Raw genomic sequence first — 220,509 nt, 5'->3', positions numbered from 1 at the left:
CCTGGACCGCGCCTTCAAGAAGCTCGACACCATCAAGAAAGACATCGTCTGGTGGGGCGGTGGTGCCCAGTCGCAGCAGCTGCTGGCCTCGGGTGAAGCGTCGCTCGGCCAGTTCTGGAACGGCCGCGTCTATGCCCTGCAGCAAGACGGTGCACCGGTGGGCGTGAGCTGGAAGCAGAACCTGGTCATGGCCGATTTCCTGGTCATCCCGAAAGGCTCGAAGAACAAGGACGCGGCCATGAAGTTCCTGGCCAATGCCAGCAGCGCCGAAGGCCAGGCCGACTTCGCCAACAAGACCGCCTACGCCCCGGTGAACGTCGACAGCGTGGCCAAGCTCGACAAAGACCTCGCCCCGAACCTGCCGACCGCCTACGCCCAGGACCAGGTCACCCTGGACTTCGCCTACTGGGCGAAAAACGGCCAGGCTATCGCAGCCCGCTGGAATGAGTGGTTGGTCAAATGAAAGTCGCCATCAACGCCCTGCAGAACGCGCAAGGTGCCCCCACGGGCACCGGCGCCCCGGGAACGGCCCCTGGCCGCGTGAGCCTGGGCCAGCGCTGGAAAGGCAGCCGCAACCTGCTGCCGGCCCTGCTGTTCCTCGGCCTGTTCTTCTTCGCCCCGCTGGTCGGCCTGTTGCTGCGCGGAGTGCTGGAGCCAACGCCAGGGCTGGGCAACTACGAGCAGCTGTTCGCCAACTCGGCCTATGCACGGGTGCTGTTCAACACCTTCTCGGTGGCCGGCGTGGTCACCCTGATCAGCGTGCTGCTGGGCTTCCCGTTGGCCTGGGCGATCACCCTGGTGCCCCAGGGCTGGGGCCGCTGGCTGCTGAACATCGTCCTGCTGTCGATGTGGACCAGCCTGCTGGCGCGCACCTACTCGTGGCTGGTGCTGCTGCAGAGCTCGGGGGTGATCAACAAGGCGTTGATGGCCATGGGCATCATCGATACCCCGCTGGAGATGGTGCACAACCTCACCGGTGTGGTGATCGGCATGAGCTACATCATGATCCCGTTCATCGTGCTGCCGCTGCAGGCGACCATGCACGCCATCGACCCGATGGTGCTGCAGGCCGGCTCGATCTGCGGCGCCAGCCCGTGGACCAACTTCTGGAAGGTGTTCCTGCCGCTGTGCCGCTCGGGGCTGTTCTCCGGGGCGCTGATGGTGTTCGTGATGTCGCTCGGTTACTACGTCACCCCAGCGCTGCTCGGCGGTGCGCAGAACATGATGCTGCCTGAATTCATCATCCAACAGGTGCAGTCGTTCCTCAACTGGGGCCTGGCCAGCGCCGCGGCCGCACTGTTGGTGGTGATCACCCTGGTGCTCTTCTACCTGTACCTGAAGCTGCAGCCGGAATCCCCGGTCGGCAACGCGAGGTAAACCGCCATGCTCCTGTCTCCCAATGCCATGGGTCGCCCGTTGCGTACGGGCCTGTACCTGACCACCGGGGTCATCGCGGCCTTCCTGCTGCTGCCGGTGGTGTTCATCGTGCTGCTGTCGTTCGGCTCGTCCCAGTGGCTGGTGTTCCCGCCACCGGGCTGGACCTTCAAGTGGTACGGCCAGTTCTTCTCCAACCCGGAGTGGATGGACGCGGCCCTGGCCAGCCTCAAGGTCGCCGTGCTGACCACCATCGCCGCGGTGCTGCTGGGCCTGCCCACCGCCTTCGCCCTGGTGCGTGGCCGCTTCCCCGGCCGCGAAATGCTCTACGGGCTGTTCACCATGCCGATGATCGTGCCACTGGTGATCATCGCCGTGGCGGTGTACGCGCTGTTCCTCAAGCTGGGCTACACCGGCACGCTGTTCGCCTTCGTGGTCAGCCATGTGATCGTCGCCCTGCCGTTCACCATCATTTCGATCATCAACTCGCTGAAGCTGTTCGACCAGTCGATCGAGGATGCCGCGGTGATCTGCGGTGCCTCGCGTCTGCAGGCGATCTTCAAGGTGACCTTCCCGGCGATTCGCCCGGGCATGATCGCCGGTGGCCTGTTCGCCTTCCTGGTGTCGTGGGACGAGGTGGTGCTGAGCGTGATGATGGCCAGCCCCGACCTGCAGACCCTGCCGGTGAAGATGTGGACCACCCTGCGCCAGGACCTGAGCCCGGTGATCGCCGTGGCTTCTACCCTGCTGATCGGCCTGTCGCTGCTTGTCATGTTCATTGCCGCCGCCTTGCGCCGGCGCACCGAAGTCAACGCCTGAGCGTGCGGAGAAAACAACAATGAGTGCAGTCATCAAAGACAACGCCCACGGCAAGACCCTGGTCAGCCTGCGTGGCCTGAACAAGCACTACGGCGACTTCACTGCCGTGGACAACCTCGACCTGGAGATCCAGGACGGCGAGTTCCTGACCTTCCTCGGCTCCAGCGGCTCGGGCAAGTCCACCACGCTGTCAATGCTGGCCGGTTTCGAAACGCCGAGCAGCGGCGAGATCCTGGTCGAGGGCCAGTCGCTGGTCAATGTGCCGCCGCACAAGCGTGACATCGGCATGGTATTCCAGCGCTACTCGCTGTTCCCGCACTTGAACGTGCGTGACAACATCGGCTTCCCGCTGGCCATCCGCAAGCTCAGCGCCACCGAGACCAGCAAGCGCGTCGATGCCATGCTCAAGCTGGTGCAGCTGGAGAAGTTTGCCCACCGCAAGCCATCGCAGATGTCCGGTGGCCAGCAGCAGCGCGTGGCGATTGCCCGGGCGCTGGTGTACGAGCCACGCATCCTGCTGATGGACGAACCGCTCGGTGCGCTGGACAAGAAGCTGCGTGAAGACCTGCAGGACGAACTGCGCCAGCTGCACCGCCGGCTGGGTATCACCATCGTCTACGTGACCCATGACCAGGAAGAAGCCATGCGTCTGTCCCAGCGCATCGCCATCTTCAGCCATGGCAAGATCGTTGGCCTGGGTACCGGTTACGACCTTTATCAGAACCCGCCGAATGCCTTTGTCGCGTCGTTCCTGGGCAACTCCAACTTCCTGCGGATCAAGGCCAGCAGCAATGGCGCGGGAAGCTTTGAGGGCCAGCCGGTGGCGATTCGCCTGACCCCAGGCCTCAGCGCCGAGCAGGATGCACTGATCATGGTGCGGCCGGAGAAGGCCCTGGCCTTGACCGCCGAACAGGCCGCGCGCGAGCCATTGCCTGCGGGCTGGAACGAGGTCAGTGCCAAGGTCGGTGAGGTCCTGTTCCTGGGTGAGAGCCAGACCTGCCATGTGGTCACCACGGGCGGTACCGAGCTGACGGTGAAGGCGCTATCTGCCGCCGGGATGCCGATGCAGCCGGGGGATACCGTGAAGGTGCGCTGGGCGGTGGCGGATGCCTGCATCTATACCGAGTGGGCCGAGAGTGATCTGAGCAAGTCGGCCGGCGCGCACTGATCCCGGTGGGTTAGTGGCTGTACCGGCCTCTTCGCGGGACAAGCCCGCTCCTACAGGCGTTGCACATTCCGTGTAGGAGCGGGCTTGTCCCGCGAAGAGGCCGGTACAGTCAACCCGGAATCTGAAACCTGTCGGCAAAGAACTCCCGGAAAAACTCCACCGCCACCCGCACCTTGGCCGACCCGGCCAGCGGCGCGGTATACACCGCCCAGATATCGGCACTCTGCCGATACCCCTCCAGCACCTGCACCAGCCGGCCATCCGCCAGGCTGTCGTGCACATCCCACCACGACCGCAGCACGATCCCGCGCCCGTTCAGGCACCACTGGTGCACCACTTCGCCATGGTTGCTCGACAGTGCGCCAGTGACCCGCACACTCTCCTCGCCCGCAGGCCCCTCAAGGTGCCAGACCCCGAAAGGATGGTCGCGCTCCTTGATCACCAGGCAGTCATGACTGGCCAGATCCGCCAGGCTCTTCGGCGTGCCGCGCCGGGCAAGGTAGTCCGGCGCCGCGCACAACACCCGCCAGTTGCGCGCCAGGCGCTTGGCGATCAGGTTCGGGGCAATCTGGTCACCCACGCGGATATCCAGATCGACGCCCTCGGCCACCAGGTCCACCAGGCGATCATGCACGTCCAGGCGGATGTCCAGCCGTGGGTAGCGCGCCGCCAGCTCCGACAACGCTGGCGCCACCATCCGCCGCCCCAGGCCCAGGCTGCTGGCGATGCGCAACTGCCCGGCTGGCTCCCGCTGCCCGGCGTCCAGGTCGTCGCCCATGCGCTGCAGTGCCTCGAAGATATGCTGCGCCCATTGATAGACCCGCTCACCCTCCTCGCTCACCGTCACCCGCCGGGTGGTGCGGTGCAGCAGACGCACGCCGAGGTCCGCTTCGAGCACGCGGATGCGCTTGCTGACGAAGGCAGCCGACATCCCACGGGCCTCGGCCACCGCCGCAAAGCTCGCACGGCGGGTCACCTGAAGGAAGATATCAAGGTCGTCGAGGCTGGGCAGATTATTCACGATACGTGCACCAAGAATGCATGAGCTAGCTGATTATTTATGCAAAGGACCCTTATAGCATGGCCGACATCAGTTCCCCAGACACACGGTGTGGCCATGACCAAGACCAAGACGTTCAAGATCGCCGCCATTCCCGGCGACGGCATCGGCAATGAAGTGCTCCCGGAAGGTATCCGCGTGCTCGAAGCGGCTGCCCGCAAGCATGGCCTGGACCTGCAGTTCGAGTTTTTCGAATGGGCCAGCTGCGACTACTACCTGGCCCACGGCAAGATGATGCCGGACGACTGGTTCGACCAGCTCAAGGTCTTCGACGCCTTGTACTTCGGTGCCGTCGGCTGGCCCGACAAGGTGCCTGACCACATTTCCCTGTGGGGTTCGCTGCTCAAGTTCCGCCGCGACTTCGACCAGTACGTGAACATTCGCCCGGTCCGCCTGTTCCCCGGCGTGCCGTGCCCGCTGGCCGGCAAGCAGCCTGGCGACATCGACTTCGTGGTGGTGCGGGAAAACACCGAAGGCGAATACTCGTCGCTGGGAGGGCGCATGTTCGAAGGCACTGCCAATGAATTCGTCCTGCAGGAATCGGTGTTCACCCGCCGTGGCGTCGACCGCATCCTCGAATACGCGTTCGAACTTGCCCACAATCGCCCGCGCCAGCATGTGACCTCGGCCACCAAGTCCAACGGCATGGCCGTGAGCATGCCGTACTGGGACGAGCGCACCGCCGCGGTGGCCGCGCACTACCCGGAGATCACCTGGGACAAACAGCACATCGACATCCTTTGCGCACGCTTCGTGCTGCAACCGGAGCGCTTCGACGTGGTGGTAGCCTCCAACCTGTTCGGCGACATCCTCTCCGACCTCGGGCCGGCCTGCACCGGCACCATCGGCATCGCGCCGTCGGCCAACCTCAACCCCGAGCGCAAGCTCCCGTCGTTGTTCGAGCCGGTGCATGGCTCGGCGCCGGATATCTTCGGCAAGAACATCGCCAACCCGATCGGCATGATCTGGTCGGGTGCGCTGATGCTCGAATTCCTTGGCAAGGAAACCGCGGACGCCCGTTATCAGGCCGCACACGATGAAATCCTGCTGGCCATCGAGGCGGTCATCGCCAGCGGTGCGACCACGCCTGACATGGGCGGCAGCCGCTCGACCCAGGCGGTCGGCCAGGCCATCGTCGATGCACTGAATGCCGCCTGACTGTCACATTTCGGTCACGCCACCGTCGTAATCTGCCGGGCAACTCTATGCCAAAGGTTGCCCGGCATGCGCCGCCTGCTGCTCCTGCTGCCTCTCCTGCTGACCCTGACGGCCCAGGCCGACCCTGCGCTGTTGCGCGTGCAGGGTTCCAACACCATTGGCGCAGCATTGCTGCCGGCATTGGTGCAAGCGCACCTGCGCGCGCAGCAGGCGACGGACATCGAGCAACTGCCAGGCGCGGTGGCCAACGAAACCGTGATCAAGGCCCGCGATGCGCATGGCCAACCTTTGCGTATCGACATCGCCGCCCACGGTTCGAGCACCGGTTTTGCCGCCCTCGGCCAGGGCCAGGCAGACCTGGCGGCGGCCTCGCGTCCCATCAGCGATGCCGAAGTGAACCAGCTCAAGGCCCTGGGCGACCTGCGCTCGGCCAGGGCCGAACAGGTCATCGGCCTGGATGGCGTGGCCGTCATCGTCCACCCCGACAACCCGCTGCCACAACTGACCACCCAGCAACTGGCGCAGATCTTCTCCGGGCAGATCCAGCACTGGGAGCAACTGGGCGTGGCAGGTGGGGCCATTCACCTGTATGCCCGCGATGATCGCTCCGGGACCTATGAAACTTTCAAGGCACTGGTACTGGAACCGCACCATGGCGTGCTGGCCACGCAGGCGCAGCGCTTCGAGTCCAGCGAAACCCTCGCCGAACGGGTCGGCGCTGATCGTCACGCCATCGGTTTCAGCAGCCTGGCGGCGGTACACGGGGCCAAGGTGCTGGCGGTGGCCGAGGGCGATGCACCGGCCATGCTGCCTGATCGCCCACTGGTCGCCAGCGAGGACTACCCGCTGTCGCGGCGGCTGTACTTCTACCTGCCAGCCAATGCCAAACCCCAGGCCCGGGCGCTGGCCGACTTCGCCCAGACTGCGGCCGGCCAGGCCATCGTCGCCGAACAGGGCTTCGTCTCGCAGCAGGTCCAGACGCAACCGGTAGCGGCGCAGGCCGACATGCCGCCCCGCTACCGCAGCCTTGCCCAGCAAGCGCAACGCTTGAGCGTCAATTTCCGCTTCCAGGAAGGCAGCGCCAGCCTCGACAACAAGGCCCTGCGCGATGTGCAGCGGGTGGTCGAATACCTGCGCCAGGCTGGCAAGCTGCAAAGCAAGGCGGTGCTGGTAGGTTTCGGCGACCCTAAGGAAACGCCCGGCCGTGCAGCGTTGCTGTCGCGCTTGCGTGCCCAGGCCGTACGCCGCGAACTGGCACGGGGTGGCGTCGAGGTGCTGGAAGTGACCGGTATGGGCGACGAGTTGCCGATCGCCGGCAATGACAGGGAGCAAGGCCGCTTGCGTAACCGTCGGGTGGAAGTCTGGGTCTACTGACACGCAAAGAAATGTAACAGCTCACCATTCGGCATCACTGGCAAACGGGTCTAGGCTCAAGCCCATGTGATACCGGGCCCCTCTGACGGCTGCCAAGCCGTGATGTCGGATCACTGTTGCGATCTTCACTTGGCAACGTCGACATTCAAGGAGGGGCTCATGACAGCTCTGCAGACATTCCTCACCTCCCCGTTTCTTGGCACCAGCACCTGGTTGTGGCTGGTGTTCATGGCCATCGTCATCGGTTTGCTGGTACTCGACCTGGGTGTGCTGCACCGCCAGGACCGCGAGATCGAAATGCGCGAAAGCCTGTTGCTGTATTCGGGCTATTTCAGCGTCGGCGTGCTGTTCGGCCTGTGGGTCTGGCATGAGCTGGGGGCGCAGTCGGCGCTGGAGTTCTACACCGGTTTCCTGGTCGAGCAGTCGTTGTCGATGGACAACGTGTTCGTCATGGCGATGATCTTCGGCTTCTTCGCCATCCCCCGCCGCTACCAGCACCGCGTACTGTTCTGGGGCATTCTTGGCGTGGTGTTCCTGCGTGCGATCATGATCGGCGTGGGGGCGGCGCTGGTGCAGAACTTTGCCTGGGTGCTCTATATCTTCGGCGCCTTCCTGCTGTTCACCGGGGTGAAGATGGCCCTGTCGAAGGAGGACAGCCACCCCGACCTTGCCAATAACCCGATCTTGAAATTCGTCCGCCGGCACATGCGTGTGACCGACCAGATCCATGGCTCGCACTTCTTCGTGCACCTGACCCCGCCCGGCGAAAGCAAGGCCCTGCGTTATGCCACACCGCTGTTCCTGGCCTTGGTGCTGATCGAACTGGCCGACCTGGTGTTCGCCGTCGACAGCGTACCGGCGATCTTCGCCATCACCCAGGACCCGTTCATCGTCTACACCTCGAACATCTTCGCCATCCTGGGTTTGCGCTCGCTGTACTTTGCCTTGTCGGCGCTGATGCACCGGTTTGTCTACCTCAAGTATGCGCTGGCGCTGGTGCTGATCTTCATTGGCTGCAAGATCTTCTACCACGGCATGGTGGGCAAGGTACCGGCGTTGCTGTCGTTGGGGGTGACGTTCGGGTTGTTGCTGGGTGGGGTGGTGGTTTCGTTGATCAAGACGCGGGGGGAGAAGGTGGTGAGTGACACGGAGTTGGAACAGCCAACGATCGGGAAAGACAAGGTTGGTGAGAAGGAGGAAGACCCGCAGATGCGGGTCTGATCCAAGAGTATTGGCTACTTGAATCGGACAAATGCCCACATAGCCGCCATCCCGACGAATCCGCTCACAGTCAGCCAAGATGAGATCACGAGCCTTCGTTTGAGGCTGAGTGGAAACGCCTTCAACTCTTCTACATCCAGCTTCCCAGTTCGCAATACCAACCAAGGAAATGAAACCAATCCGCCCACTGCCCCCACTAACATCCATCGCCACTTGAAGCTTCCATTGCCCCAAGTCCTCTTCAATACTTCTAGATATGGATTACTGGTAATTGAAGAGCAGACAACGCCATAGTCTTTGGACAGCGTAATGTAAGCGCCCATGACAACGCCGGGCAGTCCCACAATGAAGGGGCTAAGCAAAATGATTAGCTTAAGACCTGAGGGCCAAGTTGAAATATCAATCATTGGTCACCTCGTAGATGAACTCACCTGCTGACTCTCCGAATTCCGCGCCCAAGAGACCTCCGGCAAACCCACCTCCCCCGACTAGCACGATGCCACACAGCGGAGTGCCTAGACCTGCTGTTCCCGCTGCAAAAACACCGCATAATGTGCCTACCGCTGCGGTCGCAGCATATGATCCAAGCGTTGCCCCGGCAACACCAGCAGTAAAACTACCTGTCTCAGTTAGCCGCACCTTTCTACAAGCCTCGGTTTCGCCGGCACGACAAACTACTTGCACTTTCAGGTATGACGAAGTACCAGCTAGCCCAACCGCAGCATGCCCACCCCACTGAAGGTACTTACCAAGCTTCGCCACCTTATCCAGATGCGTCGCATACCCCGGAATCTGTCCCGGCCCGCCCGCTTTCGACCAATGATGCACAAGGCTTTTGGTCGAAATATTCAAACTCTTCTTCAGCCGTTCATAGCTCCCAAGATTGAGCTTTTTGTTGAGAAACGCCGCTTTCAGCTGCCCGTCGAGCTGCTGCAACAACTGCCGCCGCTCAGCAAAGAAACCCGGGCTGTTCAGATGGCCATGGCGCAAGAATTCGCGTTGATGCAGTTGCTCGATCTTGGTCAATGTCCCGCTGACTTGCTTTAGCCCTTGATCGAGCATGTCCTTGCCCACCCCCATGGATTGGCTTGCGTTGGCAAGCAATCCCGCAATCTCGGCCTGGTGCTGCATCATGAAATCCGACTCGGCAAAATCGAGTGCCGCCAGCGCCCGCCGCGCATGCTCTGCGGCTGCCATCAGCTGGGCTTCTTCGCGGGTGCAGGCGTTGCCATTGTCCGGATCGCCGATAACGAAGATTTCCCCAGCCTTGAACCCTTGCTCGAAGGTAGGGTTAAGCCGCTGCAGATGCGAGATCGGCAGAGTGCTGTCGTGCGCCTGCAACTGCAGCAGCACCTGCGGGAACGACATGTGCCGGGGCACCACATAGAACCCCGGTTCCAGCGTACCGGGCATGGATGTCATCGCAGATTGCGCAAAGTGCTCAGTGTGAGCCTCAGACACTTGTACGGCTGGCCTGGCCTGCCTCGATGGCGGTGCCTCATTCAACGGTGCAACCACCCGGTTGCTGCCAGGTGAACAGGCACAAACGACCAGCGCGCCATCCATCGCCACCCGCCTGCCGGAAGAGATGAAGAACTCAACCCCTTCGGCAACCATCCCCTCCTGCCCACAAAGCGGACACTCCGTAGTGGGGTCGCCTTCCCTGAGCACCTCGCGTCCATCGGACGTGTACCCGGTACCGGTGGCGATGCAAATGGCCCCGGTGGTCGTGGTATCACCATCGACCGCCTGGCCTCTGCCATCCAGATTGACCCGCATCGGCAATACTCCCCTGTGCATTTATCAGGTTTGAAACCTAACAGCTGCCCAGAGGCCTTTAGTGCCTGAAGTGGGAAATTAGACGTTTCCTACTAGTTCGATGAACTTATCTCCCACAGAGGCAGGAACCGGCTTGCCTCACCTTCCGCCGCGCAGCATCTCCACCGGCACATACTTGCCGATCTCGTACTTGCCGATCGCCGCCCGGTGCACCTCATCCGGCCCATCGGCCAGGCGCAGGGTGCGTTGCATGGCGTACATGTAGGCCAGCGGGAAATCGCCGCTCACCCCTGCCCCACCGTGCATCTGGATGGCCCGGTCGATCACCTTCAACGCCACGTTCGGCGCCACCACCTTGATCTGCGCGATCTCGCTGCGCGCGACCTTGTTGCCGACGGTGTCCATCATGTACGCCGCCTTCAGCGTCAGCAGGCGCGCCATGTCGATCTCCATGCGCGAATCGGCGATCTTGTCGACGTTGCCCCCCAGACGCGCCAAGGGCCGGCCGAAGGCCGTGCGCTCGACCGAGCGCTTGCACATCAGCTCCAGCGCCCGCTCGGCCATGCCGATCGAACGCATGCAATGGTGGATGCGGCCTGGGCCAAGGCGGCCCTGGGCGATCTCGAAACCACGCCCCTCGCCAAGGACCACGTTCTCATAAGGCACCCGCACGTTCTCGAACAGCACTTCGGCATGGCCATGGGGCGCATCGTCATAACCGAATACCGGCAATGGGCGGACGATCTTCACCCCCGGCGCATCGGTCGGTACCAGCACCATCGAATGCTGCTGATGGCGCGGACCGTCTGGGTTCGACAGGCCCATGAAGATCATCACCTTGCAGCGCGGATCGCAGGCGCCGGACGTCCACCATTTGCGGCCATTGATCACCCACTCGTCACCATCACGCACGGCCGTGGCAGCCATGTTGGTGGCGTCCGAAGAAGCCACGTCCGGTTCGGTCATGGCGAATGCCGAGCGGATCTCACCGCGCAGCAACGGCTCCAACCACTGGCGCTTTTGCGCCTCGCTGCCATAGCGCACCAGCACTTCCATGTTGCCGGTGTCTGGCGCCGAGCAGTTGAACGGCTCCGGGCCCAGCAGCGAACGGCCCATGATCTCGGCCAGCGGCGCGTACTCCAGGTTGCTCAGACCGGCGCCGTATTCCGACTCCGGGAGGAACAGGTTCCACAAACCCTCGGCCCGGGCCTTGGCCTTGAGCTCTTCCATGATCGCGGTGGGTTGCCAGCGGTCGCCCTCGGCGACCTGGCGCTCGAACACCGGTTCGGCGGGATAGACATAAGCATCCATGAAGGCGCTGACGCGCTCTCGCAGTGCCTGGACCTTGGGCGAATAGGCGAAATCCATCGGGGTTACCTTCACGGTTCGAAGTACATGGGCAGAGCCTAGAGCAGCCAGCCTCGATCTACCTAGTCTATTTTCCGTGTGTATAAACATTCATAACCGATATATGATCGGCCAATAATTCCAACAAAGAGCGGCGCCATGAACCTCAGCAAGGTCGACCTCAACCTGTTCATCGTCTTCGACGCGATCTACACCGAAGCCAACCTTACCCGCGCCGGGCAGATCGTCGGCATCACCCAGCCGGCAGTGTCCAACGCTCTGTCGCGATTGCGCGAAACCTTCAACGACCCGCTTTTCGTACGTACCGCCCAGGGCATGGTGCCCACGCCCATGGCCCAGAACATCATCGGCCCGGTGCGCAATGCCCTGGCACTGCTGCGCACCTCAGTGCAGGAAAGCCGCATCTTCAACCCGCAGCAGGCCAACAAGACCTTCCGCATCAGCATGACCGACCTCACCGAGGCGGTGATCCTGCCGCCGCTGTTCCAGCGCCTGCGCCGCCTGGCCCCGGCGGTGCTGATCGAAAGTTTCCTGTGCAAGCGCCGCGAAACCACCAAGGAACTGGCCGCCGGGCGCCTGGACTTCGCCGTCGACGCCCCACTGAACACCGACCCGCAGGTGCGCCACGTCAAGCTGATGCAGGATCGCTATGTCTGCGCACTGCGCCAGGGCCACCCGCTGGCCGATACCAAGCTGACCCTCGACAACTACCTGGGCATGACCCACATCCATATCTCCAGCCGCCGCAACGGCCTGGGCTACGTGGACCTGGCACTGGGCAAGATGGGCGTGCAACGCAAGGTCGCGCTGCGCTCCCAGCATTACCTGATGGCTTCGCAGGTGTTGCAGCAGACCGACATGGCCATGACCGTACCCGAGCGCTTCGCCCGCCGTCACCAGTTGCGTTTCCAGCCGCTACCGGTGGACGTACCAGCGCTGGAGACTCACCTGTACTGGCATGAGAGCACCGACCAGGACCCGGCCAACCGCTGGATGCGCGAGCAAATCATCGAATTGTGCGAGCGCGTGGTGGCCGAAGAAGAACGGGCGCTGGAGCCTGCCTGAAGCGTTCATGGCACTGTGGGCTCGCCTGGGCCCACAGAGAGGAAAAACCATTTCTAATTGATCTATTAATATAGAAAAATATTCTCCGTCAACCGGCTATCTGCAGCACAAAAAGCAAAATCATTTTCTCCCCAGCGCTTAGGCTTGATGCAACGATTGCCAACACCACAGCAACATTGCACGGACCCGCCCCATGCCTAGCGCCCCGCTCTATTTCGACTACGCCGCCACCACTCCGGTCGACGACCGAGTCATCGAAACCATGCTCACCTGCCTCGGTCGCCAGGTTAACTTCGGCAACCCCGCGTCCAGTGGCCATGCCTATGGCCAGGCCGCACGCGAAGTGGTCGAGCAGGCCCGCCGGCAAGTGGCAGAGCGGGTCGGTGCCCGCGCCGACGACATCGTCTGGACATCGGGCGCCACCGAGTCCAACAACCTGGCACTCAAAGGCATCACCCAGGGCATGGCCCAGCCGGGCCACCTGATCACCAGCCAGCTGGAGCACAAGGCCGTGCTCGACACGGTCAAGGAACTGGAGCGCCAGGGCTGGGCCATCACCCGCCTGGCGCCGGACGCCAGCGGCCTGATCCAGCCCTACGCTGTGCAGGCAGCGCTGCGCGCGGACACCCGCCTGGTATCGCTGATGGCCGTCAACAATGAACTGGGTACCGTCACTGATTTCGCTGCCATTGGCGAACGGGTTCGCGCCCATGGCGCCCTGCTGCATGTGGATGCGGCCCAGGCGGTCGGCAAGCTGGCCATTGACCTGCAGGCTATGGCGGTGGACCTGATGTCGTTCTCGGCGCACAAGGTGTATGGGCCCAAAGGTATCGGCGCATTGTATGTCGGGCCTCGCGCCCGTGAGCTGATGTGCGCGCAGATCCACGGCGGCGGGCATGAACAAGGGCTGCGCTCGGGGACCTTGCCGACGCACCAGATCGTCGGCATGGGCAGTGCCTTCGCCCTGGCCGGTGAGCCGGGGGACAGCGAGCACCAGCGTATCGAGCACCTGGCCAAGCGCCTGCGTGAAGGGTTGCTGGCATTGCCGGGGGTCAGCCTCAATGGCTGTGCCCTGCAGCGGATACCTCATACCCTGAACCTGTGCATCGAAGCGAACGGCTTCAACAGCATGGCCTTGGCCAGTGAACTGGCGCTCTCGACCACCTCGGCCTGCAACTCGGCGAGCAACGCCGCTTCACATGTGCTGTTGGCGCTGGGGCTGGATGAAGCGCGGGCACGCAAAAGCGTGCGCGTGAGCATCGGGCGGTTTACCAGCGAGGCCGATGTGGACACGGCGATCGCGGTGTTTGGGCGGGTTTTGACGGCGGCTGCGGGGGCATTGTGGTAGGGCTGATGTGCATGCCTCAAGCCTTGCAGCGCCTGTGAGACCGAGCGCCGCCCGCGCGGCGCATCGCGAGCTGCGCTCGCTCCTACGTCTATTTCGGGCCAATTATTCCTGTGGGATTTGCGCGCGAACGCCTTGGCGCATGGCGCGATATCGCGTCGTACAAACAAGGCGGTCGCGCGCGCATGCCACAGGCGTTACTGGCCCGAAACAAACGTAGGAGCGAGCGCAGCTCGCGATGCGCCGCGCGGGCGGCGCTCGGTCTCACAGGCGCTGCAACTGTCGTGGCGAATACCCCAACGCCCGACGCATCCTCAAAGAAAGGTAAACACCGTCGAACCCGGCAACCGCGACTTGCTCAGCCCAGCATTGAAATCCGCCTCGCTACGGTACCCCAGGCTCAACACCACCACACTGGTATAGCCCTGCTCACGCAGCCCCAGCTCAGCATCCAGCACCTTGCTGTCGAAGCCTTCGATTGGCGTGGCATCCAGCCCATGGGCCGCTGCACCGAGCAACGCAGTACCCAAGGCCAGGTAGGTCTGCTTCTCCATCCAGTGCTGCAGGTCTTTCTGATCAAAACGGTGCAAGTCCACATAGCCGCGACGGCTCTGGTTCTGCCCTGCCCGTGCCTGCTCGTCGCGGAAGCGGCCATCGGCCTGTTCCTGGTCAAGCACCGCATTCAGGTGCGCCTCGGTCATCTCGGTGCGGGTGCAGAATACGATCACGTGCGATGCGTCGAGAATCTTCGGCGAGTTATAGGCAAAACGGCCGTCGGTGGCCTTGGCCAGGCGGGCCTTGCCTTCGGCGCTGTCGGCGACAACGAAATGCCAAGGCTGCGAGTTGACCGAGGACGGGCTGTGGCGCAGCTGTTCGAGCAGCGCATCGACCGTGGCCTGGGGAATCCTGCGGGTGGCATCGTAGGCCTTGGTGGTGTAACGGCGCTTGGCCAGGGAGACGGTATCCATGCTGCAACTCCAATCAACGAAACGGGATCTGTCGCGCATCTTATCTTTCCTGCAAACCAAAAAAAGCGGCAGAATACAGCAACACTTTCACCCCTGGAGTGAAAATGCTCCGTTTCACCGACCTCGAACTGTTCGTGCGCAGCAGCGCCCTGGGCAGCTTCACCGCTGCCGCCCATGAAGCCGACCTGCTGCCCGGGCAAGTGGCCGCCGCGATCAAGCGCCTTGAGCGCGACCTCGACGTGCGCCTGTTCGCCCGCACCACCCGCAGCCTGCGCCTGACCGCCGAGGGCGAGCTGTACCTGCCCACCGCCCAGCGTGTACTGGACACCCTGCGCCAGGGCCACGAGCAGCTTCATGCCAGCCACAGCACCTTGCGTGGGGTGTTGCAGGTGTCCGCACCTTCCGACATCGGCCGAAACCTGTTGCTGCCCTGGCTCAGCGCCTTTCGCCGCGAGCACCCGGCATTGAGCCTGCGCTTCTTCCTCTCCGACCAGATGGCCGATTTCAGCCGTGACCCGGTGGACATCGCCATCCGCTATGGCCTCAACCAGGACGCCAACTACATCGCCCTGCCGCTGGCCCCCTGGAACCGCCGCGTGGTGGTGGCCGCGCCCGGCTACCTGGCCCGCCACGGCCGCCCCCGCACACCTGATGACCTGCAACAACATGACTGCCTGCTGTACCTGCAGCACAACCGCGTCTACGACAAGTGGCAGCTTGGCAACCGCACCGTGCAGGTACGCGGGCCGCTGGTCAGCGACGATGCCGACGTGGTGCGGCGCTGGGCGCTGGAGGGCGAAGGCATCGTCTACAAGTCGTGGCTGGACGTCAGCGCCAACATCGCCGCCGGCGAGCTGGAAATCCTGCTGCCGGAGCATCAGGGCGAAGCCACGCCGGTGACGCTGGTGTGTCCGCACCGCAAGCAGCTGTCGCCCGCAGTGACGCAACTGCACCTGTGGCTGCGCGAGCGTTTTGCCACGCTGCAGCCTGCACAATTGTTCTAAACCGGCTGACGCATCTGGAGTAAGGTGAACTGCCCTACCCGTCAGCAGCGCAGCGCCATGAGCAACTGGATCGACCTCAAGCAAGACGCCGACACCGGCATCGAGTCGGTCCGTGCGCATTTTGTCGGGCACGCCTACGACCCGCACTGGCACGACAGCTTTCTGGTCGGCTTCACCGAGCAAGGTGTGCAGCAGTTCAACTGCCGCCGGGTGCGTCACCAGAGCACCGCAGGCCAGGTCTTCCTGCTCGAACCCGGCGACCTGCACGACGGCCACGCGCCGACCGCCGAAGGCTTCACCTATTCGACCCTGTACCTGGAACCGAACTGGCTGGAGACCGAGCTGCGGGCGCTGTTCGAACAGGCACCTGGCGACAGCCTGCCGCGTTTCGCCGACACCCTGTGCCACGACGAGCGCCTGGCCCACGCCACCGCCCTGGCGTTCCAGGCGGTGCATGGCCAGGAGCTGCGTATCGTGCGCCAGACCGCCATGGACACGCTGCTGACCACCCTGACCAGCCACCTGCACTGGCGCAAGCGCCTCAACCCCGACCCGCGCCTGCCACTGACGGCACAGCGGGCGCGTGACTTTCTGCATGCCCACTTCGACCAGGACATCGGCCTGGAGCAGCTTGCCCAAGCCTGCGGGGTCGACCGCTTTCGCCTGACCCGGGCCTTCAAGGCCGCCTTCGGCCTGGCGCCGCATGCCTACCTGATCCAGTTGCGGCTGGCCCGCGCACGGCGCCTGCTCGCCCAGGGCCAGACACCTGCCGAGGTGGCCATGACCCTGGGTTTTGCCGACCAGAGTCACCTGGGACGCTGGTTCCGGCGTGCTTATCAGCTGACCCCGGCCGACTACCGCCGTCGCTGCTCAAACCTTCCAGACTGACAGCCTGCCAATGGCGACCATGGGGCCCTGATCATTCGGAGCCTTTCCCATGTCGCAATCGTTGTTGCCCTTCATTCTCTTCGCCCTGGTCTCGAGCATCAGCCCGGGCCCGACCAACCTGCTGATCCTCGCCCATGGCGCCCGGCAAGGGCTGCGCGCGAGCCTGGCGCCAATGCTGGCAGCCTGCGGTGCGGCGGCGGCGATCGTGTGGCTGGTTGGCCTGGGGCTGGGTGAAGCGCTGGTGCGCCATCCGTGGGCCCAGCAGGCGATGAGCTGGGCTGGGCTACTGTGGTTGAGCTGGCTGGCATGGCGCATGCTGCGCAGTGCCGGCGAGCCGCTGGATACCGCAGGCGGCAAGCCGTTTGGGGCAGTCAGCGCGGCGTCGTTGCAGGTGGTCAACCCGAAGGTGTGGATGATGGCGGTGGCCGTCATTGGCGTGTTTGCCGCGCCGACACTGCCGGTGTGGCAGTTGGCGTTGGTGTTCCTGCTGATTGCCGTGCCGTGCATGGCGGTGTGGGCGGTGCTGGGGGCAGGCAGTGCGCGCTGGTTGCAGGCGCCGGGGCGGTTGCTGTGGTTCAACCGGGGGTTGGCGGGGCTGCTGCTGGTGTCGGCCTGGGCTGCGGTATTGAGCTGAATCTGATCTAGCCTGTGCCGGCCTCTTCGCTGGACAAGCCCGCTCCTGCAGGCATGCGCGCTACTTGTAGGAGCGGGCTTGTCCCGCGAAGAGGCCGGTGCAGGTATTCAGTGGCTCAGAGCCTCACGAAACCGCCGGGTACTGGCCACTGCCAGCAGCAGACCGACCACCGCCACGCTACCGCCAACCATACCGATATCCGCCACACCCATCTGGCTGCTGACGATACTGCCCAGCAATGCCCCGCCACCGATGCCGATGTTGTAGATGCCGGAGAACAGCGCCATGGCCACGTCGGTGGCATCGGACGCCAGCTTCAGGGTCTTGGACTGCAGCGACAGGCTGAAACTGAGGATCGCCACGCCCCAGAACATGCTCAACGCCGCGAACACATAGAAATTGCCCGACAGCGGAAGCAGCAACAGCAGGCAAGCCGCCAACACGCCGATCGAACCCACCAGGAAGCCATGGGGGAAGCGCTCGCTGTAACGGCTGAACAGCAGCGAGCCGAACACGCCAGCGCCACCGAACAACAGCAGCAACAGCGTGGTGCGCTCGCCACCGATCTGCGCCACGTGCAGGGCGAATGGCTCGATGTAGCTGTAGGCGGTGAATTGCGCGGTGATCACCAGGGTCACCAGCAGGTAGGTAATCACCAGCGCCGGGCGCTTGAACAAAATCGGCAGGCTGCGCAGCGAACCGGAGTTCTGGCTCGGCAGCAACGGCAGCGACTTCATCAGGCACAGCATGGTCACCAGCGCTACCCCGGCAATGCTGAGGAAGGTGATGCGCCAGCCCAGTGCTTCGCCCACCACGCGCCCCAGTGGAATACCCAGCACCATCGCCAGGGTCGTGCCCGTCGCCAGCAACCCCAGCGCCTTGGCCTGCTGCCCCGGCGGTGCCACGCGCACGGCCAGCGACGCGGTGATGGCCCAGAACACGGCATGGGCCAGGGCGATGCCGATGCGGCTGACCAGCAGCATGGCAAAGCTCTGCGACAACCACGACAGCAGGTGGCTGAGGATGAACACCAGGAACACGAACAGCAGCAACCGCCGACGCTCGATGTTGCGGGTAAGCAACATCATCGGCAGCGAAGCCAGTGCCACCACCCAGGCATAGATGGTCAGCATCAGGCCGACCTGCGCGGTGGTCATGTCGAAGCTGCTGCCGATGTCACTGAGCAGCGCCACCGGGACGAACTCGGTGGTGTTGAAGATGAAGGCCGCCAGGGCCAGGGCGATCACGCTCAGCCAGCTGCCGCCACCTGCGGTCGGGGGCAGGTCGGTGGGGATGGGTCCGTTCATGGGCAGGAATCTGTTCTCCGCAGGCAAGGCGAAACGACGCGCGTCAGGGGCCAAGTATCGGCCGCGCTGAGGCACGGGTTTGTTATTGGAAGGATTGCCCGCATGGTACGCGTCAAGCCTGGCCCTCACAACCACGAAAAGGCCAGGCTATCGCCAGGTTCAGCCCTGCAGGGTCGCCATGTCGATCACGAAGCGGTACTTCACATCACCCGCGATCATGCGCTCATAGGCCTGGTTGATATTGCGGATGTCGAGCATCTCGATGTCGCAACGGATGTCATGGGCGGCGCAGAAATCCAGCACTTCCTGGGTTTCGGCAATGCCGCCAATCAGTGAACCGGCCAGCACCCGACGCTTCATCACCAGGTTGGCGGCATGTACGGCCGGGTCGATCGGCTCGATCAGGCCCACCAGAATGTGTACGCCGTCGAACTTCAGGGTCTCCAGGTACGGGTTGAGGTCGTGCTGCACCGGGATGGTATCGAGCAGGAAGTCGAAACGCCCGGCGGCGGCACGCATCTGCTCGGCGTCGGTGGACACGATCACGTGATCGGCGCCTTGGCGGCGGGCCTCCTCGGCCTTGGCCTGGGAGCGGGTGAACAGGGTCACTTCGGCGCCCAGGGCCTTGGCCAGCTTGATGCCCATGTGGCCCAGCCCGCCCATGCCGAGGATGCCGATCTTGTGACCGGGGCCGACGCCATGGTGCTTGAGCGGCGAGTAGGTGGTGATGCCCGCGCAGAGGATCGGCGCCGCGCTGGGCAGGTCCATGCCGGCCGGGATGCGCACCACGAAGTGCTCGCTGACCACGATGCTGCTGGAGTAACCACCCATGGTGTTGCTGCCATCGACCCGGTCCGGGGTGGCGTAGGTCATGGTCGGGCCTTCCAGGCAGTACTGTTCCAGGTCCTTGGCGCAGGCCTCGCAGTGGCGGCAGGAGTCGACCATGCAACCGACGCCGACCAGGTCGCCGACCTTGTGCGAGCTGACCTGGTCACCCACGGCGGTGACCCGGCCGATGATCTCGTGGCCAGGCATCAGCGGGTAGACGGCGATGCCCCACTCGTTGCGCGCCTGGTGGATGTCGGAGTGGCACACGCCACAGTAGAGGATCTCGATGGCGACATCGTCCGGGCGCGGCGCGCGGCGCTCGAAGGTCATGGGGGCCAAAGGGCTGGTCGGGGTTTGGGCGGCGTAACCGATGGCGGTGTACATGCGGGACCTCACGGGGTAGTGAAACGATTCAGGGCGCGCATTCTGCTCGCCATCGTCCTCCCGGCCCACGGCTGATTCTCCGGCATCCATGCCTGATTCTCCGAACCTGCCAGTGGCCATCTGGCGCTGGCCAGCCAATCTGCGATCATGAAACTGTCTGATTCTCTGCCCTGGTTCATCATGCAACTGACCCGCCACGTCGACGCCAACGCCCCGCTGTGTTCGCTGATCCGCAGCCTGGCCACCCGCCCGGGTTTCGTGCCCACGCACCTGCCCCAGGTGCAAGTACTGAGCTGGGACCACTACGTGGCCAGCAGCCCGCAGATCTACGAGCCGAGCCTGATGATCCTGGCCCAGGGCAGCAAACTGGCGCGCCTCGGCCCGCGCACCCTGGAGTACGGTGCCGGCCATTACCTGGTGCAGGCGCTGTCGGTGCCGTTCATGTGCGAGACCTTTGCCACCGCCGAGGAGCCACTCCTGGGCGTGGCGGTGGACATCGACCGCGGTGTGCTGGGCGAACTCGTGCAAAGCATGGACCTGGCACCCGACCCGGCGGTACAGGCGCAAACGCCACAGTCGATGACCTCGGCGGCGCTCGATGCACCGATGCGTGAGTCCGTGGAACGCCTGCTGCGCTGCCTGCAGGACCCTGTCGACGCCAAGGTGCTGGGCCCGGCGCGCATTCGCGAGGTGCTCTACACCGCCCTGCGCGGCCCCCAGGCCGGGGTGCTGCGGGCGTTGGTGGAGCAACAGGGGCACTTCGCCCGCATTGGCGCGGCGCTCATGCACTTGCGCGAGCACTACACCGAGCCGCTGAGTGTCGAGGCGCTGGCGGCCTGCGCCAACATGAGCGTGTCGACCTTCCATGAGCACTTCAAGCGCTGCACCGACATGGCACCGATGCAGTACCTCAAGCGCCTGCGCCTGCTCAAGGCGCAGCAGATGCTGATTGGTGAAGGGCTGGGGGTGGCGCAGGCGGCGCATCGGGTGGGCTACCAGAGTACCTCGCAGTTCAGCCGCGAGTACAAGCGCCAGTTTGCCCGCAGCCCCGGGGATGAACTGCCCTACCAGAGCCTGCCGGTATAACCGTCAACTGCTTTTGCGTCAACTCCACTCAGTCCTCCAGCGGCCATTCAGCCACCGGCCAATACTGGCCCTTGCGCGACTCGAACAAGGTGAAGTGGCGGGCGACAAGCATGAAATCCGGCGCGAGCGGCGTTTCGGGCACTTCCTGGTGGAAATCGCGTGAGAGCGTGAGGTGGGGACGATAGTCGTGGGGCTGCTCAACTATTCCGAGAGGGCGCAGTGTCTGCGCCAGGTCATACGCCAGTCGCAGCAACGCTGGGGGCGCTTGTATGGGTTCAAGTACCAGGATCTGCGGGCGCAGCCAGACATTCAGCCGATCAAGCTGAAGGCGAAGCGCTCGTGGATGCTTGAGCGCGCCCACAGAAGCGATCAATGACGGCATCTGATCGGCACTCACGTCACCCACAAACAGCAGGGTTACGTGGAAGTTGTCGGCAGCCACGGGTTTACCCACCCGCAGGCAAAGGTCCTGGCGCCATTGGGCGATGGCGCGACGCGGGGCTTCGTCTACAGAAAGCGCGAAAAATAGCCGCTTGAAGGGTTGATCATTGCGACTCGGCTCATGTGCCACGAGCGTACTCCCTGGACCTGGACTCAATTCGCCAAGCATATGGCAACACTGCTTGCACCTGTTAAATCTGCCAGTAGTGCCTCACAGCGGTCGCGCATAAATTGAAGCTTGTTTTCAACACATGCAGGAGGCAGCCATGCAAAGCAGCAACGCGAAAGACAAAGCAGACACCATGAATGCCAAGCTCCGCAAAGGCGGCAATAAACAAACATTCACAGCAACAGAATTCGAAACGGGTACCGCCTTTGGTAATCGATGGTTCAACGGTATTCAAGGCGATCCCGATGCAAGCTTCAGCCACATTGTGCTGAAGCTTCCCGAGTCCAAAATCAGGCAAGGTGCAAAGTTTGCGATCGGCGACGGTGAAAAGGCCTCGGTCAGTGCTTATTTTGGATCGAGCGTGTTCCCTTACTCTGGCTGGGCGGAGAGCGGGCAGATGGAAATCGTCCAGTGGGACGCGACCAGCGGACTCCTGAAAATTTACTTCACTTTCCTCACGGCCGAGGGCCTGGAAGCCGAAGGCAGTCTCGACTGCACACTCCTGAGTTTGAGCAAGAACGAGACGGCCACCAACTCCGTCAGGGCTAGCATTACCCCCGACCTGTTCTCCAGCCTCGGCGATCTGGTCGCGGATGACATCAGCCTCGAACGCAGTGGGGATTCAAGTTTCCTGCTGATCGCTCGACAAGGCAAAGCTCCCCAGTTGCAGGGTATGCGAATGACCATCAACCCGGCCACAAACTCCATAAGGGCGTTTTTCGTCATTGATAACGGCCTTGTGAATTTCCTCGGAGGTTCAAGTCATTTCGAATGGGATGAGCAGGCGAGCAGGCTCAAGGGCAGGCTTTCGGGAAGGAAGTTTTCACACTTGGGCCGAGAATACACGGTAGATAATGCCCATATCAGCGTGACCCTCGGTAAGTAGCGTCACCGCAAGGTTGCTGGCGGGCCAGGTACACGCTCGACTTGCACCAAGGTCTGCCATCACCGTGCAACATTTCCTACAAACCATCCCTTCGATTGTTTATGCTGGCGGGCTTAGCCATTGCAAATGGCCATTTTTGAAACGTGTCTGCCCATGAAAATTGCACTCGTACTGATCTTCGTCCTCTCGATCGCCTATGTTCACCTGCGCGGTCGGGTGCGCCACAAGCTGACCCGTCAGCTGGGCGACCACTCCAGCTTCCTGGCCCCGGTCAACAGCTTCCTGTACCTGTTCTCCAAGCACCCGGCCAAGCCTTACCTGCCGGTCGAGGCGTTCCCGGAGCTACAGCCGCTCATGGAGCATTGGCAGGAGATTCGTGCCGAAGGCCAGCAGCTGCTGCACGTGGGCGAGATCAAGAAGTCCGACAATTATGACGACGTCGGTTTCAATTCGTTCTTCAAGACCGGCTGGAAGCGCTTCTACCTGAAGTGGTACGGCGAAAGCCACCCGTCGGCCATGACCCTGTGCCCACGCACCACCGAGCTGCTGCAAGGCATCGGCACGGTCAAGGCGGCGATGTTCGCCACCCTGCCACCGGGTGCCAAGCTGGTCCGCCACCGTGACCCGTATGCCGGTTCGTACCGCTTCCACCTCGGCCTGGACACGCCGAACGATGACGGTTGCTACATCGACGTGGACGGCGAGAAGTACTCCTGGCGCGATGGCGAGGGCGTGGTCTTCGACGAGACCTACATCCACTATGCCGCCAACACCACCGAGCACAATCGCATCATCCTGTTCTGCGACATCGAGCGCCCGCTGAAGTACCGCTGGGCCACCGCGTTCAATCGCTGGTTCAGCCGCAACGTCATGGCCGCCGCCGCAGCGCCGAACGACGCCGGCGACAAGACCGGCGGCATCAACCGCCTGTTCACCCGCATCTACAAGATCCGCGAGCGTGGCAAGGCGCTGAAGAAGCGCAACCGCATGCGCTACTACCTGGAGAAGTGGCTGGTGGTCGCGGCCCTGGTACTGGTATTCGTCTACATCTGACACCCTGCCTGCAGCCTATCGCCGGCAACCGGCGATAGGCGCAAATTCGACTAGCCTGAAAGCTCCTCCCGCAACCTCCCCAAGGTGAAGACGATGAGCATGATGGACTGGGACGCCTACCGTAAGCAGTTGATGGCCGGCATCGGCGATCTCAAGCAACTGTCCCCTGACACCGTGGCCGGCTACATGACCGCCAGCGGCGCGGGTGCCAAGACCAACCACCTGGACGCCAAGACCCGCGAACTGATCTCCCTGGCCGTGGCCGTCACCACCCGCTGCGACGGCTGCATCGCCGTGCACTCACAGCAAGCCGTCAAGCACGGCGCCACCCGTGAAGAGATCGCCGAGGCGCTGGGTGTGGCCGTGGCGATGAATGCCGGGGCCGCGCTGGTCTACTCGGCCCGCGCCATGGATGCAGTGGGCAAGGCCAACGGCTGAAGCCCGACGGCGTCGCCGCCCTTGCGCGACGGCGCCGCGCCACCCAGACTTGGCGGCCTAGCCATTGCAGGAACCGCCATGATCCACATCCGCCCCATGACGCCCGAGGACTTCGAGCGTTTCTGGCCGACCTTCCAGGCCATCGTCCAGGCCCGCGAAACCTACGCCTTCGACCCCGAACTGGACGTCGAGCAGGCACGCCAGCTGTGGCTGCAACTGCCACTGCACACCCTGGTGGCCGAAGCCGATGGCGAGCTGCTCGGCTCCTACTACCTCAAGGCCAACGCCGCCGGCCCTGGCGCCCATGTCGGCAACTGCGGCTACATGGTCTGCGACGCCGCCCGTGGCCGTGGCGTGGCCCGGCTGATGTGCGAGCACTCGCAGAAGCTGGCGCGCCAGGAAGGCTTTTTGGCGTTGCAGTTCAATTCGGTGGTGGCGAGCAACGAAGTGGCGGTGGCGCTGTGGACCAAGCTCGGCTTCGAGACCGTTGGCCGCCTGCCCAAAGCCTATCGCCATGCCCGCCTGGGGTTGGTCGACTGCCTGGTGATGTACAAGTGGCTGGCCGATGAGCCGGTGGTGGAAAAGCCTCCCCTGCTGATCGGGCGCAAGAACATCGAAGCACGGGTGTCGCGCCGCCGCGGGCGCTGACACGCGCATTTGACGTGCTGGCCATTCGATGGTCAGATGCGCGCCAGTTTCAGGTGTCCTGCGCCGCCGTGCGCAGGGTGAAACGGGAAGCCGGTGCGTCGTGGTTCACGACAAGTCCGGCGCTGCCCCCGCAACGGTAAGCGAGCGATGCCTTCGACACACCACTGTGCGCCAGCATGGGAAGGTGAAGGCCTCACGCCCCTCGCAAGCCCGGAGACCGGCCTGAAGCCCTACTTGGCAACCCGCGGTGGGCGGGCGCAGGCCGGTCTCCGCGTGCGCCCCTGCATGCGTGGTGTGCCTTTGCGTGTTTTCCACCGGGATCCATTCATTCCTGCAGTAGTGGAACGACATGTCCCGATTCATCAAGCTTCACCCCCTGGCGGCCTGCCTGGCCGTCACGCTGCCAGCCCTGGCCGACGAACCCGTGCTGAACCTCCCCTCCACGGCCATCACCGATAGCCGTGACCAACAACACGTAGATCTGGCCACGCCGACCGAGGCCGGTTCTCGGCTGAACCTCACTGCCCTGGAAACCCCGGCCAGCACCAGCAGCATCACTGCCGAACAGATCGAGCAGCGCAACAACCTCACCGTGCAGGACGCCGTGACCCGCTCGCCCGGGATCACCTTCATCGGCAACCCGGGCGATGGCGGCACCGGCCTGTCGGCGCGCGGCTTCACCGGCCATGGCTCGGTGATGACCCTGTTCGACGGCGCACGCCTGTACACCGGGGCCGGCACCCAGACCTTCCCGGTCGACCCGTGGATGGTCGAGCAGATCGACGTCATCCGCGGCCCGGCTTCGGTGCTGTATGGCGAAGGCGCGACCGGCGCGGTGATCAACGTGATCCCGAAAAAGCCGTTCGCTGGCGACATCCACAACCGCCTGCGCCTGGGCTACGGTTCCTGGGACCGCCAACAACTGGGCCTGGACAGCGGCGGTAGCCTCAGCGAACGCCTGAGCTATCGCCTGACCCTGAACCAGCAGGCCGGTAACGGTTGGGTCGACCGCACCGACTCGCGCAGCCTGGCGCTCAGCGCCGCGCTGCGCTTCGATGCCAGCGACGACCTGAGCTTCACCCTCGCCCACGAGCGCGGCGACGCCCAGCCCGCCAACTACTACGGCACGCCGCTGATCGACGGCCATTACCGCAGCAGCCTGCGCAAGAAGAACTACAACATCCAGAACGACGAGCAGCGCTACCACGACGAGTGGACCCGCTTCACCACCGACTGGACGATCAACGACCACCTCAGCGCCAGCAACCAGCTCTACTACATCAAGAGCCGCCGCCACTGGCGCAATGCCGAGAACTACAGCTGGGACGCCGATCGCGCGCTGCTGGAGCGCCAGAGCTACCTGGAGATCAAGCACAACCAGGAGCAGCTCGGCGACCGCCAGACCTTCACCTTCGACCACAGCCTGTTCGGCCTGGCCAGCAAGACGCTGGTCGGTGTCGAATACAACAAGGTACGTTTCAACGTCGACAGCAACCGGCCGTACAACGACGTGGGCGGCGACTACATCGACCCATGGCAGCCGACCCCGGGTTGGTTCCACAGCGACTCGCCAACCCGCCCACAGACGCTGTCCACCACCCACACCTTCGCCCTGTTCGCCGAGAACCGCCTGCAGCTCACCGAGCGCCTGTCGCTGGTGACCGGTGTGCGCCGCGATCAGAACCACATCGACCGCGACAACCTGGTCGACGGCAGCCGCAGCGACCGCAGCCTGCAGGGCGGCAACTGGCGCGCCGGGCTGGTGTTCGCCGTCAACGACAATCTGTCGCTGTACGGCCAGTACTCCACCAGCGAGGACGGCGTGGACAACCTGGTCAGCCTGAGCCCGTCGCAGATGCACTACGACCTGACCGAAGCGAAGCAGACCGAACTGGGCCTCAAGCAGCGCTTCTGGGAGGGCCGTGGCGAGTGGACGCTGGCGGCGTTCCATATCGTCAAGAAGAAGCTGCTGGTGGATGACCCGATCACCCACGAGGCGCAACAGGCCGGGCAGCAGACCTCCGATGGCCTGGAGGCGTCGCTGGAACTGGCCCTTGGGCAGCAATGGCAGGTGTCGGCCAATGCCGCGCTGGTGCGGGCGAACTACGATGATTTCGACGAGGTGGTCGATGGCGTGGCCCAGGACCGTGCCGGCAACCGCCCGGCCAATGTGCCACGGCGCACGGCCAACCTGTGGCTGAGCAAGGGCTTCGGCCAGCAGGTCGAGGCCGGGATTGGCGCACGGTATGTGGATGAGCGTTATGCCGACACGGCCAATAGCCAGAGTGCGCCGGGGTATACCGTGGTCGATGCCAACATTGGCTGGCAGGTGTTGCCGGATGTGCGCCTGGGGTTGCAGGTGAACAACCTGTTCGACCGCGAGTATGTGGCGTCGGTGTTCAGTGGCGAGCAGTGGGTGATGGGCGCGCCGCGGTCGTATTTCGCTACCGTGGATTACACCTTCTGACCTGAGGGCCTCTTCGCGGGACAAGCCCGCTCCTACAGGTTATGCGCAAGCCTGAATCCTCCGCGCCCCCTTTAGGAGCGGGCTTGTCCCGCGAAGAGGCCGGCACAGCCAACACAAAAACCACTATCAGAAGTCAATTAATAGTTATAAGATAACGTTTCATTTGACATTCATTCCTGCCTGCGACTCCTTTCCATGACCAGTGCCTCAGCCCTCCCCACCCAGCTCACCCAGCGCCTGCAGAGCATCGATGCCCTGCGCGGCCTGGTGATCCTGTTCATGCTGCTCGACCACGTGCGTGAAACCTTCTTCCTGCACCGCCAGGTCAGCGATCCGATGACCATCGATGCCACCGACCCGTCGCTGTTCGCCAGCCGCACCCTGGCCCACCTGTGCGCCCCGGTGTTCGTCCTGCTCACCGGCCTGTCGGCCTGGTTGTATGGCGAGAAATACCAGGGCCGCAGCGATGTGTCGGCGTTCCTGTTCAAGCGCGGGCTGTTCCTGGTGGTGCTGGAGTTCACCCTGGTCAACTTCGCCTGGACCTTCCAACTGCCGCCGAGCGTGGTCTACATGCAGGTGATCTGGGCCATCGGCGTGAGCATGATCGCCCTGTCGCTGCTGGTGTGGCTGCCGCGTCCTGCCCTGCTCGCCCTGGGCGCGCTGATCATCGCCGGGCACAACCTGCTCGATGGTCTGCACTTTGGCGTGGAATCGGCCCTGCATGTGCCGTGGGCGATCCTGCATGACCGTGGCTGGCTGGAGGTCTCGGAGAACCTGCGCCTGCGCACCTCCTACCCGGTGCTGCCGTGGATCGGCGTGATCGCCCTGGGCTACGGCCTCGGCCCGTGGTTCGCCCGTGGCAGCGACGCCGGTGAGCGCCAGCACCGCCTGCTGATGGCCGGCGTCATCGCCCTGCTCGGTTTCATGGTGCTGCGCCTCTACAACGGTTACGGCGAGGCGCCTTGGAGCGGTTACCCGACCGTCACCCAGACGCTGATGAGCTTCTTCAACATCACCAAGTACCCACCCTCGTTGCTGTTCCTGGCCCTGACCCTGGGTTGCGGCCTGCTGTTGCTGCGCGCCTTCGAGCGCGCCGGGCTGGCCCGCTGGATCAGCGCCCTGGCGGTGTTCGGCGCAGCGCCGATGTTCTTCTACCTGCTGCACCTGTATGTGCTCAAGCTGCTGTACCTGGCCTGCGTAGCGCTGCTGGGCCTCAACCACGGCGACTACTTCGGCTTCGACGGCATCGGCGCGGTGTGGCTAAGCGCGGTGTTGCTGGCCGTGGCGCTGTACCTGCCCGTGCGCTGGTTCGCCCGGCTCAAGGCCCGCCGGCGTGACATCGCCTGGCTCAAGTACTTCTGATTAAACGTTTTCACCCGGCGACCTGATGGTCTACCATGCGGCCCGCCGGTTTCCACCACGGAACTAACAGGGAATCCCAGGCCCGCCACCATTGGCGCGCCAAACGGAACTGCCCCCGCAACTGTAGGTGCCGAGCCTGCTCCATCGATGCCACTGGATCAATGATCCGGGAAGGCCGGAGCCAGGTGACGACGCACCAGTCAGGAGACCTGCCGGCATACATTCACCAACCGGCGGGGTGTCCGGGATGGCCATCTGTGCTGCCCTCGCGCCTGCGAGGGCCGGCGATGCCTGTCCGTGCGTTCCTCACCAGAACTGACCGATAGGAGATCGCCCCGCATGCTGCTGCGCTTCACATCCTTGCTGGCCGGCCTGAGCCTGACTGGCCTGGCCCAGGCTGCCGCCACCCACTACCCGCTGACCATCGACAACTGCGGCGCGCCGCAGACCTTCGCCCAGGCGCCCGAGCGCGCAGTCACCATCGGCCAGGCCGGCACCGAGATGCTCTATGCACTGGGCCTGGGCGACAAGCTGGCCGGCACCTCGCTGTGGTTCAACAACGTGCTCCCCGAATACCAGGCGGTGAACGCCAAGGTGCCGCGCCTGGCCGACAACGACCCAAGCTTCGAGGCGGTGGTCGGCAAGCGCCCACAACTGGTGGCCGTGCAGTTCGAGTGGATGGTCGGCGCTCAGGGCGTGGTCGCCACCCGCGAGCAGTTCAGTGAGCTGAAGATCCCCACCTACCTGCTGCCCTCGGACTGCGAAGGCAAGGACAACCTGGTCGGCGCCGACGGCACCCGCCTGCAGGCGTTCCAGGTCGAGAGCATCTACAAGAGTGTCAGCCAGCTGGCCGAGATCTTCGACGTGCAGGACCGTGGCGCGGCGCTGAACACCGACCTCAAGGCACGCCTGGATAGCGCGAAGCAGCAGCTGGCCGGCAAGGACCTGTCGCAGACTTCGGCACTGTTCTGGTTCTCCAGCGCCGACCTCGACATCGACCCCTACGTCGCCGGCCGCCAGGGCGTGGCCGACTTCATGTTGCGCACCCTGGGCGTGCGCAACGTGGTCGAATCGACCGAGGAATGGCCGACCGTGGGCTGGGAAACCCTGGCCAAGGCCAACCCGACCTGGCTGATCATCGCGCGCATGGACCGCCGCCGTTTCCCTGCAGACGACTACCAGAAGAAGCTCGAATTCCTGCGCAGCGACCCGGTGACGAAGAACATGGACGCGGTAAAGAACAACCGAATCATCATCCTCGACGCCGACGCCATGCAGGCCGGCATCCGCCTGTTCCGTGGTTTGCAGACCTTGTCTGCGGCCTTTGCCAGCGGTAAAGCAGCGCAGTGATGAACGCCCTGCCCTACACCGCCCTGGCCGTGCTGGCCCTGCTCGCGGCCGTGCTGGCCGGTACCGCCATTGGCGAGACCAACCTGTCACCGAACTTGGTTTTCCAGGTGCTGGCCAACCACCTGTGGCAGGCCGGATACCCGGTCGACCCGATCGACGCGGGCATCGTCTGGAACTACCGCCTGACCCGCTCGCTGGTCGCCGCTGCTTGCGGTGCAGGTCTGGCGACCTGCGGGGTGATCCTGCAGGCGCTGTTGCGTAACCCACTGGCCGAGCCCTACCTGCTCGGGCTGTCCGCCGGCGCTTCGACCGGTGCAGTGCTGGTCGGCCTGCTGGGCCTGGGCAGTGTCGCCCTGAGCATGTCCGGCGGCGCCTTCATCGGTGCCCTGGCGGCCTTTGCCCTGGTGCTGGTGCTGGCCCGAGCGGCCGGGCCGAGCAGCAACAACGCCCAGGTGATCCTCGCCGGCATCGCCGGCTCGCAGCTGTTCACGGCCCTCACCGCCTTCCTCATCACCAAGTCGGCCACCGCCGAGCAGGCGCGCGGCATCCTGTTCTGGTTGCTGGGCAACCTCAGCGGCGTGCGCTGGCCGTCGGTGTGGATGGCGTTGCCGGTGGCGCTGTTCGGGCTGGTGGTATGCCTGTGGCACCGCCGGGCGCTGGATGCCTTCACCTTCGGCGCCGACTCGGCGGCCTCGCTGGGCATCGCCGTGCGCCGCACGCAGTTGCTGCTGATCAGTTGCGCGGCTCTGGTAACGGCCGTGATGGTGTCGATCGTCGGCGCCATCGGTTTCGTCGGCCTGGTCATCCCCCACGCCCTTCGCCTGCTGCTCGGGCCCGGCCATGGCCGGCTGCTGCCGGCCAGCGCCCTGGGCGGCGCGCTGTTCCTGATTGCCGCCGATGTGCTGTCGCGCACGTTGATAACTGGCCAGGTGATTCCGGTCGGCGTGGTCACCGCCTTGATCGGCGCGCCGGTGTTCGCGCTGATCCTGGTCAGCCGCCGGGGGCGCCCATGACCGTCATGAATACCGTGCACGTCGCTCCACTCGCCTGCCGGGGGCTGGGCCTGCAACTGTCGGGCAACACCGTGCTGTGCAACATCGACCTCAACGTGGTGGCTGGGGAAACCCTGGGCATCGTCGGCCCTAACGGCTCGGGCAAGTCGTCCCTGCTCAAGTTGCTGGCCGGGCTGCGCACGCCGGGCACCGGCAGTGTGCAGTTGCTCGGCGAGCCCCTGGCGCGCCTGCCGCGTCGGCGTGTCGCACAAGCGCTGGCGCTGGTCGAACAGCAGGCCGACACCCTCGATGCGATCAGCGTGTTCGATGCCGTCGCCCTGGGCCGCACGCCGTGGCTATCGGCGCTGGCACCATTCTCCCGGGAAGACCGTACCATCGTCGAACAGGCCCTGGCCGACCTCGACGCCACGCACCTGGGTGAACGGGTCTGGAGTTCGCTGTCCGGCGGCGAGCGCCAGCGCGTGCACATCGCCCGCGCCCTGGCCCAGCGCCCGCAGGTATTGCTGCTCGACGAGCCGACCAACCACCTCGACATCCAGCACCAGCTGAGCCTGTTGCAACAGGTACAGGCACTGCCCGTCACCACCCTGGTGGCCCTGCACGACCTCAACCAGGCGCTGACCTGCGACCGCGTGGCGGTGCTCGACAAGGGCCACCTGGTGGCACTCGGCAAGCCGCTGGAGGTGCTCACCCCTGAGCGCCTGCTGAGCACCTTCGGAGTGCACGCCCACTACCTCACCGACCCCTTCGACGGCGCGCGCATCCTGCGTTTTCGCGCCCCCTGAACCAGGAAGTTCCCGCCATGTTTGTGCGCCCCGCCGCCGTGCTGCTCGCCACTGCACTTTCAACCGTCCCAGCCATTGCCGAAGTGCATGAAGTGAAGATGCTCAATCGCGGGGTGGCAGGTGCCATGGTCTACGAGCCAGATCATCTGCGTATCGATCCGGGCGACACGGTGCGCTTCCTGCCGACCCAGAGCGGGCACAACGCTGCCAGCGTACCGGGGTTGCTGCCAGCCGGGGCCGAGGCATTCAAGAGCAAGCTGAACCAGCCCTTCGAGCAGACCTTCAGCGTGCCTGGCCTCTACGGTATCCAGTGCATTCCGCACCTGGCCATGGGCATGGTGATGCTGATTCAGGTAGGCGAAGAACGTGCCTTCGCATTGCCCGCAGCGCTGCCAGCCAGGGCCCAGGCGCGCTTCGCAGCGCAGTTGCAGCAACTGGAGGCAGGCCAATGAAGCACCTGCTGCTCACCCTGTCGCTGGCAGGCCTGGCCCCGTACGCCCTGGCGGACTCGGCGCAGTCGCAAAGCAACGGTTTTATCGAAGACAGCAATTGGAACATCCTCAACCGCAGCGTCTACGACCAGCGTGACTACAAGCACGGTGGGCGCAACAGCAGCGCACGCAACGCTTACAAGCCACGCAACGAACGCAACGGCCTGGCCGAGGAATGGGCTTACGGCCTGATGGGCACGTTCCAGTCCGGTTTCACCCAGGGACTGATTGGCGTCGGCGTCGATGCCCACGCCTATCAGGGCGTGCAGCTCGACAGCGGCGGCGGCCGTGCGGGCAAGGCGCGCCTGCTGGGCGTGGACAACGATGGCCATCCAAAGAATGAATACAGCCGCGGCGGTGCGGCGCTGAAGCTGCGGGTATCCAATACCGTGCTGTCCTGGGGCGAACAGCGGGTGAAGACGCCGGTGTTCAGCTCCTCGGACAGCCGCCTGCTGCCCGAAACGGCCACGGGTTTCTTCCTGACCAGCAGCGAGATCGACACCCTCAAGCTGGTCGCCGGCCACTTCAACGAAAGCACCGATCGCAACGCATCCAGCCACGACCAGGGCTTCGTGGTGAACTACTCAGACGGCCGCCAGGGCAACAGCTTCGACCTTGCCGGCCTGGTGTGGAACCCCGGCGCCGCCTTCAGCGGCAGCCTGTACACCTCGCGCTACGAAGACACCTGGAACCAGCACTACCTCGGCAGCACCCTCACCCACGCCCTGGATGACCGCCGCAGCCTGAGCCTGGACCTCAACCTGTACCGCACCACCGACACCGGCAAGGCGCTGTCCGGGCGCATCGACAACACCACCTGGAGCCTGGTCTCGCGATACAGCCAGGGCCCGCACAGCGCCAGCCTCGGCTGGCAGCAGGTGGATGGCAACACGCCGTTCGACTACGTCACCCGCGGGGCGATCTACATCGCCAACGCCGTGCAGATGTCCGACTTCAACGCACCGAACGAAAAATCATGGCAGGCGCGCTATGACCTGGACATGGGCGGTTATGGCATTCCGGGGCTGAACCTGACTGCCCTGTATGTGCGCGGCTTCGATATCGACGGCACCCACGTCGACCCCAACGGCGGCTATGCCTACCTGGGTTATGGCAAGGGTGGCAAGCATTGGGAGCGGGACCTCGAGGCGCGCTACGTGGTGCAGAGTGGCAAGGCCAAGGGCACCACGTTCTCGCTGCGGCACAACGTGCACCGGGGCAACACGGCGCAGGCGGAGCTTGATGGCGACCAGATCCGCCTGGCGGTGGAATGGCCGTTGTCAGGCGGTTTCTGACAGCCCCCAGCCCTGCTTCTCCTGCTCGGTCAGCGTTGCCACGACAGCGGCAAACACCTCGTTGAACTCGGAGCTGACATTCTGGTGCACGCGATAGTTGCTCAGCAGGTAGCGCTTGACGGTCTTTGGCCAGCTGCCATCCTTGTGCGCCGCAATGATGATGCCCTTGGCATCCTGGTAATTGGCTGACGGCCTGACCTTGGTCAGCAGTTTCTCGAAATCGACATAGGTCCAGTCGTCCCTGCGGTTCTCGAACGCGTCGAGCAGGTCGAGTTTGTACAGCGCGAGATGTGCCATGGGCATCCTTCCTCTTTCATCGTGAAGGAGACGACGGTAAGCAAATCGCCCGGCAATTGAAATGAACGAGGTGGTGACGGTCAGCCGCAGGAAGTAGGAATGGTCCTACCTGGCGAGCCAGTGCTCCATGTGCGTCGTGCGCCACAGCGGGTCGTCTTCCACGTCAGTCAACGCAAAGCCCTGCCGCTCCCAGAAGCGGATCGCACCAGGCAAAAACGGGTGAGTATGCAGGTACAGGCATTCGACCGCAGCGGCACGGGCGTGCTCGCGCAAGGCGGCGAACAACTCCGCAGCCAGGCCATGACGGCGGTACTCGGGCACCACGAACAGGCGCACCACCTCGACCACCTGTTTGCCGTGGTAGTCGAGTTGGGCGAAGCGGTGGTCATAGGGCAGATAGCCGATGCCTGCGATCAACCGGCCTTGATCGCGGGCTTCCAGAAAATGGCCCTGGCCGTCCAGATAAGTCTCGGCAAAATGGGCCAGGTCCTTCGGCAATAGCGACCCGGCCAGCATCGGGAACAGCCCGCGACGGGCGTTGTCGATGAAGGCCACGACTTCGCTGATGCGCTCGTGAGTGGGCGGTTGGATGATCCAGTGGGTCATGGGCGTGGAAATGTGGTCTGAACGACGGGTTTTCTACCTCAGGGACTGATGGCTGGCAACCCGACACCGCTATAATCTCCCTTCTGCAAAACGCGCCCAAGGCCACCCCATGCCCCGCATCCAGAAGTTACTGTTGCCCTTGCTGTTCGTTACCGCCCTCGCCGCCTGCGACCAGAAACCCACCCGCGAAGAGCAGATCCTGGCCAACCTGCCGCTGCAGGAGGCCTACGACCACAACATCGAGCGCATGGCCGTGCTGCTCACCCGTACCCACCCGCAGCTGGATGCAGCCACCATCAGCAGTGTCCTGCGCAAGCACCTCACCGTCGAGGACCAACGCCAGGACCTGTTCAAGCTCTACAGCGAGAAGAACTTCAGCGATGCCGAGTTCGCCACCATCGTCGCCGCCACCCGCGACCCGGCCAAGGCCAAGGCGCTTGAACAGACCGAGGAAGGCAAGCGCCTGAGCGACAAGCTCACCGGGCTGATGCGCGAGACGGCGCGGGATGAGAAGGTGCAGGCACTGGCCGAGCAGCGCATGCAACAGGTGGAGGATGAACTGGAAGAGCTTGAGAAGCCGGGCTCCTGATTTGCCTGCATGGTACCGGCTGCGCCGGTGTTCGTGGCACAGGTTGAACTGATCGTTCACTCGGCTGACGTGTCCAACGATCATTCAAGACCTGGAGACCAACCATGCCCCGTCTGGGCTTCGCCTGCATGTACCGCCACCCTCACCGCAGCCTGTCGGTGAAAGAGCTTGAGGCCATCGAACGCGCCTTCAACCCGCGCACCACCACGCTGCGCTGGCTGGCCAGTGCCACCCAGGAAGCAGCCCGAGCGAAGCTGCTGGAGCTGGTGCAGCACAACCTCGACGCCCAATTGCGCCTGCTGGCCTACGTCAGTGAACTGCCGCCGATGCTGCGCATGGTGCGCCTGAGCAGCGACCTGCTGCCGCTCTACAGCCACCCCAGCGTAGGGCCGATCTGTCGCGACAGCGAGTTCCAGGCCCTGATGGCCGAACGCTTTGCGGCCATTGGCAAATTGGCCCGCGCCCAGGATATCCGCTTGTCATTCCATCCCGGTCAGTACTGCGTGCTCGGCTCGGACCGCCCCGAGGTAGTGGAGAACAGCCTGGCCGAATTCGAATACCACGCCGACATGATCCGCATGATGGGCTTCGGTCAACGCTTTCAGGACTTCAAGTGCAATGTGCATATCGCCGGGCGCCTCGGCGCAGCCGGGGTACGCCAGGTGTGGCCAAGGTTGTCGCAGGTGGCGCGCCACGTGATCACCTTCGAGAACGATGAGAAGACCTACGGCGTCGACGACTGCCTTGCACTGGCCGACCTTGCGCCGGTGGTGCTGGACATTCACCACTGCTGGATCCACGAGGGCGACTACATCGATCCCCACGACCCGCGCGTGGCGCGGATCATCGACAGTTGGCGAGGTGTGCGGCCGACGATGCACTACTCGCAGCCGCCGGAGAGCTTGCAGGCACTGGGCTTCGGCGCTGACAGCAAGCTGACCATCCCGGCGTTGCTGGAGAAGGTAAACAAGCGAGACCTGTATCAGCACAGCGCGCAAATGTGGAACGACTGGACCAACCGCTACGCCCTGCAGTTCATCGATCGCTTCGACATCATGTTCGAGGCCAAGGACAAGAACCTGGCGACCCTGGATTTCTACCGGCGATATGTCGAGCGGACATGACCGCAGAAACACCGCGACAGAGCGCTTGCGGTTCGAAAAAGATGAACTTAACTATTGTTTCAAGAGCTGTCATAAATCTGTCGTGTTTCAGTCATAGGATTGACCCCAACCTGACATTTTCTCTCTTCATGGATGAACGTCTCATGCGTCGTGTGGTTTTCAATCAGAAAGGTGGCGTGGGCAAATCGAGTATCGCCTGCAACCTAGCCGCGGCCAGTGCCGCCGAAGGCTATCGCACATTGCTGGTCGACCTCGACCCCCAGGCCAACGCCACCTACTACCTCACCGGGCTGACCGACGACGCCATCCCCGCCGGCATCGCCGACTTCTTCCGCCAGACCCTCTCGCCGGTCACCGCCGCTGGCAAGAAGCACCGCGTGGCGATCACCGAAACCCGCTACGACAACCTGCACCTGGTGACGGCCAGCCCCGACCTCAGCGACCTGCAGAGCAAGCTGGAGAGCAAGTACAAGATCAACAAGCTGCGCAAGCTGCTGGCGGAGCTGGGCGAAGACTACGAGCGGATCTACATCGATACCCCGCCGGCGCTGAACTTCTACACCTTCAGCGCCCTGGTGGCCGCCGAACGTCTGCTGATCCCGTTCGACTGCGACAGCTTCTCGCGCCAGGCGCTGCTCAGCGTCATGGCCGAAGTCGAGGAACTGCGCCAGGACCACAACCCGGCACTGCAGGTGGAAGGCGTGGTGGTCAACCAGTTCGCCGGGCGCACCGCGCTGCACCAGACCCTGGTCGAGCAGTTGCGCGACGAGGGCATGCCGGTGCTGCCGGTGTACCTCAGCAGCTCGATCAAAATGCGCGAATCGCACCAGGTTTCGGTGCCGCTGGTGCACATGGCGCCCCGCCACAAGCTGGCGCAGGAGTTCGTCGAGCTGCTGGACGTGCTCGAACGCGCCGCCTGAACTGCGACAACACGCCACAGCCAGGCACTACCCTGCCGTTCGTCCGGGTGATAGATTCGCCGCCATGAAAATCACCCGGCACACTCGCACGCTGACTGCCTGGACGCTCTATGCCAGCGTCCTGTTCAGCCTGTTGCTGTGTGGCCTGCACCATGGCCAGATGGGCGGACTGCGCCTGGCCGGCCTGGAAGGTGGCTTCTGCTCGATCAACAGCGAGCACGGCGTGGCCATCGACCTCGACGGCGCCGGTGGCGACCAGCACATGGCCCAGCTCGACTGCCCGGTGTGCTCCTCGTTCGGCCTGGCCGTGCCGCTGGCCAGCAGCAGCTGGTCGTTCAGCCCTGCACACGCCACTGCCACCTCGCCCATCGTCGTGCGCAGCTGGGCGCAACCGCCGCCCCGTTACCAACGCCCTGCTCTCACCCCCCGCGCTCCCCCTGTCGTCCTCCCCGCAGCCATCACTCATTTCGCCTGACTTCAGCCGGGCGCGCCTGCCTGCGCGCTCGCCGTCAGCCATGACCTTTGCGTGGAAGACATAACAACATGCTCCGCAATACCTCCCTGGTGCTCCTCATGGGCACCTGCACCTTTGCCTGGGCGGACGATGCCGCCGTCGAACTCAACGCCACCACCATCGATGGCGAGCGCGATGCACCCTCCGGTGTGCAACTGGACGTGCCCATCAGCACCGGCTCGCGCCTTGGCCTCACCGCGCGGGAAACCCCCGCGTCGGTCAGCGTATCGGACCGCCGCATCATCGAAGAACGCGGCGCCAAGGACAGCCAGGATGTGATCAACGCCATGACCGGCGTGAACGCATCGGCCAACCCCGGCTATGGCGGTTTCGTCAGCTACCGCGGCTTCACCCAGAACCAGGTGACCCAGCTCTACAACGGCATCAACCTCGGCTACAGCAGCGCCACCCGGCCGGTGGACGCCTGGGTGCTGGACCGCGTCGAGCTGCTCGGCGGGCCATCGTCCTTCCTGCATGGCGCAGGCGCCGTGGGTGGCTCGATCAACTACATCACCAAGACCGCCAGCCGCGACCAGCAGATCATCGATGGGCGCGTACGCTACGGCAGCTACGACGACTCGGAAGTGGCCTTCGGGATCAACCAGGCACTGGCCAGCAACTCGGCCGATGCCCGCCATTTCATGCGCCTGGATTTCAGCCACACCGGCAGCAATGGCTACATCGACCGTAACCAGCGCAAGACCGACAGCCTGGCGTTTTCCCTACTCAGCGACCTGACGCCCGACCTGACCCACACCCTGGCGCTGGAATACCAGGAGGACCGCGAAGACAGCCCCTATTGGGGCGCGCCGATCCTGCCGGGGCGCAGCACCATGAAGATCGACAACAGCCGCCGCTTCGAGAACTACAACGTCGCCGATGGCCGCTACGAGCAGCGGGTGCGCTGGCTGCGCTCGATGCTCGATTACCAGGTCAACGACAGCACCAGCGTGCACAACACCCTGTACCACTACAGCGCCCAGCGCGACTACCGTAACGTCGAGCGCTACAGCTACACCGGCGACGGCAATGTGCAGCGTGGCAGCCCTTACCTGCAGCGCCATGAGCAAAGCGTGCTGGGCGACCGCATCGAACTGCGCCACGACAACCAGCTGTTCGGTCTGGCCAGCCAGTGGTCGCTGGGCCTGGACTACTCGCACATGCGCCAGACCGTGTACCCGACGTCCGGGAGCTGGACCGATGTGGTCGACCCGGACCACTTCGACCCGGGCAGTTTCTACGACATCCCCGGGGTGAACGCCGGGCTGACCAAGCAGCGCCGGCATGTCACCAGCAACCGCGCCGTGTTCGCCGAAAACCGCCTGCAACTGACCGAGCGCCTGGCCTTGCTCACGGCCCTGCGTTACGACTACCTGGACATGGAGGTGACCAACTACGGCGCGGTGACACCGACCTCGCCAGCGTTCTTCGAGCGGCGCTGGGAACCGCTGTCCGGTCGCGTCGGCCTGACCTACGAACTGACGCCGTCGGCCAGCCTCTATGCCCAGTACAGCACCGCCGCCGACCTGCCAGCCGGTTCGCTGGCAGCGGCCACCTACGCCAACGTCGGCACCTTCGACCTGTCCAAGGGCGAGCAATGGGAAGTGGGCAGCAAGTTCGACTTCCTCGAAGGGCGAGGCGCGGCGACCGTGGCCTTGTACCAGATCGTGCGCAAGGACTTTGCCGTGCGCGATTCGAGCAACCCCAACCTGACCGTTCAGGCCGGGCAGCAGACCTCCCGCGGGGTCGAGTTGTCCGGGCGGCTGCAGGTCACGCCAAAGCTGCTGGCCGAGGGCAACTACGCCTATGTCGACGCGCAGTACGATGAATTCAACGAAGCGGTCAACGGCGTGTCGGTATCGCGCAAGGGCAATGCCCCGGTCAACGTGCCGGCCAATGTCGCCAACCTGTGGCTGACCTACAGCTTCACCTCGGCCTGGGCGGCGGGGGTGGATGCGCGCTATGTAGGTTCGGTGTACGCCGACAACGCCAACACCCTCAAGGCGCCTGCCTATACCTTGTTCGGCACCTTTGCCCGCTATCGGCTGGATGAACACACCACGATCACCGGGCGGGTGCGCAACCTGACCGACGAGGTGTATGCCAAGCAGGCCTATGGGCTGCAGTACTACATGGGGGCACCGCGCACGTTCGAGGTGGCGGTGGACATGCGCTTCTGACGCTCAAGTCTATGCCGGCTATCGAGCCGGCATAGACTTTAAGAAATTTCCTACCTCACTTGCGTCTCAAGTCCTAGTCCGGCATCAGTGATAATGTGCAACCTCATCCACGCCGGCACATGAAGCACCGGCTCAGGCAACTCAAGGACGCCCCTTTGTTGAAATCGCCTTCTCTCGCTCTTTTGGCTGTAGCCATGTTCCTGTTGACTGGCTGCCAAAGCCGTGTCGCTCCTGCAGTGGATCCACAGGTCCGTCAAACCTTTGTAAGCGACATGCAGCAGGCCTTGAAACTCGGCATCGCCACAGCAGACACCGACAAGCAGGTCGGTGTGGTTATGCTGACGGTCTTCCTCGACCGGTATTCTGCACCTACCAGTTGCAAGGCCAGCAAGGCCCCGCTCAAGTACGAGATGCAACTACCCGCCGACGTGAAGCGCTCGGACTTCAAGTCACTGGCCAGCCTGGTCGAGGCGCAGTGCTGGAAGACCATCTACCCTGTGGTACCCGATGGGCTACGTGAAGTCGATGGTACCGTGGAGGTACGCGCACCGATGTTCGTGCTGCTGCCGGCGGCCACACAGGCACCCGGTACGCCGCGGCGCCAGGCCAACGCGCAACGCGAGTACTTTTGGCAGCACCTGCTGCGCGACCAGCCGGTGAACAGCATCGGCAGGGTCTCGGTGTACTATCAGGCCAACGCGCAAGGCAAGGTCGAAGACTGCCTGGTGCAGATCTACCCGCACCCGCTGCGGCCCAACGATTTTCGCCTCGACGGCAAGTTGCAGGCGCAGCTCAACAGCCGTTGCCTGGCCATGGACCTGAGCCGCCTGCCGGGCTTTTCGGCAGACATGCACGGCGTGGCCAAGGGCTACAGCGAGCTGGAGTACGCGCCGTGGCGAGTCGGCCGGCAATAACCGCCTGCGGTCGAAACAGATATCCCGATGTCGCCCTGAACGAAGCGCCCCACCGCGCTCCTCGGTCTACTGGCCCTGATAACAACGATGGCGCGCCTGAGCGCGCCACATTCATCCAGGCTGCCTATGGAAACCGGAGAGCTTCCGTATGTCTGCATCGCATGAGGTATCCCCCGCCACTCTGCGCAGGGTCATCGCCGCCTCGGCCATCGGCAACTTCGTCGAATGGTTCGACTTCGCCGTCTATGGCTTCCTCGCCACGCTGATCGCCAGCCAATTCTTCGCCAGCGAAGATGCCAGCGTCGCCCTGCTCAAGACCTTCGCCGTGTTTGCCGTGGCCTTCGCCTTGCGCCCGCTCGGCGGCATCGTGTTCGGCGCACTCGGCGACCGCCTGGGGCGCAAGCGCATCCTGTCGCTGACCATCCTGCTGATGGCCGGCTCCACCACCTTGATCGGCCTGCTGCCGACCTATGCCAGCATCGGCCTTGCCGCTCCGGTGCTGCTGACCCTGGCGCGCTGCCTGCAGGGCTTCTCCGCCGGTGGTGAATACGCCGGCGCCTGCGCCTACTTGATGGAACATGCGCCACGGAACAAGCGTGCGTTCTATGGCAGCTTCGTGCCGGTCTCGACCTTCTCCGCCTTTGCCTGTGCGGCGGTGATCGCCTATGGCCTGGAGGCCAGCCTGTCGGCCGAGGCCATGGCGGCCTGGGGCTGGCGCATTCCGTTCCTGGTGGCCGCGCCGCTGGGGCTGGTGGGCTTGTACCTGCGCTGGCGCATGGAGGAAACCCCGGCATTTCGCGAGGCCGTCGCCCAAGGCAAGGAGCATGAACATTCGCCGCTCAAGGAGACCCTGCGCCACCACGGCCGGGCGATTCGCAACCTGGGCATGTTCATCTCGCTGACAGCGCTGTCGTTCTACATGTTCACCACTTACTTCGCCACCTACCTGCAACTGGTCGGCAACCTGACCCGGGCGCAGTCGTTGCTGGTGACCACCGTGGCGTTGCTGTTCGCGGCCGTTGGCTGCCCGCTGGCCGGAGCCTTTTCGGACCGGGTCGGGCGGCGCAAGACCATTGGCTTCACCTGCCTGTGGGTGATGGTTTGCGTGTTCCCCGCTTACTGGCTGGCCAGCTCCGGGTCGATGTCGGGGGCGCTGCTGGGGGTGATCCTGCTGGCGGTGGGAGCTCTGTGCAGTGGCGTGGTGACGGCGGCGTTGCTGTCGGAAAGCTTCCCGACCCGTACCCGCTATACCGCTTCGGCGATCACCTACAACGTGGCCTACACCTTGTTTGGCGGTACTGCGCCGCTGGTAGCGACCTGGTTGATCGGGCAGACCGGCAGCAGCCTGGCGCCGGCGTTCTACCTGGTAGTGATTGCGCTGGTGGCGCTTGTGGGCGGGTTGGCGTTGCCGGAGACATCGCGGATATCGTTGCATGATGAAGCTGGGGTTGATGTGAGCCCGGCAGTCCGCGCTTCGAGCTGAGACCCCTGGGGCTGCTTTGCAGCCCATCGCCGGCAAGCGCGGCTCCCACAGGTACAGCGCCATGCTTGAGGCAGATGCTGTACCTGTAGGAGCCGCGCTTGCCGGCGAAAGGGCCGCGAAGCGGCCCCGGCGATGTCAATCCTCTTCGCGCCTGTATGCCCATTGATACAAGGCCGGCAACACCAGCAAGGTCAGCGCCGTAGACGACAGGATCCCGCCAATCACCACCGTCGCCAGCGGCCGCTGCACCTCGGCCCCGGTCCCTGTCGCCAAGGCCATCGGAATGAACCCCAACGACGCCACCAACGCGGTCATCAACACCGGCCGCAAGCGCGTCAAAGCCCCCTCCTCGACCGCCGCACGCAAACCGCGCCCTTCCTCTCGCAGGCTGCGGATAAAGGCAATCATCACCAGGCCATTGAGCACCGCCACACCTGACAAGGCAATGAAGCCCACCCCTGCGGAAATCGACAGCGGGATATCCCGTAACCACAGCGCCAGCACCCCGCCGGTCAAGGCAAACGGAATGCCGGTGAACACCAGCAGGCCGTCCTTGAGGTTGTTGAACATCATCAGCAGCAACGCCATCACCAACAACAGCGAAACCGGCACCACCACCCGCAGCCGCTCGGCCGCCGACTGCAACTGCTCGAACTGCCCGCCCCAGCGGGTCCAGTAACCCGCCGGGATCTGTACCTGCTCGCGCAAGACCTGCTCGGCCTGCTCGACGAACGAGCCAAGATCACGCCCACGCACGTTGGCGCTGACCACCACCACGCGTTTGCCATCCTCGCGGCTGACCTGGTTCGGCCCCAGTTGCAGGTTCAACGTGGCCACCTGCGACAGCGGGATGAAGCCGATCTGTGCCGCGCCGGCCGCTGCGCTGGCGGGTACCGGAATCAGCAGGCTGCCCAGGCCATCGACATCGGTACGCAGGGTTTCGGGCAGGCGCACCACCATGTCGAAGCGGCGATCGCCCTCATACAGCGTGCCCGCCGTGCGCCCGCCAACGGCAATGGCAATGGCGTCCTGCACGTCACCCACATTCAGGCCATGACGTGCGGCCTTGTCGCGGTCGATGTCGATGGTCAGCACCGGCAGGCCGGTGGTCTGTTCGACCTTCACTTCCGAGGCGCCGGGCACCTGTTGCAAGCTGCTGGCGATCTGCGCGGCGGTGCGGTTGAGCACGTCCATGTCATCACCGAACACTTTCACCGCGACATCGCTGCGCACACCTGAAATCAGCTCGTTGAAACGCAACTGGATAGGCTGCGACAGCTCGTGGTTGCTACCCGGCACGCTGGCTGCAGCGCGCTGGACCTCGGCAATCAGTTCCTCGCGCGGCTTGCCAGGGTCGCCCCACTGCTCGCGCGGGCGCAGCATCACGTAGGCATCGGAGATGTTCGGCGGCATGGGGTCGGAGGCGATCTCGGCGGTGCCGGTGCGGGCGAACACCCGCTCCACTTCCGGCACCTGGGCGACGATCGCCTGCTCCAGGCGCTGTTGCATGTCCACCGACTGCGACAGGCTGGTGCCTGGCACGCGCAGTGCCTGCAAGGCGAAATCGCCTTCGCTGAGGCTGGGGATGAACTCGCTGCCCATGCGGCTGGCCACCACCCCGGACAGCAGCACCAGCCCCGCAGCGGCGGCGAACGCCAGCTTGCGCCGCCCCAGCACCCAGTCGAGCACCGGCGCATAACGCTGGCGAGCGGTGCGCATGACCACACCCTCTTCCTCCTTGACCTTGCCGGTGACGAACAGCGCGATGGCCGCCGGCACGAAAGTCACCGACAGGATCATGGCACCCAGCAGTGCCATCACCACGGTGAAGGCCATCGGGTGGAACATCTTGCCCTCGACCCCAGTCAGGGCAAAGATCGGCAGGTACACCACCATGATGATCAGTTGCCCGTAGATCAGCGGCCGACGCGCCTCGCGGGCAGCGGCGAACACCTCGTGGAAGCGTTCGGCACGGGTCAGCATGCGGCCATGGCGCTGCTGGGCATGGGCCAGGCGGCGGATGGCGTTTTCGACGATCACCACCGCACCATCGACGATGATGCCGAAGTCCAGGGCGCCGAGGCTCATCAGGTTGGCACTGACCTTGTTGCTGAACATGCCGGTGAAGGTGAACAGCATCGACAGCGGGATGACCATGGCCGTGATCAGCGCAGCGCGGATGTTGCCGAGAAACAGAAACAGCACGGCAATCACCAGGATCGCGCCTTCGACCAGGTTCTTCTTCACCGTGGCAATGGCCTTTTCCACCAGGTGGGTACGGTCGTAAACCGTCACTGCGACCACGCCCTCGGGCAGATTGCGGTTGATCTCGGCGAGCTTGGCCGCCACCGCCTGGGACACCGTGCGGCTGTTCTCGCCAATCAGCATGAATACCGTGCCCAACACCACTTCGCGGCCGTTCTCGGTGGCCGCGCCGGAGCGCAGCTCTTCGCCCAGGCCGACCTGCGCGACGTTGCTGACGCGGATCGGCGTGCCGTCGACGCTGGAGATGACGATGTTGGCGATATCCTCGGCCGTGGCGACCTGCCCCGGCGCACGGATCAGCAACTGTTCGCCGTTGCGCTCGATGTAGCCAGCGCCGACGTTGGCATTGTTGCGTTCCAGCGCCGCGATCAGGTCGTTGAGGGTGAGCTTGTAGGCCGCCAGCCGCTTGGGCTCGGGGGCGATCAGATACTGCTTGGCGTGGCCGCCGATGCTGTTGACCTCGGCGACGCCGGGCACATTGCGCAACTGCGGCTTGATGATCCAGTCCTGAATCACCCGCAGGTCGGTTGGCGTGTAGGGGGTGCCGTCGTCCTTGAGCGCGCCCTGCTTGGCCTCCACGGTCCACAGGAAGATTTCCCCCAACCCCGTGGAGATCGGGCCCATGCTGGCCTCGATGCCTTCGGGCAATTGCTCGCGAGCTACCTGCAGGCGCTCGTTGACCAGTTGCCGGGCAAAGAAGATATCGGTGCCATCGTCGAAGATCACCGTCACCTGCGACAGCCCCGAGCGCGACAGCGAGCGGGTCTGTTTAAGGCCCGGCAGGCCAGCCATGGCGGTCTCGATGGCGAAGGTGATGCGCTGCTCGGTCTCCAGCGGCGTATAGCCCGGCGCAGCGGTGTTGATCTGCACCTGAACGTTGGTGATATCAGGCACCGCATCGATCGGCAGTTTCTGGTAGCTGTGGATGCCCACGGCAGCCATCAGCACCACGGCGAGCATCACCACCAGGCGCTGCTCGATGGCGAATTGGATCAGGCGTTCGAACATGCAAGCGTCCCCGCGATCAATGGCTGTGCTCGGCAGAAGCCTTGCCGAGCTCGGACTTGAGGACAAAGCTGCCGGCGGCAGCCACCTGGGTGCCGGCCGCCAGGCCTGCGGTGATCTCCACCTGGCCAGCGTCGCGACGGCCAGTTTTCACCGGGCGGGCCTCGAAACCTTCGTCGGTGCGGGCGAACACCACGGTCTGCTCCTCCCAGCTCTGCAACGCGCTCTCGGGCACGACCACGGCAGCGTTGAAGCGCTCGACATTGACCGCGATGTTGACGAACAGCCCGGGGCGCCAGGCACCGTTGGGGTTGGCCAGGGTGGCGCGCACGGTGGCGGCGCGGTTCTGCTCGCCCAGCAAGCTGCCGACGTAGTTGACCTTGCCCTCGACTTCGGCGCCGAGGTCCGGTGCGCTGACGGTCACGCTGCGCCCGCTGGTAACCCGGGCCAGGTCGCGGGGTGCGACGGCGAAAGTGGCCCAGACCCGGCTCAAGTCGGACAGGGTGAAGGCATTGCTGGTCTCGTCGACCACTTCGCCCACGGTCAGGTGCTTTTCCACCACCACGGCATCGAAGGGGGCGCGCAGTTCGTAGCGGTTACCGGCACCGGCCGGGCCGACCGCAGCCACCTTCTGCCGGGCATTGGCCAACGCGATCTCGGCCTCTTGCAGGGCCTGGCGCGCCTGCAGGTAGTCCTGCTCGGCGCTGATGCGCTCCTGCCACAGTTGCTGCTCGCGCTGGAAGGTCAGGCGCGCCAGTTCGAGGCGGCGCTGGGCGGCCTGCTGTTCGCTGCGCAGGTCGGAGATCTGCTGGCTGGCGATCACCGCCAGCACCTGGCCGCGCTTGACCGACTGGCCAAGCTCGGCCTGCACCGCCTCGACCACCCCTGGCACCCGTGGCACCACGTGGGCCGTGCGGTCTTCATCGAAACGGATCTCGCCGGGGAAGCTGATGGCGGTGCCCAGTTCGCGGGGGGCGGCGGCGGCCAGCTGGATACCGGCCGATTCAATCTGGGCGATCGACAGGTGCAGTGCGCCTTCCTTTTCCTGATGTTCTTCTCCAGCTTCCTCAGCATGGCCGTGGCTGTCCTCGCCATGATCGTCGTGGCGGGACTCTGTTGTACTGGCTTGGCCTTTGCCGGCCTGGCCAAGGTTGCCGGTCCAGGCCAGGACACCCATGCCGAGAACCGCAATGGCAGCGGCCAGAAGGGCAAGTTTGCGGGGGTTAGTCATTGTTGCTCCTGCTGCTCGAATTTTTGCTCAAACCATCAAGGTCGCCGTAGATCCGCTCGACCTGTGCCCGGGCATCGGTTGCCGCGGCCAAGGCCTCCAGGTACAGCCCGCGCGCGTCGATCAAGGTGCGCTGGGCATCGAGCACGTCGAGGAAGGCGAACTTGCCCATCTCGAAGCCGCGGGTGGCGGTGTCCACGGCCTGCTGCGCCGACGGCAGGATGGTGCGGTCGTAGGCCTGCACCTCCTGCATCGCCGTGCGCCACTGATCGACGGCGCTGCGGGTTTCGCTGCGCAGGCGCAGTTCGACCGCGTTGCGCAGGTCACGGGCCTGGTCGGCGCGGCGTGCGGCGGCCAGCACGTTGCCCTGGTTACGGTCGAACAACGGCAAGGGTATCGACAGCCCGACCACGTTGACCCGCTCGCGGTCCTCGCGGCTGTACTGGCTGCCGACGCTGACAGTGAGATTGGGAATGCGCAGGGCCTTTTCCGAGCCCAGCGACGCTTCGCCGCGCTCTACCTGAGCGGCTGCCAGGCGCCACTCGGCGGTGCGCTCGACCTGGCCGAGCAAGGCATCGGCTGAAGGTGCAACGCCAGGTGACAGGCTGGCCGCCGACAGCGTGTCGAAGGTCGCAAGCGGGCTGCCGGTCAAACGCGCCAAGGCCTGGTAGGCCACCGTGCGCTGGGTTTCGGCGCGGCGCACCTCGGCCTGGGCCTGGGCCAGTTGCACTTGGGCGCGGGTGGCTTCCACCGGTGACGACTGGCCGGCCGTGACCCGGCCCTGTACCACCCGCAGACCACGCTCGGTCAGCGCCTGCGACTGCTGCGCCAGTTCCACGGCAGTCTGCGCGCGCAGAGCGGCGTGATACGCCTGGACCACCTCGGCGCGCAGGCCATTGCGCTGGCGTTCGAGGCCCAGTTGGGCAATGGCCTGGCCGGCACCGGCCACCGCGATGCGCGCACCGCGCTTGCCGCCCAGCTCCAGTGGCTGGCTGAGGGTGACGGTACTGGTGCTGGTATCGCGGCGGGTGTCCTCCATTTCCCAGGCCAGTTCAGGGTTGGGGATCAACGCGGCCTGGCGCCGCTCGCCCTCGGCGATACCGATTTCGCGACCGGCAGCGGCCAGTTCAGGGTTGTTGGCGAAGGCGGCGCTCAGCGCCTCGGGCAGGCTCATGCCTGGCCCGGCCTGGGCGCTGGCAGTGGCGGCCAGCAACAGGCTGAGCAAGGCGATCTTGCGGGGGGTGGGCACTTAGGAAGTCCTCGTCGGCAAGCATTGGCGAGGGACTGTAAGGAGGGCTGGTTATCGAGGCGGTGGCGCGAACATTACAATTCCGTAATCCTGCGAGCTGCCTGAACAAGTCCGATAATCGCCCACTTTGCCTGGCTGCGACACCTGATCCAATTGACGAAATTAACCACCCGGTACAAACATAGAGGTATTCAACAACAACAAAGCGATGCTCGCCATGAAGCCCCTTATTCTCGTGCTCAACGGCCCCAACCTGAACATGCTGGGGACCCGTGAGCCCACCCAGTATGGCCACGAAACCCTCGCCGACCTGGCCCAGGGTTGCGCCGCCACGGCCCATGCCCACGGCCTGGAAATCGAATTCCGCCAGACCAACCACGAAGGTGAACTGATCGACTGGATCCACGCCGCCCGCGGTCGCTGCGCCGGTATCGTGATCAACCCCGGCGCCTGGACCCACACCTCCGTAGCCATCCGTGACGCCCTGGTCGCCAGCGAACTGCCGGTCATCGAAGTCCACCTGTCCAACGTGCACAAGCGCGAGCCGTTCCGACACCTGTCGTTCGTCTCGTCGATTGCCGTTGGCGTGATCTGCGGCCTGGGCAGCCACGGCTACCGCATGGCCCTGAGCCACTTTGCCGAGCTGTTCCAGGAGCCGCGCGCATGAGCCAGCCCGCCATCCTTGCCGGCCTGATCGGGCGTGGCATCCAGCTGTCGCGTACCCCTGCCCTGCACGAGCATGAAGGTGACGCCCAGCACCTGCGCTACCTCTATCGCCTGATCGATGCCGACCAGCTCCAGCTTGAGGACAGCGCCCTGGCGCAGCTGCTCGATGCCGCCCAGCACACCGGTTTTACCGGGCTCAACATCACCTACCCGTTCAAGCAGGCAATCCTGCCACTGCTCGATGAGCTGTCAGACGAGGCGCGCGGCATTGGCGCGGTGAACACCGTGGTGCTCAAGGATGGCAAGCGGGTCGGCCACAACACCGACTGCCTTGGCTTCGCCGAAGGCCTGCGCCGTGGCCTGCCGGATGTGTCGCGTCGGCGTGTGGTGCAGATGGGCGCTGGCGGCGCTGGCTCGGCGGTGGCCCATGCATTGCTGAGCGAAGGCGTCGAGCAACTGGTGCTGTTCGAGGTGGATGCGGCGCGCGCCCAGGCGCTGGTCGACAACCTCAATGGCCATTTCGGCGCAGGCCGGGCGGTGCTGGGAACGGACCTGGCGGTCGAGGTGGCCAAGGCCGATGGCCTGGTCAATACCACGCCGGTGGGCATGGCCAAGTTGCCCGGCACACCCCTGCCCGTGGCGCTGTTGCACCCGCGCTTGTGGGTGGCTGAAATCATTTATTTCCCGTTGGAGACCGAACTGCTGAAAGCGGCACGGGCGCTGGGTTGCCGCACGCTGGATGGCAGCAACATGGCGGTGTTCCAGGCAGTGAAGGCGTTCGAGCTGTTCAGTGGCAAACAGGCGGATGCCGAGCGGATGCAGGCGCACTTTTCCAGCTTCTCCTGACAGACCGCACCGCCTTCTTCGCGGGCAAGCCCGCGAAGAGGCCAGCACAGGTTTACCCTTTTTCATCCAGCAGCGCCTGTATGACTTTCTCCTGCCCGGCATAATCACCTTCACCAAAGTGCACATGCCGCACTTGCCCTTGCCGATCGACAAAGTAATGCGCCGGCCAGAACTGGTTACCCCAGGCATTCCACACCTGATAATCGTTATCCACCGCCACCGGATACGCGATACCCAGGCTGGCCACCTTGCTCTTCAATTGCCCCACATCGTGCTCGTAGTCGTACTCCGGGGTATGCACCCCGACCACCACCAAACCCTGGTCGGCATAGCGCCGCGCCCAATCGTTGACGTGCGGCAGGCTGCGCTGGCAGTTGATGCAGTCCCAGGTCCAGAAGTCCACCAGCACCACCTTGCCCTTGAGCGCCGGGGCGTCCAATGGCGGTGAATTGAGCCATTGGCTGGCGCCAGCCAGTGACGGCATGGCGCCGTAGTTATCGCGAGCCATCAGTTGCCCACCCGCGAGGCCAAGACCAACCAGCGCCAAGGCCACGCCCCCCACTTTCAACAGCAGCCGGCGATCAGTTGTCATGGCAACCGCTCGTGGCGTAGGTACGGTATTCGACGCTCTCACGCTGGCCTTTGGAGTCAAGGTAGTCCATGCGCGTCTTGACCGGGCCGCAGGCATTGCTCTGGTCATCTTTCACCGACAGGACTTTCTTCACATCCAGATGGTCGCCATAGCGGTACTGCATGACGCTGGCGTCGTTCATCGAGGTGGAGCTGGCATTGGCGGCAACGGCACCGAGGCTGAGCACGGCGAACAGGCTGGCGCTGGCGATAGTCTTGAAGTTCATGGCATCTCTCCTTGGCATCACTTTCAGGGGTGGGGATCTGTGCTCCCCGGTCGAGAGCCATTTCACGTCCGCCAGGTATCTCGCATGTGTCGCCGCATGCTGTGATCTGCTTCCTCCTGTATCTCTACCCAGGCCAGATACACTGCAATACAAACCCCCGCAGGCAAGCCATCATGTGCTCGGTACACTGCGCCCACTCTCCCTTGAACAGGAACGCCGCGAATGGAACATGTCGATCACATCCTGATCGTCGACGACGACCGTGAGATCCGCGAACTGGTGGGCAACTACCTGAAAAAGAACGGCCTGCGCACCAGCATCGTTGCCGACGGCCGGCAGATGCGCGCCTTCCTCGAAGCCAACAGCGTCGACCTGATCGTCCTCGACATCATGATGCCCGGTGACGACGGCCTGTTGCTTTGCCGCGAACTGCGTGCCGGCAAGCACCGCAACACGCCGGTATTGATGTTGACGGCGCGCAACGACGAGACCGACCGCATCATCGGCCTGGAAATGGGCGCCGATGACTACCTGACCAAGCCGTTCTCCGCCCGCGAACTGCTGGCTCGCATCAATGCCGTGCTGCGCCGCACGCGCATGCTGCCACCGAACCTGACCATCAGCGAAAGCAGCCGCCTGCTCGCCTTCGGGCAGTGGCGCCTGGACACCACTGCCCGACACCTGCTCGACAATGAAGGCACCCTGGTGGCGCTGAGCGGTGCGGAATACCGCCTGCTGCGGGTGTTCCTCGACCATCCGCAGCGTGTGCTAAGCCGCGAGCAGCTGCTGAACCTGACCCAGGGTCGCGAGGCAGACATCTTCGACCGCTCCATTGACCTGCTGGTCAGTCGCCTGCGCCAACGCCTGGGCGACGATGCCCGCGAACCCAGCTGCATCAAGACCGTGCGCAGTGAGGGCTATGTGTTCTCGCTGGCCGTGCAATTGCTTGAGTCACCCTTATGAAATGGCCGCGTACCCTTGCCTCGCGCCTGGCGCTGATCTTCTTCACTGGGCTGGTGCTGGCCTATGGGCTGTCGTTCAGCCTGCAGGCTTACGAGCGCTACATCAGCAGCCGCTCGATGATGCTCAGCAACCTGGAGCTGGACGTTTCCACTTCGGTGGCTATCCTCGATCGCCTGCCTGCTGCCGAACGCCCCGCCTGGCTGCCGCGGCTGGAACGGCGCACCTACCGTTACCGGCTCGACGAAGGCCTGCCGGGATCAGCCATGCCAAGCAACGACCCACCCATGGCCGCCGAATCGATCGTCAAGGCCATTGGCAACCAGTACCGCCTGACCTTCCAGGAAATCCCCGGCCCGAACGCGCACTTCCAGGCCCACCTGCGCCTGGCTGACGGCGCCCCGCTGACCATCGATGTCACACCGTCCCCGGTACCGGTGGCACGCTGGCTGCCGCTGGTGTTGCTGATCCAGCTGGCTGTGCTGCTGTTCTGCACCTGGCTCGCCGTGCGCCTGGCCATCGGGCCTCTGACCCGCCTGGCCCAGGCCGTGGACGACCTCGACCCGGACAAGCCCGGTGTGCTGCTGGACGAAAGCGGCCCGCGCGAGGTCAAGTACGCCGCCGTGGCATTCAATGCCCTGCAGGCACGCATCGCTGCCTACCTGAAAGAACGCATGCAATTGCTGGCTGCCATTTCCCACGACCTGCAAACACCGATCACACGCATGAAACTGCGGGTCGAGGTCATGGACGATGGCGTCGAGAAAGACAAGCTCTGGCATGACCTGGACGCCATGGAGCATCTGGTCCGCGAAGGCGTGGCCTACGCCCGCAGCATGGACATCAACACCGAGGCGCCGTGCCGGATCAACCTCGACGCCTTCCTCGACAGCGTGGTGTTCGACTATCAGGACAGCGGCGCCCAGGTGGAGCGCCACGGCAATACCGGCAGCCTGTTGGAAACCCGCCCGCACGCATTGCGCCGAGTGCTGGTGAACCTGGTGGATAACGCCCTGAAGTTTGCAGGCAAAGCTCAACTTGAGGTCAGCCGCGAACAGGGCAAGACATTGATTCGCGTCCTCGATGAAGGCCCGGGGATACCCGCCGAAGAACTGGACGAGGTCCTCAAGCCGTTCTACCGGGTAGAGAGTTCGCGCAATCGCAGCACCGGAGGCACCGGCCTGGGGCTGGCCATTGCCCAGCAACTGACCCAGGCCATGGGCGGCAGGCTGACCTTGAGCAACCGCAAAAGCGGCGGATTGTGCGCCCAGATCGAGCTGTAACGTGCTGAACGGTGGCCCCTCGGGCCACCCTACAGCCCTGAGGGCTACAGTCAGATACATATAGCTGCTTTTACCGACACACTGCAGATACCCATCCCCCACACACTCCCGGTCACACAACGACACTCCGGGAGACCTCATCCATGAAGCCGCTCACCCTGCCCTCTGGCTGGAAGCTGTTCGCCGCCCTTGCTGGCCTGACCTTGGTCATGACCGCCGCAGTACTGCTCAGCTACCCGCCCGGTGCGGATGGCCTGCGCAGCGCCATCCGCGCCACCGCACGCAGTTCTTTCGCATTGTTCCTGCTGGCCTTCCTGGCCTCGTCACTGGTCACGTTCCTGCCCGGCAGCAGCAGCCGTCGCGTTCTCCGCGAGCGGCGCTACCTGGGCCTGGCCTTCGCTTTCTCGCACACCGTGCATGGGCTGCTGATCTACCGCTACGCCCAGCAATTCCCGGAGCTGTTCTGGGCCGGGCGGACGCTCACCTCGAGCCTGCCGGGAAGCATCGGCTACCTGTTCCTGCTGCTACTCACCCTGACCTCGTTCAAGGCACCGATGCGCCTGCTCGGCGGCCGCGCCTGGAAAGCCCTGCACAGTAGTGGCATGTGGGTGCTGGCCGGGGTGTTCTGCCTGTCGTTCTACAAACGCATCCCCATGGGCGGCTGGTACCCGCTTGCCTTCGCCCTGATCTTCAGCGCCATCGCCTTCAAGCTCACCGCCAAGCTGGCCCAACAGCAACGCCGTACGGCCTCTGCCCTTTCCTGAACGAGATGATCCCCATGACCACACTGACCCGTACCTTCACCACCTTTGATCGCTTTGGCAGCTGGAGTGCCGACCTGCCGTTGCGGCTGTTCCTGGCCTGGGAATTTTTCGAGTCCGGCTGGGAGAAATTCAATGGCAGCAACTGGTTCGGCGATCTCCAGTCGAACTTTCCGTTCCCGTTCAATGTGCTGCCCGCGGAGCTCAATTGGCAGTTGTCGATGTGGGCAGAGCTGCTGCTCCCCCTGCTGCTGTTGCTTGGCCTGGGCACACGGCTGGCCTCGGCCGGGCTGATGGTGGTGACCGTGGTGGCGATTGCGGCCGTGCACTGGCCAAGCCACTGGTCGAGCCTGGCAGAACTGGCGCAGGGTTATGCCATCACTGACCAGGGCTTCGGCAACTTCAAGCTCCCGCTTATCTATCTGGTCACCCTGCTGCCGCTGCTGCTCAAAGGCTCGGGGCGCTTGAGCCTCGACCACTGGATCAGGAACCGTGTATTGGGGTAAGGATCAGGGGGCTGCCTGGCAGCCCCTTCAGCCGTCATCGCGTACCGATGACGACACCCAGTTCACGCAGGTTTTCGAGCAATGCCAGGCCCTCTTGCTGATCAGCAGCCAACGCTTGCAACCGCTCCCGCCCATTGCCCTGCACCTGCGTCAGCAAGCAGTAGGCCATGGGCGAGAGCCGGGCAAATTGCACCTGCAATGCAGCATCGCGGTAGACCAGCAGCAGTGTGGGCGAGGCAGGCGCCTCAAGCGGCTGGAACGCCGGACCAATGCGATCCACCGGCCAGCGGTAGGCCAGCGCTCTTGCCGTGCTCGACAATACCGGTTCACCTTGCAGCAGATCACCTTGCGAATCATGGTCAGGGTCCTGGGCATCGCTCAGGTACAACTGCGACTCGATCAGCTCGTAGTGGGCCAACTCCCGCTGCCAGGGAGTATCAGCCTCGATACCCTGCAGATAGTCGACGAAGGCCTCCGCGATCCTGGTAAACAACGGCGAGCGGCAGCGGTAACTGGCATAGAAATTATGCACCCGCGCATGCCAGAGCTGATCGCCCAGCGTCTTGCGCAGCACTGGGAAGTTTCCCGCCAACAGGGCCTCGATGCCTCCGTAGAACAATTCCCTGTACAGCCTCAGGCGTCGTTCTTCGAGACCCTCCGGTGGCGCATGGCGTTCAGGGTCTCGCAGGTGACGAGCCAGACAGAATTGCTGTTCACGCAATACATCGTGCATGCACCGCCTCCTGCTGCACGGTCCGAATGTGCGCAACTTCTGCCAGCAGCTCACCCATGGTCGGGTAGTTGAAATCGCGTTCGAGCACCGTCGGCTGGATGCCGAAACGCTCGCAAGCGCTGGCGAACAGCGACCAGACCTGTGGCTTTACCGCTGCACCATGCGTGTCGACCTTGAGATCGGGCGCCTCGTCATGGTGCCCCGCCAGATGCATGCTGGTAACCCGCTTCACGGGAAGCCCCTGCAGAAATGCCAACGCGTCGTAGCCATGGTTGCTGGCATTGACGTAGACATTGTTGACGTCCAGCAGCAGCTCGCAGTCTGCCTCATCGAGCACCGCCCGGATGAACTCCAGCTCGCTCATCGCCTGGTAGGGAGCGGCGTAATAGCTGATGTTCTCGATCGCGATGCGCCGCTGCAGCAAATCCTGCACCTGGCGAATACGCGCACTGACGTGCCGCACTGCCGTTTCGGTAAAGGGCAATGGCAGCAGGTCGTAGAGATGCCCCTCATCACTGCAGTAACTCAGGTGCTCGCTGTAATGACGTACCTGATGGTGGTCAAGGAACTGCCGGATCTGCTCGAGCAACTCACGATCCAGTGGCAAGCTGCCGCCCAGCGACAGCGACAAACCATGACAGGCCAGGGGAAAGCGCTCGGCCAGCTGCGCCAGATCCCGGCCGAAAGCACCACCGACACCGATCCAGTTTTCCGGGGCGCATTCCAGAAAGTCCACTGCGCATGGGTCCAGTTTGAGCAAGTCAGGCATCAGACTGCGACGCAGGCCAAGGCCGGCGTACATGGGCGTGATGTTCATCTTTGCATCTCCATAGCAAGCACAACGCCCCGTCTGACCAGCAGACGGGGCGTTGCCACATTTCTCAGGGATTTGAATCAGGACTGGCTATTGCCGTGGCTGCCACTGCCACCGCACTTGCCTTCGCTCTGGCCGGCCTTGTCACTGCCGCCACACTTGCCTTCGCCGCATTTGCCTTCACCCTGGACGGCCTTGCCGCTGCCACCGCACTTGCCTTCGCCGCACTTGCCCTCACCTTGGGCCTTGGCCGCAGCCAGCAGGTAGCCTTGGGCAAGCGGTTCGACAGCGAACGCCTGGCTGCCAATGGCCATGCTGCCGATGAACGCAGCGCCGAGCAGTCCGAGTTTGTTATGGGTATGAGTCATGGTGAAGCTCCACTCTGGTCAGGAAGTGGAGCTATTCAACTGTGCTGAAGGCCTGGCCGATATCGCCGGATTCGGCTACTCATGTAGGACCCAGCAATCATACCCAAGGGTTGGCGCCGCTCAATCATCCAACGGCTTTGGAGGGGCAGCAGGTTTGGCCGGTTTCGCGGGTTTCGCGGATTTGCTGTCCTTGGCCTTGGGTTCGGGTACAGCAGCCGCTACGGGCTCTGGCGCCGTCGCTGCCTTTTCAGTCGCGGGCAGCTCGTCGACCGCCTTGAAGATCACCTGCGGGTCGATCTTGGCGCCTGACTCATCATCCATGAGCACATGACGCTCTCCGTCCAGGCCCACCAGGATCACCTTGGTGCCCTTGCTGGCGCCCAGCTTGAGTTCGCGAATCAAGGCCATCGTAGTCTGCTGCTCGAGGTTCTTGTCATCGCGCTTGCCCATCATCTGGGCGACGCTGAACAGCACCAGGTTGCGCTCCTTGAATCCCTTCTGGGTAGCGGGGTCCTTGAGGGCCTCGTTCAACCCTCGCAGGGTGGGGTCGGCGCTGCTTGGAGCGATGACCACCAATGGCCTGGCCTTGCCCAGTTCCTTGGCCAGCGGCGCGTCACTGTCGGCCGCAAGCAGCGGGCCGGCAACAGCGAGCAAGGTGGCGAGGGTCAGTGACCGGACGAGCATGCACATCTCCTTATTCTCTCGATAAACCAAAGACTACAGATCATGGAGAAAGATCCGACGTTCGAGACTAAACCAACTGATCAGCCACATCGCTCACACAAAGGTAACTTCGCATGTCTCCCCCTGGGTAGAGGGCACCCGAGAAAGTGCCAAGCCTCGAACCTGAGCATAGTCCATCGAGCGCCCCGCGTACTCAGCACAGGTCAAACACCTCTCGTTCGCGGCGCACATCCAGCGCATTCAGCGTCAACTCCAATGCCCGTAGGCGCGGCAAATCGCTCGACGAGAACGGCCGCCCCGGCGGATTGCCGGACAGGTTGATGGACACCAGGCCAGGGCTTCAGTGCCTGGCGCAAAGCGGTCAACCGCTGCCCTGACTCACTACGCGGGCCCCTGATGCCAGGGTGCAACTGGCGCAATCATGACAGCCATCAAGTGTTGGTCCAGTGCTTCCCGGGTGAGTTGCCTGTACAGGTTGAGTTCCCGCTGCTGCACACGGTCTTGCAGAGCATTGAATTCATCCGTTGTGGCATTGCGCGCCTCCATTGCCTCACGTTCATCGTGCAAGGCTTGCGGCACCTGCAAGCGCCGGGGGTACTTGTGCGCCAGGTATTCGCGCCAAAAGCGTGTCGTCGCCAGATAATCCACCAACGCCTCCCGGGACTGGGCACTCCTGACAAAGTGTGCGGCAGCGCGCAGGTCCCCGCGCGACAGGTTGGCCACGCCGGGGTTGAGCATCTCGTCGTGCTCGATGGGCAGGTCGAGGTTGTCAGCCAGCTCCAGACGATAAGACAGGGCAAACTCGAGCGACTCCTCCGGCCTGCCTACCCGAATGGCATGCAGCCCTGCCAATTCATCGAGCATGTCCAGGCGCCAGCACTGCCCACCCAAGGTCAGCAATGCCCGCTGCTGATCCCCCGGCAATTCTCGCTTGCGGGCTTTCCATACCCGCACACGCACTTCAAGGTCGCTGAAACGCAGCGTGGCGTTGTCCTGGCAGTGTTCCGTCAGTGCATTTTCATACAGTTCGGTTTGCAGCACGGGCCGTTCGTGCATGTAGTCGAGCATGCGCAGCACGCGCAGTGCCAGGTAACGAGACAGAAACTCGCTCTGGAAATCCGCCGAAGTGGTCAGACGCTCCAGTAAAGTAAAGAAGTGCCGAGAGGCGTGATTGCCATGCATCTTGCCCCACAGATTGGCCAGGTGATCACGTTGATCATCCGCCACCCGGTCGAGCCAGCGCTGCTTCACGGGTACCTGGCTATCGAGCATTTCACTCCAGGCGTCCTGCACGCCCTGCAATGGGTTATCGGATAACCTGACCCGACCGGAGCGCCACAGCGCAGACCGATAGAAGCCGAAGGGCAACGAACGGATCGCGTTATCGCCTACATCAAGCGTGTGCAGGCTCCCGGCCTCCATCACGCCAACGGGGAAGGCAGTCAGTTGGCAATTGCGCAGCATCAATGCATTCAGGCTGGGCATGCGGGCGATGGAAATTACCCGCTGCAGCGGGTTGTGCGAAAGATTCAGGTAGATCAGCTGCTGGCAGCTCGCGAGCAGGTCGACGTCAACGTCATTCAGGCTCATCTGGTTACCAGACAAGTCCAGGATGCGCAGGCGCTGCGCCATCGCCGGCGTCAGCGGCAAGCGAGTCAGGCGGCAGTTGGTCATGCTCAAGGACTCAAGCGCATCAAACGCGTGCAGGAAACTCTTAGGCACACGGGCTATCTGCACCGAGCGCAGCGCCATATCCGACACATGGGGAAATCGCACGCCCTGTGGAATGTCAGGCAACTCGTCCAGGTTGCTGCGGTAGGTGCTCAGAAGGTACCCCGTACCCTCTTCCACCGCCCCCAGTTGCCGGGGTACCAGATACCGCCAACACGCGATAAGCCCTTGCGCAAACTCCCGGCGTGCTTTCCAGTGCCAGCCCTTGAGCGTCGAGAGGCGCCAGACGCCAAGGGACTTGCGCAGGGTGTTGAGCTGACGCTTCAGCTCCACCAGCTCGACTCCGGGATCACGCTGCGCTTGGCGAAGATGGGTCAGCCACAGCTCGACATCGTCATCATCGAAGCCTGGATAGAGATCGCGCAGTTCTGCAGCCAGGTTTCTCACCGCGCCCCGACCGCGGTGGAAACGCTGCCGCCAACCACTCAACGGATAGCCGATCCGGCCGTTGGCCAGGCGCTGTGGCGGATTGAAGGTGTCACCTGGTTGTGCGATGCCGAGCACCTCGGCGATCACTTCCCGCCGCTGCGCGACCTGGCTTGCCATCTGCGATCGCAGCTGCAAGGCAAAGGGTTCACCGATGCCCACTGCATCGCGTTGCCCATCGGCATACCCGGCAGCCAACTGTTGAAACAGTTCGCCAGGCTCTCCGAGCGCCTGTCCCTGCTCATCAGAGCGTTCAAACGTTCCGGCCCGATAACGAAGACCCAGGGTGCCTCCGCGCCCGCTGCCGCTCAACAGGGGCACCGCCAAGTCGCCATCGAACAGTTGCCATTGCGGGCCCGTAACGGCCCCCGGCATGGCCTCAAGCAACTTGAGCACCACACGGGCAAGGTCGAGGGTCTGCGGCGTATCGAACAGCAAAGCCTCATGCACCCGAACGCAGCGAATGCGCCTGACCAGCGCTGCGGCCGCCAGGCCCAAGTCATCCTCGCCCACGGTATCCAGCAACGCTTCGGCCCCGAGACGATGCAGGTTGACAAAGTCCCGTTGCAGTGCCTGGGTAGCAGCCGTCAGGGGATACTGCTCATAGTAGAGCTGCCCCACCAATGACCGCCGCCTGCTTTCAACCAGCTCGGCCAGGCGGGCATCGGACATCGAGTCAGCCCCGTGCCATCGACGTACCCTGGCCAGCAACACGGCGTCCACCACCTGGCCGCCCGTGCGCAGTTGCCTGACCAGCGCCTGGACCCGTGCAACCAGCGCGATGCGGCTTACCGAATCGACCACGCATGCCTCCGGCGCCTGGCCACAGATATGCAGCCCCCGCAAATGGCTGGCATCCAGGCCATGGATGACCAGCAGCTGATCGATCTGCTCACCCTCCAGCTGGCTGAACTCATTACCCAGGCGCCGAAACAGGCGGTGCGGCTCGTCCCATTCGATTGGCTGTTCGCACCAGACACGCCAAGCGCCAGCACCGTTATGCCGTAATTGCGGGCCATGCCCTTGCTTCGGCACGATCTGCCACTGCTCGTCACTTTGCTGCACCACTTCGTAGAAATAGCCGTCCATCGTCACCCAGCTACGGCCTTTCAGGCGGTAGACCCCGTTGGCATCGGCAAGAGCTTGCAGAGGCGGTGGCGCGCTGCGAAAAGGTGCCAAGTCGAAGTACCACAGTTTCTCGCTGCCGTCCTCGAGGCGCGCCGTTGCCAAGCCGTCAACCAGGTGCCACTCCCGCGTTACTGCACCCGCGATCGCTGAAGTGACACCGACCATGGCGACGATTTCGGCAATCCTCACCAGATGTTCCAGCGCCGCCTGGGTATCGCCCTCACGCCATTCCTCGACGGCATGAAAAACATCCTTGAGCATGCCCCAGACCATCACCGCGCCAAGCATCACGCCGATGCCAGGCAAGAACAGACCCGCCAGGCTGGCCACGGTCCAGGCTGCCGAGATCAGATTATCGTGCCTGGCTTGGCGCTGACGGTCGTCGATGGCCCGCACGGGCACCGCAATGAGCGCCGCGTCATCCTTGATATGGTCGATGTACCCCCGCGCCAGTTGGTCGAACAATGGCAATGGGTAGTCCGCCATGTGCTGGTCCATGTCCCGCGACGCCCAACTGGCGACATCCACCAGCTCACTGGCAACCTTGGCAAAGAACGCTGCGCTATCGCGGCGACGGATGAACCGGCTGAAAAAGCGCTGATAGGCTTCATCTGCCAAGCGTTTACCCAGGATTCGCCGGATGAACGTATCCAGATCCCGGGCGGCGCTCCAGGGGCTGACCGGGTCACCAGGGATGTACACCAGCACGCGCTGGCTGGTGCTGACTCCCAACGAAGTCGTGGTCTGGTCGAACACCACCAACTGTTCGATCTTGCACCCATAAGCGCTCAGTTGCCTGGCAATGACCGGCTTGCCTTGCAGCGTGCCTGGCCTCGCGCCCTGGCAGATTGCGATGACCAGTGCCAGCTCATCCGCCGTCAATATGCCCTCAGTCTTGGCCTTGCAGGCCTCGAGCAACATCGAGGCAGCCTGCAAGGCCTTGTGCGAAGCCATGAAACTGTGGCCTTCCACGGCCGGGGCAAGCAGGATCGAGTCCAGGTGCTCCTGATAGCGCTGGCCCAGGTCCAGTTGGCGGCAGCCACTGACAAACGCCGAAGCGCTCATTGGCTTGAACGTGCTGCCATCGCGCGTCACCACGCAGTCGCTGCGCGGCAGTCCACCCTGCCCGGCTTCATCCTCGGTAAAGTTGGCCAGTGCCGCATCGAGCAATGGGATGTCGTAGCTGTTCTTTTCCTGCTGTGGCTGGCGCCCCGTTGCGAGCTCAGGCTCGGGGGCAACGCTGAAATAGAAGTGGCGCAGGAACAACGCCTCACTGTCGACCGACGCATACAGACTTTTGCTCAATTCGCGCTGCAGCAATGGCCCACAATATTGGCGGATACCCTGAATACGGCCAATGTCGCGGCTCAGGCGTTGACGACAGGTGTAACTCGTCTTGAGCGCTTCGAGCACGTAGCTGAGCTGTTCTGCGGTCAGAGACTCACGTATCGGTTGCTGGCCAGGCGTGTCGCTGACGATGTGCAGGTTGCGTATCCAGGCCGGCAGGCGAGCGGCAATCAAGCCATCCTGAAACCCCTGCTCCGCCGCCAGGTTGGCGGTACGTATGTGTGGCTGGCTATCACTGACGTGCATGGCGCATCTCCGAATATCTGGAGGTGCGACGCTAATCGCCGGCCTGGAGCGCCAAGGGCTAGATAGCTACCACGCGGTCAGAACAACAGCAGCTGGCGATCGGTCAAGGCAGCGAAGTCATCACCGACAAAAGGCAGGATGGCATCGGCCACCGGTTGCAACTGGCGGCTCAGGTAGTGTTCGTAGTCGATAGGGGCCTGCAGGTTCTCCAGCGGCTCAGGGCCAGCGGTGGTGATCAGGTAGCTGATCCAGCCGCCGCGCTGATACTGCCTGGGGCGCCCGACGCGGCTGTTGTAGTCATCCGCCAGGCGCGCGGCGCGCACGTGCGGCGGAACATTGCGCTGGTAATCGGCCAGTGGCCGGCGCAGGCGCTTGCGGTACACCAGCAGCTCATCGAGTTCGCCCGCCAGGGTCTGACGCACGTACTCGCGCAGGTAATCGCGATACGGCTGGCCGCGGAAGATCCGCCCATACAACTCCTGCTGAAAGCGCTGGGCCAGTGGTGACCAGTCGGTGCGCACCGACTCCAGGCCCTTGTAGACCACGTCTTCGCGGCCATCGGCTCGCTGCACAAGGCCGGCATAGCGCTTCTTGCTGCCCTCGTCGGTGCCGCGGATGGTCGGCATCAGGAAACGCCGGTAGTGCACCTCGAACTGCAGCTCCAGCGCGCTGTCCAGCTTCAAGGTCGCCTGTAAGTGCTCGCGCCACCACGCGTTGACCTGCGCCACCAGGTCACGACCAATCCGGGCTGCGGCCTCTTCGCCATGGGCGCCCTTGAGCCAGACGAAAGTGGAGTCGGTGTCCCCGTAGATCACCTCATAACCCTGCGCCTCGATCAGGGCGCGGGTCTGGCGCATGATCTGATGGCCACGCATGGTGATCGACGAGGCCAGGCGCGGGTCGAAAAAGCGGCAGCCGCTGGAGCCAAGCACGCCGTAGAAGGCATTCATGATGATCTTCAGCGCTTGCGACAACGGTGCGTTGCCCTCACGCTTGGCCGCTTCGCGACCCTGCCATACGCGCTCGACGATGGCCGGCAGGCAATGTTCGCTGCGCGAAAACCGCCCACCGCGAAAGCCTTCCACCGAGTGCTCGTCATCGGGCAGGCGCAAGCCCTCCACAAGGCCCACCGGGTCGATCAGGAAGGTGCGGATGATCGACGGGTACAGGCTCTTGTAGTCCAGCACCAGCACCGAGTCGTACAGCCCTGGGCGTGAATCCATGACGAAGCCGCCGGGGCTGGCCTCATCCGGGCGGCTGCCGAGGCTGGGCGCAACAAAGCCCAGGCGGTGCATGTGCGGGATATACAGGTGGCAAAATGCGGCCACCGAGCCGCCACTGCGGTCTACCGCCAGGCCGGTGACCGACGAACGTTCCAGCAGGAAGTCGAGCAACCGGGTATGGGCAAAGATGCGGGTGACCAGTTCGCAGTCCTTGAGGTTGTAACGCGCCAGGGCCGGTTTGTCTTCGGCAAAGCGGCGGTTGATCTCATCCATGCGCTGGTAGGGCGTGTCACTGTCCTTGCCCTCGCCGAGCAAGGTCTGGGCGACGTTTTCCAAGCTGAACGAAGGGAAATTCCAGGTCGCCGAGCGCAATGCCTCGATGCCGTCTATCAGCAGTCGCCCGGGCGCATCGGCGAACACGTGGCCGCCGCCAGCATGGCTACGCAGGGTCATCGGCGCGCCGTTGCGCCCCAGCGCCAGCGGCACCTGCAGCGCCTTCGCGTGCTCGTGCAGCAGGCGCAGGTCGAACTGGATCAGGTTCCAGCCGATGATTGCGTCCGGGTCATGCTCGGCCATCCACTGGTTGAGGCAGGTCAGCAACTCGGCGCGGTCAGCGCAATAGCGCAGGTCGAAATCGACGCCATCGGCATCACCATTGGCCGGCCCGAGCATGTACACCTGGCGCTGGCCGCAGCCTTCCAGGGCGATGCTGTACAGCTCGCCGCGCTCACTGGTCTCGATGTCCAGCGATGCCAGGCGCAACGTCGGGCGGTAGCCCTGCAAGGGTTTGAGCTGGGCCTCGCAGTACACGCCCTGCTCGTCGCGCTGGCCGGTGAACTGCACCGGGGCAGTGATGAAGCGTTCCATCAGGTAGCGCTCCGGCGGGCGAATATCGGCCTCGAAGACGTCGATACCCGCCGTGCGCAGACGTTGCTCCAGCTGCATCAGCTGGCGGTGCTGGCGAGTGTAGAGGCCGAGCATGGGGCGCTGGTCGAAGTCCTTCAGGCGCAGCGGCTTGAGTTGCACGCCTTGCTCCTTGGCCAGCAACACCCGGGCGTGCTCGGTCTGGGCCTGCGGGATGAAGGCCACCGATTCCTGGGGGGCCAGGCGCAACAGCCGTGGCCCGGCATCGGTGGCCAGCCAGAATTCCACGCAGGTGCCCTCGGGCGTGTCATGCCAATGCCGGGTGAGGACAAAGCCCTGCTGCAACTCCACCGCGTCGACCTCTGCTGAAAAGGACGATTCTACGCTAGCGGGGCCCTGCCACGAAGCCGCTTGTGCGCGCTGCCAGCACCGCCAGCACGGCCACTGCGATCAGCGCCAGCACCACGCTGCCAAATGCCTCGACACCCACGCCAGCGAGCAACACGCCACCGACGATTCCGCCCAGGGCGATGGCGCTGTTCCATACCGTCACCAGCATCGACTGTGCGACATCCCCGCCCTCACCCGCCGCATCGGCGCAGGCGGTCTGCAACAGGGTCGGCGCACCGCCATAGGTCAGGCCCCACAGCGCGACGCTCAGGTAGATGGCCCAGGGCGTGGCCTGCCCCAGCAACAGGGTGGCCAGGGCAAACCCTGCCAGGCTCAGCACGACCAGCTTGCGCAGGTGCCGATCGACCATCAGCCCGACCAGGCCGATCCCGGCCAGCGCCGAGAGCCCGAACAGCATCAGCACCTGGCCGACTTCGGCCGCCATGCCCGCCGCCGCCAACAGCGGCACGATGTAGGTGTAGAGGATGTTGTGGCCCAGGACCCAGGCGAGGATCACCAGCAGCACCAGGGCCACGCCCGGCGTGCGCAGCACCTGCGCCGCTGACGGGCGCTGGCCGCTCGCCTGCCCCGGATAGTCCGGCACCGCCCTGAGCACCCAGAACACCAGCAGCAGCGCCACCAGCGTGACCACCGCAAAAGTCGCGCGCCAACCCAGCCCGGCGCCCAGCCAGGTGGCTATCGGCAAGCCCAGCGACAAGGCAATCGGCTGACCGAGCATGGCCACGGCCATGGCCCGCCCCTGCAGGGCCGCTGGCACCATGCGCCGGGCATGCCCGGCGATCAGGCCCCAGGCCAGGCCCGCAGCGGCGCCGGTGAGAAAGCGCAGCAACAGCGTCAGGTGATTGGAGGGCGACACCGCAGTCAGGCCGTTGAACAGCACAAAACCGACGATCGCCAGCAGCAGCGCCCGACGCCGGTACCAACCCTGGGTCAGGGTCACCAACGGGATGGCCGTCAGCAAGGAGCCGAGCGCGTAGGCCGTCACCCATTGCCCGGCCATGGCCTGGCTGATGTGCATGCCATCGGCGATCTGGTCGAGCAGGCCCGCCGGCAAGGTTTCGCTGAGGATGGCGATGAAGCCGGTCATGGCCAGTGCCAGCAAGCCGCTCACGGGCAGGCGCTCGGCGCGGGTCAGGGGAACAGTCGATGTCTGGGACATTGCAGGATGCCTTGTGGTTTCGATCAAGGCCGACAGTCTGCAAGGCCCGCCATTAAGGAAAAAGACGGTTACAATTCCTCTCACCCAGGACGCGGATGTCCGCAATCAGGAGCACAGGATGGACAGCCTCAGCGGCTTCGTGGTCTTCAACCGGGTCGCCGAAACCCGCAGCTTCGTCGCCGCCGGCCAGTCGCTGGGCATCAGCGCCTCGGCCGTGGGCAAGCGTGTGGCGCGCCTGGAGAGCCGCCTCGGTGTGCGCCTGTTCCACCGCAGTACCCGCAGCATCACCCTGACCGCCGAGGGCACGCTGTTTCTCGAGCGCAGCCGGCGCATCCTGGCCGAGATCGAGGCCACCGAACAGGCACTGTCGCAGGCCAGTGAAACACCACGCGGCCGCCTGCGCGTGAGCCTGCCGCAGGTGACCGGGCTGGTGATGCCGGCCCTGGCCGAGTTCATGGAGCGCTTCCCGCAGGTGGAGCTGGACCTGGAATTCACCGACCGCATGGTCGACATCGTCGGTGAAGGTTTCGATGTGGTGATGCGCGGCGGTCAGCCGCTGGACTCGCGGCTCAACGCCAAGTTTCTCGGGCACTTCCAGCATTGCCTGGTGGCCTCGCCCGAGTACCTGCACGCCCGTGGCACGCCGCAGCACCCGCGCGAACTCAGTGCACATACCTGCCTGCACTACCGTTTCCCCAGCAACGGCAAGCTGGAAATCTGGCCGCTGCGCCAGGAGCACCCGGAACAGGGCTACGACATCCCCATCTCGATGGTCTGCAACCATGTCGAGACGCGTATCTGCTTTGCCCTCAACCACCGTGGCATCACCTGCCTGCCGGACTTCAGTGTGCGCCGCGAACTGGCCGCAGGGTCACTGGTGAGTGTGCTCGACGACTTCATCGAACGGCGCGGCAGCTTCTACCTGCTGTGGCCGTCCGGGCGCCACATGCCGCCCAAGCTGCGGGTGTTCATCGACTTCATGCTGGAGCGCGTGTTCAGCCGTACAGGTAGTTGATGTCCTTGTAGCTCAGCGGCGGCACCTGGCCGAGCAGGTAGTCACGCAGCTTGTGCATCTGCCGTGCCTTGGGGCTGCTCTTGAGCCAGGTCATGTAGTAACCGTCGCCGGTCGATACCGCGTGCTTGAAGGGTGTCACCAGGCGCCCGGCCGCGAGGTCGGCACTGGCCAGCACCAGGTCGACCACCGAAATGCCGAGGCCCTGCTGCGCCGCCGAGATGCCCTGGTCGAGGGTGTCGAACACCTGGCCCTGGTCGATGCTGATGTCCAGCGCATCCATGCGCGCCAGCCAGCGCCGCCAGTCACGACGGTCCGGTGACGGGTGGAGGAATTCACACTGACGCAGGTCGGCCAGCTCCGGTTGCGCCTGCGCCATGTAGTCCGGGTGGCACACCGGGATCAGCCACTCATCGAACAGCTTGACGCTCTCGACGTCGGCCGGGAAACGGCCGTTGCCCAGGAGGATGGCGCAGTCGTAGGGCTCCGAGTAGAAGTCCACCGAGTCGATGTCCATCCACACGCTCGACAGTTGCACGCTGCAGTTGTCTTCGAGCTTCTTGAAACCGTCCAGGGCCCGCAGCAGCCAGCGTACGGTCAGCGTCGAGGGGGCTTTCAGGCGCAGCCCATAGCGGTCCTGGCGCAGCAGCGCACAGGCGTTCTCGATGATCTTGAAACCGACCTTGAGCTCCTGGGCCAGCAGCCGCCCATGCTCGGTGAGGCTCAACTTGGGGCCGCGGCGCTCGAACAGGTCGCAGCCGAACATGGATTCGAGCGTCTTGATGTGATGGCTGACCGCCCCCTGGGTCAGCGCCAGCTCTTCGGCGGCCCGGGTGAACGAGCCGTAGCGCGAGGCAACCTCGAAGGCACGCAAGGCGTGCAGTGCTTGAATCCGTTCCGACATGATGCCCTCGAAGCATGAGTAAGACTAATAGTAGGTCATAGTTCCACGCGTTTTACAACGTGAAGAGCGTCTCAGAAAATGCAGGTAAATAACAAAGATAAGTAACCAACCTGCCTGCATATGAGTGGAACTCTCTCTTACTTTAATCTCCTGGGGAAATCATGTTTACGGTTTATGGAAACTGCTATCGCCTGGATGCGCTAGAGCTGGCCGATGAACATGTACGGAACACTCAGCACTGGACGCGGCAAACCTTACAACATTTTCGCAGCGTACTCGCCAACCCCGACTTTCCGTGCCTGTTCGGGCGCAAGGCGGTAGCCGGCGCATCCTGCCATATCCTCTTCGCCCGTGCCGAACAACTGGCCGATGATATCGCTCAGGGCCTGGCCGACTACATACGTATCATCACGCCTGTGCCGATCAAGCAACGCATCGGCAGCCCACTGGTGGTGTTTCTCGAAACGGCCGCCGACAGCAGCCTGGCCGAACAACAGGCACTGGCCTGGAAAGTCCTGCGCGGGGTCCATGCCCGCGACCCGCATCCGTGGCCTCAAGCGGTTCCCACCGACCCGCATGACAACGCCTGGTCGTTCTGCTACGCCGGCATGCCGCTGTTCATCAACATGAACTTCCCCGGCCATCAGCAGATGAAGAGCCGCAATCTCGGCCCGCACATCACGTTCGTCATTAACCCGCGGGAGAACTTCGACGAAGTGGCCAACGCCAGCACCGAAAGCGGGCAACGCATTCGTGCCCGCATTCGTGATCGCGTACGCCATTACAACGACGGGGTCATGCCCGAAACCCTGGGCTTCTTTGGCCAGGACGACAACTTCGAATGGAAGCAGTACCAACTGCAGGAAGCAGGCTCGCTCAATCCGTCGCGCTGCCCCTTTCACGCCCATGCACACGCCCACGCGACACCCGACACTCTGATCGAGAATTGACCGTGAATACCGCCCTGACTCTGACTTATGCACTCACCGTCCTGCTGCTGATCGCCACCCCCGGTCCGGTGGTGGCACTGATCGTCAACACCGCTGCGGCCTCCGGCTCGCGCAAGGCCATGTTCACCGCCGTCGGCACCAACTGGGCATCACTGGTGCTGATCGGTGCCGCCGCCTGGGTCATCCTCACCAGCGCAGCAATCGACAAGGCCTGGCTTAGCGGCATGAGCCTGCTGGGCTGCCTGTTTATCGGCTACATCGCCGTGGGCACCTTGCGCGAGTGCCTGCAGGCGCCTGTCGCCGACGAGGCCGAACTGCAGCCGGCCAAGCCCGGCCGCGGCGGTTTGTGGCAAGGCTTCATGGTGGGCATTTCCAACCCGAAGGACATCATCTTCTTCATCGCCTTCTTCCCGCAGTTCATCCAGATCACCGAGTCGTTCGGCAAGAGCATGGTGGTGCTCTCGCTGCTGTGGGTACTGATCGATTTCGCCGTGCTCAGCCTGTACATCTTCGCCATCGGCAAGATCACCTCGCAGCGCAGCAACCGCCTGATTTCCCTGGCTTCGGGGGTGGTCTTGCTGCTGATCGCCGCCGGTGGCCTGGCCTATAACCTCAAGGAGCTGGCGGGCTGAACGCCCGGCACCGCCACACGCCAGACGAGAAGGAGCGCCCATGGCACCGTCCGTAACCGCCACGCACGTCCAGGGCCTCGCTTCGCCACTGCATCATGACTACCAGCGCTTTCTGCTGCTGGGCAACCGCCGCGCACCGCACACCCTGCATGTGCACGAAAGCGGCTATCGCTCCGGCACCATCAACACCGATGCCTTTGGCCTGCGCTACAGCCATTGCGCGGGCAAGCGCTACTCGGCAGCCGAACGCGGCAGTGCACCGCGCATCAACCTGCTGGTCGGCGGTTCGACCGCCCTGGGAATCGGCGCCAGCTCCGATGAACATACGGTGGCCTCGCACCTGTCGATGCTCACCGGTGAGGTATGGCTGAGCCTGGCCGGCTGCGGGCTCAATGCCAGCCAGGAACTGCTGCTGTTCCTGACCCACCAGCACCGCCTGGGCGAAGTGGGCCATGTGGTACTGCTCAGCGGCCTCAACACCTTGGCCCATGAAGCCCTCGGCGAAGTCCTGGCCGGCCCGCACGACCCACAACAGGCCAAGGCTCACCAGGCTTACTTGAACAGTTTCAACGAAGGCATGCCACCTGTAGGTCCGGCTCGCCGCGAGTCGTTCTGGCAGCGCCTGGGCCAGGCACTGGCACCACGGCGTCACCAACCTGCCCCCAACTGGTCGCTATCCGCCCCGGAAGAACGCCTGGCCCGGGCGGCCGACAGCATCGGCCGCACCTTGCGCCAATGGGAACGCATGCTGGCTGACAGCCACGCCACCCTGACCTTCATCCTCCAGCCCCTGCTGCCCTGGTGCCGGGAAACCCTGCCGGCGGGTGAACAGGCGATGCTGGCCGCCCTCAAGCAACAACCGGGGAATTTCGATCGCCTGCTCGACGGTGCATTCGACAGCCAACTGCACATGGCTTTCTTCCGTCGCATCAAGAGCCAGGCTGACCCCGTGCCCTGCTACGACATGAACTGCATGCTCAGCAGCTCGCTGGTATTCGGTGCCGATCTGTTCGTCGACCGCCTGCACCTGAACGACCTGGGCAACAATGCCCTGGCGAAGGTGATCACCGCCAAGCTGGGGCTGGCCCAGGAACGACACGCCCAGCGCAAGGTCACACCGATCAAGCTCGTCTGACAGACGAGCGACGGGGTTTCGGTTTCGGGCCACGCTTGGCTAGAATACCCCGTCGTTCCGATTCGCCCGAGGCGTACGCGAAGTTGTGATCAATCATCAAGCCGCTCTCCCGTACCTGGCAGCCTGCCGGCCCCGTTCATTGCGCGAGGCACGCCGGTGAGCCGCGTCGTTCGGGCATCAGCACTGCTCATCGCGCTGGCCCCGATGGCCGCAAACGCACTCGAAGTACGTATCGATCCACATGCCGACCTGCTTTACCGCCAGGCGCTGCCGCTGCTGGAGCAGGCCGACACGCCAGATGACAACGGCCCCCTGCGCACCGCCATGGGCGTCGACCCGGAGCTCAACCGCCAGGGCCGGGCGCTGGCACACACCCTGCCAACGGCAGTGGCCCTGCTGAAAAAGTCGGTGGAGCTTGGCCACCCGGTGGCGCAGTATCGCCTGGCGCTGTACTACACCACCTATCTGCCTGCAGCACAGATCGCCGATGCCGCCTGCCCGCTGCTGGAGGCCAGCCTGAGCCAAGGTTTTGCACCGCCGGCTACAGCGATTGCGACCTGGTGCCCAAACTACAATGCCAGTCCGGCTTACCGCGAAGCCCTTGAAGCGATCCCGAGCATGGCGACCCTGTATGCGCCCTACTACCCGCAGCCAGCCACCCGTCTGGCCTGCAGCCGCAGCCACCCGCAGGGGTTGGAGATGCAATGGGGGCGCCAGCGCGACTACCAGGCCGAGGTTTACCGGCTGCTGGGCGATCTCGATCCACAGCATCGCCAGGCACTGCTGCAGAAAGCCGTGGACATCAACGGCTGTGTGGCGGCGCAGAGTCGGCTGACCAGCCAGCGCTAAACGTTGCAGGCGGCAAACAAGCAAGATCGTTCAAGCCACCCACCCTACGGCTCTGTCATGCTGCGCTACCTTGCAAAATGTGTCGCAGCCATCATGCCCAGCAGTCAGCCCATCGCCCGCCAAGCCTTCCTGCACGGCGCCATCGCCATCCTGCCGCTGTCCCTGGCTGTCGCCCCCTGGGGCCTGCTTGCCGGCTCCATGGCCATCGAGGCCAACCTCAGCGCCTGGCAAGGCCAGGGCCTGTCGGCGATCGTCTTCGCCGGTGCCGCGCAGTTGGTGGCCATCGGCATGCTCAAGGGCGGCGCCAACCTGCTGTCGATCCTGCTCACGACCCTGCTGCTGACGTCCCAGCACCTGCTCTATGGCCTGTCCATGCGCCCTGTGCTGTCCAGCCAGCCGTTGCGCTGGCGACTGGGGCTGGGCTTCCTGCTCACCGACGAATTCTTCGCCCTCACCAGCCACTACGACCAGCAGCAGTTCAACCGCTGGTACGCCCTGGGTGTGGGCCTGACTTTCTATGTCGCGTGGAACCTGTTTACCCTGGCCGGCATCGTGCTGGGCCAGAACATCCCGCACCTCGACCAGCTCGGCCTGGACTTTTCCATCGTCGCCACCTTCGTCGCGCTGATCGCGCCACTGGTGCGCAACCTTGCCACCGTGGTGTGCGTGGCGGTGTCGCTGTTCTGCTCGGTGCTGTTCAGTCACTGGCACTGGGAAACCGCCTTGGTCGCCGCCGGCCTGCTGGGCATGGCTGCCGGCTTCGTCTGCCAGAAACTCACCGGAGGCCGCCCATGATCTGGCTGCTGATCTTCGCCATGGGCGCCGTGGTATTCCTCAACCGCTACGCCTTCCTGGAACCGCGCCTGCCCTTGCGCCTGAGCTCGAACGCCCGGCAGTTCCTCGGCTTTGCCGTGCCCGGCATGCTCACTGCAATCTGTGGGCCGATCATCTTCCTGCCCGGCCACCAGCTCGACCTGAGCCCGCTCAACCCCTACCTGCTCGGCGCGCTGGTGGCCGTTGCGCTGGTGCTGTTGACCCGCAGCGTATTGCTGAGCATGCTGGTGAGCATGTTGATCTTCTTCCTGCTGCGCAGCTGGCTGGCATGAGCACGCCCCTGCGCGAACAGACCCACCTCTGGCAGGCGCCGGCCCTCGGCGACGTCGAGATGCTGCACGCGCGCTACTTCCAGCAGCGCTTCGCCCCGCATGTGCATGAAGGCTATGTGTTCACTGTGATCGAGTCGGGCGCGCAACGCTTCTGGCACCGCGGCAGCGAGCACCTGGCGCCGGTCGGCAGCATGGTGCTGATCAACCCGGACGAACTGCACACCGGCGCCACCGCCCACGAAGCCGGCTGGCGCTACCGCGGTTTCTATCCGGAGCATGAGCGGGTGACCGGCGTGCTCGACGAACTGGAACTGGGCCGGCACGGCATGCCGCGCTTCAAGGACAGCGTGATCCAGGACCCGGCCCTGGCCCGGGCCTTCAGCCAACTGCACCAGCTGTCGGAAGCCGGCGCCAGCGCCCTGGAGCAACAGACCGCCTGGCGCCAGGCGGTGCTGGCACTGGTGCAGCGCCACGGCCACTGCCCCGAACCCACGGCCCCCGGCAACGAACCGCTGGCGGTAGCGCGTGCGCGGGAGCTGCTGGAAAGCCAGTTGGCGGACCCGCCGTCACTGGAGGCCCTGGCAGCTGCGGTCAATCTTTCGCCATTCCACTTTGCCCGGGTGTTCCGCCAGGCCACCGGCCTGCCGCCCCATGCCTGGCTGAAGCAACGGCGCCTGGCGCGGGCACGGGAATTTCTGAAAAGCGGCCTGGCGGCCTCTGACGTGGCCTTTACCCTGGGTTTTGCCGACCAGAGCCACTTGAGCCGGCAGTTCAAGCAGGCCTTTGGCGTGACGCCGGGCGCCTATCGCAGCGCCTGCCTGCACAGCTAGCGCCTGCGACGCCAGGCCTCAGGCAAGCTGGCCAGCCACTGCTACACTGACAGAGCAGAACGGAGGATCTGTCATGTCCGAAAGAGAGCTCACCACCCTGATATCGCTGATGAACCAGCGCCAAGCCTGCCTGAGCAGTGCCTGCAAGGAAATTGCCGACTGGATCGACCGCCAGGGCGATGTGCCCGCTGCGGGGAAGATCCGCGCCAGCCTCAAGGCGCTGGAGGCCGATGAGGCCCAGGTCCGCAAGACGCTGACCTCACTGACCCTCGAAAGGCCGCTGCCACGCTTCCGTAGCTGAAGCTCGCAGCACAATGAAGAAGGGCCGCTTATGCGGCCCTTTCGTCGGTCAGTGGTTCATGTGCATGTGGTCATGCCCACCGCCGGCCTCGGCGTTGAGCGGGCGCACTTCTGCCTGCACCTCGACGGTTTCCTTGGCGCCCTTGGCATCTTCGATGGTCAGGGTCAGCGGTACCTTCTCGCCCTCTTTCACCTGCTGGGTCAGGCCCATCAGCATCACGTGGTAGCCATTGGGGTCCAGGCTCACCGGCTTGCCCGCAGGCAGTTCCACGGCCTTCACTTCCTTCATGCCCATCACATCGCCGTTCATGGTCATTTCGTGCACCTGCACGGTCTTGGCCACTGGCGAAGCCACGCCGACCAGCTTGCTGTCGGTGCTGGCGGTCAGGGTCATGAAGGCGCCAGTGGACGGCTGGTGCGGCACGCTGGCGCGTACCCAGGCGTCGCTCACGGTGGTCTGCGCCAGGGCCGGCAGGGCCAGGCCCATCAGTACCAGGGCGGCCAGGCCGCGCTTGATTGGTTGCATCGACATTCAGCAAATCTCCATCAGGGTAGCCAGGTCTTCAGCGCATTCCTTGGCATTCAGCGAATGGCCCAGGCTCAGGCGCAGGGTGCCACGAGTATCGTAGACGTAGCTGGTGGACGAGTGAGAGATGGTGTAGGTGTCACCGGCCGGGACCTTTTCGTAGAACACCTTGAACTCCTTGGCCACCGCGGCGATTTCTTCCGGGGTGCCGGTCAGGGCGGTGAACGACGGGTCGAAGGCCTTGACATAGGCATCCAGTACCTCGGGGGTGTCCCGCTCCGGGTCCAGCGTGATGAACACCACCTGGAAGATCTCGCGGTCGCGGCCCCTGAGCAGCTTCTTGATCTGTGCCGCACGCGCCAGGGTAGTCGGGCAGACGGCCGGGCACTGGGTGAAACCGAAGAAGATCATCGGCATGCTGCCGTAGAAGCTCGACAGGGTGCGAACGTTGCCCTGGGGGTCCTTGAGGCTGAACTTGCGCCCAAGGATTTCGTTGCTCATGTTCTTGCCGTACTTGAACTCGAGCCCCCGGGCCGGGTTGCAGCCTGCCAGCAGGCCAAGCCCGAGAACGCCCATCCCGGCGACAACCGCGCGCCGGGTAAACTGATCATTCATGAAACCATCCTTTAGCGGGAAGGTGCCGGCCCTCGGGACGGGCCGGCCGAAAAACCGGGGCATTCTGGCATGACACCCCGCGGGCTTCTACCCGACCAAGCCGGTGATGGCCCGCAGCCCTTTGAATACGGGCTGCGGCCTGTTGTCGCAGGGGTTGAAACCGTAACACTTTGTTGCTAGGCCTTGACCTGGAAAGATCAGTAGTAGGCGTTCTCTTTCTGGGTGTGGTCAGTCACGTCACGCACGCCCTTGAGCTCCGGAATGCGCTCGAGCAGGGTGCGCTCGATGCCTTCCTTGAGGGTTACGTCGGCCTGGCCGCAGCCCTGGCAGCCGCCACCGAACTGCAGCACGGCGATACCGTCGTCGACCACGTCCACCAGGCTCACCTGACCGCCGTGGCTGGCCAGGCCCGGGTTGATCTCAGTCTGCAGGTAGTAGTTGATACGCTCGTTGATCGGGCTGTCCTCGTTGACCATCGGCACCTTGGCGTTCGGCGCCTTGATGGTCAGCTGGCCACCCATGCGGTCGGTGGCGTAGTCGACCAGCGCGTCTTCCAGGAACGGCACGCTGACCGCGTCGAGGTAGGCGGTGAAACTCTTCAGGCCGACCGGCTCGTCGTCGGGCTTCTCTTCGCCCGGCTTGCAGTAGGCGATGCAGGTCTCGGCGTACTGGGTGCCCGGCTGGGTGATGAAAATACGGATGCCAATGCCAGGCGTGTTCTGCTTGGAGAGCAGATCGGCCAGGTAATCATGGGCGGCGTCAGTAATGGTTATAGCGCTCATGGAAGTTCCTCACAGACTTGCGGCCAAGTGTACGCCAACCTGGCCTTTGTACAAAGTCCTAGTATTTGACTCGGGAAAGCGCAAATTCGCGAGTTTGCTCCCGTGGCGCCGCCAGCCAGGCCTGCATCCGCCGGTACAGGCCGCGCTCCAGCCACTGATAGCTGAACCACGACATTAGTCCAATGGACGGCACGCACACGGCGAACACCAGGTACGGGTTCAGGTGCAGGCGCTGGCTGGCGAACCAGCCGGCATACAGCACCAGCACGTGGATCAGGTACACCGAATAGGAGCAGTCGCCCATCGCCTTGAGCAGGCGGTTGCCCTTGAAGAAAGGCTCCAGGGCGATGAACGCCAGCACGATCATGGCGCTTGGCACGCCCCAGTGCAGCAGGCGCTGCGAAGCGTCCAGATGATAAATTGCATAACCGGCCACGCCGAGCACGGCCAGTGGCAACCACAGGCCCTCGCGGATCAGGCCGCGGCGCTGGATCACGCCCAGGCCGATGCCCAGCAGGAATTCGTAGATGATGTCGTTGCTGTAGAAGCGGCTGAGCACGCCCATGCGGCCGAGCACTTCACTGACCAGCAACAGTGCAGCGGTCACCAGCAGCAGGTGGTGGCGCTGGCGTACCAGAAAGGCCAGGCCGAACAACAGGTAGAAGAACATCTCGAAATTCAGCGTCCAGCCTACGTTCAGGGTCGGATACAAACCGTAACCGCCGGGGTTTTCCGCCGGGATGAACAGCAGCGACAGCAGCAGGTGATGCCAGTTGAAGGCCTGGTGCGGCATCCACTGGCTGAAGGCCAGCAGCAGCGCCGCCATCAGCGCGGTGTAGAACCAGTAGGCGGGGACGATGCGCAGGGCCCGGTTGAGCAGAAACTGGCGTGGTTCGATGGGTTTGTCGCGGGTCGACAGGTAGATCACCAGCCCGCTGATGACGAAGAAGATGTCGACGCCTACGGCGCCACGGTCGGTGAGCAGCTGGCCAATGGGGCCGGTGGCATGGAAGTCGAAGAAGATCTGCATGAAGTGGTGGCAGACCACCACCCAGGCGGCGAACGCCCGCAGTGCCTGAAGCGAATACAGCATGGAATACCCTGCGATTGCCGGTGCATTGAGGCCCGGAGGCTATTAACAGCCCCCGGGCCACCTACCGTTTCCGACCGCAGTGCATTGGCAAAGGTCAACCGACCCGATCAGAGGTTCTCGTAGCGGTTCATGTCCAGCACCCCGTCCTCCACCGGATCGGTTTCCTTGATGTAGGTGCTGAGGTCATGGAAGTAGCGCCAGAACTCCGGGTGGCTGCGGCGCACGCCCCAGCGCATGACGATGCGCTCGAACTTCGCCGGGTCATCCTTGGCATACTCCATGTCCTCGACGAACTCCGGCACATCCTTGGCCGGGATGTTGAAGATGAAGTTCGGGTAGCTGCTGAGCACACCCGGGTACAGGGTCAGGGTGTCCAGCCCCGGCTGGTAGCGGTACGCCTCGCCGAGCAGGAACGCCACGTTGCTGTGCGCGCGGTTGCGCAGCAGGCTGTAGACCTGGCGCTGGCCGCCCTCGCCTTCGATGCGCAGCATGGTCGCTTCGGGCAGCTGGCTGATCACCTTCAGGCCGGCGGCCGGGCGTGACACCAGGCGGCTGAGCGACTGCTCGACGTTGCGGAACTCCTCGTTCATCTGCGGCCGCGAGCAATAGGCGCCGGTGCAACGATTGATCGGGTCCGGCGCGGCGTTCAGGCTGCCGGTGCGTTGCAGCAGTTTCAGGCCGAAGTCGCGCTTGGGGTCGCGCGGGTCGAGCTTGATGCCGCTTGGCGTGTCGGTGTCGATGTCCTCGTAGTCCAGCCACATCTTCACCTTGCCGCTGTTCTGGTACCAGCTGCCGAGGATATTGCCACGCTGGTCGGCCGGCATCAGGCGCAGGAAGTTGACCTCGGCGCCATTGCGGATCAGGTCGAAGTACAGGCGCGTCTGCAGCTGGTGCGAGACGTTGCCGTACACATCGAAGTTGACCGCCAGCTGGTAATAGGTGCGCTCGAACAGCGGGTAGTCGAACAGCCACACGGTCAGCGGCACGTCGCCAATCAGGCCCTTGGTCACCGAGGCGCTGTCGAAATGGCGGAAAATGCTCAGCAGTGCATTGTCGTTGCCGGCCCACAGGGTTGCCCAGCCGGGCGCCGGCATTTCGGCATAGGCCTCGCGGCGCAGTTTTTCGTACTCGTTGCGCTTGTCGCGGTAGGCATGCCACAGGTTCAGCACGCTGCCGACGTCATCGATCTGCCCTGGCATGGCCAGCAGCGGCGTGGCTTCGCCGCGGTACTTGGCATCGGTGATGTAGCGGTCATGGGCCGGTTCCTGGAACAGCGCCCAGAAATTGTCGCGGATCACATCGGTGGCAATCTGCCCGCGGCACACCGGCCCACGAATGAAGGTACGCACGAAGTACTCGGCGTTATCCAGCATGAACTGGTAGCGCGCCACCGCCGGGATCGCCTCGAAGGTTTCGAACGGGTTGGCCCGGTGGCGTGGGCCGTAGCCCGGCAGCGCGGTGGCATGCCAGTCGCCGGCGTAGAACAGCTGCTTCACGCGCTTGAGTTTCTGCGGCCCCATCGGGTAGGTGATGTGGGTCTTGTGCACGATCACGCCCTGCACCGGGATCAGCCGGTAATAGAAGTCGGTGCCTGGCGGGTCGTTGGGGCGGCGCGTGGCGATGATGTCGACCGGTTTGCCGCTAGGCGTGCGCGAGCGTACCCACTGGAAGAAGTGGCCCTGCTCGCCGCCAACGAAGTAGATGTGCGCCAGGAACAGGTGCTCGTACAGCCAGCGGGCGACCAGCGCCTCGGTGGAGCCCGGACGGTTGAGCAATTCTTCCCAGTCGGCGATCTGCCTGGCCTCGGCCGCGCTTGGCTGGATCGGCTGGTACTCGACCGGCGCGCCGGCAGCCAGCCAGCGGCGCATGGTGTCGTATTCCTTGTCGGTCAGGCCGGTCACCGCCAGCGGCATGCCCTCCTTGGGGTGGGCGCCGGCATAGGCGTCGAACTCTTCAGGCAGAGGGCACATGTTGTTGCGGTTGAGCCCCAGAACAATCTCTTCAGGCAGCTTGGCATTGGGCGTGAGCGGAGTCTTGTGCCCAAGTTCGAGCATGCGCGCCATCAGTGCCGCCTGGCTGCCCTGGTTGTCGAGCACCGAATAGAAGCCCTTCTTGCGCCATTCATCTTCACTGTGGGCGTCGTAGAACAACCGCGTGGGGGGCACGGCCTTGCTCCGTTCGCCCTGGTAAACCGGCACCTTGGTGGCACCGCGCACCGCGCCTTCGGGGCTTTCCAGCTTGAGCTGGCAGGCGGCGTCGTTGCAGGCGTGGCAGGCCACGCATTTCTCGGTAAAGATCGGCTGGATGTCCCGGGTGTAGGAAATGGCCGGGCTCGATTGGGGGGCCTGTCCGAACGCCACGCTGCTGATGAGCAGGGCGAAGACGCTGACAAGGATACGATGCACCATGTGCGGAAAGTCCTGGGTATTGAAAGCCATCACGATTTGCCTGGTCGTCCTTGGGTGCTCTGTTTGCATAGCTTGCACAACGCCCGCCCAACATGAACAGAATTCATGCAAATGGGCAATACGCCTAAAAACCGCGCAGCTTTGTTATGATTCGGCACCTTCTGATATTTGCCCGACCAGGTAGTTCCTATGTCCGACCGCAGCGCTCGTCTTCAAGCACTCCAGCACGCACTCAAAGAGCGCATCCTGATCCTCGACGGCGGCATGGGTACTATGATCCAAAGCTATCGCCTCGAGGAACACGACTATCGTGGCACGCGCTTCGCCGATTGGCCAAGCGACGTGAAAGGCAACAACGACCTGCTGCTGCTCAGCCGCCCGGACGTGATCGCCGCCATCGAGAAGGCCTACCTGGATGCCGGTGCCGATATCCTCGAAACCAACACCTTCAACGCCACGCAGATTTCCCAGGCCGACTACGGCATGGAGTCGCTGGTCTACGAGCTGAACGTCGAGGGTGCCCGCGTCGCCCGCCAGGTGGCCGACGCCAAGACCCTGGAAACCCCGGACAAGCCGCGCTTCGTCGCTGGCGTGCTCGGCCCGACCAGCCGTACCTGCTCGATCTCCCCGGACGTCAACGACCCCGGTTACCGCAACGTCACCTTCGACGAACTGGTCGAGAACTACATCGAGGCCACCCGCGGCTTGATCGAGGGCGGCGCCGACCTGATCCTGGTCGAGACCATCTTCGACACCCTCAACGCCAAGGCGGCAATCTTTGCCGTGCAGCAGGTGTTCGAGGACGACAACGTCGAACTGCCGATCATGATCTCCGGCACCATCACTGATGCCTCCGGCCGTACCCTGTCGGGCCAGACCACCGAAGCGTTCTGGAACTCGGTGCGCCACGCCAAGCCGATTTCCGTGGGCCTGAACTGCGCCCTCGGCGCCAAGGACCTGCGCCCGTACCTGGAAGAGCTGGCGACCAAGGCCGACACCCACGTGTCCGCCCACCCCAACGCCGGCCTGCCGAATGCCTTCGGTGAGTACGACGAGACCCCGGCCGAGATGGCCGCAGTGGTCGAGGAGTTCGCCGCCAGCGGTTTCCTCAACATCATCGGCGGTTGCTGCGGCACCACCCCGGGCCACATCCAGGCCATCGCCGAGGCCGTGGCCAAGTACAAACCGCGTGAAATCCCGGAAATCGCCAAGGCCTGCCGCCTGTCGGGCCTGGAGCCGTTCACCATCGATCGCCAGTCGCTGTTCGTCAACGTCGGCGAGCGCACCAACATCACCGGTTCCGCCAAATTCGCCCGGCTGATCCGTGAAGAGAACTACACCGAAGCCCTGGAGGTCGCCCTGCAGCAGGTCGAGGCTGGCGCCCAGGTGATCGACATCAACATGGACGAAGGGATGCTCGACTCCCAGGCCGCCATGGTCCGCTTCCTCAACCTGATCGCAGGTGAGCCGGACATCTCCCGCGTGCCGATCATGATCGACTCCTCCAAGTGGGAAGTGATCGAAGCGGGCCTGAAGTGCATCCAGGGCAAGGGCATCGTCAACTCGATCTCCATGAAAGAAGGCGTCGAGCAGTTCAAGCACCACGCCCGCCTGTGCAAGCGCTATGGCGCCGCGGTGGTGGTGATGGCCTTCGACGAGGTCGGCCAGGCCGACACCGCCGCGCGCAAGAAGGAAATCTGCCAGCGCAGCTACGACATCCTGGTCAATGAAGTGGGCTTCCCGCCGGAAGACATCATCTTCGACCCGAACATCTTCGCCGTTGCCACCGGCATCGAAGAGCACAACAACTACGCCGTCGATTTCATCGAGGCCTGTGCCTACATCCGCGATCACCTGCCCCACGCACTGAGCTCGGGCGGCGTGTCCAACGTGTCGTTCTCGTTCCGCGGCAACAACCCGGTGCGCGAGGCGATCCACTCGGTCTTCCTCTACCACGCGATCCAGAACGGCCTGACCATGGGCATCGTCAACGCCGGCCAGCTGGAGATCTACGACGAGATCCCGGCCGCGCTGCGCGAGAAGGTCGAGGACGTGGTGCTCAACCGCACCCCGCACGGCACCGACGCCCTGCTGGCGATTGCCGACGACTACAAGGGTGGCGGCGCCACCAAGGAAGTGGAAAACGAAGAATGGCGCTCGCTGCCCGTTGAAAAGCGCCTGGAGCACGCGCTGGTCAAGGGCATCACCGCCTTCATCGTCGAAGACACCGAAGAATGCCGCCAGCAGTGCGCACGCCCGATCGAGGTCATTGAAGGCCCACTGATGAACGGCATGAACGTGGTGGGCGACCTGTTCGGCGCCGGCAAAATGTTCCTGCCGCAAGTGGTCAAGTCGGCCCGTGTGATGAAGCAGGCCGTGGCGCACCTGATCCCGTTCATCGAAGCCGAAAAAGGCGACAAGCCGGAAGCCAAGGGCAAGATCCTCATGGCCACGGTCAAGGGTGACGTGCACGACATCGGCAAGAACATCGTCGGCGTGGTACTGGGCTGCAACGGCTATGACATCGTCGACCTTGGCGTGATGGTGCCGGCCGAGAAGATCCTGCAGACTGCCCGCGAACAGAAGTGCGACATCATCGGCCTGTCCGGCCTGATTACCCCGTCGCTGGACGAGATGGTCCACGTCGCCCGCGAAATGCAGCGCCAGGACTTCCACCTGCCGCTGATGATCGGTGGCGCCACCACCTCCAAGGCACACACCGCGGTCAAGATCGAGCCCAAGTACAGCAACGACGCCGTGGTCTACGTCACCGACGCCTCGCGTGCGGTGGGTGTGGCCACCCAGCTGCTGTCCAAGGAACTCAAGCCCGGCTTCGTCGAGAAGACCCGCCAGGACTACGTTGAAGTGCGCGAGCGCACCGCCAACCGCAGCGCCCGTACCGAGCGCCTGAGCTACGCCAAGGCCATCGCCGCCAAGCCACAGTACGACTGGGCCGGCTACCAGCCAGCAGTGCCCTCCTTCACCGGCGTCAAGGTGCTGGAAGACATCGACCTGCGCACCCTGGCCGAGTACATCGACTGGACGCCGTTCTTCATCTCCTGGGACCTGGCCGGCAAGTTCCCGCGCATCCTCACCGACGAAGTGGTCGGCGAAGCCGCCACCGCGCTGTACAAGGATGCCCGCGAGATGCTCGACAAGCTGATCGACGAGCAGCTGATCAGCGCCCGCGCGGTGTTCGGCTTCTGGCCGGCCAACCAGGTCGCCGATGACGACATCGAAGTCTACGGTGAGGACGGCCAGGCCCTCGCCACCCTGCATCACCTGCGCCAGCAGACCATCAAGCCCGATGGCAAGCCGAACCTGTCCCTGGCCGACTTCGTCGCGCCAAAGGCCAGTGGCGTCACCGACTACGTCGGCGGCTTCATCACCACCGCCGGCATCGGTGCCGAGGAAGTGGCCAAGGCTTACCAGGACAAAGGCGACGACTACAGCTCGATCATGGTCAAGGCCCTGGCCGACCGCTTGGCCGAGGCCTGTGCCGAGTGGCTGCACGAGCAGGTGCGCAAGGAGCACTGGGGCTATGCCCGCGACGAGCAGCTGGACAACGAGGCGCTGATCAAGGAGCAGTACAGCGGCATCCGCCCTGCCCCGGGCTACCCGGCCTGCCCGGACCACACCGAGAAGGAAACCCTGTTCCGCCTGCTCGATGGCACCGCCATCGGCGAAACCGGGCCGAGCGGCGTGTTCCTGACCGAGCACTTCGCGATGTTCCCGGCGGCAGCGGTCAGCGGCTGGTATTTCGCCCACCCGCAGGCGCAGTACTTTGCCGTGGGCAAGGTCGACAAGGACCAGATCGAGCGTTACAGCGCGCGCAAGGGGCAGGACATCAGCGTGAGCGAACGCTGGCTGGCGCCTAACCTGGGTTACGACAGCTAAGACCGCACTGGCCTCTTCGCGGGCGTGCCCGCGAGGAGGCCGGCACAGACAACCTCTCACCCATTGCCTACACTGTCCCTGATTGCCTCTGATTCTTCAGGAGCCACCATGGACGATTCCAGCCAAGGCAAGCCCCCAACCTTCTGGCAGATGCTGCACAGCATCCTCGCCGCCGCCTTCGGCGTGCAGAGCGGCAAGAACCGCGCCCGCGACTTCACCCACGGCAAGGCCAGCCATTTCATCGTGATGGGCACCCTGTTCACCCTGGTGTTCATCGCCGTGCTGATCGGCCTGGTGCAATTGGCGCTGCACCTCACTGCCCACTGAGCGCTCCACAAAAAGTAAAACGCCTGCGGGTTTCCCTCCCGCAGGCGTTCTGGCGGCATCACGGTCTTGAGATTCAAGTCACTGGTGGCTGACCCAATACACGGCAGTGACCACCACCAGGACGATCAGGCAGAGGATCGCCCAGGCATCGACACTGCTGTCAGCTTTGCGGACCTTGGTAGAGTTTCCCATTGCATTGCCTCTTGTAGTGGTTATGGGAATGCACTTCACCACCAGCAGTTAAGACGAGCAATGCCCTTCTCTCAAGCAAGGTCTTTCAATAGTCGACGGGTGACGTCAGAAACGGGTACTGGTAGCTCGGCGGGCGCCCTTCGGCGCTGTAATGCTGGAAATCGACGCCGTAGTCGTCCCGTTCCAGCAGCTTCAGCCATCGCCGCGCCTTGGCCTGGTCGATCGACTGCAGCACTGGCAGCGTGTGCTCTCGCTTGCCGTCGCGATTCACCTCCAGGCCCTGGGCATCGTCGTGCAGCATGACCATGGCCCAGCCACCCAGCGTGGTATGCCCGCCCATCAGCACGCCCAGGCGCCCATCGATACGGGCGCGCAGGGCTTGCGCTGAACTGTTGACGGCGGCGAACACCACATCGCGCCCAGGCTTGCGCCCGGCCTCCTCGAACGCCTGCATCGCACCCAGGGCCATCTGGTCGTTGGCCGCCCACACCAGCCGGGTCTTCGGGTAGCGCTGCAGCAATTGCTGCGCCTGCTCGTAGGCGCGCTCACGGTTCCAGCCGCCGTACACCACCTGGCGCAGGCGCACCTGAGGAAAGTCGGCCAATGCCCGGCGCATGCCCGCTTCTCGCAATTGTGAAGCCGGAGTGGTCTTGACCCCGGCAAAGGCCACCAGGTCGATCGGCTCATTGTCACGCGGCAGCAAGGCGACCATCTCGTGCAACATGCGAAAGCCCGCCTGCTCGTCATTGGCAGTCAAGGTGCCGAGTATCTGCCCGTACCTGTCGGGCTGGGCCTGGATGCTTCTGGCCTGGGTGGCGGTGAGGCCGTTATTGACCAGGAACAGCTTGACCCCGGTGCCCTGTGACAGGCGGATGATCTCCGGCGCAACATACTGCTCATTGACCAGCACCAGGTAGTCCGGCCGCTGCGGGCCCTTGAGAATGGCCCGCGCCTGGCTCATCGCCAGCGCTGCATCGCGCTCGCTGTACTCCACCCGCAGCGACATGCCCAGCTCATCTGCAGCAGCCTGCATGAAACGCGAGTAGTTGGTCCAGAATGTCTCGTCCGACAGGCCAGGATTGAGAAAGACCACCGAGGCGGCCTGGGCGGAGGCTGCCAGTGGCAGGCCCAGGCACAAGCTTTGGCAAAGCGCCTTGAGCATGCGGATACACCCTTTGAAACAAACCGCCGAGTATAAACCTGTCGCACACAGGGGTACCAAATGGCAGTCAGTCTCACTTAGTTCTTTTGGTTCTTTTCATATGCAAAAACATCACTTTAGCGCATAAACCCAACCTGCTATCGTTCCCCGGCTCCGAACCGGAGTGCGCGGCCGTGCGCGCGAATAGCTGCATGCAGCCTGAGACAGGACTTTTATGTACGTATACGACGAGTACGATCAGCGGATCATCGAGGACCGCGTCAAGCAGTTCCGGGATCAGACCCGCCGCTACCTGGCCGGTGAGCTGAGCGAAGAAGAATTCCGCCCTCTGCGCCTGCAGAACGGCCTCTATATCCAACGTTTCGCGCCGATGCTGCGTGTCGCCGTTCCGTACGGCCAGCTGAACGCCAACCAGGTTCGCACCCTGGCCAAGATCGCCCGCGACTACGACAAGGGCTATGCCCACATTTCCACCCGCCAGAACGTGCAGTACAACTGGCCGGCGCTGGAAGACATCCCGGACATCCTCGCCGAGCTGGCCACCGTGCAGATGCACGCGATCCAGACCAGCGGCAACTGCCTGCGCAACACCACCACCGACCAGTTCGCCGGTGTTGCCGCGGATGAAATCGTCGACCCGCGCCCCTGGTGCGAAATCGTCCGCCAGTGGACCACCTTCCACCCGGAATTCGCCTACCTGCCGCGCAAGTTCAAGATTGCCATCAACGGCTCGAAGGAAGACCGCGCCGCCATCGAGGTGCACGACATCGGCCTGGAGCCGGTGCGCAACGCCGCTGGTGAGCTGGGCTTCCGCGTGCTGGTCGGTGGTGGCCTGGGCCGCACCCCGGTGGTCGGCTCGTTCATCAACGAGTTCCTGCCGTGGCAGGACCTGATCAGCTACCTCGACGCCATCCTGCGCGTGTACAACCGTTACGGTCGCCGTGACAACAAGTACAAGGCGCGGATCAAGATCCTGGTCAAGGCACTGACCCCGGAAGTGTTCGCCGAGAAGGTCGAGGCCGAAATGGCCCACCTGCGCGGCGGCAGCACTACCCTGACCGAAGCCGAAGTCCAGCGCGTCTCGCGCCACTTCGTCGACCCTGAGTACCTGGCCCTCGACAACGTCGACTACAGCGCCCAGGACGCCGAATTCCCAGGCTTCGCCCGCTGGCGCTCGCGCAACACCCGCGCCCACAAGCGCCCAGGCTACGTTTCGGTGACCCTGTCGCTCAAGCCGACCGGCGTTGCTCCTGGCGACCTGACCGACAAGCAGCTGGACGCCGTGGCGGACCTCGCCGAGCGCTACAGCTTCGGCTTCCTGCGCACCTCCCACGAGCAGAACATCATCCTCGCCGACGTCGAGCAGCGCCAGCTGCACGCGCTGTGGATGGAACTGCGCGAGGGCGGCTTCGCCACGCCGAACATCGGCCTGCTGACCGACATCATCTGCTGCCCGGGCGGTGACTACTGCTCGCTGGCCAACGCCAAGTCGATCCCGATCGCCGAATCCATCCAGCGCCGTTTCGACGACCTGGATTACCTGTTCGACATCGGCGAGATCGACCTGAACATCTCTGGCTGCATGAACGCCTGCGGCCACCACCACGTCGGCCACATCGGCATCCTCGGGGTGGACAAGAAGGGCGAGGAGTTCTACCAGGTATCGCTGGGCGGCAATGCCGCGCGCGACGCAAGCCTGGGCAAGATCCTCGGCCCGTCCTTCGCCCAGGATGACATGGCCGATGTGATCGAGAAGCTGATCGCCGTGTACGTCGAACGACGTACCGAGGAAGAGCGTTTCATCGACACCTACCAGCGTATCGGCATCGACCCCTTCAAGGAACGCGTCTATGCAGCGAATCATTAAGAACAACCAGATCGTCGACGAAACCTGGCACCTGCTGCCCAAGGACTTCTCGTTCGACGAGCTGAGCAACTGCGACGACTACATCGTCCCGCTGCAAATGTGGCGCGACCATGCCCACGTGCTCAAGGCCCGCGACGGCGGCCTGGGCGTGTGGCTGGACAGCGACCAGGAAGCGGAAGAAATCGGCGACGACGTGCAGCACTTCCAGGTCATCGCCCTGAACTTCCCGGCCTTCACCGACGGGCGCAGCTATTCGAATGCGCGCCTGCTGCGTGACCGCTACGGCTACAAGGGCGAGCTGCGCGCCATCGGCGACGTGCTGCGCGACCAGCTGTTCTTCATGGCCCGCTGCGGCTTCGACGCGTTCGCCATCCGTGCCGACAAGGACCCGGAAGACGCGCTGCAGAGCCTGAAGGACTTCTCGGTGACCTACCAGGGCGCCACCGACGAGCCGCTGCCACTGTTCCGCCGCCGCTGATCGTGCAAACCAGAAAGCCCGCCATGGCACAGGTGTCAGGCGGGCTTTTCACCTTTTGCCAGAGGCGTCAGTGGGGCATACCGCGCTGGTAGGCCGCACGGGTCAATGTCAGGAACAATTGACTCAGCCGGGCGTTGCGCTCGGCGGCCAAAGCGCCCGCTTGCTGGGCGAAGTCAGCGTCATCCTGATCCGCCAGTGCGTCCATGCGACCAGCGAACTCCTCATCCAGAGCGTTGAACTGCTGAGGGTATTGAGCCCAGAGATACGCCTGCCAGAAATCCCGTGACATCAGCGACTCACTCAACGATTCGACATCCTCGCCAGCCAGTACCTGGGTGAGCGCGCTTTGAATGTCAGCCGCAGAAACCTGAGCGACTTGCCGATAGTGCATCTGATCTGCCTGCATGGGCAGCGCCAGTGGCTCGGCCAGATCCTGACGATAGGCCATGATCACCTCCACGTCATCGTGCTCCACGCCTTGTTCCTCAAGGCGTCTCAGGTGTTCAAACGCCACCCGGTTCACCTGATCCAGGCGATACAGACCACGCCCGATTTCCAGGTACGCTGCCTGGGACTCGGATGCTGCCACGCCGGCCAGTCGTTGGGTAACCATGACGCGGATCTCCAACATATTGAGCAGCAGCAGACGCTGGTCTGCGCACGTGGGGCCCGTGTCCGCCTCTGCAAACACGACCTGGCGCAATTGCTCATCGAGTTCGCAGGCATCGAGCAACGCCCAGACCCGAGCTCTGATCCGTTCCGGATGCCTGAAAAATTCTCTCGACCGAGCCAAATCGTTCAAAAAGTCCCGCAGAGGCAAGGCGTCCGGCTCAGCTACCAAGCGCTGCCACTGCGCTTGCCGCTGAGCAAGCGCATCCCCTTGCAACCCATTCAACCAGATACCACCCTCGGCAGGCCCACCGATGGCGTATGTTCTCTGTCGTATCTGAGGTACTGGCAATCCAGCTTCAGGGGCAGCCATTCGCGCGAGGGTGCCTTCCGACAACGGGTTGTAATCGAGGTTGATCTGCGCACCATGGCGGCGCACGGCCCGCACCGCCTCATCGCTCAGCTCTGCGATCTGGTTACCTTCGAGGGTCAAGTGCATGGCAGGATGCTGCCGGAACAAGGCGACAGGGAATTCCGTGAGACCTGCAAAACGCAATGACACCCGCTCCAAGGCAACATTGTTCGGCAGGGATCGCAAGTCGCTTGGCGGGTTGTGGCTCAGCACCAGGACCTGCAGCCGGTACAGCCGGGCGAGGCGAGTACGCCCCAGCGCATCGACCACAATCCTGTTGTTTTCCAGGTTCAACACCCTGATCTGGCTTAGCCGGCCCAACACCTCGGGCACTGTGGTGAGCTGATTGTGGGCGAGGTCCAGTTGCGTCAGACGGCTCAGCCGTGACAACGCCTCTGGCAAGGATGACAGCCGGTTGTTGCGAAGACTCAGCTCTCGCAGCTGGTCCAGGGTCAATAGCCAGTCTGGAACAGTGGTGATGCCACTGTCGATCAGACTCAAATGGCGCACACCACCCAAACGGCTTGCCAACCGGGCATCGAATTGGGCGAGGTCGATGTTGCGCAAGGTCAAGCGGGTCAAACGGCTCCACCCGACCGCGTCTGGAAGATCCGGCAGCCCACCGGGGGTCTGCCCGTCCAGATCCAGCGCAAAGGCAGGCGTCTCGCCACTCAACTCAGGCTGCCAGGCTTCGAAAATCTCCTGCGCCACGCGCGAACGCTGCTCATCCAGGCCGCGCCAGAGGGACAAGCTGCGGCGCAGTGCCCTTACCTGTATCACCAGCTCGCGGTAAGCAGGCCAGGGATCATGGGCCTGATGGCCACCGAGCGCTCGTAGGTAGCCTTGCAAGGTCGCCTCATCGCGGGTCGGGAACAGTTGACGCAACCCTTGCTCCAGAGAGCCTGGATGGGCTTCGTCACCCTCGATCTGCGACGGCAGGTCCTCACCCGCCAGTTGATTGTGGGTTCCGCCACTCAATGGATAGCCCAGGCGACCATCCCCTTGCTTCACCGGGGGCTTCAACCCCCTGGGCAGCGGTGGCAGCCCGATCAGTTGCGCCGCGATGTCACGCTGAGAGAAAGCACGCTGGCTGAGCCAATCTGCCAACTGCGCAGGTGATTGGCCAGCCCCCTGCAGCCCGCCTTTCTGTTGCCCGTCCATCTGCACCAGCAGGGCCTTGTACAAGGTGTCCCCCAACGCGTCGTTGGTAAGCAGACTTCCTGTGCTGTCAAAAGACCGATAGGTTGCCCCCTCACGCACGATCACCCGCACCTGCCTGGCGGAATCGGCGCCTGCCCGGGCGACCACCCTGCCCTCGCTATCGTGCAGTTCCAACCTGACACCCTGTGGCCACGGCGCGGCATCCGCCAACAGGCCGATTGCCAACCGCTCGGTATCGGCGTTGACGGCCGCTGTCTGCCGAAGCCCCGCACAGGCCCTGTCGACCCGGCTGTCACGCAGAAACCAGCGAGCCTCACCTGCAAGCGCCATAGGCACTTTCTGCCGTTCGATCATCGACTGAACAACGTTTGGATCGGCACGGCCGACAATTTCGCCAGCGCCGCGCCCGGTCAACCCGGGGAAGGCGTTCATCAGTACCCGTTGTGCAGGCGTCGGCTCGTCGGACTGTTGCCTCAGACGTGTCTCGAAGGCCTGCCCTTGAAGGGCTGGCTCCTGCTGATGCAGCTGCTGGCGCTGCAGCGCATCCAGCAGACGCGCGGGTGCGGGCATGTTTTCAAGGTGCAGCCAGCGCAAGCGCGCCTCGTCGAAACCCGTGGCTAGCAGTACATCGTGAAGAGCCTCGTGAGGCACCTCGTCCAGCTCGCTGCTCAGGCGCCGGAACAGCAGTGATTCACCCTGCCATTGTTGCGGTGCCTCGAACTCGTGCCGCCAGCCCCCGGCACCGTTGTGTATCAAACTTGGCGAGTAGGCACTGGATCGGGTCGGATGCTGGATGGACAGCGCCTGCGTCAGTGGGTCCTGGGTGACCCGATACGTACCGCCAGCGGTGCGCAGATATTCCTGGCCAGGCTCACCGCGCCGTTCTCCGACAGACAAGCTATCGTCAAGCACATCGTAACCCGGCAGCTCCGGATGGATCAGCCTGAGCTGGCTCTCGTTGATCGGCACGGGTATCAGCTGCTTTACCACCGAGGCACTTTTCAACAGACGCTGACCCGCAACACCCACCCCTACCCCAACGCCGACCAGGGCAACGCTCTCGGCAACCCCCAACAGGTGCTCGAGCGCGGCCTGACGATCACCGAGCTGCCAGTCTGCCCACCCTTCGTATACCCCATCCATCACTTCATAGGCCGCCACAGCCAGCAGAGGCAAGCCAAGCCAAGGCACCAGCAGGCTCGCCAAGCCAAGCGCCGAGAGGCCCGCGTCCACATAAAAGTGCAAACGCAGGTCCCGCTCCATGCTGTCCTTGTCGGCTGTCGGCGGGGCCAACTCCAGGGCATTTTCGAACAGCGTGTCGATCTGCACCTTGCACATGTGCTGGAACGGCTCGGCTACCTGGGGGCCTGGGCGCCCATCGAGTTCGACCGCTTCATACGCCGCACGGCTCGTGCTGGCCTTGCCCAACGCACGGGAAAACGCGATGCGATCACGCTCGCCAATGAAGCGTTGAAAGAACTCGGCATAACCTGGCAGACGGAACAGCTTCCCAAGTGTGGCAAACAGCGATTGCCAGTTTTCATACCACGTGACCGCACCCTGCTCATCACCCGGAATCCAGCACACCACGCCCTCGAGCGGTGCGTCGCTGCGCCCTGAACGTCGTACCTCAAAGGCCATTGCGCCCCGCACTTCCTTGCCCAGGACACGCCAGCTCCTGGCCACCAGCCTCACTTCCTCGCTCGCATCGCGCCCAGTAGCGTCCTGAATCGTGGAGGGTGAAATGATGGGAAGGAACCCGCTCAGTGTCCCTCGAGCGATTTCGCCCTTCAAATCCGCCAGCCGTAGCTCAGCTTCCAACGTGGACCGGTACCCTTGCTCGATCAGGTGATCAACGGCCTGCCCCGGCGCCTTCAGCTGTTGTGCAAGGTATTGCTGATAGCGTTTGCCAAGATCGAGCGCGCGACACAGCGCGGCAAACGCCGCTGGCGCAAGGGCGATGGGTGCTCCGTCAGGGTCCAGGAGCCGTGCGCCCGGCATGGAAGCCGCTTCGTCAGCGGTGAAGTTGTGCAAGGCGGCCTGCAGCAAGGAATGCTCGAATATCTGCCTCGTGGGCTTGCCCAGCACGGCTGCCACCGCACCGGGAAGTACCACTTCGAAATGGATGCGAGCCTTGCGCACATCCACTGTGACCTGATGCAAGTCGCTTAGCTGCTGCTCCAGCAGCGGCCCGGCAAAATCATCCAGGCTGGTGACACTTGCGTAAAGCTGCTGTACCGCCTGCTGCGCCTGCATCTGAGTGGCCAGGCTGGTGTTGAGTGCTGCCAATTGTGCTGATGTCGCACCTCGAAGCCATGTGGGGAGTTGCTTGGAGATGAGCTGATCCTGAAGAGAAAAGCCTGGGCTGATGGACGCTGTCATGGTGAACTCCAGATTGAGCAAGGAGCGCCATGACAACAGCGGGGAGGCGTCGGCATGTGTTACATATCGCGCTGGAAGCGCAAGGCAGGACCAGATGCTCCGAAGGCAGCCGCATTGCCACGCTTGCATGAGCCAACGGTGTATTCGTGACTTCCCGTCAAATGACCTTGGCTGTGCACTGCCTTAATCAAACATGGTGAAACCCGCACACTGCGCCCATTCGAAGATCGACCGCCACTGAGCGACCAGGCACAGTCCGGCGCACCTTTCACTCACCAGGAGCAGATTCATGAGCATTCCATCCTTTGGCCTCGGCACTTTCCGCCTGACCGGCCAAACCGTCATCGATTCGGTCAAGTCGGCCCTGGAACTGGGCTACCGGGTCATCGACACCGCGCAGATCTACCAGAACGAAGCCGAGGTCGGCCAGGCCATCTCCGAGAGCGGTGTGCCACGCAGCGAGTTGTTCATCACCACCAAGATCTGGGTTGATAACTACGCTGCGGACAAGCTCATCCCCAGCCTGCGCGACAGCCTGCAGAAACTGCGTACCGACTACGTCGACCTGCTGTTGATCCACTGGCCGGCCCCGGGCAACGGCGTTGAACTGGCCGAATACATGAAAGCCCTGGCTGAGGCCAAGAAGCTGGGCCTGACCCGTCAGATTGGCGTGTCCAACTTCAACATCGAGTTGACCAAGCAAGCCATCGCAGTGGTTGGCAAAAGCGAAATCGCCACCAACCAGATCGAGCTCAGCCCGTACCTGCAGAACAGCAAGCTGACCGCGTTCCTCAAGGACCAGGGCATTACCGTCACCTCCTACATGACTCTGGCCTATGGCAAGGTCCTGAAAGACCCAGTGCTGGCCGAGATCGCCAACAAGCACAAGGCCACGGTCGCCCAAGTCGCCCTGGCCTGGGCCCTGCAGCTGGGTTACGCGGTGATCCCGTCTTCGACCAAGCGCGAGAACCTGGCCAGCAACCTGCTCGCCCAGAGCCTGCGCCTGGATGCCGACGACATGGCGCGCATTGCCACGCTCGAACGCAATGGCCGCGAAGTCAGCCCCGCAAATCTGGCACCGGCCTGGGACTGAGGCACTGGCAGCGGGGGCTGCCTTGCAGTCCCCATGCTTCCCTTCAGAACCTCAGCCCTACGTTGATCATCCCCGCCGCCCCTCCCAGCACCACGAACTCAGCCCCCACCGGCCCCCAATGCACGCCGAACGACGGAATGATCACCGGCGCAACGCCGAAATGGTTCAACGGGATCTTGTCGTCATATTCGCCCTTGTAGCCCTCGATCAAACCTGCGCTCAGTTTGGCGTACACGGGATAGCGCTCGTGCTCCCAGACCTTGCCCAGGTAGGCGTAGTAGGAGCGCTGGGAGAACGAGTTCTTGAAGGTCGCCGCGCCCCACAACAGGCCGTCGGTGTAGATGCGCTCGATGCCGATCAGCTCCTGGTGGTTGTTGTGCTCCGGGTCGTGGGTCCAGTGCTTGGTATAGGCGCTGGTCTGCACATACCAATAGTCCCCCTCGCGCTCGCCTTCTTCGGCAATTGCGGCCAGACTCACTGCCAACAGCCCGATCGCTGCAATTGACGTCCCGTTCATGCTGAATGCCTTGCTGGACAATCCAGTGACACTAGCCGGGCTAACCTGATTGCGCCATTGAAAAAGTCCAGGGAGGAATGATGCCGATACGCCGTTTGCTGGTGGCTGTGGTACTCGTGGTACTGGCCCTGCTGATCACTGCGCTGTTCGCCCTGCGCATTACCGCGATTGCCGATTTCCAGCTGGAGCCGTGGCACACCTACGTGCCAGACGAGATGCCAGCGAGCGACATCGACCACGCCAGCTGGGGCGACTACCTCGCTGCCGAGCAACGCGTGCTCAACCAGGTCAACCGGGAAATGCGCGAGCAACTGGCCAGCGAGCAGCCGTCCACCTACAACCGCTTCGTGGCCAGCAGCCGGGTGTTCCCGGGCAATCTCAGCCATGACTGGAACCGCTCCTATATCGTCGAGCCCAGGCAGACCGCCAAGGGCGCGGTGGTGCTGCTGCATGGCCTGACCGACTCGCCTTACAGCCTGCGCCACTTCGCCCGGCACTTTCAGGACTTGGGCTATGTGGTGGTCGCCCCGCGCCTGCCTGGGCATGGCACGGTCCCGGCCGGCCTCACCGCTGCCCACTGGGAGGACTGGATGGCCGCCACCCGCCTGGCCGTGCGTGAAGCGACTCGCCGCGCCCCCGCAGGCACCCCGCTGTATATCGTCGGTTTCTCCAATGGCGGTGCATTGGCTGTCAAATACAGCCTTGACGCACTGGAGGACCCGCACCTGGCCAGGCCCACCCATCTGGTGCTGATCTCGCCCATGATCGGCGTCAGCCGCTTCGCCCGCTTTGCCGGCGTCGCCGGCCTGCCAGCGTTGTTCCCGGCGTTCGCCAAGGCCGCCTGGCTGAGCGTGCTGCCTGAGTTCAACCCCTTCAAGTACAACTCGTTCCCGGTCAATGCCGCACGCCAGTCTTACGAGCTGACCGAAGCCGTGCGCCAACAGCTGGTCGCAGAAACCCGCGAACCGCAGCGCCTGGCTATGCTGCCACCGGTTCTCACCTACCAATCACTGGTTGATGGCACGGTCAGCACCGAAGTCATCCAGACCGATCTGTACGACCGCCTGCCCGCCAATGGCAGTGCGCTGGTGGTGTTCGATACCAATGCCTCGCTGGGTATCGACGACATGCTCAGGCCGTCGGTGGCGGCCCTGCGCGACAGGATGTTCACACCCCAGGCCCGCCCTATGCGCGCACCTTGATTGCGACCCGAGGCCCGGGCAATGCGCAGATGAAGTCGACACGTTTCGCGGCCCTGGCAACCACGGCCGACGAACAGATGCTGGATGCGGTGTATCCGCCCAGCCTGATCTCGCTGTCCCATGTGGCACTGCCTTTTCCTATCGACGATTCGCTGTATGGGCAGCAGCCTGATGGCCAGGAGAATTACGGGGTGAACCTGGGCAACTTGAACATGCGCGGGGAGCGTGGGGCGTTGATAGTGGATGCAGGGAGCTTTTCGCGGGCGACTTCGAATCCGTTTTTCAGGGTGATGCTTGACGGGCTGGATGAGGCGCTGCAGTTGCGCTGAAGCTGCTCATTCTACAGGCGGGCAGCGAAGCAGAATTGGACTACACGCTGTGGCGAAAACAGCTAAGCGCCTTTGTGCCAGACTCAGGCACGACCTCTTATCAGGAACGCCAAGATGCCAACCTTTGATGCCTTTTTACCTTGCCAGCGCTATGATGCCTCCCATGCATGCAATCTGTTTCAGGTTGTCTGGAGGTATCTACCCATGGCCACAAAAGCCAAGCATGCCACTGAAACTGAGCTCGACGCACTGGAGCAGTTGATACCCGACTTCGCCAGTGAAGCGACGCATTCCGCCTATCTGCGGGCGCTGCAAGTGAGCCGGAATGGCGTACTGCGCACGGATGATGGCCATCTCGTGCGGGTTGCTGCTGACGGCTCCAAGACGGTCGTAGCCAAGGCCAAACCCCGGCGCAGAGTCAATATCGGCGAGAAGATCAGGGTCAGGAAGGTCAGCGAGAATCCAGCCCAGTGAAGGCCCCCAGGCTTCGCGTTTTCGTCGGACCCAATGGATCTGGCAAAAGTACGATCAAAGCTGACCTGGCGGCAGCCCTCACGCGAATTTTCGTGAACGCCGATGAATTGGAAAGAGAAGTCAAAGCCACTGGCTTTATCGATCTGGCAGAGTTTGGTATCGATATCAGCCTGGCTGAGCTGGTTCTGTTTCACACTGATCATTATCTGACTCGACTTCGACAACTCAGGTGAGCGTGCTGTGTGGCTGGCGGAAATTACTGAAGGCACCGAACTCGAATACCGGGCAGAAGAAATTCCCGACTGGTTCTTCGATGCTTATGTCGACGAAGTCGAGCACTGACCGACAGCGAAGACCGGGGAACCCAGTGCCCACTGCTGTTTCGCTCCACGCAACAATGAAATGCCAAACGCACGGATTCTCGGCCAAGCCAGCGAGTACTACGCTACTCCCTGCCAACCACTCCCGAGGAACCACCCGATGTCCCGCCCTCCACTGCCCCCCTTCACCCACGAAACCGCCATCCAGAAGGTCCGCCTCGCCGAAGACGGCTGGAACAGCCGCGACGCTGCCAAAGTAGCACTGGCCTACACCGTCGATACCGCCTGGCGCAACCGCGTCGAATTCCCCCGTGGCCGCGCCGAGGTCGAGGCGTTTCTGACCCGCAAGTGGAACCACGAACTGGAATATCGCTTGATCAAGGAGCTATGGGCCTTCACCGGTAACCGCATCGCCGTGCGCTATGCCTACGAGTACCACGACGACAGCGGCCAGTGGTTCCGTGCCTATGGCAACGAAAACTGGGAATTCGCCGAAGATGGCCTGATGCAAAACCGCTTTTCCAGCATCAATGAACACCCAATCAGCGAAGCAGAGCGCAAGTTCCACTGGCCGCTGGGCCGGCGCCCGGATGATCATCCGGGCCTGAGCGACCTGGGGCTCTGATCAGCCCACTGGCAAGCTGACCTTGACCTGCAGCCCACCGCCTGGGCGATTGGCCAGGGTCACGCTGCCGCCTTGCTCCAGCACGATCGCGCGCACCGCCGGCAAGCCGAGCCCCACGCCACCGGTATCGCGATTGCGCGAGCCTTCGATGCGGAAAAAGGGCGCGAACACACGCTCCTGCAATTCAGGCGCGATGCCCGGCCCGCGATCCAGCACGGTGATTTCCAGTTGCTCGGCAGTGACCGCCAGCCGCATCTCAGGTGCCAGGCCATACTTGACGGCGTTATCGACCAGGTTCACCAGCACCCGCTTGATACCCACCGGCCGCCCGACGTAGACACAGCGCCGCGGCGCATCGAGCGCAACTTTGATACCCGCGTCCTTGAAGTCGTCCACCACCGTTTGCAGCATCTCGGCCAGGTCGAACGGCGTGGTCTGTTCAAGCCGCGCATCGTCGCGGAAGAACTCCAGTGCGGCATCGACCATGGCCTGCATTTCGTCGACATCCTTGAACAGCTTGGCCTGCAGTTCGGCGTCCTCGATGAACTCGCCGCGCAAGCGCATGCGCGTCAATGGCGCGCGCAGGTCATGGGAAATCGCCGCCAGCATTTGCGTGCGATCATTCACGAAGTGCTTGAGCTGCGCCTGGGTGGCATTGAATGCCAGAATGGCCTGGCGCAGGTCATGGGGGCCGACCACCGGGATCGGCGGCGCATTGAAGTCCTTGCCGAATCGCCGTGCGCCCTCAGCAAAGCGCTCCAGCGGACGGGCCAGATAGCGTGTGGCGAACAGCGCGACCACCAGGCTGGAAAGCAGCATCAAGGTGAGGATGATCAGGTTGCGTGGCAGTTCGTCCAGGCCCCAGCTGCGGTCCGTGGCGCGGTACAGCACCCAGCTCTTGTCACTCAATTCGATCATCAGGGCGTAGCCGCGCGCCGGTTCATACTCCAGCAGGTCAGACGGCTCGAAGGCCTCGATCCGTGCATCAGGCCGTTTCAACAAGGCACGCAGGGTTGGCGTGCCCTGGCGAAACTCGGCATCGACCAGCTCAGGCATACCCGCTTCGTCATGGCTGCGCAACCATTGCACGGAGTAAGAACCATCCCCTGCCGCGCTGGCAATGCTGGCGCGCTGCGCTACGGGCGCGGCATCGAGGATACGGGTGACGGTGGCGACCTTCTCGATCACCCCGCTTTCCAGCAACGGCGGCTGCGCCCACACGCTCAGCAACAGGCTGAACAGCCCCTTGAGCAGCAGCAGGATGAACATCGCCGTCAGGGTGGTCAGGGCAATCCAGCGGGCAATGGTGATGCGTGGCCGCGGCAAGGCCTTGCGCAGCTTGGCCAACAACTTCATCGCCTGACCACGGTGGCAGTGAACAGGTAACCGACATTGCGCAGGGTGCGGATCAGTGGTTCGGCGCCCGCCTCGCTCTCCAGCTTGCGCCGCAGCCGACTGACCTGCACATCGATGCTGCGGTCATAGGCCTCATACGACTCACCCCGGGCCAGATCAAGCAACTGCTGGCGGCTGAGCACTCGCCGGGGGTGCTCGGCGAACACCAGCAGCAGCTCGAATTCGCCGTTGGACAGGGGGATCATCACCTGCTCTGGCGAGCGCAGCTCACGCCGCACCACATCCAGTTGCCAACCGGAAAACTCCAGCAGCGTGCGCGGGTTGTCAGCCACGCCGTCCGCCGCTTCACCTGCACGGCGCAGTACCGCCCTCACCCGCGCCAGCAGCTCGCGGGCGGCAAATGGCTTGGTCAGGTAATCATCGGCACCCAGCTCCAGGCCGACCACGCGATCGCTCAGCTCGGACATGGCCGTGAGCATGATCACCGCCACCTTGTGCTCGGCACGCAACCGTTGGCACAACACCAGGCCACTGTCGCCCGGCAGCATCACATCGAGAATGACCAGGTCCGGCACCCGCCGCTCCAGGGCTTGCCAAAGCCCTTTGCCATCGCGGGCCACGTCGACCTCGTAGCCATGCTGGCGGAGAAACTTCTGCAGCAGATCGAGTACTTCGACATCATCGTCGACAATCAGCAAATGGCTCAAAACAGGCACCGAAAACAAAGGTAATTGCCGTGTACTGTAAGGCCATCACCGGGCTGCCGTCATATATTTCTACCCGGAAACAAAGTGTCAGGCGCGAGATAATCCGGACATTTCCAGGCAATCAATCCCCCGCAGCATCGGCGCCACTTCTTCACAGGAATGTGCCCATGCCTATCCCTTCCGCTGCCTGGTTATCTGCCCGCAACACGGTCCTGGCCTTGTCACTGCTCGCCGCCAGCGGCTGCAGCCAGCGCCCGCCAGCCACTGCCTGTGGACCGGTCGCCTACCAACTCAGCGACCCGGCCGAACCTGCCAACCGCGCCGTGTTCGCCTTCAACCGCAGCGTCGACGATTACCTGCTGGCGCCGGTCGCCCGCGGCTATACCGCCTTGCCGAACTTCGCCCAGCAAGGCGTACACAACTTCGCCGCCAACTTCGGTGAGCCAAAGGTGTTCGCCAACGACCTGCTGCAAGGCAACGGCGAGCGGGCGATGACCAGCCTGAGCCGCTTCATCTTCAACACCACCCTCGGCGTGGCCGGCCTGATCGATGTTTCCGGCAAGATGGGGCTTGCCCGCCATGAGTCGGACTTCGGCCAGACCTTTGCAGTGTGGAACATCGCCGATGGCCCGATCGTCGAGTTGCCGCTGCTGGGCTCGCACAACCTGCGCGATGCAACTGGCCGGGTAGTGAGCCTGGCGGTGAACCCGTTCGGCGACAACAGCAATACGGTCGAGACCCTGGGTACCGTGGCCCTGGCCGGTGGCATGGTGGATGGTCGAGCGCAGGCGTTACCGCTGACCGACAAACTGCGCACTCAGCCGGATTACTACCTGGCCGTGCGCGATTTCACCGCGCAACAGCGCGCCAACCGGGTGGTCGAGGGTCAGCTCGGCGCGCCAGGCAAGCGCCCGGACCAGTGCCAGGGAGGGCCTGCCAGTGAATGATGCGGTGTCACTGTTCCGCCGCGTGGAGTGCGGGACCGAGCAGCCGGTGCTGTTGCACGAACTCGAAGCCCGCGTCTCGGAGGATGGGCGCGAACTGATCGTCAGCCGTTATCGGGAACGTTACGGCAACGGTGGCGATACCCAGCGTCACGAAGTGCATCGCCGCGTACCGATCGCCACGCTGTTGAAGTGGATGGCCAGAGAAGGCACGACACCCCAGCCATCCTGATGACGTTGCTCAGCGGGTCATCTTGTTCACTGCGGCCACCAGTATCGGAGCCAGCTCTGCATCGGTCATCGCCGGGCTGACCTGCATGTGCGCCAGGTCGCTCCAGTCCATCGTCCAATGCAATACCGGCTGCAGGTCATTGCTTTCGACCACGGCAAAACCCTGCAGCTCGCCTACCGCATGCCAACGGCCATGGACCTTCAGCTCGGCGGGCGGCTTGCCGCCGGTCTCGGCGAAGCGGGCCATGACGGCATTGCGGTTTTCCGGGGCAATGCTCCATTGAATGATGAAAAGCATATGGCACCTCCCAGTTGCTCGGCACCTGTGCCAGACACCCGCCCCGGGGGCGCCGGGGCCAGGGACGGGTGAATGCGCCATGTTTAGGCATAGCAGTATGGACAGCCGGTTGCCTGGCTGGTTGTCGGAATCTGCAGGCCAGTCCAAGCCAAAGCCCGAAATGTCCGAATTGCGACAGTGAGTGCCTGTTCGGCGTGAGACAGGCATTGCCCGGCTGGATAACCTCCGTCGGGCAATGCCTTGCCACCACTCGAAAAAGAGCCTCGCCCATGACGACTCCTGCCGCCTCCTTGGCCCCGCCTGCCACAGCTACCGACCAACCCCAGGGCTTTTTGGTCCGCATCGTCGGTGCCGCCGCCTTCGCCCACTTGCTCAACGACCTGATCCAGGCCGTGCTGCCGTCGATCTACCCGATGCTCAAGAGCGACTTCTCGCTGAGTTTCGCCCAGATCGGCTGGATCGCCCTGATCTACCAGGTCACCGCCTCGCTGCTGCAACCCTGGGTCGGCATGTACACCGACAAGCGCCCCATGCCGTACCTGCTGCCCACCGGCATGCTGTTCACCCTGGTCGGCATCGCCCTGCTCGCCTTCGCCAACAGCTACGAGATGCTGCTGTTCGCCGCTGCCGTGGTGGGTATCGGTTCGGCGACTTTCCACCCCGAAGCCTCACGGGTCGCACGCATGGCCTCCGGCGGGCGCTTCGGCACCGCGCAGTCGACCTTCCAGGTCGGTGGCAACACCGGTTCGGCGATCGGCCCGCTGCTGACCGCCGCCATCGTCATCCCCCATGGCCAGCCCGCCATCGCCTGGTTCATGCTGGCGGCAGGCCTGGCCATCTTCGTGCTGCTGCGCGTTACCGGCTGGACCATCCGCCACGGCCAGACCCAGCTCAAGGGCCTGGCCGGGCAACAGGCGCCCGGTCTTTCGAAAGGTGCCATGTGGCGCGCCGTGGGCGTGATCTCCGTGCTGATGTTCGCCAAGTTCGTCTACATCGCATCATTCACCAACTACTTCACCTTCTACCTGATCGAGCACTTCGGCCTGAGCGTGCAGCAAAGCCAGCTGTACCTGTTCGTGTTCCTCGCCGCCGTGGCCCTGGGCACCTTCGCCGGCGGGCCGGTCGGTGACCGTATCGGGCGCAAGGCGGTGATCTGGATCTCGTTCCTTGGCGTTGCCCCGTTCGCCCTCGCCCTGCCCTACGCCAACCTGGCCTGGACCGCGGTGCTGGCGGTGGCCATCGGCCTGGTGATGTCGTCGGCCTTCGCCGCGCTGGTGGTGTACGCCCAGGAAGCCGTGCCTGGCCGCGTCGGGATGGTGTCGGGGGTGATGTTCGGCCTGATGTTCGGCATCAGCGGCATCGGTGCTGCGGGCCTCGGCGAACTGGCCGACCTGCATGGCATCGAGTGGGTGTACCAGGTGATCTCGTTCCTGCCGCTGCTGGGCCTTGCCACCGCTCTGCTGCCGGCCACCCGTTCGAAGGCGCGGCCTACCCGCTGCTGCTAAGATGGCTGCGTTTGTTGGACTGGACGAGAGCAGCATGGTCAAACCCCAGCACGAACTGCTGACGGAGGTCGATGACTGGACCTGGGAGGTGGGTAGCCGGGCAACCGACTACCCGTCGGACTGGCACATCGCCCCCCACTCGCATGCCAAGCACCAGCTGATCTACGCCATCAAGGGCCTGATGCTGGTGGAGTCCGAGGCCGAGCGCTGGACCGTGCCACCCAGCCGCGGCATCTGGATGCCCTGCGGGCAGGTGCATGCCATTCGCTGCGTCGGTGACGTGAAGATGCGCAGCGTGTTCGTGCGCCCCGATGCTGCGTGCGGGCTGCCGCTGGAAAGCAAGGCCATCAGCATCTCGCCGCTGCTCAGTGAACTGATCAAGGCCTCGGTCGACTTCGCAGGGCCATTTGTCGAGGACTCGCGTGAAGCGCGGATCATGCGCCTGATCCTCGACGAGATCTGCGTGCTGCCGACCCTGCCGCTGAAACTGCTGCACCCCAGCGACAAACGCCTGCGGGCCATCTGCTCGGCCCTGCACGAGCGGCCCCACGACACCTCGACAGTGGCCGACTGGGGCGCCTACCTGGGCATCGACGAGAAGACCATCCAGCGCCTGTTCCGCAAGGAAACCGGCATGACCTTCGGCCAGTGGCGCCAGCAGGCGCGGCTGATGCAGGCGCTGGAGCGCATCGCCCTGGGCGAGCGCATCATCGATGTGGCGGGCACGCTGGGTTATGACAGCCCCAGCGCCTTTGCCAGCATGTTCAAGCGCCAGTTCGGCATCACGCCGAGCCAGTTCTTCAAGTAGGAGTGGCGCAACAGCGCTCTGCCGCACAGCCTGGACAGCGGTCGTAGGCCTGACAATTACTACATAACATTTCAGCCAAGGCTCAGTCGCGTCGCCGCCATGCACCTGCACCTGAAACTCGAATTTTGCCGCAACACCCGACAAATTCGGGCATCCGGTGGACATCTGATTTAAATGACTTGAAACAGGTTGCCAGCGGATTTGTAGGAGATTTCTTCCAGGCCATGTAAGAAAAATCATGATTCCGGGATTTTCCTGTATGAAACCTCAGTTTCCGCAGGATTTTGTGGCTGCTACGGTCCATTTTTCCTACAACGGCACGGATGCCAATGGCACGAGAGAAACATGGATCAATACAATAAATCTGGCCTGGCCTTGCAGAAGAATCTACTCAACCTGCGCCGAGAGCGGGATCGCTTGAAAGCCGAGGGCAAGCACCAGGAAGCTGAACGGCTGGGGCAGAAAATTTCGCGGATAGAAGCGGTGGTGGCTGCATTGCCTGAGGCGGCCAAACCACCGACGCTGCAGTAAAAAAGCAAACGCCCCGTCAGCGCGGGGCGTTGTTGCGCGTGCGTCAGCTCAGGCGCAGCGCTTGAGAATGGTCTTGATCGGGCGCCTCACCCGACGCTTCGATACCGCCTTTGGCTTGATCCAGCGGCAGGCCTCGATTTCGTTGCAGGGGCGCGGCTTGGACGCGCTCTTTCGGGCCTCGAACAGGTAGTGGATGACCTTGTCTTCCCTGAACTCGGCGATGTAGCGCAACTCGTCGAAGGCCAGGCCGGTCTCTTCGACCATCTCCCGATGCGCCGCCTGCAACGGCGTTTCATCGTGTTCCACCGTGCCGCCAGGCAGGTTCCATTTGGCGTTGCGCTTGCGTACGAACAGCACCTCGCCATCCTTGCGGTAGATCACCGTGGCGCGAAGCTTGATGCCCTTGCGTCTGGCTGTAGCCGTGTCCATTGCCTTCATGCGCGCGCGATCCCATTCGGTTGATCGGTCAGGAGCCGTGCAAGGCTCCTGTCCCGACTGTAGGGGGGTAATGTGTCGATTGAATGACCATTACCGGTGCGTGATGGTTCAGATGGCTGCCTTGCTGCGGACCGCCCGGGTCCCCACCCCCAGGCAGGTCACGGCGAAGGCAACCAGCAACGCCGCCGTGCCCAGCAGGAAGATCAGTTGCTGGTTGGAGCCCTCCACCAGCAGGGCGATCAGCGCCGGGGTCACCGCCGCAGCGCCCATCAGGGTAATGCTGACCAGCGGCGTGAGCTTGCCGGTCGGGTCATTGGTGGTAATGAGCGCCATGTAGTACGACAGCGACAGCACCCAGCCAAAGTTGATCAGCAGCAGCGCGACAAACAGCTGCATCGGCGTGCGGGTGTGGCCGGTGAGCATGGCAATGGAAATGAACACCGCCACCAGCCCCACGGCGATCATCAGCTGACGGTTGACCCGCGCCCCCAGCAGGCTTGGCAGCCCGGCTCCTGGCAGGCCGCCGATGGCCGACAGGCCGAACGCCCAGCCGATATCGACAGCGTCTATGCCCTGGTCACGCGCCAACTGATCGATGAAGCCCCACACGCAATAGATGGCGATCTGCATGAACAGCATGCCCACCAGTGCCGTGCGCCCCGTGCGCGCCGAACCACCCTGGGCGGGCGAACCTTCGCCGCTTGCCAGCGACACTGCCGGGCGACGCGGCAGCACCAGGCTGGCGCCACAGATCAGCAGGTACCACAGACCGAACGCGCACAAGGCGGTCACCGTCCCGCTCTGCGCGGCAAGCAACGGCAAGGCTGCGGAAAACAGCGAGTACTCAGGCGTCTGCAGCAACAGCATCAGCCCGAACGAACGGTCCTGGTTGGGCAGACGGCCCAACGTCGACACTGCATAGGCATACACCAGCCCGGCGCAGGTGCCGGCCGCCAGGCGCACGCTGAGCAACACCGTATTGGTGCTGGCGAAAGCGGTGGCGACGCTCAGGGCCACGCACAGCGCGCCGACCGACAGGCACAGGCTGCGCCCACCGTGGCGCTTCATCAGGATCGGGCACAGCAAGGTGCCCACAGTCATGCCGATCATCTCGACCGACACCACCCAGCCTTGCTGGTCGAGCGACAGGCTCAGTTGCTCGGTGACCAAACCCATGAAAATGGGTTGCACGCCACAGACGATGAATGAAGTACAGGCAATGAAAATCAAGGCGGCACGCAGCAGCTTGGAATCATTGATCATGGAGGGACTCCGACACGGCATTTGTTTTTATTGTGGGTGTTGAGCAGCCCTGAAAGCGCCGTATCAGGCGGCCGGGCCGGTCACGCGGTCAATCCTGGGCCGAGTTCGAAGGCTTTGAAAGTTAATTATCGGAATCGACTTCAGTGGACTTTTTAATGCAGACCAGCGACGCGTGCCTGCATCAAGAAATGCACTGCGGTCGATCCTGATAATTAATTTGTGAGGGGCCTGGATCATCCCTACCGTATGGCCCTACTCAAGCCTCGGAAAAAAGGCCCCATCATGAACGACCGTGAGTTCATCAATGCCATCGATGCCGATGGCCAACCCCTGAATATCGCCGTGCGCGGCGGCCGCATCAGCCACATCGGCCCGCAGCGTGCGACCGCCGCCGCCAGTGAGACCATCGACCTCGAAGGCCTGCTGGTGCTGCCTGGCTTCGTCGATGGCCACATCCACCTGGACAAGAGCTTCGTCGGCGACCGCTGGCGCCCGCACCAGCCCGTCGCCAGCCTGCGCGAGCGCCTGGCCGTGGAGAAACGCGAACTCGCCAGCGCCCCGCCGATCGTCGAGCGCGCCAACGCGCTGATGCGCCAGGCCGCCTCGTTCGGCACCCTGGCCATGCGCTGCCATGTCGACGTCGACGCCACCACCGGCCTCACCAACCTGCGCGCCATCCTCGAAGCCCGCGACAAGTGGAAAGACCTGATCGACATCGAGCTGGTGGCGTTCCCGCAAGCCGGTGTGGTGACCTGCCCCGGCACTGCCGAAGTGATGGAAGCTGCCGTGCGCGAAGGCGTTCAGGTGGTTGGCGGCATCGACCCGACCACCTTGGACGGTGACGCCGAAGCCCAGCTTGATATCGTTTTCGGGATTGCCGACAGGCACGGTGTGAAGGTCGATATCCACCTGCACGAACCGGGCGACATCTGCATTGCCCAGCTCGAGCGCATTGCCGCCCGTACCCAGGCACTGGGCATGCAGGGCCTGGTAGCGGTCAGCCACGCCTATGGCCTGGGTGATGTCAGTGACGCCGTGGTTGACCGCACTGCCGAAGTGCTGGCTGCTGCTGGCGTGTCGATCATGACCAACGCCCCCGGCGAACATGCCTTCCCCCCCGTACTGCGCCTGCGCGCGGGTGGCGTGCGGGTGTTCACCGGCAACGACAATATCCAGGACGCCTGGTGGCCCTATGGCAACGGCGACATGCTGCAACGGGCGATGCTGGTCAGCTACCGGTCCGGGTTCAATACCGACGAGGAACTGCGGGTCGCGCTGGAGATGGCGACCGTGGCCAGTGCCGGGGTATTGGGCAAGCAGGATTACGGGTTGAAGGTGGGCAATGAGGCCAGCTTCGTGCTGTTCAAGGCTCCGAATGCGGCGGCGGCGGTGGCGGCAGCCCTCCATGAACGGGTGATCGTGCGCCACGGCGCGTTCTGGGGCGGGCCTGCGCAGTTGCAGTTGAAGGCTGCGCAGTTTTCTGCAGAACTGCGTCGCTAGCGAGTTCTTTAGGGCCGCTTTGCGGCCCATCGCCGGCAAGCGCGGCTCCCACAGGTACGGTGCAAGCCTTGAGATCTGCGCGGTCTGGTGGGAGCCGCGCTTGCCGGCGATGGGCTGCAAAGCAGCCCCTAAGACACACTCGGTGCCAATTGTCATGTCTGTGACGAATTCATAGCCGCTAGCCTGATGAGCAAGATATCAGGAGGCAGGGAACATGGATCGTCCCCATTCAGATCAATTGAGGCTAGGCCGCTTTTCGGAAACCAGCCGGCTGTATCTCCTGACCAGCACGACGCTGGGCAGGGCACCTCTCTTCACAGACTTTCACACGGCACCCCTATTGGTGGCACAGTTCCGGCTTGCTCAAGAAGAGTGTGTCGCCAAATCTCTGGCCTGGGTAGTGATGCCCGACCATTTCCACTGGTTGGTCGAGCTCGGGCCAATGAGTTTGAGGCAGCTGATGCGGCGAGTTAAGTCACGAAGCACAATGATGATCAACCGCCACAAAGGCCGAAGCGGGCAACTTTGGCAGAAGGGATTTCATGACCGAGCACTGCGCCGCGAAGAAGATATCCAAGCCGTGGCGCGGTACATCATCATGAATCCGAAGCGGGCAGGCTTGGTCGAGAGGGTGGGAGACTACCCACATTGGGATGCGATATGGCTCTGACTTGTTCCAACAGTAGCCCCTTCTCACTCAGCCTCCGCCCGCAGGATGCCGATCAGAATCTCGGCCAGCTCCTTGACCATCGGATCCGCCGTAGGCCGATGGAAGATCGCCGCCTCGAACACCCGGATCGGCTTGAACCCCTCCTCCGCCCCCAGCACCCGATGCGCATCTGTCACCACCCGCGACGGCAACAGACTGACGCCCAAGCCATTGGCCACCGCCGCCTGGATACCCGCCAGGCTCGAGCTGGTAAAACCGATGCGCCAGCTGCGGCCCATGGCCTCGACCGCACTGATCATGTCATCGCGGTACAGGCCCCGCGGGGGAAAGGTCACCAGCGGGATCGGGTCCTGGGCGAAGCTTGGATACTGCGCACTGTCGATCCACTCGATGCGCTCCGGCTGGCAGGCATTGGCCTCGCGACTGTTGCGCCGCTGCTTGACCAGCACCAGGTCAAGCTCACCCCGGTCGTAGGTGCTCATCAGGTCACGGCTCAGGCCACCGGTGATTTCCAGCTTGACCGTCGGGTTGAGCCGGTTGAAGGCTGCCAGCGCCTGCATCGTCTTGCCAGCGACAAAATCATCCGGCAGGCCAATGCGCACGGTGACCGACACCCCACCCGACATCGCTTCACTCAGCTGGTTGCTCACCGAAAGCAGATGCCGTGCGTAACGCAGCAGGGTTTCCCCGGCGTCGGTCGGATGCACCTCGCGGTTGCTGCGGTCGAGCAACTGGTGGCCGACCATCTCCTCCAGCCGGCGCACCTTCTGGCTGACCGTGGACTGGGTGGAATGCAGGCGTGCGGCGGCGGTAGTGAAGCTGCCGCAGTCGGCCACCATGACCACGGCACGGAGCATGTCCAGGTCGTAGATGGCGCGGTTGGGTTTGGTGCTGTCGGTCATTGGCAGAGATCGGCTTTCAACTGGGGCTGGGAGCATGATGCCTGAAGCTGGGCCACGGGGAAGCGCTTATTGGTGTCGGGTGTCACGCGGCAAGCCCAGTGAAGTAGACTGGCACCTTTCTTTGCCCCTCCCTGGAAGACCTGATGAACAAACTGATCCTGCCTGTGGCTATCTTCGTATGCGTGATCATTGCGGGGAAACTGGCCGAGCATTTTGGCCTTGAGGGTAGCTGGAAGGTCGGTTTGCTCTGCGTCGTGGCCGCCTGCGTGCAGATCGCGGTCAACCGTATCCAGCGCTCGCAGCGGCAGAAAGCTCAACGCTGAAAAGCCGCCCGCGCCGCAAACGGTTGCCTGACAGCACTGACACGACGCGCCATTGAATCGTCTCGATGAGTCATATTGATGCCTTCACACCTCAGGCTAATACTAAGGTCAATGCCTGGGGAGGCGCGAATCATGCAAACAAGATTTGTTATCGTTCCAGCTGTACCCATCGAAAAAGAATCCTTTCAATCAGGGTCCCGCTTCTACGCCGCAACCATTTCAGGTGGCTTCGACATTTACGACAATCAAGAAAAACTGCGCCTGAAGCCGAGCTATCCGACCCGGTCGCTGGCAGAAGCGGCGCGCGTGAAGCTGAACGATGAATGCCGAAATCCAGACGAACGTTTCCCGTTCTTGCGCGTGGAATGCCCAGTCATGGAACCGTGAAAGCAATCAGCCCGCTTCGGCGGGCTTCCGATTAGTACTTACTGGATGTGCTTGAGTTTTTCGAGCATGGCGGCGCTGCCTTTGAGGTAACCGGTGACCTCGCCATCTTCCCTCTTGAACTTGATGCCCATCACTTTGTTGTTCAGCTTCACTAGCTCGACCGACGCCCGGATGACTTCGTGCGGATGAGTGACCTGCGCGGGCGCCTTGCCCTTCTGGATGGATACTTCGCTAACTGTTTGCTCGAAGACATTACGTTCAGCGTCATACGACCATGACGACTGCTGCACGATTTTCTGCATCGAGTCTTTTTCGCTGAGGATCAGGAAGTCGGTGGCTGAACCGTCAGCCTTGAGTAGCAACAACGCCAGCGCCTGGGAAGTGCCGTCATCGGCATTGGAGTACCAGGCGCCGTAAAGGTCGCTTTTCAGGTATTTGGGCGTTGTGATTGCCGTTTCACTGGGCGGCTTTGCTGTGCCTGTTGTGGAGCAGGCAGAGAGCGCCAGTGGGGCCAGCAGTGCGATTGCTACGGTGAGGTATGTTCTCATTTCATTCCTGGTGGCTTGTCAGCATGCGAAAATCTGTTCGTTCGCCTCAACGCTGGTAAGCAGTCAAGCATACCCCTGAAGATTGAAGCTTGGTGATAATCCAAAAGGGCTTGGGCTGCGCATTACTTGAGTGCGTTGGCAAAGAAGCTCATGGATGATGCTGAGTTGGGGCTGATGAATTGAACACGATACATGATCGGGTCTGGCTCAAGCCTCCATAATCTGTGCCACAAGGCTGTTCCACCCTTCTTTCGACTCCAGGCCAAGATCGGAGCGTTTCTTCATTGCAGCCGCCACAGCAGACTTGATGCGTTGCCGTTCGGGATCACCGACTACGGCCATACGAGTCAACAAGGCACTCGCCGCCTGGTAACCGGCAAATGCAGGTTCCTCAAACAAACGATTGGCCAGCCACTCGATATAAACAGGATCGAACTTCATCTGCAGAATAATGACCGCAGCCAAACGCTCACCGGGTGATGGGCTTTGCGTGAGCTGTGGCAAGAAGGGTGCTGTCGCTAGCGCCAGCTTTTTCATGCTGCTGGCAATTTCCGCCATCTTGCGGGTGCGCGAGTCACCAGGTGGCATTTCATGCCGAGCCTTCTCATAGTCGCTGGCAAGTGACTGAAGCGGGGCGAGTAACTCATTCGGCCGATCCGTAGGCGCGACCTGCAATATGCGTTCCGCTGCCTGGCGATCGGTCAACGTCGGCACAGACGGCTGATCACTGCCAGACAGGCTGACGGGGGACACGTGAGACAGTTCTGCGGCCACCACCTCATGCCATTTGAACATCTCGTTATTGGAACGAATGAAAGCGCCCTGGAGAAAAAGACGCGTATAGAGATAGCCACCTAGAAACCCAACGACGGGAAAACCGATGACCAAAGCAGTTGCCGCCGAAATATCGAAATTGCTGGGCGTTGAGCTCAAGGATGCCGCCGCTTTAAAACTGATGAGCGAGACGCGTTCTTCGATTTCCTTCAGATGGACCAGACTCAAACCCACTAGTATTTTTGTAAGCCAGTCAGAAACTTCCTCCAAGTTGGTGTTGGGACGCCCTGTTTCCACTTCCGGTTGAAAAGCTCCTTTTCTAATGTCCTGCTTCACAGGGGCATTGGCTCCGTTGCGGCCAGCCATGCTTGCACCCGAACGCGGGATGCCGAAAAGAAACCCAACCGTCGCTCCAACGGCTAGGCAGGCCATCGCCCACAACAGCATCGGCCCGACAGCGCTGGCACGCCAGCCAACCGCAATCACTGCCCCAAACCCAAGAAGCAACAGCGGCAACAATGCGGCATTTACCTTTCTGATGTCGTCGAACTCGCGTCTTTTTTCTTCAACGGGCGAAGCGTAGTTGGAAGTCCAAAGCGACTTGATGCTTTCCAGCCACGACTGGAGCACTTCTTTGATCGCCATCCCATCTGCCCTCATACGAATGTTCTCGCCCGCCCCTGGCACGATCAGGGCTAGCTGAATCGGACCACTGATCGTGATGTATTCGACTGCACCGCTACACCTTCGTCGGTACAGGAAGTACAAGACCCGTCGCCATACCGATGGCACCATTGATCGCGTTCCACAGCACGCCGACAACTGCATTCCAGAGTTTCTCGACGGTCACCTGGAGTAAACCTTTGAGTGTCGCGAGAAAGTTATCGGTCATATGCTCGATGCCGTCGAGGAAGATCTCCCTCGTTTCTGCGGTTATTTCACCCGCTGCTATTCCGCTGGCCACAAGCATGGTCTGTACACTGATCGCTTTCAGCTGCCGCTCGGAAAAGCCTTTGACCACAGCGATGTCCTTCTTGATGATCGCATTGACTGCACCCTTGATGTCCGTAACCAGTTGTTCCACATTTATGGCTGCCATGTGCTTCTCCTGATGCGATTACACTAGCGCTCAAGTGCTGCTTCGTATGTCAATGCCTGATCCAGGTAGATGAGCACTTGACCTCTGAAAGCCTGAACCTCAAAAGCGGTAACACCCCGTTTCTTGTCCAGCTCGCGCATGTGTGAAACTGTCTTCGAAGTCTCCATCAATGCGGTTGCACTGGGGATCACCTGGGGTTCGCCTGATGCGTCAGAGGTGTGCCCCGAAGTGTTGATCACAGTAGCCAGGCTGTTTATCGGTGCAGGACGCGCAGCGGCTTGCAATGCAAGTGCATCAAGGCCGCCAATGACTTTATTGTACTGTTTCTCTCGATCGGTGAATGTTTCCTCTGTCGTTCCACCGGCAGCCGAAGCCATCAACTCCATAGTTTTAGCATTGACCGCTGTCAGTCCCTCTACCAGGGCCTGATCATACAGCGGGGCAAGTTGTGTCGTGCACGCCCCGACTGCATGCAACAATGCAATGCCTACACCATGAAGAAACCTTTTTTGCAGAGATTCCCGCATTCCCCTTCTCCCGTACGCTGAAAGCGACAACTCGAAACTCCTCGCAGTCGCAGCGTCCACTTAGGCAACAGCTTTCTCTACCAGCCGTTCCAAGGTGTCCTGATCCAAGAGACCAGTTTCAGCAAGGCCCTCCGATTCCTGGAAACGAATCAGCGCCGAAAACGTACGGCGGCCACGGATGCCGTCAATAGGGCCTGGGTCCATGCCTAGATATTGAAGCGCTGCCTGGGCTGTACGCAGATTGAGATCGGGTAATGTCACCTTGAACTTGGCGTGGGCAGCAGCCAGTCGCGTGTCATACTCATTGCGCTTGAAGTCCGCGTCGTTGTAGCTGCGGGCAAAGGACACCCAGTTGTTACGCTGCAGCGCACCGGCAAGGTTGTTTCCCATGATGAAGTGCGCCATGGCCTGTAATTGCGAGTTCTCATCCTTCACCATGGCTGCGACGAGCTTATCGGTCGAAGTGAAGCCGGCCACCTTGAAGTTGAACCCCATGACCTGGCCAATCCCCCAAGAGGCACTTTGCAACGCAGCCGTCTTGTCCAATTGCATGGCCGTCTCCAACCTTGCGTATTCACCGGCCCCGCCAACGTAGCCACCGGCCTTGGATCTGCTGATATCGGGATTGCCGTCGTACAACCCCTGGGTCAGCCGATGGAAGACATGCCGCTCGAAAAGAATCTGTGGGCGTCGGTCAGAAAGAAAGCCAAAGCCACGTGTCTCGACCGTTAGTACCGCCCATATTTCCGATTCGGAGACACCTAGCGAATCACAGACCTCATTCATGCCTTCGTCGCTTAATGGACTGCCTTTGCCTTGAAAGCTCATGTCAGCCTCCAATTGGCTAACGGTCGTATTAGGAAATAGTCAAGAGCGAACCGTGAACGATTTCAAAGTTCTGATACAGAAGATTTCGCAATACCGCTTATTGCCAAGCCCGTTTAACCTCAATAATCCCCGCCTCCAAAGGTGGGACTTTACTGGACTACTTACGAGAAGAGAGGTGAATACCGGCGATCATGCATCGCACCGAGCCCCCTGCCATCTCGATAGTAGGCACACATCCAATGGCACGAGCCTGGCCGAGCGCTCGATGCGCTGCTTCTGTTCCTGCGTCAGGCTGTCGAACGGCCGGCGAGAGAGGGCCAGGCCCGACCATGCCGGCCAGACAGCTCGATGGCGTTGCCGGTAAATTCGCCGATTTGCTGATTGGTCAGGTCAATGACATCCCGGCCCGACTCCTTCAACCGCATGCGCACCTCTAGTGCACGAGCTTTGCTGACCATCGCAACGGCGCTGCGTACCGCTGCAACTTCGCTGATGGCCGCCAAAGCGTTGGCCCGTCCGGATTCCCGGAAAATGGCGCTCATCGGCAACGGCGCTCAAAGCGAGTTTCAGGCACTGGCATTCCACAAGCATTTGGGCATTCAGGAGATCATGGCCTGTGACGTCGATCCCTGGCAACCGCCGAGCCTGCCTGCTGCAGCCGGCATGATCAACTTCGTCGTGATGACGTCCGCTGCATCGTCAGCCAACAGCGGCATTTACTCCGGCTCGCGCATGCTGTTCGGCCTGTCCCACAACAAACAAGCGCCTCACGCATTCGGAATCTTGTCGCGGTCCGGTACCCCCATTCGTACACTGATGTTTTCCGACCTGTGCATGACCATCGCCCTGACGCTCACCACTGTGCTCTCACTGGTGTTCCTCATGTTTGAGCTGTGCTTGCTGGCATTGGAAGCTGATACACGAACAGCGCTGTACGTGATGCCGTTCTGGTACATCGGCCTGTTGCTGGCCTATCGCCGAAGCGCAAAGGCATCCGGCAAGGTCGCTGTGACGGCTTCGTGAGGATGATGATCGGCTCAGCTGTGTGCTGGGCCGGCAGCGACTGTCGAATAGCTAACAAGACGACCGCAGCCAAACACTGCGGTCGTTACATTTGAGCCGCCTCAGCAGCCCGTATCTTCGCTTCAGACGAGTGATGCCTGGGCGAGACAATGCTGGAAGCTTTCCAGGAACACCGTCTCCGCCATGGTCATCCTCTGCTCCCGGTTCCAGAGCAAGTGCAAATCCGCATTCACGATGCCTTCAGCAGGCGGCAGGCGCCATAGCAGCCCCTTCTCGATATCCTCATGGAGGAGGTGCTCTGGCATGCAACCCACTCCGAAACCGGCGCAGACCAGTCGCTGAACCTCTTCAACGCTTGGAGAGGAAGCAACGATGCGCCCGGTGAACCCATGCTGGTCACGGAACATCGCAAGTGGCGACAGGTTCCCGCCCAACTGGTCACTGACAAAGCTCACGAAGTTTTCTCCACGGAGCGACTCGAGGGTCACATCGCTTCGCCCGAACAAACGATGCCGCACACCACAGAAGAACGCATAACGCTGGCTGACAAGCAGGCGCTGTTCCAGCTTGGGCTGTGGAATGCGACACAGGCCAACGCCGGCTGTGGCCGTTTTCTGCAGCAGAGAGCTGATGATGTCAGCACTGCGCATGACGTCGATTTCCAGCTCCACACGTGGATGCGCCTCATGGAAATCACCGAGGAAGTCATCGTAGCGCTGTGACTGCACTCGACTGACGCTCAGCAATCTCACCTTCCCTACAACGTCATCGCTTTCCTTCTCCACCGCCGCACTGATGCGCGACACGTCGCCGTACATATCGATGGCGATACGCAGCACTTCCTCCCCGGCAGCCGTCAGGTCGAAACGTGGGCCACCCCGCAGAATGAGCGCGCAGCCAAGTTGCTCCTCCAGACGCTTGAGCGCCTGGCTGACCGCTGACTGGGTCACGTGCAGCCTTGCCGCAGCCCTGCTGATACTCCCTTCCTGGCCAATGGCGAGATAGGTACGCAGCAGGTTCCAGTCCAGGCGGTCGTTCAGAAATCGACGGCCTTCCCATTTGTTGACCAATGCATCAGATCTCGATATCGGCGGATTCATGTGCGACCCATTAGTAGCGCTGCTAATACGACGGATAAGAATTAGCAAATTGACTAATCATAGCCCCAAGGCGATAAATCCCGAAAGCGCCGAACAGAGCGCGACCGGCTTAGCCAAACCTGCCCACCTGCCTATAACTCCAAGAAGGGCCTTGCATGCATACGTCCAACCAGCCGCGTCGTGCGGCGGCTGCCGCTTTTGTCGGCACCACCATCGAGTTCTACGACTTCTACATCTACGCCACCGCGGCGGCACTCGTGCTTGGCCAGGTGTTCTTCCCGAGCAGCAACCCCTTGCTCAGCACCTTGGCGGCATTTGGCTCCTTCGCTGTCGGCTTCATCGCCCGCCCCATGGCAGGCATGGTGTTCGGCCACCTGGGCGACCGCCTGGGCCGTAAGAAAATGCTGCTGGTCACCATGGTGCTGATGGGCCTGGCCACCGCCGGCATCGGCCTGCTGCCCAGTTACGCCAGCGCAGGCATCTGGGCCCCTATCGGGCTGATTGCCCTGCGGATTGTCCAGGGCATCTCCGTCGGGGGTGAGTGGGGAGGTGCCGTGCTGATGGCCAGCGAGCATGCTCCGGCCAAACGCAAAGTCTTCTATGCCTCGTTCGCTCAGCTGGGCAGCCCTGCTGGCCTGTTGCTTGCCCTGATCGCCTTCCGCCTGGTGTCTTCCCTGGAGCCTGAAGCATTCCTGAGCTGGGGCTGGCGCCTGCCGTTCCTGGCCAGTGGCGTGCTGATGCTGGTTGGCCTGGCAATCCGCTTTGGCGTGGAAGAGAGCCCTGAGTTCCAGGCCGCCAAAGCCAAGCAAGAGGTCGTCAAGTACCCGGTACTGGAAGTGGTGCGCGACTGCTGGAGGCAGATCCTGTTCGCGGCCCTTGCGGTGACCATCGGCTCGGCCGGCTTCTTCTTCACCAACACCTTCATGATCACCTACGTCACCACCTATCAGGGCATCCCCCGGGCAACCATTCTCGACTGCCTGTTCCTGGTGACCATCCTGCAGTTCCTGACCCAGCCACTGGCGGCGCTGCTCGCGGAGCGTATTGGCGAAGGCCGCTTCCTCAAGCTGGTAGCCCTGCTGTGTATGGCGGTGCCGTACCCCATGTTCATGCTGGTCGGCACTCAAAACCTGGTGCTGATGACTGCCGGAATCGCCATGGCGGTGGTCACCCTTTCGGCGCTGTATGCGGTGATCGCTGGCTACATGACACAGGCCTTCCCCGCTCACCTGCGCTACTCCGGGATTTCCCTGGCCTACCAGTTGATCTGCGCCATTGCCGGGGGCAGCACACCGATCATTGGCACCCTGCTGGCTGACCGCTTCGCCGGCCAATGGCTGCCACTGGCCGTGTTCTTCACCGCGCTCTCCACGCTTTCCCTGATCGGCGTCTGTGGCCTCTCTCGCCTGCGTGGCGAGCAGCAGCAACCCACCCCCGCCATCGCCCGTTAACCAGGAGTATTCATGAGCAAGCCGCACAACATCAGCGATGCCGAATGGCAGGCACGCTGCGAACTGGCCGCGCTGTACCGAATGGTTGCGCACTTTCGCATGACCGACCTGATCGATACCCACATCACCCTGCGCATTCCCGGGCCTGAGCATCATTTTCTGATCAACCGGTACGGCGTGATCTTCGACCGGATGCGTGCCAGTGACCTGGTGCGCATCGACCAGCATGGCAACGTCGTGGATGAGGCCTTTGGAACGCGTCAGGTCAATGCCGCCGGCTTCGTGATCCATTCGGCAATCCACATGGCCCGCCCGGACATGCACTGCGTGATCCACACCCATACAGCCGCCGGCATCGCCGTGTCGGCCCAGGAGCACGGCTTGTTGCCCATCAGCCAGCATGCGCTGAAGTTCTACGGCAAGCTGGCCTACCACCAGTACGAAGGCATCGCTTTGTCCCTGGATGAACGCGAGCGCCTGATCGCCGACCTCGGCACGCACAAGGCGATGATCCTGCGAAACCATGGCCTGCTGGCCGGAGGCGCCAGTGTTGCCGAGGCCTTCCACGAGATTCACTTCCTCGAGCGCGCCTGCCAGGCGCAAGTGCAGGCATTGGCCGGCGGCAGCAAGCTCATCTACCCCAGTGCAGACGTCTGCCGCCACACCGCCGCGCAATTCCAGCGCGACGAGTCAGCGCAAATCATCCGCCTGAGCTGGAACGCTGCGCTGACCTTGATCGAACACCAACGCGAGTCGTACTGCTCATGAAACCGCTGGTTCTGCTGTCAACTGACCAGGCGCTGCTGGGTCAACTGCAATCTGCCTTCGCCCGCAGTGCCCCCCAGCTACGCGTCGTGCTGGCCAACGACCCCGCAGCCCAGGACGCACAGGTGGCGGCTTGCTGGTTCCCGCCCGCAGGCAGCCTTGGTGCCCTGCCCAACCTCAAGCTGATCCACTCGGTGGCTGCTGGTGTCGATCACCTGGCCAACGACCCGAGCCATCCGGCATTGCCAGTGTGCAGGGTCGTGGACCCCGCTCACCGACAAGGCATGGCGGAGTATGTCCGCTGGGCGGTCATCCACTATCAGCGCGACTTTGATCGCGCGATGGCCCAACAGCCGCAGCAGATATGGCTACGCCACCCACAGCGCCCTGCTGCTGGGTACCGCGTCGGCGTCATGGGGCTTGGCTCCCTGGGAGGCGCCATTGCCAGCGAGCTGGCCGAGGCCGGTTATGCCGTACGTGGCTGGTCGAGAAGTGCCAGGCAGCTCAGTGGCGTGCGCACATTCGCAGGCCCTGCGGCGTTCGATCAGTTCCTGGAGGGGCTCGATCTGTTGATCAACCTGCTGCCATTGACCGATGCCACGCGCGGCATCCTCTGCCGGAAGACCTTTGAAGCCTTGGCGCCAGCTGCGGCTGTGATCAATTGCGGACGCGGGCAACACCTGCAAGTGGATGACCTGGTCAACGCCGTCAACAGTGGCCGGCTGCGCGGTGCGTTGCTCGATGTGTTCGAGAAAGAGCCGCTGCCGTTGGACAGCCGCCTGTGGAGCACGCCAGGCATCGTCGTGACGCCACACATGGCCTCATGCGCCTCCCATGACTGCATTGCCCAGCAGGTGGCCGAAAACGCCAGGCGCCTGGCCTGTGCCGAACCACTCCTGAACCCGGTAGACCCCGCGCTCGGATACTGACCCCAACGCCTGTTTGAGGAATTCGCATCATGCATACCTGCAATGGCACACGGCTGTGGAACAGCCTCATGGACATGGCCAAGGTCGGCCCAACCAGCCAAGGCGGCAACTGCCGCCTGGCACTGTCGAAAGAAGACCGGGAAGGGCGCGAGCTGTTTGCAAGCTGGTGCCGCACGGCCGGCATGAGCCTCCATGTCGACCCCATCGGCAACCTGTTCGCACGCCTGCCCGGCCGTAACGACGCCCTGCCCCCGGTGGTCATGGGCAGCCATCTGGACACCCAGCCCAAGGGCGGTCGCTTCGATGGGATCTACGGCGTACTGGCCGGCCTGGAAGTGGTACGCAGCCTTCAGGACAAAGGCCTGCAACTGGAACGCCCCCTGGAAATCGCGGTATGGACCAACGAAGAAGGCGCTCGCTTCACCCCCGCCATGCTTGGCTCGGCAGTTTTCACAGGCGAGCTTGCACTAACCCAGGCCCTGGCCATCCGCGATGCTGAAGGCATCAGCGTCGCCGAAGCCTTGGAGCAGGCAGGGTACGCCGGTGAGCTTCCACTGGGCCGGGAGTTCGACGCGTACTTCGAAGCCCACATCGAGCAAGGCCCGGTTCTGGAGGACGCAGGCCTGCCGGTCGGGCTGGTGACGGGTGGGCAAGCGATTTGCTGGCTGGACATCGAAATCCGTGGCCAAGCCGCCCACGCCGGCACCACCCCCATGCCGCTGCGCCACGACGCCCTGTTCGGCGCAGGTGCAATGATCACCGCGCTGGAACAACTGTCCCGCGACTTCGCGCCCAAAGGCCTGGTTACCATTGGCCAACTGCAGATCGCCCGCTCGTCGCGCAACACCATTCCCGGCCACGTGGCATTTACCCTCGACCTTCGCCACCACGAAGATGCCGCCATCGCGGACATGGAGGCCAGCGCCCGCGCACTGATCGACCAGATCGCCACCCAGCGCGGCCTGGAAGTCCAGATCGATCGCCACTGGCTCTGCCCAGCCACGCCTTTCGACCCGGCCTGCATCGATGCCGTACGAAAAGCCATCGAAAGCCTTGGCTATCCGTACCAACCCATCGTCAGCGGCGCCGGCCATGATGCAATTCACCTGGCCCGTCACTGCCCGACCACCATGGTGTTCATCCCCTGCGTTGGCGGCCTGAGCCACAACGAAGCCGAAGACGCCTTGCCCGATGACGTGACCATGGGCTGCGACGTGCTGCTCAACGCCGTGCTCACCCGCGCCAACAGACACTGATTGACCCACTCCCCCAGGCGCCCGGCCCATTCACGAAAGCCGGGCCCTCGGGAGCGCTTTGCCCAAAAACAAGAAAGTCCCGCTCCACCTTCAGCTGCCAAGAACAACGAGAACCCAACTTTCGGGAGAAAATGGCAATGACCAGCCCTGCGTACACCGAGGTTGCCGGCGCGCAACCACAACGCACCGCCGACATGAAAAAAGTCGCGGTCGCCAGTGTGATCGGCACCACCGTCGAGTGGTATGACCTGTTCCTCTTCGCCACGGCCTCGGCCCTGGTGTTCAACAAGATCTTCTTCCCGGGCTTTGATCCCCTTGTCGGCACCCTGCTCGCTTTCGGCACCTTTGCTTCGGCCTATGGGGCGCGGATGATCGGGGCAGCGCTCTTCGGTCATTTCGGTGACCGCCTGGGGCGCAAATCGATGTTGCTCATCTCGCTGCTGACCATGGGTGCGGCCACCTTTGCCATCGGCCTTTTGCCCAGTTATGAGTCCGTGGGTATCTGGGCGCCGATCATGCTGCTGAGCTTGCGCATCATCCAAGGCTTGGCCTTGGGGGGTGAATGGGGCGGAGCGGTGCTGATGGCCGTCGAGCATGCGCCCGAGCATCAGCGCGGGTTGTACGGCTCGTGGGTTCAGATCGGGGTGCCGGCAGGCACCATGCTGGCCAACCTCGTATTCCTGATGTTCGCCACCACGCTGACCAACGAACAGCTGCTGGATTGGGGGTGGCGCGTTCCGTTCCTGCTCAGTGTCCTGCTGATCGGCCTGGGCCTCTATATCCGGCTCAACATCCATGAAACCCCTTCGTTCAAAGCGGTAGAGAACAAAGGTGCGAAGGTCAAGGTTCCACTCTTCGAAGTGTTCCGCAAATACTGGAAGCAGGTGGTCCTGGGAGGCGTGGCAACCATGTCCACCGGTACCTCCTACAACCTGATCGTTGCATTCGGCCTCACTTACGGCACCCAGACCCTGGGCTTCAGCCGTGGCGAAATGCTCACGGTGGTGCTGGTCTCTTGTGCCGCCTGCATCGCCATGTTGCCGTTCTTCGGCGCGCTGTCCGACAAGGTGGGCCGCAAGCCGATCATCATCGGCGGGATCATCGCCGAGGCGCTCGTGGCCTTCCCGATGTTCTGGCTGATGGACACCAAGATCCTGGGCCTGGCGTTCGCCGGCTACCTGCTGATGATGACGGCTTTCGCCGCCAACTACGGCCCCATCGCGACCTTCCTGGCCGAGCTGTTCGGCACCCGAGTGCGGTATTCCGGCCTGTCGATCAGCTACATGCTTTCGGGCCTGCTGGGCAGTGCTGCAACGCCGCTGGTGACCACTGCATTGCTGTCCTGGACGGGTAAAGGCTCTTCGATTGCCTGGTACATGGTCGGCTCGGCGGTCGTTTCCCTGATCGCACTGCTGCTACTCACCGAGACCTTCAAACGGGATATCGACCAGGCACGCCAGTAACGCCGTGCCATCCCTCTGAAATGCCCGCTTTTGAAGCGGGCGCTTCCCCGTTCCGTTTGCAGAGTCTTCCCAATGAAAAAATACCTGATGAGTGCTGGCATATTCGCCCTGTCCCCTTGGGCTCAAGCCGACCTGGTGGCTGACAGCCATGCAAACCTTGGTCTGCGCAACTTCTACTTCAACAACGATTTCCGCGATCAGGCCGGCAGCCTTGGCCAGAGCAAAACCGAGGAATGGGCCCAAGCCTTCATGCTCGACTTCAAGTCGGGTTACACCGAGGGCCCCGTGGGCGTCGGCCTGGATGTGCTGGGCTTGATGGGCGTGACGCTCGACAGCGGCGAGGGTCGGCATCGCGGCAGCAGCATGATCCCGGCTGATGGCAGCGGTGCAGCCCGGCAATGGAGCCGCCTGGGCATTACCCCCAAACTGAAGGTGGCCAAGACTGAACTGCGCTACGGCACCCTGCAGCCCAAATTGCCGGTGCTGACGTACAACGACGGGCGCCTGCTGCCTCAAACATTCGAGGGCGGCCAGATCACCTCCACCGACCTTGAGGGCCTGACGCTCACCGGTGGTCGCCTTGACCGCGCCACAGGTCGAGGCTCGAGCGACAGAACGGGCCTGGCGGTGGCCGGTGGCACGCGTGAGAGCGACCAGTTTCTCTTCGCAGGCGGCGACTATCAGCTGACCAAGCAGCTCACCGGGCAGTATTACTTCGCAAAGCTCGAGGACTATTACGACCAACATTTCGTTGGCCTCACCCACACCTACCCCATTTCGCCAGGCCAATCGCTGCGCACCGACCTGCGTTACTTCCGCACCGTCGCGGACGGGGCCAACAACACTGCAGCCGGGCGTGCCAGCGGCTACCGGGTAGGCGGCTACACCGAAGACGGTGACGGGAAGATCGATAACTACACCTGGAGCGCCGCCCTTACCTACTCCGTGCAAGGCCATGCACTGATGGCTGGCTATCAGCAGGTGTCTGACGCCAGCAACTTCGTTCAGCCCAACCAAGGCTCCTTGAGTGGCAAAGGCGCAGGTGGAGGCAGCCTGTACCTGTACACAGACCGCATGCTCGCCAGCTTCAACCGTGCCGGCGAGCGCACAGCCTTTGCCCAGTACGGCTATGACTTCGCGGCTGTTGGCATCCCTGGCCTGAAGTTTTCGCTGATGTACCTCAAAGGTGACGACATCCGCACCACCGGTGGCGAAGACGCTTCCGAGTGGGAGCGAGACCTTGGGCTCGACTACGTGATCCAGGACGGCGCGCTCAAAGGGCTGGGCCTGGCATGGCGACAAGGCCTGCTGCATTCACAGATTGATCACAAGCAGGAACAGAACCGACTCATCGTCAGCTACACCCTGGCGCTTTTCTGAACCATTGCTGCCGGTACGCCGGCTGACAGGAGAAATCATGCAACGCATCCACAGCGCTCCCGGAACCATCAGCCCAGTAGGCCCTTACTCTCAAGCCGTGGTCACTGGGCATCTGGTGTTCACCGCTGGCCAGATTCCGTCGTTCAGCAGCCTCGAGGATCAGCCTGAAAGTTTCGCAGACCAGGTTCGGCAGACCTTCGCCAATCTGTCGGCAATCCTCGAAGCCGCAGGCTCCAGCCTGTCGCACATCGTCAAAGTGAACGCCTACCTGACTGATCCCGACCAACTTGGAACATTCAATGAGGTGTATCGGGAGATTCTCGGCCATGCCCCACCCGCTCGCACAACCGTCTGCGTACAGCTTTGGGGCGTGAGCCTGGAAATCGAGTGCGTGGCCGAACTGATCGACAAGGGGCAAGCGAAATGAACGATGACGACCTGATCGCAAAACTTCGAGAAGTGAGCTTCGCCACGCTCGGCCATTTCCTGGAGCGTGGGTTCGTCAACTACGCAGTCCGGGCCATGGTGCCTGGAGGGCGCATGGTAGGCCGTGCCGTGACGCTGCGCCTGACCGAACCGGATGCCATCGCCGTCAACCGCGCCCTGGTCGCGCTAAAGCCAGGCGACGCCCTGGTGATCGACATGGTTGGCGATCATGCCCACGCCTGCGTCGGGGCCGTGACGCAACTTGCGGCCCGTTGCGCAGGGGCCGCCGGCATCATTGTCGATGGCGTGGTCACTGATCTCAACGAGCTTCAGGCGTGCCAGCTGCCAGTGTTTGCCCGTGGTGTCACGCAGCTCACTACCAAGCTGATCGGCAGCAGTACGTGCCTGCTGAACGTGCCGGTGCACTGTGCAGGGGTGGAGGTTCATCCTGGCGATATCGTCCTGGCCGACGATAACGGCGTGTTGATCCTACCTTCATCTGAGCTGGCTTCAGTGATCGACAAGGCGCTGCAGTCGGACCTTGCCGAACCCGATCTGATGGCACGCTTGCGCAATGGTGAGCCGTTGCAGGAGTTCATCGCTACGCGCATTGGCACCAGCTAGCGCGGCTCTGCACATGTGGGTGACTGCAGGCCGATTTCACCCACATGCCATCAGATTTTGGGGCTATCGAGCAGACGAGGCCGCGATTTTCAGCCCGAATGCGATGAAGATACCCCCAGTGACCCTGTCCAGCGCTTTCACCGTTGACGGCTGACCCAGCAGGTTTTTCAGCGGCATCGTGGCCGCGATCAGCAGGCCGAACCAGACGGCTGTCAGGAGCACGTGGATGGACGCCAGGAAGAACGAGTACATCGACAGTGCAACACCGGCCGGGATGAATTGGGGTAGAAAGGTCACGTAGAAGATACCGACCTTGGGGTTCAGGAGATTGGTCAGAAGGCCACGGGCAAAAGCGCTCCAGCCTGACGCGGTGTTGGCGCTGTCTTCTTTGCTCTGGAAGGACTTACGGGGTTTGAGCAGGAGCTTGATCCCAACCCACAACAGGTAGGCGGCACCGGCTGACTTCAGCACGGTGTAGGCAACCTCGGAGCGTTGCAACAGCACACCCAGCCCCAGCGAGACAGCGGCGCCCCAGGCCAGGCAGCCGAGCGCGATACCCATGCCTGCCAGGAATGCCGTACGACGCCCATCTACTGCCGCAGCCCGGAGCACCATGGCCGTGTCGACACCCGGCGTAACGGCAAGTACCGAGGCAGCGGCGATGAAGGCGAGGAGCAGTGGTAGGTCGATCATCATAGTCATTCCCAAGTGTGCTCCTACGGGATGTTTTTCTATGCCCCAGAAACGCAAAAAGCCCTGAATAATCAGGGCTTTGAATGTGGCGGAAGCGTAGAGATTCGAACTCTAGGATAGTTGCCCATCGACGGTTTTCAAGACCGTGGGATAAAGCCTGATCCCATGCGTACTGTAGATCAAAATCGATTCCAAAACTAAGACGAAACGGCAGCGCTACAAGCCGCTCGCGGCAAGGCTTGCCGCTTCAGTTTTGGAATCGATTTCTGCTACGATCCGGTTAATTCCATTGAGGGCAGACCATGCCGAAAAAAGCCCCAATTTTGTCCTTTTGCAACGCTTGCTCAAGGGAAACAAATCACGACATCGTCCATGAAAAAGTTAGGCTTGTATCGGAAACCGTGGATGAGGGGTTTGACATCGAATGGTCAAAAACCAACCGAATGATCGAGTGTCGTGGCTGCGAATCAATCTCACTCCAAGTCACTTGGTGGCATTCGGAAATTGACCTCAGCGACGACATTGATCTCTATCCGCCCAGGATTTCCCGAAAGCCGCCCTCTTGGCTAAACGACATTAATAGGGATTTAGCTGGAATATTAAGAGAAACGTACTCAGCCCTCCACGCTGACAGCCGCCGGCTTGCCATGATGGGAGCTCGTACGACGGTGGACATGTATATGAACTTAACAGTTGGCGATGTTGGTGGGTTTGCTAAAAAGCTTGCAAAACTGGTATCGGACGGACACCTAAGCAAATTTGACAAAATCATATTAGATGCTGCCCTCGAAGCTGGTCACGCCGCATCTCACCGAGGCCACACGCCTTCCAGTCAAGAGATCAACCAAGTCATGGATATCGTCGAGAACATGATTCAAAAACTAGCCCTGACTAAGTCGGCAGAAGCCTTGTCTAAGGGCACACCATCTCGAAAAATTGCCTCTGAGATGCTTCCGGAATCTTGATGTTTCCAGTAATGCAGCAGTAGCGTAAGAATCACCGCTCAGGCCGCGTTGTTCGTGGCCTATGCATCGAAGCTGTCTAATATGCATTGGCGAGTTTGCGCTAGTTTCGACCAGTAATACCGATAAGCTTTAGCGCGGTTTTAGACAGCCCAACACCCTCCCCCGGCGTTCTGCCGACCGTTTCCATCTCCTCCGTTTACCTAACTGCCGAGCTCGGACAGCCGGGCTTCCGCTGAACTCGCGATCATGAAGTAAAGCCTCTCGATCGCAGAGGCTGGTATCGCCTTCAGCACCTCCAGCGCTTCCACCAGACTCTCGGCCCGAGCCTGGGCGATCAAGCAGTTGACCCCCGTGTCGCTCACCTCGATCTCCGCTATCCGCTTGCGCAGCAGGCCGTGGATTTCTGGGGGCATGATGATCCCGGGAAGGAATTCTCCGGGCCGGGGTCTTCCGTTAGTACTGTCCACTGGTATCGCTCCCCGCTTTGAATGGCCGAGTATAAGCCGGGTCAAACGCGAACAGGCCGATATGGTAGGCCTCTTCATGCTCCATCAGCCCCCAGGCTCTGGCGGCCTCGGATAGCTCCAGCATGTCAACCAAGTCATCGGCGCTCACCTCCCGCCGCCGGTGCGCTGCATAGGCCATCGCATCGAGTACAGCGGCGCGACCGTCAGGATCAGTTATCAAGGCGAACTGGTCGTTCAGTTCATCCAGCCACGGCTTAGGGATACCGGCCATCATTCTGCCCTGCACCACCACGACTGCGCATAGAGCACGCCGTTGATGTCCTCTACCCCGTTGATGTTCATCCCGAGCTGGGCCATGCCGTTGACCTTGGCGTCGTGCAGGCGGGGGATGATGTCGGGCCCAGGTGTCGGGTTGAAGACCCAAGCCTGTGTGGCCACGCGGCCCAGCGGCTCGCTGTGGTGGTCACCGATGTGGATGTCGGCGCGCAAGGGCTGGATCTTCCCGAGCTGCTTCGTAGGGATGGCCACGCCATTGACGCGGCGGCGGACGAGAAGGAAGTACATAGGACACCAACACTGTACATAGATACAGCATCGTATAGCGTGGGTTCATACTGGACAATGACCGATCAGCGGACTTCACCAATCGCCCCCCCAGAAACGAGCCCGCCCCGCCGGACCTAGTCACTCAAGGGAGAGCATCGCGCTACGTACATCCAGCAGAAGCGCATTTAGCTCACAAATCATAGGCTCCGGCCCAGGCATAACTATCCCATTTACATCCATTGGATACCTAAGCAGGTAAGGCTTGCCATGAAGCTTGCTCAAGCATTCCGCCCAATCAGGTAGGTCAGAATCGGACACCAGTCCATGGGAGAAGCAAAGCCCCCAAAGCTTTTTGATGTCATGTCCTATTGAAATCAGTTCTTTCAACGGAACGCCCTGCTTTGCCAAGAGTGCTTTAAGAGCGCATTCCGACACCTGCCCGGCAAGAAAGCACAAGGCGACCCCTACTTCTGATCCCGCCCCTGAAAGCGCTCTGACGCCGCGCATGAGTGATTCTGCAGAAGCGAAAAACGCATGGTGCGCGTCAATACGCCAACTCAACACATCGTCGTCCGGAAGAATCAAGTTGCCGTTGATGTCGGCCATAAGAACTACTCAAATCAGAAGTCCCCTCAAATTATAGCTTTACCCCCCAAGAAATAGACTGTCGTGCTCGCGCTCACACTGCTGACCGGCTATCCGGGCGGCGTCATAAGCTTTCGCCAGCTCTCCCGCTCGTTCATCAGCCCGTGTGAGCAAGTCGGAGAGCACCATGGCGGCGCGGGTGGCTGCCTGGCCTCGGGCGACAGCGGCGGTATCCGTGCCGGGGCAACTGACGGTGGCGGCGAGATTTCCGGCTTCGTCGCGCAGCCGCTGGCCAGCAGCATCGGCGCCAGCAGCGCCAGCATCAGCAATCGTTCGTACTTCCTGAGCATGGGCTCTCGCCTCCTCCTGCGCCTGGGCGCGTCGTTGTTCTTCCTGGCGTGCCGCCCGCTCGCCGATAACTTCGGCCAGGCGGTCGCCGCTGTCCCGTTTCGCTGATGCCTCGGAGGCGGCGGCCCTCTCCACGGAGCGGCCGTGCTGGTAGACGCCCCAGTACGAAGCCAGCAGCGCCAGCAGCACGGCCACCCTGATAGCCCAGGACTTCATGCCAGCGCCCTCCGCACCCCTTCATCGATGATTGCCGGCGTATACGGGTTGCCGCCGTTCTCGTGGATGATGATGCCGAGCACCATGCCGCGCAGCGTGGCCGCGTCCTTGATGTTGATCGGGTCGGTGGTTCGCACGCCCAGGCGCTTTGCCACGGCGCTGGCGTAGGCCTTGGTGTCGTTCTCGTTGCTCGGCGCCCAGCGGTTGATGGTTTCGAGCACGGTGTCGATACCATTCCCGCCCACGCCAGGCATACCGTCCTTGCCCCGGTAGTTGATCAGCAGCTTGCCCAAGGCGCGAATTCCGTTCTCGGCTTCGTCGAAGCGGGCGAAGCGTGGCCTGGCCACGCCCTCCTCCAGCCCGAGCTGCCCTTGCCAGGCATTGCGGGGGTTGAAATCGATGTTGCCGGGGTTGCGATTGCGAACGCCGCGCGGAGTATTCATTGGCCTGTCACCTCGGCCGGCGCCTCAGGCGTGATGTCTGCCGCCTCCTGCGCAGTCACTTCGACCTTCGCGGAGTAGCGCTTGAGCAGCTTTGCGGTCAGCACCTCTGCACCAGGCTGGCTTTCGATGAGATTGACTGCAGCGGTATCTGCTTCCCCTTCTGTTGGAAATTCCAGGGTGCGGATCGGGTCGAGAGCGTTGGTGCGATTGATGACGATGAAAGGCATGGGTTTTCTCCAGGCAAAAAAATACCGCCAGGCGGCGGTTGTGGGGTTTGTCGCGGGATAGGGTCAGGCCGGCGGTGCGGGCCAGTCGATTTCGGTTGGGTAGCCTTCCTGCTCGTGCAGACGGCTCAGCGCCACGCGGTAGCGCTTCCATAACTTGAGCTGGTCGGTCTCGGCCTCGGTGGCCTCCTCCAGGTCGACAGCATCCTGCAGCGGCGCGATGGCCTGGTCGGCTGCCACGCGCCGCAGGGCCACCTCGGCGGTGACGCTGGCCACCAGCTGTTCCTGCTGGGCTTGGGCCTTGGCCTCAGCGGTGATGACCTGCGACCAGTCAATCACTCCGGCGGCGGCCGGTTGCTCTGGGCCCATCTCGACGCCGGGCAAAGGCACCTGGCCGGCGGCCGGATCTACGATATCCACCGGGAAGCGCGCCTGTTCCGGCGCATCGGCGCCATGCGGGAAGCGCAGGGTCAGCACCAGCTGGCCGTCGATACGTTCGACGGGAGCGATCACGTCGCCACAGGCGATTGCCTCTACAGGCAGCGTGCCGCCATCCGGCAGCTTCGCAAAGTCGAGCGCCAGACCGTTGATGGTCAGCATGTCGCCCAGTCGGGAAAGGCTGAATGAGGCGTCAGAACGTACAGGAGAGAATTTGATAATCATCAGTACCACCGTCCAATTGCGATGTAGCCGGCATAGCTAGAGACTTGCGCAGGCGAAACCAGGCGCATCTGCAAGCTTGTATTAACTGCGTTGCCCTCAGTAGCAGCCCAAACGATGGCGGCTCCTGGGGTAATGGCGAAGGGGCTGACGGCTGGCACGCCTTGGTTGGCGGCAAAGGCATGCGGGAAGGTGAAGCTCAGGGGGCTAGACACATAGCAACTGCCATAGATGTTGCTCAGCGCATAGGCGGAGGCGGTGTAGTAGTAGCAAATCAGCGTCCCATCCGCGAACTTGAGGTACTTGCCGTTGGCGTTGTTGCCGTACTCAAGAACGCCGCCGGTGGGCACTCCGCCGCTCTGCCCGACGCTGCCGAGCACGTTCGAGCGGGCATACATCCCGCCGCCCAACAAGTCGCTGATGAGGCTTCCCAAGCTGTTTCGGCCTGTCCCGCCTTTGGCCAGCGGAAGCACCGTCGGCAGCGCGGTCGCCTGATCATCGGTTTGCGTGGTGTTCGCCAGCCAGTTGTACAACTCGGTAAAATTCGCCTTGGCCTTAAGCCAGGCACTGCGACGGTCATCGCCGCCGGCACCGTTTGGCGCGGTGCCAAGATTGATTGCTTGCTTTGGCATGTAATTTCCTTAAATAGCTTTCATAGGCCTGTAGGCGAACATAGCTCTCCATTTCGCACTGACAACTGCGCTGGCGTCGTCGCCATCCTGGCAGCTGGTAAGCATGGGCCTCCTAGAAATACATATTGGTTACGTCAATGACCATAAGGCCAGCGTTCGCGCTGAGATACTTACCAACTGGCGGACCTATAGGCCCTGAAGTTTGCCCTACATATCGATAGGCGCTGCCGTTCAAAGTTGAGCCCTGAAACCAGAACCCATAATCGAACCAATCAATGCCGGTAACCCACACGTTTCCGGGTGGGCGCTCGTAAGTGAAAATGGCAAAGCTGTTGCAGTAGGTGGTTGTAATGAAGGCGTACTGCTTGTTGCCTGGATAGACAATTGGCGACCAGGTTGGGTTGGGAGCAGACGGGTTTTGTGCAGGATCCGGATTCATCGTCCGGTTCACCACATCAACTATGCGCGGGAACTTGAAATCGCTATCGAATACCATCCTCCCAGCGGAATCCCACGCTTGAAACAGGCCGCCGGCATCCGGCATCTGCGAGGGAATGTTGAATATCCAGTATTTGACGGTGACATTGTAGGTCGAACAGTGAATACGCCAACGGTATTGACCATTGGCATATTGCATCCGGCCCACCGTCATCGGCACGTTTGCTTGCGGCTGGATGGCGATGATCGGCATGCTCGCACCCACTGGCGGAGTGTAGAAAACATCCACGGCTCCGCAGACGTTCTCCGCTTGAGCATCCACCCTGCCCAGCGTGGCAGTACCAGATATCGCCAGACCGAAGCAGCTATACGAATCATCGAGCAGCACGGTGTTGGCGTCGTTAAAAATTTCCAGATACGACATCAGTACACCCCGTAAACCATTTGCATCGGATAGAAGACGAACTGCCCCACTTGTGGGCGGGCAGTCCAGGTAATCCGGTTATTGGCCTTGTCGATAGTTACCGCCGGGTAGTTGGCCCCGGCATAAACGTCCTGGTTGTCATTGAGCGGAACCATCGTGTACCAGGCATCACCTTGGGCGAATGCCGGATGACTGACCTGCCCGGCGGTAACGTCCACTGTCACCTGCCCGAGATACCGAGGCACGCGGCTGGCCAAGTCAACCGTCAGGTTGCCGCTGGCATCGTAGATTTCAAAAACTTGAGCCATATCAGGTCAGTCCAAGGCGGATACGTAGGCGATTGGTGTCGTAGATCGTAAGAAGCTGGTTGGTTAGATTTAACCTACCCGACCCGGCCTTAATCCCGTTGATTTCGAACTCGCTCGTGACAAAGTTGATGCGGATTCCCTGTTGTCCGGCGATGTAGTTGCTGCTCCTCAGCTCCCCGGTAATGATCAGGTTGAGGATGTCGGCCTGGTTGATTACTGCGCTTTTCATGAACACCTGGCCGTTGGACACCACAAAGGGCAGCACCATCTGCCCCGACGACTCGTCAACAATGGCGAAGCGCTGGGCGTAGGCCAGAATCTCGCTGGTCTGCCCGTCGCTTCCCAGCGCCAGGCCTGCCATCACCTTGCGACCGCCGGCGATTGTTTCGGCCTTGATGGTCGTCATGGCCGAGACCCGGCCATGGACGCCGGCAACCGTCTCGCTGACCGTCTGCACCGAAGCGCTGACATCTCCGACCTGCGACTGCACGGTGTCAAAGCGCTTGCCGGTGGCCACACCGTCCTCTACCCGGGCGGATTGCTCCGTCCAGACGCCGACCAGGCTGCCAGTAGCGCCTGCCAGGCCTGTCGAGTCACCCTCCATCTCCGGGTTTACCTGGACATAGATGCCGTCCAGGCGTTGCGCCTGGGCAGTCAGGGCGGTGCCCTGCTGCTGGACTGTGGTGTCGATCTGGCTGATGGCCGAGGCCTGGGCGCTGTTCACGCCCTCGGTATCGGTGACGCGGTTGGTGAGCGCAAGCAGCGCCTGGGCCTGACTGGTGAGCGTGGTGCCCTGTTGCGTGACCTCCGAAGACAGCGACTGCACGGCCTTGCTCGATGCGCTAGGCCCTACCCTGCCAACTGCAACCCAGTCGACATCGAACACCGCGTCCAGCGCATTCGCGAAGTTGAAGCGAAGCCGCTGGATTGTGTTGTCCACCCAGTCAGTGCCTCCCGCAGCCAGGTTGGCCATGTTCCATTCCACAACGGCGGATTGCCCGATCGCGATATTCGGGTTGGCAGCGCTGGCCCGATAACCCGTCGCAAACCCGTGGGAGCTGGTCGAGTAATAGAGCGTGCCGGTCCAGGTAGTACCTCCCCGGCGCGTAAGGCCGACCCTGACCCTGGTGTAAGTCTTGCCGTCGATAGCTGCCGACGCTGTCGGGCTGTGCAGCTGGGGGTCAGCCGTGGTCGGCGTGATCTTGACGAAGCCCGTATTGGCCGCCAGCGTCGCGTTCACACCCGACCAACCTTCGACAGCGGTATCGAACTGCCAAGCCGCTCCCGGTGCAGGGTCAAGCCCGGAAGCACCCAGGCCGCTCTGTATCGCCCCAACGGTGTTGGTAAGGTCGGTGATGCTGGTGGATTGGCTAGTGTTCACGCCCTCCGCAGCCGTGACGCGATTGGTGAGAGCGTCGACCGCCGAGGCAGACGCCTTGGTAGCCAGGCCATTGGTGGTGCTATTGACCGCGTTTTCCAGCGTGGTGGTGCGCCCGGCCACGCTGGTCAGCGTTGAGCCTTGCTGGCTAACTGTCGAGGACAGGCTATCCACTGCGGCCGATGTAGCAGCGTTGTTCACCGCATTGACCTGGCCGTTGTCCCTCCATCCAGTTGCCCGGCTACCGTATTCAAACTGCGGCCGCGCCATTTCCACGTATCCCGCTGTTACCGTGCCAGTCGCGCTGTAGATACGCAGATAGACGTAGCAAGTCACTGCCCCAGCGGGGGCGACGGCGCTGAATTGCTCTCGCTTACCTGCTGCGGTGATGGTCAGCATCGCCGAGTTAGGAGCGCTGATCACGGTGCCGGCCGCATTAATCCATTGAATGAAGAACCTGAAACCCAAGCCAGCAGTGCCGCGAAGGTAGATAGACGTTGCAATGGTTTGGCCTTCGGCCACCATTGGTCTGCGATCTTTCGTGCCACCGGTTGGGCGAATGGATTTGTACGGCGTGCCGGTGCCAACGGCGGACACCTCAACACGTACTGCCTTCTCACCTGCATTCAGCCAGGATGCGACCAGAGATTCGACGCTGGTCGCTGGCCCCTCGGTAGCCCAGCCATCAGCGATATCAGTACCTGTCCCAGCTTTGTTAAAAGTTGGGTTGTAGAACAGGTTCTCGCCGCCGACATCCCCAATGCTGTTGTCCAGCTGGGTCAGCTGGTTGGATGCGCTGGTTAGGCCCTGTTCTGTCAACGCTACGCGCCCTGTGAGGGCCGTGGTGGCAGAAGCATTTGCAGCAGCAACCGCCGCGTTCACCTTGCCGTTGTCCCGCCACCCAGTAACTACCGGGCTGTGCTCGAACTGCGCCTTATCGAGGTCCACGAAACCAGCTGAAATCCCTGCTGCGCCGACCGAGGAACGAAGCCTGTACAGCACCTCCACTCGAACGGAGCCAGCCGGAGCCGCCCCTCCCGTGAACACAGCTCGCTGATAGTTGGGGGTAAGGTCGAAGTTGGCTGGCCCATGAGTGGCGAGGGTTGCCCCTGCCGCATCTTTGTACAGCAAGTAGATTTGGCAGAGTAAGCCAGTGTTCCCCCGCACATACACCGAAGCAGTAGCTACCACTCCTTCATAAATCGGCGGCCGATTGTCTGGATTAGTCGTCGTAGGAACGAAGTCGATGTAATCCGTGCCGGAGCCCGCTGACAGGCCGGTCACATCCAGGCGCTGGCATTTTCCCTCTGCGCCGAGGTCGGAGTTTCGCAGAGTCGGGGTCACGACCACGGCAGTGGTCTTTCGCCATCCCCACCCGTCCGCGATGTTCCCTGCGCTGGACCCGGTGGTGCTAGGCACGTCGAACGAGGGGTTGTACAACAGGTTCTCGCCGCCAACCTGCTTCAGCGAGGTGTTTACGTTGGTAATTGCCTGGCCGTTGGCTGTGATCGCCGCGCCCTGCTGGTCCACGGTGTTGGTCAGGGCCTGCACCGTGGAGGCGTCGGCCTTGCTCGCCACCTGGGTCAGCGCGCTGGCTGCCGCCGCGGCGGCGTCCGTTGCCACCTTGTCGGTGACCGCCACCCACGCGGAGCCGTTCCAGCGCTTCGGCGTGTTGGCCCCGCCAGTAATATCGATCCAGAGGTTCTGCTGCAGCCTGTCAGCCACGGCTGGGGCAGCAGCTTGAACGATCGTCTTGCCTTTGCTCCCGGCCAGGGTTGCCGCATCGTCGGCCGCCTTCTGCGCTGCGCTGACGTTCTGGTTGGTGGTGTTCAGGCTGTTCTGCAGGCCGGTCATGGCCTGGCCCTGGCTCGAAAGCCCCTGCTCGTTCTGGGTGACGCGGCTCGACAGGCTATCGACGACAGATGAGTCGGCTTTGCCGGCGATGCTGGTTCGCAGGCCGTCGATCTGCTGAGCCTGGGCGTCCACTACGCCGTCGAGATCGCTCACTGCCGTCTCTACGGTACCGACACGAGCGGCCAGGCCATTTGCGGTCTGCACCGCCTGGCCGATGTCGGTCCAGTAGGTGGTGTTCGGCGGCGCGTTGCCGGCCGGCACAGCGCCCTTGGCCTGGTACAGCTTTCCATCGTCACCCAGCACGCCCTGGCCAGCGGTGTAGGCCTGGTCTGGCTTGTACGGCATCGAGTCGGCCAGGTCGGCAATTGTGTCGATCTGCCGCTGCAGCTCGGCCTGCACCTCGGTGACGTGGTTGCTCACCTCGGTGATCTGCTCGCCCAGGTCGGAGCGCACACCTTCCACACGCTCGTTCACCGAACCAGGTACGGTCGGCGGCGCGGTGATCAGCTCAATATCCTTGCGCAGTTCAGGGTACAGGGCGCCGTTGCCGATCTTGTCCTTGAAATACTCCTCATACTCGGACTCGTCGCTGCTCGTCGCACCGCTCACACCGACTCCAGTTGGGTACCAGGGGCCAATGTTGCCGGTCCGATCGACCAAGCGCGCCCAGAAAAAGTACTGAACTCCCGCGGCACCCTGCTGCAGGGTATGGTCCTTCTGCGGGAACGCGAAGTCGCCCAGCTTGATTGCGTCATCAAGCGAGGTAGTTTTGCTGTACCAGATCTCGGTGCGCTGGGTGTCTTCAGCGCCAGCGGGGAAACCCCACGACAGGCCGATGGCGTACACCTGCGGCTTGGTCGTCAGGTGCGTCACCGCCGGCGGCAACCCCTCCTTCCCTTTCAGCTGGGTCAGAACGGAATCACGCCAGATCGAGGTGATGTCGAACGAGCTGACTGCTCGCACGCGAGCTAGGTAGGCGCCCGCGTAGATGCCGACCACGTCGACAGAAGCCGCCCCGGTGCGCTGCAGGCGAATCCAGTTGCTGTTGTCCTTGCGCCATTCCACGTCGTAGGCGACGGCGCCCTCCACGGCCGGCCAGGCGATGGTCATGGTGCTGACCGCAATGCCCTGGTCGATCATGTGCGCCGACGACAGCGTGACGCTGGCCGGCGGCTGCACGGTCATCACCGGGATGACGCTGATCGGGCGCTCATCCAGCTTGGCGCCTGTGTCGATGGCCGTGAACTTGCTCGGATTGAACTCCAGCGCGGTGATCTCGTACTCGCCTTCCTGGGTGCGGCTGGTCTTGAGCACCCGGAAAAGCTGGACCGCTAGGTCGTCATAATCGATCGCCCACTGCAGCTCGGGCTCCGGCTGCACGCCGTACTCGGTGGTCACCGTCACCACGCGACCAGCAACCGATTGCACGGTGCGCGCCTGGGCGGTCCCGTTCGGCAGGTTCAGGATCAGGCGGTCACCGGCCTTGATCGGGGTATCGCGATCCAGAGTGACCACCCGACCGGCAGCCGCCGAGATCCGGCCACCGTTCGGACGACCCGCCACCAGGTCGTCGGCCACAGGAATGACGTAGCCAGGCAGTGGGATACGACCCTCCATGCCGGTCTTGAAGCTGACGGTACGGTCCTGGCTGTTGCTCAGCAGCGCCCATTTGCCTCGGCGCTGGGCCTCGGACGCACGGGTGCAGCCGATAGCAGACAGTTCCACCGGACGGTCACGGTACCGGCGCTGGAGCGACAGGTCGGTCACCGGAATGACGTCGGTGTCGTAGTTGTTGGCCGGGTTGTCGTAGCTGACCAGGGCGCGGCTGTAGTGCGTGTTGCGCTCGGCGCCGCCGTAGACGAAGTCACCGTCGATCACGTTGGCCCGGGTGAACACGTAGTCGATGTCCTGGGCGCGCGGCATATCCGCCTGCATGAACAGCGAGCCGTGGGCCCAGTACACCATGCCTCGGTAGATGGCGGCCAAGTCACGGAGCAGCGTCCAGGCCTCGGAACGGCCCTGGAGGTTCATATCGCACAGATAGCGCGGCTCTTGGCCGCCAACGCCATCCGGCACCAGCTGATCGCAGTACTGGGCGATGCGGTACATCTCCCATTTGTCGACCATCCACGACTTGATGCGCTTGCCCAGGCCGAAACGATCCTCGACGCACAGGCCGTAGGTCACGAACGCAGGGTTGTTGGTCCAGGCCTGCTTGAAGGTGCCGTCCCACACTCCGGTGTAGGTACGGGCTATCGGGTCGTAATTGGTCGGTACCGGCCAACGCTTGGCCTTGCACTTCACGGTGACGGCCGGGATGTTCTGGAACTGCTGGGCGTCGAACTCGATGTACAACAGCGCGGTGTTCGGGTAGCGCAGTTTCTGGTCGATGATCTCGGTGTAGCCAGCGATGGTCATCGTGTCGGCCACGGTGCCGCTGTTGGCGTTCGGGGTGATCCGACGCACACGCAGCATCCAGCCGGAAGTCGCCTTGGGCAGGTTCACGCGCACGGAGCGCTGGTAGCCGTTGGTGGTCTTGCCGTCCACAGCGCCCAGGTGAGCCGCGACGTAGGCGCCTCCGTCGGTAGCGATATCGATCGCATACTCGATGCGGTAGCCATTGGTGTTGCCGCTGCTGTCCTGCTGGGCCAGGCGCGGCCAAGTCATGCGCACGCGCACGGCCGACAGCTGGGTGTTGCTCAGGGCGCGGGTGAACGGGTTGTCGCTGCGCAGCTCGACATTGACGTTGGTCTCGTTTTCGACAGAGGGAATGCCCTGGATGTACTCCTGCTCGACGGAACCCGAGCGCCACTCCCACTTCACACCTGGGAAATTCACGTTGCCGCTGGCGTCCATGATCGGCGTGTTGTCGAGGTAAATGTCACGGTCGGTTGGCGTACCGTCGAATTCGCCCTCGCCCACGGCCAGCAGGATCTTGGCGATGTTCGTCGACTGCAGGCTGTCCGGTGCTTCGACGGGGGTCTTTGGCTTGCTCTCGCCGCCCTTGGCGCCAGTGATGTCCAGGTGAGCTGCTGCGCCCATACTTTCCTCCGGGCAATAAAAAACCGCCCGGAGGCGGTTGCTATGTAGTGCGGTACTCAGGCCGCATCGATTCCTAACGTCATCTGAAGTTGTTCGCGCCAGTACTCGACCTGATGAATCAGTGCGGGTTTGCGCCCCTTCCATCGAGCCAGCTCGCGTCCACTTAGGCTTGCGACCTGCTGCCCATCGTCCAATGCGCGGCAAGCACGATCGAACTGCTGCTTTTCGTTGAGTTCGCCACGCAGAAGGGCATCAATATGAAGGTCGGCCCAAACAGCAAAATCGTCGTCCAACCATCGTGCAAAGGCCACGGCAAGCTTTGGATGCAACCAGGTGCCGGCCTTGCCGCGCACCCGTGATGCCTCGACAAGTTTGATGTCCGAGTTTCGGACATCAATACAAAGGTGCCTTATCAGGGCTGCCATGTAGCTTTTAGTGCTTGGCAGCTCTAGCCATTTCGCCGGCCTTTTGCCAAACCTCTTAGCTACATCGGTGGCATTGATCCATCCGTCGCTATTGAAGCGAACGGCTTGGCCGGCGTAGTGAAACGGGATGACGTTGTTGTTCATGGGTAGCTCCTTCCGCCTAAAGAAGGTGGTGCAGGCAGGGGCGTAGGCGGAGCAAAACCGTCCCTTTTCAGTTGATCTGACCTAGCCTGCACCGGCATCCCCGAAGGGATTCCGGGCACAAAAAAGCCCCAACACGCGCGAGCGTCCGGGGCTTTTGGTGAATCCGAGGCACAAAAAAACCCCGGTCCGCTCCTGGCGTTGTCCGAGGTTTTTCGCAGCTGAGGGTAAGCGCCTCAGCGCGTGGCGTTAAATCCGCATAATGGGGAAATTCTCGCTCATTCGCTCACTTAATGTCTAGGCCTTGTCTTGCGCCTCAATCGAGGCTGAGATGATCGCTCCGCCCCAACGTCGATCGCCGATGCAGATCGGGACGGGATTCCCGCTGGCGGTGGTGTTCTTGGCGCTGCCGAAGGCGTACGACGGTAGGTTTTCGGGTGCAGCGCTCTGGGATAGGCCCTTGGCTTGTGGACTGAGCATTTGGATGACGCCACCGGCAGTCATCGCGATACCTGCACTGATAAGGGGCGTGCCGAATGGGGTAGCTGCCAGGAAGGCACCAGCGACTATGAGGGTGATCCCAATCACCGTTTGCAGTAGACCGCCGCGCTTGCTTCCTGCAACAACGGGCACAATGCGAAGTTCCTGAGTGCCTGCGCGCGAGAAGTCATCTTGCCCGACGTTTTTTCGATTTCGGAAGATTGCAAAGCGTAATCCCAGGCGATCCAGCCGCCTGATCTCTTCTTCAAAGCCTTGCAGCGTTGCTTTCAACGCCTTGAAAACCTCCCAAGTTTCCCCACTGTCGATCTGGCGCCTGTGTGTTCTTCCAAATTTTTTTGCCAGTGATCCAGATAGCTTGATGGTGGTCATCGACGCAAAGTGCGGAGCGGTAGCTGTCATCCCTTCTGGCTCTCATAAAAATGCCGCCCGTAGGCGGCTTGGTCACTCGTATTTGATATAAGGGCCTATGTAGACGCCGCTCATATCACCACTGATTCTATAAATGCTTTCTTTGCCTTCCTGCACCTTTGCGGTGATAGATCGAACCGCCATTCCGCCGCACAAGCCAGAGTCAGCAAGTCCAATTCCAAGGTTTGGCTGTCCAGCAGGCAGATAGAAACTCGCACGCTGTCCAGTGCCAACTTTTGCCGCTTTTTTCCCATCGAGATAAACGACGACATCACAACCCGAGCCGAGAGCACCAGAATCTCTAACGACAGTCACTGTTCCGCCGCCGTCGACAGGCCTCGATTGGTACGCATAAAGCTCATCACTAGGTACTGGCTCCGCCTGCGAAACAGGTGTGGCAGACGTAGCGCAGCCGGCCAGCATAGCCAGCCCCAACGCACCTATCAAAATTCGCATGTGATCCCTCCCTTGAAAAACGGGACTGTACCATCGCACGCCCTCGTGGTGACGCAAGACAATGCTCGCTTTCGATCTGCGGAGAGCCGATTGACCAACGAGACCAACCAATCCACGCATTCCGACTATCCTCATACTTCCCGACTATTCACAAGGACGGTAAGCGCATGTCCGAAGATGGGAAGCGGAGATTTGCCGAGGCTCTGGAGCACTGGGCCATGGTGCTTGACGATTTGCGCGCCAGGGAAAGGGCCGAGGCCATTGCTCAGGTCGTGCAACGTGAGAAAGCGCGGATCTCGCATGCTTTTCATGCCAGCGCTCTGGGGAAGCATCATGCTGGGAAGCACAAGGTCTGAGCCGGATGCAGAAAGCCCAGCGCGGGGCTGGGCTGGCATGCCTACGGAAGCTCTATGCCCAAGCGCTCTTTCATCAATTGCTTGCCGTAAGCTTTCCCAATCTCGAGTAGCACTCCTAGACCAGCTACGCCTGCTCTTTCAGCCCCCTCCTTCGTTCTTCGCCAAATTTCCGGATCGCGTACAGTGTCAAGGAATTCGTGGCCCTTATAGGTGAGCCGAGTAGCTTGCCATTCGAAGCTATTCATTCCACCAACGTTGTCCGCCTTCAAAAAGCCGGCCTCTGCTAGAAGCATGACGTGATACGACGTTTCAACGTCTGATCTTTCAGAAATCTGTAGTGAAATCCAACGGTCAGGTTTGTCGTGCGCCTCGACAGCCAGAAGAATCTCACGCACCAAGTCCTTATCAAGCTTCAATAGAAAAATCTCCCTCGAAAAGGCCGACTTTTGCAGCCGACCTGGCAAGACATCCATCGTGGTTGAAAAAAACAGTACCGACGACGCCAGAGCCGTAGTAGCGTAATACCTTTTCTCGGTGGGTCACGAGCTTTTGGAAGAGAATTGACCACCGATCCCACTAGCATGAATGCCCACGTCAAGATTGCTTGGTAGGGTTTGTTCAACTCGAAAAGACTGTGGAGTAACGATAAACGCCATGTCAACCTCCCCCAAAAAACCATCTCGCGAAGAGCTAAAAGAGTTGCGTAGGCAGCGAAGAGAAGCTCTGCTGGATTGGCTAAAAATCATACGGAGCAGGGTTAAATTAGGGGTCGCGTGCAATGAATCATTCATCGGGATCGTCAACTTTGCCAAGAGATCCAGCCTGTCTCTTACGCTCTATAAGATTGGCACCTCTATCACCCGTGAGGCTACAGCCCAGTACATTCTGAAAGTCACAGGCGACGTTTTAGAGATGGAGCGCCGAGGTGGGGATCAATACCAGTTCTTGAAGGACCGATGCTTTGCAGTTCGCATCAAGCCTAATACCTCTGGCCGCAGTACTCCTGAGCATCATTTCTCGATGGTAAACTGGAAGGAAGAGGTTTCTTACAATACCGCGGACCACTTCGCGACGATCAAGATTGATCTGGAAACTCCAATGGAAAACAGCGAAAAAACTCGACTATTTGGAAAAGTTGGGACGATCTACAGGCCGTAGAAAATGGCTCTGTGTTAAGGCAAACCTCCCAGCGTTAGCTGGGCTTCAAGTTACTAGCCCTCCGCAGAGGCACCTGCAACCGCGACGGCCCCGCCACCGAGTGCTGCCCCTGCACCTGCCACAACCGCAGTACCAACAGCCATTCCGCCACCACCTGCTGCAACTGCCCCGCCACCCAGAGCGGCAAGCGAAGCATTAGTCAGAGCCGCTCCGTGCAGGGTGCTAATCGCCGTACCTGTGCTAGCAGCTCCGAGTAATCCTGCTGACCCAGCTGCAGCTGCTATTGCTGGGGCCGCGACCAACGCAACTCCCCCAGTAGCGGCCGCAGCAACCACAGCTGATGTCACTGGGTTTTCCGTGACCGTCCCCTCCACTGCTTGAGCCGCATTTCCGATATGTTGGACCACGGTGTCACCAGCTGACAAAGCGCTACGCAAGCCAGAATTGAGTTTGTCACCTATAGATTCGATGATGCTCCAGATGCTCATGGCCATCCCTCTATGCAAAATGCCATCATCACCCAGAGGCTACGTTCTGGCTAGCCTACTATCGACTCCAGCCTGGATGGAAACCCAGTTCCTACTCAGTTAGCCGCTGTAGTAGCGTTGTGCCTCCAACGAACCGCCCCAGCCAGGCGCCGGAAACCCATGGACTGGGGCAAATTAAGGAGACATGACATGCCGAATCCCGGACAAACCATTTTCCCGTACATCATTGTTACCAGCAATGAAGATTACGCCCCCGTCGCTGAGCAGTTTGCGCACAGGGGAGTAGAGGTGGGCTGTGGCGTGATCAGTTTCCTCTCGGAATCTGATTTTTCCACCATTTTCGCAAGCCTCAAGGAGGTGGGATCAGGGTTTGCACTGATCCTTGCCGACAATCTCGGCTACTTCGGAGATGGGAATTTCGCGCGGGTATTCCATAACATCAGGTGATGACGAAGCTGCCCCCTGTGAACTGCAGCTTGCCACCGACAACCTCGATTTTCCCGCTTTCTCCAAGATGGTATGGGCCGCTGAGCAAATACTCAGCGCGCCCATCCTGTACATCTAATTCGACTGGCTCCCGATCAGGCGGATTGTTGTACCGAGCGCGCCAAGCGATTGTTGGCTTGAAAGGGTCATTGCTCTGCATGATCACTCCTGCGGCCTGGCCGCTTCACTTCGCGTCCCGATGACGCAACACAAGGCGCGTCCGGTCGAGCCACGGCCCGCCGAACACGATGATTTCTGATGGCCTGCCGAGCAGGTGGTGCAGCATGAAGGGGCCAGCCCCAAAGACCTGGGCATGTTCCTCTGGCAGTTGCGCGTCGGCGCCCAGGTAGATGCCGGCGTGGTTCGGGTGAGCCGTACGGCCCACGGCCATGACGATCATGTCGCCGCGCTGCGGCTGGCTGACCTCGTAGAACCCGGCCGCCTCGTAAGCCTGTTCATACAAGCTCGGTCCGTCCGACTTCTCCCACCACCCCTCCTCCCTCACGTAGGCCGGAAATTCCAGACGCCACTCGCGCTTGTACCAGTCAGCACAGACCTGCCAGCAGTCCCAGGCGCCATGCACGAACGGCCGCCCCAGCAGCGGCGCATGACCAGTCGGCGTGATGGTGCGCAGGTCGCCCTCCGGCCACGACAGGATGTGCCAGGGCAAACCAGTGGCTTCGCACATGGCCAAGTCCCGGGGCGAAGGCCTGCTGGCGGCGTCGGGGTGCGAGTGCACGATGCCGATCACCTCGCCCTGGTCTTCAGCCGCAGCGTACTGCTCGGGCGCAATCCGGAACTCTTCGCCAGGATCTGCGGCAGTGTTCTCGCACGGCACGTAACGCTGTGAGCGTCCGATGGCGACGATCAGCCCGCAGCACTCCCGCGGGTATTCCGCCGCAGCATGCGCTTGCACGGCGGCCAAGATGTGTTTGCGCATGGTCAGCTCCGTGCGATGAGGGAAACAGCCGGGAAGCCACCAAAGGGCAGCTGGTTGCCCTGGCCGAAGCGAACGGTACAGCCTGAGTCGAGGCAGCCGTTGCACTGATCCCTGGCCGGGTCATCCGTGGGATTGCCGTCCAGGTCGTAATAGGGCCCGGTGTACCCACAGTTCGGACCACGGTAGCCGGCGGTCATGGCCCAGTGACATAGCTGGGTCATCTGCCGGCCGATCGTCTCCCCGCCCACGTCGCCAGGGCTGGCCAGCTCCCAAGAAACCGTGGTGCCGTTCTCGGACACCTTCTGGTCGATGTACCAGACCTCGATGGCTTCCTCGGTCGGATCAGCCTCTGGGTTGCCGGCGGGGAAGTTTGCCGAGTCCAAGTAGCGCGCCATGGTGTGGCGCATGGTCAGCTTGAACTCGATTAGGTTGTCGAAGGCCAGGCATAGGGCAGTAATCCGGCCATTGACGTTGCCGACCGTCAGCGTGGGGCGAACGGCGGTACCGTCCGAATTCGCTTCAATGCCCTCGATCTGCATTGGCCAGGCGCCATACTCATTGCCCTGCCACCAGATCGACTTGGCCGGCAGCTGGTCGGCGTTCGCGCCAGCCATTGCAAGCTCCTGAGCCGTGTGTGGTATCGCGTGCCCATGGAATCGCAGCGTGTCCGCTCCAAAATCGGAGCCGTCCAGCTCGAACAGCAGGATTTCCGCCCCCGGTTCCAGCTTCTGCAGATGAGTGATCAAGGTCATGGATGGAATGCTCGTTCAAAGGTGACCGTCAGCACTGCTACCCCACCCGGTTTTCGCTGCTGCCGGAACGTCTCGCACCGGTACAGGCCGAGGACACCCTCGGGGTTCGTCCACAAAAAGGACGTGGCGCCCCGATGACGCCGGATGAATCCGAGGATAGGTGCTACCTCTTCAGCCAGGCCGCCGAACGACAGTGACCAGCTGTCAGACTCAGCGTTCAGGCCATCGGTGGACACCTGGGCGTAGTTGTCACCGAACTGTGATTTCCGGGTGCGCAAGGTACTGTCACCGCTGGCTTCGTCATCTGGCGCCCAGGTAAAGGTTTCGATCGCCATCAGCGTCTCCCATTGCTATTTCGATAGCTCAACCCACCAGCGCGCCAAGACGCGGCGATTGCGCGCTCGGCCACGCCCTGCATTTGTTGTTGCATGTTCTGCTGCAGCGCGCTCGTGTCCAGTTCCATTCCGTCTGAGCTACGATCCTCCACAGTCACTGCCACAGGCGCGCTCACTTGAACGACGGTCGATCCACCAGCAGTGGCTCCTACCATCTGCACGCCAAGCGAGCCATCCGACCCACGGGCCAGCGGCATGATCGCTTCCGGACCAGCCTCCCCGACAACGCCGATGTCACCTCCCGCGAGACCAAAGGGAGTCGGTGTATTCACAATGCTGTTTGTAAAGGCGCCACCCTTGGCAAAGAATTGCACGCCACCGTTCCAGCCGCCCCCCTTAGCCTGCCTCACGCCCGACCAATTGTTGAGGTAGTCAGAGCTGTAACCAGCTTGGGATGCGCCTACGTTGGAAGACACCGCGCCGGCCGATCCAGTTGGTAAGCCGTTGCCACTTCCGCCGCCGAACCAGGCGCTCGCAGCAGAAACACCCAGGCCAACCAAACCGCTCAGCAGCGAACTCGCGGCCTGCTGACTGGCGATCCTGGCCATGTCCGAAATGACGCTGGTAGTGAAGTCCCTAAAGCTGGACTTGCCGTTGATGGCGAAGTCAGCCACGGCGTCACGGGCAGTATTGAAGCCCGTAGTCAGCATGTCGTCGGTTGCGCCTGCCACGTTCGCAGCGTCGGCCTGGATGTTCGCCCAGGCTCGCTTGGCACCGTTGCGGTAGTCTCGTTGGGCCTGCAGCCGGGCCTCGAATCCGTCGACTTCCATCTGCAACTCACGCGCCTGGTAGTCGGCCAGGTCGGCGAGACGCTGCTGGTAGGCATCTTCGCTGAGGCGGCGGGATACATCTTCCTGCTGCTCCTCCAGCTGCCGGCGGGCTTCGGCGTACTTCTGGCGCACGGCGTTCAAGCGATCGGCCTGTTCGCGCTGGTCGTCCCCCATCCCTACACCGGCGACATCCGCATTGATCGCGTCCTGGCGTGTCTGCAGCACTACCTCCATGGCTTTGCGGTAGGCCTCGGCACTGTTGCGGCGAACCTCCGCAAGCTTCCTCTCTTCCTCGGCCCGCTTCTGCAATACCGGGTCGGCGTAAGCCGTGTTGAGGTTCTTGATGCCGAGCTCCATCTCAGCAGCAGTGATCTTGCCGGCGGTATGTGCCTTGCGCAGGCCCTGCACGCCTTCGACCAAGTCCTCGAGGCGCTTTTTCTCGGGGAGCGCTCGGTCGATGATCGCGTCGAGGGCCTTGATCTCGTCCTTTAGCGCCTTCGTGCGGTCCTTGCTGCCTTCGGTGGCGTCCTTGTTAGCCTTCTTCTGCGATTCAATCGCGCTGGCCGCCGACAGGATCGCCTGTCGGTCGGTCTCAGTGAGGTCAGCGTTTTCAGCCAAGTAGCGGTTAGCGATTTTGGTCGCGTCGCCGTTGTCCTGTAGGCCAGCCAGCTGCTTCTGCAGCGTCTCCAGGTAGGTTTGTCCCGCCGTACTCATACCTGCCTTGGCGGCATTGTTGGCATGAGTGGCCGAGGTGTTCTCGTCGGTTACCCCGGTCAGGACCCGTAGTGTTTCAGCGATCAATCCCGAGCGCTGGTCGGCATCGCTGACTGTACCGGCCTGGGTGATCCACTGCTGCACGGTGCCGGCCGGCAACTGCAGGCGGTTGCCGACCTCCTGGAGGATCGGCGAAAGCCCTTGACCTGCCGCGCGCGCTTCGTTGAGCCGGTCGACCAGCCCTTGGTACTCAGCCAGCTGCCGGTTGTACTGGCCGCCGGAGTCGCGTGCCGGGGCAGTGACCACGGCAGAACGGATGGACTGAGCCAGCTCGCCGTAGGCGTCCTTGACCTTGTCCGCCGAAGTGATCTGCTCTTGTTGCCACTTCACCAGCGAGGCTTCGCGCTGGTCCTTGTTGAGCTTTGCGAATTCCTCGCGCAGTTGCGCCACTGGTTTGTGCAGGTCCTCCAGGCTGACGCCTGCCTGATCGGCGTTGCTGCCCAGGAGCAGGAAGCTGGCAGCCGCCGTACCAGCCAACAGAGCAAGCCCCATTGGGCCGCCCAGGACGCTAAGCAAGCCTGCACTGACAGTGCGGAGGCTGGCCTGTGCTGTTGCTACCGCAGCGGTCGCAGCCGCTTCGCGCTGTCGCGCCTGTGCCAGCTGGATGGACATTTGCGTCTGCACCGCCGTACCACGAGCCGCTGCAGCCTCGCGCGCTGCCAGAATGGTCAACGTTTCGGCCTTCCGCTGGTCAGCAATGGCTGCCTGCAGTACGGCCTCTGCCTGCGCGATACGCGCCGCACGGTCGGCCAGAGCTGACTTCACCGCCAGGCCAGATTTAGCCACGTAATTGGTCAACGCGGCGACGCCCGCACCGGCCATGGCCACGGCCACCAGGTCAACGTTGTCGGCCAGGGTGATCAGGATGCTCGACAGGCCAGCAACGGCGCCGGTCTGCTCTTCCATACCTCCCAAGAAGCTCTGGATGGCATTGCCTATGTTCACCATCGCGTCCTGTACGCTGGTGGACATGTCGGCAGCGGCTTGGCGATTGACCTCGACAGTCTTCAGCAGGCCGGTATTGATATCGTCGAGCGACAGCTTGCCCTGAACGCCAAGCTTGCGGATTTCTTCCGCGCTTTTGCCGGTGGCGGTGGCGATCGCCGTGACGATGGTGGGCATGGCGTCCTGAATCGACACCCAGCCATCCGCCTCGACCTTACCGGTCTGTAACGCTTTCGAGTAGGCGTCAAGCGCAGACCCCGCCTTGTCGGCGGCGGCTGCGTTGGTAACTAGCAAGAAGCTGAAGCTGTCGGTGATGTCGAGGGTTTGCTGGGTGTTGAAACCCAGGCTACGCATGACGTCCGCAGTGCGGATGTACAGTTCTTGCGCCTCAGCCAATGGCCGGTAGGTCTCCTGCGCGGTACGCAGCAGGTGCTCCTGCACCGTCTGGTACTCACCAGCACTGCCAGCGGCGGCCTTCATCCGGTCGGACATCTGCCCATAGGCGTCGACCTGCTGGATGATGCTGCCAATCAGACCAGCACCTGCCACGGCAGCAAATGCGCCACGCATCAGCATCCCGGCTTTTTCAGCGGCAACCCCGGCGCTGTCGAACGCGGAGTCCACTTGTTCCAGGTTCCGGTCAATCGACTGGGTAGTACGCGCCACCACTTGGTCAGCACTTGCCAGCTCGCGCCGCAGTTGGGCAGTGGTGGCCTCGATCTGGACCAGCATCCCCTGGACTTGTTGGTCGGCCATGCAAATCTCCAAGCACTAAAACCGCCCAGAGGCGGCGCGCTGTCTACTGTTTCGGCCGCCCTCGCAGGAAGCTCTTCAATTTGTCCGCGACGCTTTCGCGCTTCTGCGGTGAGGCCGGGGTTTGTCCCTGTCCCTCGCCCTGCCCTCTCCCGGTCCAATCGAGACGAGCATCGAGAGCGAGCATGATTTGCGGGATTGGGGTGTGCCACGCGGTGTCAGGCGGCCAGCCAAGCCAGCCGGTGGCCACGCCGAACAGGTAATCGACGTAGCTGCCGTTCTTCACTGCGCTGTGCTGGCCGCCTCGTCCTTTCCCCGGGCGGCCACGCTCGGCGGCACTGGGTTGAGCAGGACAGTGATGAACTCGGTTAGCTTGCCGGAGACCTGGGCGACGCCGCTATGAAACACCTCTCGGGCGATGACCGGGTGCTGATCCGGCTTCAGGTCGGCGCCCGCGACAACGATGTCAGCGCAAGCAGCGATGCTCATTAGGCGCATGGCCTCCAGTGCTCCGCGCAGTCCGCCGAAGCGGGACTCTATGCGCAGCGCGGCATCCAGTGTTGGTTTCAGGGTGTAGCTGCGAGCACCGATCAACAGCGTGATGGTGCCGTGCAAGGCTTCGCTCATGGGGGTTCTCGCTGAAATGGACGGGGCTGAGCCCCGTCACAGTCACGGGGTAGCCGGACCGGCTGGGATCTCGATGATGTCGGTGTTGATCCCGAGCGTGATGTTGCGGCGTACCACGTTGTCGGCGGCGCCAGGGGCCACGGTGTTGTTCATCACCTTGACGCCGTAATAGAACGTGGTCGGAAGGATCGGCGGGGTTGCATCAGGGTCGCCGTCGTTGAGGGTGACCTTGATGTTGTAGTTGCCTTTGGAGCGGTCCTTGTGCGCCACAGCGACGGCCTTCTGGCCAGCGTCGCCATTGTCCAGCCCCACCGTGACGGTCATGTTGCCCGCATCAGCAGTGCCCTTGTATTTGCGCACCCGCCCATTGGCCAAGGAGGTGAAGTTGACAGGGTTGAACGTATCGCCAAATTCGCCCAGGTCTTCAATCTCGCCAACGTCCACATAGGTGTCGGCTTCGTACTCGGTCAGGGTGCTCGCGCCGGTCTTGCCGCCAATGGAGAGGCGGCAGCCGGCAGCTGTGTTGAGGTTGTCGTCGGCCATGGGGGATTCCTTTAAAGGCACATTGGATAAAAAGCCGCAGTGCGGCCGGTGGGTAATTCAGTGGGTGGTGATCACGCGAACGGTGATCGAGCCTTGGTAAGTGATGCCATCGGCGTCGCGCTGTGCGTCGGCCTGTTCAACGCGCACGGAAACTGCGCGGCCCACATCCAGCGGAAGCCGGCGCTCGTCGAGGGCGGCTATAACCTCGCCGTTGATACGCTTGACCTCAGCCTGGCCCACGGCATCAGACCAGACCGACAGGTACAGCAGGCGCGTTTCGCGTCTCCGGCCCGAGATCGGGCTGCTGTTGACCGAAACCTCCCGGTCGATGGAGACATACGGCATGTCGGCATTCAGCGGCGCGCCGTCGTAGATCGGGCAGCTGACCTCGGCCTCGAGCCTTGCGAAGATGGCCTCCTGCAGAGCCAGCGATGGATCAGCCATTGCCTACCCCCTGGCTTGCTTTGCGGAGCGTGCGGAGCACGGCAGCCTCGATATCAGCCATCACGTACTCCCGATTGACCTGGATAGATGGTCGGAGCCAGGGATGAGCCGGCCTGGCCGGGATATCAGGGTACTTGCCGAAGAAGTGCGTTCCGTCACTCTTATTGGTCACCCGCCGGTTTCGATCGCCCGCCCGCTTCCCGCCCTCGTAGCCTTTGGTCCCGTACTCAATGAAACGCAGGTAAAAGAACCTTCGGTTGTCCCGCTTGCCGCGAATGCCAATCTGCGCATCCAGGCCGCTGGGGGAAACGTAGACTTTCAGGGCTGCGGCGGCAGCCCCAGTATCCTTGGGCATCAGTTGCCGCTGGGTCTCCAGAATGCGGTTCGCTGCCCCCAACATCGCCGGCTGCAGCTCGTTGTCCATCGTCGTGTGGATGTTGCGCAGCGTCCGGCGTAGCCGGATGTCGCCACGAATGCTGGACCGGCGCACCATGGGTTACTCCTTGGTTGGGTCGGCCTTCGCTGGCTTTTCGGTAGTGACGGCTTGGTCCTTGATTTCCACGGCGTAGCCGCGGGCAATCAAGCCTTCGCCGTATTCCTTCTTCACGTCGAATATTTCGCCCTTCTGACGCTCGCCAGAGGCGCCAGTCAGTGGGCCCAGTGCTTGAATTTTCATACTCGCCCTCATGGGTTAGGTACCGATGAGCAGAGAAGCCTCATCAGGGAGTTTTCGTTGTCCGGCAATACGGCCTCGACCTGGTAAGTGATCCCGCGTCGCGTCAGCCTTGATCCTGCGACGATGTCTGAGCGCGGCCTCCCGATAATCTCTGCGGTTACGACAGCGTTCAGTTTTTCAGCAAGCGCGGTGACCCGGCCGCTTGGGGTCCGAACCTCACCCCACATTTCGGGCCGTGCAGCGGGCAGCCAGGTCACTGTCGCGCCCCCGGACTTATTCCTCTCTTCGTGCCGATGAGCCACCTGCAACCGATGACGCAGCGGCCCGGCCCTCATACGCCCCACCCAATACGATGTGGCGTCAGAAGCGCCTTCGAACCTTGCGGCAGCTCGGTGGCGATGGTCCCGATCACAACGTCTTCCCGGTTGGCATAAAGGTGGCCGAGGATCAGTAAGCAGGCAGCCTTGATCTGCTTGTTGCAGACCATGGGGGACACGCCAGCATCGTCGGCAGCGACAGCTTCATCCAGCGCCTGCTGATCGGCGTAGAAGCGACGGTTCAGATAGTCCATCGCCTGCCCTTCGGCCGCCTCGATCAGGAGCTCCAGGTATTCGTCATCATCGTCGGGGTCCCGAAGGTGGTGACGAGCAATGGTCAAACTGATGACCGACATACCCTCACTCCTTCAGCGGATCGAACGATGCCAGCTTCTTCTCCACCAGCTCTTCAGCATGGCGGCGAGGCACCGAGTAGGCCGGTCCACCGCGACGGCGCAACTCACCTTCATCCATGTAGGACCGCATCGGATAGATCTGCAGGGTCAAAGGATTGGGGCTAGCCTGCGCCTCGGCCGCCGGGTGATTGATGCCATCCTCGGCATTACCTTCCGCCAAGACGGGCTGGACAGAGCCACTAGGCTCGCCCGTTACCACGGCAGTAGCAGCGGAGTCTGTTGCTACCACTTCTCCCGCCGCACTCGAATCTGGAGCCCGGCTTGCCGCCCCTTCCTGCGGTACCGGGGCTACGCTCGCTCCCGGGCTTGGAGCAGTTTCAGGGGCGCCTGAATCTCCGGAGTCTCCAGCGCCTGGAGCGAGCCCGATATCAGGCGAAAGAGGCAACCCGGCAGCTTCAGACGGGCCGTTATTGGAATCACTGGTCGATACCGGATCCTTCGCATCAGCCGTGGAGGCTGGCGTTTCCTGTTTACGTGCCATTGGATTACTCCATTGGGGCGCCATTTCTGGCGCCGCGTTGCGGATGGGTTAAGGCGTGACCAGGGGACCAGTAACGAACGCTTCGTCGCGGTAGATCGCGAACGCCAGGCGCTCCTCGGCGCGGATCGTCGCCATGTTGTTTTCGAAGTCCTTGTCGTTCTCGGTCGAAATCAGCACTTCGATTTCCATGCGGTCGAAGATCTGTGCGCCGAGCTTGAAGGCGCCTACCAGGAAGTCGTTCTGAGTCATGGCCTGAGTCGAAACCACTGGGCGATTCCAGAGCTTCGCGTTGGTGCCTTCCTGCGGCTGGCCGATGATGTACCGGCCCTCGCCGTCCTTGGTCAGCTCAATGGCCGCCCAGTCGATCGGGTTGAGCACGATGCCATCCGACGGGAAGTCGGCCAGCTCAGCTTGCAGCAGCGCCAGGCGCAGGCGGTCGATACGTTGCTCACCCACCACCGTCAGGCCGGCCTGCGGGGCATACAGCTGAGCAACCGTCACGAGACCCTGCAGGTTGGCACCGGTGCCGTTGCCGTAAAGCAGTTGGGCTTCTTCCGCCATGTTCAGGCCGTAGCGAGCGCGACCATCAATGTAGCTCTGCAGCGCCTTGGCATCGTCGAGCATCTGCCGGCTAGCCTTGAACAGGTGAGCAATAGTGCGGACGTTCGCGGTGGCCAGCGCGAAGGTAATGTCGGAGTAAGGCTTGGCGGTGTTCTCCGCAACGGTACGTGCGTTGTTGGTGAATCCGGTCTCGCGGATGTACTCGATGGAGTTCGACTCAGTCTGGCCAGGCGCCACCAGGTCACGAATGGTCAGCCGACGCTGAGGCGGAGAAACGACACCAGCCAAACGCTGAGCAGGTACCAGGTCGCCGCCGGTTGCAGTGGTGATAGCCGCACGCGGGACGGACACACGACGCGAGCCGCGGAAGGAGGAGCTGATGTCTTGCATTTCTTCACTGCCAACCACCAGGGCGCCGACCGACTTCTGCGGCTCATCCTGGTTGCCGCGGTCACGGCTGGCGTTCACCAGCTTCTGCTCAGCTTCGCCCAATCGGGCATTCAGCTCGCCCTGCTTGGTCAACAGTTCATCGACCTTGGCGCGCGTCTCGGCAGACATTTCACCAGAAGCCTTGAGCTGCTTGTCGGTCGCCTCGGCCTGCGCTTTGATCTGATCACCAATGCCCTTCAGGCTGGCATTGAGTTCTTTGACTTGGGCTTCAAAGTCCATGGTCATTTTCCTTTCAGAGAATTGAGGATATTGGTTGCCGCGCTCAGGGAGGCGGAGAGGTCTGGCGCGACAGCGCGGGGCTTATCGGTCGAGGCAGCGTTATGCGTGCCCCCGCCGGCAGCGCGAGGCATACCGGACTTGAAACTGGCGAACAGCTCGCGGCGCTCGGACCGAGGCATACCGCCCTTGGCCAGGGCAACATCCATGGCCTTGAGCGCATTGGCTTGGGCGGCATCTTCGGTTTCGCGCTCGGTGACCTCGGTGGACGACAGCAGCCCGGTGGCCAGGCCGAGCTCCACGGCACGCTTGCCGCGGATGTAGGTTTCGTCGTCCATCAGGTCAGCCATGTCATCCGCTGACTGCCCGCTGGTCTCGGCATAGAGGTCGGCCATCGCGGCGTCGAACTCTTCCATGTCGTCGGCGATGTCGCGCAGGTAGTTGCGATTACCGGCGAGGTAGGTCCAGCAGTTGTGGATCATGAGGAAGGCACTGCTGGCCACCTCTCGCTTCTTCCCCGCCAGAAAGACAACCGAAGCAGCGCTGGCAGCCATGCCGAGGACCTTGGTGGTGACTTGGTGGCTGTGCTCTTGGAGACGGTTGTAGATGGCGATGCCTTCGAACATGTCGCCACCTGGCGAGTTGATATAGACGGTCACATCACGCTCACCGATCGCTCGTAGCGCGGCATCAATCCGCTTCAGCGTGACGCCCTCGCCGTACCAGTCCTCGCCGATCACGCCGTACACCGTGATGGTGTCGGAGGTGTTCTCAACCGCCGCCTGGATCGCGGGGTTCCATTTATCGAGCGCGCGCGGGCTCATCTCGCTGCGAAGGCCGCGAGACTGGATTTTGTGCTTCATGGATTGCTCCCGAGATTTACTTTTCCGGCTGTTTCAGCCAGTTCATCAGTGCGGCCCTTGCGGCCTGACCATCGTCTTGCTTGCCCAGCTGGTCCAGCGGCACCAGGTTTGACTGAACCGTTAGGACATCACCGCCAGGCATGTGCGGCATGTTGTCTTTGCGGCGACCTTCGTTTCGAGTGATGAAACCGTTCTGGGCCATGGTGCTGAGGTACGCCGCGCGCCCGGAGCTGTCAGCCCTCAAGAACGCCTCGAGGGAAAACTCCGAATAGAAATTGATGCGGTCCACCGCCGTCATGCACCACTTGTTCACGCACTGCTCGATCGGCGCCGTGAAGGACATGATGCAGTAGGTGAGAAACGCGATCTGCTGCTGCTCCAGGCCTGTGCCCCAGTTGCTGCCCTTGTCCGTCTTCATCACCATCCAGGGCGGCACACCGAACCAGCGGCAGATTTCTTCGATGCTGTGCCCTCTCGACTCCAGTAGCTGAGCGTCAGCAGGATTAATGCCGATCATTTCCGGCTTCACGCCTTGCTCAAGCACTGGGCTCTTGCCGGCGTTCAAGGCCCCAGAGATCGTCTTGACGTACTCGCGGAATTCAACGCGCTGGGCGGGGTTCAGCGTCTTGTCCACCGAAAACGCGACGGTAGGCATCATGCCGTTGCGGAAGGTGCTATTGGCGGCATCGTCAGCCGACATAGCCGAACCGAATACATCCGCGCCATACCGAATGGCGGAAAGGCCGACCCGACCATCCAGGGTGAAGGCCGGGATGTGCAGCATGTTCTGCCTTACGATCTCTCGACGCGCGCCCTTTCGCGGCCTGAAGAAGTACCTAAGCCGACCGTCATCATCGAACTCCAGGTCAACCCGGGACGGCATCAGGAAGTCCAGCGCGATCACGCGGCCGGCAGAGCGGTGGATCTCGCAGTAGGCGTTTCCCCACAGCAGCATTGAGGCGACGACTGCCTGCCAGAAGTGGAAGGCCGCCATGTCCTCGTTCGGGCTGGTGTGCACAACGTCGTAGAGCGGGAAGTCCCGAGCACTCTCGCGGCTACCATCTGGCATTCGTTTGTAAATGCTCAGCGGCAACCCGGCCACGGAGGTCGAGATGATGCGGACGCATGCCCACACGGTAGAAAGGCGCATCGCCTTGTCCACGCTGACCGATTTGCCGCTACTGGACTGCGCGCCAAGAAAAGCGCCCCAAAAGCCGCCATCAGACAGCTTTATGCTCTTGCCCAGCCATTCACTCATGCTGGCTGAGGGTTTGGTAGCCGCAGCTCCCAATGCCTGGGATAGGGTTTTAATCACTGGTCAGCCCTCGGCGGAGGAACCCGGCGATGCAGAAAAAGCTCACCGACCCCGCCAGCAAGGCCCAGCCGGTGCCGGCCAGAACCCAGACCCCAGCACATGCCAGGCTGAAAGCCACCAGAGCGCAGGCGATGAAAAAGTAAAGTGCGTTCATGCGATCAGTGGGTCCCGAATGCCAGCCATGAAATTGTCCATTCCTCCGCGACCCTCAGGATTGAGGCTTATCAGAGAAACGGCGTTGAATGTAGCCATCAGCGGGTCGATCTTTGCTGTGCCCGAGGCTTGCTTGGTGATCAAGAAGGCGTTGGCCGACGGCACCCCTTTGGCGTTGCCGCAGGACCAGGCCATGAGCGGCTGGCCGCAGTGCAGTAGCGTGCCCTCGGCAAGCTTGCGCTCGGTCGTCTTAATCGCGCCGGTGAGCTTCCAGCCCTGGGAAATGCCAACAATCTTGTCTTCCTCGACACCGGCATCAGCCAGGGCGTCGAGAACAGAGCCGATTCCCGCGGGGTCGAGGCCGACCTTGTCCAGCAGCCCCGTCTCGTTGATGCGCTTGACGATGGCTGCGAATTCCTCGACGTCGTCGCCTATCCGCTTGACGATGGTCAAATCGCCAATCGCTTCGAGATCCTTGAGCCTGGGTGCTTCGGACTTGCGCCGCTCAAGCACCGAGGGGTGGGCCCAGGCATGCGCCCAGTGGAACCACCGTCGCGTACCTGTCTCTCGGCCTATGACGGCAAGCCCGAGCAAGTCGTCCAGGCCGCCGCCGTCACCGCCCACATCGATGACCTCGCACCGCTCAAGGATCTGCTCCAGGTTGAGCCAGTTGACCGCCTGTGGCTCCCAGAACTCTGCGCCTACCCAGGCGTCCGACATCAGGGCCAGGCCGATCTCGATGTTGAGGTGCTTGGCCAGGAAACCACGCAGCTCCGCTTCGCCGTCGATCTCGGCCTGCATGAACAAGCGTTCAAGCGTGGGGCGATCTACCGAGAACCCCATATTGGGGTTCACCAGGTGGAAGTTTTCAGGCTTGCGGGCATCGCCGCTGTCGATCATCTCTTTCGAGAATTCGTAGATGACCGGCAGGAAGCGATTGTCGTTGATGCGGCCATCACGCACGCCGCGGGCATAATTCAGTTTCGACCGGAACACCCCGGCCGGTGGTTCGTTCGACTGCGTGGTCAGCCAGATGACGAAGCCTTCAGGTCGGGACAGCAGGCCACCGGTGGCCTCCCGAATCATGTCAGCGGCTTTCGGGTTCTTCCCGAACAGCCAGGCCTCGTCAATCAGCACGCCGACAGCTTTCTTGCCGCCGACCACGTCGCTGTCGGCCGCGACGACCTTCAGCGTGGCGCCCGTTTCCCTGTGGGTGATCAGCCGAAGGTGCGGCTGCACATGCAGCAGGTCTTTCAGCTCCTCGTCGTTGTTGACCATGTCCTTGGCCGGGACGAAGGCGTTGTCGGCAATCTCTTTGGTCGGCGCGAGGATGATGAACTCGGCTGACATCCGCCAGTTGCGAACCAGCGCAGTCAACATGATCGCGGCAGCGATGGTCGACTTGCTGTTCTTCTTCGGGATGCAAAGCATGAACTCCCGAATGAGGCGCTCACCGGTCTCGCTGTTGTAGCTGCCGAACACTGCCCCGGCGAAAGCGAGCACCCAAGGTGCACATGCGCTCTCGATAGTGGGACTGCCTGGGGCATCGACGATGCGAAGCCCCTTGAACACCTCTAGGCTTTCTTCGGCTTCCTGAGGAAAGAGCGGCTCCGGGATGATGGATTCGCTGGCAGCCAGCCGCCGCCACCAGTCTGGGCAGGCCGTAGTCCAAAGCATGCGTCACCCCTTGACGACAGTGAGGGGCGGCTTGCTCTGGGAGTACTTGCCCTTGCCGGCCTCTTTCGCGGCTTCCGCCTTCTGCTCTTTCTTGCCTGCCTCGGCCTTCTTCCCGTGGATGTAGGGAACAGCCGTCTGCGCAGCGTTGCGCCGATCGAAGACTTTCGCCCTGGGCTCATTCATCAGCGCGAGCAACCATACCAGCGGATCGTCAGTGGACGGCAGGCAACTCAGGAACTCGCCGTCTGCTTCGTTGATGTCGGCCTGGTCATCAGCGACCTCGACAGACTGGTCGGCCGTGGCTTTGCCTCCGCGTTTTTTCGGCTCAGGGTTAACACTGAGTTCTGCTCGGCGAGCCAGAATTGCGGATGCAATCTTCGGGTCTTTGGACCAGCGCGAGCCAGCTGCAGCAGCCGTCGAGGGCTTGCTTCCCGCGGCTTCCGCCGCTTCTTTGTTTGACGCACCCCGGGCCTTAGCGTCAACAAACTGTCGCTGTTTGTCTGTTAACACCATTAACAAAAACCTTTAGGGGGGAGAAAAATGTCTACGTGGGGTCGGTGGCGGTCTAGCTAGATGAGAACTCCTAGCTTTTGACCCCCTACCCCTTTCGCAGCACGTCACTGGCGTGCTTCTTTGTCCTTCGGACGGACTTCGACGATCCCCGGATGACTCAGCCGCCCAGGCCAGCTGCCTCCTCGGCCTGCTTGACCGAATCGTGGCAAGGCTTGCAGAGGCTCTGCCAGTTGGCCTGATCCCAGAAGAGAGTCATGTCCCCACGGTGAGCAATGATGTGGTCGACCACCCTTGCGGCAGCAGTTCGGCCGTTCCGCTCGCAGAAAACACAGAGCGGGTGCTCATTGAGGTACTGCTCTCGCGCTTTCTGCCATCGGTAGTCGTAACCACGCTGGGAGCTAGTCATGCCGCTACGCCAGCTGCCAGGCGTGACCACCTTGACCCGCGAGCTTGCACTCTCTTTGATGCGCGATCCCAGTGTCTTAAGCCTGGCCATCAGCGCACCTCGACCCCGATGCCGCGCTCTATCCACCGGACTACACTGCCAAGGTCCGGTTCGCGCCCGGTGATGTGGGTCATAGCCAGGACGCCGCCCAGGTAGTAATTGAGCCACCAGCTCTGTCGGCAGACGATTGTCGCGGTCATGCGGGCCATGGCTCGCGGTCCCTATCTCTTGTACCAGGTCAATTGGAAACAGCGGGCGTCCACCGGAACTTCGGCAATCGGCCAGCGCAGGCAATGCATGTACTTGCGCTCAGGCCTAGTTCGGCTTACTCGAAGCGCTTGAACCAGGTATGCAGATCCGGCTGCAGTTGTGATGAAGTCGCCTACTGCGATGCCATCGGCGCCGTCCACGTACAGCTTGCAAGGCGTGTAAGGCGCCTTGGCCATCAGCAGAAAGGATCAGCGGGCTTGGCGATCGAACGCACGAACCACATGAAGCCCTGCTGCAGGTTGGTTTTGGCCAGAGCCAAGGTGCGTTGGTCCACGCCTTCGATCTGACCGATCTGCTTGAACAGCTCACCGGCATCGGCCTCAAGGGCCTTGATCGAGTTCATGCCGTCGATCTCGCTCTGGGAGAGATCGCGGTAGCCGGTGATCTTCTTGTGCTGGTTGTCCATGGTGAATCCTCATGTGGGCGCGCCACGAAACGGCGCATCTCGGCTTTGGGCGCGACTGAGTTACTCGCCGCTCCACCCCATCACCTTGAGCTGAGCATCAATGTGCTCGAGCTCTTTCCTGAAGTGATCTGCAAGTGGATCAACAACAGCAGCCAGCACAGCCGGCTCCTGATAATCACCGGTCAACATCAATGCCACCCCGGATCCACTCAGCACCGTATCCAGGCGCCGTTTCACCTGATCACGCTTGGAGAACAGGCTGTAGGCGGTGGCAATCTGGTTTCGATTCATTGGTCAGCCCTGGGCTTTACGTGAGAGAAACAGGTCGGAATATCCGCGAAGCTTCTCCACACCCATGAAGCCGACCATGCCGCCGGCGAAGGTGGCCATGCCCTGCGGTAGGCCCATCCATTCGAGCAGCGGCACCAGGGCCAGGGTGATGAGGCCGCATAAGGCGCCCTCCAGCATCATCTGCCTGCGCGTGCCGCCGCCGTACACCACTCGAAGCGCAGCGATCGCGACCGACAGGCCAGCGGCATACAGCTGAGGCTGGTGAGCCAGTACCCAGGCGAGTACAGCGGCCCACAGGCCAGGATCCTTCTCGGGCATGTTAGGCATCTCGCTTCCTCCCGTTGCTGGGAGCAGAAATGAAAAAGCCCCGCAATCGCGGGGCTCTGAAAACAGAAAACCCAGCCTAAGCTGGGTTCTCTATGCGGGGAAATGCATCCGGGAAAGTGTCCACGTCAGTAGCGACTTTCCCCGGAGGGACTTGAACCCACGACCTACTCCTTAGCAGGGAGTTGCTCTATCCGACTGAGCTACGGGGCCATCTTTGTCGGCGAACCGACGAGAGATTTATACACACTCAGTAGTGGCAATGCAATATTAAAAATGAAAAGCCCAGCGTAATAGCTGGGCTTTAAGTGATCACTCCTCAACACGCGCAGGAATGACAGGATGGGGATAATTTCTCTCACTCTCTCACTGATGTCAACAGGCAATTACGCAGCCTGCTTTACCAGCAGCTCCTCAGCTTCCAGAATTACCCGCACTGCATTGAGTGCATCGTCGATCATACCGTCGAGCTTTTCCTTGATACCGGACCGCCAACGGTATCGGGTGGGCTCAGGCGTGCCATCCAGATCCCAGGTGTTCATGTCATAGAAGCTTTCGGGGAGAATGATCAGGTCTTCAGCGAGCGATTCAGCCTTTCTGCGTTCAGCCTGGCCAGCGGCCAAGGCAGCATTGACTAGGTTATCGCGACGCCACTCCGGAGCATCCAGCGGGATATCAACCGCTACCGAGCGTGGCCCTTTGCGCCGCGCACCCTTGAGCTTCGGGATGGCCCAGGTGGTAACGGCCTTGTAGATGAACAGCTGAGGCGCCGGGCTGGCAATCAGCGGCGCGATGGCCGTGATCCCCTGCAGTCGCTTTGCCTTGTTGGTGGCGTACTTCGCATTTAGGGCACTCCAGTGGCGGGGAATGAGCAGGTGGTGGAGTCGCGCAGCCAGCCAGTAATCAACCTGAGCCCGGTCAAAGCCGCCTGAATGGCCTCCCAGCGAAGCCAGGCAGCCGCCTTCCTCTTCAGCCGACTTGTAGAGCTTCTGCCATGCCTGGCCTTTCGCAGCGCCTTTCTCTCCTGCCGCCAGAGCGGCAACTACTGCACCCGATACGCTGTTGTAGATCATGTCCTTCCCCCTCAATCACCGGTGTAGTTGGTGCCGCCGGCGCCGCGCCGGTTGCTTCCCTGATATGTCGCCTCAGGCCCGGATGCCTGAGGGTTCTTCAACTGCTCGATCTGCCGGAGCGCTGCCCGAAGCCTCATGCTGAGCTGGGTCACCAGTTCATCCAGGGCCAGGGCCTCGCCAGTTGCAGCCGCTACCCAGCCCGAGGCGTTGCAGTGGTCACATGGCAGTTCGTGAAACACGCCCTGAGTGACCGCTCTCCCACGGCACAGAGGGCACTTGTCCAGCTCGATCACGGCCTTCTTGAAAGCCGGGCCATGGCTCTTTCTCATTGGCGGGCACGCCCCTTTCTGGCATTGAGCCAAGGCTTGGCCGCACGGCTGCGCGGCACTACAGCACTGCCAGTCACAATCGGCTTTTCGAGGTGCTCCAGGCCAAACAAACCCACAGGCCGTGGCCCATTGGTCACTTCCTCGCCCAGATCCACTCCGAACCACTCATCAATCATCACCTGCCCAATGGCGCGGCCTTCCAGGCCGTAGAGGAAAGCGACGGCGCCGTGCTCCGGATTTCTCATTTCGAATCCTCGCTTATGGTGGATACCGGAAGTCCGTCGTAACCCGCACGCTCAGCGGCCTCGCAGAGAATCCATGAATCTGTTGATCTATCACCGGTCAAGCCGTGAACCGAGGCAAAACCCTTCTGATCAAGGTGTGCGTGCCACTTCTCCAGTGCCTCGCGCTTGCGGGCCATCACGTCGGACTGGATGTACACCTTCACGTTGTGGCCCATGGCGTGGTTGATCAGCAGCTCACCGACCAGATGGTCGACGCCCAGGTCAGCCCAGCCGGTGCGGGCCAGCTTGCGCAGGTCGTGACTGGTCCATTCGCCCTGCCCCATGACGGTGAACACGGCAGATGCCTTGGCCTCGCTCATCGGCTTGCCATTGCGACCCGGGAACACGAACTCGCCGTCGTAGCCCTCTTTGATCTGGATCTCGCGATAGGCCATTAGCAGGCAACGCACCTGGTCGGTCAGTGGCAGCCGGTGTTGTACGCTGGTCTTGGTGTGCTCGGCGGGAATGAACCACTCCCGTTCGGCCAGGCTGATGTGGCTCCAGCGGGCCAGCCGGGTTTCGCCCAGTCGGGTGCCGTGGCACAGCATCATCAGGGCCAGCACGCCATGCTCAGGGCGGTGTGCCAGGGTGCTCTTAATGCGGGCCATCAGGTCCTCGAGGTGCACGCCGCGCAGGCGCGAGGGCTTGACCGTGACCTTGGCCTTGGAGAAGTCGCCGAAGCGGATGCCGGCCATGGGGTTGGAGCTGATCAGGCCCAGCTTGAAGGCCTGGCGGAACGACAGGGCCAGCAGCTGGAACACAAGGCGTACGTAGTCGATCGACAGCGACTCTTGCAGTGGCCACATCAGCTCGCGGTCGAGCAATGACTTGTCGATCTGGGCCAGCGGGATCTGGCCGAGGCGCGGCACCAGGTGCTGCTTGATCGCCGATGCAGCCGTGCTCTTGCGCTTGGCCGACAGGTTGCGGTCGCGGGACATGCGCTCAGCGAACCAGGCCAGCAACTCGCCGGTCAGCACCCAGCTCGACAGGTTGGAACCCTCACCCGCTTCCAGGCGCAGGCGGATATCCGGCAGCGCCGCGGCCACCTTGGCAGCGCTCAACTCAGGGTATGAGCCGATCAGGTTCCACTTTCCCTTGTGGATCAGGTACCAGGAACCACGCTCACGGGAACGGTGAAACCGGAAATACAGGCCGTGGTTGCCCAGGGCGCGCAGGTCACGCACCTGGCCGGCAGCCTGCCGGCGAATCTCTGCATCGCTGATTTTCACAGCGGCGGTGTTGGTCATGCTGCAACCTCCGTTTTTGGCAGGGCCAGGTACGCCCTGAGGCACTCCATGGCGTCGAAATGCCCCCGGCACACAACGGCCAGGTAGCCTTGTTCGTTCAGTCGGCCGATGCAGGCCTGCTGTTCGAGGGATACCGCCGCAGGTTTCACGGTGGCCTTGAATTCAATGAACAGCCCGAAGTAACCACCTCGCGCCATGGTCAGCTGCAGGTCAGGAATGCCGGCCTTGGTGCCCTGGGCCTTGAGTCGCCCCGCCTCAGCTTTGCCCCGGTAGCCGCCGTTTGGGGTGTGATGGAGATTCGCGAACACCTCGGGATAGCGCAGCTTGATTTCCGCCATCAGGGCGGCCTGCTCCAGGCCCTCGCGGTCAATGCGCTTGGCTCTCGGTTTCTTGGGCTTGTACGGGCGAAGGGCGGGAGCATTCATGCGACCACTACCCCCTCACTGATCAGCTGAGCCTGGGTGCGCATCACACCCTCGGCGTGATACTGCCGGGCGGTGTCACGGTCGACGACCCGGCTGCGGCCGTCACAGGCGTCGTGGCAAGCGCTGCACGCCCAGGCGCCCTGTAGGTCGTTCGGCTTGCAGCCCACGCCGCAGGTGCCAGCCATGCGGTAGTGCGCCAGGACGGTGGTTTCCGGGTTGCCGTTGCACACGCCAGGAATGCGCACCTGGCACTCCCGTCCGCGCGCGGCCTTGGTCAACTTGGTTTGCCGCACGGTCAGGACTCCTTGCCGCGGTGAGAATCCCACTCGAAGGGCACAACCACCCCGCCGCCCTCGCGCAGACGGTCATAGCACCGCTCGCCCATGGCGTGGCGCAGCTGGCCGGCCTCCAGGTTGGAAATCACCACCGTGGGGCGCATCTGCTCGTAGCGCCCGTTGATGATCGAAAACAGGGTGGTCAGCTCGAACTCGCTCGGCTGTTCCTTGCTGACGCCGACCTCGTCGAGCACCAGCAGCGAAGGCTCGATCAGGCTGGACAGGATGTCGGCCTCGGACTGTTCGCTGTGGCGGTCGTAGGTCGCTCGGATGGACTGCAGGATGGCGCCCACCGTGCGGTAGACGGCGGTGGCCGAGGTGTTGCGCATCAACTCGTTGGCCATGCCGGCACCCAGGTGGGTCTTGCCGGTGCCGACCTTTCCCAGCAGCATCAGGCAACGCCCGGTGCGCTCGATCTCGTCGAACGCGGCCACATAGCGCGTGCAGTAAGCCAGGGCCTTGCGCTGGCCTTCGTGCTCAACTCGGTAGTTGGCCAGGGTGCGCTCGGCAAATCGTTTCGGGATCAGCGCCGAACCCAGCTTGCGGGTCATGGCCTCGCGCTTCAGGCGGGTTTCCTCAGCCTGCTGCTTGGCCTGGCGCTCGGCAATGGCAGCCTTCTCGCACTCAGGGCAGCGGCCAACGATTTCGCGGCCCATCAGCATGGTCACGCGCTGCTCGAAGTCGCCGTGATGCTCGCAGTGCGCAGGCTGGACGCGGAAGCCGGCGGCGTTTCGCACGTCGGACATGGTTATCACCGTTTCAGATCGCATAGGTACCGTCCTCCCGCGGGGCAAGGCCAGCGGTGTAATCGCGGTCACTGAAGCCGTGGTGGCGGCCATGAGGCTTGGCCTGGGCAGGCTGCTGGGCGGCGATACGCTTGATCACCCAATCCACCTCGAAGCCGCGCCATCCGTTCTCGACGGCGACCTCCAGGGCCTGGGCGGGCTGGATGCCGAACGCCTTGCACTGCTCCAGCTTGGTGTTCAGGGCGGACCAGATACGGGCAGTCACCGGGGCCTTGGCGGACTTCCGGACAACCAGGTAGTCAGCGATCAGCGACTCATCCAGGCCGTGGGGGTTATCGGCCAGCATCGCGGCCTTCCCGAATGGCGCCTTGCGGTCAGTTTTCGCACGAGGCTCGTCCGCTTCGCTGGGGGGGCATGTATTTTCTTCCGAAGGAAGAAATACATAGGGGGTTAGATTCTTAGAATAAAGAAGGGACTCGGCGGTTTTGGTCTGTTTCGACTCTTCGCCGATTCGGACCACTTGAGCCGATTCGGCTGTTTTGGTCTGATTCGGCTCAGTGACGTAGACCCAGTCTTTCGGGTCATTCACGCCGATGTCACCCCGGGCGCCACCCTCACGGAACAACACACGACGGCGCAGCAGGCTGGAAATCGCTTTCGACACGGTGTCAGGGTGAGCGTGAATCGCCTTCGCGATGTCGGTAGCCGGGATGCGCTGGGCGCCCGCACCGAAGTTGATAGTGGCCTTGGCCACGTACAGCACAATCTTCATCTCCCGGGCTGGGAGATCGATAGCCAGCAGGCCATCCATGAGCTGGTTGTCCATCCGGGTGAACCCCCTGGACTTGTCAAGTGGGACGATGTTTGTCATGCTTAAACCCGTTGAAATGCTGTAGAGAAAGCCGCCCTGCCAGGCGGTTTTTTTTCGTCTGCATTTCCAGTACTGGATGGATTTGCAGGTGTTTTGGTCATCTACTGGCGAAACGCCTCTAGGTGCACAATGCTCATCACGAAGCGGCTTTATCCTCTGGGGGATACAGATCTGGTCTGAGCTGATGGCGAGTGACCTGACCGCCTACAGCCTTTTCAAACGGGATGACCAGATCAGCTGGAACCTTCTGGTTCCGGTGTACGCATTGCCAGATGCGCGGCTGACTCGTGTTGCATCTCCTGGCGAGCTCTGCCTGGCCTCCGGCCAAGCGCACGACCTCGTCAATAGGTCTTTCTTTGTTCGGCATGTCTGCGTGCCTCAATGGATCGTGCACCCGATGATAACTCAAGTTATAGATAAGGCAAACACATGTTATTTGCCGAGTAATAACGTGTGTTTTACCCTTGCGGACATGACGAAAGCCTCCGAAATGCTCAAAGACCGAATCCTCGAGCGCCGCACGGCGCTAGGGTTAAGCCAGGCACAGCTTGCTGAGAAGGCGGGCGTAAGCCAGGTGACAATCCAGCACTTGGAGAGCGGCAGAAACTCAACCTCCAAAAAGCTGCTCGAAATTGCGAGGGCACTTGGGGTGAGTGCCGAGTGGCTTGGTTCGGGTGAAGGGCCTGCCAAAGCCTCAAGCAATGTCCAGGCGCCAAGTACCGATCCAGAGTCCTACCGTTATCCGGTGATAAGCTGGGTGGCTGCGGGGGCTTGGGCTGAAGCTGTCGAGCCATTCCCTCCCGGCTATTCCGACCGATACGAAATGTCCGATTACGACTCGAAAGGGGCAGCCTTTTGGCTTGAGGTGAAGGGAGATTCAATGACCTCGCCGGTCGGGACTAGCATCACTGAAGGCATGCTGATCCTGGTAGACACCGAGGCTGAAGCCACCTCCGGAAAACTAGTCATTGCTAAGCTCGCCGACAGCAATGAAGCGACCTTCAAGAAGCTGGTAGAGGACGGGGGGCGCCGATTCCTCAAGCCTTTAAACCCGGCATATCCGGTAGAGATGTGCATGGAAGGTTGTCGTATCGTGGGAGTTGTGGTGAGAGCCATGATCAAACTTTAAGGTCACGCAGCAAGAAGAGCCCGGCAAAACGCCGGGCTTTTTTGTGCCCGCCAGAAAGAATTGGCTCCAGTAATTTACGTGTAAACGTACTTTGCACATCACGGCTATTGATAATCGAACGAAGACAGGATAACTGTACGTACATACAGTACAAGGAGTTACCAGGCATGCTTCCCCTCGCTTTCTCACAATCCCCTTCCCGCTCCTACGAGGCACTTGGATATAGGGTGCAGCAGGCGATCGCCTCGCCACACGTGCAAAAGCGTCAGTTCGTCGAATTGAAGCCGAGCCCTGGCGACTCCGCTGATGACTGGCGGCGCCTGATTTCCGATCTTGAGGACACAGCCGGGATCAAGGTCGAGCGCTTGGATTCCGGCTTGATCAGGATCGGATGGCGCGATTTTACGGACGCCTGAGAGCACTGCCCGCATTCAGCGGGCATTTTTTTGGTCGAATTTATAACTTGAGTTATTGACACAAGGAAAACCTAGGTTATGATTCAACCCATAACACAGGTTATAGGCAGCTACGGCAGCCACCGCTCTTTACACAACCAGACGTGACCACCTCGACGCACCCAGGCCACCACCTGGGTCGGGACAAGCTAAGTCGTCGACCACGCAGCCTCTGGATAGCTGCCGGACTCCCCCATGGGAGGACGCCAAACCATGCGAGCCACCTGATGCGTAGCCAGTAGCTGCAGCAGGCAGAGGTGGGGAAACCCGGCGACGAGCATGGCGCGGACCAAACAACCAAAAGGAGGAACGCCATCATGAAGTAGTCAACGAAACGCCTAACCCAGCCATGGGGGATGGCAGCTCACCGGACGCTATAGAGCCGGTCGCTGGCAGGCCGAGAGAAAAGCCTGCCCGGAGAGCGCTGGTTGCCACCAGCCCCGATAGCCAGACGGAAGTGCTGCACAGCGACGGTCGATGGCAGCGACGCCGGATACGTAACCGGCCCGATCCACCTGGTTCCCAATCACCAGGCTGCATCGGTCGTGACGTTCGCCCTCCCCTGGTCCGGGAGGTTCATGGCAGGGAGCGTCACGACCGATGCAGCCACCCAACCCGAGAGGCATCATGGAAACGATCACTTGCGGCTCATGGATTGGCCAGCTCGGCAAGGCGCTGGCTCCCCGTGAGCTCGAAGCACTGCTGTGGGTGGCTCAAGGCCTCACCACCAAGGAAATTGCCCGCGAAATGGCAGTCAGCCCGGGCACCGTGGCCAACCGCATCGAAGCCGCGCTGTTCAAGCTGGAAGCCGGCCGCCGCATCGAGGCCGTCACCAAGGCCATGCGCCAACAGATCATCAGCCCGCTCTGCATCGCCCTCGCCGGCCTCATCGCCATGCATGCGGTGATCGACGACAGCGACCCAATGCGCCGTGACCGCCGCGCCCCTGAGCGTCGCACCGCCCAAGTTCGAATAGTTCGCAAGGCCGAGGCCTTCGAGCTCCACGCCTGACCCACTGAGGACCATCCCCATGCAAGCAGCCATCCAACGAAGCCAGGTCAAGCTCGAAGCCCTGCGCCAGGAAGTGATCACGGCCACCGAGGCCTTCCGCAGCAGATCGCGCTTCTTCGTCACCCAGAGCGGTAACGGCTGGGCCGTCGTTTCGGCCAGCAACAACCGCGTGTACGGCCGCAACACCAGCTACGCCCAGGCAGTTCGCTACGCGCAGAGCCTGGAGCGCGCCATCGACGCCAAGACTCTGCCTGTCGTAGCGGTAGTGAAGGTCCGCCAAGTTGGCGAAAGCGCGACGCGCTGGTGCTCGCTGCTGGCCCTGCTGTTCATCGTTGCTGCCGCAGCGGTTCAGTCATGAGCCGCGGGGTAAACAAGGTCATCCTGGTCGGCACCTGCGGCCAGGACCCGGACGTGCGCTACCTGCCCAACGGCAACGCTGTGACCAACCTCAGCCTAGCCACCAGCGAGCAGTGGACGGACAAACGCTCGGGCGAGAAGGTCGAGCGGACCGAGTGGCACCGGGTGTCGCTGCTCGGCAAGGTCGCGGAGATCGCCGGCGAGTACCTGCGCAAGGGCTCCCAGTGCTACATCGAGGGAAAGCTGCAGACCCGCGAGTGGGAGAAGGACGGCATCAAGCGGTACACCACGGAAATCATCGTCGACATAAACGGCACGATGCAGCTGTTGGGCAGCCGACCGCAGGGCCAGCAACCAGGCCAAGTTCCAGACCGGCAACCTCAACAGCGGCGGGCCGCGCCACAGCAGCAGAACCAGCAGGCCGCGCCGCCTGACAGCTTCGACGACGACATTCCGTTCGCCCCGGCGCACCACCTTACGGGGGCGTAGCCTTGCACAACCAGCGCTACCAATGCCCGCCTGCTTACTTCCTCGGTCGAGCCTGCAGGGACAACTTGCAGTCACGCGATTCCCAGCCATACGGCTGGATGACCGTGGATTGCGGGTGGTGGCTGGCAGGCTGGAATGACCGAGACATAGAGCTTGCCGCTTAAAATTCCTAAATAGCAGTAATGCTAGTTAGGACCGCAACAATTTCTTCAGTGCCGCTCTAGTTGTATTCATATCATCTATAAGCTTTCGCTCCATCTCATGCCGGGCGAAGCTAAATTCATGTGTATTTTTGTTTGCGCGAGCATCAGCGTACTTGACAGCCAACTGAAGCGGGAAAACTGAGCTTTTTTTGGATATCTCGGGCCCAGACAACGGGATGGTGTTGATCTCTTTTTCGCTAAGAAATATTTCGAGAGCCGTCCAGCGCTGCACATAGCTAGTATGGGATGCCTGCCATTCAACCCTAGCCTTATCCGAGGCCGCGTCTAGAGATTCGTCCGACACTCCTTGTGTTGAGCATTTATGGTGCAGGGTTGCCTCCAAAGCTCGTAAGTAGCTTGTAAATATCTGCAGCTCCCACGTGCCATTAAGAAAATCTGAGAGGGCCTTATGGCGAGCCGAGTGATTGAACTCGGTCTTCCATTGCGAAAACGCAGCCAGCACAACAAACATTGTCACCATCGCAGCCAGACCGCCAAAAGTCTCGGCCAGATCGTGAATGTCAGAAATCTGAAGAAAGGACCAAATACTTTTCCCGCTCCCGATAAATGCTAAACATGCAATTATCCCTGCGGAAAAACAAAGTAAAGCGCTGATTGCAATTAAGAGAGAAGTTCGCACCATCACAACCCTTTAAAGGACGTTAAGTTGCGAATATTAATCTCCAGCTGACAGTACCACAATCCAAATTGCCACATGCCGCATCCGGCCACGGAGGGCGGCGCATGCATGGAGTAAGCCATGAGCTACTTCTACAAGACCGAATCGCCAAAGGTTCTGGCCGCAGTCCGCGCCTGGGACGAGAAGAAAGCGGCCTGGAATGCTAAGCGCGAGCACCTGGGCAGGATCTTTGGCGCCGATGCATCGCCGATGTACAGCGGCTCTCGCAACTACGTTGGCGGAATCAAGCTCAGTGCCAGCCGCGATCTGGATGTGCACTGGTGCCGCCCTGACGAATACGGCTACCGATCGCTGCGGCGGAACGCCAAGCATGCAAAGGGCACTGAGAAAGAGGTTCGCTCCACCGAGAAGGATGTGCACCAGCACTTGCTGAACCTCTGGGAAGCACACTGCCCGAGTGACATCGACCAAGACGAAATGTGGGAGGCCATCGGCGTCGAGCGCGGCGGCATCTGGCTCAGTGGCGGGGTGTGCTTCAGCCATGGCGAGACCGTGTACCTGAACCTGGGCAGCAAGGCGGCTGACGGCGATGTCGACGGCCTGGTTGAGATCGTCAGCAGCGAGTACGAAACCGCCCGCCAGCGGGTGCTCAACGCACGAAAAGCCGCCTGACCCTCCAGCGCTGCCCGCCAGCGCCTCCGCCTCTTGAACGACGGCCTGAGTTCATTGCGAGCGATTTTGCTGCTCACTTCGCTTGCGGATGTACGAACGCATCATCCTGCGCTTAATCCAGCCGATAATAATGACCTGCAGTGCAATGCAGATCACCACGAATGCGGTCCTGGCGTACTGACTCAAAGAAAACTCAAAAGCCAAAACACCCCATATCAGCATCAAGCTCCCTTGGAAGAACAGGCCCGTCATTGCAGACAGAAAGGAGTTTGCTAAGAACCATCTATCTGGCATGAATTCCAATGGTCCCATGGCAAAGAAAGCGATACCGAAAGGCATGCTAAACACTGTCAGTAGCATGCCCAGGTCACCGTACCGCAACAGAATGCACCAAGTCACGAACCCTAACAAAGATCCGGTACGCCAGCGATTCGTCGTCAGCGGTGAAAGAAGAGCCTTCAATCTGTTCCGTCGCACCATTACCACTGTCCTTGTTAGCCAAGCGGCGGAGTAATCACCCCGGCGCTGCCCACAAGCGCGTTAACGCTTGTCATGAAGCTCCGGCGGCCAAGAGGTGACGAGCATGTACATACCTGGCCCACCTATCCAAGCCCAGTTGATGCTTGGCCAAACTACCGTCACAGCGACCCAGGCAACGATCAGCGTTATCCCAGCGCGCCGACGGCGCCTTGGAGTGAGCCACTCCTGAAAAGCCTTATGCCGCTCCCGCAACCCCATTACCACTCTCCTTGTTTGGATTTGAGTCGCTGTGCGCCATCCAGGATGAACTGGGCGAAGGTTCCTACCTCTTCCGCAACCGCGCTACCAACGTCCGCTTCTCCCTTCGTGATCTCAGTGACGGCCCAGTGCGGCGCAACGAGAAACTGCCGGCGTGCTCATTCTTCTGCGAGCTGGCCGAGGCAGAGATAAATCTTGCTAGCCGCTAGCCATCTAACGATGCTCCGCCACAAGTTCCATCGCTAGATATCGCATTGCTCCAATCACCTCAGAAACATACGCTGGAGACACACCGCGTAAAATCCCATTTTTGATATCGAGATCCTCGTGCTGGATACTTACTTCTCTGAGCCCGCCGTGAACCAATGCATTCCGCACTTCCCGGACATTGGCATTAAGAAATTCAATTGTAGATTTTGAAAAAGGTTGGCCATCTACCTTCTCAATCCTTTCCACATACTGAGGGAATATCGACTTCCCTCTTTTCAATTCAGGCCATTCAAGCCCTTTAATTACATAAAGCTCCCTGGCTACTGCATCTAAATTCCTTTCAAGCATGGCCCAAAGCATAATTACTTGAGATTCAACTACATAACTTGGAAATTCCTCTTTAAATACACCATCCAAATCGTACTCAAAGCCAGAGATACCAGACACCAAAAGTTCATCTCGGTCATCGTCGTACGTAAAACCGTGACCGCGAAGCGATTCCTGATCAAAGTTCTCACAAAATAATCGAGCCTGCTCATTTTGCTGATCAATGAACGCAGCCATAAATTTAATGGCCTCTAGCAAAGAATATCTTACCGAGTTCTCATGTTGTCCAGGCGCAAGATTAAATACCATTCACTCAACTCCAAGTTATCCATAAGTGCACGGATTCTACACTCACAAGGTATCCCCATGCCCACAGAAAACCGATCCAGCAACACAGAGATGGTCAGCGTGCCGCGAGTGTTGACACGTGAAATGCTCAATGGCGTTTGCATGCACCCTGACCTTGCGAGGTCGCTCTGGAGTGCACTGCTGAAGAATGCGCCGCAGCCCCACGACGAGCCCAGCGACTATCCGCCGTGCGACTACTGCGGGATCACCCCTGACTACCACCCGTGGCACGGCAGCGGAGTGATCAATGGCATCGAGAGGCGGCACATCCATGCGTGCAACGATTGCCGCGAGCGACTGCCATCGCACACAGACCAGCCCCACGCCGAGCCTATAGCGTGGATGGTTGGTACTGCCTTCTGGTGGACCAAAGGAGAGGCGGAGCGGGACGCGGCAGCAGTTGGCCTGCCCATCGTCCCGATAGGGCCGATCGCTGAGTTCTGTTAGTCGGCCGCGCTGGACAAGCTCAACTGTTTTGGCTCTGAACGTACTGTTCAGCCATGACCTTCCCTTCGAGAATGGCTTCAGTCGACGAAGAGAATGGGCGACTCACCCGCAGGGTTCTGGCCGTTGCGCCTGGTTTCCCTACCTCAACCAACATCCCAGTGGGAGATTCAACGCTCGACTCCCACAGCACGTAAATCGATGCCTGGTAACCAAGGTAGGAATGGACGTAAAGGTCATGACTGGTGGACTGAAGGCTCATCATTCTCTCCAACTGGGCGCCTCAATTGCGCCTCTGATGGAGATACGACTGATGCGCTCTAACTAGCGTTCCGTTTTCCCATCATCGTTATCTGTGAAGTCGCGAGCCTCTGCGCGGGAGAGGCTCCGGCCCTGGTGCTTTTGGCGCAGGAAACGTTTTTGAGACCCACTCGTGAGCACGCTCGAGCGCCCAAGCCATTGCTGCAGACAGTTTCTGCCCACGGCAGTCTGGGTGTAGCTCCTCAAGCAGGAGCAAGCCTTTTTCCCCGTAGATACCCAGGAAAAGTTGAGTAGCGTTCTCAAGCGAGAGCCGTGCTTGAATGTTGATTAAAGTGCCACAGGTTAGGCGCTCATCGTAATTCCGAAAGTGCAACTCTGGATTGGCCCACTCCCAATAAATTTTACCTCGGTTGCGCATTCAACGGACCTTCAACTTGGATTCTTGACTGGTGAGACAGCATACAGAGCTACTCCAGCGAATCCACTGCCGAAGGTGAGCGTTACGATTTTTTACAACTGCTGGTCATTTGGCAGCCGTTTTCGGAACAGTAGCGGCCCCTTCAGCCGCCACGCGGCGAGCGAGCCCTACGCCCCATGCCAGCGCCCTTGTCATTGACTCACCAGGCCTGGAGTCGAATGCCTCTTCATGGATGGTCATACCGCTGGGAGCGTACACGCCGATGAACATCTGCGTATTTCCTGTCCGCGCCAGTCTCACCTGCACATCGATGGAGGTGCCGTCGCTTAGAGTCTCGTCATGAGTGCGATGGTGCAACGTGGGGTCAGCCCAATCCCAGAACACATCACCGCGAATTCTCATGCCGTTCTCCTACGACTTTAGTTGTAGTTAGGTGTTGTATTGCCACCATAGCGAACACCCAGTTTTACGCAAATCCGCCGACCGCGTCTGTGAGCTGAATCGGACAATCGGCAATACCCCTTTTATCTCCCCTCTATTCACTGCCGCGATATGGCGGCCAAGGAATCCCCGTGCCCGAGAAAAATGGAATCACCCTCAACCGCGCGGCGCTGGCCGTCGTGGTCGAGCGCCAGCGGCAGGTCAGCGACGAAGGCTACTCGCTGAATCGCGATGACGGTTACGCCAGCGGCGAACTGGCCAGGGCAGCAAGCGTCTACGCTCGTCTCGCCGGTCAGCCTAGAACCATGAGTACCGATTGGCCATGGGCGCCGGACACGTTCAAACCAAGCGCAGATCGTCGGCGCGACCTGGTGAAAGCTGGTGCGCTGATCCTTGCGGAGATCGAACGCCTCGATCGCCAGGGCCTGATCAGGTCGGCACTGGTTCGCCGTGACGAATACGGCATGTTCCAGCACCCCGACCTACCCGACTTCGACGAGGGCGACGTCGAGAAAAGCAAGAATTGGGTCGCCCAGCAGGGCCTTGAGGTGGTCCGAGTCGAGTTAGAAACCGATGCGCCGGAGGAGATCGCAGAACGCTACTTCGAGTCTGGCGATCCTGATTGCAGCTACTGGGAGCCCAGCAAGCCAGATGGTGATGGCTGGTTCTGCCTGGCCATCTACGACACCGATGATGGCCCGTCGTGCTGGTGGGGTCGCCGAGTGGTGACGCCATGACCCGCCTCGCCCTCTGCCTCCTGCTGCTGGCCACCGGCGCCAGCGCAGACCCATTGCCCAAAGGCGTCAGCGTTTTCCATGACGATGAGCGCGGCGCGACCTGCTGGACCTACGGTTTCGATTGGCGCGGCGGCATCAGCTGCATCCCCGACAGCCAGCTGCAGGCCGGCAACCAGCGCCAGCTCTCCCCGCACGAAACACAACCCGAACCTACACCCGCACTGGCGCCTGGGCGCTGGATTGATGAGAGGTATCAGCTGTGAAAGCACTTTCAATTCGCCAGCCTTGGGCCTGGCTGATCATCAGCGGTGGCAAGGACATCGAGAATCGAACCTGGCACACGAAGTTCCGAGGTCGATTCTTGGTACACGCCGCCAACGGCATGACCCGTCGAGAGTTTCTTTCGGCGTTTGATTTCATGGCCAGCAGGGGGATCAAGCCGCCCTTCCCGGTGCCGCCTGACAACCTGTTGCGAGGCGGAATAATTGGCTCAGTCGAGCTTATCGATAGCGTCGATCACAGCGAGTCGCCCTGGTACATGGGCGAGAAAGGGTTCGTGCTGCGCGATCCAAAACCGCTCCCATTTGTCCCGATGAAGGGGCGCCTAGGATTCTTTGATGTGCCCAGCGAGGTGCTGGCATGACCGACCCGATCGAAGTGAAGGCGGCAGACCTGGCCGGCCACGCGCTCGACTGGGCCGTCGCCCAGGCTGAAGGGCTTGAGGTCTTCCTGGTAGGCCCTCAATACAACGTGCCATGGCGCGTGTTCTGGAAGAAGCGTGGCCAGGCGCTGGAGTGGGATGTGCTCTACAACCCTCACGAGGACTGGGCTTTGGCAGGGCCACTGATCGAGAAGCACATGGTCAGCCTGCATTGCCCGCAGAGCACTGACGACGTTTGGGCTGGCTGGGTAATCACGGACAACGGCGAATATTGCCAAGCCGGTGACAGCGCCCCGATCTCAGCCTGCCGTGCCATCGTCGCCGCCAAGCTCGGCGATACCGTCCAGGTGCCGAAGGAGCTGATGCCATGTTCTTGATCCCACTCGCAGCACCACTGCTCATGGCCTACCTGGTATGGAAGGCACCGCGATGAGCAACATCTTCGGAATAACCGATGAGGAGTGCTTCGAAATCATGCGGGCGGCCGACGAAGCGCAAACCCAGTACCTTCTGGATCAGCAGGCGCGCAACGCCCCTGTGCTGGAAATGGTAAAGGCGCTTGTTGGTGATGAGGTGTTCGCCCAGGTCGAGGAAGAGATTGAGGCGGCCGAAAACACCTACGGCTACGAGATCGTCGACGAACCGGCCGGCGCACCTCAGGACAACGGCTTTGCCCTCGGCGACGTGTACGTAGATCAGGAGTGCGGCATGTCCGGCGATGACTTCTCCGGCACCGTAGCCCTTCCCCTGCCTGACGGCCGCTACTTTCAGTTCGCCTTCAACTGCTAACCCCTCCCCCTACAACTCAAGCCCGCCGACATGCGCGGGCATGGAGAGCTATTGCCATGATCATCGACGATGTGATGACGGACAAAATCACGCTCCACGGCTTGGGCTTCGTCCAGGTGCAGCTGCAGGGCGAGCAGCGCCTGCACGTGTGGCACCCAGAGCTACCCCGCCGCAGCTGCTTCGAGCACTCGGCAATCCACGATCATCGCTTCAGTTTCGTCTCGCGGGTACTTACTGGCGAACAGATCAACCACCGCTATGAGCCTCTGCGTCATGCCGAAGGCGAGTTTGTGATGTACCTGCATGAGGGCAAGCGCCAGCAGGGCGGCGGTCGGCCTTGGACGCCAGATGGCCGGGCCGACATGGTTCACCAAGGAACTGACCTGATCTACGCGGGCAGCGAGTACCGGACAAGCGCGTATGACTACCACCGCACCGAGCCAGGCGGAGATGGCCGTGTCGCCACCATCATGCAGAAGCGTGACGAATACCCGCGTGGCGCCCACTCCACCTGCCGCTACGGCGTGCGACCGGACACCGACTTCGACCGTTACCAATGGCCCGCCGCCCGACTCTGGGAAGTCGTGCGCGACGTGCTACTGGCCTGACCACCAACCTGCCGCCACCGGCGGCGTGGAGACCATCCCATGGAAACCGAGATCCTTTCGGACGAAGAGCTGGCCGACCTGACCGGCTACAAAGCCAGGGGCTGGCAGCGCCGCTGGCTCAACGAACGCGGCTGGCACTTCGTCGAGAGCCGAGGCGGCCGGCCACTGGTGGGCCGCCAATATGCCCGCATGAAGCTGGGCGTGACCCTTGAGGTGGTGCCATTGGCACCGCCACCCCCGCCACCCGTACAGGCGTGGACGCCAGACTTTTCGAAGGTGAGGTGATATGCGCCCCCGGAGCACAGAAAACAGGAATTTGCCGCCGGGCGTGTACCGGCGCAAGCGCACCAGCAAGAGCAAGAAGAATCCGAACAAGGCGTGGGTCAGCTACTACTACCGCGACAAGGACGGGAAGGAAATACCCCTAGGCACAGACCTGAGCCTGGCCAGGATGAAATGGGCCGAGTTGGAAGCCCGTGAAAAACCGCGTGACTTGCTTCTGATGGGGGCGATCTTTGATCGCTATGAGCGAGACATCATCCCTAAGAAGGGCGAGCGCACGCAGAAAGACAACCTGGCAGAGCTGCGCCAGTTGCGGCCGTTCTTCGAGAAGGCTCCGATTGAAGCCATTTCGCCAGCGCTTGTGGCTCAGTATCGAGACGCGCGGTCGGCCCCGGTACGCGCAAACAGGGAAATCGCCCTGCTCTCCCACGTTTACAACATGGCGCGGGAATGGGGGCTCACCGCCAAAGAGAACCCCTGCCAGGGCGTTCGCAAGAACAAAGAGGTGCCGCGGGACTTCTATGCGAATGATGCGATCTGGAGCGCGGTTTACGCGAAAGCGGTCGGTGAGTTGAAGGACGCCATGGACTTGGCATATTTGACGGGCCAGCGTCCGGCGGACGTGCTGGTGATGAGAAAGGATGACATCGAGGACAAAGCACTCTGCGTGAAGCAGAAGAAAACACACAAAAAGCTGAGGATCATGCTTGAGGTGGATGGAGCCGAAAGCGGCCTGGGCGCCTTGATCCGGAAGATGCTGGAGCGGAACGCGTCGCACGGCTCGCCGTATCTCCTGCTGACCGAGTCGGGAAAACGCGTCACAGCCGCCATGCTTCGCCATCGCTGGGACGACGCCCGAGAGGACGCAGTGAAAGAAGCAGTAGCCGCAGGTGACCAGGTTCTAGCCAGCCGTATTAGCCAATTCCAGTTCCGCGACATCCGCCCGAAAGCAGCGTCCGAAATCGTCGATGTCGACCACGCCAGCCTGCTGCTGGGCCACACCAAGGGCGACATTACCGAGCGTGTTTATCGCCGAGTTGGAGCCTTGGCAAAACCCACCAAGTAGGAAAGTATCGGAAGCGCTTCCGAAATAAACCATTCCCAAGGGTGTTCCCACGAGTCGTTTTTCTATGCCCCAGAAACGCAAAAAGCCCTGAATAATCAGGGCTTTGAATGTGGCGGAAGCGTAGAGATTCGAACTCTAGGATAGTTGCCCATCGACGGTTTTCAAGACCGTTGCCTTAAACCACTCGGCCACGCTTCCAGCTCGTTTTGCGGCCGCCATAATACCGTAATGAAACACGCTGTCAAACTCTCTGTGTCGCGGGTTGCGGAGCCTCTGTTAGACTGCTTGCATCTGAACGTCCAAAACCATGGATCCATAAGGAGTGTCGCCATGCGCGAACAGGATTACGCCGTACACCACGGCCAGCAAGCCGAGCAGCAGGAGGTCAGCAAAGTCCTGCGCAACACGTACAGCCTACTGGCACTCACCCTCGCCTTCAGCGGTGTCATGGCCTTCGTTGCCCAGCAGATGCGTGTCGGTTACCCGAACGTGTTCGTCGTGCTGATCGGCTTCTACGGTCTGTTCTTCCTGACCAACAAACTGCGTGATTCGGTCTGGGGCCTGGTGTCCACCTTCGCCCTCACCGGTTTCATGGGCTTTATCCTCGGCCCGATCCTCAACCGTTACCTGGGCATGGCCGGTGGCGCCGAAGTGGTCAGCTCGGCCTTCGCCATGACCGCGCTGGTGTTCGGTGGTCTGTCGGCCTATGTGCTGATCACCCGCAAGGACATGAGCTTCCTCAGCGGCTTCATCACTGCTGGCTTCTTTGTGCTGCTGGGTGCAGTGGTTGCGAGCTTCTTCTTCCAGATCAGCGGCCTGCAACTGGCGATCAGCGCTGGCTTCGTGCTGTTCTCGTCGGTCTGCATCCTGTTCCAGACCAGCGCGATCATTCATGGCGGTGAGCGCAACTACATCATGGCGACCATCAGCCTGTATGTATCGATCTACAACCTGTTCATCAGCCTGCTGCAGCTGTTCGGCATCATGGGCCGCGACGACTGATTGATGCTTATTAAGAAAGCCCGCTTCGGCGGGCTTTTCTTTGTGTGTTGGAAATGTTGTAGGGATGTTCGCCTTGAGGAGGGCAGCGCCTGGAAGATCGAGCGCCGCCCGCGCGGCACATCGCGAGCTGCGCTCGCTCCTACGTTTGTTTCGGGCCAATGATTCCTGTGGGATTTGCGCGCGAACGCGTTGGCGCATGTCTCGATATTGCATCGTACCCACAAGGCGGTCGCGCGCGTCTGTCACAGGCGTTACTGGCCAAAAACAAACGTAGGAGCGAGCGCAGCTCGCGATGCGCCGCGCGGGCGGCGCTCGATTTCTGCCCCACCTCAAAACCCAGGCCAAGCACCTGTCAGCCTCCCCCAATCCCCGGCAACCCACCTCCAAGCACTGACTTAAAAGTCAGAAAATCATGCAAATGCTCGTCGATCTTGCCGGTATCGTGCATTCCCCTACCGCAATCGCACTTCTGCCCGTAGAATGCGCTCCTTTTTTCTTCCGGGGCAGCTTCACCGATGAGCTCACACGAACACAGCCCGGGCGCCACTGCGCCTGCCAACGAACTGGTACTTGGCCTTGAGGACAAGCCACGGCTGTTGATCGGCCTGCTGGCAGCGTTGCAGCATCTGCTGGCGATCATCGTGCCGATCGTCACCCCTGGCCTGCTGATCTGTCAGGCGCTGGGCGTTTCGGCTCGCGATACCAACCTCATCGTCTCCATGTCGCTGGTGATCTCCGGTATCGCCACCTTCGTCCAATGCAAGCGCTTCGGCCCGTTCGGTGCCGGCTTGCTGATCGTGCAGGGCACCAGCTTCAACTTCGTCGGGCCGCTGATCGCCGGTGGCGCGCTGATGGTCAAGCAGGGCACGCCGGTCGAAAGCGTGATGGCCGCGATCTTCGGTGTGGTGATTGCGGGTTCGTTCGTCGAGATGGGCGTGTCGCGCATCCTGCCGTTCGTCAAACGCCTGATCACGCCGCTGGTGACCGGTATCGTCGTACTGATGATCGGCCTGACATTGATCAAGGTCGGCCTGATCAGCATGGGTGGCGGCTTCGGCGCCATGGCCAATGGCACCTTTGCCAACGGCGAAAACCTGCTGCTCTCGGGCGCCGTGCTGGCGGTGATCGTGATCCTCAACCGCATCCCGGTGGTGTGGATGCGCAGCTGCGCCATCGTCATTGCCCTGGCAGTCGGCTATGCCCTGGCCGGTTACCTCGGCCGCCTGGACTTCACCGGCATGCACGAAGCCGCGCTGTTCCAGGTGCCGACGCCGCTGCATTTCGGCCTGGGCTTCTCCTGGGCGCTGTTCATTCCGATGCTGGTGATCTACCTGGTGACTTCGCTGGAAGCCATCGGTGACGTTACCGCCACCAGCAAGGTTTCCCGCCAGCCAGTAGAGGGTCCACTGTGGATGTCGCGCATCAAGGGCGGTGTGCTGGTCAACGGTGCCAACTCGCTGCTCGCCGGCCTGTTCAACACCTTCCCGAGTTCGATCTTCGCCCAGAACAACGGCGTAATTCAGCTGACCGGCATTGCCAGCCGCCATATCGGTATCTGGATTGCCGTAATGCTGGTGCTGCTGGGCCTGTTCCCGAGCGTGGCCGGTGTGATTCAGGCGGTGCCTGAGCCGGTGCTGGGTGGCGCGGCCATGGTGATGTTCGGGGCGGTTGCCGCGTCGGGCATCAACATTCTGGCCAGTACCCGCCTGGACCGTCGCGCCCTGCTGATCATCGCCGTGTCGCTGGCGCTGGGCCTGGGCGTGGCACAGGTGCCGGAGTTCCTGGCGCACATGCCCGCAGCGATCCGCCATGTGCTGGAATCGGGCGTGGCTACCGGTGGCATTTGCGCCCTGGTGCTGAACTGGTTCCTGCCGGAGAGCAAGGAAAACGCCTGATCCGCGCCTGCCCTGCCGACAAAGCCCGCGCCCACTTGCGCGGGCTTTTTGCTTTATCATGGCGGCATTCCTTTGCACGAGTTGTCCATGAAATTCGCTATCGCGGTTTTTTCCCCGGCCCATGCGCCCTCCTCGCGCCGCGCCTTGCGCTTCGCCGAGGCGGTGCTGGCTGGCGGGCATGAGATTGCCCGGCTGTTCTTCTACCAGGACGGGGTGCACAGCGCCTCGGCCAACGTGGTAACGCCCCAGGATGAACAGGACATCGCCGCCCAGTGGCGGGCCTTCATCGAAATAAACCGGCTCGACGCGGTGGTGTGCATCGCCGCCGCCCTGCGCCGTGGCGTACTCGATGAAGCCGAAGCCAGCCGCTACCAGCGCCCGGCAGTGAACCTGCCCAAGCCGTGGGAGCTGTCTGGCCTCGGCCAGCTGCATGAAGCTGCACAAACTGCCGACCGCCTGGTCTGTTTCGGAGGCGACTGAAATGGCCAAATCCATGTTGATCATCAGCCGCCAGGCACCGTGGAACGGCCCGTCCGCCCGTGAGGCGCTGGATATCGCCCTGGCCGGCGGCGCCTTCGACCTGCCACTGGCCATGCTGTTCCTCGATGACGGCGTGTTCCAGTTGGCGCCCGGCCAGCAACCCACCGCCGTGGAGCAGAAGAACCTCGCCGCCAACCTGCAGGCGCTGCCGATGTTCGGCGTCGAGGAGCTGTTTGCCTGCCAGCACAGCCTTGCGCGCCGCGGCCTGGCCGCCGATGCTCTGGAGCTGCCGGTAGAAGTGCTGGGCGACAAAGCCATGCAAGCCCTGATTGCCCGTTTCGACCAAGTGGTGACGCTCTGATGCCAACCTTGCACGTGTTATCCCACTCCCCGTTCGGCGACGAGCGCCTGGACAGTTGCCTGCGCCTGTTGGGCGCCGACGATGGCGTGCTGCTGTGCGGCGATGCGGTCTATGCCCTGCGCGACGGCAGTGACACTCAATGCCAACTGCAGGCTGCCAACCTGGCACAACGCCTGTTCGCCCTCGACGAAGACCTGCAGGCCCGCGCCATCAGTAGCACGCTGGCCAAGGCCGTGGACTACCAGGCCTTCGTCGAGTTGTCGCTGCACTACGACAAGGTCAACAGCTGGCTATGAGTACGCTGAACGTTGGCGATCGCGCCATCGCCCTGGACAAGGACGGCTTTCTGGTCCACCTGCAAGACTGGTCGCACCCTGTCGCCGAGGCGCTGGCCGAGCGCGAAAGCATTGCCCTGACCGCCGATCACTGGGAGATCCTCGAGCTGCTGCGCCAGTTCTACGATGAATACCAGCTGTCGCCAGCCACCCGCCCGCTGATCAAGTACACCGCGCTCAAGCTGGGCACGGAAAAGGGCAACAGCCCGCACCTCAACCGCCTGTTCAATGGCACCCCCGCCAAACTCGCCGCCAAGCTGGCGGGCCTGCCCAAGCCGACCAATTGCATATGACCGACGTCCGCCCGCTGACCCTGGAAACCCCGGCCGAACACCCGTTCGCCGAATTCGTGCGCATCCTAGGCAAAGGCAAGCGCGGCGCGCGCGGCCTGACCCGCGAGGAAGCCTGCGCCGCCATGACCTTGCTGCTCGAAGGCAAGGTCGAGGACACCCAGCTGGGTGCCTTCCTGATGCTGCTGCGGCACAAGGAAGAAAGCGCCGAAGAGCTTGCCGGCTTCACCGAAGCCCTGCGTGCGCACCTGCTGGCACCGCCCATCGCCGTGGACATCGACTGGCCGACCTACGCGGGCAAGAAGCGTCACCTGCCCTGGTACCTGCTGAGCGCCAAATGCCTGGCCGCCAATGGCGTGCGCATCCTCATGCACGGCGGCGGCGCGCACACCGCCGGGCGGATGTATACCGAACAGCTGCTGGCACTGCTGGAGATCCCGCTGTGCCGTGACTGGGCCGCGGTCAGCCAGGCGCTCGACCAGCAGCGCCCGGCCTTTGCCCCGCTGCAGGACTGGGCGCCGCAGCTGCAGCGAATGATCGACCTGCGCAATACCCTTGGCCTGCGCTCGCCCATCCATTCCCTGGCGCGGGTGCTGAATCCGCTGGGTGCGCGCTGCGGCCTGCAAAGCATCTTCCACCCCGGCTACCAGGCGGTGCACCGCGAAGCCAGCCGCCTGCTCGGCGACCATGCCGTGGTGATCAAGGGTGATGGCGGCGAGATCGAGGTCAACCCCGATGTTATCAGCCACCTGTACGGCACCAGCGCAGGCGAAGCCTGGGACGAAGAATGGCCAGCGCTGAGCGAACGCCGCCATGTAAAACCACCGAGCCTGCAGCCCGAGCAGCTAGTGGCAGTCTGGCGTGGCGAAGCCGAGAACAGCTACGGCGAAATGGCCGTGGTGGCGACCATGGCCCTGGCGCTGCGCGGCCTCGGCCAGGATCGCGAACAGGCTTTCACCACCGCCCGCAGTTATTGGGCCGCACGCAACCAATCGAATAACTAGATGATAAGGGTGCGGTCTTTGCGCTAGTTATTCGAACGATTTGCCCTAGACTGGGCTCCAACGACAAACAACTTTGTTTCCGAGGAGCTCACCATGGGCCTTTTGATCGACGGCCGCTGGCATGACCAGTGGTATGAAAACGGCAAGGACGGCACCTTCAAGCGCGAAAACGCCCAGCGCCGCAATCAGCTGCCCGCACCGGAAGCCGGCCGTTATCATCTGTACGTTTCGCTGGCCTGCCCGTGGGCCCACCGCACCTTGATCTTGCGCGCCCTCAAAGGCCTGGAGCCGCTGATCGACGTATCTGTGGTCAGCTGGCTGATGCAAGACCATGGCTGGACCTTCGACCAGCAGCAAGGCTCCAGCGGCGATCACCTCGATGCCCTGCAGTATCTGCACCAGCGCTACACCCAGGATGACCCGCACTACACTGGCCGCGTGACCGTGCCCGTGCTGTGGGACAAGCAAGAGAAGCGCATCGTCAACAACGAGTCGTCGGAGATCATCCGCATCTTCAACAGCGCGTTCAACGAGCTGACCGGCAATACCCTGGACCTGTACCCCGAGCCGCTGCGCCCGACCATCGAGGCGCTGAACGAGCGTATCTACCCGGCGGTGAACAACGGCGTGTACCGCGCAGGCTTCGCCACCACGCAGGATGCCTACGAGGCGGCTTTCGACGAGGTATTCAACGAGCTGGATCATCTGGAGGCGCTACTGGGTCGCAACCGCTACCTCGCTGGCGAATACCTGACCGAGGCCGATGTGCGCCTGTTCACTACCCTAGTGCGTTTCGACGCGGTCTACCACGGGCACTTCAAGTGCAACCTGCGGCGGTTGAGCGACTACCACAACCTGTCCAACTGGCTGCGCGAGCTGTACCAGTGGCCGGGGGTGGCCGGGACGGTGGATATGGAGCATATCCAGAAACACTATTACATGAGCCACAAGACCATCAACCCGAACGGGATCGTGCCCAAGGGGCCGTTGCAGGACTTCACTGTGCCGCACGATCGGGAGCGATTGGTGGGCAACGGGATCTGGCAGGGTTGAGATAGCCGGGGCTGCTTTGCAGCCCATTCGCGGGACAAGCCCGCTCCTACAGGGGATACGCGTTTCCTGTAGGAGCGGGCTTGTCCCGCGAATGGGCCGCAAGGCGGCCCCAACGGCTTCAGCTGTTCTGCGAACCTTCGAACCAGGCCAGCTTGTCGCGCAACTGCACCACTTCCCCGACAATCACCAGGGTCGGCGCATGCACTTCATGCCGGGCGACCAGCTCCGGCAAGTCTGCCAGGGTGCCGGTGAACACCCGCTGATTGCGCGTAGTGCCCTGCTGCACCAAAGCCGCAGGCGTACTGGCCGCGCGCCCATGGCGAATCAGTTCGGCACAGATGGTCGGCAACCCCACCAACCCCATGTAGAACACCAGGGTCTGGGCCGGCGCCACCAGGTCATCCCACGGCAGGTTGCTGGTGCCATCCTTGAGATGGCCGGTGACGAAACGCACCGACTGGGCATAGTCACGGTGAGTCAGCGGAATGCCGCCATAGGCGGAACAACCACTGGCCGCAGTAATCCCCGGTACCACCTGGAACGGAATGCCGTGCTCGGCCAGCTCCTCGATCTCTTCGCCACCCCGGCCGAAGATGAACGGGTCGCCGCCCTTGAGGCGCAATACGCGCTTGCCTTGCTGGGCGAGGTCGACCAGCAGACGGTTGATCTGGTCTTGCGGCACGGCATGGTCGGCGCGGCGCTTGCCAACGTAGATACGCTCGGCATCACGCCGGCACATCTCGATGATGGCGGGTGCCACCAGGCGGTCATACAGCACCACGTCGGCCTGCTGCATCAGGCGCAAGGCACGGAAGGTCAGCAAGTCCGGATCGCCCGGCCCCGCCCCCACCAGATACACCTCACCGCCCTGCTGCACCGGCGCCCCCTCGACCATCGCCTGCAACAGGCGCTCGGCCTCGGCGCCCTGCCCGGCCAACTGACGCTCGGCAATCGGGCCCTGGAACACGGTTTCCCAGAAGCCACGGCGCTGATTGACGTCCGGGTACAAGGATTTGACCTTGTGCCGGAACCGCGCAGCCAGCCCGGCCAGTTCACCATAGGCCGACGGAATCCAGGCCTCCAGCTTGGCGCGGATCAGCCGCGCCAGCACCGGGGCGTCACCGCCACTGGACACCGCGATCACCAACGGCGAACGGTCGACGATGGCCGGGAAGATCACCGTGCACAGGGCCGGCGCATCCACCACGTTGACCGGCAGGCTCAGCGCCTGCGCATCGGCTGACACCTGGGCGTTGAGCCCAGGGTCGTCGGTGGCCGCGATCACCAACCGGCAGCCGACCAGGTCGGCCGCCTGATAGCCACGCACCAGCACCTCACCGCCACCTTCCCGGGCCAACGCAGCCAGCTGGCCGTCGACATCCGGCGCCACCACGCGCAGCGCGGCGCCGGCATCAGCCAGCAGGCGCGCCTTGCGCAGGGCGATCTCACCGCCGCCGACGACCAGCACCCGGCCGCCCTGCAGCTTGTGGAACAGCGGCAGGTAATCCATTTAGCGGATGACCTCGACGCCGCCCATGTACGGCTTCAGCACGTCCGGTACGCGGATCGAACCGTCGGCCTGCTGGTAGTTTTCCAGCACGGCCACCAGGGTACGGCCTACGGCCAGGCCGGAACCGTTGAGGGTGTGCACCAGCTCAGGCTTGCCGGTTTCCGGGTTGCGCCAGCGGGCCTGCATGCGGCGCGCCTGGAAGTCACCACAGTTGGAGCAGGAGCTGATTTCGCGGTACTTGTCCTGGCTCGGCACCCACACTTCCAGGTCGTAGGTCTTCACGGCGCCAAAGCCCATGTCGCCGGTGCACAGGGCCAGCACGCGGTATGGCAGCTCCAGCAGCTGCAGTACGCGCTCGGCGTTGGCAGTCAGGCCTTCCAGGGCTTCCATCGACTTGGACGGCTCGACCACCTGGACCATCTCGACCTTGTCGAACTGATGCTGGCGGATCATGCCACGGGTGTCACGGCCGGACGCACCGGCTTCGCTGCGGAAGCAAGGGGTGTGGGCAACCAGTTTCAACGGCAGCTGCTTGGCGTCGAGGATCTGGTCGGCGACCAGATTGGTCAGCGACACTTCGGCCGTCGGGATCAGGTAGAAGTCGGCTTCGCCTTCGCGGGTGATCTTGAACAGGTCTTCCTCGAATTTCGGCAGCTGGCCGGTGCCCTGCAGGGCCGGGGCCTGGACCAGGTACGGGGTGTAGTGCTCCTCGTAGCCGTGCTCGCCGGTGTGCAGGTTGATCATGAACTGCGCCAGGGCGCGGTGCAGGCGGGCAATCGGGCCTCGCAGCACGGCAAAGCGCGCGCCGGACAGCTTGGCTGCGGCTTCGAAGTCCAAGCCACCGCTCACTTCGCCCAGGGCGACATGGTCCTTGATCTCGAAATCGAAGGCGGCCGGGGTGCCCCAGCGGCGCACTTCGACGTTGTCGTCTTCGCTGGCACCGACCGGCACGCTGGCGTCCGGCAGGTTGGGGATGGTCAGCAGGATGCCATCCAGCTCGGCCTGAATACCGTCCAGCTCGACCTTGCCGGCAGCCAGTTCATTGGCCATGCGCTCGACGTCAGCCATCAGCGGGGCGATGTCCTCGCCCTTGGCCTTGGCCTGGCCGATCGACTTGGAACGGGCGTTACGCTCGGCCTGCAGCTGCTCGGTACGGGTCTGCACCGCCTTGCGGCGCTCTTCCAGTGATTCGATGCGCGCGACATCCAGGCTGAAGCCACGGGAGGCCAGGCGATCCGCCACTTCCTGAAGTTGGCCGCGTAACAGTTTGGAATCGAGCATATCGTTCTCTCGTTATAGGTAAGTGTTGGTTCAGAATCGGGTCAGGGACAGGCCGGCCCAGGTGGCCAGGAGCCCGCCCACCACGCTGATACTGGTATAGCCCAAGGCGAGGGGCACTTGCCCACTTTCGATCAGGCGCACGGTATCGAGCGAGAAGGAGGAAAAGGTCGTCAGGCCGCCTAGGAAGCCGACGATCAGGCCGGCGCGCAGTTCGACCGGCGCCAGCGGCTTGTGCAGGAACAGGCCATAGAGCAGGCCGATCAGCAGGCAGCCAACCAGGTTGACCGCCAGCGTACCGAGATAGAAGTGCCGTGGCCAGTGGGCGGAGACCCAGTTGGCGGTGGCGAAGCGCAACAAGGTACCGGCAATACCACCCGCGCTGACGGCGGCAATCAGTGCAATCACGGTTTTCTCCGTTGACGGGGGCTATTGCGGTCGAGGTCGGCCAGGTGGCGCAGCTTCTCGCCGATCTTCAGCTCCAGGCCTCGCGGCACGGGCTGGTAGTACTGGCGCGGCTCGAGCTCTTCGGGGAAGTAGTCTTCGCCGGCGGCATAGGCGTCGGGCTCGTCGTGGGCGTAGCGGTATTCTTCGCCGTAGCCGAGTTGCTTCATCAGCTTGGTCGGGGCATTGCGCAGGTGCAGCGGCACTTCCAGCGAGCCATGCTCGGCAGCCTCGCGCAACGCGGTCTTGAAGCCCACGTACACCGCATTGCTTTTCGGCGCGCAGGCGATGTAGGTGATGGCCTGGGCCACCGCCAGCTCGCCTTCCGGGCTGCCCAGGCGCTCCTGCACGTCCCAGGCGGCCAGGCACAGGCTCAAGGCGCGCGGGTCGGCGTTGCCGATGTCTTCGCTTGCCATGCGTACCACGCGGCGGGCGATGTACAACGGATCGCAGCCGCCGTCGAGCATGCGTGCGAACCAGTACAAGGCGCCATCGGGGTTGGAGCCGCGCACCGACTTGTGCAGCGCGGAGATCTGGTCGTAGAACGCCTCACCGCCCTTGTCGAAGCGCCGACGGCTGTCGCCGAGCAGGCTTTGCAGCATCTCGACGTCGATCTCGCTGCCATCTTCGGCAAGGTCCGAGGCATTCTCGAGGAAGTTGAGCATGCGCCGGCCATCGCCATCGGCGGCGGCCATGAGCATCTTGAAGGCGTCGTCACCCACACGCAGGTTGCGCTTGCCCAAGCCCCGCTCCTCGGTCAGCGCACGGTTGACCAGCTTGCGCAGCGCCGCTTCGTCCAGGCTCTTGAGCACATACACCCGCGCCCGCGACAGCAAGGCGTTGTTCAGTTCGAACGACGGGTTCTCGGTGGTGGCACCGATGAACAGCAGCGTGCCGTCTTCCACATAGGGCAGGAAGGCATCCTGCTGGGACTTGTTGAAGCGGTGCACTTCGTCGACGAACAGGATGGTGCGCCGGCCGTACTGGCCGGCCTGCTGCTTGGCCACTTCGACGGCCTGGCGGATCTCCTTGACCCCGGCCAGTACCGCCGACACCGTCTCGAAATGCGCATCACAGAACTGCGCCAGCAACCGCGCCAGGGTGGTCTTGCCCACCCCGGGCGGGCCCCAGAAGATCATCGAGTGCAGCGCACCCTGCTCCAGCGCCTCGCGCAACGGTTTGCCGCGCGCCAGCAGGTGTTCCTGGCCGACGTACTCGTCCAGGTTGGACGGTCGCAGGCGGGCTGCCAGAGGCTGGGCGACGGGTTCGCTTCGAAACAGGTCCATGGCGAGCTCTGCTTACTCTTTGATGACGTCGGCGCCTTTGGGGATGTCGAACTTGAACTGGCTGTCCGGCACCACCTGGTTGGCCTTGACGCCATTGAACAGGATGTTGGTGCGCTGGCCGACGCTGTCGATCAGCTGCATGTCATTGATCAGGCCTTTGCGGAACGACACGCGCAGCGAGTCGAACAAGGTGTCCTTGGTCTTCGGCTTGAGGGTGAAGTCCATCACGTCGCCCTGCTGCTTGGAGGTGATGTCGAAGCTCTGGCTGATCTTCGACACGTCACCGGACAGCAGCAGTGCCGGGGTCTGGTTCAGGCGCTGGTCGAGCTTCTTGATGGTCGCCTGTTCCAGGTCCGGGTCCCACAGGGTGACGTTCTTGCCGTCAGACACCACCACCTGCTCCTGCGGTGCATTGGTGTGCCAGTAGAACAGGCCCGGGCGCTTCACGGTCATCTTGCCGGACGTTTCCTGCAGGCTGGTGCCGCCGGCGTCCAGGGTCAGCTGGGAGAAGTTGGCCTCGATGGTCTGGGATTTTTCCAACAGCTGGGTCAGGCGTTGTACGTCTTGCTCACCGGCATAAGCAGTAACCGAGCCCAGGGTCAGGGCAGAAACCAACAGCATGCGAATCGCGCGCATGGGAATCCTCATTGAGCATTGAAAAGGCCGGTCGCCACCGTTGGCGCCCGGCAAGGTGTTCATCAGTCGCGCGGGCCGCCCGGGGCAATCACTTCCCGCGAGCCGTTGCTGTTCATCGGGGTGACCACGCCGGCCATCTCCATCGATTCGATCATCCGCGCGGCGCGGTTGTAGCCGATCTTGAGCTTGCGCTGCACCGCCGAGATGGAAGCGCGGCGGCTTTCCAGCACGAACTGCACGGCTTCATCATACAGGGCATCGGTTTCGGCATCGTCACCGTCGCCACCGCCGCCGCCACCGTCGAAGCCGCTGCCGGCCTCTTCGACGCCATTGAGGATGTCGTCGTTGTAGTCCGGCGCGCCACGCAGCTTCCACGCCTCGACCGTGCGGTGCACTTCATCGTCGGAAACGAACGCACCGTGGACACGGATCGGCAGGCTGGTGCCCGGCGGCATGTACAGCATGTCACCGTGGCCGAGCAGCTGTTCGGCGCCGCCCTGGTCGATGATGGTCCGCGAGTCGATCTTGCTCGATACCTGGAACGCCATGCGGGTCGGGATGTTGGCCTTGATCAGGCCGGTGATCACGTCCACCGACGGGCGCTGGGTGGCGAGGATCAGGTGGATACCGGCGGCCCGCGCCTTCTGGGCGATACGGGCGATCAACTCTTCGACCTTCTTGCCGACGATCATCATCATGTCGGCGAATTCGTCGACCACCACGACGATGGTCGGCAGGGTCTTCAGCGCTGGCGGCTCGTCGTTCATGCTCTCGCGGCGGTACAGCGGGTCATGGATGATCTCGCCGGCTTCCTGGGCGTCCTTGATCTTGCGGTTGAAGCCAGCCAGGTTACGTACGCCCATGGCCGCCATCAGCTTGTAGCGCCGCTCCATCTCGGCCACGCTCCAGCGCAGGGCGTTGGCGGCGTCCTTCATGTCGGTGACCACCGGGCACAGCAAGTGTGGGATGCCCTCATAGATCGACAGTTCGAGCATCTTCGGGTCGATCATGATCAGCCGCGCGTCTTCCGGGCTGGACTTGAACAGGATCGACAGGATCATCGCGTTGACACCCACCGACTTACCGGAACCGGTGGTACCGGCTACCAGCAGGTGCGGCATCTTGGCCAGGTCGGTGATCACCGGCTTGCCGCCGATGTCGTGGCCCAGGGCCAGGGTGACCGGCGATTTCTGCTCGTCGTACTGCGGCGTGGCGAGCACTTCCGAGAAGCGCACCATCTGCCGGTTTTCGTTGGGGATCTCGATACCCACGGTGGTCTTGCCGGGGATCACTTCGACCACCCGCACACTGGTCACCGCCAGGGACCGCGCGAGGTCCTTGGCCAGGTTGGCGATGCGGCTGACCTTGACGCCAGCAGCCGGCTGGATTTCGTAACGGGTAATCACCGGGCCCGGATGGATGGAGTCCACCGAGACTTCCACGCCGAATTCCTTGAGTTTGATTTCCAGCAACTGGCCGACACCGGCCAGGGACTCTGGCGAGTACTCGATCTTCTTCTGTTCGGCCGGGTCGAGGATGGAAATCGACGGCAAGGTACCTTCCACGGCGCTGTCGACGAACAGCGGCGCCTGTTTTTCCTTCATTATCCGCTTGCTCGGCTCCGGCGCCCTGGCCGCGGCCGGTGGCACGATGGTCGGGGCCACTACAGGTAGCTGCTCGCGGGGGACCACGGGTTCACGCGGCACGACAGGTTCGCGGGCGAGCGTCGGTTCGCTCCGCACCACAGGTTCACGGGAGAGGGTCGGCTCACGGGGTTCTGCGGGCTGGGCCGGCGCTTCCTCACGCTTGAAGATGCGCTCGCGCAGCGCCGGCTTGGCTGGTTCACGCTTGTCGGTGGCCTTCGGCCCCAGGTCGAACACCGGCTCGTCAACTTCACGCAGTTGCGCTTCCAGGCGCTTGCGCTCGTTGCGTGCTTCCCACCAGCGGCTGGCCGCGCCCTGCACCAGCTCGAACAGGTCGAGGGTGATCTTGCCAGTCATGTCCATCACCTTGAACCACGACAGGTCGGTGAACACGGTCAGGCCGAACAGGAACAGGGCAATGAACATCAACGTGCTGCCCTGCACGTTCAGCAGGCTGCGCGCCAGGTCACCGAGGCTTTCACCCAGTGCACCGCCTGCGGAAAACGGCAGACTCGCCGGCGGGTGGAAATGGATATGCGCCAGGGCCGCGCCCGACAGCACCAGGAACACCAGGCCGATCAGCCGCCAGGAGAACAGCCAGCCGCTCCATTGCCACGGCTGATGGCGCTCGCGGAAGATCTGCCAGGTCTTGATCGCCAGCAGCAGCGGGAAGATGTAGGCGAAGTAGCCCAGCACCATGAACAGGATATCGGCGAAGTACGCACCGGCACGCCCGGCGGCGTTCTGCACCTGGTCGATGTTGCTGGTGTGGCTGAAGCCCGGGTCCGACGTGTCGTAGGTCAGCAGTGCCATCCACAGGTACAGGCACAGGGCGCCGACAGCGATCAACGCACCTTCCTTGAGGCGGTAATGCAGCTGCTGGCGCCACAGGGGCACGGGCAAGGGAGCTGGAGTTGCGGTGGATTTCTTCAAAACGCGTCTATTCCTGCGCGTGCTGCGCGTCCAGTAGTGATCGGCCGGTGTCTGGCCAATGAACCACTACTTTTAACATTACTGCCCGCCAGCCGCCATGACGGCACGCCGTATGGCTCTCGCGTGGGGGCGACTTTCGTATAGGTGCAATTTGAGCATGCATTTTCTTTCGTGACAAAGGCTTATGCTGTGTTTTTGCACAGGTGTGACAGCAAATGTAGCGGATGGTGCCTATGCTTTCATGAATGTGTAGGAAATTGCCTATTCTGCTGCCCGCCAATAGCTCTTGACCCTGCCAGCATTGACCCCGCAAGCCCTGCGCGCCATGCTGCCCTCTCCCCTCCCCCACCGCACGATAGACCATGCTCACCTGGCTGACCCGCGACTCGCTGACCTTCCCGCCTCTGGAAAAGGCCCTGCACGACCCCAACGGCCTGCTCGCCGCTGGCGGCGACCTGAGCCCCGAGCGCCTGGAGCAAGCCTACCGGCATGGCTGCTTCCCCTGGTACCAGGACGGCCAGCCGATCCTCTGGTGGTCGCCCGACCCACGCACGGTGCTGTTCCCGGAAGAGCTGCACGTCTCGCGCTCGCTGGCCAAGCTGATGCGCCAGGGCCGCTACCAGGTCAGCTTCGACAGCGACTTCCCGGCGGTGATTGCCGCCTGCGCAGCCCCACGCGATTACGCCGACGGCACCTGGATCACCGACACCATGCGCAATGCCTACTGCGAACTGCACCAGCGCGGCATCGCCCACTCGGTGGAAGTGCGCGAGGGCGGCGAGCTGGTCGGCGGCCTGTACGGCCTGGCCATCGGCCAGCTGTTCTTCGGCGAATCGATGTTCAGCCGCGCCGACAATGCCTCCAAGGTTGGCTTCGTGACGCTGGTCGAACATTTGCGCCAGGCCGGCTTCGTGCTGATCGACTGCCAGATGCCAACCAACCACCTGCACAGCCTTGGCGCCCGCGCCATCAGCCGCGCCCGCTTCGCCGACTACCTGGCGCGCTACCTCGACCAGCCCAACAGCGCCACTTGGGTTTGCTAGGCGAGTTCTGCCAGCTGGCTTACACTTAAAGCAAAGTCTCACCGAGGGGGTTGATCATGACAGAGTTGGCGCGGTTGAAGTTCTATGCCACTCAACCCCACTCCTGCAGCTACCTGCCGGACGAACAGGCCACCACGCTGTTCCTCGACCCCAGCCAGCCGATGGACGTGCATGTGTATGCCGACCTGTCGGAAATGGGCTTTCGCCGCAGTGGCGACCACCTGTACCGCCCGCATTGCCAGAACTGCAATGCCTGCGTACCGGCGCGCATTCCCGCCGCGCGCTTCATTCCCAACCGCCAGCAGCGGCGCATCCTCAAGCGCAACGCCGACCTGACCGTGACGGCGGCCCGCCCGGCGTTCAAGGAAGAGTATTTCGACCTGTACCGGCGCTACATCGAAACCCGTCACGCCGATGGCGACATGTACCCGCCGAGCCGCGACCAGTTTTCCACCTTCCTGGTCCGCGACCTGCCGTTCTGCTGGTTCTACGAGTTCCGCCTGGAAGGCCGGCTGCTGGCAGTCGCCGTCTGCGACCTGCTGCCCAACGGCCTTTCGGCGGTGTACACCTTCTACGAGCCTGAAGAAGAACGCCGCAGCCTCGGGCGCTTTGCCATCCTCTGGCAGATCACCGAAGCCCTGCGCCAGGACCTGGAGGCGGTGTACCTGGGTTACTGGATCAAGAACTGCAAGAAAATGAACTACAAGACGCAGTATCGGCCTATCGAGTTGTTGATAAACCAGCGCTGGGTCACCCTCAACTGAAAGCATTGGCTTGACACACAGTTTTCGGGCATAATCCACGCCACTTTTTTGCCCGGTGCGGTTATGCGTCGGGCCAACACTGGATCCGAGGGCTCTACTGCATGTCGAAAGAAGACAGCTTCGAAATGGAAGGTACTGTCGTCGACACCCTGCCCAACACCATGTTCCGCGTGGAGTTGGAAAACGGGCACGTCGTAACCGCGCACATCTCCGGAAAGATGCGCAAGAACTACATCCGTATTCTCACTGGCGACAAGGTCCGCGTCGAACTGACGCCTTACGACCTGAGCAAGGGCCGCATCACTTACCGTGCGCGCTAAGCTCTAGCCATGAAAAAGCCCGGCCATGTACCGGGCTTTTTTGTGCCTGTCAGGTTGTATGGGGCTGCTTTGCAGCCCATCGCGAGCTAAGCTCGCTCCTACAGGGTTACGCATCTCCTGTAGGAGCGAGCGTAGCTCGCGATGGGCCGCAAAGCGGCCCCACTGTCACGCAACCTCAGCCGTGGTCTCGAAGTCGAACACCAGTTCGCCATCGCGCAGGTCGACGTGCACCACGCCACCGTGCTCGGCCAGCTCGCCAAACAAAATCTCCTCGGCCAGCGGCCGCTTGATCTTGTCCTGGATAAGCCGTGCCATCGGCCGTGCCCCCATCTGCACGTCATAGCCGGAAACCGCCAGCCAGCCGCGGGCGGCATCGCTGACTTCCAGCAGCACACGCTTGTCTTCCAGCTGCGCCTGCAGTTCGATGAGGAACTTGTCGACGATGCTCTTGATCGTCTCGGTGCTCAGGCGGCCAAACTGGATGATGGTGTCCAGACGGTTGCGGAACTCCGGCGTGAAGCTCTTGCGGATGACTTCCATGGCATCGGACGCGTGGTCCTGATGGGTGAAGCCGATCGAGGCCCGCGCGGCGGTTTCGGCACCGGCGTTGGTGGTCATGATCAGGATCACGTTACGGAAGTCGGCCTTGCGCCCGTTGTTGTCGGTCAGGGTACCGTGGTCCATCACCTGCAGCAGCAGGTTGAAGACTTCCGGGTGAGCCTTCTCGATTTCGTCGAGCAGCAGCACGCAGTGCGGTTGCTTGGTGATGGCTTCGGTCAGCAGGCCACCCTGGTCGAAACCAACGTAGCCAGGCGGCGCACCGATCAGGCGCGACACGGTGTGACGCTCCATGTACTCGGACATGTCGAAGCGTACCAGCTCTACGCCCAACGCCTTAGCCAGCTGCCGCGCCGCTTCGGTCTTGCCCACACCGGTCGGGCCGGCGAACAGGAAAGAACCGACCGGTTTGTCCGGCGACTTGAGGCCGGCCCGGGACAGTTTGATGGCGGTGGCCAGCGAGTCTATGGCCTGATCCTGGCCGAACACGGTCAGTTTCAGGTCGCGCTCGAGGTTACGCAGCAGCTCTTTGTCGGAACTGGTGACATGCTTCGGCGGAATCCGCGCGATCTTGGCGACAATGTCCTCGACCTGCGGCACATCGATGCGCTTGACCCGATTGGCTTCGGGCTGCAGGCGCTGATAGGCACCCGCCTCGTCGATCACGTCGATGGCCTTGTCCGGCATGTGCCGGTCATTGATGTAGCGCGAGGCCAGTTCGGCGGCGGCGCGCAGGGCTTCGTCGCTGTACTCGATGTTGTGGTGGCTCTCGAAGCGGCCTTTCAGGCCACGCAGGATGCCGACGGTGTCTTCCACCGAAGGCTCGCTGACATCGACCTTCTGGAAGCGCCGCGCCAGGGCGCGGTCCTTCTCGAAGATGCCGCGGAATTCCTGGAAGGTGGTCGAACCGATGCAGCGGATCTCACCGGACGACAGCAGTGGCTTGAGCAGGTTGGACGCATCCATCACCCCACCCGACGCCGCGCCGGCACCGATGATGGTGTGGATCTCGTCGATGAACAGAATCGCTTGCGGGCGCTTCTTCAGCTCACCGAGCAGCGCCTTGAAGCGCTTTTCGAAATCCCCCCGGTACTTGGTACCGGCCAGCAGCGCACCGAGGTCCAGCGAATAGACCACGCTCTGCGCCAGCAGGTCAGGCACCTGACCGTCCACGATACGCTTGGCCAGGCCTTCGGCGATGGCGGTCTTGCCGACGCCTGCCTCACCGACCAGCAGCGGGTTGTTCTTGCGCCGGCGGGCCAGAATCTGCGCCACGCGCTCGACTTCCTGCTCGCGCCCCACCAGGGGGTCGATGCGGCCGGCACGGGCCAGCTCGTTCAGGTTGCTGGCGTAGGCGTCCAGAGGGTTGCTCGAAGAGGAGGTTTCGCCACCTTCTTCGTCCTGCATTTCCTGGTCGCTTTCGGAATGCGAACCATGGCCTGGCACCTTGGAGATGCCGTGGGCGATGTAGTTGACCACGTCGATACGGGCCACGCTCTGCTGTTTGAGCAGGAACACGGCCTGGCTTTCCTGTTCGCTGAAGATCGCCACCAGCACATTGGCGCCGGTGACTTCGCGCTTGCCGGAACTCTGCACATGGAACACGGCACGTTGCAGTACACGCTGGAAGCCCAGGGTCGGCTGGGTTTCGCGGTCTTCGTCGTTGACGGGGATCAGGGGTGTAGTGGAGTCGATGAACTCTTGCAGGTCGTGCTTGAGTTTGTCGAGATTGGCGCCACAGGCGCGCAGAACGGTCGCAGCAGCCTCATTGTCAAGGAGTGCCAGCAGCAGATGTTCGACGGTCATGAATTCATGACGTTTCGAACGAGCCTCCTTGAAGGCAAGATTGAGGGTGACTTCGAGCTCGCGGTTTAACATAGCTTCACCTCATACCCAAGTGGTCGGCGATTAACCGTCCTTCTCGATTTCACAGAGTAGCGGATGCTGGCTTTCCCTGGCGTATTGGTTGACCTGCATGGCCTTTGTTTCGGCGATGTCACGGGTAAACAATCCGCACACTGCCCGCCCTTCGGTATGGACGGTCAGCATGATCTTGGTCGCCAGCTCGCGGTTCAGACTGAAGAACGTTTCGAGCACTTCGACGACGAAATCCATCGGCGTGTAGTCATCGTTGAACAAAACCACCTTGTACATCGGTGGCGCCTGCAGGATCGGCTTGGCTTCCTGAACGGCAAGACCTGAGCCGTCGTCCTCGTTCGTTTGCGGGCGATCCTGATTGAATGTTAGTCGAATCTCACTGGGTGCATGCATGGAAAGAATTTCATCATGAGCGTCAGGTTAAGGTTGTGGGTTGACTGCAATTGCGGCCGCTGGCGCACGCGCCACCTGACCTTGACTATCGGCAAAACGGTGTTACAACCAATAAGAACCCACCGTGGTCGATAAAGATCCGCGCAGTCAACCAGATTTTTCGCATGGTTCGTATGCGGATGAAGTGGATGATACTCCAGTGATGGAGTCCTTTGCAGAGGGACATAGGGATGGCAAGCGGTAAAGTCAAGTGGTTCAACAATGCCAAGGGCTACGGATTCGTCAATGAGGAGGGTAAAACCGAAGATCTGTTCGCCCATTATTCGGCGATCGAGATGGACGGATACAAGACGCTCAAGGCGGGCCAGTCCGTGATTTTCGACATCGTTCAAGGCCCCAAAGGCCTGCATGCGGTCAAGATTAAAGATGCCGCAGCGGCTGCAGCCAAGCCTGTCGGCCAGTCCGAGGGCGAACCCGCTCCAGCCTGACCACTCCGCTCTCTGCCGGTATACGAAAAAACCGGCCGCTTCTTTAAGTAGAGGCGGCCGGTTTTCTATTGCCTTACATATGTTTGATCATCGCATCGCCAAAGCCCGAACTGCCCACCAACGTAGCGCCATCCATCAAGCGCTCGAAGTCGTAGGTCACGGTCTTGGCCGCAATCGCGCCATTGGTGCCCTTGATGATCAGGTCGGCCGCCTCGGTCCAGCCCATGTGCCGGAGCATCATCTCTGCCGAGAGGATCACCGAGCCCGGGTTGACCTTGTCCTGCCCTGCGTACTTGGGCGCAGTACCGTGGGTAGCCTCGAACATGGCCACGGTATCGGAGAGGTTGGCACCTGGCGCGATGCCGATGCCGCCTACCTCCGCCGCCAGGGCGTCGGACAGGTAGTCACCGTTCAGGTTGAGGGTTGCAATCACGTCGTACTCGGCCGGACGCAGCAGGATCTGCTGGAGCATGGCGTCGGCGATGGCGTCCTTGACGATCACCTCGCGGCCGGTCTTCGGATTCTTGAACTTCATCCATGGGCCGCCATCGAGCAGTTCGGCGCCAAATTCGTCGCGGGCCACTTCGTAGCCCCAGTCCTTGAAGGCACCTTCGGTGAACTTCATGATGTTGCCCTTGTGCACCAGGGTCAGTGATTCGCGGTCGTTGTCCACCACGTACTGCAGGGCCTTGCGCACCAGGCGCTTGGTGCCCTCGCGGGAGACCGGCTTGACGCCGATGCCGCAGTCCTGGTCGAAGCGGATCTTGGTGACGCCCATTTCCTCCTTGAGGAACTTGATCACCTTGTTCGCTTCGGGCGAGCCGGCCTTCCACTCGATACCGGCATAGATGTCTTCGGAGTTCTCGCGGAAGATCACCATGTCGACATCACCGGGCTTTTTCACCGGGCTTGGCACGCCCTGGAACCACAACACCGGGCGCAGGCACACATACAGGTCGAGCTGCTGGCGCAGGGCCACGTTGAGCGAACGGATACCGCCGCCGACCGGGGTGGTCAGCGGCCCCTTGATCGAGACCACATAGTCTTTCACCGCGTCGAGGGTCTCCTGGGGCAGCCAGGTGTCCTGGTCATACACCTGGGTAGCCTTCTCGCCGGCATACACTTCCATCCAGGCGATCTTGCGCTTGCCGCCGTAGGCCTTCTGCACGGCGGCATCGACCACCTTGATCATCACCGGCGAGACATCGACGCCAATCCCGTCGCCTTCGATATAAGGAATGATCGGGTTGTCAGGAACGTTGAGCGAATGGTCTGCATTGACGGTGATCTTGGTGCCGTCGGTCGGAACCTTGATTTTCTGGTATCCCATGCTTGCACTACTCCGCTGTCGGGTGTGATTGGACATCGTGCGATCCACTGAGCCTAAACCACATCCGCTGACCTGCAAGCAGTGCGGCAATACACCACATTGCCCCTACGTCTTTGGTCTTATAAATGGCACCGATGTCACTTGGCCTTGCTGATTAGCCCGAATGGTTTGGTATACTCCGCCGCGACCGAAGGGTCATCGGGGCGAATCCCAGGAAAATGCGGACCGCCCTTGGCCATGAACGGCCGAAAAGCCTGGCCAGAAAAGTCTGGACTGTTACCGCAGCTCAGCATTGACGCTCGACTGATGCATCCACCATCACCGCTCGCAGCCTCTCGACTTTCCGCTCATGGCGTTGCCAGGGCGATGCGCCTACCCTGCGCAACACGAGACTCGAGCACGCTCAGCACACAGAGAGTTAACCCGCATGCCCACCCGTTCCAAGATCATCTATACCTTCACCGACGAAGCCCCCGCCCTCGCCACCTACTCGCTGCTGCCGATTGTCGAAGCCTTCACCGCTTCCGCTGACATCGCCGTCGAAACTCGCGACATCTCCCTGGCTGGCCGTATCCTTGCCGCCTTCCCGGAGCAACTGGGCGCAGAGAAGCAAGTAGGCGATCACCTGGCGGAACTGGGCCAGCTGGCTACCACTCCTGAAGCCAACATCATCAAGCTGCCGAACATCAGCGCCTCGGTACCGCAGCTCAAGGCCGCGATCAAGGAACTGCAAGGCAAGGGCTTCAACATCCCTGACTACGCCGACGAGCCGTCCACCGAGGCCGAGAAAGAATCCCGCGCCCGCTACGACCGCATCAAGGGCTCCGCCGTGAACCCGGTGCTGCGCGAAGGCAACTCCGACCGCCGCGCGCCGCTGTCGGTCAAGAACTACGCCCGCAAGCACCCGCACAAGATGGGCGCCTGGGCTGCCGACTCGCAGTCGCACGTTGCCCACATGAACAACGGCGACTTCTACGGCAGCGAAAAAGCCGCACTGATCGAGGCTGACGACAGCCTGCGCATCGAGCTGGTCGGCAAAGATGGCAGCACCACCGTGCTGAAAGCCAAGACCGCCGTCAAAGCCGCCGAAATCGTCGACTGCGCCACCATGAGCCGCAAGGCCCTGAAAGCCTTCATCGCCGAGCAGATCGCCGATGCCAAAGCCTCCGGCGTGCTGCTGTCGGTACACCTGAAAGCCACCATGATGAAGGTCTCCGACCCGATCATGTTCGGCGTCATCGTCGAAGAGTTCTACAACGACGTGCTGGCCAAGCACGCCGCAGCCCTGGCTGAAGTGGGCTTCAACGCCAACAACGGTATCGGCGACCTGTACGCCCGCATCAAGGACCTGCCAGCTGACAAGCAGGCCGAGATCGAAGCCGACATCCAGGCCCTGTACGCCGAGCGCCCAGCGCTGGCCATGGTCAACTCTGACAAGGGCATCACCAACCTGCACGTGCCGAGCGACGTCATCGTCGACGCCTCGATGCCAGCGATGATCCGTGACTCGGGCAAGATGTGGAACACCGCCGGTGAACTGCAGGATGCCAAGGCGATCATCCCGGATCGTTGCTACGCCGGTATCTACCAGGCCACCATCGAAGACTGCAAGGCCAATGGCGCCTTCGACCCGACCACCATGGGCAGCGTGCCGAACGTCGGCCTGATGGCGCAGAAGGCCGAAGAATACGGCTCCCACGACAAGACCTTCCAGATCCAGGCCGACGGCGTTGTCCGTGTGGTCGATGGCAAGGGCAAGGTCGTTCTGGAACAGAACGTCGAAGCCGGTGACATCTTCCGCATGTGCCAGACCAAAGACGCGCCGATCCAGGACTGGGTCAAGCTGGCCGTCAACCGTGCCCGCCTGAGCAACACCCCGGCGGTGTTCTGGCTGGACCCGGCCCGCGCCCACGACGGCGTGATGATCGAGAAGGTGCAGCAGTACCTGAAGGATCACGACACCGCTGGCCTGGACATCCGTGTCCTGGCGCCGGTCGACGCGATCAAGTTCTCCCTGGCCCGCATCCGCGAAGGCAAGGACACCATCTCGGTGACCGGCAACGTGCTGCGCGACTACCTGACCGACCTGTTCCCGATCATGGAACTGGGCACCAGCGCCAAGATGCTGTCGATCGTGCCACTGATGAACGGCGGTGGCCTGTTCGAAACCGGCGCCGGTGGTTCGGCTCCGAAGCACGTGCAACAGCTGGTGGAAGAGAACTTCCTGCGTTGGGACTCGCTGGGTGAATTCCTGGCCCTGGCCGCTTCCCTGGAGCACCTGGGCAACACCTACGACAACCCGCGCGCCAAGGTCCTGGCCAACACCCTGGACCAGGCTACCGGCAAGTTCCTCGACACCAACAAGTCGCCTTCGCGCAAAGTCGGTGGTATCGACAACCGCGGCAGCCACTTCTACCTGACCCTGTACTGGGCCCAGGCCCTGGCCGCACAGAGCGACGACACCGCCCTGCAGGCGCGCTTCGCCCCACTGGCCAAGACCCTGACCGAGAACGAGGAGACCATCGTCGCCGAGCTCAACGCCGTTCAGGGCAAGCCAGCCGACATCGGTGGCTACTACGCTCCGGATGCCGCGCTGACCGCCAAGGTGATGCGCCCAAGCCAGACCCTGAACAGCGCCATTGCCGCCCTGTAAGGTTCACTTGAAGTAACAGCACAAACCCCGGCCACGCACCGGGGTTTGTGCTTTCTGGATAAATGATTTCTAGCGGCCAACGCGAACCCTGATGGAGCTGTTCATGACCTGGCAACCCCATATCACCGTCGCCACCATCGTCGAACACGAGGGCAAGTTCCTCTTCGTCGAAGAATTCAAAGCCAACCAGCACGTATTCAACCAGCCCGCCGGCCACCTCGAACCCAACGAGACCCTGCCCCAGGCCGCCCTGCGCGAAACCCTGGAAGAAACCGCCTGGGAAGTCGAGCTCACCGGCGTGGTCGGCATCTATCTCTATACCGCCCCGAGCAACGGCGTGACCTACCAGCGCATCTGCTTCGCCGCCCGCCCCGTGCGCCACCACCAGGACCTGGCGCTGGACAACGACATCGTCCGCGCCGTGTGGCTGACCCGCGACGAACTGCTGGCCGACCCGAGCCGCTGGCGCAGCGAACTCGTCCCGCGCTGCCTCGACGACTACCTTGCTGGCCCGCTGCACAGCCTCGAATTGCTGCGTGACTGACGCGCCGCGCCGGTTTTGATAGAATCGGCGTTTTTCCCCCTTGATACACACCGGTACCCATGACCAGCCCAGCACTCAAAGACCCCGCCAAGACCCGCGTCATCGTCGGCATGTCCGGCGGCGTGGACTCTTCCGTCTCCGCCCTTCTGCTCATGGAACAGGGCTACCAGGTGGAAGGGCTGTTCATGAAGAACTGGGAAGAAGACGACGGCACCGAATACTGCACCGCCCGTGAAGACCTGGCCGACGCCCAGGCCGTGTGCGACCGCATCGGCATCAAGCTGCACACCGCCAACTTCGCCGCCGAATACTGGGACAACGTGTTCGAGCACTTCCTCGAGGAATACAAGGCCGGCCGCACGCCCAACCCGGACATCCTCTGCAACCGCGAAATCAAGTTCAAGGCGTTCCTCGACTACGCCCTGTCGCTGGGTGCCGACCTGATCGCCACCGGGCACTACGTGCGCCGCCGCGACACTGGCGAACTGACCGAACTGCTCAAGGGCCTGGACCCGAACAAGGACCAGAGCTACTTCCTGCACGCCGTCGGCGGCAAAGAGATTGCCCGCACCCTGTTCCCGGTCGGCGAACTGGAAAAGCCGGAAGTGCGCGCCATCGCCGAAAAACACGGCCTGGCCACCGCCAAGAAGAAGGATTCCACCGGCATCTGCTTCATCGGCGAGCGCCGTTTCAGCGACTTCCTCAAGCAATACCTTCCGGCCCAGCCGGGCAATATCGAAACCACCGAAGGTGAAGTGATCGGCCGCCACCACGGCCTGATGTACCACACCATCGGCCAGCGCCAGGGCCTGGGCATCGGCGGCCTGAAGGACGCCGGTGACGAGCCGTGGTACGTGCTGCACAAGGACCTGACCCGCAACGTGCTGGTGGTCGGCCAGGGCAACGAACACCCATGGCTGTTCTCCCGCGCCCTGCTCGCCTCGGAAATCTTCTGGGTCAACCCGATCGACCTGAGCAGCCCGCGCCAGCTGACCGCCAAGGTGCGCTACCGCCAGAGCGACCAGCAGTGCACCCTGGAGCTGACCGAAACCGGCTACCGTGCCGTGTTCGACGAGCCGCAGCGCGCCGTGACCCCGGGCCAGTCGGTGGTGTTCTATGACGGTGAGGTGTGCCTGGGCGGCGGCGTGATCGAAACCGCCGAGCCATGGAGCCCGCGCGCATGAGCAACCTGCAGGAGCAGCTGATTGCCCTGGGCGGTGTGTTCCAGGCCGCCGTGCTGGTCGACCGTATTGCCCGCACTGGCCAGGCCAGCGAAGCCAACATCGGCTGCATGCTGGGCAGCCTGCTGGTACGTGACCCCAAGGACACCCTGGAGGTGTTCGGCGGCGACGACCTCAACCTGCGTGACGGTTATCGTGCCCTGGTCGGCGCCCTGGAACGCGACCCCAGCAGCCTGCAGCGCGAGCCGCTGCGCTACGCCCTGTCGATGCTCGGCCTGGAACGCCAACTGAACAAGCGCGGCGACCTGCTCGACACCATCGGCAACCGCCTGCCACAAATCCAGTCCCAGGCCGACCATTTCGGCCTGGTTCACGAAAATGTCATCGCTTCCAGCGGAGCCTTGTACCAGGACACCCTGAGCACCTTGCGCCAGCGCATCCAGGTGCACGGCGACATGCGCTTCCTGCAGCAGGCCAGCAACGCCTCGAAGATCCGCGCCCTGCTGCTCGCCGGCATCCGCGCCGCGCGCCTGTGGCGCCAGCTGGGCGGGCATCGCTGGCAGCTGGTGTTCAGCCGGCGCAAGCTGCTCAACGAACTGTACGACATGATGCGTTCGCCTTCCTGATAGGCGACACCGACCCGGGCGCAATTTTCATGTATGATATGCGCCCTTCCAAAAGCCTGACTGTCCGAGAACACCCCATGCAGCTTTCTTCGCTCACTGCGGTTTCCCCTGTAGACGGCCGTTACGCCGGCAAAACCCAGGCCTTGCGCCCCATTTTCAGCGAATTCGGCCTGATCCGTTTCCGCGCCCTGGTCGAAGTGCGCTGGCTGCAGCGCCTGGCCGCCCACCCGCAGATTGGTGAAGTGCCGGCGTTCTCCGCCGAAGCCAACGCCCTGCTGGACAACCTGGCCACCGACTTCAAGCTCGAGCACGCCGAACGCGTCAAGGAAATCGAGCGCACCACCAACCACGACGTCAAGGCGATCGAATACCTCCTCAAGGAGCAGGCCGCCAAGCTGCCTGAGCTGGCCAAGGTCAGCGAGTTCATCCACTTCGCCTGCACCAGCGAGGACATCAACAACCTGTCCCACGCCCTGATGCTGCGCGCTGGCCGTGACGACGTGCTGCTGCCGCTGATGCGCCAGATCGCCGACGCCATCCGCGCCCTGGCCCACGCCCACGCCGACGTGCCGATGCTGTCGCGCACCCACGGCCAGCCGGCTTCGCCGACCACCCTGGGCAAAGAGCTGGCCAACGTCGTGTACCGCCTGGAGCGCCAGATCGCCCAGGTCGCGGCCGTGCCGCTGCTGGGCAAGATCAACGGCGCCGTGGGCAACTACAACGCCCACCTGTCGGCCTACTCGCAGATCGACTGGGAGCAGAACGCCCGCGCCTTCATCGAAGACGAGCTGGGCCTGCAGTTCAACCCGTACACCACCCAGATCGAGCCGCACGACTACATCGCCGAGCTGTTCGACGCGATCGCCCGCTTCAACACCATCCTCATCGACTTCGACCGCGACGTCTGGGGCTATATCTCGCTGGGCTACTTCAAGCAGAAGACCGTGGCCGGTGAAATCGGCTCGTCGACCATGCCGCACAAGGTCAACCCGATCGACTTCGAAAACTCCGAAGGCAACCTGGGCATCGCCAACGCACTGTTCCAGCACCTGGCCAGCAAGCTGCCGATCTCGCGCTGGCAGCGTGACCTGACCGACTCCACCGTGCTGCGCAACCTGGGCGTGGGCTTTGCCCACAGCGTCATCGCCTACGAAGCCAGCCTGAAAGGCATCGGCAAGCTGGAAGTCAACGAAGCCCGCATCGCCGCCGACCTGGACGCCTGCTGGGAAGTCCTCGCCGAGCCGATCCAGACCGTGATGCGCCGCTTCAACATCGAGAACCCCTACGAGAAGCTCAAGGAGCTGACCCGTGGCAAGGGCATCACGCCAGACGCGCTGCTGACCTTCATCGACGGCCTCGACATGCCGTCCGACGCCAAGGCCGAACTGAAGCAGCTGACCCCCGCTACTTACATCGGTAACGCGGCAGCCCAGGCCAAACGCATCTAAGCTGACCGTCGCGTTCAACGCCCGGCCTGGCCGGGCGTTTTTATTCCCGGACGAAAATTACGTTTTTTCAATAGGTTGAACATGAATCCTGATACTCCACTGCAGCTGCTCGGCGGCATCTCGGCCCGCGAATTCATGCGCGACTATTGGCAGAAGAAGCCGCTGCTGGTGCGCCAGGCCTTCCCGGACTTCGAAAGCCCGATCGACCCCGACGAGCTGGCCGGCCTGGCCCTGGAAGAGGAAGTCGAGTCGCGTATCGTCCTCGAGCATGGCGCCCACCCGTGGGAACTGCGCCGCGGCCCGTTCACCGAAGAGACCTTTGCCGAGCTGCCGGAACAGGACTGGACCCTGCTGGTGCAGGCCGTCGACCAGTTCGTCCCGGAAGTCGCCGAGCTGCTGGAGCACTTCCGCTTCCTGCCAAGCTGGCGTATCGATGACGTGATGATCAGCTTCGCCACGCCGGGTGGCAGCGTCGGTCCACACTTCGACAATTACGACGTGTTCCTGCTGCAGGGCCACGGCGAGCGCAACTGGAAAGTCGGCCAGATGTGCAACAGCGACAGCCCGCTGCTGGAGCACGCCGACCTGCGCATCCTCGCCGAATTCGAACAGAGCGGCGAATGGACCCTGGAACCGGGCGACATGCTCTACCTGCCACCGCGCCTGGCCCACTACGGCGTCGCCGTGGACAACTGCCTGACCTACTCGGTCGGCTTCCGCGCCCCAAGCGCCGCCGAAGTGCTGACCCACTTCACCGACTTCCTCGGCCAGTTCCTGCCGGAAGAAGAGCGCTACAGCGATGCCGACGCGCAACCTGCCAGCGACCCGCACCAGATCCAGCACGACGCCCTCGACCGCCTCAAGGCGCTGATCGACAAGCACACCAATGACAAGGACCTGTTGCTGACCTGGTTCGGCCAGTTCATGACCGAGCCGCGCTACCCGGAGCAGGTGGTCGGTGAAGAGATGGACGAGGACGAGCTGATCGAGGCCCTCGAAGACGGCGCCATCCTGATCCGCAACCCGAGCGCACGCATGGCCTGGTCCGAACTCGGCGACGACCTGATGCTGTTCGCCAGCGGCCGCAGCTGCCCACTGCCGGCCAAGCTGCGCGAACTGCTGAAGCTGGTGTGCTCGGCCGATGCGTTACACATCGACAACCTTGAGCAGTGGTTGCAGGATGAAGATGGCCTTATGCTGGTACAGCAGCTGATCAAACAAGGAAGCCTGGGATTCGCCAATGAATAAGATTCGTGTGCGCCTTGCAGACTGGCACAAGGACAACGCTGATATCCGCCGTATCCGCGAAACCGTGTTCATTGCCGAGCAGCATGTACCGCCGGAGCTGGAGTGGGATTCGGACGATCCGAGCGCCGCGCACTTCCTGGCGCTGGAAGGCGACTACCCGATCGGCACTGCCCGCCTGCTGCCAGACGGCACCATCGGCCGGGTCTCGGTGCTCAAGGACTGGCGCGGCCTGAAGGTCGGCGATGCGCTGATGAATGCGGTGATCGTCGAGGCGCAAAACCGTGACCTGAAGCAGCAGATGCTCAGCGCACAGGTGCATGCCACGCCGTTCTACGAGCGCCTGGGCTTTCGAGTAGTCAGCGAAGAGTTCCTCGAAGCCGGCATCCCGCATGTGGACATGGTGCGCGACTCGCGCGCCTGATCCCTGCACCGGCCTCTTCGCGATCCGACTTGTCCCGTGAAGAGGCCGGCACAGGTAACAACACATCACCTGACAAAAACCTGTACATCCATCCAGATAAAGCTTGCCTGCGCGCCCCCGCTTGCGCATCCTAGTGCCCATCATTCCCCGATGAAGCGTTCCCGGCCATGCGCCTGTTCCTCTGCGAAAAACCCTCCCAGGCCAAAGACATCGCCAAGGTGCTCGGCGCCAACCGCAAGGCCGACGGCTGCTGGCAAGGTACCGACGTCTGCGTAACCTGGTGCATCGGCCACCTGCTGGAAACCGCCCCGCCCGACAGCTACGACGACCGCTACAAGCGCTGGAACCTCGCCGACCTGCCGATCATCCCGGAAAAGTGGAAGATGCTGGTCAAGCCCAAGACCGCCAGCCAGTTCAAGGCAGTCAAGCGCCTGCTCGGCGAAGCCCGCGAGCTGGTGATCGCCACCGACGCCGACCGCGAAGGCGAAATGATCGCCCGCGAGCTGGTCGAGCACTGTCGCTACCGTGGCCCGATCCAGCGCCTGTGGCTGTCGGCCCTGGATGACGCTTCGATCCGCAAGGCCCTGGCGCGCCTGTTGCCCGGCCAGGAAACCTTCAACTTGTACCACTCGGCCCTGGGCCGCTCCCGCGCCGACTGGCTGATCGGCATGAACATGAGCCGGCTGTTCACCCTGCTCGGCCGCCAGTCCGGCTACCAGGGCGTGCTGCCGGTGGGTCGGGTGCAAACCCCTACCCTGCGCCTGGTGGTGGACCGCGACCGCAGCATCGCCGACTTCGTGCCGGTACCGTTCTGGGCCATCGATGTCCAACTGGAAAGCGCGGGCCAGGTTTTCAACGCCCAGTGGCGCGCACCGGAAGACACCTGCGACGACCAAGGCCGCTGCCTCAACCAGGCACTGGCCCAGCAGGCCGCTGCCGAGATGAGCAATTCCAGAGTCGCGCGAGTACTCAAGGTCGCCACCGAGCGCGTGCGCGAGGCGGCGCCGCTGCCTTTCGACCTCGGCACTCTGCAGGAGCTGTGCTCGAAAAAGTTCGGCCTCGGCGCCCAGGAAACCCTCGACATCGCCCAGGCGCTGTATGAAACCCACAAGCTGATCACCTATCCGCGCAGTGACTGCGGCTACCTGCCGGTCAGCCAGCACGGCGAGGCACCAGCCATTCTCGCCGCGCTGCAACGGGCCGACGCCAGCCTGGCGCCGCTGCAAACACACCTGGAGCCGCAGCGCCGCTCACGCGCCTGGAACGACGCCAAGGTCAGCGCCCACCACGGCATCATCCCCACGGCAGTCGCCAGCGACCCGGCACGCCTGCCGGCCAAGCACAAGGCGGTCTACACGCTGATCCGTGCCCGCTACCTGGCGCAGTTCCTGCCCAACCATGAGTACGACCGCACCCAGGCCGAATTCGACTGCGCCGGCCATGCCCTGCGCGCCGTCGGCAAGCAGATCGTCGAGCCCGGCTGGCGCCGCGCCCTGCCCGAGGCACTGACCCCGGCCAAGGGCCGCGAGGCCCAGCCAGCCCAGGTGCTGCCAACCCTGCGTGAGCGCCAGGACTGCAATGTGCAGGCTTTGCAACTGAAGGACCTGTGGACCCAGCCGCCCAAACCGTTCACCGAAGGCGACCTGATCAAGGCGATGAAGAACGTCGCCAAGCTGGTGGACGACCCAAGGCTGAAACAGAAGCTAAAGGAAACCACCGGCATCGGCACCGAAGCCACTCGAGCCAGCATCATCCAGGGCCTGCTCGACCGTGGTTATCTGGTGAAGAACGGCAAGGCCCTGTCCGCCACCCCGGCCGCTTTCAGCCTGATCGACGCCGTGCCCCGCGCCATTGCCGACCCCGGCACCACGGCCATCTGGGAACAGGCGCTGGACATGGTGCAGAGCGGCGAGATGAGCCTTGAAGAGTTCGTCGCCCGGCAGTCAGCCTGGATGGGCAAGCTGGTGGAGCGTTGCCGCGGGATGCGCATGACCATTACCGGGCCAGCGGTGGGCAAGGCGGCGCCGTGGAAAAAGAAGCGGCGCAGCAGTGCCGGGAAAGGCAAGGCGGCTGCCAGCAAGCCGAGGCAGCCAAAGCGTAAAGCCTCTAGTTGATGGGTTGTCTGTACTGGCCTCTTCGCGGGCAAGCCCGCTCCTACAGGGATTTGCGTACTCCTGTAGGAGCGGGCTTGCCCCGCGAAGAGGCCGGTGCAGGCATTACAAATCTTCTGTCAGGCACCACTCTTCAACCGGCTGAATGCCCGGGTCAACTCGCGGTTGAACGCCTTGCCATTATCATTCTTGCCATACAACCGCGCCCGCACCTCAGCCGGTGGATAGGTCCCCGGCGCATTGCGGATCTGCGCGTCCACCAACCCATCCGCCGCCGTAATCGCATTGGCGTAATGAATGGTGTCGGTAATCGGCGCAATCACATCCGGTCGCATCAGGTAATCCACCAGTTTCCATGCCGCATGCGGATGTGGCGCATCCTTGGGCACCACCAGCGCATCCAGCCAGATCAGCGTGCCCTCCTTCGGAATGCTGTAGTCCAGCTCAAACGCCTTGCCCACCTGCCGTGCCTGCCCCTCGGCGATGGCCACATTGCCGTTCCACGACATCGCCACGCAGGTTTCGCCATTGGCCAGGTCATTGATGTTGCGGTCATTGTCGAAGTAGCGGATGTACGGGCGCACCTTGCGCAGTTGCACTTCTGCCGCCTTGAGGTCCTCAAGGCGCTGCTGGTTGATGTCCAGGCCCATGTAGCGCATCACCGCTGCGAACACTTCATTGGGATCGTTGAGCAGGCTCACCCCGCAGTCGGCGAATTTCGCCACCACCTGCGGGTCGAACAGCATCGCCCAGCTGTCCAGCGGTGCATCGCCCATGCGCGCCGTCACCGCCTGCTGCTGGTAACCAACCCCGGTGGTGCCCCAGGCATAGGTCCCGGCATAGCGGTTGCCTGGGTCGAACAAGGCCATGTGCTGGCGAAACTCTTCACCCACCCCTGTCAGGTGCGGCAACTGGGCTTTGTCCAGCGGCTGCAGGGCACCGCTGGCAATGGCCCGGCTCAGGTGCTGGCCGGCGGTGAGCACCACATCGTAGCCACTGCCACCGGTCAACAGCTTGGTCTCGGCGGTTTCCAGCGAATCGAAATGGTCGGCGACCACGCGGATGCCGGTTTCTTTCTCGAACTGGGTCAAGGTATCGGGGGCAAGGTACTCGCCCCAGATGTACAGGTTGACGGTCGGCTGTTGTGCGTCGGCAGCCTGGGCCGCCGAGGCGGCGCAACCCAGGGCGAGCGCAAGGGTGAGTGCGCTCAGCTTCATCAGCGGCGGCCTCCAGCGTATTGCGGCATGGTGATGCAGGCGACATTGCCGCCCCCGAGCAGAATCTCGCGGGAGTTCTCGATACCGATGATGCGGTGCTCGGGGAACAGCTCGGCCAGGGTCGCCTGGGCAATGGCATCATTGCGGTCGCCAAACAGCGGCACGACGATGGCCGAATTGCCCGCGTAGTAATTGATGTACGAAGCACAAATTTGGGTGCCTGCCTCGCGCAGATGAGTGCCTTCGACCTGGTCCAGCCCAGCGGCCTCTTCGGCTGTCCATTGCAGCACATCGGGCTGTGGCAGCTTGTGCACCTTCAGTTCACGGCCACGGGCATCGCGGGTGCTGCGCAGGATGTCGTAGGCCTCCTGGTAGATTTCCCACTGCGGGTCGTCACAGTTGTCGGTCCATTGCAGCACCACTTCTCCGGGGCGCACAAAGCAGGCCAGGTCATCGACGTGGCCATCGGTTTCGTCGAACTTGCAGCCACGCGGCAGCCAGATCACCTGCTCGCCCCCCAGGTAGTCTTCCAGGCGACGGGTCACCTCGGCCTTGCCCAGGTGCGCATTGCGGTTGCGGTTGAGCAGGCATTGCTCGGTGGTCAGCAGGCTGCCCTGGCCGTCGCTCTGGATGCCGCCCAGCTCGGCGATCAGCGGCGCGCGGTAGCGGTCCAGGCCTTCGATCTCGAGGATCTTCTGGGCGATCTGGTCGTCCTTGTCCCACGGGTAGTAGAGGCCGCCATCGAGCCCGCCGTAAGCGTTGAACTCGAAATCGACGCCACGTACTTCACCACTGTTGTCATTGACCACGAAGCAGGCACCGCTGTCGCGGAACCAGGTGTCGTTGCAGGTCATTTCCACCACTCGCACCTGCGGTGGCAGCAGGCGCCGGGCGTTGGCGTACTGGGCAGCGGAGGCGCAGACCGTGACCGGCTCGCTGGAGGCGATCGCGCTGACGATCTCGACCCAGACCTTCTGCGCAGGCTTTGCACCGTTGCGCCAGACATCCGGGCGCTCTGGCCAGCCAAGCCAGCAGCCGGCCTTGCGCTCGAATTCGCCGGGCAGGCGGAAACCATCGGCCTTTGGGGTGGTGATGAGCGAACGTGCCATGGGTCAACCTCGTGTCGGTGAGTGATGGCTGCACGCTACGCCGCCCCGCTTGCGGCATCCAACGATGAAAACTCAGCGATAGCTGAATTCAATTCAGCTATCGCCCAGCTGTTCGATGAACCATTCGATGAAGTCGGCCACCGGTGCCCGCTCCAGGCGCAGTCGTTCGCACACCAGCGCGTACTGCCCCTGGGCCGTCACGCTGGCACTGAACGGGCGCACCAGGCGGCCGCTCTGCAGGTCGGCCTGGCAGGTCAGGTTGTCGCCCATCGCCACGCCCTGCCCGAGCAACGCGGCCTCCAGCGCCAGCGCGGCATGGGGGAAATACAGCTGACGGGTGGGCAAGGCGTCCTCGGCATGGGTCGCCAGCCAGGTGGTCCAGGTGCGGCCATCCTGGTCGTCGTGCAACAGGCAGTGACGCACCAGGTCGCGTGGGCGCTTGAGGCCGCCCTGGTTGAACAGGCCCGGGCTGCACACGGGGAAGAACTGCAGCAGCGGCAGTGGCCGCACGAAGTGGGTGCTGGCGTCCAGGGCGCTGGTGCCGTAGGTGATGGCCAGGTCGACGTCCAGCGCCGGGGCGCCGGCATCGATCGGCTGGTCATGCAAGTGTAGGGTGATGTGCGGGTAACGGCTGCTGAAGTCGGCCAAGCGCGCGACCAGCCATTTCTGCGCCAGCTCCGCCGTCACCGCGACCCGCAGTACCGCTTGCGAGGCCGGGTCGCGCAGTTCGTCGCAGGCCTTGCCGATCAGCTCGAAGGCCTGTTGCAGGTGATGCAGCAGGCGTTCGGCTTCGGCACTGGGGCGCACCTGGCGGCCGACGCGCTCGAACAGGGCGACACCGAGCTGCTCTTCGAGCTGGCGAATCTGGTGGCTGACAGCGCTGTCGGTGACGCACAACTCGGCGGCAGCACGGCCGAAATGGCCGTGGCGGGCGGCGCATTCAAAGGTACGCAGGGCGGTCAGTGAAGGCAGTCGGCGCATCGGGTTCTCCTGTCAGAGCGGCCTGCGGATCATATACAACCCATCGAGAAAGACGAACGGCCATGGTGCCATGAAAATTACCTGCTAGATTTTCATGAAAATAACCACAATAAATTTCACGAGGCCAAGGCATGTTCAAGCAATCCGCCCAGCACGTCGCCAGCTACTACGCCCAGACCTACCCCGCCAGCATCCCCCTGCGCCCTACCCTGCAAGGCCCGCACGACACCGATGTGCTGATCGTCGGCGCCGGCTTCAGTGGCCTGCACACAGCCCTGCGCCTGACCTTGGCCGGCAAGCGCGTGACCCTGCTGGAAGCCAGCCGCGTCGCCTGGGCCGCCTCCGGGCGCAACGGTGGCCAGGCGCTGCTGGGCTGGTCGTGCGACATGCCGCCACTGGAGAAAGCGCTCGGCGTGGAACGCACCCGGCGCCTGTGGGACAGCATGTGCTGGGCCGCTGACGAGATGCGCGAGCTGCCCCTGCGCCATGGCTTCGACATCGACTACCGGCTTGGCAGCCTGTGGACCGCCGTACTGCCTCGGCGGATAAAGATGCTCGAAGAAGCCCTGCACGACGCCGAGCACAAGTGGGGCTACGACGCCCTGCGCCTGATCGGCCGCGACGAGCTGCCGCAATGGATCGACAGCCCGCGCTACCAGGCCGCGCTGTACGACGCCAGGGGCGCGCACCTCAACCCGCTGAAACTGGCCCAAGGCCTGGCCGCCACGATCGAGGCCCATGGCGGGCGCATCTTCGAGCAGAGCCAGGTGCTCGACTATCAGCCCGGCGCCAACGGCTACGTGGCCCGCACCGAGCATGGCGAGGTACGCTGCGGGGTGCTGGTACTGGCCTGCAACGCCTACATCGACCGCCTCGACCGCGGCCTGTCGCGCCGGCTGCTGCCGGTCGGCTCGTACCAGGTGGCCACCGCGCCGCTGGATGCCGATTTCGCCCGCTCGCTGCTGCCGCGCAACAGCTGCGTGATCGACAACCAGTTCGTACCCGACTACTTCCGCCTCACCCCCGACCACCGCCTGCTGTTCGGCGGTGGCTGCACCTACCTGGGTGGCATCCCCAAGGACGTCGCCAACGCCACCCGCCCCTACCTGGAGCGGGTGTTTCCGCAACTGGCGGGGGTGGCCATCGACTATGCCTGGGGCGGCCACATCGACTGCAGCATCCAGCGCACCCCGGACGTCGGCCGCGAGGGCCAGCGCTACTGGCTGCAAGGCTTCTCCGGCCACGGCGTGCTGCCGACCCTGGCCGCCGCGCGGGCAGTGAGCGATGCCATCCTCGGCGACGACGACCTGCTGGCCTTGTACCAGGGCATCGACAACGGCCGCTTCCCGGGCGGTGACCTGTTGGCCGCACCGCTGGAAGCCGCAGCCAAGGCCTGGTACCGGATGCGCGATCATGTCTGAAGACGCCCAGGGCCTGGCCCTGCTGATCCGCGACCTGCGCAAACACCGCGGGCTGACCCTCGATGAGCTGGCAGGCAAGGTCAAACGCTCGCTGGGCTTTCTGTCCCAGGTCGAACGCGGCCTGTCGCAGCCGACCGTGGCCGACCTCACGGCGATCAGCGAAGCCCTGCAGGTGCCGACCACCTACTTCTACCAGGCCAGCCAGCCACCCGCGCTGGACTGGGTCACCCGCCCCGGCGAGCGGCGCACCATCTACTACGCCGAAGGCATCAGCGATGTGCTGGTCTCGCCCACTCTAAACGGCCGCTTCGCCATGCTCGAAAGCCACCTGGCGCCCGGCGCCAGCAGTGGCGAGGGGCACCTGGACGACAGCTCCGAGCAAGGCGGTTTCGTCCTCGAAGGTGAACTGACCCTCTGGCTGGCAGAGGACGAGCAAGCCGTGACCCTCGCGCCCAACGACAGCTTCCAGCTGCCGCCCAACCGCCACTTCCGCTACGCCAACCTGACCGACCAGACGACCCGCGTCCTCTGGGTTTTCCGATGAGAGCACAGCATGACCACAACAACAGGCTTTCCCGATCTGCTCAGTGAAGTCCGCGCATTCCGTGCCCGCTACCCCGACGTCAGCCATGTCGACCTGCTCAGCCTGGACATCCCCGGGCACTTCTATGGCAAGCGCTACCCTATCGACATGCTGGAAAAAGTCGCCGCCGGCAGCCCGCTGAAACTGCCGCAGAACTGCGTGCTATTGGGCGTGCAAGGTGGGCTGTTCCCGATTGGCGACTACTGCTTCAACGACGGCGACCCGGATGCCATCCGCCGCCTGATCCCCGGCACGCTCAAGCCAGTGACCTGGGAGCGCGAGCCGCTGGGGCAGATGCTGATCAGCTCCGACGGCACTGGCGCGCCGATCGAGTTCGAGCCCCGCGAGGTGCTCGCCCGTGTGCTGCGGCGCCTGGAACGACGCGGCATTCGCCCGGTGGTGGCGTTCGAGCTGGAGTTCTACCTGTTCGACCGCGCGCTCAAGCAGGGCCTGCCGCAATTCCCCCGCGATCCCCTCAGCGATGACCCGGACGACCAGCCCAACATGCACATCGAACGGCTGTCGCGCTTCAGCGAGGTGCTGCACGACATGGTCGATACCGCCAACGCCCAAGGTGTGGATGCCAACGTCATCACGGCCGAGCTGGGCCCCGGCCAGTTCGAGATCAACTTCGGCCACTGCGACGACGGCCTGCAAGCCGCCGACTGGGCCGCCCTGTTCTGCCGCAGCAGCCGGGGTGTGGCGCTCAAGCACGGTTTGCGCGCCTCATTCATGAGCAAGCCCTACCTGCAGGCGCCGGGCAGTGGCATGCATGTGCATGTGAGCCTATACGACCAGGCCGGCAACAACCTGTTGGCTGCCAACCAGCAACGCCCGCTGCGCCACGCGGTGGCCGGCTGCCTGGCGCTGCTGCCGCACTGCATGCCGATCTTCGCCGCCAACCACAATGCGTTCCGCCGCTATGGCGCCATGGTCAATGCTGCCAGCCGCGCCAGTTGGGGCTTCGAAGACCGCGATGCGTGCATTCGCATTCCCGAGTCGGATGCCCGCAACCTGCGCATCGAGCATCGGCTGGCGGGGGCGGATGCCAACCCGTACCTGGTGCTGGCGGCGATCCTGTGCGGCATGGAGCATGGGCTGGATGCCGGGCAGGATCCCATTGCCCCGCTGAACGAAGATCGCAGCAGCGGGATCGATTTCCCCAAGGACATGCTCGGCGCAGTCGCGGCCATGCGCAACCACCCGGCGGTGAACGAGGGACTGGGGGAAGAGTTCGTGATGGTGTATTGCGAGAACAAGCGCCAAGACCATCTGGCGTTCATGCAGGAAGTCAGTGCGCGGGAGTATCGCTGGTTCATGTGACATCGGTGATGGCCTCTTCGCGGGCACGCCCGCTCCCACTGGTCCTGCGCTAGCCTCAAGGCCTGTGCGATACCTGTGGGAGCGGGCATGCCCGCGAAGAGGCCGGCACTGCCACTACAAATTCCAACACCGAACGAAATCCCTCCTATTCTCAATAGCTCACTTCGGTTCCTGCACTGAGGAGGCACGACCATGAGCTACGTAACCACGAAGGATGGCGTTCAGATCTTCTACAAGGACTGGGGCCCGCGCGATGCGCCGGTCATCCACTTCCACCACGGCTGGCCGCTCAGCGCTGACGACTGGGACGCGCAGATGCTGTTCTTCCTGGCCAAGGGCTTTCGCGTGGTCGCCCACGACCGCCGCGGCCACGGGCGCTCCAGCCAGGTGTGGGACGGCCACGACATGGACCACTATGCCGACGATGTCGCCGCCGTGGTCGCGCACCTCGGCACCCAGGGCGCGGTGCATGTCGGCCACTCTACCGGTGGCGGCGAAGTGGTGCGCTACATGGCGCGGCACCCTGGTGCCCCGGTGGCCAAGGCCGTGCTGATCGCCGCCGTGCCACCGCTGATGGTGCAGACACCGGCCAACCCCGGCGGCCTGCCGAAGTCGGTGTTCGATGGCTTCCAGGCCCAGGTCGCCAGCAACCGTGCGCAGTTCTACCGCGATGTGCCGACCGGGCCGTTCTATGGCTACAACCGGCCGGGCGTGGAGGCGTCGGAAGGCATCATCGGCAACTGGTGGCGCCAAGGCATGATCGGCAGCGCCAAGGCGCATTTCGACGGCATCGTGGCGTTCTCGCAGACGGATTTCACCGAGGATCTCAAGGGCATCAAACAGCCGGTGCTGGTGATGCATGGGGATGATGACCAGATCGTGCCCTACGAGAATTCCGGACCGCTCTCGGCCAAGTTGCTGCCCAATGGCACCTTGAAGACCTACAAGGGCTACCCGCATGGCATGCCGACTACCCATGCCGATGTGATCAATGCGGATCTGCTGGCGTTCATCCAGAGCTGATAGGGTTTGCTGTACCGGCCTCTTCGCGGGCAAGCCCGCTCCCACAGAGGCCGGCACTGGCAACCGTTTGCGCCCAGGCTTACCATGTCTCCCTTCCAGCGCGGCCATTTGCCGCACGCCCTGCCCTCTGCCTGCCAGACACCCATGCCCTTCGAACTCACCGTAGAACCCCTAACCCTGCTGATCCTCGCCCTGGTCGCCTTCGTCGCCGGTTTCATCGATGCCATCGCCGGCGGCGGCGGCCTGCTGACCACCCCGGCGCTGCTCACCGCCGGCATGCCGCCGCACCTGGTGCTCGGCACCAACAAGCTCAGCTCGACCTTCGGCTCGGCCACCGCTGGCTTCACCTACTACAAGCGCAAGCTGTTCCACCCGGCGCAATGGCGCCCTGCCCTGTTCGCAACGCTGGTCGGCGCCTCGATCGGCGCAGTAGTGGCCCACTACATGCCAGCCGAGTGGCTGAACAAGATGCTGCCGGTGATCGTTTTCGCCTGTGGCATCTACTTGCTGTTCGGTGGCACGCCCAAGGCACCGCTGGACGCCGATGCGCCGATCAAGAAGAAATGGCAGTTCCCCCAAGGCTTCACCCTGGGTTTCTACGATGGCGTAGCCGGCCCCGGCACCGGGGCGTTCTGGACCGTGAGCACGCTGCTGCTCTACCCCATCGACCTGGTCCGCGCCAGCGGCGTGGCACGCAGCATGAACTTCATCAGCAACATCGCGGCGCTGACGGTGTTCATCATTTCCGGGCAGGTGGATTACATCGTCGGCCTGTGCATGGGCCTGTCGGTGATGGTCGGCGCCTTTTTCGGCGCACGCACGGCGATCAGTGGCGGCAGCAAGTTCATCCGCCCGGTGTTCATCACCGTGGTGCTGGCGTTGACCGTGCGCCTAGCGTGGCAGCACTGGTTCGGGCAGGCCTGATGGGCTGTGATACCCCTGCTTTGCCGCCCTATCTGCGCGAGAAATGTCCTCCGCCGTCGTTGCAGGGCTTGGCAATGGAATGACCATTGCCGACGCCCTGCGCCTAGTCGGAGAACATTTCTCACTGCAGCTACGACGGTAAAGCAGGGGTATCACAGCCCAGCCGCCGCGCCACATAAAGGTCGATCAGATAGCGGGCGATGGAGCGCCCGGCCGGCAGTGGCGGCAGGTCATGGACGCTGAACCACTTGGCGTCCTCGATCTCGTCCGGCTGCATGACGATCTCGCCACCGGCGTATTCGGCATGGAAGCCCAGCATCATCGAGTGCGGGAACGGCCAACACTGGCTGCCGACGTACTGGATGTTGCGCACCTCCACCGCCACCTCTTCGCGCACCTCGCGCACCAGGCAGTCCTCGGCGGATTCGCCCGGTTCGGCAAAGCCCGCCAGGGTGCTGTAAACGCCCGTGACGAAGCGCGGCGAACGGGCCAGCAGGATCTCGTCGCCGCGGGTCACCAGCACGATCATGCTCGGCGAGATGCGCGGGTAGCTGCGCAGGTCGCAGGGCTGGCAGTACATTGCCCGCTCCCAGCGGATCTGCGTCATCGCCTGGCCGCAGCTGCCGCAGAAGCGGTGCTCGCGGGCCCAGGTGCCGATCTGCGCGGCATAGCCGAGCACCTTGTAGGTGTCGAAGTCGCCTTCCAGCATGAATGCACGCAGCCCGCGCCAGCTGCAGCCCGGCACCTCGGTAGCGCTGCGCAGCTCCAGCAGGAATACCGGCTCGCCGTCGAAGTGGCCGATGCCGTGTTCGCACAGCACGTCCAGGTCCTGGCGCTTGAGCCAGTCGCGGGGGAACAGCGCACCGTTGGCGTCCACCAGGAACCCTTCCGGGCTGCGGGCCACAGCCAGCCCCCCGGTGATCTGAGGGTCGAGTACTGCGGTAGTCCAGCGAGCTGACATGTCGGGGGTTCCTTTACTGCGTCCCCCGGCCCGGTCAGTCGGCGAACGTCGGTTTCTGTTTGCTCATGTGCGCCGCCACGGCCACGCGCAGGTCTTCGGACTGCAGCATCGCGGCGTTCCAGGTGGCGATGTAATCCAGGCCATCGTCGATGCGATGGTCACGCATGTAGCTGAGCATCTCCTTGGTGCCGGCCACGGCGATCGGCGATTTTGCGGCAATCTCGCGGGCAATGGCAAAGACCCCGTCGAGCAACGCGGCCTGATCATCATAGACCCGGTTGACCAGGCCGATGCGCAGCGCCTCGTCGGCTTCCACATTGCGCCCGGTGAAGGCCAGCTCACGCATCATGCCGTCGCCGATGATACGTGGCAAACGTTGCAAGGTGCCGACATCGGCGGCCATGCCCATGTCGATTTCCTTGATCGAGAATTGCGCATCGCGGCTGCAGTAGCGCATGTCGCAGGCGGAGATCAGGTCGATGGCGCCGCCGATGCAGTAGCCCTGCACCGCCGCCAGCACCGGCTTGCGGCAGTTGTCCACGGCGTTGAAGGAGCCCTGCAGGCGCTGGATGGTCTTGCGCAGGAAGCGCGCATTGCGGCCGACATCCTTGCCCATCTGCCCGGCCAGCGACGCCAGCATCATCAGGTCGATACCGGCGGAAAAATGCTTGCCGGCACCGCTGATCACCACTGCGCGCACGGCATCGGTGTCGTCAATCCACTGGAAGATCTCGACGATTTCCGCCCAGAAGGCCGCGTTCATCGCGTTGATCTTTTCCGGGCGGTTGATCTGCACATGGGCGATGTTGTCGGTCAATTCGACCTTGAACGCGGTGTACTCGGTCATGGGCGGCACTCCTGTGGGGAAAGGGTTCACAGCGTGGATGGTAACCCAGGCAGGTGACCGCGCTTGTGCCAAAAACGGGACTGCATGCCCTGTCGAAATCGCCGCGTGCCGTTCGACCATAAGTGAATCATCACCCCCGACTGGCCTTTCAGGAGAGCCCAATGCGCAAACTCATCGTAGCCGCCTTCGTCAGCCTCGACGGCGTCATGCAGGCCCCCGGCGGCCCACAGGAAGACACCAGTGGCGGTTTCACCTTTGGCGGTTGGCTGGTGCCACATGCCGAGGAAGTGTTCGGCCAGGCCATGCAGGCGCTGTTCAGCCAACCTTTCGAATTGCTGCTGGGCCGGCGCACCTATGACATCTTTGCCGGCTACTGGCCGAAGGTGAAAGACGATACGGAGGAATTCTCCATCGCCAACCTGTTCAACAGCGTGGCCAAGCATGTCGCTACCCATGACCCGGACAGTCTTGAGTGGCATAACAGCCACGCGCTGGGTGCGGATATCGTCGCGGCGGTACGTGCCCTCAAGCAGCAGGATGGTGCTGATCTGCTCACCCAGGGCAGTGCCAATGTGGTGCAGCAACTGCTCGCCGCCGGACTGGTCGATGAGCTTCAGTTGCTCACTCACCCGGTGTTGCTGGGCCGTGGCAAGCGCCTGTTTGGCGACGATGCCGCGCCAGGGGCGTTCACCCTGAAGTATTCGCAAGTGACGCCCAAGGGCGTGGTCATCGCTCGTTATGTGCACGTGGGCGAAGTGCGGACCGGTTCATTCGACCTGCCAGCACATAGCGATTGCGGCCAGCGAGTACATGTGCAGGGCAGATAGGTCCTTCAATCTGGCTGACTGGAGAAGGCGTAAGGTTTAAGGTCTGTCAGCTGTGCAAGAAAAACTAGATGCTCAACGGCGCTGACCTTCTTGAGGTGCTCCAGGCGGTCAGAGCCACCCAACATAAGGGCGGGGAAAAAGCCGTACATTTCATCATTCTTGAGTTTTCCGAATTTTGCGCTAGCAGGTTCGAAGAGATCATTGAAATCGTTTGAGTCGAGTTTTCTTGACAGGAAAAACCCTTGGAGCTCAGCTTCTAGCTGATCTTTTGTGAATTCATTTTTATAAAATGCGTATCGAGCGCTGACACCTGTAATTTCCAGTGAAAAACCAGTTCTTTCACCCCATAGATACAGGTCTCCAAAAGCGCTTCGGGCGATCAAATGGTAGGTATCGTGTGAGCTGAATTTCGTGCCCGCTATCCAGGATGAAACGACTGCCTCATATTCATGTGGATTGACTAACCAGAAAATCCCTTCGCCATAGCCTCCCCACCCATGCTCAGACCAGTATTCCAGAAGCTTGGCGGGAAGCTTACCCCTGTACTTTTCGATCGTCGAGGAAGGTACTTCCCGGCGATCGATCGGATGACCGAAATTCTCAATAAACCTGGCAAAGATTTTATCCATCTTGATGTCCTTGACTCAGCATTTGTGCAATTTGACATTCATGCGGGTTGAGCTTCTAAGTTCGGGCGGCACCGCTTCGGCGGCCTTCTTCAAATTGGGTATCTTTGTTTTCCATTGAGGTCCTATTATGGAGTTTATCTGGCGATCCCCGAAATCCGATATGACGTCTCTACCTCCAGCGACAAGGTCTGGATTGTGCAGCGCTGCTATGGCTGACATTCTGTTTCTAGCTTTTTCCATGGCAACTTGTTGTGCTTCAAAAGGCCCCATGGTCTTCCTTAGCTCCTTCTCAAAATTTTCCTGGATGATCTCCAACTCCTTTCTTCGAGCTTTCTGAGCAAGCCCTTTATTTCGCTGTTCTGGGTTTTCGATCTTCTCCAGAAACTCATCGATAGTCATCCAGTTGAGCCCATCCTCCTGACCACTCAGCTGCCGCTTGAATTCTCCCACCTTGTATTCCGGCACTTTGTCAGCTTTGAAGCATTCGACATTATGCAATGCCATCCTGCCGGGGTGGTGTTCAGGCGGCTCCTTCTTCGGCTGATTCTTTTGATTCGGATGCGGATCACCCAGCCCTCCCTTGCGCCGCTCCGGCACCTGCAAGTCTGGCCGTTTCTTCAACCCCTCTTCATGCTTGAGCATCCATTGCCCCAGCCTCGCACCTTTACTGCTTGCCGCCATCTCTTGCGCCAGCACCCGAGCATCGCCGCGTCCGCGCGTAAGGTGCGATACGATCGCGCCCAGCAGCAAAACCACGACTTCCACATGACCCAGGGCGATATGATGGGCAGCTCTGGAAATGGCAAACGGATCGTCCGATCCGAACGGGTTGATACCTTCGTCCCGTGTCCCGTCCCAAGCGATACGTATGCCGTCAAGGTAGTACTCACCGATGCGCGGCAACCCTTCGAGAAAAAACTCGGCAATGGAGGCAAGCCCCAGCACGCCAAGTATCCAACCACTGACCTTGAGCCCCATTGCCGCGCCAGCGCCGGCCAAAGGAATGGCCCCTGCACCAGCGCCAAATGCCCCGATCCCGGCGCCAATCGCGCCGCCGGTGAGGGTGCTGCCGACGACGATCATCGCCATCTCCCGCACCACCTTGAGCAGCTCGTCGAGGATGCTGGCGATTTCCAGCTCGGCAAAGCGCTGGCGCAGCATGCTGCCGGCTTGCCACTCGGCCTGGTTGAAGGCCGCCTCGACAGCCCTAACCCGACGCAGGTTGAGGGCCAGTGAGGCGACCGGTTCGTTTAGGTAGGTACGGAAATGGGAGCCTCCCTGATAGCCCATCTGATCGGTGATACATGATTCGATCTGGAACCACGAGGGCACCAGGTAATCCAGATACATGAGGTGTCTCCCTGACAGCGTGTGCAGGGGGAAATCCCATCATGGATTTGCTTGGGAAGTTTCTGAGTCAGCTGTAGGAAAAGCCTCTTTCGCTTTGGCTCTGAGCTGACACAGGCACTCAATTCCTTACGCCATGCATCGTCAATACAACTTTTGCGCCCCGCCCGCATCGAACCAAAGGTGAGCCCCACACTCGCTGACAGGAGGTTTGCCATGGCGATGCGCACGGCCCTGATGTTTTCCTGCATGACCTTGGCCCTGATGGGCTGCGTCGGTTCAAACGACGATCACCGCTCCCCGCCGACCACCGAACAGGTCGACCTGCAACGCTACCAGGGCACCTGGTACGAGCTGGCGCGCCTGCCGATGTTCTTCCAGCGCAACTGCGTGCAGTCCGAAGCCCATTACGGCTTGCGGGAGGATGGCCGCATTGATGTAACCAACCGCTGCAAGGAAAAGGACGGCGCATGGAATGAAGCCCACGGCATCGCCGAACCCCAGGTGCCGGGCAAGACAGACAAGCTCTGGGTGCGCTTCGACAACTGGTTCAGCCGGCTGGCACCGGGGCTTACCAAAGGCGAATACTGGGTGCTTTACCACGACAAGGACTACCGCGTGGCGCTGGTCGGCCACCCCAACCGCGAATACTTGTGGCTGCTGTCGCGCACGCCGGCAATCACCGACCAGACACGCGAGCAGTTGGTGGCGATCGCCCAAAAACAGGGCTACGACACCAGCAAGCTGATCTGGCGCCAGGACGCCCCTGCCGTGCCCTGAGCATCGACGCCCTGCAGCAATCCGTCTAAGGTGTGGCTCCCCCACGCATGGAGCGAAACATTGGACCTGCAGTTTCTGGGCACCTCCTCGGGGGTGCCTACAAAAGCCCGCAACGTCAGCGCCACCGCCGTCATCGAAGCCAGCGGCAAGCACTGGTACCTGGTCGATTGCGGCGAAGGCACCCAGCATCAGTTGCTGCGCAGTTCGCTCTCGGTCCGCGACCTGCGCGGCATCTTCATCACCCATGTGCATGGCGACCATTGCTTCGGCCTGCCGGGGCTGCTGGCCAGCGCCGGGATGGGCGGGCGCAGTGAGCCGCTCGACCTGATCCTGCCCGCCGCCTTGCAGGACTGGGTGCGCCTGAGCCTGGCGGCCAGCGAAACCTACCTGCCGTTCGAACTGCGCCTGTTGCCGGTCGAGGGCCTGGGGCAGTGGCAGAGCGAGCACATCCAGGTCAGTACCGTGCAGCTGTCGCACCGGGTGCCGAGCGTTGGCTTCGTGTTTACCGAACTGAACCCTGAACCCCGCCTGGACATTCAGCGGCTGGAGGCCGAAGGGATTCCGCGCGGGCCGTTGTGGGGTTACCTGGCCAAGGGCCTGGTGGTCGAGCATGACGGGCAGCGGCTCGAGCCGCGTGACTACCTGAAAGCCTCGCGGCCCCCGCGGCGAGTGATCGTCTGTGGCGACAACGACAACCCGGCATTGCTCGCCGAGGTCGCCAGTGGCGCGGATGTGCTGGTGCATGAGGCGACCTATACCCAGCCCATCGTCGAGCGCAGTGGTAACACGTTCGGGCATAGTACGGCGGCGGCGGTGGCGCAGTTCGCTGAAATGGCAGGGGTGCGTAATCTGGTACTCACGCATTTCAGTGCGCGCTATCAGGGGGACCCCAAACGCAGCCCGTGCATCGATGACGTGCGCAACGAGGCGCTTGCTCATTACAGCGGGCACCTGACGCTAGCGCAGGATCTGCAGCGCTACCATATGGGGCGCGATGGCCGCCTGGTTGGCGTCATCGCCTGAGATCGCTGCTTCACAATTCAACAAATTCCAGCCAAGGAAAGCGTTATTTTTTCTGTAATGAAAATGTAATATTCGCTTTCGCATACCTATAACAAAGCTGGAGCTTCACATGTTCGCTTTCTTCCGCCCTGCCGCGCATCGGGCACCCCTGCCCGACGAGCGCATAGACAGTACCTACCGCCGGCTACGCTGGCAGATCTTCGCCGGGATCTTCTTCGGCTACGCCGGCTACTACCTGCTGCGCAAGAATTTCTCCCTGGCAATGCCCTATCTCATCGAAGAACAAGGCTACACCCGAGGCCAACTGGGCCTGGCCATCTCGGCCATCGCGATTGCCTACGGCCTGTCCAAGTTCCTCATGGGCCTGGTCTCGGACCGCTCCAACCCGCGCTTCTTCCTGCCATTCGGCCTGCTGATCTCGGCGGCAGTGATGTTCGTGTTCGGATTCGCGCATTGGGCCACCTCCAGCGTAACGATCATGTTCGTGCTGCTGTTCATCAACGGCTGGGCCCAGGGCATGGGCTGGCCGCCGAGCGGACGGACCATGGTGCACTGGTGGTCGCAGAAGGAACGCGGTGGCGTGGTCTCGGTATGGAACGTGGCGCACAACGTCGGTGGCGGGTTGATCGGCCCGTTGTTCCTGCTGGGCCTGGGCTGGACCAACGACTGGCACGCGGCATTCTATGTACCTGCAGCGGTTGCCGTGCTGGTGGCGGTGTTCGCCTTTGCCGCCATGCGCGACACCCCGCAGTCGGTCGGCCTGCCGCCGGTCGAGCAATACAAGAACGACTATCCGGAAGGCTACGACGCAAGCCACGAGCAGGAGTTTTCCGCCAAGCAGATCTTTGTGCAGTACGTGCTGCGCAACAAGATGCTTTGGTACATCGCTTTAGCCAACGTGTTCGTCTACCTGCTGCGTTATGGCGTACTGGACTGGGCACCGACCTACCTGAAGGAAGCCAAACACTTCAGCGTCGACACCACCTCGTGGGCGTATTTCTTCTATGAATGGGCAGGTATCCCCGGCACCCTGCTGTGCGGCTGGATGTCGGACAAGATTTTCCGCGGCAACCGTGGCCTGACCGGCATCGTGTTCATGGCGTTGGTGACCGTGGCCACCCTGGTGTACTGGCTGAACCCGCCAGGCAACCCGACCGTCGACATGATCGCGCTGTTCTCCATCGGTTTCCTGATCTACGGGCCGGTGATGCTGGTGGGCCTGCAGGCGCTGGAACTGGCACCGAAAAAAGCTGCGGGCACGGCGGCCGGCTTCACCGGGCTGTTCGGCTACCTCGGCGGCTCGGTGGCAGCCAGTGCAGCGATGGGATACACCGTCGACCACTTCGGCTGGGACGGTGGCTTCGTGATGCTGGTAGCCGCCTGCCTGCTGGCAATCGCCTTCCTGCTGCCGACACTGCGCCACAGCAAAGTGGCCAGCAACAGCCGCGAAGCATTGGCCTGATCACATCGCCTGGCCCCACAGGCCAGCACAACCGCCAAAGGCTGTGCGATGCCTGTGGGAGCCCGCTTGCCGGCAATCAGGTCGGTACCGGCCTAGGCAGCCAGGCGCCCGCTGGCGATCGCCTCCGAAGCCGCCAGCATGGCCCGCAGCAACACCGCGCAACCTGCCGCCAGGTCCTCGGGCGTGGCGTTCTCGATCTCGTTATGGCTGATGCCATTCTCGCAAGGCACGAAGATCATACCCGCCGGCCCCAGCTCGGCGAGGAAGATCGCGTCATGCCCTGCCCCACTGACGATGTCCATGTGCGGCAGCCCGAGGGCCTGCGCCGACTGGCGTACGGCATCGACGCAACCGCGGTCGAAATACAGCGCCGGGAAGTCTGCCGTGGGGACCAGTTCATGGCTCAGGCCGTGCTTGGCACAGGTCGCTTCGATCACCCCGCGCACCTCGGCGATCATCGCATCCAGCTGATCGCCTTCCA

At 62.5% G+C, this 220,509-nt stretch carries 237 protein-coding genes, 1 tRNA gene, 3 pseudogenes and 2 riboswitches (2 of these 243 only partly in view); of the genes and pseudogenes, 123 read left to right on the top strand and 118 right to left on the bottom strand.

The window, feature by feature from the left end; translation table 11 throughout:
* The 4 genes in view from C2H86_RS22305 to C2H86_RS22290 are tightly spaced (at most 19 nt apart) and all read left to right on the top strand, a layout consistent with a single transcriptional unit that may run on beyond the window.
* Positions 1–463, top strand: the final stretch of a protein-coding gene (locus C2H86_RS22305; RefSeq protein WP_159409856.1) for an ABC transporter substrate-binding protein. It extends 563 nt beyond the left edge of the window; only the last 463 of its 1,026 coding nucleotides appear in the window; its start codon lies beyond the left edge, outside the window; the stop codon is at positions 461–463.
* The gene (locus C2H86_RS22300; RefSeq protein ID WP_159409855.1) at positions 460–1,377 is read left to right on the top strand and encodes an ABC transporter permease; all 918 of its coding nucleotides are present in this window, start codon (positions 460–462) and stop codon (positions 1,375–1,377) included. Before C2H86_RS22305 ends, C2H86_RS22300 begins: the two co-directional genes overlap by 4 nt.
* A gap of 6 nt (positions 1,378–1,383) precedes the next feature.
* Positions 1,384–2,193, top strand: coding sequence for an ABC transporter permease (locus C2H86_RS22295; protein WP_027919924.1), 810 nt, complete (start codon positions 1,384–1,386; stop codon positions 2,191–2,193).
* Positions 2,194–2,212: 19 nt separating this feature from the next.
* On the top strand, positions 2,213–3,361 hold the full coding sequence (locus C2H86_RS22290) for an ABC transporter ATP-binding protein (RefSeq protein WP_159409854.1): 1,149 nt from the start codon (positions 2,213–2,215) through the stop codon (positions 3,359–3,361).
* 109 nt (positions 3,362–3,470) lie between these two features.
* Here the strand turns inward: C2H86_RS22290 and C2H86_RS22285 are convergent, their stop codons facing one another.
* Entirely contained in the window at positions 3,471–4,382 is a 912-nt protein-coding gene (locus C2H86_RS22285; RefSeq protein WP_159409853.1) for a LysR substrate-binding domain-containing protein, read from the bottom strand.
* 96 nt (positions 4,383–4,478) lie between these two features.
* On the opposite strand from C2H86_RS22285, the gene C2H86_RS22280 reads away from it, so the two are divergent.
* From C2H86_RS22280 to C2H86_RS22270, 3 genes are all read left to right on the top strand, one after another.
* Positions 4,479–5,579, top strand: a complete 1,101-nt coding sequence (locus C2H86_RS22280; RefSeq protein WP_159409852.1) for a tartrate dehydrogenase — start codon at positions 4,479–4,481, stop codon at positions 5,577–5,579.
* 66 nt (positions 5,580–5,645) lie between these two features.
* Positions 5,646–6,953 carry a substrate-binding domain-containing protein gene (locus tag C2H86_RS22275; protein ID WP_159409851.1) on the top strand — a complete coding sequence of 436 codons (1,308 nt, stop codon included), beginning with the start codon at positions 5,646–5,648 and terminating at the stop codon, positions 6,951–6,953.
* A gap of 159 nt (positions 6,954–7,112) precedes the next feature.
* Complete coding sequence (locus tag C2H86_RS22270) at positions 7,113–8,174, top strand: TerC family protein (RefSeq protein ID WP_159409850.1); 1,062 nt, start codon at positions 7,113–7,115, stop codon at positions 8,172–8,174.
* A gap of 399 nt (positions 8,175–8,573) precedes the next feature.
* Here the strand turns inward: C2H86_RS22270 and C2H86_RS22265 are convergent, their stop codons facing one another.
* Both C2H86_RS22265 and C2H86_RS22260 read right to left on the bottom strand, forming a co-directional pair.
* The gene (locus C2H86_RS22265; protein WP_159409849.1) at positions 8,574–9,953 is read right to left on the bottom strand and encodes a PAAR domain-containing protein; all 1,380 of its coding nucleotides are present in this window, start codon (positions 9,951–9,953) and stop codon (positions 8,574–8,576) included.
* 138 nt (positions 9,954–10,091) lie between these two features.
* Entirely contained in the window at positions 10,092–11,321 is a 1,230-nt protein-coding gene (locus C2H86_RS22260; RefSeq protein ID WP_159409848.1) for an acyl-CoA dehydrogenase, read from the bottom strand.
* A 138-nt stretch (positions 11,322–11,459) separates the two neighbouring features.
* Between C2H86_RS22260 and C2H86_RS22255 the strand changes: the two genes are divergently transcribed.
* Complete coding sequence (locus C2H86_RS22255; RefSeq protein WP_159409847.1) at positions 11,460–12,386, top strand: LysR family transcriptional regulator; 927 nt, start codon at positions 11,460–11,462, stop codon at positions 12,384–12,386.
* A gap of 193 nt (positions 12,387–12,579) precedes the next feature.
* On the top strand, positions 12,580–13,734 hold the full coding sequence (locus C2H86_RS22250) for a cysteine desulfurase family protein (protein ID WP_159409846.1): 1,155 nt from the start codon (positions 12,580–12,582) through the stop codon (positions 13,732–13,734).
* A 311-nt stretch (positions 13,735–14,045) separates the two neighbouring features.
* Here the strand turns inward: C2H86_RS22250 and nfsB are convergent, their stop codons facing one another.
* Positions 14,046–14,699, bottom strand: coding sequence for an oxygen-insensitive NAD(P)H nitroreductase (gene nfsB, locus C2H86_RS22245; protein ID WP_159409845.1), 654 nt, complete (start codon positions 14,697–14,699; stop codon positions 14,046–14,048).
* 104 nt (positions 14,700–14,803) lie between these two features.
* Between nfsB and C2H86_RS22240 the strand changes: the two genes are divergently transcribed.
* Genes C2H86_RS22240 through C2H86_RS22230 form a run of 3 tightly spaced genes read left to right on the top strand, consistent with a single transcriptional unit; the run spans position 14,804 to position 17,225 of the window.
* Complete coding sequence (locus tag C2H86_RS22240; RefSeq protein ID WP_159409844.1) at positions 14,804–15,703, top strand: LysR family transcriptional regulator; 900 nt, start codon at positions 14,804–14,806, stop codon at positions 15,701–15,703.
* 57 nt (positions 15,704–15,760) lie between these two features.
* A complete protein-coding gene (locus C2H86_RS22235; RefSeq protein ID WP_159412976.1) occupies positions 15,761–16,591 on the top strand; it encodes an AraC family transcriptional regulator in 831 nt (276 codons plus the stop codon).
* 49 nt (positions 16,592–16,640) lie between these two features.
* The gene (locus tag C2H86_RS22230) at positions 16,641–17,225 is read left to right on the top strand and encodes a LysE family translocator (protein ID WP_159409843.1); all 585 of its coding nucleotides are present in this window, start codon (positions 16,641–16,643) and stop codon (positions 17,223–17,225) included.
* 107 nt (positions 17,226–17,332) lie between these two features.
* On the opposite strand, the gene C2H86_RS22225 is transcribed toward C2H86_RS22230, so the two are convergent.
* Together C2H86_RS22225 and calA are read right to left on the bottom strand one after the other, a co-directional pair.
* Positions 17,333–18,532, bottom strand: a complete 1,200-nt coding sequence (locus C2H86_RS22225) for a sugar transporter (protein ID WP_159409842.1) — start codon at positions 18,530–18,532, stop codon at positions 17,333–17,335.
* A 159-nt stretch (positions 18,533–18,691) separates the two neighbouring features.
* Positions 18,692–19,744, bottom strand: a complete 1,053-nt coding sequence (calA, locus tag C2H86_RS22220) for a vanillin reductase (protein WP_103447981.1) — start codon at positions 19,742–19,744, stop codon at positions 18,692–18,694.
* Between the two features lie 180 nt (positions 19,745–19,924).
* On the opposite strand from calA, the gene C2H86_RS22215 reads away from it, so the two are divergent.
* The gene (locus C2H86_RS22215; RefSeq protein ID WP_159412975.1) at positions 19,925–20,830 is read left to right on the top strand and encodes an AraC family transcriptional regulator; all 906 of its coding nucleotides are present in this window, start codon (positions 19,925–19,927) and stop codon (positions 20,828–20,830) included.
* A gap of 28 nt (positions 20,831–20,858) precedes the next feature.
* Here C2H86_RS22215 and thpR read toward each other — a convergent pair whose 3' ends face one another.
* Positions 20,859–21,401, bottom strand: coding sequence for an RNA 2',3'-cyclic phosphodiesterase (thpR, locus tag C2H86_RS22210; RefSeq protein ID WP_240349629.1), 543 nt, complete (start codon positions 21,399–21,401; stop codon positions 20,859–20,861).
* Positions 21,402–21,537: 136 nt separating this feature from the next.
* Here thpR and C2H86_RS22205 point away from each other — a divergent pair, with 136 nt between their 5' ends.
* The 11 genes from C2H86_RS22205 to C2H86_RS22155 all read left to right on the top strand — a co-directional run bounded on the left by C2H86_RS22205 (position 21,538) and on the right by C2H86_RS22155 (position 33,228).
* Positions 21,538–22,326, top strand: a complete 789-nt coding sequence (locus C2H86_RS22205) for a hypothetical protein (protein ID WP_159409840.1) — start codon at positions 21,538–21,540, stop codon at positions 22,324–22,326.
* A gap of 153 nt (positions 22,327–22,479) precedes the next feature.
* Entirely contained in the window at positions 22,480–23,379 is a 900-nt protein-coding gene (gene lpxO, locus C2H86_RS22200; RefSeq protein ID WP_103447986.1) for a lipid A hydroxylase LpxO, read from the top strand.
* A gap of 93 nt (positions 23,380–23,472) precedes the next feature.
* A complete protein-coding gene (locus C2H86_RS22195; RefSeq protein ID WP_027919898.1) occupies positions 23,473–23,817 on the top strand; it encodes a carboxymuconolactone decarboxylase family protein in 345 nt (114 codons plus the stop codon).
* 78 nt (positions 23,818–23,895) lie between these two features.
* Positions 23,896–24,465, top strand: coding sequence for a GNAT family N-acetyltransferase (locus C2H86_RS22190; RefSeq protein WP_103447987.1), 570 nt, complete (start codon positions 23,896–23,898; stop codon positions 24,463–24,465).
* 34 nt (positions 24,466–24,499) lie between these two features.
* Positions 24,500–24,705, top strand: a riboswitch (cobalamin riboswitch).
* 109 nt (positions 24,706–24,814) lie between these two features.
* Positions 24,815–26,932 carry a TonB-dependent receptor gene (locus C2H86_RS22185; RefSeq protein WP_159409839.1) on the top strand — a complete coding sequence of 706 codons (2,118 nt, stop codon included), beginning with the start codon at positions 24,815–24,817 and terminating at the stop codon, positions 26,930–26,932.
* 195 nt (positions 26,933–27,127) lie between these two features.
* On the top strand, positions 27,128–28,294 hold the full coding sequence (locus tag C2H86_RS22180) for a DUF1624 domain-containing protein (RefSeq protein ID WP_159409838.1): 1,167 nt from the start codon (positions 27,128–27,130) through the stop codon (positions 28,292–28,294).
* Positions 28,295–28,323: 29 nt separating this feature from the next.
* Positions 28,324–28,525: riboswitch (cobalamin riboswitch) on the top strand.
* 108 nt (positions 28,526–28,633) lie between these two features.
* Positions 28,634–29,644 (top strand): ABC transporter substrate-binding protein, encoded by a 1,011-nt coding sequence (locus C2H86_RS22175; RefSeq protein WP_159409837.1) that lies wholly within the window; start codon positions 28,634–28,636, stop codon positions 29,642–29,644.
* The gene (locus C2H86_RS22170) at positions 29,644–30,657 is read left to right on the top strand and encodes a FecCD family ABC transporter permease (protein WP_159409836.1); all 1,014 of its coding nucleotides are present in this window, start codon (positions 29,644–29,646) and stop codon (positions 30,655–30,657) included. The genes C2H86_RS22175 and C2H86_RS22170 overlap by 1 nt, the downstream gene beginning before the upstream one ends.
* A 5-nt stretch (positions 30,658–30,662) precedes the next feature.
* Positions 30,663–31,442: an ABC transporter ATP-binding protein gene (locus tag C2H86_RS22165; protein WP_430738601.1), complete on the top strand. Its 780-nt coding sequence runs from the start codon at positions 30,663–30,665 to the stop codon at positions 31,440–31,442.
* A 17-nt stretch (positions 31,443–31,459) separates the two neighbouring features.
* Positions 31,460–31,894 (top strand): pseudoazurin, encoded by a 435-nt coding sequence (locus C2H86_RS22160; protein WP_159409834.1) that lies wholly within the window; start codon positions 31,460–31,462, stop codon positions 31,892–31,894.
* Positions 31,891–33,228 carry an OprD family porin gene (locus C2H86_RS22155; protein ID WP_159409833.1) on the top strand — a complete coding sequence of 446 codons (1,338 nt, stop codon included), beginning with the start codon at positions 31,891–31,893 and terminating at the stop codon, positions 33,226–33,228. The genes C2H86_RS22160 and C2H86_RS22155 overlap by 4 nt, the downstream gene beginning before the upstream one ends.
* Here C2H86_RS22155 and C2H86_RS22150 read toward each other — a convergent pair.
* Entirely contained in the window at positions 33,214–33,525 is a 312-nt protein-coding gene (locus C2H86_RS22150) for a hypothetical protein (protein WP_159409832.1), read from the bottom strand. The genes C2H86_RS22155 and C2H86_RS22150 overlap by 15 nt on opposite strands.
* 105 nt (positions 33,526–33,630) lie before the next feature.
* Positions 33,631–34,131 carry a GNAT family N-acetyltransferase gene (locus C2H86_RS22145; protein ID WP_159409831.1) on the bottom strand — a complete coding sequence of 167 codons (501 nt, stop codon included), beginning with the start codon at positions 34,129–34,131 and terminating at the stop codon, positions 33,631–33,633.
* 109 nt (positions 34,132–34,240) lie between these two features.
* On the opposite strand from C2H86_RS22145, the gene C2H86_RS22140 reads away from it, so the two are divergent.
* The 7 genes from C2H86_RS22140 to C2H86_RS22110 all read left to right on the top strand — a co-directional run bounded on the left by C2H86_RS22140 (position 34,241) and on the right by C2H86_RS22110 (position 41,855).
* Complete coding sequence (locus C2H86_RS22140; RefSeq protein WP_159409830.1) at positions 34,241–34,720, top strand: hypothetical protein; 480 nt, start codon at positions 34,241–34,243, stop codon at positions 34,718–34,720.
* A gap of 104 nt (positions 34,721–34,824) precedes the next feature.
* Positions 34,825–35,844: a UV DNA damage repair endonuclease UvsE gene (uvsE, locus tag C2H86_RS22135; RefSeq protein ID WP_159409829.1), complete on the top strand. Its 1,020-nt coding sequence runs from the start codon at positions 34,825–34,827 to the stop codon at positions 35,842–35,844.
* Positions 35,845–35,987: 143 nt separating this feature from the next.
* On the top strand, positions 35,988–36,764 hold the full coding sequence (locus tag C2H86_RS22130) for a ParA family protein (protein WP_159409828.1): 777 nt from the start codon (positions 35,988–35,990) through the stop codon (positions 36,762–36,764).
* 64 nt (positions 36,765–36,828) lie between these two features.
* Positions 36,829–37,239 (top strand): DUF2946 domain-containing protein, encoded by a 411-nt coding sequence (locus C2H86_RS22125; RefSeq protein WP_159409827.1) that lies wholly within the window; start codon positions 36,829–36,831, stop codon positions 37,237–37,239.
* Between the two features lie 68 nt (positions 37,240–37,307).
* Positions 37,308–39,458, top strand: a complete 2,151-nt coding sequence (locus tag C2H86_RS22120) for a TonB-dependent receptor (RefSeq protein ID WP_159409826.1) — start codon at positions 37,308–37,310, stop codon at positions 39,456–39,458.
* A 272-nt stretch (positions 39,459–39,730) separates the two neighbouring features.
* Positions 39,731–40,372 (top strand): hypothetical protein, encoded by a 642-nt coding sequence (locus C2H86_RS22115; RefSeq protein WP_240349628.1) that lies wholly within the window; start codon positions 39,731–39,733, stop codon positions 40,370–40,372.
* A gap of 148 nt (positions 40,373–40,520) precedes the next feature.
* Complete coding sequence (locus C2H86_RS22110; protein ID WP_159409824.1) at positions 40,521–41,855, top strand: MFS transporter; 1,335 nt, start codon at positions 40,521–40,523, stop codon at positions 41,853–41,855.
* 135 nt (positions 41,856–41,990) lie between these two features.
* Here C2H86_RS22110 and C2H86_RS22105 read toward each other — a convergent pair whose 3' ends face one another.
* Genes C2H86_RS22105 through C2H86_RS22095 form a run of 3 tightly spaced genes read right to left on the bottom strand, consistent with a single transcriptional unit; the run spans position 41,991 to position 47,602 of the window.
* Positions 41,991–45,128 carry an efflux RND transporter permease subunit gene (locus C2H86_RS22105; protein ID WP_159409823.1) on the bottom strand — a complete coding sequence of 1,046 codons (3,138 nt, stop codon included), beginning with the start codon at positions 45,126–45,128 and terminating at the stop codon, positions 41,991–41,993.
* A 16-nt stretch (positions 45,129–45,144) separates the two neighbouring features.
* A complete protein-coding gene (locus C2H86_RS22100) occupies positions 45,145–46,356 on the bottom strand; it encodes an efflux RND transporter periplasmic adaptor subunit (RefSeq protein WP_159409822.1) in 1,212 nt (403 codons plus the stop codon).
* Positions 46,349–47,602 carry a TolC family protein gene (locus tag C2H86_RS22095; protein WP_159409821.1) on the bottom strand — a complete coding sequence of 418 codons (1,254 nt, stop codon included), beginning with the start codon at positions 47,600–47,602 and terminating at the stop codon, positions 46,349–46,351. The genes C2H86_RS22100 and C2H86_RS22095 overlap by 8 nt, the downstream gene beginning before the upstream one ends.
* Before the next feature lie 217 nt (positions 47,603–47,819).
* On the opposite strand from C2H86_RS22095, the gene aroQ reads away from it, so the two are divergent.
* Positions 47,820–48,269 (top strand): type II 3-dehydroquinate dehydratase, encoded by a 450-nt coding sequence (aroQ, locus tag C2H86_RS22090; RefSeq protein WP_159409820.1) that lies wholly within the window; start codon positions 47,820–47,822, stop codon positions 48,267–48,269.
* Positions 48,266–49,114 carry a shikimate dehydrogenase gene (locus tag C2H86_RS22085; RefSeq protein ID WP_159409819.1) on the top strand — a complete coding sequence of 283 codons (849 nt, stop codon included), beginning with the start codon at positions 48,266–48,268 and terminating at the stop codon, positions 49,112–49,114. The genes aroQ and C2H86_RS22085 overlap by 4 nt, the downstream gene beginning before the upstream one ends.
* A gap of 52 nt (positions 49,115–49,166) precedes the next feature.
* Here C2H86_RS22085 and C2H86_RS22080 read toward each other — a convergent pair whose 3' ends face one another.
* Positions 49,167–49,706 carry a thioredoxin family protein gene (locus tag C2H86_RS22080; RefSeq protein WP_110632152.1) on the bottom strand — a complete coding sequence of 180 codons (540 nt, stop codon included), beginning with the start codon at positions 49,704–49,706 and terminating at the stop codon, positions 49,167–49,169.
* Positions 49,696–49,971, bottom strand: a complete 276-nt coding sequence (locus tag C2H86_RS22075) for a DUF2790 domain-containing protein (RefSeq protein ID WP_159409818.1) — start codon at positions 49,969–49,971, stop codon at positions 49,696–49,698. The genes C2H86_RS22080 and C2H86_RS22075 overlap by 11 nt, the downstream gene beginning before the upstream one ends.
* 222 nt (positions 49,972–50,193) lie before the next feature.
* Here C2H86_RS22075 and C2H86_RS22070 point away from each other — a divergent pair, with 222 nt between their 5' ends.
* The 4 genes from C2H86_RS22070 to C2H86_RS22055 all read left to right on the top strand — a co-directional run bounded on the left by C2H86_RS22070 (position 50,194) and on the right by C2H86_RS22055 (position 53,481).
* On the top strand, positions 50,194–50,934 hold the full coding sequence (locus C2H86_RS22070) for a response regulator (protein WP_159409817.1): 741 nt from the start codon (positions 50,194–50,196) through the stop codon (positions 50,932–50,934).
* Complete coding sequence (locus C2H86_RS22065; protein ID WP_159409816.1) at positions 50,931–52,214, top strand: sensor histidine kinase; 1,284 nt, start codon at positions 50,931–50,933, stop codon at positions 52,212–52,214. The genes C2H86_RS22070 and C2H86_RS22065 overlap by 4 nt, the downstream gene beginning before the upstream one ends.
* A 143-nt stretch (positions 52,215–52,357) precedes the next feature.
* Positions 52,358–52,978 carry a ferric reductase-like transmembrane domain-containing protein gene (locus tag C2H86_RS22060; protein ID WP_159409815.1) on the top strand — a complete coding sequence of 207 codons (621 nt, stop codon included), beginning with the start codon at positions 52,358–52,360 and terminating at the stop codon, positions 52,976–52,978.
* A 14-nt stretch (positions 52,979–52,992) separates the two neighbouring features.
* Positions 52,993–53,481, top strand: a complete 489-nt coding sequence (locus C2H86_RS22055) for an HvfX family Cu-binding RiPP maturation protein (protein WP_159409814.1) — start codon at positions 52,993–52,995, stop codon at positions 53,479–53,481.
* 34 nt (positions 53,482–53,515) lie between these two features.
* Here the strand turns inward: C2H86_RS22055 and C2H86_RS22050 are convergent, their stop codons facing one another.
* The 8 genes and pseudogenes from C2H86_RS22050 to C2H86_RS22020 all read right to left on the bottom strand — a co-directional run bounded on the left by C2H86_RS22050 (position 53,516) and on the right by C2H86_RS22020 (position 64,615).
* A complete protein-coding gene (locus C2H86_RS22050; protein ID WP_159409813.1) occupies positions 53,516–54,214 on the bottom strand; it encodes an HvfC family RiPP maturation protein in 699 nt (232 codons plus the stop codon).
* Positions 54,195–55,031, bottom strand: a complete 837-nt coding sequence (locus C2H86_RS22045; protein ID WP_159409812.1) for an HvfB family MNIO-type RiPP peptide maturase — start codon at positions 55,029–55,031, stop codon at positions 54,195–54,197. The genes C2H86_RS22050 and C2H86_RS22045 overlap by 20 nt, the downstream gene beginning before the upstream one ends.
* Before the next feature lie 110 nt (positions 55,032–55,141).
* Positions 55,142–55,396, bottom strand: a pseudogene (locus tag C2H86_RS22040) (HvfA family oxazolone/thioamide-modified RiPP metallophore); the annotation flags it as partial.
* Positions 55,397–55,516: 120 nt separating this feature from the next.
* A complete protein-coding gene (locus C2H86_RS22035) occupies positions 55,517–56,080 on the bottom strand; it encodes a DUF4174 domain-containing protein (RefSeq protein ID WP_159409811.1) in 564 nt (187 codons plus the stop codon).
* Positions 56,081–56,273: 193 nt separating this feature from the next.
* Entirely contained in the window at positions 56,274–56,408 is a 135-nt protein-coding gene (locus C2H86_RS28565; RefSeq protein ID WP_275898210.1) for a hypothetical protein, read from the bottom strand.
* 53 nt (positions 56,409–56,461) lie between these two features.
* Entirely contained in the window at positions 56,462–60,958 is a 4,497-nt protein-coding gene (locus C2H86_RS22030) for an NEL-type E3 ubiquitin ligase domain-containing protein (RefSeq protein WP_159409810.1), read from the bottom strand.
* Between the two features lie 77 nt (positions 60,959–61,035).
* Complete coding sequence (locus C2H86_RS22025; protein ID WP_159409809.1) at positions 61,036–63,396, bottom strand: DNA polymerase II; 2,361 nt, start codon at positions 63,394–63,396, stop codon at positions 61,036–61,038.
* Between the two features lie 34 nt (positions 63,397–63,430).
* The gene (locus tag C2H86_RS22020) at positions 63,431–64,615 is read right to left on the bottom strand and encodes an MFS transporter (RefSeq protein ID WP_159409808.1); all 1,185 of its coding nucleotides are present in this window, start codon (positions 64,613–64,615) and stop codon (positions 63,431–63,433) included.
* 118 nt (positions 64,616–64,733) lie between these two features.
* On the opposite strand from C2H86_RS22020, the gene C2H86_RS22015 reads away from it, so the two are divergent.
* Positions 64,734–65,630, top strand: coding sequence for a LysR family transcriptional regulator (locus C2H86_RS22015; RefSeq protein WP_159409807.1), 897 nt, complete (start codon positions 64,734–64,736; stop codon positions 65,628–65,630).
* On the opposite strand, the gene C2H86_RS22010 is transcribed toward C2H86_RS22015, so the two are convergent.
* Positions 65,611–66,531: a LysR substrate-binding domain-containing protein gene (locus C2H86_RS22010; RefSeq protein WP_159409806.1), complete on the bottom strand. Its 921-nt coding sequence runs from the start codon at positions 66,529–66,531 to the stop codon at positions 65,611–65,613. The two genes, C2H86_RS22015 and C2H86_RS22010, sit on opposite strands and share 20 nt — an antisense overlap.
* A gap of 161 nt (positions 66,532–66,692) precedes the next feature.
* On the opposite strand from C2H86_RS22010, the gene C2H86_RS22005 reads away from it, so the two are divergent.
* The 8 genes from C2H86_RS22005 to C2H86_RS21970 all read left to right on the top strand — a co-directional run bounded on the left by C2H86_RS22005 (position 66,693) and on the right by C2H86_RS21970 (position 72,334).
* Entirely contained in the window at positions 66,693–67,481 is a 789-nt protein-coding gene (locus C2H86_RS22005) for a YqcI/YcgG family protein (protein ID WP_159409805.1), read from the top strand.
* A gap of 2 nt (positions 67,482–67,483) precedes the next feature.
* The gene (locus C2H86_RS22000; protein WP_159409804.1) at positions 67,484–68,113 is read left to right on the top strand and encodes a LysE family translocator; all 630 of its coding nucleotides are present in this window, start codon (positions 67,484–67,486) and stop codon (positions 68,111–68,113) included.
* 40 nt (positions 68,114–68,153) lie between these two features.
* The gene (locus C2H86_RS21995; protein WP_159409803.1) at positions 68,154–69,248 is read left to right on the top strand and encodes a hypothetical protein; all 1,095 of its coding nucleotides are present in this window, start codon (positions 68,154–68,156) and stop codon (positions 69,246–69,248) included.
* A 204-nt stretch (positions 69,249–69,452) separates the two neighbouring features.
* Complete coding sequence (locus tag C2H86_RS21990; RefSeq protein WP_430738600.1) at positions 69,453–70,097, top strand: sel1 repeat family protein; 645 nt, start codon at positions 69,453–69,455, stop codon at positions 70,095–70,097.
* A gap of 93 nt (positions 70,098–70,190) precedes the next feature.
* Positions 70,191–70,892 carry an AzlC family ABC transporter permease gene (locus C2H86_RS21985; protein WP_159409801.1) on the top strand — a complete coding sequence of 234 codons (702 nt, stop codon included), beginning with the start codon at positions 70,191–70,193 and terminating at the stop codon, positions 70,890–70,892.
* The gene (locus C2H86_RS21980) at positions 70,889–71,203 is read left to right on the top strand and encodes an AzlD domain-containing protein (RefSeq protein ID WP_027919859.1); all 315 of its coding nucleotides are present in this window, start codon (positions 70,889–70,891) and stop codon (positions 71,201–71,203) included. Before C2H86_RS21985 ends, C2H86_RS21980 begins: the two co-directional genes overlap by 4 nt.
* On the top strand, positions 71,200–72,033 hold the full coding sequence (locus tag C2H86_RS21975; RefSeq protein WP_159409800.1) for an AraC family transcriptional regulator: 834 nt from the start codon (positions 71,200–71,202) through the stop codon (positions 72,031–72,033). Before C2H86_RS21980 ends, C2H86_RS21975 begins: the two co-directional genes overlap by 4 nt.
* Before the next feature lie 73 nt (positions 72,034–72,106).
* Positions 72,107–72,334 (top strand): hypothetical protein, encoded by a 228-nt coding sequence (locus C2H86_RS21970; RefSeq protein ID WP_012313790.1) that lies wholly within the window; start codon positions 72,107–72,109, stop codon positions 72,332–72,334.
* Positions 72,335–72,382: 48 nt separating this feature from the next.
* On the opposite strand, the gene C2H86_RS21965 is transcribed toward C2H86_RS21970, so the two are convergent.
* The 5 genes from C2H86_RS21965 to C2H86_RS21945 all read right to left on the bottom strand — a co-directional run bounded on the left by C2H86_RS21965 (position 72,383) and on the right by C2H86_RS21945 (position 77,757).
* Positions 72,383–72,865 carry a copper chaperone PCu(A)C gene (locus C2H86_RS21965; RefSeq protein ID WP_159409799.1) on the bottom strand — a complete coding sequence of 161 codons (483 nt, stop codon included), beginning with the start codon at positions 72,863–72,865 and terminating at the stop codon, positions 72,383–72,385.
* Positions 72,866–73,474, bottom strand: a complete 609-nt coding sequence (locus tag C2H86_RS21960) for an SCO family protein (RefSeq protein WP_060511040.1) — start codon at positions 73,472–73,474, stop codon at positions 72,866–72,868.
* 197 nt (positions 73,475–73,671) lie between these two features.
* Positions 73,672–74,256 (bottom strand): Fe-S biogenesis protein NfuA, encoded by a 585-nt coding sequence (gene nfuA / locus C2H86_RS21955; RefSeq protein WP_027919855.1) that lies wholly within the window; start codon positions 74,254–74,256, stop codon positions 73,672–73,674.
* Between the two features lie 58 nt (positions 74,257–74,314).
* Positions 74,315–75,349: an acyltransferase family protein gene (locus tag C2H86_RS21950; protein WP_159409798.1), complete on the bottom strand. Its 1,035-nt coding sequence runs from the start codon at positions 75,347–75,349 to the stop codon at positions 74,315–74,317.
* 107 nt (positions 75,350–75,456) lie between these two features.
* Entirely contained in the window at positions 75,457–77,757 is a 2,301-nt protein-coding gene (locus C2H86_RS21945) for a fatty acid cis/trans isomerase (protein ID WP_159412974.1), read from the bottom strand.
* 189 nt (positions 77,758–77,946) lie between these two features.
* On the opposite strand from C2H86_RS21945, the gene metH reads away from it, so the two are divergent.
* Positions 77,947–81,654 carry a methionine synthase gene (gene metH, locus C2H86_RS21940; RefSeq protein WP_159409797.1) on the top strand — a complete coding sequence of 1,236 codons (3,708 nt, stop codon included), beginning with the start codon at positions 77,947–77,949 and terminating at the stop codon, positions 81,652–81,654.
* A gap of 108 nt (positions 81,655–81,762) precedes the next feature.
* Positions 81,763–81,981: a DUF2970 domain-containing protein gene (locus C2H86_RS21935; RefSeq protein WP_103448030.1), complete on the top strand. Its 219-nt coding sequence runs from the start codon at positions 81,763–81,765 to the stop codon at positions 81,979–81,981.
* A gap of 277 nt (positions 81,982–82,258) precedes the next feature.
* Here C2H86_RS21935 and C2H86_RS21930 read toward each other — a convergent pair whose 3' ends face one another.
* Positions 82,259–83,335, bottom strand: coding sequence for an ABC transporter substrate-binding protein (locus tag C2H86_RS21930; RefSeq protein ID WP_159409796.1), 1,077 nt, complete (start codon positions 83,333–83,335; stop codon positions 82,259–82,261).
* Positions 83,336–83,549: 214 nt separating this feature from the next.
* Here C2H86_RS21930 and C2H86_RS21925 point away from each other — a divergent pair, with 214 nt between their 5' ends.
* The gene (locus C2H86_RS21925; RefSeq protein ID WP_159409795.1) at positions 83,550–85,202 is read left to right on the top strand and encodes a nitrite/sulfite reductase; all 1,653 of its coding nucleotides are present in this window, start codon (positions 83,550–83,552) and stop codon (positions 85,200–85,202) included.
* Positions 85,186–85,680, top strand: coding sequence for a DUF934 domain-containing protein (locus C2H86_RS21920; protein ID WP_159409794.1), 495 nt, complete (start codon positions 85,186–85,188; stop codon positions 85,678–85,680). Before C2H86_RS21925 ends, C2H86_RS21920 begins: the two co-directional genes overlap by 17 nt.
* 67 nt (positions 85,681–85,747) lie before the next feature.
* Here C2H86_RS21920 and C2H86_RS21915 read toward each other — a convergent pair whose 3' ends face one another.
* Positions 85,748–90,244 (bottom strand): NEL-type E3 ubiquitin ligase domain-containing protein, encoded by a 4,497-nt coding sequence (locus tag C2H86_RS21915; protein WP_159409793.1) that lies wholly within the window; start codon positions 90,242–90,244, stop codon positions 85,748–85,750.
* Positions 90,245–90,533: 289 nt separating this feature from the next.
* On the opposite strand from C2H86_RS21915, the gene dkgB reads away from it, so the two are divergent.
* Positions 90,534–91,337 (top strand): 2,5-didehydrogluconate reductase DkgB, encoded by an 804-nt coding sequence (gene dkgB / locus C2H86_RS21910; RefSeq protein ID WP_159409792.1) that lies wholly within the window; start codon positions 90,534–90,536, stop codon positions 91,335–91,337.
* A 43-nt stretch (positions 91,338–91,380) separates the two neighbouring features.
* Here the strand turns inward: dkgB and C2H86_RS21905 are convergent, their stop codons facing one another.
* Entirely contained in the window at positions 91,381–91,854 is a 474-nt protein-coding gene (locus C2H86_RS21905; protein ID WP_159409791.1) for a sn-glycerol-3-phosphate transporter, read from the bottom strand.
* Positions 91,855–91,934: 80 nt separating this feature from the next.
* On the opposite strand from C2H86_RS21905, the gene C2H86_RS21900 reads away from it, so the two are divergent.
* From C2H86_RS21900 to C2H86_RS21885, 5 genes are all read left to right on the top strand, one after another.
* Positions 91,935–93,056, top strand: coding sequence for an alpha/beta hydrolase (locus tag C2H86_RS21900; RefSeq protein WP_240349626.1), 1,122 nt, complete (start codon positions 91,935–91,937; stop codon positions 93,054–93,056).
* A 29-nt stretch (positions 93,057–93,085) separates the two neighbouring features.
* The gene (locus C2H86_RS28415) at positions 93,086–93,385 is read left to right on the top strand and encodes a hypothetical protein (protein ID WP_240349625.1); all 300 of its coding nucleotides are present in this window, start codon (positions 93,086–93,088) and stop codon (positions 93,383–93,385) included.
* 114 nt (positions 93,386–93,499) lie between these two features.
* Entirely contained in the window at positions 93,500–93,859 is a 360-nt protein-coding gene (locus C2H86_RS21895) for a hypothetical protein (RefSeq protein WP_240349624.1), read from the top strand.
* Between the two features lie 92 nt (positions 93,860–93,951).
* Entirely contained in the window at positions 93,952–94,092 is a 141-nt protein-coding gene (locus C2H86_RS21890) for a hypothetical protein (RefSeq protein WP_159409790.1), read from the top strand.
* A gap of 247 nt (positions 94,093–94,339) precedes the next feature.
* Complete coding sequence (locus C2H86_RS21885; RefSeq protein WP_159409789.1) at positions 94,340–94,804, top strand: DUF1348 family protein; 465 nt, start codon at positions 94,340–94,342, stop codon at positions 94,802–94,804.
* Here C2H86_RS21885 and C2H86_RS21880 read toward each other — a convergent pair whose 3' ends face one another.
* Both C2H86_RS21880 and C2H86_RS21875 read right to left on the bottom strand, forming a co-directional pair.
* Complete coding sequence (locus C2H86_RS21880) at positions 94,805–96,160, bottom strand: ATP-binding protein (protein WP_159409788.1); 1,356 nt, start codon at positions 96,158–96,160, stop codon at positions 94,805–94,807.
* Positions 96,157–96,867 (bottom strand): response regulator, encoded by a 711-nt coding sequence (locus tag C2H86_RS21875; protein WP_159409787.1) that lies wholly within the window; start codon positions 96,865–96,867, stop codon positions 96,157–96,159. The genes C2H86_RS21880 and C2H86_RS21875 overlap by 4 nt, the downstream gene beginning before the upstream one ends.
* A 167-nt stretch (positions 96,868–97,034) precedes the next feature.
* Between C2H86_RS21875 and C2H86_RS21870 the strand changes: the two genes are divergently transcribed.
* Positions 97,035–97,814: an MlaA family lipoprotein gene (locus tag C2H86_RS21870; protein ID WP_159409786.1), complete on the top strand. Its 780-nt coding sequence runs from the start codon at positions 97,035–97,037 to the stop codon at positions 97,812–97,814.
* Positions 97,807–98,043: a hypothetical protein gene (locus C2H86_RS21865; protein WP_159409785.1), complete on the top strand. Its 237-nt coding sequence runs from the start codon at positions 97,807–97,809 to the stop codon at positions 98,041–98,043. The genes C2H86_RS21870 and C2H86_RS21865 overlap by 8 nt, the downstream gene beginning before the upstream one ends.
* Before the next feature lie 9 nt (positions 98,044–98,052).
* Here C2H86_RS21865 and C2H86_RS21860 read toward each other — a convergent pair whose 3' ends face one another.
* Positions 98,053–98,340: a DUF3303 domain-containing protein gene (locus C2H86_RS21860; RefSeq protein ID WP_159409784.1), complete on the bottom strand. Its 288-nt coding sequence runs from the start codon at positions 98,338–98,340 to the stop codon at positions 98,053–98,055.
* 269 nt (positions 98,341–98,609) lie between these two features.
* Between C2H86_RS21860 and C2H86_RS21855 the strand changes: the two genes are divergently transcribed.
* The 3 genes from C2H86_RS21855 (at position 98,610) to C2H86_RS21845 (ending at position 101,184) form a co-directional block, all read left to right on the top strand.
* Positions 98,610–99,845, top strand: a complete 1,236-nt coding sequence (locus tag C2H86_RS21855) for an MFS transporter (protein WP_159409783.1) — start codon at positions 98,610–98,612, stop codon at positions 99,843–99,845.
* Between the two features lie 34 nt (positions 99,846–99,879).
* Positions 99,880–100,653, top strand: a complete 774-nt coding sequence (locus tag C2H86_RS21850) for an AraC family transcriptional regulator (protein ID WP_159409782.1) — start codon at positions 99,880–99,882, stop codon at positions 100,651–100,653.
* A 345-nt stretch (positions 100,654–100,998) separates the two neighbouring features.
* A complete protein-coding gene (locus C2H86_RS21845) occupies positions 100,999–101,184 on the top strand; it encodes a hypothetical protein (RefSeq protein WP_159409781.1) in 186 nt (61 codons plus the stop codon).
* Between the two features lie 48 nt (positions 101,185–101,232).
* Here C2H86_RS21845 and C2H86_RS21840 read toward each other — a convergent pair whose 3' ends face one another.
* Together C2H86_RS21840 and C2H86_RS21835 are read right to left on the bottom strand one after the other, a co-directional pair.
* Complete coding sequence (locus tag C2H86_RS21840; RefSeq protein ID WP_240349623.1) at positions 101,233–101,613, bottom strand: NUDIX domain-containing protein; 381 nt, start codon at positions 101,611–101,613, stop codon at positions 101,233–101,235.
* Positions 101,614–101,730: 117 nt separating this feature from the next.
* Positions 101,731–102,885, bottom strand: a complete 1,155-nt coding sequence (locus C2H86_RS21835; protein WP_159409779.1) for an MFS transporter — start codon at positions 102,883–102,885, stop codon at positions 101,731–101,733.
* A 282-nt stretch (positions 102,886–103,167) separates the two neighbouring features.
* Here C2H86_RS21835 and C2H86_RS21830 point away from each other — a divergent pair, with 282 nt between their 5' ends.
* Together C2H86_RS21830 and C2H86_RS21825 are read left to right on the top strand one after the other, a co-directional pair.
* A complete protein-coding gene (locus C2H86_RS21830) occupies positions 103,168–104,385 on the top strand; it encodes an amidohydrolase family protein (RefSeq protein WP_159409778.1) in 1,218 nt (405 codons plus the stop codon).
* A 214-nt stretch (positions 104,386–104,599) separates the two neighbouring features.
* Positions 104,600–105,055, top strand: coding sequence for an REP-associated tyrosine transposase (locus C2H86_RS21825; RefSeq protein ID WP_159409777.1), 456 nt, complete (start codon positions 104,600–104,602; stop codon positions 105,053–105,055).
* A gap of 23 nt (positions 105,056–105,078) precedes the next feature.
* Here C2H86_RS21825 and C2H86_RS21820 read toward each other — a convergent pair whose 3' ends face one another.
* Positions 105,079–105,957 carry a LysR substrate-binding domain-containing protein gene (locus C2H86_RS21820; RefSeq protein ID WP_159409776.1) on the bottom strand — a complete coding sequence of 293 codons (879 nt, stop codon included), beginning with the start codon at positions 105,955–105,957 and terminating at the stop codon, positions 105,079–105,081.
* A 143-nt stretch (positions 105,958–106,100) separates the two neighbouring features.
* Between C2H86_RS21820 and C2H86_RS21815 the strand changes: the two genes are divergently transcribed.
* Positions 106,101–106,280 (top strand): hypothetical protein, encoded by a 180-nt coding sequence (locus C2H86_RS21815; protein ID WP_103448047.1) that lies wholly within the window; start codon positions 106,101–106,103, stop codon positions 106,278–106,280.
* A 132-nt stretch (positions 106,281–106,412) separates the two neighbouring features.
* Positions 106,413–106,667, top strand: a complete 255-nt coding sequence (locus tag C2H86_RS21810) for a hypothetical protein (protein ID WP_159409775.1) — start codon at positions 106,413–106,415, stop codon at positions 106,665–106,667.
* A 38-nt stretch (positions 106,668–106,705) separates the two neighbouring features.
* Here the strand turns inward: C2H86_RS21810 and C2H86_RS21805 are convergent, their stop codons facing one another.
* The gene (locus tag C2H86_RS21805) at positions 106,706–107,215 is read right to left on the bottom strand and encodes a hypothetical protein (protein WP_159409774.1); all 510 of its coding nucleotides are present in this window, start codon (positions 107,213–107,215) and stop codon (positions 106,706–106,708) included.
* Positions 107,216–107,341: 126 nt separating this feature from the next.
* Between C2H86_RS21805 and C2H86_RS28795 the strand changes: the two genes are divergently transcribed.
* Positions 107,342–107,398, top strand: a complete 57-nt coding sequence (locus tag C2H86_RS28795; RefSeq protein ID WP_240349728.1) for a hypothetical protein — start codon at positions 107,342–107,344, stop codon at positions 107,396–107,398.
* Between the two features lie 24 nt (positions 107,399–107,422).
* On the opposite strand, the gene C2H86_RS21795 is transcribed toward C2H86_RS28795, so the two are convergent.
* From C2H86_RS21795 to C2H86_RS28790, 5 genes are all read right to left on the bottom strand, one after another.
* Positions 107,423–108,634 (bottom strand): hypothetical protein, encoded by a 1,212-nt coding sequence (locus C2H86_RS21795; RefSeq protein WP_159409773.1) that lies wholly within the window; start codon positions 108,632–108,634, stop codon positions 107,423–107,425.
* 94 nt (positions 108,635–108,728) lie between these two features.
* Positions 108,729–109,088, bottom strand: coding sequence for a hypothetical protein (locus tag C2H86_RS21790; protein WP_159409772.1), 360 nt, complete (start codon positions 109,086–109,088; stop codon positions 108,729–108,731).
* Between the two features lie 23 nt (positions 109,089–109,111).
* Positions 109,112–109,615: a hypothetical protein gene (locus C2H86_RS21785; protein ID WP_159409771.1), complete on the bottom strand. Its 504-nt coding sequence runs from the start codon at positions 109,613–109,615 to the stop codon at positions 109,112–109,114.
* Positions 109,616–109,675: 60 nt separating this feature from the next.
* Entirely contained in the window at positions 109,676–110,443 is a 768-nt protein-coding gene (locus C2H86_RS21780; protein WP_159409770.1) for an N-acetylmuramidase domain-containing protein, read from the bottom strand.
* Between the two features lie 287 nt (positions 110,444–110,730).
* Positions 110,731–110,901, bottom strand: coding sequence for an arginine deiminase-related protein (locus tag C2H86_RS28790; protein ID WP_430738561.1), 171 nt, complete (start codon positions 110,899–110,901; stop codon positions 110,731–110,733).
* Here C2H86_RS28790 and C2H86_RS21770 point away from each other — a divergent pair.
* Positions 110,894–111,074 (top strand): annotated as a pseudogene (locus C2H86_RS21770) (ornithine cyclodeaminase); the annotation flags it as partial. The gene C2H86_RS28790 and the pseudogene C2H86_RS21770 overlap by 8 nt on opposite strands.
* A 14-nt stretch (positions 111,075–111,088) precedes the next feature.
* Positions 111,089–111,466: pseudogene (locus tag C2H86_RS21765) on the top strand (amino acid transporter); the annotation flags it as partial.
* Between the two features lie 122 nt (positions 111,467–111,588).
* Here C2H86_RS21765 and C2H86_RS21760 read toward each other — a convergent pair.
* Positions 111,589–112,566 (bottom strand): LysR family transcriptional regulator, encoded by a 978-nt coding sequence (locus C2H86_RS21760; protein WP_159409769.1) that lies wholly within the window; start codon positions 112,564–112,566, stop codon positions 111,589–111,591.
* Positions 112,567–112,721: 155 nt separating this feature from the next.
* Here C2H86_RS21760 and C2H86_RS21755 point away from each other — a divergent pair, with 155 nt between their 5' ends.
* From C2H86_RS21755 to C2H86_RS21720, 8 genes are all read left to right on the top strand, one after another.
* Positions 112,722–114,017: an MFS transporter gene (locus C2H86_RS21755; RefSeq protein ID WP_159409768.1), complete on the top strand. Its 1,296-nt coding sequence runs from the start codon at positions 112,722–112,724 to the stop codon at positions 114,015–114,017.
* Positions 114,018–114,029: 12 nt separating this feature from the next.
* The gene (locus C2H86_RS21750) at positions 114,030–114,785 is read left to right on the top strand and encodes a class II aldolase/adducin family protein (RefSeq protein WP_159409767.1); all 756 of its coding nucleotides are present in this window, start codon (positions 114,030–114,032) and stop codon (positions 114,783–114,785) included.
* Positions 114,782–115,711 carry a 2-hydroxyacid dehydrogenase gene (locus C2H86_RS21745; RefSeq protein ID WP_159409766.1) on the top strand — a complete coding sequence of 310 codons (930 nt, stop codon included), beginning with the start codon at positions 114,782–114,784 and terminating at the stop codon, positions 115,709–115,711. The genes C2H86_RS21750 and C2H86_RS21745 overlap by 4 nt, the downstream gene beginning before the upstream one ends.
* Before the next feature lie 29 nt (positions 115,712–115,740).
* Positions 115,741–116,967 (top strand): Zn-dependent hydrolase, encoded by a 1,227-nt coding sequence (locus C2H86_RS21740; protein ID WP_159409765.1) that lies wholly within the window; start codon positions 115,741–115,743, stop codon positions 116,965–116,967.
* Positions 116,968–117,104: 137 nt separating this feature from the next.
* The gene (locus tag C2H86_RS21735; protein WP_159409764.1) at positions 117,105–118,430 is read left to right on the top strand and encodes an MFS transporter; all 1,326 of its coding nucleotides are present in this window, start codon (positions 117,105–117,107) and stop codon (positions 118,428–118,430) included.
* Between the two features lie 72 nt (positions 118,431–118,502).
* Positions 118,503–119,810: an OprD family porin gene (locus tag C2H86_RS21730; protein ID WP_159409763.1), complete on the top strand. Its 1,308-nt coding sequence runs from the start codon at positions 118,503–118,505 to the stop codon at positions 119,808–119,810.
* Positions 119,811–119,847: 37 nt separating this feature from the next.
* On the top strand, positions 119,848–120,237 hold the full coding sequence (locus C2H86_RS21725; protein ID WP_159409762.1) for a RidA family protein: 390 nt from the start codon (positions 119,848–119,850) through the stop codon (positions 120,235–120,237).
* Positions 120,234–120,860 (top strand): RraA family protein, encoded by a 627-nt coding sequence (locus C2H86_RS21720; RefSeq protein WP_159409761.1) that lies wholly within the window; start codon positions 120,234–120,236, stop codon positions 120,858–120,860. Before C2H86_RS21725 ends, C2H86_RS21720 begins: the two co-directional genes overlap by 4 nt.
* Before the next feature lie 63 nt (positions 120,861–120,923).
* Here C2H86_RS21720 and C2H86_RS21715 read toward each other — a convergent pair whose 3' ends face one another.
* Positions 120,924–121,553 carry a LysE family translocator gene (locus tag C2H86_RS21715; protein ID WP_159412972.1) on the bottom strand — a complete coding sequence of 210 codons (630 nt, stop codon included), beginning with the start codon at positions 121,551–121,553 and terminating at the stop codon, positions 120,924–120,926.
* Positions 121,554–121,855: 302 nt separating this feature from the next.
* Here C2H86_RS21715 and C2H86_RS21710 point away from each other — a divergent pair, with 302 nt between their 5' ends.
* Complete coding sequence (locus C2H86_RS21710; RefSeq protein ID WP_159409760.1) at positions 121,856–122,518, top strand: DUF4145 domain-containing protein; 663 nt, start codon at positions 121,856–121,858, stop codon at positions 122,516–122,518.
* A 200-nt stretch (positions 122,519–122,718) separates the two neighbouring features.
* Here C2H86_RS21710 and C2H86_RS21705 read toward each other — a convergent pair whose 3' ends face one another.
* The 15 genes from C2H86_RS21705 to C2H86_RS21625 form a co-directional block, all read right to left on the bottom strand.
* Positions 122,719–122,931: a hypothetical protein gene (locus C2H86_RS21705; RefSeq protein WP_240349622.1), complete on the bottom strand. Its 213-nt coding sequence runs from the start codon at positions 122,929–122,931 to the stop codon at positions 122,719–122,721.
* 40 nt (positions 122,932–122,971) lie between these two features.
* Positions 122,972–123,259 (bottom strand): hypothetical protein, encoded by a 288-nt coding sequence (locus C2H86_RS21700; RefSeq protein WP_159409758.1) that lies wholly within the window; start codon positions 123,257–123,259, stop codon positions 122,972–122,974.
* On the bottom strand, positions 123,256–123,549 hold the full coding sequence (locus C2H86_RS21695) for a hypothetical protein (protein ID WP_159409757.1): 294 nt from the start codon (positions 123,547–123,549) through the stop codon (positions 123,256–123,258). The genes C2H86_RS21700 and C2H86_RS21695 overlap by 4 nt, the downstream gene beginning before the upstream one ends.
* Before the next feature lie 120 nt (positions 123,550–123,669).
* Positions 123,670–124,137 carry a HEPN domain-containing protein gene (locus C2H86_RS21690; RefSeq protein WP_159409756.1) on the bottom strand — a complete coding sequence of 156 codons (468 nt, stop codon included), beginning with the start codon at positions 124,135–124,137 and terminating at the stop codon, positions 123,670–123,672.
* Between the two features lie 39 nt (positions 124,138–124,176).
* A complete protein-coding gene (locus tag C2H86_RS21685; RefSeq protein ID WP_159409755.1) occupies positions 124,177–124,680 on the bottom strand; it encodes a DUF2514 domain-containing protein in 504 nt (167 codons plus the stop codon).
* On the bottom strand, positions 124,677–125,123 hold the full coding sequence (locus tag C2H86_RS21680; protein ID WP_159409754.1) for a structural protein P5: 447 nt from the start codon (positions 125,121–125,123) through the stop codon (positions 124,677–124,679). Before C2H86_RS21680 ends, C2H86_RS21685 begins: the two co-directional genes overlap by 4 nt.
* Complete coding sequence (locus tag C2H86_RS21675; RefSeq protein ID WP_159409753.1) at positions 125,120–125,350, bottom strand: hypothetical protein; 231 nt, start codon at positions 125,348–125,350, stop codon at positions 125,120–125,122. The genes C2H86_RS21680 and C2H86_RS21675 overlap by 4 nt, the downstream gene beginning before the upstream one ends.
* A 63-nt stretch (positions 125,351–125,413) precedes the next feature.
* Positions 125,414–126,010, bottom strand: a complete 597-nt coding sequence (locus tag C2H86_RS28560) for a tail fiber assembly protein (protein WP_275898208.1) — start codon at positions 126,008–126,010, stop codon at positions 125,414–125,416.
* Entirely contained in the window at positions 126,010–126,639 is a 630-nt protein-coding gene (locus tag C2H86_RS21660; protein WP_159409752.1) for a hypothetical protein, read from the bottom strand. The genes C2H86_RS28560 and C2H86_RS21660 overlap by 1 nt, the downstream gene beginning before the upstream one ends.
* Before the next feature lie 112 nt (positions 126,640–126,751).
* Complete coding sequence (locus C2H86_RS21655) at positions 126,752–127,501, bottom strand: hypothetical protein (RefSeq protein ID WP_159409751.1); 750 nt, start codon at positions 127,499–127,501, stop codon at positions 126,752–126,754.
* Positions 127,501–127,809 (bottom strand): hypothetical protein, encoded by a 309-nt coding sequence (locus tag C2H86_RS21650; protein WP_159409750.1) that lies wholly within the window; start codon positions 127,807–127,809, stop codon positions 127,501–127,503. The genes C2H86_RS21655 and C2H86_RS21650 overlap by 1 nt, the downstream gene beginning before the upstream one ends.
* Position 127,810: 1 nt before the next feature.
* A complete protein-coding gene (gene gpJ / locus C2H86_RS28405) occupies positions 127,811–134,083 on the bottom strand; it encodes a TipJ family phage tail tip protein (RefSeq protein WP_240349621.1) in 6,273 nt (2,090 codons plus the stop codon).
* Positions 134,084–134,139: 56 nt separating this feature from the next.
* Entirely contained in the window at positions 134,140–134,652 is a 513-nt protein-coding gene (locus tag C2H86_RS21635; protein ID WP_159409749.1) for a KilA-N domain-containing protein, read from the bottom strand.
* A gap of 294 nt (positions 134,653–134,946) precedes the next feature.
* Positions 134,947–135,549 carry a tail assembly protein gene (locus tag C2H86_RS21630; protein ID WP_159409748.1) on the bottom strand — a complete coding sequence of 201 codons (603 nt, stop codon included), beginning with the start codon at positions 135,547–135,549 and terminating at the stop codon, positions 134,947–134,949.
* A gap of 42 nt (positions 135,550–135,591) precedes the next feature.
* Complete coding sequence (locus C2H86_RS21625; RefSeq protein ID WP_104148394.1) at positions 135,592–136,014, bottom strand: hypothetical protein; 423 nt, start codon at positions 136,012–136,014, stop codon at positions 135,592–135,594.
* A 167-nt stretch (positions 136,015–136,181) separates the two neighbouring features.
* Between C2H86_RS21625 and C2H86_RS21620 the strand changes: the two genes are divergently transcribed.
* Positions 136,182–136,370 carry a hypothetical protein gene (locus C2H86_RS21620; protein ID WP_159409747.1) on the top strand — a complete coding sequence of 63 codons (189 nt, stop codon included), beginning with the start codon at positions 136,182–136,184 and terminating at the stop codon, positions 136,368–136,370.
* A 41-nt stretch (positions 136,371–136,411) separates the two neighbouring features.
* Here the strand turns inward: C2H86_RS21620 and C2H86_RS21615 are convergent, their stop codons facing one another.
* Entirely contained in the window at positions 136,412–136,786 is a 375-nt protein-coding gene (locus C2H86_RS21615) for a DUF2513 domain-containing protein (RefSeq protein WP_159409746.1), read from the bottom strand.
* Between the two features lie 238 nt (positions 136,787–137,024).
* On the opposite strand from C2H86_RS21615, the gene C2H86_RS21610 reads away from it, so the two are divergent.
* Positions 137,025–137,528, top strand: a complete 504-nt coding sequence (locus C2H86_RS21610) for a hypothetical protein (RefSeq protein WP_159409745.1) — start codon at positions 137,025–137,027, stop codon at positions 137,526–137,528.
* Positions 137,529–138,205: 677 nt separating this feature from the next.
* A complete protein-coding gene (locus C2H86_RS21605) occupies positions 138,206–138,463 on the top strand; it encodes a hypothetical protein (RefSeq protein WP_159409744.1) in 258 nt (85 codons plus the stop codon).
* Here C2H86_RS21605 and C2H86_RS21600 read toward each other — a convergent pair.
* The 34 genes from C2H86_RS21600 to C2H86_RS21450 all read right to left on the bottom strand — a co-directional run bounded on the left by C2H86_RS21600 (position 138,456) and on the right by C2H86_RS21450 (position 160,496).
* Positions 138,456–138,662, bottom strand: coding sequence for a hypothetical protein (locus C2H86_RS21600; RefSeq protein WP_159409743.1), 207 nt, complete (start codon positions 138,660–138,662; stop codon positions 138,456–138,458). The genes C2H86_RS21605 and C2H86_RS21600 overlap by 8 nt on opposite strands.
* Positions 138,663–138,686: 24 nt before the next feature.
* The gene (locus tag C2H86_RS21595) at positions 138,687–139,442 is read right to left on the bottom strand and encodes a C40 family peptidase (protein ID WP_159409742.1); all 756 of its coding nucleotides are present in this window, start codon (positions 139,440–139,442) and stop codon (positions 138,687–138,689) included.
* Positions 139,443–139,444: 2 nt separating this feature from the next.
* Complete coding sequence (locus tag C2H86_RS21590) at positions 139,445–140,194, bottom strand: phage minor tail protein L (protein ID WP_159409741.1); 750 nt, start codon at positions 140,192–140,194, stop codon at positions 139,445–139,447.
* Positions 140,191–140,529, bottom strand: coding sequence for a phage tail protein (locus tag C2H86_RS21585; RefSeq protein WP_159409740.1), 339 nt, complete (start codon positions 140,527–140,529; stop codon positions 140,191–140,193). Before C2H86_RS21585 ends, C2H86_RS21590 begins: the two co-directional genes overlap by 4 nt.
* Positions 140,529–143,834, bottom strand: coding sequence for a phage tail tape measure protein (locus tag C2H86_RS21580; protein WP_159409739.1), 3,306 nt, complete (start codon positions 143,832–143,834; stop codon positions 140,529–140,531). Before C2H86_RS21580 ends, C2H86_RS21585 begins: the two co-directional genes overlap by 1 nt.
* A gap of 43 nt (positions 143,835–143,877) precedes the next feature.
* Positions 143,878–144,117 carry a hypothetical protein gene (locus C2H86_RS28400; protein WP_240349620.1) on the bottom strand — a complete coding sequence of 80 codons (240 nt, stop codon included), beginning with the start codon at positions 144,115–144,117 and terminating at the stop codon, positions 143,878–143,880.
* Positions 144,114–144,458: a hypothetical protein gene (locus C2H86_RS21575; RefSeq protein ID WP_159409738.1), complete on the bottom strand. Its 345-nt coding sequence runs from the start codon at positions 144,456–144,458 to the stop codon at positions 144,114–144,116. The genes C2H86_RS28400 and C2H86_RS21575 overlap by 4 nt, the downstream gene beginning before the upstream one ends.
* A gap of 42 nt (positions 144,459–144,500) precedes the next feature.
* Positions 144,501–145,001 (bottom strand): hypothetical protein, encoded by a 501-nt coding sequence (locus C2H86_RS21570; protein WP_159409737.1) that lies wholly within the window; start codon positions 144,999–145,001, stop codon positions 144,501–144,503.
* A gap of 57 nt (positions 145,002–145,058) precedes the next feature.
* Positions 145,059–145,445 carry a DUF3168 domain-containing protein gene (locus C2H86_RS21565; RefSeq protein ID WP_159409736.1) on the bottom strand — a complete coding sequence of 129 codons (387 nt, stop codon included), beginning with the start codon at positions 145,443–145,445 and terminating at the stop codon, positions 145,059–145,061.
* Positions 145,438–145,938 (bottom strand): HK97 gp10 family phage protein, encoded by a 501-nt coding sequence (locus tag C2H86_RS21560; protein WP_159409735.1) that lies wholly within the window; start codon positions 145,936–145,938, stop codon positions 145,438–145,440. The genes C2H86_RS21565 and C2H86_RS21560 overlap by 8 nt, the downstream gene beginning before the upstream one ends.
* Positions 145,939–145,941: 3 nt before the next feature.
* A complete protein-coding gene (locus tag C2H86_RS21555; RefSeq protein WP_159409734.1) occupies positions 145,942–146,121 on the bottom strand; it encodes a hypothetical protein in 180 nt (59 codons plus the stop codon).
* Positions 146,122–146,129: 8 nt separating this feature from the next.
* The gene (locus tag C2H86_RS21550; RefSeq protein WP_159409733.1) at positions 146,130–146,456 is read right to left on the bottom strand and encodes a phage head closure protein; all 327 of its coding nucleotides are present in this window, start codon (positions 146,454–146,456) and stop codon (positions 146,130–146,132) included.
* Positions 146,453–146,794 (bottom strand): head-tail connector protein, encoded by a 342-nt coding sequence (locus C2H86_RS21545; protein ID WP_159409732.1) that lies wholly within the window; start codon positions 146,792–146,794, stop codon positions 146,453–146,455. Before C2H86_RS21545 ends, C2H86_RS21550 begins: the two co-directional genes overlap by 4 nt.
* A gap of 4 nt (positions 146,795–146,798) precedes the next feature.
* Positions 146,799–147,014: a hypothetical protein gene (locus C2H86_RS21540; protein WP_159409731.1), complete on the bottom strand. Its 216-nt coding sequence runs from the start codon at positions 147,012–147,014 to the stop codon at positions 146,799–146,801.
* 369 nt (positions 147,015–147,383) lie between these two features.
* Complete coding sequence (locus C2H86_RS21535) at positions 147,384–148,565, bottom strand: phage major capsid protein (RefSeq protein ID WP_159409730.1); 1,182 nt, start codon at positions 148,563–148,565, stop codon at positions 147,384–147,386.
* A gap of 2 nt (positions 148,566–148,567) precedes the next feature.
* Positions 148,568–149,425 (bottom strand): head maturation protease, ClpP-related, encoded by an 858-nt coding sequence (locus tag C2H86_RS21530; RefSeq protein WP_159409729.1) that lies wholly within the window; start codon positions 149,423–149,425, stop codon positions 148,568–148,570.
* Positions 149,426–149,441: 16 nt separating this feature from the next.
* Positions 149,442–150,740 (bottom strand): phage portal protein, encoded by a 1,299-nt coding sequence (locus C2H86_RS21525; protein ID WP_159409728.1) that lies wholly within the window; start codon positions 150,738–150,740, stop codon positions 149,442–149,444.
* A 150-nt stretch (positions 150,741–150,890) separates the two neighbouring features.
* Positions 150,891–152,570 (bottom strand): terminase large subunit, encoded by a 1,680-nt coding sequence (locus C2H86_RS21520; RefSeq protein ID WP_159409727.1) that lies wholly within the window; start codon positions 152,568–152,570, stop codon positions 150,891–150,893.
* A gap of 3 nt (positions 152,571–152,573) precedes the next feature.
* Entirely contained in the window at positions 152,574–153,083 is a 510-nt protein-coding gene (locus tag C2H86_RS21515) for a terminase small subunit (protein ID WP_159409726.1), read from the bottom strand.
* 157 nt (positions 153,084–153,240) lie between these two features.
* Positions 153,241–153,579 carry an HNH endonuclease gene (locus tag C2H86_RS21510; RefSeq protein WP_159409725.1) on the bottom strand — a complete coding sequence of 113 codons (339 nt, stop codon included), beginning with the start codon at positions 153,577–153,579 and terminating at the stop codon, positions 153,241–153,243.
* Entirely contained in the window at positions 153,579–153,737 is a 159-nt protein-coding gene (locus tag C2H86_RS28235) for a hypothetical protein (RefSeq protein ID WP_205524558.1), read from the bottom strand. The genes C2H86_RS21510 and C2H86_RS28235 overlap by 1 nt, the downstream gene beginning before the upstream one ends.
* Before the next feature lie 12 nt (positions 153,738–153,749).
* Positions 153,750–153,974 carry a hypothetical protein gene (locus C2H86_RS28395; RefSeq protein WP_240349619.1) on the bottom strand — a complete coding sequence of 75 codons (225 nt, stop codon included), beginning with the start codon at positions 153,972–153,974 and terminating at the stop codon, positions 153,750–153,752.
* Positions 153,974–154,204: a DUF7681 family protein gene (locus C2H86_RS21505; protein WP_159409724.1), complete on the bottom strand. Its 231-nt coding sequence runs from the start codon at positions 154,202–154,204 to the stop codon at positions 153,974–153,976. Before C2H86_RS21505 ends, C2H86_RS28395 begins: the two co-directional genes overlap by 1 nt.
* Before the next feature lie 60 nt (positions 154,205–154,264).
* Positions 154,265–154,495, bottom strand: coding sequence for a hypothetical protein (locus C2H86_RS21500; RefSeq protein WP_159409723.1), 231 nt, complete (start codon positions 154,493–154,495; stop codon positions 154,265–154,267).
* Positions 154,496–154,498: 3 nt separating this feature from the next.
* Positions 154,499–154,822 (bottom strand): phage holin, lambda family, encoded by a 324-nt coding sequence (locus C2H86_RS21495; RefSeq protein WP_159409722.1) that lies wholly within the window; start codon positions 154,820–154,822, stop codon positions 154,499–154,501.
* Between the two features lie 383 nt (positions 154,823–155,205).
* Entirely contained in the window at positions 155,206–155,892 is a 687-nt protein-coding gene (locus C2H86_RS21490; RefSeq protein WP_159409721.1) for a hypothetical protein, read from the bottom strand.
* An 11-nt stretch (positions 155,893–155,903) separates the two neighbouring features.
* Positions 155,904–156,221, bottom strand: a complete 318-nt coding sequence (locus tag C2H86_RS21485; RefSeq protein WP_159409720.1) for a hypothetical protein — start codon at positions 156,219–156,221, stop codon at positions 155,904–155,906.
* The gene (locus C2H86_RS21480) at positions 156,218–156,466 is read right to left on the bottom strand and encodes a hypothetical protein (protein ID WP_159409719.1); all 249 of its coding nucleotides are present in this window, start codon (positions 156,464–156,466) and stop codon (positions 156,218–156,220) included. The genes C2H86_RS21485 and C2H86_RS21480 overlap by 4 nt, the downstream gene beginning before the upstream one ends.
* Complete coding sequence (locus tag C2H86_RS21475) at positions 156,463–157,752, bottom strand: tyrosine-type recombinase/integrase (protein WP_159409718.1); 1,290 nt, start codon at positions 157,750–157,752, stop codon at positions 156,463–156,465. The genes C2H86_RS21480 and C2H86_RS21475 overlap by 4 nt, the downstream gene beginning before the upstream one ends.
* The gene (locus C2H86_RS21470; protein WP_159409717.1) at positions 157,749–158,177 is read right to left on the bottom strand and encodes a VRR-NUC domain-containing protein; all 429 of its coding nucleotides are present in this window, start codon (positions 158,175–158,177) and stop codon (positions 157,749–157,751) included. The genes C2H86_RS21475 and C2H86_RS21470 overlap by 4 nt, the downstream gene beginning before the upstream one ends.
* Positions 158,174–158,470: a DUF1364 domain-containing protein gene (locus C2H86_RS21465; protein ID WP_159409716.1), complete on the bottom strand. Its 297-nt coding sequence runs from the start codon at positions 158,468–158,470 to the stop codon at positions 158,174–158,176. The genes C2H86_RS21470 and C2H86_RS21465 overlap by 4 nt, the downstream gene beginning before the upstream one ends.
* Positions 158,471–158,472: 2 nt before the next feature.
* Positions 158,473–159,282, bottom strand: a complete 810-nt coding sequence (locus C2H86_RS21460) for an ATP-binding protein (RefSeq protein ID WP_159409715.1) — start codon at positions 159,280–159,282, stop codon at positions 158,473–158,475.
* Complete coding sequence (locus C2H86_RS21455) at positions 159,272–160,084, bottom strand: replication protein (protein ID WP_240349618.1); 813 nt, start codon at positions 160,082–160,084, stop codon at positions 159,272–159,274. The genes C2H86_RS21460 and C2H86_RS21455 overlap by 11 nt, the downstream gene beginning before the upstream one ends.
* A 181-nt stretch (positions 160,085–160,265) precedes the next feature.
* Entirely contained in the window at positions 160,266–160,496 is a 231-nt protein-coding gene (locus C2H86_RS21450; RefSeq protein ID WP_159409713.1) for a transcriptional regulator, read from the bottom strand.
* Between the two features lie 105 nt (positions 160,497–160,601).
* On the opposite strand from C2H86_RS21450, the gene C2H86_RS21445 reads away from it, so the two are divergent.
* The 5 genes from C2H86_RS21445 to C2H86_RS21425 all read left to right on the top strand — a co-directional run bounded on the left by C2H86_RS21445 (position 160,602) and on the right by C2H86_RS21425 (position 163,570).
* On the top strand, positions 160,602–161,258 hold the full coding sequence (locus C2H86_RS21445) for a LexA family protein (RefSeq protein ID WP_159412969.1): 657 nt from the start codon (positions 160,602–160,604) through the stop codon (positions 161,256–161,258).
* Positions 161,259–161,425: 167 nt separating this feature from the next.
* The gene (locus C2H86_RS21440; RefSeq protein ID WP_159409712.1) at positions 161,426–161,674 is read left to right on the top strand and encodes a DUF1654 domain-containing protein; all 249 of its coding nucleotides are present in this window, start codon (positions 161,426–161,428) and stop codon (positions 161,672–161,674) included.
* 666 nt (positions 161,675–162,340) lie between these two features.
* Positions 162,341–162,724, top strand: a complete 384-nt coding sequence (locus tag C2H86_RS21435; RefSeq protein WP_159409711.1) for a response regulator transcription factor — start codon at positions 162,341–162,343, stop codon at positions 162,722–162,724.
* Positions 162,725–162,743: 19 nt separating this feature from the next.
* A complete protein-coding gene (locus C2H86_RS21430) occupies positions 162,744–163,082 on the top strand; it encodes a hypothetical protein (protein ID WP_159409710.1) in 339 nt (112 codons plus the stop codon).
* Positions 163,079–163,570, top strand: a complete 492-nt coding sequence (locus C2H86_RS21425; RefSeq protein WP_159409709.1) for a single-stranded DNA-binding protein — start codon at positions 163,079–163,081, stop codon at positions 163,568–163,570. Before C2H86_RS21430 ends, C2H86_RS21425 begins: the two co-directional genes overlap by 4 nt.
* Before the next feature lie 189 nt (positions 163,571–163,759).
* On the opposite strand, the gene C2H86_RS21420 is transcribed toward C2H86_RS21425, so the two are convergent.
* On the bottom strand, positions 163,760–164,416 hold the full coding sequence (locus C2H86_RS21420) for a hypothetical protein (protein ID WP_159409708.1): 657 nt from the start codon (positions 164,414–164,416) through the stop codon (positions 163,760–163,762).
* A gap of 117 nt (positions 164,417–164,533) precedes the next feature.
* On the opposite strand from C2H86_RS21420, the gene C2H86_RS21415 reads away from it, so the two are divergent.
* Positions 164,534–165,085, top strand: coding sequence for a hypothetical protein (locus C2H86_RS21415; RefSeq protein WP_159409707.1), 552 nt, complete (start codon positions 164,534–164,536; stop codon positions 165,083–165,085).
* Between the two features lie 51 nt (positions 165,086–165,136).
* Here C2H86_RS21415 and C2H86_RS21410 read toward each other — a convergent pair whose 3' ends face one another.
* From C2H86_RS21410 to C2H86_RS21400, 4 genes are all read right to left on the bottom strand, one after another.
* Positions 165,137–165,424, bottom strand: a complete 288-nt coding sequence (locus tag C2H86_RS21410; protein ID WP_159409706.1) for a hypothetical protein — start codon at positions 165,422–165,424, stop codon at positions 165,137–165,139.
* Between the two features lie 612 nt (positions 165,425–166,036).
* Positions 166,037–166,669, bottom strand: coding sequence for a hypothetical protein (locus C2H86_RS21405; protein WP_159409705.1), 633 nt, complete (start codon positions 166,667–166,669; stop codon positions 166,037–166,039).
* A gap of 505 nt (positions 166,670–167,174) precedes the next feature.
* Positions 167,175–167,414: a hypothetical protein gene (locus C2H86_RS28600; RefSeq protein ID WP_346266724.1), complete on the bottom strand. Its 240-nt coding sequence runs from the start codon at positions 167,412–167,414 to the stop codon at positions 167,175–167,177.
* Between the two features lie 522 nt (positions 167,415–167,936).
* Positions 167,937–168,233 (bottom strand): hypothetical protein, encoded by a 297-nt coding sequence (locus C2H86_RS21400; RefSeq protein ID WP_159409704.1) that lies wholly within the window; start codon positions 168,231–168,233, stop codon positions 167,937–167,939.
* Between the two features lie 503 nt (positions 168,234–168,736).
* Here C2H86_RS21400 and C2H86_RS28230 point away from each other — a divergent pair.
* Genes C2H86_RS28230 through C2H86_RS21360 form a run of 8 tightly spaced genes read left to right on the top strand, consistent with a single transcriptional unit; the run spans position 168,737 to position 172,415 of the window.
* Positions 168,737–169,009 (top strand): hypothetical protein, encoded by a 273-nt coding sequence (locus C2H86_RS28230; RefSeq protein WP_205524632.1) that lies wholly within the window; start codon positions 168,737–168,739, stop codon positions 169,007–169,009.
* Entirely contained in the window at positions 169,006–169,272 is a 267-nt protein-coding gene (locus C2H86_RS21390; protein WP_159409702.1) for a hypothetical protein, read from the top strand. The genes C2H86_RS28230 and C2H86_RS21390 overlap by 4 nt, the downstream gene beginning before the upstream one ends.
* Positions 169,269–169,652 carry an ASCH domain-containing protein gene (locus C2H86_RS21385; RefSeq protein ID WP_159409701.1) on the top strand — a complete coding sequence of 128 codons (384 nt, stop codon included), beginning with the start codon at positions 169,269–169,271 and terminating at the stop codon, positions 169,650–169,652. The genes C2H86_RS21390 and C2H86_RS21385 overlap by 4 nt, the downstream gene beginning before the upstream one ends.
* A complete protein-coding gene (locus tag C2H86_RS21380) occupies positions 169,649–170,047 on the top strand; it encodes a phage protein NinX family protein (RefSeq protein WP_159409700.1) in 399 nt (132 codons plus the stop codon). The genes C2H86_RS21385 and C2H86_RS21380 overlap by 4 nt, the downstream gene beginning before the upstream one ends.
* Positions 170,048–170,099: 52 nt before the next feature.
* Positions 170,100–170,459, top strand: a complete 360-nt coding sequence (locus C2H86_RS21375; RefSeq protein WP_159409699.1) for a hypothetical protein — start codon at positions 170,100–170,102, stop codon at positions 170,457–170,459.
* A gap of 56 nt (positions 170,460–170,515) precedes the next feature.
* On the top strand, positions 170,516–171,067 hold the full coding sequence (locus C2H86_RS21370; protein ID WP_159409698.1) for a hypothetical protein: 552 nt from the start codon (positions 170,516–170,518) through the stop codon (positions 171,065–171,067).
* Between the two features lie 39 nt (positions 171,068–171,106).
* A complete protein-coding gene (locus tag C2H86_RS21365; protein WP_159409697.1) occupies positions 171,107–171,352 on the top strand; it encodes a DUF4224 domain-containing protein in 246 nt (81 codons plus the stop codon).
* Between the two features lies 1 nt (position 171,353).
* Positions 171,354–172,415, top strand: coding sequence for a tyrosine-type recombinase/integrase (locus C2H86_RS21360; RefSeq protein ID WP_159409696.1), 1,062 nt, complete (start codon positions 171,354–171,356; stop codon positions 172,413–172,415).
* A 110-nt stretch (positions 172,416–172,525) separates the two neighbouring features.
* Here the strand turns inward: C2H86_RS21360 and C2H86_RS21355 are convergent.
* Positions 172,526–172,613, bottom strand: a tRNA-Ser gene (locus tag C2H86_RS21355).
* A 132-nt stretch (positions 172,614–172,745) separates the two neighbouring features.
* Here C2H86_RS21355 and C2H86_RS21350 point away from each other — a divergent pair.
* From C2H86_RS21350 to C2H86_RS21315, 8 genes are all read left to right on the top strand, one after another.
* Positions 172,746–173,417: a Bax inhibitor-1/YccA family protein gene (locus C2H86_RS21350; protein ID WP_060511118.1), complete on the top strand. Its 672-nt coding sequence runs from the start codon at positions 172,746–172,748 to the stop codon at positions 173,415–173,417.
* A 515-nt stretch (positions 173,418–173,932) separates the two neighbouring features.
* Positions 173,933–175,312, top strand: coding sequence for a nucleobase:cation symporter-2 family protein (locus C2H86_RS21345; RefSeq protein WP_159409695.1), 1,380 nt, complete (start codon positions 173,933–173,935; stop codon positions 175,310–175,312).
* A gap of 87 nt (positions 175,313–175,399) precedes the next feature.
* A complete protein-coding gene (gene tusD / locus C2H86_RS21340; RefSeq protein ID WP_159409694.1) occupies positions 175,400–175,792 on the top strand; it encodes a sulfurtransferase complex subunit TusD in 393 nt (130 codons plus the stop codon).
* A gap of 1 nt (position 175,793) precedes the next feature.
* Positions 175,794–176,153, top strand: coding sequence for a sulfurtransferase complex subunit TusC (tusC, locus tag C2H86_RS21335; protein WP_159409693.1), 360 nt, complete (start codon positions 175,794–175,796; stop codon positions 176,151–176,153).
* A complete protein-coding gene (gene tusB / locus C2H86_RS21330; RefSeq protein WP_159409692.1) occupies positions 176,153–176,449 on the top strand; it encodes a sulfurtransferase complex subunit TusB in 297 nt (98 codons plus the stop codon). The genes tusC and tusB overlap by 1 nt, the downstream gene beginning before the upstream one ends.
* On the top strand, positions 176,446–176,781 hold the full coding sequence (locus tag C2H86_RS21325) for a TusE/DsrC/DsvC family sulfur relay protein (RefSeq protein WP_159409691.1): 336 nt from the start codon (positions 176,446–176,448) through the stop codon (positions 176,779–176,781). Before tusB ends, C2H86_RS21325 begins: the two co-directional genes overlap by 4 nt.
* Positions 176,778–177,782: a glycosyl transferase family protein gene (locus C2H86_RS21320; RefSeq protein WP_159409690.1), complete on the top strand. Its 1,005-nt coding sequence runs from the start codon at positions 176,778–176,780 to the stop codon at positions 177,780–177,782. Before C2H86_RS21325 ends, C2H86_RS21320 begins: the two co-directional genes overlap by 4 nt.
* Before the next feature lie 93 nt (positions 177,783–177,875).
* A complete protein-coding gene (locus C2H86_RS21315) occupies positions 177,876–178,835 on the top strand; it encodes a glutathione S-transferase family protein (RefSeq protein ID WP_159409689.1) in 960 nt (319 codons plus the stop codon).
* Between the two features lie 118 nt (positions 178,836–178,953).
* On the opposite strand, the gene cysG is transcribed toward C2H86_RS21315, so the two are convergent.
* From cysG to C2H86_RS21285, 6 genes are all read right to left on the bottom strand, one after another.
* Entirely contained in the window at positions 178,954–180,345 is a 1,392-nt protein-coding gene (gene cysG, locus C2H86_RS21310; RefSeq protein WP_103448057.1) for a siroheme synthase CysG, read from the bottom strand.
* Positions 180,346–181,626: a serine--tRNA ligase gene (gene serS / locus C2H86_RS21305; protein ID WP_110631929.1), complete on the bottom strand. Its 1,281-nt coding sequence runs from the start codon at positions 181,624–181,626 to the stop codon at positions 180,346–180,348.
* A 30-nt stretch (positions 181,627–181,656) separates the two neighbouring features.
* Positions 181,657–182,031 carry a fluoride efflux transporter CrcB gene (gene crcB, locus C2H86_RS21300; protein ID WP_159409688.1) on the bottom strand — a complete coding sequence of 125 codons (375 nt, stop codon included), beginning with the start codon at positions 182,029–182,031 and terminating at the stop codon, positions 181,657–181,659.
* On the bottom strand, positions 182,028–183,353 hold the full coding sequence (locus C2H86_RS21295) for a replication-associated recombination protein A (protein ID WP_110631922.1): 1,326 nt from the start codon (positions 183,351–183,353) through the stop codon (positions 182,028–182,030). The genes crcB and C2H86_RS21295 overlap by 4 nt, the downstream gene beginning before the upstream one ends.
* A 12-nt stretch (positions 183,354–183,365) precedes the next feature.
* Positions 183,366–183,989: an outer membrane lipoprotein chaperone LolA gene (gene lolA / locus C2H86_RS21290; protein WP_159409687.1), complete on the bottom strand. Its 624-nt coding sequence runs from the start codon at positions 183,987–183,989 to the stop codon at positions 183,366–183,368.
* Positions 183,990–184,051: 62 nt separating this feature from the next.
* Positions 184,052–186,625, bottom strand: a complete 2,574-nt coding sequence (locus C2H86_RS21285; protein ID WP_430738599.1) for a DNA translocase FtsK — start codon at positions 186,623–186,625, stop codon at positions 184,052–184,054.
* Positions 186,626–186,927: 302 nt separating this feature from the next.
* Here C2H86_RS21285 and aat point away from each other — a divergent pair, with 302 nt between their 5' ends.
* The 3 genes from aat (at position 186,928) to infA (ending at position 188,692) form a co-directional block, all read left to right on the top strand.
* Positions 186,928–187,608: a leucyl/phenylalanyl-tRNA--protein transferase gene (gene aat / locus C2H86_RS21280; protein WP_159409686.1), complete on the top strand. Its 681-nt coding sequence runs from the start codon at positions 186,928–186,930 to the stop codon at positions 187,606–187,608.
* A 56-nt stretch (positions 187,609–187,664) separates the two neighbouring features.
* Complete coding sequence (locus tag C2H86_RS21275) at positions 187,665–188,372, top strand: arginyltransferase (RefSeq protein ID WP_054886817.1); 708 nt, start codon at positions 187,665–187,667, stop codon at positions 188,370–188,372.
* Positions 188,373–188,473: 101 nt separating this feature from the next.
* Positions 188,474–188,692, top strand: coding sequence for a translation initiation factor IF-1 (infA, locus tag C2H86_RS21270; RefSeq protein ID WP_002553999.1), 219 nt, complete (start codon positions 188,474–188,476; stop codon positions 188,690–188,692).
* Between the two features lie 165 nt (positions 188,693–188,857).
* Here the strand turns inward: infA and clpA are convergent, their stop codons facing one another.
* Positions 188,858–191,128 carry an ATP-dependent Clp protease ATP-binding subunit ClpA gene (gene clpA / locus C2H86_RS21265; RefSeq protein WP_152955990.1) on the bottom strand — a complete coding sequence of 757 codons (2,271 nt, stop codon included), beginning with the start codon at positions 191,126–191,128 and terminating at the stop codon, positions 188,858–188,860.
* Between the two features lie 30 nt (positions 191,129–191,158).
* Complete coding sequence (gene clpS, locus C2H86_RS21260) at positions 191,159–191,521, bottom strand: ATP-dependent Clp protease adapter ClpS (RefSeq protein WP_016488124.1); 363 nt, start codon at positions 191,519–191,521, stop codon at positions 191,159–191,161.
* Between the two features lie 230 nt (positions 191,522–191,751).
* Between clpS and cspD the strand changes: the two genes are divergently transcribed.
* The gene (gene cspD, locus C2H86_RS21255; RefSeq protein WP_159409685.1) at positions 191,752–192,009 is read left to right on the top strand and encodes a cold shock domain-containing protein CspD; all 258 of its coding nucleotides are present in this window, start codon (positions 191,752–191,754) and stop codon (positions 192,007–192,009) included.
* A 73-nt stretch (positions 192,010–192,082) separates the two neighbouring features.
* On the opposite strand, the gene icd is transcribed toward cspD, so the two are convergent.
* Positions 192,083–193,339, bottom strand: coding sequence for an NADP-dependent isocitrate dehydrogenase (gene icd, locus C2H86_RS21250; protein ID WP_159409684.1), 1,257 nt, complete (start codon positions 193,337–193,339; stop codon positions 192,083–192,085).
* 427 nt (positions 193,340–193,766) lie between these two features.
* Here icd and C2H86_RS21245 point away from each other — a divergent pair, with 427 nt between their 5' ends.
* From C2H86_RS21245 to C2H86_RS21210, 8 genes are all read left to right on the top strand, one after another.
* Positions 193,767–195,992, top strand: coding sequence for an NADP-dependent isocitrate dehydrogenase (locus tag C2H86_RS21245; protein WP_159409683.1), 2,226 nt, complete (start codon positions 193,767–193,769; stop codon positions 195,990–195,992).
* A gap of 103 nt (positions 195,993–196,095) precedes the next feature.
* Positions 196,096–196,536 carry an NUDIX hydrolase gene (locus C2H86_RS21240; RefSeq protein ID WP_159409682.1) on the top strand — a complete coding sequence of 147 codons (441 nt, stop codon included), beginning with the start codon at positions 196,096–196,098 and terminating at the stop codon, positions 196,534–196,536.
* A 59-nt stretch (positions 196,537–196,595) separates the two neighbouring features.
* Positions 196,596–197,720 carry a tRNA 2-thiouridine(34) synthase MnmA gene (gene mnmA, locus C2H86_RS21235; protein ID WP_159409681.1) on the top strand — a complete coding sequence of 375 codons (1,125 nt, stop codon included), beginning with the start codon at positions 196,596–196,598 and terminating at the stop codon, positions 197,718–197,720.
* On the top strand, positions 197,717–198,343 hold the full coding sequence (hflD, locus tag C2H86_RS21230; protein WP_027919723.1) for a high frequency lysogenization protein HflD: 627 nt from the start codon (positions 197,717–197,719) through the stop codon (positions 198,341–198,343). Before mnmA ends, hflD begins: the two co-directional genes overlap by 4 nt.
* A gap of 77 nt (positions 198,344–198,420) precedes the next feature.
* Positions 198,421–199,791 (top strand): adenylosuccinate lyase, encoded by a 1,371-nt coding sequence (gene purB, locus C2H86_RS21225; RefSeq protein WP_159409680.1) that lies wholly within the window; start codon positions 198,421–198,423, stop codon positions 199,789–199,791.
* Between the two features lie 81 nt (positions 199,792–199,872).
* Positions 199,873–201,039, top strand: coding sequence for a cupin domain-containing protein (locus tag C2H86_RS21220; protein WP_159409679.1), 1,167 nt, complete (start codon positions 199,873–199,875; stop codon positions 201,037–201,039).
* Complete coding sequence (locus C2H86_RS21215; protein WP_159409678.1) at positions 201,032–201,460, top strand: GNAT family N-acetyltransferase; 429 nt, start codon at positions 201,032–201,034, stop codon at positions 201,458–201,460. Before C2H86_RS21220 ends, C2H86_RS21215 begins: the two co-directional genes overlap by 8 nt.
* A gap of 167 nt (positions 201,461–201,627) precedes the next feature.
* Complete coding sequence (locus C2H86_RS21210; RefSeq protein ID WP_159409677.1) at positions 201,628–203,574, top strand: DNA topoisomerase III; 1,947 nt, start codon at positions 201,628–201,630, stop codon at positions 203,572–203,574.
* 116 nt (positions 203,575–203,690) lie between these two features.
* Here the strand turns inward: C2H86_RS21210 and C2H86_RS21205 are convergent, their stop codons facing one another.
* From C2H86_RS21205 to C2H86_RS21195, 3 genes are all read right to left on the bottom strand, one after another.
* Positions 203,691–204,788 (bottom strand): extracellular solute-binding protein, encoded by a 1,098-nt coding sequence (locus tag C2H86_RS21205; protein ID WP_159409676.1) that lies wholly within the window; start codon positions 204,786–204,788, stop codon positions 203,691–203,693.
* Positions 204,788–205,897 carry an agmatine deiminase gene (gene aguA, locus C2H86_RS21200; RefSeq protein ID WP_159409675.1) on the bottom strand — a complete coding sequence of 370 codons (1,110 nt, stop codon included), beginning with the start codon at positions 205,895–205,897 and terminating at the stop codon, positions 204,788–204,790. The genes C2H86_RS21205 and aguA overlap by 1 nt, the downstream gene beginning before the upstream one ends.
* Before the next feature lie 93 nt (positions 205,898–205,990).
* Positions 205,991–206,878: a LysR substrate-binding domain-containing protein gene (locus C2H86_RS21195; protein WP_110631888.1), complete on the bottom strand. Its 888-nt coding sequence runs from the start codon at positions 206,876–206,878 to the stop codon at positions 205,991–205,993.
* Between the two features lie 131 nt (positions 206,879–207,009).
* Between C2H86_RS21195 and C2H86_RS21190 the strand changes: the two genes are divergently transcribed.
* The 5 genes from C2H86_RS21190 (at position 207,010) to C2H86_RS21170 (ending at position 212,152) form a co-directional block, all read left to right on the top strand.
* Positions 207,010–208,299 (top strand): NAD(P)/FAD-dependent oxidoreductase, encoded by a 1,290-nt coding sequence (locus C2H86_RS21190; RefSeq protein ID WP_159409674.1) that lies wholly within the window; start codon positions 207,010–207,012, stop codon positions 208,297–208,299.
* Entirely contained in the window at positions 208,292–208,843 is a 552-nt protein-coding gene (locus C2H86_RS21185) for a helix-turn-helix domain-containing protein (protein ID WP_159409673.1), read from the top strand. Before C2H86_RS21190 ends, C2H86_RS21185 begins: the two co-directional genes overlap by 8 nt.
* 9 nt (positions 208,844–208,852) lie before the next feature.
* Positions 208,853–210,205, top strand: a complete 1,353-nt coding sequence (locus C2H86_RS21180; RefSeq protein ID WP_159409672.1) for a glutamine synthetase family protein — start codon at positions 208,853–208,855, stop codon at positions 210,203–210,205.
* Positions 210,206–210,397: 192 nt separating this feature from the next.
* Positions 210,398–211,228: an alpha/beta fold hydrolase gene (locus C2H86_RS21175; protein ID WP_159409671.1), complete on the top strand. Its 831-nt coding sequence runs from the start codon at positions 210,398–210,400 to the stop codon at positions 211,226–211,228.
* A 144-nt stretch (positions 211,229–211,372) separates the two neighbouring features.
* On the top strand, positions 211,373–212,152 hold the full coding sequence (locus C2H86_RS21170; protein ID WP_159409670.1) for a TSUP family transporter: 780 nt from the start codon (positions 211,373–211,375) through the stop codon (positions 212,150–212,152).
* Positions 212,153–212,282: 130 nt separating this feature from the next.
* Here the strand turns inward: C2H86_RS21170 and nudC are convergent, their stop codons facing one another.
* Positions 212,283–213,113, bottom strand: coding sequence for an NAD(+) diphosphatase (gene nudC / locus C2H86_RS21165; RefSeq protein WP_159409669.1), 831 nt, complete (start codon positions 213,111–213,113; stop codon positions 212,283–212,285).
* 34 nt (positions 213,114–213,147) lie between these two features.
* Positions 213,148–213,960 carry a crotonase/enoyl-CoA hydratase family protein gene (locus C2H86_RS21160; RefSeq protein WP_159409668.1) on the bottom strand — a complete coding sequence of 271 codons (813 nt, stop codon included), beginning with the start codon at positions 213,958–213,960 and terminating at the stop codon, positions 213,148–213,150.
* Between the two features lie 161 nt (positions 213,961–214,121).
* Here C2H86_RS21160 and C2H86_RS21155 point away from each other — a divergent pair, with 161 nt between their 5' ends.
* Positions 214,122–214,787, top strand: a complete 666-nt coding sequence (locus tag C2H86_RS21155; RefSeq protein ID WP_159409667.1) for a dihydrofolate reductase family protein — start codon at positions 214,122–214,124, stop codon at positions 214,785–214,787.
* 5 nt (positions 214,788–214,792) lie between these two features.
* On the opposite strand, the gene C2H86_RS21150 is transcribed toward C2H86_RS21155, so the two are convergent.
* Both C2H86_RS21150 and C2H86_RS21145 read right to left on the bottom strand, forming a co-directional pair.
* Positions 214,793–215,416, bottom strand: a complete 624-nt coding sequence (locus C2H86_RS21150) for a GAD-like domain-containing protein (protein WP_159409666.1) — start codon at positions 215,414–215,416, stop codon at positions 214,793–214,795.
* 15 nt (positions 215,417–215,431) lie between these two features.
* Positions 215,432–216,766, bottom strand: coding sequence for a DUF6861 domain-containing protein (locus tag C2H86_RS21145; RefSeq protein ID WP_159409665.1), 1,335 nt, complete (start codon positions 216,764–216,766; stop codon positions 215,432–215,434).
* 213 nt (positions 216,767–216,979) lie between these two features.
* Between C2H86_RS21145 and C2H86_RS21140 the strand changes: the two genes are divergently transcribed.
* The 3 genes from C2H86_RS21140 (at position 216,980) to glpT (ending at position 220,028) form a co-directional block, all read left to right on the top strand.
* The gene (locus tag C2H86_RS21140) at positions 216,980–217,543 is read left to right on the top strand and encodes a lipocalin family protein (RefSeq protein WP_159409664.1); all 564 of its coding nucleotides are present in this window, start codon (positions 216,980–216,982) and stop codon (positions 217,541–217,543) included.
* 60 nt (positions 217,544–217,603) lie between these two features.
* Complete coding sequence (locus C2H86_RS21135) at positions 217,604–218,566, top strand: ribonuclease Z (RefSeq protein WP_159409663.1); 963 nt, start codon at positions 217,604–217,606, stop codon at positions 218,564–218,566.
* A gap of 109 nt (positions 218,567–218,675) precedes the next feature.
* A complete protein-coding gene (gene glpT / locus C2H86_RS21130) occupies positions 218,676–220,028 on the top strand; it encodes a glycerol-3-phosphate transporter (protein ID WP_159409662.1) in 1,353 nt (450 codons plus the stop codon).
* Between the two features lie 92 nt (positions 220,029–220,120).
* Here the strand turns inward: glpT and C2H86_RS21125 are convergent, their stop codons facing one another.
* Positions 220,121–220,509, bottom strand: the 3' portion of a protein-coding gene (locus C2H86_RS21125) for a Zn-dependent hydrolase (protein WP_159409661.1). The gene runs 895 nt beyond the window's last position; the window shows 389 of its 1,284 coding nt (coding positions 896–1,284); the start codon falls outside the window, past its right edge — the gene reads right to left on this strand; its stop codon occupies positions 220,121–220,123.

The organism is Pseudomonas putida, from assembly GCF_009883635.2.
In the GTDB taxonomy this organism is placed as follows: domain Bacteria; phylum Pseudomonadota; class Gammaproteobacteria; order Pseudomonadales; family Pseudomonadaceae; genus Aquipseudomonas; species Aquipseudomonas putida_W.
The sequence above is the reverse complement of the archived record's forward strand: the minus strand, read 5'-3'. Positions and strand labels throughout refer to the sequence as shown.

What these genes read in the sequence shown, in the direction of transcription:
- C2H86_RS22300 (WP_159409855.1), top strand. Translation starts at nt 460, where the DNA reads ATGAAAGTCGCCATCAACGCCCTGCAGAACGCGCAAGGTGCCCCCACG.
- C2H86_RS22295 (WP_027919924.1), top strand. Translation starts at nt 1,384, where the DNA reads ATGCTCCTGTCTCCCAATGCCATGGGTCGCCCGTTGCGTACGGGCCTG.
- C2H86_RS22290 (WP_159409854.1), top strand. Translation starts at nt 2,213, where the DNA reads ATGAGTGCAGTCATCAAAGACAACGCCCACGGCAAGACCCTGGTCAGC.
- C2H86_RS22280 (WP_159409852.1), top strand. Translation starts at nt 4,479, where the DNA reads ATGACCAAGACCAAGACGTTCAAGATCGCCGCCATTCCCGGCGACGGC.
- C2H86_RS22275 (WP_159409851.1), top strand. Translation starts at nt 5,646, where the DNA reads ATGCGCCGCCTGCTGCTCCTGCTGCCTCTCCTGCTGACCCTGACGGCC.
- C2H86_RS22270 (WP_159409850.1), top strand. Translation starts at nt 7,113, where the DNA reads ATGACAGCTCTGCAGACATTCCTCACCTCCCCGTTTCTTGGCACCAGC.
- C2H86_RS22265 (WP_159409849.1), bottom strand. Translation starts at nt 9,953, where the DNA reads ATGCGGGTCAATCTGGATGGCAGAGGCCAGGCGGTCGATGGTGATACC.
- C2H86_RS22260 (WP_159409848.1), bottom strand. Translation starts at nt 11,321, where the DNA reads ATGGATTTCGCCTATTCGCCCAAGGTCCAGGCACTGCGAGAGCGCGTC.
- C2H86_RS22255 (WP_159409847.1), top strand. Translation starts at nt 11,460, where the DNA reads ATGAACCTCAGCAAGGTCGACCTCAACCTGTTCATCGTCTTCGACGCG.
- C2H86_RS22250 (WP_159409846.1), top strand. Translation starts at nt 12,580, where the DNA reads ATGCCTAGCGCCCCGCTCTATTTCGACTACGCCGCCACCACTCCGGTC.
- nfsB (WP_159409845.1), bottom strand. Translation starts at nt 14,699, where the DNA reads ATGGATACCGTCTCCCTGGCCAAGCGCCGTTACACCACCAAGGCCTAC.
- C2H86_RS22240 (WP_159409844.1), top strand. Translation starts at nt 14,804, where the DNA reads ATGCTCCGTTTCACCGACCTCGAACTGTTCGTGCGCAGCAGCGCCCTG.
- C2H86_RS22235 (WP_159412976.1), top strand. Translation starts at nt 15,761, where the DNA reads ATGAGCAACTGGATCGACCTCAAGCAAGACGCCGACACCGGCATCGAG.
- C2H86_RS22230 (WP_159409843.1), top strand. Translation starts at nt 16,641, where the DNA reads ATGTCGCAATCGTTGTTGCCCTTCATTCTCTTCGCCCTGGTCTCGAGC.
- C2H86_RS22225 (WP_159409842.1), bottom strand. Translation starts at nt 18,532, where the DNA reads ATGAACGGACCCATCCCCACCGACCTGCCCCCGACCGCAGGTGGCGGC.
- calA (WP_103447981.1), bottom strand. Translation starts at nt 19,744, where the DNA reads ATGTACACCGCCATCGGTTACGCCGCCCAAACCCCGACCAGCCCTTTG.
- C2H86_RS22215 (WP_159412975.1), top strand. Translation starts at nt 19,925, where the DNA reads ATGCAACTGACCCGCCACGTCGACGCCAACGCCCCGCTGTGTTCGCTG.
- C2H86_RS22205 (WP_159409840.1), top strand. Translation starts at nt 21,538, where the DNA reads ATGCAAAGCAGCAACGCGAAAGACAAAGCAGACACCATGAATGCCAAG.
- lpxO (WP_103447986.1), top strand. Translation starts at nt 22,480, where the DNA reads ATGAAAATTGCACTCGTACTGATCTTCGTCCTCTCGATCGCCTATGTT.
- C2H86_RS22195 (WP_027919898.1), top strand. Translation starts at nt 23,473, where the DNA reads ATGAGCATGATGGACTGGGACGCCTACCGTAAGCAGTTGATGGCCGGC.
- C2H86_RS22190 (WP_103447987.1), top strand. Translation starts at nt 23,896, where the DNA reads ATGATCCACATCCGCCCCATGACGCCCGAGGACTTCGAGCGTTTCTGG.
- C2H86_RS22185 (WP_159409839.1), top strand. Translation starts at nt 24,815, where the DNA reads ATGTCCCGATTCATCAAGCTTCACCCCCTGGCGGCCTGCCTGGCCGTC.
- C2H86_RS22180 (WP_159409838.1), top strand. Translation starts at nt 27,128, where the DNA reads ATGACCAGTGCCTCAGCCCTCCCCACCCAGCTCACCCAGCGCCTGCAG.
- C2H86_RS22175 (WP_159409837.1), top strand. Translation starts at nt 28,634, where the DNA reads ATGCTGCTGCGCTTCACATCCTTGCTGGCCGGCCTGAGCCTGACTGGC.
- C2H86_RS22170 (WP_159409836.1), top strand. Translation starts at nt 29,644, where the DNA reads ATGAACGCCCTGCCCTACACCGCCCTGGCCGTGCTGGCCCTGCTCGCG.
- C2H86_RS22165 (WP_430738601.1), top strand. Translation starts at nt 30,663, where the DNA reads ATGAATACCGTGCACGTCGCTCCACTCGCCTGCCGGGGGCTGGGCCTG.
- C2H86_RS22160 (WP_159409834.1), top strand. Translation starts at nt 31,460, where the DNA reads ATGTTTGTGCGCCCCGCCGCCGTGCTGCTCGCCACTGCACTTTCAACC.
- C2H86_RS22155 (WP_159409833.1), top strand. Translation starts at nt 31,891, where the DNA reads ATGAAGCACCTGCTGCTCACCCTGTCGCTGGCAGGCCTGGCCCCGTAC.
- C2H86_RS22150 (WP_159409832.1), bottom strand. Translation starts at nt 33,525, where the DNA reads ATGGCACATCTCGCGCTGTACAAACTCGACCTGCTCGACGCGTTCGAG.
- C2H86_RS22145 (WP_159409831.1), bottom strand. Translation starts at nt 34,131, where the DNA reads ATGACCCACTGGATCATCCAACCGCCCACTCACGAGCGCATCAGCGAA.
- C2H86_RS22140 (WP_159409830.1), top strand. Translation starts at nt 34,241, where the DNA reads ATGCCCCGCATCCAGAAGTTACTGTTGCCCTTGCTGTTCGTTACCGCC.
- uvsE (WP_159409829.1), top strand. Translation starts at nt 34,825, where the DNA reads ATGCCCCGTCTGGGCTTCGCCTGCATGTACCGCCACCCTCACCGCAGC.
- C2H86_RS22130 (WP_159409828.1), top strand. Translation starts at nt 35,988, where the DNA reads ATGCGTCGTGTGGTTTTCAATCAGAAAGGTGGCGTGGGCAAATCGAGT.
- C2H86_RS22125 (WP_159409827.1), top strand. Translation starts at nt 36,829, where the DNA reads ATGAAAATCACCCGGCACACTCGCACGCTGACTGCCTGGACGCTCTAT.
- C2H86_RS22120 (WP_159409826.1), top strand. Translation starts at nt 37,308, where the DNA reads ATGCTCCGCAATACCTCCCTGGTGCTCCTCATGGGCACCTGCACCTTT.
- C2H86_RS22115 (WP_240349628.1), top strand. Translation starts at nt 39,731, where the DNA reads ATGCAGCAGGCCTTGAAACTCGGCATCGCCACAGCAGACACCGACAAG.
- C2H86_RS22110 (WP_159409824.1), top strand. Translation starts at nt 40,521, where the DNA reads ATGTCTGCATCGCATGAGGTATCCCCCGCCACTCTGCGCAGGGTCATC.
- C2H86_RS22105 (WP_159409823.1), bottom strand. Translation starts at nt 45,128, where the DNA reads ATGTTCGAACGCCTGATCCAATTCGCCATCGAGCAGCGCCTGGTGGTG.
- C2H86_RS22100 (WP_159409822.1), bottom strand. Translation starts at nt 46,356, where the DNA reads ATGACTAACCCCCGCAAACTTGCCCTTCTGGCCGCTGCCATTGCGGTT.
- aroQ (WP_159409820.1), top strand. Translation starts at nt 47,820, where the DNA reads ATGAAGCCCCTTATTCTCGTGCTCAACGGCCCCAACCTGAACATGCTG.
- C2H86_RS22085 (WP_159409819.1), top strand. Translation starts at nt 48,266, where the DNA reads ATGAGCCAGCCCGCCATCCTTGCCGGCCTGATCGGGCGTGGCATCCAG.
- C2H86_RS22080 (WP_110632152.1), bottom strand. Translation starts at nt 49,706, where the DNA reads ATGACAACTGATCGCCGGCTGCTGTTGAAAGTGGGGGGCGTGGCCTTG.
- C2H86_RS22075 (WP_159409818.1), bottom strand. Translation starts at nt 49,971, where the DNA reads ATGAACTTCAAGACTATCGCCAGCGCCAGCCTGTTCGCCGTGCTCAGC.
- C2H86_RS22070 (WP_159409817.1), top strand. Translation starts at nt 50,194, where the DNA reads ATGGAACATGTCGATCACATCCTGATCGTCGACGACGACCGTGAGATC.
- C2H86_RS22065 (WP_159409816.1), top strand. Translation starts at nt 50,931, where the DNA reads ATGAAATGGCCGCGTACCCTTGCCTCGCGCCTGGCGCTGATCTTCTTC.
- C2H86_RS22060 (WP_159409815.1), top strand. Translation starts at nt 52,358, where the DNA reads ATGAAGCCGCTCACCCTGCCCTCTGGCTGGAAGCTGTTCGCCGCCCTT.
- C2H86_RS22055 (WP_159409814.1), top strand. Translation starts at nt 52,993, where the DNA reads ATGACCACACTGACCCGTACCTTCACCACCTTTGATCGCTTTGGCAGC.
- C2H86_RS22050 (WP_159409813.1), bottom strand. Translation starts at nt 54,214, where the DNA reads ATGCACGATGTATTGCGTGAACAGCAATTCTGTCTGGCTCGTCACCTG.
- C2H86_RS22045 (WP_159409812.1), bottom strand. Translation starts at nt 55,031, where the DNA reads ATGAACATCACGCCCATGTACGCCGGCCTTGGCCTGCGTCGCAGTCTG.
- C2H86_RS22035 (WP_159409811.1), bottom strand. Translation starts at nt 56,080, where the DNA reads ATGCTCGTCCGGTCACTGACCCTCGCCACCTTGCTCGCTGTTGCCGGC.
- C2H86_RS22030 (WP_159409810.1), bottom strand. Translation starts at nt 60,958, where the DNA reads ATGCACGTCAGTGATAGCCAGCCACACATACGTACCGCCAACCTGGCG.
- C2H86_RS22020 (WP_159409808.1), bottom strand. Translation starts at nt 64,615, where the DNA reads ATGTCCCAGACATCGACTGTTCCCCTGACCCGCGCCGAGCGCCTGCCC.
- C2H86_RS22015 (WP_159409807.1), top strand. Translation starts at nt 64,734, where the DNA reads ATGGACAGCCTCAGCGGCTTCGTGGTCTTCAACCGGGTCGCCGAAACC.
- C2H86_RS22010 (WP_159409806.1), bottom strand. Translation starts at nt 66,531, where the DNA reads ATGTCGGAACGGATTCAAGCACTGCACGCCTTGCGTGCCTTCGAGGTT.
- C2H86_RS22005 (WP_159409805.1), top strand. Translation starts at nt 66,693, where the DNA reads ATGTTTACGGTTTATGGAAACTGCTATCGCCTGGATGCGCTAGAGCTG.
- C2H86_RS21995 (WP_159409803.1), top strand. Translation starts at nt 68,154, where the DNA reads ATGGCACCGTCCGTAACCGCCACGCACGTCCAGGGCCTCGCTTCGCCA.
- C2H86_RS21990 (WP_430738600.1), top strand. Translation starts at nt 69,453, where the DNA reads ATGGCCGCAAACGCACTCGAAGTACGTATCGATCCACATGCCGACCTG.
- C2H86_RS21985 (WP_159409801.1), top strand. Translation starts at nt 70,191, where the DNA reads ATGCCCAGCAGTCAGCCCATCGCCCGCCAAGCCTTCCTGCACGGCGCC.
- C2H86_RS21980 (WP_027919859.1), top strand. Translation starts at nt 70,889, where the DNA reads ATGATCTGGCTGCTGATCTTCGCCATGGGCGCCGTGGTATTCCTCAAC.
- C2H86_RS21975 (WP_159409800.1), top strand. Translation starts at nt 71,200, where the DNA reads ATGAGCACGCCCCTGCGCGAACAGACCCACCTCTGGCAGGCGCCGGCC.
- C2H86_RS21970 (WP_012313790.1), top strand. Translation starts at nt 72,107, where the DNA reads ATGTCCGAAAGAGAGCTCACCACCCTGATATCGCTGATGAACCAGCGC.
- C2H86_RS21965 (WP_159409799.1), bottom strand. Translation starts at nt 72,865, where the DNA reads ATGTCGATGCAACCAATCAAGCGCGGCCTGGCCGCCCTGGTACTGATG.
- C2H86_RS21960 (WP_060511040.1), bottom strand. Translation starts at nt 73,474, where the DNA reads ATGAATGATCAGTTTACCCGGCGCGCGGTTGTCGCCGGGATGGGCGTT.
- nfuA (WP_027919855.1), bottom strand. Translation starts at nt 74,256, where the DNA reads ATGAGCGCTATAACCATTACTGACGCCGCCCATGATTACCTGGCCGAT.
- C2H86_RS21950 (WP_159409798.1), bottom strand. Translation starts at nt 75,349, where the DNA reads ATGCTGTATTCGCTTCAGGCACTGCGGGCGTTCGCCGCCTGGGTGGTG.
- C2H86_RS21945 (WP_159412974.1), bottom strand. Translation starts at nt 77,757, where the DNA reads ATGGTGCATCGTATCCTTGTCAGCGTCTTCGCCCTGCTCATCAGCAGC.
- metH (WP_159409797.1), top strand. Translation starts at nt 77,947, where the DNA reads ATGTCCGACCGCAGCGCTCGTCTTCAAGCACTCCAGCACGCACTCAAA.
- C2H86_RS21935 (WP_103448030.1), top strand. Translation starts at nt 81,763, where the DNA reads ATGGACGATTCCAGCCAAGGCAAGCCCCCAACCTTCTGGCAGATGCTG.
- C2H86_RS21930 (WP_159409796.1), bottom strand. Translation starts at nt 83,335, where the DNA reads ATGCTCAAGGCGCTTTGCCAAAGCTTGTGCCTGGGCCTGCCACTGGCA.
- C2H86_RS21925 (WP_159409795.1), top strand. Translation starts at nt 83,550, where the DNA reads ATGTACGTATACGACGAGTACGATCAGCGGATCATCGAGGACCGCGTC.
- C2H86_RS21920 (WP_159409794.1), top strand. Translation starts at nt 85,186, where the DNA reads ATGCAGCGAATCATTAAGAACAACCAGATCGTCGACGAAACCTGGCAC.
- C2H86_RS21915 (WP_159409793.1), bottom strand. Translation starts at nt 90,244, where the DNA reads ATGACAGCGTCCATCAGCCCAGGCTTTTCTCTTCAGGATCAGCTCATC.
- dkgB (WP_159409792.1), top strand. Translation starts at nt 90,534, where the DNA reads ATGAGCATTCCATCCTTTGGCCTCGGCACTTTCCGCCTGACCGGCCAA.
- C2H86_RS21905 (WP_159409791.1), bottom strand. Translation starts at nt 91,854, where the DNA reads ATGAACGGGACGTCAATTGCAGCGATCGGGCTGTTGGCAGTGAGTCTG.
- C2H86_RS21900 (WP_240349626.1), top strand. Translation starts at nt 91,935, where the DNA reads ATGCCGATACGCCGTTTGCTGGTGGCTGTGGTACTCGTGGTACTGGCC.
- C2H86_RS28415 (WP_240349625.1), top strand. Translation starts at nt 93,086, where the DNA reads ATGAAGTCGACACGTTTCGCGGCCCTGGCAACCACGGCCGACGAACAG.
- C2H86_RS21895 (WP_240349624.1), top strand. Translation starts at nt 93,500, where the DNA reads ATGCCAACCTTTGATGCCTTTTTACCTTGCCAGCGCTATGATGCCTCC.
- C2H86_RS21885 (WP_159409789.1), top strand. Translation starts at nt 94,340, where the DNA reads ATGTCCCGCCCTCCACTGCCCCCCTTCACCCACGAAACCGCCATCCAG.
- C2H86_RS21880 (WP_159409788.1), bottom strand. Translation starts at nt 96,160, where the DNA reads ATGAAGTTGTTGGCCAAGCTGCGCAAGGCCTTGCCGCGGCCACGCATC.
- C2H86_RS21870 (WP_159409786.1), top strand. Translation starts at nt 97,035, where the DNA reads ATGCCTATCCCTTCCGCTGCCTGGTTATCTGCCCGCAACACGGTCCTG.
- C2H86_RS21860 (WP_159409784.1), bottom strand. Translation starts at nt 98,340, where the DNA reads ATGCTTTTCATCATTCAATGGAGCATTGCCCCGGAAAACCGCAATGCC.
- C2H86_RS21855 (WP_159409783.1), top strand. Translation starts at nt 98,610, where the DNA reads ATGACGACTCCTGCCGCCTCCTTGGCCCCGCCTGCCACAGCTACCGAC.
- C2H86_RS21850 (WP_159409782.1), top strand. Translation starts at nt 99,880, where the DNA reads ATGGTCAAACCCCAGCACGAACTGCTGACGGAGGTCGATGACTGGACC.
- C2H86_RS21845 (WP_159409781.1), top strand. Translation starts at nt 100,999, where the DNA reads ATGGATCAATACAATAAATCTGGCCTGGCCTTGCAGAAGAATCTACTC.
- C2H86_RS21840 (WP_240349623.1), bottom strand. Translation starts at nt 101,613, where the DNA reads ATGGACACGGCTACAGCCAGACGCAAGGGCATCAAGCTTCGCGCCACG.
- C2H86_RS21835 (WP_159409779.1), bottom strand. Translation starts at nt 102,885, where the DNA reads ATGATCAATGATTCCAAGCTGCTGCGTGCCGCCTTGATTTTCATTGCC.
- C2H86_RS21830 (WP_159409778.1), top strand. Translation starts at nt 103,168, where the DNA reads ATGAACGACCGTGAGTTCATCAATGCCATCGATGCCGATGGCCAACCC.
- C2H86_RS21825 (WP_159409777.1), top strand. Translation starts at nt 104,600, where the DNA reads ATGGATCGTCCCCATTCAGATCAATTGAGGCTAGGCCGCTTTTCGGAA.
- C2H86_RS21820 (WP_159409776.1), bottom strand. Translation starts at nt 105,957, where the DNA reads ATGACCGACAGCACCAAACCCAACCGCGCCATCTACGACCTGGACATG.
- C2H86_RS21815 (WP_103448047.1), top strand. Translation starts at nt 106,101, where the DNA reads ATGAACAAACTGATCCTGCCTGTGGCTATCTTCGTATGCGTGATCATT.
- C2H86_RS21810 (WP_159409775.1), top strand. Translation starts at nt 106,413, where the DNA reads ATGCAAACAAGATTTGTTATCGTTCCAGCTGTACCCATCGAAAAAGAA.
- C2H86_RS21805 (WP_159409774.1), bottom strand. Translation starts at nt 107,215, where the DNA reads ATGAGAACATACCTCACCGTAGCAATCGCACTGCTGGCCCCACTGGCG.
- C2H86_RS21795 (WP_159409773.1), bottom strand. Translation starts at nt 108,634, where the DNA reads ATGGCGATCAAAGAAGTGCTCCAGTCGTGGCTGGAAAGCATCAAGTCG.
- C2H86_RS21790 (WP_159409772.1), bottom strand. Translation starts at nt 109,088, where the DNA reads ATGGCAGCCATAAATGTGGAACAACTGGTTACGGACATCAAGGGTGCA.
- C2H86_RS21785 (WP_159409771.1), bottom strand. Translation starts at nt 109,615, where the DNA reads ATGCGGGAATCTCTGCAAAAAAGGTTTCTTCATGGTGTAGGCATTGCA.
- C2H86_RS21780 (WP_159409770.1), bottom strand. Translation starts at nt 110,443, where the DNA reads ATGAGCTTTCAAGGCAAAGGCAGTCCATTAAGCGACGAAGGCATGAAT.
- C2H86_RS28790 (WP_430738561.1), bottom strand. Translation starts at nt 110,901, where the DNA reads ATGGTCAGCAAAGCTCGTGCACTAGAGGTGCGCATGCGGTTGAAGGAG.
- C2H86_RS21760 (WP_159409769.1), bottom strand. Translation starts at nt 112,566, where the DNA reads ATGAATCCGCCGATATCGAGATCTGATGCATTGGTCAACAAATGGGAA.
- C2H86_RS21755 (WP_159409768.1), top strand. Translation starts at nt 112,722, where the DNA reads ATGCATACGTCCAACCAGCCGCGTCGTGCGGCGGCTGCCGCTTTTGTC.
- C2H86_RS21750 (WP_159409767.1), top strand. Translation starts at nt 114,030, where the DNA reads ATGAGCAAGCCGCACAACATCAGCGATGCCGAATGGCAGGCACGCTGC.
- C2H86_RS21745 (WP_159409766.1), top strand. Translation starts at nt 114,782, where the DNA reads ATGAAACCGCTGGTTCTGCTGTCAACTGACCAGGCGCTGCTGGGTCAA.
- C2H86_RS21740 (WP_159409765.1), top strand. Translation starts at nt 115,741, where the DNA reads ATGCATACCTGCAATGGCACACGGCTGTGGAACAGCCTCATGGACATG.
- C2H86_RS21735 (WP_159409764.1), top strand. Translation starts at nt 117,105, where the DNA reads ATGACCAGCCCTGCGTACACCGAGGTTGCCGGCGCGCAACCACAACGC.
- C2H86_RS21730 (WP_159409763.1), top strand. Translation starts at nt 118,503, where the DNA reads ATGAAAAAATACCTGATGAGTGCTGGCATATTCGCCCTGTCCCCTTGG.
- C2H86_RS21725 (WP_159409762.1), top strand. Translation starts at nt 119,848, where the DNA reads ATGCAACGCATCCACAGCGCTCCCGGAACCATCAGCCCAGTAGGCCCT.
- C2H86_RS21720 (WP_159409761.1), top strand. Translation starts at nt 120,234, where the DNA reads ATGAACGATGACGACCTGATCGCAAAACTTCGAGAAGTGAGCTTCGCC.
- C2H86_RS21715 (WP_159412972.1), bottom strand. Translation starts at nt 121,553, where the DNA reads ATGATCGACCTACCACTGCTCCTCGCCTTCATCGCCGCTGCCTCGGTA.
- C2H86_RS21710 (WP_159409760.1), top strand. Translation starts at nt 121,856, where the DNA reads ATGCCGAAAAAAGCCCCAATTTTGTCCTTTTGCAACGCTTGCTCAAGG.
- C2H86_RS21705 (WP_240349622.1), bottom strand. Translation starts at nt 122,931, where the DNA reads ATGCCCCCAGAAATCCACGGCCTGCTGCGCAAGCGGATAGCGGAGATC.
- C2H86_RS21700 (WP_159409758.1), bottom strand. Translation starts at nt 123,259, where the DNA reads ATGATGGCCGGTATCCCTAAGCCGTGGCTGGATGAACTGAACGACCAG.
- C2H86_RS21695 (WP_159409757.1), bottom strand. Translation starts at nt 123,549, where the DNA reads ATGTACTTCCTTCTCGTCCGCCGCCGCGTCAATGGCGTGGCCATCCCT.
- C2H86_RS21690 (WP_159409756.1), bottom strand. Translation starts at nt 124,137, where the DNA reads ATGGCCGACATCAACGGCAACTTGATTCTTCCGGACGACGATGTGTTG.
- C2H86_RS21685 (WP_159409755.1), bottom strand. Translation starts at nt 124,680, where the DNA reads ATGAAGTCCTGGGCTATCAGGGTGGCCGTGCTGCTGGCGCTGCTGGCT.
- C2H86_RS21680 (WP_159409754.1), bottom strand. Translation starts at nt 125,123, where the DNA reads ATGAATACTCCGCGCGGCGTTCGCAATCGCAACCCCGGCAACATCGAT.
- C2H86_RS21675 (WP_159409753.1), bottom strand. Translation starts at nt 125,350, where the DNA reads ATGCCTTTCATCGTCATCAATCGCACCAACGCTCTCGACCCGATCCGC.
- C2H86_RS28560 (WP_275898208.1), bottom strand. Translation starts at nt 126,010, where the DNA reads ATGATTATCAAATTCTCTCCTGTACGTTCTGACGCCTCATTCAGCCTT.
- C2H86_RS21660 (WP_159409752.1), bottom strand. Translation starts at nt 126,639, where the DNA reads ATGCCAAAGCAAGCAATCAATCTTGGCACCGCGCCAAACGGTGCCGGC.
- C2H86_RS21655 (WP_159409751.1), bottom strand. Translation starts at nt 127,501, where the DNA reads ATGTCGTATCTGGAAATTTTTAACGACGCCAACACCGTGCTGCTCGAT.
- C2H86_RS21650 (WP_159409750.1), bottom strand. Translation starts at nt 127,809, where the DNA reads ATGGCTCAAGTTTTTGAAATCTACGATGCCAGCGGCAACCTGACGGTT.
- gpJ (WP_240349621.1), bottom strand. Translation starts at nt 134,083, where the DNA reads ATGGGCGCAGCAGCTCACCTGGACATCACTGGCGCCAAGGGCGGCGAG.
- C2H86_RS21635 (WP_159409749.1), bottom strand. Translation starts at nt 134,652, where the DNA reads ATGAACAACAACGTCATCCCGTTTCACTACGCCGGCCAAGCCGTTCGC.
- C2H86_RS21630 (WP_159409748.1), bottom strand. Translation starts at nt 135,549, where the DNA reads ATGACAGCTACCGCTCCGCACTTTGCGTCGATGACCACCATCAAGCTA.
- C2H86_RS21625 (WP_104148394.1), bottom strand. Translation starts at nt 136,014, where the DNA reads ATGCGAATTTTGATAGGTGCGTTGGGGCTGGCTATGCTGGCCGGCTGC.
- C2H86_RS21620 (WP_159409747.1), top strand. Translation starts at nt 136,182, where the DNA reads ATGTCCGAAGATGGGAAGCGGAGATTTGCCGAGGCTCTGGAGCACTGG.
- C2H86_RS21610 (WP_159409745.1), top strand. Translation starts at nt 137,025, where the DNA reads ATGTCAACCTCCCCCAAAAAACCATCTCGCGAAGAGCTAAAAGAGTTG.
- C2H86_RS21605 (WP_159409744.1), top strand. Translation starts at nt 138,206, where the DNA reads ATGCCGAATCCCGGACAAACCATTTTCCCGTACATCATTGTTACCAGC.
- C2H86_RS21600 (WP_159409743.1), bottom strand. Translation starts at nt 138,662, where the DNA reads ATGCAGAGCAATGACCCTTTCAAGCCAACAATCGCTTGGCGCGCTCGG.
- C2H86_RS21595 (WP_159409742.1), bottom strand. Translation starts at nt 139,442, where the DNA reads ATGCGCAAACACATCTTGGCCGCCGTGCAAGCGCATGCTGCGGCGGAA.
- C2H86_RS21590 (WP_159409741.1), bottom strand. Translation starts at nt 140,194, where the DNA reads ATGACCTTGATCACTCATCTGCAGAAGCTGGAACCGGGGGCGGAAATC.
- C2H86_RS21585 (WP_159409740.1), bottom strand. Translation starts at nt 140,529, where the DNA reads ATGGCGATCGAAACCTTTACCTGGGCGCCAGATGACGAAGCCAGCGGT.
- C2H86_RS21580 (WP_159409739.1), bottom strand. Translation starts at nt 143,834, where the DNA reads ATGGCCGACCAACAAGTCCAGGGGATGCTGGTCCAGATCGAGGCCACC.
- C2H86_RS21575 (WP_159409738.1), bottom strand. Translation starts at nt 144,458, where the DNA reads ATGAGCGAAGCCTTGCACGGCACCATCACGCTGTTGATCGGTGCTCGC.
- C2H86_RS21570 (WP_159409737.1), bottom strand. Translation starts at nt 145,001, where the DNA reads ATGGCCGACGACAACCTCAACACAGCTGCCGGCTGCCGCCTCTCCATT.
- C2H86_RS21565 (WP_159409736.1), bottom strand. Translation starts at nt 145,445, where the DNA reads ATGGCTGATCCATCGCTGGCTCTGCAGGAGGCCATCTTCGCAAGGCTC.
- C2H86_RS21560 (WP_159409735.1), bottom strand. Translation starts at nt 145,938, where the DNA reads ATGGTGCGCCGGTCCAGCATTCGTGGCGACATCCGGCTACGCCGGACG.
- C2H86_RS21555 (WP_159409734.1), bottom strand. Translation starts at nt 146,121, where the DNA reads ATGAAAATTCAAGCACTGGGCCCACTGACTGGCGCCTCTGGCGAGCGT.
- C2H86_RS21550 (WP_159409733.1), bottom strand. Translation starts at nt 146,456, where the DNA reads ATGAGGGCCGGGCCGCTGCGTCATCGGTTGCAGGTGGCTCATCGGCAC.
- C2H86_RS21545 (WP_159409732.1), bottom strand. Translation starts at nt 146,794, where the DNA reads ATGTCGGTCATCAGTTTGACCATTGCTCGTCACCACCTTCGGGACCCC.
- C2H86_RS21535 (WP_159409730.1), bottom strand. Translation starts at nt 148,565, where the DNA reads ATGGACTTTGAAGCCCAAGTCAAAGAACTCAATGCCAGCCTGAAGGGC.
- C2H86_RS21530 (WP_159409729.1), bottom strand. Translation starts at nt 149,425, where the DNA reads ATGAAGCACAAAATCCAGTCTCGCGGCCTTCGCAGCGAGATGAGCCCG.
- C2H86_RS21520 (WP_159409727.1), bottom strand. Translation starts at nt 152,570, where the DNA reads ATGCTTTGGACTACGGCCTGCCCAGACTGGTGGCGGCGGCTGGCTGCC.
- C2H86_RS21515 (WP_159409726.1), bottom strand. Translation starts at nt 153,083, where the DNA reads ATGGTGTTAACAGACAAACAGCGACAGTTTGTTGACGCTAAGGCCCGG.
- C2H86_RS21510 (WP_159409725.1), bottom strand. Translation starts at nt 153,579, where the DNA reads ATGGCCAGGCTTAAGACACTGGGATCGCGCATCAAAGAGAGTGCAAGC.
- C2H86_RS28235 (WP_205524558.1), bottom strand. Translation starts at nt 153,737, where the DNA reads ATGGCCCGCATGACCGCGACAATCGTCTGCCGACAGAGCTGGTGGCTC.
- C2H86_RS28395 (WP_240349619.1), bottom strand. Translation starts at nt 153,974, where the DNA reads ATGGCCAAGGCGCCTTACACGCCTTGCAAGCTGTACGTGGACGGCGCC.
- C2H86_RS21505 (WP_159409724.1), bottom strand. Translation starts at nt 154,204, where the DNA reads ATGGACAACCAGCACAAGAAGATCACCGGCTACCGCGATCTCTCCCAG.
- C2H86_RS21500 (WP_159409723.1), bottom strand. Translation starts at nt 154,495, where the DNA reads ATGAATCGAAACCAGATTGCCACCGCCTACAGCCTGTTCTCCAAGCGT.
- C2H86_RS21495 (WP_159409722.1), bottom strand. Translation starts at nt 154,822, where the DNA reads ATGCCTAACATGCCCGAGAAGGATCCTGGCCTGTGGGCCGCTGTACTC.
- C2H86_RS21490 (WP_159409721.1), bottom strand. Translation starts at nt 155,892, where the DNA reads ATGATCTACAACAGCGTATCGGGTGCAGTAGTTGCCGCTCTGGCGGCA.
- C2H86_RS21485 (WP_159409720.1), bottom strand. Translation starts at nt 156,221, where the DNA reads ATGAGAAAGAGCCATGGCCCGGCTTTCAAGAAGGCCGTGATCGAGCTG.
- C2H86_RS21480 (WP_159409719.1), bottom strand. Translation starts at nt 156,466, where the DNA reads ATGAGAAATCCGGAGCACGGCGCCGTCGCTTTCCTCTACGGCCTGGAA.
- C2H86_RS21475 (WP_159409718.1), bottom strand. Translation starts at nt 157,752, where the DNA reads ATGACCAACACCGCCGCTGTGAAAATCAGCGATGCAGAGATTCGCCGG.
- C2H86_RS21470 (WP_159409717.1), bottom strand. Translation starts at nt 158,177, where the DNA reads ATGAATGCTCCCGCCCTTCGCCCGTACAAGCCCAAGAAACCGAGAGCC.
- C2H86_RS21460 (WP_159409715.1), bottom strand. Translation starts at nt 159,282, where the DNA reads ATGCGATCTGAAACGGTGATAACCATGTCCGACGTGCGAAACGCCGCC.
- C2H86_RS21455 (WP_240349618.1), bottom strand. Translation starts at nt 160,084, where the DNA reads ATGGACAACCAGCTCATGGATGGCCTGCTGGCTATCGATCTCCCAGCC.
- C2H86_RS21450 (WP_159409713.1), bottom strand. Translation starts at nt 160,496, where the DNA reads ATGCCGAACAAAGAAAGACCTATTGACGAGGTCGTGCGCTTGGCCGGA.
- C2H86_RS21445 (WP_159412969.1), top strand. Translation starts at nt 160,602, where the DNA reads ATGACGAAAGCCTCCGAAATGCTCAAAGACCGAATCCTCGAGCGCCGC.
- C2H86_RS21440 (WP_159409712.1), top strand. Translation starts at nt 161,426, where the DNA reads ATGCTTCCCCTCGCTTTCTCACAATCCCCTTCCCGCTCCTACGAGGCA.
- C2H86_RS21435 (WP_159409711.1), top strand. Translation starts at nt 162,341, where the DNA reads ATGGAAACGATCACTTGCGGCTCATGGATTGGCCAGCTCGGCAAGGCG.
- C2H86_RS21430 (WP_159409710.1), top strand. Translation starts at nt 162,744, where the DNA reads ATGCAAGCAGCCATCCAACGAAGCCAGGTCAAGCTCGAAGCCCTGCGC.
- C2H86_RS21425 (WP_159409709.1), top strand. Translation starts at nt 163,079, where the DNA reads ATGAGCCGCGGGGTAAACAAGGTCATCCTGGTCGGCACCTGCGGCCAG.
- C2H86_RS21420 (WP_159409708.1), bottom strand. Translation starts at nt 164,416, where the DNA reads ATGGTGCGAACTTCTCTCTTAATTGCAATCAGCGCTTTACTTTGTTTT.
- C2H86_RS21415 (WP_159409707.1), top strand. Translation starts at nt 164,534, where the DNA reads ATGAGCTACTTCTACAAGACCGAATCGCCAAAGGTTCTGGCCGCAGTC.
- C2H86_RS21410 (WP_159409706.1), bottom strand. Translation starts at nt 165,424, where the DNA reads ATGCCTTTCGGTATCGCTTTCTTTGCCATGGGACCATTGGAATTCATG.
- C2H86_RS21405 (WP_159409705.1), bottom strand. Translation starts at nt 166,669, where the DNA reads ATGGTATTTAATCTTGCGCCTGGACAACATGAGAACTCGGTAAGATAT.
- C2H86_RS28600 (WP_346266724.1), bottom strand. Translation starts at nt 167,414, where the DNA reads ATGAGCCTTCAGTCCACCAGTCATGACCTTTACGTCCATTCCTACCTT.
- C2H86_RS21400 (WP_159409704.1), bottom strand. Translation starts at nt 168,233, where the DNA reads ATGAGAATTCGCGGTGATGTGTTCTGGGATTGGGCTGACCCCACGTTG.
- C2H86_RS28230 (WP_205524632.1), top strand. Translation starts at nt 168,737, where the DNA reads ATGTTCCAGCACCCCGACCTACCCGACTTCGACGAGGGCGACGTCGAG.
- C2H86_RS21390 (WP_159409702.1), top strand. Translation starts at nt 169,006, where the DNA reads ATGACCCGCCTCGCCCTCTGCCTCCTGCTGCTGGCCACCGGCGCCAGC.
- C2H86_RS21380 (WP_159409700.1), top strand. Translation starts at nt 169,649, where the DNA reads ATGACCGACCCGATCGAAGTGAAGGCGGCAGACCTGGCCGGCCACGCG.
- C2H86_RS21375 (WP_159409699.1), top strand. Translation starts at nt 170,100, where the DNA reads ATGAGCAACATCTTCGGAATAACCGATGAGGAGTGCTTCGAAATCATG.
- C2H86_RS21370 (WP_159409698.1), top strand. Translation starts at nt 170,516, where the DNA reads ATGATCATCGACGATGTGATGACGGACAAAATCACGCTCCACGGCTTG.
- C2H86_RS21365 (WP_159409697.1), top strand. Translation starts at nt 171,107, where the DNA reads ATGGAAACCGAGATCCTTTCGGACGAAGAGCTGGCCGACCTGACCGGC.
- C2H86_RS21360 (WP_159409696.1), top strand. Translation starts at nt 171,354, where the DNA reads ATGCGCCCCCGGAGCACAGAAAACAGGAATTTGCCGCCGGGCGTGTAC.
- C2H86_RS21350 (WP_060511118.1), top strand. Translation starts at nt 172,746, where the DNA reads ATGCGCGAACAGGATTACGCCGTACACCACGGCCAGCAAGCCGAGCAG.
- C2H86_RS21345 (WP_159409695.1), top strand. Translation starts at nt 173,933, where the DNA reads ATGAGCTCACACGAACACAGCCCGGGCGCCACTGCGCCTGCCAACGAA.
- tusD (WP_159409694.1), top strand. Translation starts at nt 175,400, where the DNA reads ATGAAATTCGCTATCGCGGTTTTTTCCCCGGCCCATGCGCCCTCCTCG.
- tusC (WP_159409693.1), top strand. Translation starts at nt 175,794, where the DNA reads ATGGCCAAATCCATGTTGATCATCAGCCGCCAGGCACCGTGGAACGGC.
- tusB (WP_159409692.1), top strand. Translation starts at nt 176,153, where the DNA reads ATGCCAACCTTGCACGTGTTATCCCACTCCCCGTTCGGCGACGAGCGC.
- C2H86_RS21325 (WP_159409691.1), top strand. Translation starts at nt 176,446, where the DNA reads ATGAGTACGCTGAACGTTGGCGATCGCGCCATCGCCCTGGACAAGGAC.
- C2H86_RS21320 (WP_159409690.1), top strand. Translation starts at nt 176,778, where the DNA reads ATGACCGACGTCCGCCCGCTGACCCTGGAAACCCCGGCCGAACACCCG.
- C2H86_RS21315 (WP_159409689.1), top strand. Translation starts at nt 177,876, where the DNA reads ATGGGCCTTTTGATCGACGGCCGCTGGCATGACCAGTGGTATGAAAAC.
- cysG (WP_103448057.1), bottom strand. Translation starts at nt 180,345, where the DNA reads ATGGATTACCTGCCGCTGTTCCACAAGCTGCAGGGCGGCCGGGTGCTG.
- serS (WP_110631929.1), bottom strand. Translation starts at nt 181,626, where the DNA reads ATGCTCGATTCCAAACTGTTACGCGGCCAACTTCAGGAAGTGGCGGAT.
- C2H86_RS21295 (WP_110631922.1), bottom strand. Translation starts at nt 183,353, where the DNA reads ATGGACCTGTTTCGAAGCGAACCCGTCGCCCAGCCTCTGGCAGCCCGC.
- lolA (WP_159409687.1), bottom strand. Translation starts at nt 183,989, where the DNA reads ATGCGCGCGATTCGCATGCTGTTGGTTTCTGCCCTGACCCTGGGCTCG.
- aat (WP_159409686.1), top strand. Translation starts at nt 186,928, where the DNA reads ATGCTCACCTGGCTGACCCGCGACTCGCTGACCTTCCCGCCTCTGGAA.
- C2H86_RS21275 (WP_054886817.1), top strand. Translation starts at nt 187,665, where the DNA reads ATGACAGAGTTGGCGCGGTTGAAGTTCTATGCCACTCAACCCCACTCC.
- infA (WP_002553999.1), top strand. Translation starts at nt 188,474, where the DNA reads ATGTCGAAAGAAGACAGCTTCGAAATGGAAGGTACTGTCGTCGACACC.
- clpA (WP_152955990.1), bottom strand. Translation starts at nt 191,128, where the DNA reads ATGTTAAACCGCGAGCTCGAAGTCACCCTCAATCTTGCCTTCAAGGAG.
- clpS (WP_016488124.1), bottom strand. Translation starts at nt 191,521, where the DNA reads ATGCATGCACCCAGTGAGATTCGACTAACATTCAATCAGGATCGCCCG.
- cspD (WP_159409685.1), top strand. Translation starts at nt 191,752, where the DNA reads ATGGCAAGCGGTAAAGTCAAGTGGTTCAACAATGCCAAGGGCTACGGA.
- icd (WP_159409684.1), bottom strand. Translation starts at nt 193,339, where the DNA reads ATGGGATACCAGAAAATCAAGGTTCCGACCGACGGCACCAAGATCACC.
- C2H86_RS21245 (WP_159409683.1), top strand. Translation starts at nt 193,767, where the DNA reads ATGCCCACCCGTTCCAAGATCATCTATACCTTCACCGACGAAGCCCCC.
- C2H86_RS21240 (WP_159409682.1), top strand. Translation starts at nt 196,096, where the DNA reads ATGACCTGGCAACCCCATATCACCGTCGCCACCATCGTCGAACACGAG.
- mnmA (WP_159409681.1), top strand. Translation starts at nt 196,596, where the DNA reads ATGACCAGCCCAGCACTCAAAGACCCCGCCAAGACCCGCGTCATCGTC.
- hflD (WP_027919723.1), top strand. Translation starts at nt 197,717, where the DNA reads ATGAGCAACCTGCAGGAGCAGCTGATTGCCCTGGGCGGTGTGTTCCAG.
- purB (WP_159409680.1), top strand. Translation starts at nt 198,421, where the DNA reads ATGCAGCTTTCTTCGCTCACTGCGGTTTCCCCTGTAGACGGCCGTTAC.
- C2H86_RS21220 (WP_159409679.1), top strand. Translation starts at nt 199,873, where the DNA reads ATGAATCCTGATACTCCACTGCAGCTGCTCGGCGGCATCTCGGCCCGC.
- C2H86_RS21215 (WP_159409678.1), top strand. Translation starts at nt 201,032, where the DNA reads ATGAATAAGATTCGTGTGCGCCTTGCAGACTGGCACAAGGACAACGCT.
- C2H86_RS21210 (WP_159409677.1), top strand. Translation starts at nt 201,628, where the DNA reads ATGCGCCTGTTCCTCTGCGAAAAACCCTCCCAGGCCAAAGACATCGCC.
- C2H86_RS21205 (WP_159409676.1), bottom strand. Translation starts at nt 204,788, where the DNA reads ATGAAGCTGAGCGCACTCACCCTTGCGCTCGCCCTGGGTTGCGCCGCC.
- aguA (WP_159409675.1), bottom strand. Translation starts at nt 205,897, where the DNA reads ATGGCACGTTCGCTCATCACCACCCCAAAGGCCGATGGTTTCCGCCTG.
- C2H86_RS21195 (WP_110631888.1), bottom strand. Translation starts at nt 206,878, where the DNA reads ATGCGCCGACTGCCTTCACTGACCGCCCTGCGTACCTTTGAATGCGCC.
- C2H86_RS21190 (WP_159409674.1), top strand. Translation starts at nt 207,010, where the DNA reads ATGTTCAAGCAATCCGCCCAGCACGTCGCCAGCTACTACGCCCAGACC.
- C2H86_RS21185 (WP_159409673.1), top strand. Translation starts at nt 208,292, where the DNA reads ATGTCTGAAGACGCCCAGGGCCTGGCCCTGCTGATCCGCGACCTGCGC.
- C2H86_RS21180 (WP_159409672.1), top strand. Translation starts at nt 208,853, where the DNA reads ATGACCACAACAACAGGCTTTCCCGATCTGCTCAGTGAAGTCCGCGCA.
- C2H86_RS21175 (WP_159409671.1), top strand. Translation starts at nt 210,398, where the DNA reads ATGAGCTACGTAACCACGAAGGATGGCGTTCAGATCTTCTACAAGGAC.
- C2H86_RS21170 (WP_159409670.1), top strand. Translation starts at nt 211,373, where the DNA reads ATGCCCTTCGAACTCACCGTAGAACCCCTAACCCTGCTGATCCTCGCC.
- nudC (WP_159409669.1), bottom strand. Translation starts at nt 213,113, where the DNA reads ATGTCAGCTCGCTGGACTACCGCAGTACTCGACCCTCAGATCACCGGG.
- C2H86_RS21160 (WP_159409668.1), bottom strand. Translation starts at nt 213,960, where the DNA reads ATGACCGAGTACACCGCGTTCAAGGTCGAATTGACCGACAACATCGCC.
- C2H86_RS21155 (WP_159409667.1), top strand. Translation starts at nt 214,122, where the DNA reads ATGCGCAAACTCATCGTAGCCGCCTTCGTCAGCCTCGACGGCGTCATG.
- C2H86_RS21150 (WP_159409666.1), bottom strand. Translation starts at nt 215,416, where the DNA reads ATGGATAAAATCTTTGCCAGGTTTATTGAGAATTTCGGTCATCCGATC.
- C2H86_RS21145 (WP_159409665.1), bottom strand. Translation starts at nt 216,766, where the DNA reads ATGTATCTGGATTACCTGGTGCCCTCGTGGTTCCAGATCGAATCATGT.
- C2H86_RS21140 (WP_159409664.1), top strand. Translation starts at nt 216,980, where the DNA reads ATGGCGATGCGCACGGCCCTGATGTTTTCCTGCATGACCTTGGCCCTG.
- glpT (WP_159409662.1), top strand. Translation starts at nt 218,676, where the DNA reads ATGTTCGCTTTCTTCCGCCCTGCCGCGCATCGGGCACCCCTGCCCGAC.